This window comes from Spiroplasma endosymbiont of Dactylopius coccus, from assembly GCF_977110965.1.
Window position 1 is genome coordinate 1,441,788 of sequence record NZ_OZ373019.1, and the last position, 230,686, is coordinate 1,672,473.

Genomic DNA, 230,686 nt, shown 5'->3' on the forward strand with positions numbered 1-230,686 from the left:
TTATTATCTTGATAAATTTCTGCTAATTTTATTCACATATCATTACTAATACCTAATTTAATTTTACTTGATTCTGTATATTGTGGAGTTTTATTGTCTAAAGGTATGTAATATTTTTCTATTTTATTATATTGATTATGGGAATTGATATCAGCATTATGAGCATGCGATCAATTATACACTAAATATGCTATTCCACCAACTATAATTACTCCACCCACAACTCATCCAATAGGCCCTCCTTCAATCATAACAGATGCATCACCTTCACCAATAGCAATCGCACCTTCTTCACCAACCTCTAATAAAGGCACTGCTTCTTCTGTTTCAACTACTGTTGTAGCTTGTGGAGAACTTATTCATTTAACAACTCTATATGCAGGTGGAATACTCATAGTTGTGGTAGTGGCTAGACCTTTTAATAAATATTCATTTTTATTAGGTGTTATAAAAACGATTCCATATTTATGCAATTCAACAATTTTTTCAAATTGTGTTCAACTAGCATCAGTAAAATGTTGTCCATAAATTTCTGTTAGTTTTTTTCTTACATTATTTTTACTTTCTGTAGATGTGGTGTGATAAATATCTAATAATTTTTGATCAATAATTTGTGTTTTTAAAATATCACACTTTGGTTTCTGATTTATTCTAGAGCCTGTACTTTGATTACTTTGTTGATTTCTATTTCTAGAACTAGTTCCAATGTTAAAAGATTGTTCAGATGTTGATGGCAAAACAGCGCTTCCGCCTGCTAAAGGTGAAGGGGTTGTTGTTGTAGTGGTGTGCAAATTACTTGGTTTATAATTTGATATATCTTCAAGTGTAGTAAAAGTAACACTAAAATTACAATCATAAATAATATTCAAATTTTCTGTAAATATTATACTGTTTGGACGAAACATATGTGATAGCGGAATTATTAATGTAGTTGAAGTTAAAAATGAAGAGAAATCTATACCCGGCACAAAGTCGAAATGAAAAACTAAATCAGGATTTAATTCTCATAACCTTTCCATAATAGTACTCGGATCATTACGTCTAATTTGTCCTAAATTAGTATTTCTAAGTAAAGTTGATAATCTTACGCTTTGTTCATTAATAGTAAAAGTTACATTTAAATCACTATCAAAAACAATATGAGGATTATTCTGTTGAAAATCATAAACATTTTCTGATAAAATTTGAAAATTATTTATGCCTATAGGATGTCTATTTGTAAAACTAGGATAACGTAAATGAAAATCGGGATTTAAAAAATTTAGTCTCTCTATTATTGTTAATGGGGCATTATCTAACAATTCTCCTAACTCAGTTCTAATAATAATACTTGATAATGTTAATCTTTGAGGTGTAAAGTTAATAGTAAAATTTAAATTTTTTGGAATATTTCTTGCGGGATTTTGATCGTAAATGTTAATACCAGCATGCACTGTTGCATTAATATTTGTAATGTTTTCAAATTCAATATTTTCTAAAAATCTTCTCTAGATAAAATTGGATGATTAATTTCTCTTAATCTTTGAATAATATGTTGTTTATCATTCGCTTCAATTTGACCAATATTAATTGTTGTCATTGTTTTTTGTAAACTTGGTGGAGTTTGCCTTTTAACTCTTTTTTTTGTAGAATTTAGTCTTTCATCTTTTTCTTCTAATTCATTTTCTGTTTCAGTTTCTATTTTAGTTAAAGTACCACTTTCAGCAGGAATACCACTAGTTAATGCAATTGATGCAATGATTGTTTTAATAATTTTCTTTTTCATAATATAACCCTCTCTTTAAATCTTTAAATTTTTCATAATGTAATCATTTTATATGATTTATGAAATAAAACAGATTTGATATAAAAATATCGGGGTTTTAGAAATCTAAAATATATTCTTTGATAATTAAAAAAACACAACATATTGATTTACATCATTAATATTTTCATCAATATTTCAATATTGATTTGAGTTTTTAAGTGGTCATTCATTTATTTGGATTTTTTTATTTTTATTACTTAATGAGTTTTATTTTTTTGACTTATTTATATAAATTTTTCTTGATTTTTAAAAAGTAATATGCTGATAGTTTTGATTTAATATATTTTCTTAGATATCTAATTGAAAAATATTTTTTCCGTCTTTAATAATTTTTAATTTTGAAAAAATATTTAACTTATTAATAAACTCCTTTCATGTCAAAATTAGTGTTAATTATATAACACAATTGTTTTTAGAATACATTAAGTTTTTTAGAATTAATGTTCTGATAAAAAATCTAAGAACCTGTTTGGAATCTTTTATAAAATAACGTAAAATGACTATATATTTTAAGATAAGGGGTATATATGCATAAAAATTATCCAAGTCATGTTACTAAAGAACAATTTGAGAACATAAGATCAATTTTAGAAAATAGCAAAAAGAAAACAAAACCAAGAAATTTAGATTTATATGAAGTATTTTGTGCAGTTTTATATGTATTAAAAGTGGATGTCAATGAAGAATGTTACCAAAAAATTTTCCAAAATGACAAACTGTATATTATTATTTTCAAATTTGAAGTAAAAATAGTGATAAAGAACCTAGCACTTGACAAGTAATTTTAAAAAAAATTAGTTAGAAAAGTTCGTATCAATAATGGTAGAAAAGAACAAACTAGTTTTTGTATAATTGATTCACAAAGTGTTAAGAACACAGATACTGCTAAAAATAAAGGTTATGATGCTGGTAAAAAAATTTCAGGAATAAAGCGTCATATTGCTGTTGATTCTCAAGGTTTACCACATACAATTTACATAACCACAGCAGAAAAAACAGATCGTAACAGTGCTATAATAATGATTGAAAATGAAAAAGAAAATTTATCTAAAGTTCAAAAAATACTAGTAGATGTTGGTTATACTGGTGAAAAATTTGCTTTTAAAATCAAAACAATCATAAATGCAAATGTTGAAGTTATCAAACGTAATGAATTACATTCTTTTGTATTATTGCCAAAAAGATGAGTTGTAGAACGAAGTTTTGCATGATTAGAAAAATGCAGAAGATTATGAAAAAATTGTGAAAGAAAATTAAATACTAGCTTACAAATGGTTGTTCTTTCCTTTATTTCAATTTTATTAAAAAGATTTTAAACAGGTTCTAAGAAGCAAGAATCAACCATTCCAAAAACAACATATTAACTATTTTATATATCTTTCAATGATGAAAGTCCATTTTTAAGTAAAAAATATATGTTATAATTTAATAAATAAGTAAAAAATATTATAGTTAGGGTGAGAAAATTGAAAAAAAAAATTGGTATTGTCGCTGATTCCTCTTCAGGATTTTCAATTAAAGATTTAAAAGAAATGAATATTGGATTTTGTCCATTATTAATCACTTTTAGTGATGATACAACTATTACTGATGACCCTAACATTCTAAAGGATGAAGAATTCTATAATAGAATAGTTCATGAAAAACAATCTGCCAAAACTTCGCAAACACCACTTGGTCAAATGAGTATAATTTGAGAAGATGCTTTAACTAAATTTGAAAAGATTATTTTTATTCCTTTATCAAAGGGGTTATCGGGTCAATATAACACTGCTACTATGTTATCAAAAGAATCTAATTTTAAAGATAAAGTTTTTGTTTTTGATAGTAATGGTGTTTCAGTTATTAACTGACTATTAGTTAAAAAAGCATATCAAATGTCACTTAACGAAAAAAATAATGTTAATGATATTATAGAAGCACTAAAATTAATAAGAGATAACTATATAGCATTTATTTTACCTTATGATTTAAATTATTTAGTTCGTGGTGGTAGGATTTCAAAATCAGCAGCAGCCTTAGCTACTATGTTAAAAATAACTCCAATTTTATCTTTTGACGGAACCATTGATAAATTTGATAAAACAAGAACATGAGATAAAGCTATTAAAAATACTCTTAAAAAAATTAATAAAAGTAAAAAAATAGAAAGCATTACTCTCTTTTACATTATTCATGCTTTTGCTGAGGCAAAAGAAATAGAAAAAGTTACAAAATTTGTTAAAGATTATGGCATTAAAAACGTCAAAACTAATAATTTAGCAAACGTAATTTGTGCTCATACAGGAATTGGAACCTTCAGTTTTGTTGCTTTTAATTTAGATAAAGATAAGTTACCAAAATTATAACAATAAAAAATTCACTTTTATGAGAAACATTTAAAAGTGATTTTTAATAATGGCAGGGGTGGCAGGACTCGAACCCACAACACTCGGATCTGAAGGCCGATGTTCTACCATTGAACTACACCCCTAAAATATTTAATTTAAATAGTACATGTTCAATTTTACGCGAAAGAAGTTTTAAGTTCAATTAAAATTTCATTTTTTTTATTTTTAATTCACATTTATCACAAATTCCATGAATTTCTAACTTATAATGTGAAAAATAAAAATTATTTTTAGTTGCTAATTTTTCAAGTTTTTCTTCTTGTAATGGTGAAATTTGTTGTTTATCTTCGAAAGAGGCATGAATAATTTTATTACAAAAATTACAAATAATATGAACGGTATTTTCTGATAGTTCATAAATTATTTGTTTTCCTTCAAAAACATTAGCATGAATAATATGTTCTGTCATTAATAAATCAATAGTATTATAAATACTCATAATATTAATATTATCATTACCTTCTTTTGTTAAAAAACTAATAATATCATTAATACTAACATGTTGCTTAAGCGTTAATACTTTAATAACTGCTTTACGAACATCAGTTAAACGATAGTCTTTATCTTTCAACTTTTGGATAATATTTTCAAAATTTTTATTCATACTAATCTCCTGATAAAATATAATATTACTTTTTTTTATTTTTTTCAATTGCTACTAATCTTTCAATTTCATTTATTAAATCTTGAACTGTTTTTGTTTGTAAATCCAGTAATTTATTATCATTAATTTTTACATTATGTTTTTCTTCTATTTTAATAACAATCATTACTAATTTAAGAGAGTCAATTTTTACATCTTTAAATTTAGTTTTGGGTGTAATTTTTTCTTTAATTTCTGGATAATCTTTTTTAATAATTTGATGAATTTCACTTAAAATATCCATAAATTCACTCCTAATTTAAATCATTTTTATTAATAGTTATACTTAATATAACATAGAGCATTAAATTTTATTTGTTATTTTAAAATATCATTCTAAATAATCTAGTTTTAAATTAGTATTATATTCAACTCATACAGCATTATTTAAAATATTAAAATGAAAAATAAAATTATTAATTTTTCATTGTGGAAATGTTTTAATAATTAACTTTAAAAATATGTATTGAAATAAATCTTGATTAAATTGTATTTTATATATAATCTGTGACTGATTTGCTAAGATAGTACTATTTTTATCTAAAATAATTGTAATACTTTCATTTAATTTTTTAATATCAATAGCTTCTAGAACTATGTCTGGATTTAAATTTTCTTTTTTATCATCTACGGTCTCTAATTCTACATCATATTCTTTTACCATTTCATTTAAATTTTTATTAGTTGAAAAATTTTTGATAATAAAAAATAACATAATACTTAATGTAATAGTGATAGTAATAATTAAAATGCTAATTTGTAACCTACGTATAAACATTTTATACCTTTATTTGACTATGAATTAAATACTTATAATCAATAAAACTAAAGTTATCACTACTATAAAATTTTAATATTTCATTGTAAGTTAAACTAAAATTAGTGGTTGTCACTCAATTTTCACTATAGAATGATATGGACCACCAATAATTGGTTCACTACTTTCTTCAATAAATTTTAAATTAATATCATATTTAAAAAAGGTTTGAAAATTAAATGGAATATTTATATTAAAGTGAAAACATTTAAATCTTGGTAAATCAAATTGATTTTTTCCTATTTCATCATTCAATACTATTTTATTTACAATGCTATTATAAATAGTACTATAAAATTCTAAATAATATTCATCAATATTTTTTTTATTACGTAATAAAAAAGCTGGTATTTTATTATTTTGATAAAATTTTGATAGATTTTCATTAATATTTAATGATGTATTTTGTTGTAAATCAAAATTATTATTAAATATTAATATTTTACGTAATATTGTTTCTTTATCATCATAATAATAATCTTTTACTTTTGGAAAATGTGATACTAGATAACGTTTGATTCTTATTGGCACTATATTTGCAGTATTAATATTATTACCAGAAAACTTAAAAACCTCATCTAATCTTGATTTTCCACCAACTATCATGTTCTTCATGATCTTTTTAGAAAAAATATGATAAAATCCTTTATCAGAGAAATTTGTCGTTAAAATAATGGGATTTTTAATTTCCAAATTAAAATTTGTTGTAATAAACATTTTTGGTTTAATTTGTAATTGATACTGTGGATTACTATTAAAATAAAAACTAAGTGTTCCATAATTATGTTTATTATTAATATGACGAACTTGCTTTAAATTACTAGGTTTTTTACAATTAAAACTATAATTTAAAATATTTATATTATCTTTTTTAATTGCTATTGCTGGTAAAATTATCTTATAAGTTTTCATAACCATATGTAAAAAAGAAATATCAGCATATGGACCAAGCTTATTATTTTCAAGTAATTCTAAATATGAAGAAGTAAGAAATACTCACTTAATTGATTTAGATATCACAAGTTGTCCACTTGCCTGCTTAATATTACTATAATTCAAATCATATTGAAACGTTACATCGTCAAGTAATCCTTCACTTGGTTCTTTGTTAATATCAAAATCATAACTATATGCTTCTACAATTTGAAGTTCAATATAATAATAACTGCTTTTTTGCAAAGTTTGGATTGGAAAGCCAACCACTGTAAATCTTGGAATTAAAAATAATTCTTTTTCATAAATGGGGCTGTTTTTTACATCACTCGTTAAATTCATCTTTTGTTCTAAAAAACTACGCGAATTCAATAAATCAATGCTATTAATATTCATTTTATATCCTTAAATTAAATATAAGTATAAAAAACGCTTAATAGCCGTTTTTTCTAATTTTTCATATTCTTTGATATGATAATATTTTTTTCATCAATTTTTATTTGATTTAACTAAGAACGTTCTAACAATATAACTATATTCATTTTTTGGTAATAATGCTAAAACTGTATCAACAATTTGTACATGTTTTTCACAATTTTTTAAATCTTTATTTATCGCTATCTTATTAGCATAGTGAACACTATCCTCTTTCAAAACATAATTTTCTTTAAAATTATTATTTGCTAATGTTAATTTTGCTTGTTCATATTTAACAAAAATAGCAGCAATTAGTTGCTTATCAGCACTTATTTGTTCTTTCGTTATTATCACCTCAATAATAATTTAAAAACAAATAATTATCTTTCCTCTATTTTATTTCTATTTAACTGACTAATTTTAATATGATCTTGCAAAATAAGTTCAGACACTATTAGGAGTTTGACACTTAAAACAATTACTTGGTTTTTTATACGGTTCTAAAGGAATACAACGTGATGTTGTACCAGTTAAACTTTTAATTTCTTCTTCACACTTTATTTGATCACAAAAAGGTACAATAAAGAAACCTTTATGAATTTTAACTAATTTATGATATTCATTGAAATCTGTTAACTCTTTTAAACTTGTATTTAATTTTTTTTGTGAATTATTAAATAAATCTTTATTTAATTTATTTAATTGATTAATAATAGTTGTTACTAATAGTTTTTCATTATTAATTTCAACATCAATAGTATCTAAATTATGACGTAAAATTAATTTAATTACTTGATTTTCAATTTCTTGCTCACCAATTGCAATAGTAATTGGAATACCTTTAATTTGACTTTCACTTTTCTTATAAGAAAAACTTTTATTATCTTCATTTATTAATACTCGGAAATGAGAACTTAAAATTTTAAATATTCTTTCAACAGTTATTTTAACTTTATCACTTTTAGGTGATAAATTTAAAAGCATAATCTGATGTGGCGCAATTATAGATGGCAATACTAAACCCAGATCATCGCTATGCGCCATAATTAAAGCACCAATTAATCTTGTCGATACACCTCATGATGTTTGATATCCTAATTCTTGTTTATTGTCTTTATTACTAAATTTAATATTAAATACCTTTGTGAACTCTTGACCAAAATAATGACTAGTACCGGCTTGTAATGCTTGTCCATCTTGCATCATAGTTTCAATTGTATATGTCATTTTTGCTCCAGCAAAACGTTCGTGAATTGTTTTTGCACCAACAATAACTTTAATTGCTAATTGTTTTTCAATAAAATCAGCATACAACTTAATCATTTTTAATGTAAAGTTTTTTGCTTCTTCATCGTTATTATGCATTGTATGTCCTTCTTGTCATAAAAATTCACTAGTTCTTAAAAATGGTTTTGTATTTTTTTCTCATCTAACAACATTACATCATTGATTATATAATAATGGTAATTGTTTATATGAACTAATTATTTTTGAAAAATGACGACAAAATAAAACTTCTGAAGTAGGACGAATAATTAGTTCCACTGATAATTGATTATTTCCAACTTTAGTTACAGTTGCACATTCTGGTGCAAAACCCTCAATATGATCTTTTTCAACTTGAAATGCTTTTTGACTAATTAAAAGTGGTAGCATTACATTTTCAATATTTAAAATTTTAAATCTTTGATTTAATAAATGTTGAATATTTTCTCAAATTGCATATCCGCGAGGACGAAAAATAATGGTACCGGCCGCTGAACCATTTTCTGCACCATAATCACAAAGTTCTGCTTGCTTAATAACATCAGTATATCATTTGGCAAAATCAATCTCTCTTGCTGTAATATTTTTATTCTTTGCATTATTCATAATGATCTATTCACCTTTCGTTGATTGACTTTTATGTCACTTCCAATAATTTGGGTAATTTAAAGCATCTAGCACTTTATTTGCTTGTTCTGATTCTAATACTTTTCCTAGTAAATAGTCAACCTTTAATCCTTTTAAAACAATAATTTCAGGAACGTTAATAATACCACGAGCTAAAATATTTTTAACACCTAAAATTCTTAAATAATGCAAACAAATAATAACATCAATATATTTACTAAAACTAAAAGTAACTTGTTCTAATAAATTAGAAGTTAAAACTACATAATCAGGTTTAAAATGATTAATTAATTTAAAATTATCAATATGACGTAAATCATGAGTAAAAGAAATTTTTATTTTATTACTACGAATAGTTTTAATAATTGAATCATACTTATTCCAACTATTAATTTCACCAATATCTTGAAAATCAAAAATTAAATCACAATTTTCAAAAAGATTTTTTCTCTTATTAACAAGAGCAATTAAGTTTGTTAAAATAGTTTTATCTTGTAACTCAATTAAACTAACAGGAAGAATAAGGTTTTTTTCTTGTTTTAATTTTGCAAATTTTTCAAATGTTTGAATAAATAAAGGCTCATTTACTTTTCATCACAATCCTGAATCTTGAATATTACGCATCAAAACAATAAACGAAACATAATAAGAATTTTTAACAAAATTTCATCAAGCATAGTAACAATTTGGTTCATTTGAATTATCACTTTTATATACTGGTCTAATACTAACACTTAATAATTTTTCCATTTGTTCTGATTGTAGAAGTGAATAATGATTATAATCGGGATAATTTAAAATATCATTTGTCTTCAATTTGATTTCAATTAAGTCTCTACTTTGTACTACTTCTAATTGATTCTTATCAATAATTTTATTATATAATATATAGACATTTGAAGCATCAGTTTTTACTGAAGCATAAACACATAATATTTGACTTTGAATCTGCAAATAACTACTTTTTTCTACTAAATTACGTTTAATATAACTATTTATTTTTTTTTGGAATCGATATAAATTTATTTTCTTATTTCTAGAATAAATTAAAAACTGACCATCATAATATTTACAAATAATAGTATTATCTAATCCTAAAGTTATTTTACTATAATATGAAATTAATAATTCCATTCGTTCAATATTATTAACAGTTAAAATATTTTCTAATGCTAAATAATTCTTTATTTTTATTAAAATCATATATTCAAATTGACTATTTATTTTTTTATTATATTTTTTTTGACTAAAATTATCTAAAATAGTTTGTACAAAAACTGACTTTACCACTGTTAACTCATTTTGTTGTAAAATAATTGCTTGTGAAATAGCAAAACGATTATAACGAATATTACTTTGCATTTGACCATACAAAACTTTATTATTATTATCAAAATAATCAATTGATAAATCATAAACAATAACTTTACTTCCTAATTGAAAGGAAACCGAAAAATGACACGGCTCAAATGGAACTTTATTCACTAATAAATCTTGAATAAAAATTTCAATTTTTACTTTAGTTTTACGATTCATCATTGATTTAAATACAAACAATGAAATTCGTTTTTTACGATTTAAAACTTCTAAGCGTTCAGAAAAAGTAATGATTTCATTTTTTAAATCAATTTTCAATGGAACTAAACTTAACAAATCACCATGGATAACATTATAATATTGATTATTACGATGATTTAAACGTATAAATAAAATAATTATTATTGTCATAAAAGGAATTAAAGCAATAATTACAATTGCAGATCAATGCATAATTTTACCTCCATTTAATCAGAGCCTAAAGTAATATTACCATTATTTCCTTGGAAAAGTTTTAACTTTAGTCTTTGATTATCAATATATAATTTAGCTAAACGAAACATTTTGCGATCTTTAACCAAAATTCAATCAATAGCTTCAACAGGAATTGTTTCGTATATTTGAACACGATTAGTATCAACATTTAAACCTCAATCTTTAGTAGTGTTTTGAAATAGTTTATGAATATCAACAGAAATAATAGCTATTTTATTAACATCAACATTTTGCTCTGCACATCACTTTCAAAAAAAATGACGTGTTGAATTACCTAACTCTAATTCTAAATAAGTAGCATGTTCTAAATAAGTTCAAACAATATATTCTTGCTTTGGCAATAATTTAATTTGTGAAGAAGGTTTAATTCCTTGTTCTAATATTAAAGTAATATTACTAACATCAGTATAAAAAAATAAGTTAAAAATATTTTTATTTTCTAAATGTTTAATAATTTGAATAGTTGATCTTCTTCTAAAATTTAAAAAAATATTATTACGTTTTTTATTATTCGTTGAAGTAGAAGATTTATTAGATTTTTTTTGTTTTTTAAACCTATTAAAAAAAGGATTTTTTTTTTCATTGTCTTCTGATAATTTAGAAATATCCAAATTAGGTTGATTTTCATCACTAAAATATTCTTTAATTTTTTTAATTCGTCGACTTCAACCCATAAATTATGACCACCTTATTATTAATATTTACCTAATTATACTAAATTTTTTTAAAATAATGGTGCTAAAATTCTAAGCAATAATAAAAATACACCCCGATAGGCAAAACTACGATGTAGTAGTGGATTACTAATAATTAAACTAGAATGAATAAAATCTTTTTCAAATGAAGCAGATAAATCACTATTTGTTTTACTATCATAAACAATTACTAAAGTTTGATGATCTGAATAAAGACTACGATAATCAAGATTAGTTGAACCAATAATAGTAATATCATCATCAAAAATACCAGACTTAGAATGGTTAAAAACATTATTATATTCGTAAATTTTAACACCTGACTCAATCAATGAATCATAATAAGTTCTTGACATGTCTAATGATAAAAATTTATCAGTAATTCCGGGTAATGATAATCTAACATCAACACCAGAATAAGCACTATTACGCAATGCAGTAATTAAATCGCTAGTTGGAATTAAATAAGGAGTACTAATTCAAACTCGCTTTTTAGCATTACTAATAAATTTAATAAATAAATCTTTTTGAATTGTTTCTTTAGTAATAGGTCCATCATCAATTACTTGGACAATAATATTATTTTTAATTTTTATTTCAGATTTTTCAGCACTAATATCAAGAATATTACCAGTAATAAAATGCCAATCTTGTCTAAATATTAAATCAATTGATTTAACAGCTTCCCCAACAATTCTAATTTGGGTATCTCTTCAAAAGCCATACTTTGCAGAAAGATAAATATAGTTATCTGCTAAGTTAACTCCACCAGCATAACCAATATTCCCATCAATAATAATATCTTTACGATGATTACGAAAATTATAATTTCCTGTCATAAATGGTAATCTAACTGGTGAAAATTTATGAATAATAATTCCCATTTTTTTCATTTTTCATATTTTATATTTTGATAAACTAAAATATGAACCAACAGCATCATAAATCATATAAACTTTAACTCCTGCTTCAATCCTTGCTTTTAAAACATTAATAATTACTTCTAACAGCTCCCCTTCACCAAGAATAAAATAATTAATAAAAATATAACTTTTTGCTTGTTTTAAATCTTCAATTAATTTAACAAATTTATTAGGACCATTATTTAAAATTTGAACATCAGTATTATTATAAAATGGTCGATGAGAAATTCTTGTTGTATAGTTAAATAAAGATAAAGTATCTTCACTCAAAGTTATTTTTTTTGATTCTAAAATTGAATTAGCAAAAGTTCAATCTTCTTGGGTATAAAAATAACTATTTGTTTTTAAATAAGCTTTTTGTTTTCGTCGATAACGATAAGGACGACCAAAAGTTCAATATAAAAAAATACCGATGATTGGCAAACATAAGATAACCATAATTCATGATAGTTTTGCATCTTGCATACGATTGGTAATGAAAATAATAATACCAGTTAAAATAGTTAAAGTAATAATTATCATCAAAATAATTCATAAATATTTAATATAATTAAATATAACAAAAACTATTGTTGCAATCAAAGCAATATATAAGATTAATGATAAAAGTAAGTTTACTCGTTTACGCATGATTTCTCCTTAATATAAAGAGTTCTTTATTAAATTATATCTAATTATTAATAAATTTATTATTTAAAAGTAAAAAAAGCAATTAATGCTTTTTAAATAATGGCGGAATGGGAGAGATTCGAACTCTCGCGACAGTTTCCCGTCCTAACTGATTAGCAATCAGTCCTCTTCAGCCTCTTGAGTACCACTCCAAAGTTATAATAATTATTTTTTTTACAATTATTATTATAACTTTAATTTTAAAATTTACTATGTATTTTTTAATTTTTTTTAAAAAATCCTATATTCCAAAATAAAATTTCACTATTTTTTAAATTAAATAAATAATATATTACTAAATTTGTTACAAATTTATTTTTTTACTTGAAACTACTATTTAATTTATACAACACAAACATTGCATTGATAATTTTCACTATCCTCTAAAACCTCTTGACGAATACGAACATAATAAATTGATGAACAACCTTTTTTAAAGGCTCTAATATAAGCTTTATTTAAATCACGAGTTGTCGCTTTATCAGTAATAAATAAAGTTAAAGAAATTGCTTGATCAACGTGCTGTTGTGCAGCTGCTACAATATCAATAATTGGATTAGGACCTAATTCATACCCACCTTCAGTGTAATATGATAAATTATTATCATCAATCTTATAAGCAGGAACATAAACACGACCTAATTTTCCTTCTTTTCGTACCTCAACAGGAGCGACTACCGGTTGTAGACTTGGTGTACACGAAGATAAATAACTAATTGAACCAGTGGGTGCTACTGCCATTAAATGTGAATTAGCCAATCCCGTTTCTTTAATTTTTATTACTAATTCTTTCCATTGCTTCTGAGTTGGAATCATAATGTTATATTTTGTAAATAATTCTTGTATTTTTTTTGTTTCAGGAGTTCATTTATCTGACTGACATTTTATATATTTATCAAAATATGAACCATCAGCAAATTTTGAATTTTTAAATCCACCAAAACTTCCAAATTTTAATGCTAATTTATTTGAAGCACTAAAAGCATGATAAGCCATAACATAAAAGAAAATATTAGTAAAATCAATTGCTTCTTTTGAATCATAAAAAATATGATTTGTTGCTAAAAATCCATGTAAATTCATAGCGCCTAAACCCAAAGCATGATTTTTTTTATTTCCATATGCAACTGACGGAGCACTAGAAAAATCACTACTTCTTGATACGTGGTCTAATGAATGAATTGCTTGAAAAATAACCTCACCAAATTCACTTCCACTTTCCATTACTTTTGCAATATTAATACTTCCTAAATTACAACTAATATCTTCACCAATTTCTTTAAAACTTAAATCACTATTAAATTCACTAGCTGTACTTACTTGAATAATTTCACTGCACAAATTACTCATAACAATTCTACCGGGATGAGCATTATTTTTATTTACTGTATCATCAAATAATAAATAAGGATATCCACTTTCAAAATGTAATTCAGCAATCATTTGAAATAATTTGCGAGCACTAATAAAATTTTTACTAATATCAGGGTTTTTTAACATATTATAATACTCTTTAGTAATAGAAATATCTGTCATTGCTTTACCATAAACTTTTGCAATATCATAAGGACTAAAAAGTGCCATCTGTTCATTGTTTTTTGCTAATTCAAAAGTAATATCAGGAATAACTACTCCTAAAGACATTGATTTAATACGAATTTTTTCATCTGCATTTTCACGCTTTGAATCTAAAAATAACATAATATCTGGATGATGAACATTTAAATAAACTGCCCCAGCACCTTGTCTTTGACCTAGTTGATTAGCATATGAAAATGAATCTTCAAGAATTTTCATAACTGGGATAACGCCTGTTGCTTGATTTTTAATATTTTTAATTGGAGCTCCAAATTCTCTTAAATTTGTTAAACACAAAGCAACTCCACCGCCACGTTTTGATAACTGTAATGAAGTAGTAATAGCGCGAGCAATTGATTCCATGTTATCTTCAATTCGTAAAAGATAACATGAAGTGTATTCACCTCTTTGTTTTTTTCCTGCATTTAAAAATGTGGGAGTAGCTGGTTGAAATCTACCAGACATAATTTGTCTTAAAATTTTACTAGCATGTTCAATATTACCATCAGCGAAAAATAAACTATTCATAACAACTCTATCTTCATAATTTTCTAAATATTGTTTACCATTAAAACTTTTTAAAGCATAAGAATTATAAAATTTTAAAATACCCATAAAACTCGTAAACTGATAATTAAAACTGTATGCTTCATTTGTTAATCGTTCAATTTCCGTAATTGAATATTTATTAATTATTGTTTCATCATAATATTGATTTTTTACTAAATATTCTATTCTTTCTTTAACGGTTTTAAAAAGCAATAAATTTGGTTTAATATGATTTTTCATATAAGATTGTGCTGCTTGCAAATCAAATTGTGCATTATTAGTAGTTTTTGCTCTAGCATTTAAAGTAACATATTCATCACTTTCTAAAGTTCCAGATAAAGTATTTATTTCATTGGTATTTTTTTTATCTTTATCTCAAAAATCTACTAATATATTTTTTATTGTTGATACATCATTATTAGTTCCTAATAATTCAAATTGAAATAATAGTGGGACATTTAATTTTTTTGAAAGAATTGGCCCGGCAATTGCAAAAGTATCACCAAAATTAGTATTCCCCGACGCAATAACACCACGACAAAAATTACGATTTTGCTTATTATTTAAAAATTTAATTACCTGTTTAGGAACCGCCCCTTCTTTAATATCACCACCCCCACTATATGTTGGTGTTATTAACACATAATCTTTATCAACTAAAATTTCCTCTTGTAGATCATGAGGAATTCTTGAATTTAAAACCTCTAATTTTTGAATAAAACGATGAGTATTATTTGACAAAGAAGAAAAATAAACAACATGAATTTTTCCTTCTGGCTTTAATATTTTTTGGTTTGAAACTTTTACAACATCATTATGCATTTTTTTCTCCTTTAAAATTAAAATTCTCAATCTTCATCTTGCGTTTCTACAGTAATGCCCATTACATAAGATGAACCATTACCTGAAAAGAAATCGTGATTTTCATCAGCTCGAGCTGATAATTGATTAAAAATTTCTGGCTTAATTCTTGTTTGTTCTTCACTAAAAGGTGAATCATATCCTAAATTTTGTAAAAACTTACCAGCATTATATAAACTAAACTTAATAGCATCTTCAGCTAAATTAAATTCTTGATATAATTCTGTTAAATATTGCTTTTCTAAATCAATTAATTTAAACAATAAATCAAATACAAATTTTTTCATTTCTTCTTGTTTTTCTTTTGGTAACTTTTCAACTTTTCTTTGATATTTATAGCCACTATAATAATTATGAATAACTTTATCACGTAAAATTAATCTAATAATATCTGAAGTATTAGGTAATTTACTACGAGCAGATAAATAAAATGGTAAATAAAAACCACCATATAATAAAAAACCTGGCATTAAAGCGGCAGCTACTTTGGATTTTAAAGGATCATCACTTGTATAATAAGGAATTAGTGCACGTGCTCTGGCTTGTAAACTTTCATTATTAATCACTCATTCATGAGCAGATTCAATCTGCTCACTAGAACATAAAGTTGAAAAAATTGTTCCGTATGATCGAGCATGAACTGCTACCATAAAAGCAAAATTTGTGTAAATAACTTGTTCATGATCAGTTAAAGAATTAGGTATTTGTGCGATATCACCAACTGTTGCCTGAATTGTATCTAATAAAGTTAAACCTGTAAATGTTCTTGTTATTAACTCTTGTCATTTTGGATTTAATGTTTTTCAAGAAGTTAAGTCATTAGAAACAGGAATTTTTTCTGGTAACCAAAAATTTTGAGTAATACGGTTTCAAACCTCTAAATCTTTTTCATCATTGATTACATTTCAATTTACAGACCGCATTTTTCCATTAAAATTTTTCATAATATATTCTAATGGTGACTGTGATTGTTGAAAATATTTGTTATCTTTTGCCATTTATTATTACCCCTCTACTTAATTACACAACTAAAAACATCCCCTATATTATATAAAGGATTATATAAAGGATGTTGTCATTATTAAAAATTACTTTATTAAAATTACAAATATTAAAAAATAAAAGTAATTATTAAAAATAATCATTAATTCACACCCAGGAATATAATATCACTTAAAAAATTAGACCGGTCTACTGGCTTAGTTTCATTTTACTTGTTACCCTTCTCAAAGTTTTATCTTCAATGGTTTTGTAACGTTCATCAACATCACAGTTGCTGGGGCAGCAAAGAATTCTCATCTTTTTTCCGAACATCTAAAGTTCCTTGTTATTTAGTTGTATAAATATTCTACTACAAGAAAAACAATTTTGGTAATTTATAAATACATTACTATGTATTTTTTTAACCTCAACTATTTTAAAATTATTCTTAATTTTTTTATTATGAAAATTTTCATTTTAATATACAAAAATAATTTAATATATTATTTACTGTTGTTTTTTAAAGTAAAAAACATTAATCTTTATACTTTATTTGTTAATAACTTTTTTTCAACTTTTTGTAATTGTTTAATAAAATCATTAATAGTACCGTTATTTTTAACAATAAAATCAATATCTTTATTTAAAATTAAATATTTTTTTTGTTGATTTAATAATGAAATAACTTGTAAATCATTAACATTATCACGTTCTTTTATTCGTTGGATTTTTTTATCTTCTTCAGCCTCAATTAAAAGAATTTTATCAACTAATAAATTTAAATTTGCATTAAATAATACTGCACAATCAATAACAATTAATTTTTGGTGTATTTTATTACGAATAATATCTTCTTCGACAATTTTTATCATTTTTGGTCAAATAATATTTTCTAATTTACGTAAAATATGAGGGTGCTGAAATGCTTCATACCGTAATTTTATTTTATTAATTGTTTTATCATTATTAATAAAAGTATCACCAAATTCATTAATTAATGCTTTTTTTGTTTCTTTTAGTGTATAAATATGTTTAACAACTTTATCAACAAAAATAACATACGCACCTTTATTTTGAAAAAAATTTGTAGCAGTTGTCTTACCTACTCCCGCTTCACCAATAATACCAATAATCATGAGTTCACCCTTACTTATGTTCAATTTGATAACTTGCAAGAATACCAATCATTGCTGCATTATCAGTACAGTATTCTAATTTTGGAACAATTATTTTTAAATTTGCATATTTAATTTTTAAATCTAATACTGCTAATCTTAATTGCTGATTAGCACTAACTCCTCCTGCTAAAACTAAAGTTTTTGGATTATGTTTTTTTAATGCTAATTCAATTTTATTAATCAATACTTGAATAACTGTTGTTTGAAAAGAAGCTGCAAAATTATTAAATTGTAACTTACCTTTTTCTTTATTTATCAAATTAGCACATGCTGATTTTAAACCACTAAAACTAAAATCTAAACTATTATCATTTTTAGGTAATGGTAATTTATAAGTTGGCTTTCCCAATTTAGCACTTCGTTCAATTTCAGGACCACCCGGATATTTTAAATCTAACATTCTTGCAACTTTATCATAACATTCACCAACAGCATCATCTAATGTTTGACCAAGTATAGTGAAATTTAAATGTTCATTTGCCAACATCAACTGTGTATGACCACCACTAACTAATAAACCAAGTACTGGAAATTCTCATTCATTATTAATTAAAGAAGCATACAAATGTCCATACAAATGATTACATGGAAGCAATGGCTTTTCTAAATAAGCAGCAATAGTTTCTGCTATAATTTTACCTACGTGTAAACAACTAGCCAGACCAGGAGTATTAGTATAAGCAACAAAATCAATATCCATAATTGAAATGTTAGATTTTTCAATTGCTGTTTGTAAGACAGTAGCAATATTTTCACTATGAGCTCGTGCTGCTAATTCTGGAACAACACCACCATATTGTTGATGAAGCTTAATTTGTGAAGCAATAATATTACTTAAAACCTTTTTATCTTTAATAACAGCAACACTAGTTTCATCACAACTAGTTTCTATCGCTAAGATTATCATCAATATCCTCTTCTTTATAATAAGCAACTGCTGATTCTAAAGCTAAAATCATCATTTTTTTAAAACTAGTTTCGCGTAATGCTGCTGAAATTGATTCACCGGTAATAAAAGAATCAGAAATTGTTAATAAACAAGCCGCATTTTTTTCTAAATGTTTTGCATTAGCAAATAAGGCAAAAGATTCCATTTCTACTGCTAAGCATTTACTAATTAAAGGATTAGTTTTATAATCATTATCATTAATACGATAAAATACATCACTTGAATGAATTAAACCCGATCTTAAATTTATTTTTTCACTTACTATATACGAAGAATTTTCATTTTTTTGCTGATCAAATTCATTATCAATTTTTTGTGCCACTTTATTAATAATTTTGCTAATATTACCAACAGATTCAATTTGATTTTCATCAATATTAGCAGCATATTTAGCGAAAGTAGATTCACTATATACTTTAGTAGTATTAATAATATCATAAACTTTAACATCTTTTTGATATGAACCAGCGCTACCAACACGAATAATACAGTCAACATCATAAAATTTAAATAACTCATATGAATATATACCAATTGAAGGCATACCCATACCACTAGCAGCAATAGTAATATTATATCCTTTATATTTTCCAGTAAACATTAACATATTACGAACATTATTTACTTGTTTTCAATCTTGTAAAAAATTAGAAGCAATGAATTGAGCACGTAATGGATCACCTGGCATAATTACTACTTTTGCAATTTGATCACGAGCAGCTTTAATATGCGCTGTTGGAATTTTTTCTTTATTTTCCATATATTCTCCTTTTTTTAAATAATAATAGTTATTATAATATATTGTTAATTTAGTAACAACATTAATATTTTTAATGACTAGTTTTTTATTTTAAAAATTAAATTTAATTTTATAACTTTTCATACTAATTAAAGAAAATAAAAAATATTCTAAAAAAAGTTTAATCAACACCTTTTTTAGTTTTTTAGTATAATTTATTAAAACTTGGTTAAGTATCGTTTTTGTTTATGTTTGCTTTTATAATTTTTTATGATAAGATTTGTTTGTTATTAAAATATAAAATTTGCTACTTAAAAAGTAGTGTTCACTGGAGTTTTATATATGCAACAAGATTTTTATGTTAAAAAGATTTTTTATGCTTGTTATGTTAAAAATGTAGTTTTACCTATTTCTTTTTTAAATAATATTGGAAATAAAAAAGGTAAATGTTATATTGGTAATAAACAAAAATTAAGAAATAATACTGTTCGTACTAAAAATAATTTAATTCAAAAAGCATTGCATAATTTTTATAATAGTAATATTTTGAGTTTTGTTACTTTAACTTATGCTGAAAATATGCAAGATGTTAAACAATCAAAAAAAGATATTCGTTTATTTTTTCTTAAATTAAAGAAATGATGAAATGACCCTAAGCGTGCTGAATATATGGGGGAATTAAAATATATGTATGTTTATGAATATCAAGACCGTGGAGCAGTACATTTTCATATAATTTTTAATAGAAAAATACCTTATAATATGATACGTGATTGATGACCACATGCTGGTAATGCTAAGGGCATTGATTTAAGAGTTGTTCGTAAAGGTACAAATGAGTTTGTTATTAAATATTTAGGTAAGTATGTTACAAAATCATTAGATGATGTTAAATCTATAAATCAAACAGATATAGGCATAAAAGCATATTCTTTTAGTCGTAATTGTAAAAATCCTATTGTAGTTCGTGGAATTAAAAAAATGACAATTGGAGATATCATTAAAGCAAGTTTTAATGCAACAAATGTATTTTATTTTAAAACTCAAAGAGATAGTAACGGTGATACTGTTATGATTGGTGGTATTATTGAAAGTACTGTTGTAAATGATTATTTTAAAGAGTATGAAGATTACGAACGTTATGTATATTTAAGTGCTTTATCGTATAAACATTATTTACGAACCAGTGAAATTGGTTATTTAATTCAAAGAGATAAAGATGTTTTAATTTGGACAGAGAAAATTTTTGGTAATAAAGTTGAAAAAATAGATTTTAAGAAAAAAGTTTTACATTAGAAAAAAAAGTTATTTTTTCTATAATTTTACTTGTATATATATATATATATATATATAATGTTTAATGTCAAAATAATTTAGAGTCACCAGTGAAGACTTTATTTTGTTTTGACATTTTTTTTGTTTTTACTTGAAATATATATAAATATCTATATATTTATATATAAGATGGTTTACCCACATCTTAATCTGACTTTATTAGTCGTTTCACTGGAGGTTAAGTTTTTTTATGTTTAAAGTTCAATTAGTTAATATTGAAAAAGGGCGTATTATTCCCGATAAAAATAATAAAGGTCAAACATTGAAGTTTGATGTTTTGAAATTTGTAGAAATAAACAAACAAACGAGTGTACCAGCTGGTCAAACACGTGATAAATGATATAATCCAGAATTTGCTAGTGATTTTAATAATTGTTTATCTACTGTTGATTTAAAAGTTGGTAATTTTTATTCACTTGAACTTGATTTAAGCGGTAATATTAAAAGACTTTCTAATTGAAAATAGTTATTTATTAAAAGGGTAATTTTAAATAATTATTAATATGTTAGGAGTTAATTTTAAATTATGGCTAAAAATGATAATTGTTCATGTGAACAAGCATTTCATTTAGCAATTTATATGTGTAAACTTTGTGACCAAGTTATTTGTCCCAAAAGAGTTTTACAAAACTTATATACTAAAAATTATTATTGTCCAAATTGTATATTAGATATTGCTTTAAATAAAGCAATGAGACAACAAGAAAGTAAGTTAAATTATGAGACATAAGTGTAGTGATTGAACTTATGAAAGAGTATATGGTTGTGAAATGTGTTACAGAGTTGCTAATGAAATGGAACGAATAAGAAAAGAAAATAAAAGAAAAAAATAAAAACTAAATAAGGGGCATATATATACTTTTTAGTGTATTTTTGCCCCTTACTCTAATTAGTATAAATATGCTCCTTATTAGTATATAAAGTAAGGAGTTTTATTTATGGAAAAAAGGAAACAGTTTAAATATGACTATATGTTAATTGATAAAGCGTTTAGAGATGCTAGGGAAGATAAGCATTTGCAAGAGATTTTAAAAAGATTAAGTGAAAAATAGAGGAGACAGTAAACATGCCTAATGAGTTAGAACAAACTAGTAATTATACTTTAACTAAAATTTTAAGAACTGGATTAAGTCCATTAAGTGCTATGGTAGGAGTTAGTGCTTATTATGGTCAATATTTAAAAGACCCAATTTTAGGTTCTATTAATTCTTTGTTATTTAGTAAGAAGTTGGCAATTGATATATGAAATATTAATCAAAGACCAACTACTAAAAATAAAGTTATTAATAGTTATAAAAAGATATTTTTAGGATTAGGAACAATTGGTTTAGTTAATTATGCTAAGTTTGTTAATTATGTAGATAAGTCGGTTTTTTTATTAAGAGATGAACCATGTTTTTGACCACCTTGTCCTACACCACCACCAATTCCTACCCCAATACCAACACCTAGTCCAATAGTTAATAAACCTTTTGTAGACTGAGATACTTATATATCTTTAAATAGTTTTGGTATAGCAAATGTTATTAGTGGTTTAACTGAATTAATACCTAATAGATTTGAAATTATACGTAAAATAGCGAATACGGGTACTGGTGGTTGTTTGATTAGTAGTGGTGTTGCTATGGGTATTAATAATAATTTTAATAATTATTTTGCTATTCCTACGATTATTGCCGGTGCAAGTGAGATTATAAATATTTTATTGTTACCGTTAAGAAATACACATAATAATACAGAATTACAAGAAGTATTTACTGATGAAAGAGCAAGATTAATTAATGCTAGTGTTAATGATTATCAAAGTACAAATGACAGTATGGTTGATGTTGATTTAAATGATGATAATATGTCGGAGATTAATTTAGATAGAGCAAGTTTAAATTGGGATTATTCTTATGCTTATACGTTAGGTGGTGTTTAAAATGGATTTTAAGGAGATTGTTAAATATGCTTTATATATTGGTGGGTTTTGCCTTATACTTTGATTTTGTCGTAATTGAATACATGAGTGTATACAGAAATTCAAACATAAAAAACATGTAAAGGAAAAAGAAAATGACCCAGATTGTATTTTTTGTCGTAAAGATTTTGAAAAGAAGAAACGTAAATTAGAAATGGAAAAACAACAAAAAGAATTAGAGAAAGGGGGTGATTAATATGCCTGCTGGATTATCAGCATTATTAAATATGATTGGTGGTGTTGGCCAACAATTATTAAATGCTTTTACTTATATTTTTGGTTGAGTATTTACTACTGGCGATGGTGGAACACTTACAAATTGACCAGTGTTAATTTCAATTGTATTTATGGTTCTTGTATTTATTAAGCAGTTTGTTGGTCATATTATCCATGGAACACATTAGTAATTAGAAAGGAAGTAAGCAAATGGTAAAGTTATTTTTTAGTTTGGTTTTTGTTTTACCTTTATTGGGTAGACTTTTACCAGTTGTTAATACTTTGGTGCAAACTATTTATATGCAGTATTTAAGTTCTTTTGCTGGATTACATACTGTGACACTTTTTATTAAGTCGTTCTTTTATGATAGTTTATACACTTTACCTTTGCCTATTCTTGCTTTAATAAATGTTAGTTTTGTATTTTATTTAATTTTAGGATTATTTAGATTTACAAGACATTAGGATGTGAAATTATGTTTATACCTTTTATTACAACTGTTATGCAATTATTTGCTTCAATTTTTATGAAGTTTTTTAGTTTTCCACTTGGTGATTTAGGTTTTAATTTAGGTACGTTAATGATATTTTTGATTTTGCTTAGATTTGCATTTAGGGTTATTTTACCCGAATTAATGTTACCAACATTAGGTTTAGGTTATGGTGTTAAATTTATTGGTAAATCTGCTGTTGCTATTGGTGGTGGTGCTGGTAAAGATATTGCAAATGCTTATCGTAATGGAGAATCTGGTGTAAAACCAGTTCAACGTTATAAAGGTGGTACTTATTCTTATAAACAAAAAGGTACTGCTGTTGCTCGTACTAGTGGATATGAACAACATTATTATAATCCTAAGTATATTAAGTAGGTGTTATTATGTCTAATTTTGTAGTTAGTATATTGCATTTTATTTTTATATTTTCTAGTAAAGATATTCAAATATTTTTAAATCAACCAAATATTACTGATGAAGTTTATATTTTGTTTAATTTGACTTTTTGGTTGGTATTAGGTGTATTTTTTAATTTTATTTATCGTAGTATTAAATTTGTTTTTAGGTCATTGTTTGGGTAGGTGTTAATTATGAGTGTTTTAGAAATTTACAATAAAATACATCAATGTATAGTTGATTATTGAACTATGTTTATAGGTAGTCCAGTTGACCAATTTACTACTATTTTATGAAATTTAGTAGTTTATGGTACACAGTTTTTTATTGGATTTATTTTGTTTTATGGTTCATGGTGAATTTTAAAATGTTTATTTGGTAAATAATTATGTGATTTAAGTTTGCTAAATTATTTTTTGTTGTAAATACTTCTGTTCAAGCACCAACTAGTTTAATTGCTTCAAATGACCCTAATGTTGTTAATTATGATATTACAAAAGAAATGGTTAAACATGTTAAATATCATAATTTTGATGATTGAGCAACAATACCATGAAATTCTGCTTATTTTGACATTGACCAACCAGATTTAAAATTAGTAAGTGGTGAATTTATTGGAAATGGTGAGGGTATTTATACATGTCGTTATTTTAGTGATACAGTTGGTGTTTTACCACAAGTGGTAAGGATGGGAACTGGTGTTTATACTTTTAATAGAAAACAATTAGATGACTTTTCACGTATTATGTTTAATCATAATTATGTTTCAAATGATAATGTTAATTATTTAGGTTTTCTTAATACTGGTAAAAGTATTATAAATTTTCAAACACAGTTAAATTTTGAAATTGATAAACCTTTAAGTTTTTATATTCAAGGTTTTATGTTTTATTTTTCTTATCATGATTTTAAAACTTTCTCTGCTCATTTTACTTTTAGTTTTTTAGATAATGTTGGTGATACAAAATATGTTTTTAAAGGTAAAGTTGATAATGATATTTATCAGCAAGATTTATATAATTTTGTTACTATGCCTATTCGTGTTCCAAATTTAAGACATTTAACAGTATTTTTTGATATTCATGGTCAATCAATTAGACCAACTTTTTCACCAGATGTTTTTTTTGGTCAAGTTAATATTTTTTCAAGTGAAAATATAACTCCAGTGCCACCAAATAGTCCTTTTAATCCTGAATATGAAAGACCAAGTTGATATGATGTTTTTGGTCATTTACGTAATGCTTTTAGATGAGTACTTTATGGAGTTGTTGGTAAAGTTTTACCAGTTGAACCTTTAAGAGAATTTTTTACTAAACTTGACGGATTATTAAGACGTATTTTTGATGATACTATTAGTTCTGTTTTAAATGTTGATTTTACTAGTGGTTTAGAGCAAGTTTTAACTTTATGAGTGTTTTTAAAAGCAGTAGGATTTTTAGTTGGTTAGGAGTTGAAATAATGCCTTGATATGGTTATTTACTTTTAGGAGTTATATTATTAATAATACTTTATCCATTTTTAATAACTAGAAAAAATATAAAGATATTACAACGTGTAGGTAGTTATATTATTTCAGCACCACCACGTACTGGTAAATCCGCTCTTGCTTGTTGTTTAGCACAAAAACATAAAGGTAGAGTAGTAAGTCCTATTCCTATTAAAGTTCGTAATGAATATAGTTATCGTTGTTCTTATGATGATGTTTTTAAATTTAATCAATTAAATAGTAATTATGCTTTTAAAGAGTGTGATATGGTTGTTTTAGATGAGTTAGGTTTGAAAATTAATAGTAATGATTTATCACCCGAATTTAAAGAAACACAAGAAAGTTTAGGAATGTTTTGTAAGTTAATAGGTCATAATTTTAATGGAATTATGTATATGATTGAGCAACACCCCGATAGAATACCAAAGCAAGCACGTGAAAAAGTGGAATATATTGTTCAAGTTAAAAGAATGCGTATTTTGTTATTTTTAGTTAAGTTTAAACTAAATATTTATACTAATGTTGATGATTATAATAAAGTTGTATTATCTAAAAGACAAACAAAGCGAATAATTAAACGTGGTGGATTACCACCTAGTTATAGTGGTGAAACTATGACTTTTAGTTTATGATTTCCTAGGTCTTATTTACAAAGATATAATAGTCGTGCTTTAAATTATATTCATTCGTTAAAGAGTGAATTAAGTATTGTTAAAGACTATGAACAATCACAAGCATTAGATTTTACTGTTGATGATATTAGAGCAGTAGGATTAGATAAGTTGGATAATATATTACAAACTGAAAAGAAAGAAACTGAAAATACTGTATGCCGTACTTGTTATTATAGAAATAAATATTCTAAGAAAAATAAGAAAGATGTTAAAATAGAGTAAACCTATATTATTGGTCGGAGCCAACCAGAACCTTGGTTGGTTGGCCGTGGCGTTTACGCCACTGGGGTGAGTTGCGAAGCAACTAGGGGCAAAGCCCCTATATACTTGGAATGGCAACACTTTTTAGGACTATTTTTTGGTAGACACTTGTTCTTGATATTTGATAGGAGTTAAGTAGTTTAAAGTGCTGTGGATTCTTATGTTGTTGTATCAATTGATATAATCAAATAATTCTAATTTTAATTGGATTAATGATGTAAAATTTTTATCATTAATAAATTCAGTTTTGAAAGTTTTAAAAGTTGCTTCAGCAACAGCATTATCATAAGGACAACCTTTTTTGCTTAAAGATCGAGTAATATTGAATGCTAATAAAAGATTATTAATAATTTTATTGTTAAATTCATTACCTCGATCACTATGAAATATTTGGATATCTTTTAAACAGCGATTTGATTGCATAAATGCTTGATATACTAGTAATGCATCTTTTTTAACTCCAACACTATGTCCAATAATTTCGCGGTTAAATAGGTCTATTAATAGGCAAATATAGTTTCATTTACCATTAACTTGAACGTAAGTTAAATCACTAACAATAACTTCATTTTTAACCCTATTATTAAAGTTTCTATTAACAAGATTGGTTATTTGACTATTATTGACTTTATTATGATGATTTTTGAATGATAATTTAGTGTATTTTGATATTAAATTATGCTTATTCATAATTTCTTTAATTTTTCTGCGTGATAAATAAATTTCTTGGTTTTCTAAAATTTTTTTTAATCTTCTAGTACCATAAACTTCTTTATTTTCTTTAAAAGCACTAATAATAGCTTCATCATACATATTATTTTTGATTTTATTTTCTTTTTTCTTTAAGTTAAAATAATATGTTGATTTAGATATTTTCAAAAAACGACACATTGTGCGAATTTTATATTTAACTTTATTTTTAGCAATAATTTCTAATTTCTGCCTATTATTAGTGCTGCTTGCTTTAAAATATCATTTTCCATTCTTAATTGTTTTAATTCTTTTCTTAATTTAATTAATTCATTTTCTTCAACAGAACGATTATCTTTAGTTTTAAAACTACCTGAATTAGTAAATTGCTTAATTCAATTATAAGTAGCTGCTCTTGTAACATTGTACTCTTTAGCAAGACAAGACACTGACTTACCGCTTTGATATAAAGCTACTATTTGTTTTTTAAATTCATCTGAATATGAGTTAATATTGGCCATAATTATACTTCCTTTCTTTTCACTAATTTGTTCACTTGTCTACGTAATTAGTGTCCAATAAAGTGTAACCCATCCATCATATATTTAACGGTTTTTTTAATTTTTTTAACTTACTAATCATTTCAAAATCTAAAACTACGGAAATTGAAGGATGCAAATAATCAAAGTTTTTAATATACCTTTCACTAAAATCATTTTTATTTTCAAATAAATAACCTTTTTTCATAGGATATTTAATTCTTTTAACAATTTCGTTTAATAACTGGTGATTAAATGAAGAAACAATAATTTCAGCTTTACTTTTTTTTCTAATTTTTTAATTTCTGAAAAAATAACCATTAATTGATTTGGGGTATATTTACGATTAATTTCTTCTTTAATTTCAACATTAATCATTTGATAATTTTTACTTAATTTTTCAATAAAATCATTAAATAATGGTGGAATTCATTCTTTATTATTTTTAAAAAATTCCAAATTAATAATTTCTTCATATAATAAACTACTAACCTCACTTTTATTATTGGCAATTCTTTCAAATGTATCATCATGAAAAATAATTACTTTATTATCTTTTGTTAATCGAATATCAAACTCTACTGCTTGGCAAATTTTCAAAGCATTTTGGAAATCAATGATTCGATTTTCACCTTCTGTAGAACGAAATCCACGATGTGCCACTAATAATGCCATAAAATAAACACCCCCAATATTCCTATACCTAATTATTTTACACTAGACTTGTTTTGTAATTAAAAAAGTACTTTGTGTTTCCCAGAAATTCAACTATAAAATTTTATTTTTTTAAGTTTAAGTAAAAATTAACAATTAAAATTAATATTTAATTAAGGAATAAATCTCGTTACTGAATTATAATCATAAATATCATTATCTAAATTACTTGCACATAGAATACTATTATTTCATTCAAAGTTTTGTTCTGCTATTTTTTCACTAAGTAACAATTGTTCAATAGATTGATCTAATTCTAAATTATTTGATATATCTTTTATAATTTGTTCATCACACATACCATCAAAAATTAAATTAGATGATAAATTTTCACTACTTAGTACAGAACTTTGTTCTTCATTAGCCATATATTCAAATTCTATTTTCTCTAATAACTTATCTAATTCTGTTTCTTGTGTTTCTGAATAAAGTTGTGATTCTAAAACATCTCATGCAATATTTTTTATTTGTTCACTACACATATCATCACAATTAAAATTGCTTAAATCAAAATTTTGTTTTGAACTAAAAACATAATCAGATTGCAATTCTCTTTGTTTTTCCTTTTCTTGTTTATTAAGTTGCTGTCTTATTTTCTTATATTCTTTCCTTCTTGCCTTCACTTTTGGCCTTTGAGCATATTGTCTTTTTTTCTTTCATTTCAGGCATTTGAGCATATTCTCTTTTTTTTCTTTATTTTTATGATATCACTCTCGATCATATTTTCTCCTTCTTACCTTTACTTCAGACCTTTGAGTATATTCTTTCTTTTTTTCTTTATTCTTTTGAAATAAATAAAATTCATTAATAACTATATTTCCATTATTCATGATTTTCCCCTTCTAAATATAATTAATTAAATTTTTATATTAATAAATATATGAATTAGGTTTACCAATTTTAAATGTTTTTTTAATATTTAATTAAAAATAAAAATATATTATGACAAAATCTATAATATTTTCATTTTCATTTTTTTTACTCTTAATTACTATTTTTTTAAAATCAAAAATTTTTAATTTAAACTTAAAAAAATATTATTAACAATTAAAATTAATTAAAAATAAAACCAGTTGCCAAATTATAATCACAATTATCACTGTTTAAATTACTTGTAAGTATAATATTACTATTTCAATTAAAATTTTGTTGTGAGATTTTTTTATTAACTAATAATTGTTCACCAGATTGACATAATTCTAAATTATTTGATACATCTTTTACAATTTGTTCACCACAAACATTATCATAAATTAAATTAGATAACAAATTTTCACTACTTAGTCCCAAACTTTGTTCTTTATTAGCGATATATTCAAATTCTGCTTCCTCTAATAACTTATCTAATTCTGTTTCTTGTGTTTCTGAATAAAGTTGTAATTCTAAAACATCTCATGCAATATTTTTTATTTGTTCACTACACATATCATCACAATTAAAATTGCTTAATTCAAAATTTTGTTTTGAACTAAAAACATAACCAGATTGCAATTCTATTTGTTCTTGCTTTTTTTCTTTATTGCGTTGATATCTTTTTTTATCATATTCTCGTTTTATTGCTTTTACTTCAGGTATTTGTTTATATTCTCGTTGCCTTTCTTTATTGCGTCAATATCATAGTTTACTATACTCTCGCTGTTTTTCTTTAATAAGCTGATATCTTTTTTTATCATATTCTCGTTTTATTGCTTTTACTTCAGGTATTTGTTTATATTCTCGTTGCCTTTCTTTATTGCGTCAATATCATAGTTTACTATACTCTCGCTGTTTTTCTTTAATAAGCTGATATCTTTTTTTATCATATTCTCTCCTCCTTACTTTCACTTCAGGTCTTTGCTTATATTCTTGTCTTTTTTCTTTATTTTTTTGAAATAAATAGTACATTAATAACTATACTTTCATTATCCATATGCTTTGCTCCTCCTATAAACATAATTAATTAAATTTAATTTAAACTTTTACCACATTTTTTCTATCTATCAAAAATTATATTTATTTTTTTTGATAAATAAAACTGTATTATTGCAATTTTTTTCAAATTCTTAATAAAATAAAAAATTTTATAGTATAAAATACCCATAAAATTTTTTATTTTATTATATTTTTAATTAAATCTTAGAAAATATTACTAAAAAAGTAAAATTTAATTTCAAAATTAATTCATCATTAAAATTATTAATAAATAATTTTATCGTTTAGATTTATTGAAAGCAATACCCAATGCTTTTGGTGTTTTACTTCATTTTGATGTAAACACTAAAACTAATAAAGATGTTACAAAAGGCAATATATTCCATATATCAGAATTACTTGATATTCATTGAGGAATATTTGGTAAAAACGTAATTCTGGCACCTGTTGTTTCAACAATAGCAAATAAGGCAGCACCAATTGTAATCAATGGTACTCTTCATTGTCCAAAAATTAAAATAGCTAAAGCAATAAAACCATTTCCACTAACTGTCCCACGAAAAGTTTGACTAGCATACATTGGAAAAATACCACCAGCAATTCCTGCTAAAAAACCAGATAATAATACAGCAACATATCGTTGTTTAATAACATTAATTCCTGCAGCATCAACCGCATTGGGATTTTCACCAGTCGCAACATGATGTAATCCTCATTTAGTATATTTTAGAATAATAGCAATACTTACTAAAACTATAATTGCTAAAAATAAATATAAATTAAAAAATTCATTATTACCAATTTTTGGTAATTGATAAATATTTGTTAATGAAATAAAACCATTATTCCCTGGTAACTGAACAACAAAAACTGCAATTGCTGCTGCTAAAATATTAATTGCAACGCCAGAAATAATTTGATCAGATTTTAAAGTAACTGATGCAAAAGCATGGAAACAAGCAAATCCCATTCCCACTAATCCAGCTACTAATAAAGCAACAATTTGTGATCAATTACCTCAATTAACACCTATATTTTTTCCAAATGAAGAAAAAGCAAGAGCACCAATTGTCATCATTCCTTCAATACCAATATTAACAACACCAGCACGTTCTGAAATTAATCCAGATAATGCACCAAGTACTAAAACAACAAAAATTAAACTAGAATGTTCAAGAATTATTTTGAGTGCTTCCATTAATTTTTTCCTCCTGCTCTTTCAGTTTTTATTTTCATAATTGCTTGTTGTTCATTTTTAAATATATCAGTAAATTTATTAATAAAAGTTGTCTTTTCAATTTCCGCTTTTTTAGTAAATTGTTTAGTTAATATATTAATATTACTATTAATTGGGATAATTTGACTTTTTAATTGCTGTTTGTCAATTTTATAATTTTTAATTAAGTCTTTAACATTATTTTTATAATTAGTTTGAAGTTGATGTTTTGCTAAAATTAATTGTTTTTTTATTTTTTTATCGTCAGTTTTAACTGTTTGATTTTTTAATAACTTTAATTCATCACTTAATTCTTGTTTCAATTTATTAATTTCTCGATAAAGATTTAATTTTAAGTCTTTTACTCTTGACTTATCTAATATTGCTTTTTGTTTTTTTAATAATACTATTTCACGAATTAAATCTTGCTTATAGTTATAAACATTATTTTCATATTTCATTTTTTCATTAATATACATATTTAAACTTTCACCATAAATCGTTTTTATTTCTTGTTGAAAATTATTTCAATTACCAATTTTACCTTTTTTTCAAATTGCATTATATTGTTTATATATATAATGATTTAAAGCTTTATTTTCTTGGAAAAATTGTGCTCAATTCACACCAACTTTATCATTTTTATTATTAATAACTGCTTGTAACTGTAAGTTGATATCACTATTAACTTTATTAATTTCTTGTGAAAAATTTTGTTTTAAATTTTTAACTACTGACTTATCATCTCATAGTATTTTATTATATTTTCCTTTTAATTGTTCTTTATCAATTTTATATTTTTTAATTAATTCCTTAGTTTCAATTTTATAAGTAATTTGAAGTTGACATTTTTTTAAAATTAATTGTTCTTTTAATTTTTTATCATTAGTTTTAACTAATTCATTTTTTAATGACTTTAATTGAACACTTAATTCTTGTTTCAATTTATTAATTTCTTGTGAAAGATTTTGTTTTAAATTTTTAACTTTTGACTCATAATCTGATAATGATTTATTATATTCTGTCTTTAAGTGATTAATTTTATTATTTTTTTCTTTAATTAAATCTGATTTTAACTTATTATATTGTCTCTTTATTTTAAAATTTTCAATAAAATGATAGTACATCTTGGCAATAAAACTATTTGTAACTTTTCGTTTTTCTCCATCAAAGGCTATATTTAAATAACGAATTAAAAATTTAATTGGCTGTAAACGAGATAATAAAACTGCACAAGCAGCTGAATAAATAATAACACCAAAAATAATATCACCAGTTGCTGTTGGTAATGTTAATACTGAACCAATTGAACCACCACTCTTAATTAAGCCTCAAAGAAAAGCAGAACCCACAACACCTATTGGATTAATTTGGCCAACTAAGGCAACAGCTATACTATCAAAACCAAGAGTTGGTAAATCATCAGTTAAAAAACTAATTGAAGGATTTTTGGCAATGTAATAAATAACAGCCATTACTCCTGCTAATGCTCCTGAAATAACAAATGATGTTATGCAATAATGTTTATGATTAATACCGCTATAAACCGCAGCAAATGGATTTAAACCTACTGTTCGAATTTTATAACCTAAAGTTGTTTTTTTCAATAAGAATCAAACTGTTATTATTAAAATAATAGAAATTAATAATGGTAGTATACAATTATAACCATTAATACTCATACTCATACTATCATGAATAGTTGCTGATGTTCCATGATCAGCATCATATAAATCTTTATTGATTTTAAATAGTCATTTTACTAAATATCAAATTGTTCAATTTAATAAAATAGAAGTAACAACCTCATGAACATTAAAAAAAACTTTTAATAACACTGTTACCAACGCCACCAATATTGCTGCTAATACTCCAGCAAAAAGCGCGCTAATTATAGCTAATGGTTGTGATAAGTCATAACGGACACCAATTGCGATAACAACAGCTCCTGCTGCTAACATTTGACCCGCAACTCCAATATTAAACATTCCTGAGCGGAAAGAAATAACTAGTGCTAATCCTGCTACAATATAAATTGCTCATCAAACTAAAGTATTATCTCAATTATTAGCTGGCCAACTTGTAAAAGCATATGTTAATAACAACTGAAAATAAGTAAAAGCATTTTGACCTGAACCAATTATAACAAAACAAGCAATAATTAATCCAAAAATAATGGCAAAAATTGAACCCTTAAATTTAGTAAGACTACTATTCATTTCTTTTGAACCAAGATATAAACGACTTCGTCGTTTTAAAAATCATGTTTTTTGTTTAAACATTATCTTCATTTCCTTCCATTAACATTTTTTGTCCCACCATCATTAATCCTAATTGTTCACGAGTAACATTTTTAGCACTAACATTACCAGTAATTTTACCAGCATGTAAAACAACAATTCGATCTGCTAATGACATAACTTCTGATAATTCATAAGAAATTAATAATACTGCATTACCTTCATTTTTTTCATCAAGAATACGACTATGAATATATTCAATAGCACCAATATCCAAGCCACGTGTTGGCTGAGCAACAACTAAAATTTTATGTTTTCTTGTTAATTCTCTACCAACAACCGCTTTTTGTTGATTACCACCTGACAAACCTCTAACTAAAGCAAAACCACTTTTACTACCACGAACATCATAATTATTAATAATATTTTGTGCATAAGATTGAATAGCTTTACTGCGAATCAAACCATGCTTAGAAAAAGGATATTCGCTAATATTTTGTAAAACCATATTATCAATAACATTATAATCTAAAACAAGTCCATATTTATGACGATCTTCAGGAATATGACTTAAACCACTTTTATATAAACTTCGAATTGAACTGTGTTTCATATTCTTATTACCAAAAAAAATATCACCTTTTTCTGGCTTAATCAAACCAGTAATTGCTGAAATTAATTCAGTTTGACCATTACCCTCAATACCAGCAATAGCCACAATTTCTCGTGACTTAACTTCTAAACTAAAATCAGAAAGACCCATTATTGATTTCCTATTACCAATTTTATGAACAAATAAATTATCAATTTTTAATAATACTGGCCCTAATACAACATTACCTTGATTTCTAATATCAACTAAATCTCTACCAACCATCAAAGTAGCAATTTCTTCTTTAGTTTTACTCTTAGATTCAAAAGTTTCAATAACTTTACCTAAACGAATTACTGTAACATTATCAGCAACTTGTTTAACCTCTTCTAATTTATGACTAATAAAAATAATAGTTTTACCATCACGTTTAAGTTCTTCAATAATTGTTAATAAACTAGTAATTTCTTGTGGTGTTAAAACCGCGGTTGGTTCATCAAGTACAATAATACTAGCACCACGATAAAGAACTTTTAAAATTTCAACACGTTGTTGCATACCAACACTAGCATTCTCAATTTTTAAATTAAGTTTAATGTCTAATTTATATTTTTTTGAAATTTCTAAAATTTTAGATTTAGCTTTTTTATAATTAATTCACTGTCATTTATGAACTGGCTCACTACCTAAAATAATATTTTGTAAAATAGTGAAGTTATCAACTAATTTAAAATGTTGATGTACCATTCCAATACCTAATTCGCCTGCTCTAATTGGTCCTGATATTACTACTTCTTTACCATTAATTTTAATAATACCTTTTGTTGGTTGATATAGTCCAAATAAGATTGACATTAGTGTCGATTTACCTGCACCATTCTCGCCAACCAAAGCGTGAATTTCTCCTTTTTTAATTTTAATAGAAATATTATTGTTAGCAATAATAGTATCTAAAAAAACTTTAGTAATACCTTCCATTTCAACAGCATATTGTAAGTTCTGTTTTTCAATATTTACTTGCATTTTATCACCCCTCTTAGTTATTTAAATGGATCATATTCTTTTTTAATACCATTAATTCAATAATGATCTTTTAAATTGAGTATTTTTTGTCATCCAGCAGAAATTTTATCTAATCAATTAGTAGTTTCTGTCATTAATGGTGTATAAATATCTTTATCACCATCTTTAATTGCTTTATTTGGTGTTATTCCAGTAAAATTAGGCCCACCTCTGTATGGTGCATCATCAATAAATGTTTGATCGGCAGTTGGATCAGTTAGATGATCTGGATTCTGATCAGTTTTACCAACTGATTTTCAGAGCATAAGTTTAATTGAACTAATTAAATCTTTTTCTGCAGAAGTAATAAACCTATCTGCAGATTGTGGGTATTGAAGTTGTTGATCTGTATCAACACCAATAATTTTACCTTGACCAGATTTTTTTAATGATGATAAAGTATCTTCGGTTTGTGGTCCTGCTACTGGAAAAATAATATTAGTTTTTTGTCGAGCAAGATCATCATTAATTGCTTGTGAACCTTTTGAACCTTGAGTAAAATCACCACTAAATTGAGTACCTGAAGTTATAAATTTAATATTTGGTAATGATTCTTTAAAATCTGAATTTAAAATTTTAACTCATGATATTAATTTTTCTTCATCTTCTTTATTTTTAAATTTATTATTAAAAAACTGTATGGCTCAATAATAACCATACATATAATTAGTAACTGCTGGAATATCAAGTCCACCATAGGTTGACATTTTTAAATTATCAAGTCCACCATATTGATTAGCATGAGCAGTTAACCATATTGCCCCTGCTAATCCGGCTAAAAAGCCTGATTGTTCTGCTTTGTAAAGTAAACCAGCCAATTGTTTATTAGATTTTGGTACTTCTTTATTTGGAGTATCACCATCAATAAAAATAAATTTCACTTTATGTTTTAAAATAGTATTTTGTGCTTTAACCAAAGCATTATGATGTAAAAATCCTGAAGCAATAATTACTTTACTGTTTATGAAAACGGCTTTATTATATGATGTCATTAAATCATCAGTATTAGTTAATTGGGGATTATCTCAAGAAACCTCAACTCTTTTATTTTTATATTGAGGATCAACATAATCACTATGTGTTCAATCATTAAACTCTTGTTTAAACTTGAGGGCAGCATTATATGATGATTCATTAAAAGAAGCATCATTAATAGTATGTCCATCAGTTACAACAGTTATTCGATAAATATTTGGATCATTAAACTGACTATTGCAAGCAATGATTGGTAATATCATTATTACTGACAATGATATTGCACTAAATACAGTAAAAATTTTACGCATACTATTATATTCCTCCTACAATTATATATAAATATTTATATAAAAAAATATAAAAAAAGAAAGCAAAAACATTGCTTTCTTAATTCAATTATTCAAAATAAAATAAAACTGTGTATAAATAAATTTTGAAAATAAATGGGTGGGAATAACTTACTATTAAAAAATACAGTATATATGTATTTAATATTAATTATTTTCTTATTTTCACAATTAACTCTAAACACTAGTTTCTCCTTTTAATGGCATAACTACCATTATATAAGATAATAAAACTTATTCTTTAAAAATTCAAGAATAATTATAATTTTTTTAAAATATATAGTAAAGTTTTATTAAAACTGTGGTTTATACTTTTCAACACTTTCATCAACATAATTTTTTCAAGCATTTTCTCACTTATCACGAGTAGAATCATTAGCTAAATCAGCAACTAATTTATTATAAGCATCAGTTACTTTTTGTGCTAAATGTCAATAATCATTACTATCAATAATTAAGTTATTATAAATAGCACTAATAGAATCATTATTAGCAATTCCAAGATATTGCTGACCACTTAATGCTGGTTGTGGTATGCTACCATCAAAGTATTGTTCACCATTAATAGGTTTAATACCATCCTCATTATAATCTAAATTAAAAGAATGTCATAATCAGGTATTAACTGACTTATGAATTCCTTTTAAAGCTGATGTAATAAAAATATCTTTAGCATAACTATATTGAACACTTTGATCAACATCGACACCAATAATTTTTGCTTTGCTATTAGTAGTAGAGTTTTTAACAGCTGATACTAAATCAATTGTTTGTGCTCCTGCAACAGGCATTACAATATCATCTTTATATCCATCAATTAATTGTGAAGTTATCGCTTTTGATGATTTTGTACCGGATTCAAAACTACCTGTAAATTGTTTAGCAATTTTATCAAAATGAATATCAAATTTATTAGTTCATTTTTCAATTTTTTTCTTACCCTCTTTAATTCTAATGGCATTAGTCATTTCCAATAAATTATCATTGCTATTACGATATTTATTAAAATAATATACACCTCAATAATAACCCATCATATAACTAACAATAGTATCAGCTGGTAAACCACCAAAAGTTGACATTTTTAAACCATTATCATCATATGTTTCATGATTAGCAGCTAATCATATTGCTCCTGCTAATCCTGATAAAAACCCTGATTGTTCTGCTGAATAACTTAAACACGCTACATCAACTGGTTTTTCTAATTTAGCATCAACTAAAATAAAACGAACACCTAACTTTTTATATTGATTTTGAATAGCTGGTGTTAATGCACCAAGATGATTAAACCCAACAACAATAATTGTTTTAGCACCAGCAAATGTTGCTAAATTATAATTATTTTGTAAAGTTGAAACTGTACTATCTCGTGAAATAATTCAACGCGTTTTCATTTTTTTATTTTTTCAAACTTCATTACCGGGTAAATTACTAATCATAATACGATTATCATTAAATGTTTTAGTAAACTCTTTTGAACCTTCTAATACTTGCTGATTAAAAGCTTTATCGAATAAATCACCACCATCAGTAATTATTCAAATATCACCAACACTAGGAATACTACATCCAATTAATCCTACTGATGAACTATTTATTAACAAAGTAATAATTAATAATTTTAAAAAATATTTCATAAATTTCTCCTATAAATAAAAAAATGTACTACAGTAAAAATATTAATATTTATTTACAATTTTTTTATACTTTATTTTTACCATATTTTTCATCAAAATTAATAATTCCTCTACTATATGCATCAATAATAATTCGTGCACAATGAACAGGATTATATAAAATATTAGTTTTTAACTGTGAATTAGCCATTAACAGTTTAATAAATAGTTCAAAATCATTTTCTTTTAATACAAAATCATGCGTAAAACCTTTTATATCATTCATATCTACTAATAATGCTAAAAGAATTTTATGAATTATTCCTCATGAAGAATTTTTAGCATTACTCTCAATTCTACTAATTGTTGCTTGACGAACACCTACTAATTTCCCCAAATATGCTTGCGTTCAACCAAGTCTTAGAACCTGTTTAGGATCTTTTTTAACTTATTTTTGATTAAATTAATATCATAAATGTTATTTTATAGTTGAAAAATAAATTTTTAATCGATAAGTTGTCAAATGATAAAATCTTTTTAACAAAAAAATGACAAAGAAAATAAAATGTTAATTAACTGTCAGGTTAGAAATAATTATTCCCTTTTTTAGTTTAATTATGTTTAAAAGATTCCAAACAGGTTCTTAGAACCTGTTTAGGATCTTTTTTAACTTATTTTTGATTAAATTAATATCATAAATGTTATTTTATAGTTGAAAAATAAATTTTTAATCGATAAGTTGTCAAATGATAAAATCTTTTTAACAAAAAAATGACAAAGAAAATAAAATGTTAATTAACTGTCAGGTTAGAAATAATTATTCCCTTTTTTAGTTTAATTATGTTTAAAAGATTCCAAACAGGTTCTTAGACGTATACGCCTAATTTCTACTTCAATTGCCATTTTATTTCCCTCTCTAATTTTAGTTATTCCCAAACTTATTATGTTATGAAAAATTATAAAAAGATAAATTTTATTCTATATTTGCATAAAATATACTAAAATTAATATGGTGATACAAAATGGAAAATGAATTAATTAAATACTGAACAAAAAAAAGTTTTTTTTATGTTAGCATTTTGTGATTAATTGTTCAAATTATATTTATAATAATAGGTTCAATTTTAATAAATACTACTAGTGAAAAAATAATTAATATTTTATTAATAGTTGGCATAAATAGTTTAATTCTATTAATTTTGTTTGCTTTTTCTATTAATCATTATACTTATGAAACAGTTTATCAAATTAAAGTCAAAGGTAGTACTTTTCAAACTAAATTTTATCGTTATCTAATTATTCTATTTAGTTTTGGTTGATTAATTTTTTTCATTTTAAATGCATTATTTATGTTAGTTGAAACTGCCGTTTTTAAAAGCAAACTTGATTATTTTAATACTTTAAACGATCATTGATGAATTTTACTTATTGTAACAATATTTAACGTTTTAATTATTAGCATACATCGACAATTAATGCATTATACATTAACAAATTTACAATTACCATGAAGTAAATACATAAATAACAAATAGTAGATATAATCTACTTTTTCTTTGCATCTCATAAATTTATAATATTTTTTGCACTAATTAAACCAAATAATGATCCACAAGCAACTAAACCACCATTTAATCCAATAAAAACAAATGATAATCCTAAGAACCTGTTTGGAATCTTTTAAACATAATTAAACTAAAAAAGGGAATAATTATTTCTAACCTGACAGTTAATTAACATTTTATTTTCTTTGTCATTTTTTTGTTAAAAAGATTTTATCATTTGACAACTTATCGATTAAAAATTTATTTTTCAACTATAAAATAACATTTATGATATTAATTTAATCAAAAATAAGTTAAAAAAGATCCTAAACAGGTTCTAATACTAAAGTTATTACTCCATTGCCAAGACTGGCAATACTAACAATAATTAATGGTAATAATGTAACAACAATTGAACCAACTCCAATTACTAAACCAAGAATATAACCAATTCTTTGTTCAAATGCTTTTCTTGAATTTATCATAACTAAAATAAATATAAGAATACCATAAGTTGTTAGACAAGCTATCAATATAATTCATCCTAATCATTGAATAGTACTTAATCCAGAATCAAAAACTTCTTGTAATCATTCTCCAAACTTCCATAATAATTCATAAGAACTTTCCATTAATCCTTTTAAAGAAATCATAATTATAGAAATAACCATTACTGGCATTAATGTTGTCAAAAGTAGATAAATACCAATGTTAGATAATGTTTTTGAAAATTTTAACATCCTTTTACCTCTTTATAATTATTATTTCGCAATATTTCTAGTAAACTATTCATACTTTATTTTTAACATCTTATGCAAAAAAAAAATAAAATCTATAAACAATAATTTTATTTATCAATCATTTTTTAAATTATTAAAAACTAAATGTAATTAATAATTAAGTATCTAATTTTACATTTATCTTAACATTTAGCCAATATAAATCAACAATAATACGTAATTTAAATAGTTAATAATAACTATATCTTGTCTTTTAAACTTTAAAAATAAATATATTATCTTTATTGATTGTAAAATTTCAAAAAAAATGTTAAAAAAAACTACAAACTAAATATAGTTTTTAACCTATTTACTTTGTTTCTCAAAGTAAATAGGTTTTTATTTTTAAAAGGAGAAAAAAACATGAAAAAAATATTAAAAATAATAAGTGGTTTAATAATTATTACAAGTACAAGTTTAAGCGCTATTGGATGTTATAAAAATAACAATATTTATGATTTAAAAGTGTTACAATCAATAATTTGACAAGAATCAGCAGAAAGAAAAATATCCTTATTAAATACTTTTCGTGCAGCAATAAAACAGTATGATGATGTTATAGAAGCAAATAAAACATTTATCATTAGATGTTATTTACGCAACCGCAAATAAACCTAATGCCAAAAATGATGAAGAAGATAAAAATTACACTGTGCATAACTCCTAAAGCTATATACACAGATTTGTTAATAATGCGTTTATCTTGTCGTATTTTAACTACTATGCAATCAAAATAAACAATCGGATAAATACTATCTAATGGGTAATGTTTAGTAATCTGTGTAACTTACAAAAATAACTATGTTTAATTAATTCTATAATAAACCTAGAAAGAGTGAATTACAGATGGCTAAAAAGCAAAATATTAATAATAATGATCCAATATCAAAAGCAGTAGATTTATTATTAGAAAATACTGAAGATTTAACAACAGTTTTTAAAGAGGGAGGTTTGTATAAAGAATTAACAAAAAGATTAGTAGAAAAAATGTTGAATTCTGAGATGCAAAATTATTTAGGATATGATAAGAATCAACATAGTAATAGTGACAATGCTCGTAATGGTATAAGTTCAAAAAAATTAATAACTCAACAAGGTAAAATTGAGATTGATGTACCACGAGATCGCAATAGTAATTTTAATCCTGTAATAATTGCAAAAAGACAAAGAAGATTTGATGGTTTTGATCAACAAGTTCTTTCTTTATATGCAAAAGGTATGACATTATCAGATATTAGAATGCAATTACAAGAGTTATATCATGGTGCTGATATTAGTGAAAGTGTTATTAGTCAAATTACTGATGATGTTATTGATGATGTAAAAGCATGGCAAAATCGACCATTAGATAGTATTTATCCGATTGTTTATTTTGATTGCATAGTAGTTAAAATACGACAAGATAAACGCATTATTAACAAATCTGTGTATATAGCTTTAGGAGTTGATTTAGAAGGTAAAAAAGATGTTTTAGGCTTATGAATTAGTGAAAATGAAGGTTCTAAATTTTGATTAGCCAATTTCACAGAAATGAAAAATCGAGGCTTAAATGATATTCTTATTGCTTGTAGTGATAATTTAACAGGAATGTCAGAAGCAATACAATCAGTTTATCCTAAAACAGAACATCAATTATGCATCGTTCATCAAATTAGAAATAGTTTGAAATATGTCTCATATAAGCATAGAAAATCTCTAGTTGCAGATTTAAAACCAATTTATACTGCATGTAGTGAAGAACAAGCAATGCAGGCTTTAGAAACATTTGAAAATAAGTGAAATAAACAATATCCTCAAATTGCTAAATCTTGATATAAAAATTGAGAAAATTTGATAGTTTTTATTAGTTATCCAACAGAAATTAAAAGAGTAATTTATACCACAAATGCTATTGAATCTGTTAATAGTCAATTACGAAAAGTTATCAGAAATAAAAAAGTTTTTCCTAATGATATGGAAGAATTGAAAATATTTTATTTAGCAATTGAAAATATAACAAAAAAATGAACAATGCCCATTCAAAATTGAAATACAGCAATTGCTCATTTTATGATAAAATTTGAAGATAGAATTAATCTTAACTAGTACTTTGTAAAACAAAGATACACAGATTTCTAAAAAGCCTCAATTATTTTAATTTCAGAAAAAATTAATGAATAATTTTCATCTGAAAATTGATAGTTATTTTTTCCTAATTTTAATAAATTTTTATTTATAATTTTATTTATTTCTTTTTTTAATTTATATCAATTATAAATATAACTAAATATAATCAAAAATATAAAAGTTATTACAAATAATACTCCTATTATTCAATCTTTCATATTAAATTACTCCTTTTTTCCTTGATTTTACTTCTAAATTGTACTATTTTTAATTATTTTTACAAGTATCCTTTTAAATGCAAAATAACGCCTAAATTAAAGGCGTTTATTTTGTGATACCTATACTATTAATTATATTGAAATTGTTTATTATATTTTAAATATGAAAGTGTTATTTTAAATAATTTTTATTTTATTTAAAATAACACTTATATATTTATATAATAATTCAGTAAATTAATTTTTTAAATATATTTACAATAAATTTAGATTTTTTTAAAATAGTTAGGAGAAAAAATATGAGTTTTAATTATTTATGAACTTTAAAAGAAGCAACAAAAAGAATGTATCAATCATTTAGAGATGATATAAAAAATCAATGAGAAAAAACAGATTGAAGAATATTAAAAGAAAGAGATAGAAAATATATTCCAGTTAAAATTAAAGAAAGAACTAGAAATACTATCAATGGTCTTGTTATTTATAAATGTCGTGATTATAAATATTATGATGAACAATTAAAAAAATGAGTAAGAGTTTGTTTATTAGATGAAGAATTAGAATTACCTAAATATAAAAGAACTTGTCAGGATATCAAAAATAATGTTATTGAACATTTTGCTGATGGAAAAAGATATGTTGATATTTTACATACTATGAAGCAAACAAAATTTAGTACAACAAGTATTAGTAGATTATTTCAAGAATATCAAGTTAATAAATTAGATGTGGATGGGTTACACTTTATTGGACACTAATTACGTAGACAAGTGAACAAATTAGTGAAAAGAAAGGAAGTATAATTATGGCCAATATTAACTCATATTCAGATGAATTTAAAAAACAAATAGTAGCTTTATATCAAAGCGGTAAGTGTCAGTGTCTTGTCTTGCTAAAGAGTACAATGTTACAAGAGCAGCTACTTATAATTGAATTAAGCAATTTACTAATTCAGATAGTTTTAAAATTAAAGATAATCGTTCTGTTGAAGAAAATGAATTAATTAAATTAAGAAAAGAATTAAAACAATTAAGAATGGAAAATGATATTTTAAAGCAAGCAGCACTAATAATAGGCAGAAAGTAGAAATTATTGCTAAAAATAAAGTTAAATATAAAATTCGCACAATGTGTCGTTTTTTGAAAATATCTAAATCAACATATTATTTTAACTTAAAGAAAAAAGAAAATAAAATCAAAAATAATATGTATGATGAAGCTGTTATTAGTGCTTTTAAAGAAAATAAAGAAGTTTATGGTACTAGAAGATTAAAAAAAATTTTAGAAAACCAAGAAATTTATTTATCACGCAGAAAAATTAAAGAAATTATGAATAAGCATAATTTAATATCAAAATACACTAAATTATCATTCAAAAATCATCATAATAAAGTCAATAATAGTCAAATAACCAATCTTGTTAATAGAAACTTTAATAATAGGGTTAAAAATGAAGTTATTGTTAGTGATTTAACTTACGTTCAAGTTAATGATAAATGAAACTATATTTGCCTATTAATAGACCTATTTAACCGCGAAATTATTGGACATAGTGTTGGAGTTAAAAAAGATGCATTACTAGTATATCAAGCATTTATGCAATCAAATCGCTGTTTAAAAGATATCCAAATATTTCATAGTGATCGAGGTAATGAATTTAACAATAAAATTATTAATAATCTTTTATTAGCATTCAATATTACTCGATCTTTAAGCAAAAAAGGTTGTCCTTATGATAATGCTGTTGCTGAAGCAACTTTTAAAACTTTCAAAACTGAATTTATTAATGATAAAAATTTTACATCATTAATCCAATTAAAATTAGAATTATTTGATTATATCAATTGATACAACAACATAAGAATCCACAGCACTTTAAACTACTTAACTCCTATCAAATATCAAGAACAAGTGTCTACCAAAAAATAGTCCTAAAAAGTGTTGCCATTCCAAATCGCTGGAAATAAAGGAAAATATTGAGATGAATATAAGATTTGTAGAAATTTTATTGAAAATGGTCAATATGATGAGTTAATAAAATATATGAATGAAATATTAAAAAACCATAAAAAATTAAAAAAACAATATTTTAAAAATAATAAACAAGGTATTGAAAATCAAGGTGCAAAGTGAAATATAGGTTGTTTTACAGAAGGTAATATTTGACATATTTTAAAAGAAATGCTTGGTAATAGAACTTATAATATTTCAATTTATATTAAAATGGTTATTTTTAAATGTAATAAAATAAATTTAAAAACATAACTTAATTAATTTTTTATTAAAATTTTAAAAACTTATTAAATTAAAATTTAATAAGAATTTTTGTTGTATATAAATATTAATTTTATTTTTCATTTTTTTAATATTTGTATTTTAATTGAAATTAATTTAATTTAGTAGTAAGATTTATTTACAATTGCATATAATTACAATTATTTCTTGTCTATAATTTGAAAGAAATGTTTAAAAAGTAATTATATCCTCCGTTTTGTTACCGTCCCAAAATTAATATAAACAGTATTATGAGAGAACATAATTATGCAAAAACATTACCTATTTTATAAAAAAATTTAATTTAGTTATAAAAAGTTTTAATATCAAAAATAGTAAGAACATATGTTCTTACTATTTTTGTAAACTTTGGTCTTGATAATTTTTTCAATAATTTAAAATTACATCATCATTAAATAAATTAATTTCATTTTTCTTAATTCCTTTTTTTAATTTATTTATATTTTGTCATAACATATTTTGTAAAGGTATTGGATACTTTCATATTCGACGATTAGTTTTAAATTCTTTCAAGTCTAACAGTTTATAAGAACGATTAGGAAATACTTTAACATCTAAATCATAATCAATGTATTTAACTGTTTGCGAATCTAAAATAAAAGGACTGGCAATATTACAATAATAATGAACACCATCATTACGAATCATACAAATAATATTGTATCAATCATTTTTAAAAAATAACCAAATTGCTGGATCAACGGTTGTTCATTTACGACCATTAATTTCAGTAATTGTTACATTCTCATTTACTAAAACTAAATATTTTTCAGTATCTTCTAAAACAATTGAATTATTTCAACTACGATATAAATCGCCATTATGCTTATATGCATGAATTGAAAGTATTTGCCCTTCTTTAAGGTACATATACATTTAAACCTCAACTTTCTGCAAATCATAAAACATAATAATTATACCATTATTTATTTAGTAAATAAAAAGCGAAAAATAAATTTATAATAATATTTATTTAAAAAAGAAAAAACTCCAAAAAGGAGTAGTAAAAAAAAACATAATTTTATTAAATGGGGCGACTGACGGGATTCGAACCCGCGAATGTCAGTTCCACAAACTGATGCGCTAGACCTCTACGCCACAGTCGCCATATTAGTTTCTATAAGTAAAACCGTTAAATATTATACAATAAATTTATGATTTTTTAATATTTTTTTCATAAAACTACAAAAATAATCATCTAATTTTCGTATATAACAATAACAATAATAAAAAACAATGTTACTATTAACAATTAGAACACAATTTAAAATTAATAATTATGGTTAATTATTAATTTAAATACTCTTAAAATAAAGTTTTATTATGCCCTTAATAAAAAGCATAAAAATGTAATAGATAATATCTTATTAAATCAATTTATTAATCAAATTTTATTAACAATACTAACTTACAAGTAATTTAGATACTAATACTTATGATTAAAAATTTAGCAATATACTCATTCCTTTCTCAATTAATTTTAATTAAGAGCACCAAAAACAAAACAAAATAATAGTTTTAAAGATGTCAATATCGAATGAAAATTTCCTAAAAATATTTATCAAAAAATTAAATTATTTTGGAAATTTACACTGTTAAATAAACACAAATTCCAAATAACCTTTAAAATTTTAATTCCTGTTTTTAATATAGGATTTTTTTTGTATAATTTAATTAAACTTAATATAAGTTTTTAACTCATTGCTTTAATTTCAAAGTAAATGAGTTTTTATTTTGAAAGGATGAAAAAATGAATAAAAATTTACAAGAAGAATATGAATGAATTAATAAAGAATTGATAAAAATAATCATTGATAAAAATCAATTTACTCCAGAAATTATTAGTAATAGAGTTAATTTAGCTCAAACTACTATTGTTGATATTAATGAAAATTTAAAAAAACAAAAGATTAGCAAATTTAAAAAAATTAGTTATTTAATATTAAAAATATTTACTTTTGGAAAAATTGATAAAAATAAAATAATTAAAGAAAAAAATGATTTTTTTATAAAAATATCAAAAGAACTTTTTGGAAATATTAAAAAAGTAAAAGAATTATATATAAGAAAATCAAATAGTGAAATAAATATAGATGTTAATAAAATTAATAATGCAACTTTAAATAATTTATTAATAAATCCGAATAAATCAAACTTACCACAAATGTAAAAACGATAGATTGCAATTACAATTTCTTTTATATTTAAAATCAATTTTAGGTCACCAAATTTGCTCATATACAAATGATTTAAAAATTTATATGGTTTAGTATTCACAAAATGTAAATCTTATATAACTTTAATTAGGAATTATTAATATCCATATCTTCAAGGATGATTTTTATTGGGTATATAAACTTTTTTTAGTTTTTATTAAATTTTCTTTGATAATTGGTTTTAAAGCTATTTCTTTTAGTTCATACATTTGATTATTGTAACTAAGATATAAGTCATTAATAAATGATTTAAGTACAATTACATCAGTTCTAGGTTGTATATATTGAACTTTGTTATTTTTATAAGGAAAATATTTTTTACTATAATATGTTATAGTTGAACCACTATCTGTTTTTCTTTTAGAAAATCTTGAAAGATAAATATTTATTTCTTCTTGTGTAGGAGCTTTAATCATAGCAGATTTTGGAATGGCAACACTTTTTAGGACTATTTTTTGGTAGACACTTGTTCTTGATATTTGATAGGAGTTAAGTAGTTTAAAGTGCTGTGGATTCTTAGAACCTGTTTAGGATCTTTTTTAACTTATTTTTGATTAAATTAATATCATAAATGTTATTTTATAGTTGAAAAATAAATTTTTAATCGATAAGTTGTCAAATGATAAAATCTTTTTAACAAAAAAATGACAAAGAAAATAAAATGTTAATTAACTGTCAGGTTAGAAATAATTATTCCCTTTTTTAGTTTAATTATGTTTAAAAGATTCCAAACAGGTTCTTATGTTGTTGTATCAATTGATATAATCAAATAATTCTAATTTTAATTGGATTAATGATGTAAAATTTTTATCATTAATAAATTCAGTTTTGAAAGTTTTAAAAGTTGCTTCAGCAACAGCATTATCATAAGGACAACCTTTTTTGCTTAAAGATCGAGTAATATTGAATGCTAATAAAAGATTATTAATAATTTTATTGTTAAATTCATTACCTCGATCACTATGAAATATTTGGATATCTTTTAAACAGCGATTTGATTGCATAAATGCTTGATATACTAGTAATGCATCTTTTTTAACTCCAACACTATGTCCAATAATTTCGCGGTTAAATAGGTCTATTAATAGGCAAATATAGTTTCATTTATCATTAACTTGAACGTAAGTTAAATCACTAACAATAACTTCATTTTTAACCCTATTATTAAAGTTTCTATTAACAAGATTGGTTATTTGACTATTATTGACTTTATTATGATGATTTTTGAATGATAATTTAGTGTATTTTGATATTAAATTATGCTTATTCATAATTTCTTTAATTTTTCTGCGTGATAAATAAATTTCTTGGTTTTCTAAAATTTTTTTTAATCTTCTAGTACCATAAACTTCTTTATTTTCTTTAAAAGCACTAATAACAGATTCATCATACATATTATTTTTGATTTTATTTTCTTTTTTCTTTAAGTTAAAATAATATGTTGATTTAGATATTTTCAAAAAACGACACATTGTACGAATTTTATATTTAACTTTATTTTAGCAATAATTTCTACTTTCTGCCTATTATTAGTGCTGCTTGCTTTAAAATATCATTTTCCATTCTTAATTGTTTTAATTCTTTTCTTAATTTAATTAATTCATTTTCTTCAACAGAACGATTATCTTTAGTTTTAAAACTACCTGAATTAGTAAATTGCTTAATTCAATTATAAGTAGCTGCTCTTGTAACATTGTACTCTTTAGCAAGACAAGACACTGACTTACCGCTTTGATATAAAGCTACTATTTGTTTTTTAAATTCATCTGAATATGAGTTAATATTGGCCATAATTATACTTCCTTTCTTTTCACTAATTTGTTCACTTGTCTACGTAATTAGTGTCCAATAAATGTAACCCATCCACTATTGAACAATTGTTAGTTAGTGAAAAAATAGCAAAACAAAATGTTGAATGAAATAACAGTATTGTAGTTACAAGTAACTTAGATAGTGATATTTATTATAAGGTAATGTTTAGTAATCTGTGTAACTTACAAAAATAACTATGTTTAATTAATTCTATAATAAACCTAGAAAGAGTGAATTACAGATGGCTAAAAAGCAAAATATTAATAATAATGATCCAATATCAAAAGCAGTAGATTTATTATTAGAAAATACTGAAGATTTAACAACAGTTTTTAAAGAGGGAGGTTTGTATAAAGAATTAACAAAAAGATTAGTAGAAAAAATGTTGAATTCTGAGATGCAAAATTATTTAGGATATGATAAGAATCAACATAGTAATAGTGACAATGCTCGTAATGGTATAAGTTCAAAAAAATTAATAACTCAACAAGGTAAAATTGAGATTGATGTACCACGAGATCGCAATAGTAATTTTAATCCTGTAATAATTGCAAAAAGACAAAGAAGATTTGATGGTTTTGATCAACAAGTTCTTTCTTTATATGCAAAAGGTATGACATTATCAGATATTAGAATGCAATTACAAGAGTTATATCATGGTGCTGATATTAGTGAAAGTGTTATTAGTCAAATTACTGATGATGTTATTGATGATGTAAAAGCATGGCAAAATCGACCATTAGATGAGGCTTTTTAGAAATCTGTGTATCTTTGTTTTACAAAGTACTAGTTAAGATTAATTCTATCTTCAAATTTTATCATAAAATGAGCAATTGCTGTATTTCAATTTTGAATGGGCATTGTTCATTTTTTTGTTATATTTTCAATTGCTAAATAAAATATTTTCAATTCTTCCATATCATTAGGAAAAACTTTTTTATTTCTGATAACTTTTCGTAATTGACTATTAACAGATTCAATAGCATTTGTGGTATAAATTACTCTTTTAATTTCTGTTGGATAACTAATAAAAACTATCAAATTTTCTCAATTTTTATATCAAGATTTAGCAATTTGAGGATATTGTTTATTTCACTTATTTTCAAATGTTTCTAAAGCCTGCATTGCTTGTTCTTCACTACATGCAGTATAAATTGGTTTTAAATCTGCAACTAGAGATTTTCTATGCTTATATGAGACATATTTCAAACTATTTCTAATTTGATGAACGATGCATAATTGATGTTCTGTTTTAGGATAAACTGATTGTATTGCTTCTGACATTCCTGTTAAATTATCACTACAAGCAATAAGAATATCATTTAAGCCTCGATTTTTCATTTCTGTGAAATTGGCTAATCAAAATTTAGAACCTCCATTTTCACTAATTCATAAGCCTAAAACATCTTTTTTACCTTCTAAATCAACTCCTAAAGCTATATACACAGATTTGTTAATAATGCGTTTATCTTGTCGCATTTTAACTACTATGCAATCAAAATAAACAATCGGATAAATACTATCTAATGGTCGATTTTGCCATGCTTTTACATCATCAATAACATCATCAGTAATTTGACTAATAACACTTTCACTAATATCAGCACCATGATATAACTCTTGTAATTGCATTCTAATATCTGATAATGTCATACCTTTTGCATATAAAGAAAGAACTTGTTGATCAAAACCATCAAATCTTCTTTGTCTTTTTGCAATTATTACAGGATTAAAATTACTATTGCGATCTCGTGGTACATCAATCTCAATTTTACCTTGTTGAGTTATTAATTTTTTTGAACTTATACCATTACGAGCATTGTCACTATTACTATGTTGATTCTTATCATATCCTAAATAATTTTGCATCTCAGAATTCAACATTTTTTCTACTAATCTTTTTGTTAATTCTTTATACAAACCTCCCTCTTTAAAAACTGTTGTTAAATCTTCAGTATTTTCTAAGAACCTGTTTAGGATCTTTTTTAACTTATTTTTGATTAAATTAATATCATAAATGTTATTTTATAGTTGAAAAATAAATTTTTAATCGATAAGTTGTCAAATGATAAAATCTTTTTAACAAAAAAATGACAAAGAAAATAAAATGTTAATTAACTGTCAGGTTAGAAATAATTATTCCCTTTTTTAGTTTAATTATGTTTAAAAGATTCCAAACAGGTTCTGACATAGCAAACTTTATTAAAAGAATAAAAATAACAAAATTACCTAAATTAAAACCTAAATCTGCCATTGGCAAATTTCAAAATTTCATAAAAATTTCTCCAAATAATTCTAAGAACCTGTTTAAAATCTTTTTAATAAAATTGAAATAAAGGAAAGAACAACCATTTGTAAGCTAGTATTTAATTTTCTTTCACAATTTTTTCATAATCTTCTGCATTTTTCTAATCATGCAAAACTTCGTTCTACAACTCATCTTTTTGGCAATAATACAAAAGAATGTAATTCATTACGTTTGATAACTTCAACATTTGCATTTATGATTGTTTTGATTTTAAAAGCAAATTTTTCACCAGTATAACCAGCATCTACTAGTATTTTTTGAACTTTAGATAAATTTTCTTTTTCATTTTCAATCATTATTATAGCACTGTTACGATCTGTTTTTTCTGCTGTGGTTATGTAAATTGTATGTGGTAAACCTTGAGAATCAACAGCAATATGACGCTTTATTCCTGAAATTTTTTACCAGCATCATAACCTTTATTTTTAGCAGTATCTGTGTTCTTAACACTTTGTGAATCAATTATACAAAAACTAGTTTGTTCTTTTCTACCATTATTGATACGAACTTTTCTAACTAATTTTTTTTAAAATTACTTGTCAAGTGCTAGGTTCTTTATCACTATTTTTACTTCAAATTTGAAAATAATAATATACAGTTTGTCATTTTGGAAAATTTTTTGGTAACATTCTTCATTGACATCCACTTTTTAATACATATAAAACTGCACAAAATACTTCATATAAATCTAAATTTCTTGGTTTTGTTTTCTTTTTGCTATTTTCTAAAATTGATCTTATGTTCTCAAATTGTTCTTTAGTAACATGACTTGGATAATTTTTATGCATATATACCCCTTATCTTAAAATATATAGTCATTTTACGTTATTTTATAAAAGATTCCAAACAGGTTCTAATATATCAATATCAGAAAATTTAAAACAATTATCAATATGTAAATCAAAATCTCTATCAATACTAATATCTTGTTTTCTATATTTTTCATTAAATTCAATTTTTGTCATATTATTTTTCTCCTTTATTAATTTTTTCATTTAATTTTGCTAATTTTTTTTGATGTTTGATAATTTTGTTATTTGCTCTAACATGTTTTGGAGTTGTGATAAATCTTTTTAATAAAACAATAATTTCTCTGCAAATTAATGTTCCAACACTTGTTCCAATAATTATTAATTCATGTAAAAATTCTTTCATTCCAATATTTTCCTTTCAACTATTTATTTTTTTATTTTTGATTATTCATCAAATTCACCTTTAATAATTCTTTCAATCATACATTTTGCATCCATTAAAAGATTTGCAATTAAACGTTCATTCAGTCGTATGTCTTCTAAATCTTTTTCATGTTGTTTTAATTTATCATCATAATATTGAATTAATTTTTCTTTATTCATACTTTTCACCTCCTTTATAAACTCATGTGATTGTAATCTCAATTTAATGAAGCATTATCAGTATTTAATGGTACTTCGCTTAGATTATCACTACCATATTGACTAGTTGTTTCACTATTAATAGTAAATCTATTGTCATTAATTAATCTTTTAGTTTCATCATTAAATGATGTTTCTTGCATTTCTTCATTATGATGTGTAGTTTCCATAGGTAGTAAATTATGTATAATTTCACTTGCACCAGCAATTATGGTAGGTACTGCATAAGCATTATTAAAATCATTATTTATACCCATAGCAACACCACTTGAAATTAAACAACCACCAGTTGCCATATTACAAATTTTTCTTATTGTTTCAAATTTATTAGGTATTAACTCAGTTAATCAACTAATAAGATTTGAAATACCATAAGCATTAAACTAATATATGTATCTCAATCCATTAATGACTGATGTTCTTGTTTAATCATGGAGGACCCTCAGTTGTAGTTGTAGTAGTTATTGGAGTTGGTGTTGTGGGAATAATTGGAGTAATATTATTTTCTGTTCATTTACTATAATTTGCTAATCCAATTGTTCCTAAACCTAGTAATATTTTTTTAGAACTATTAATTAATTTAGTTTTAGTATTTGGTCTTTGATTTAAATTTCAAATATCTAAACCTAACTTTTTACCAAATAATAAACTATTAATTGAACCTAATAATGGATTATCTATTACTTGACCATAATAAGTACTTGTACCAATCATTGCACAAATTGGACTTATACCAGTTCTAATTAATTTGGTTAAAGTATAATTATTTGTTTCCATTTTTTCTCCTTTTATTTCTAATAATTTTTCTAAAACATAATGATTTTTATCAAATTCTCTAATCAATCATTTTTTTGTTTCTGACCGATTATTAGTACAAAGAATTAATCTTTCTATCATATAAATTAATTCTTTTTTATCTGCTCTATCAAAAATTACTTTTAAAATTTCATCTAACATAATTTATTCTCCTTTATTTGTTTTTGTCAGTTCTCTTATAACATCTAATAAGGAATCTACTACATAAGAATTTAATTCAAATTCATAATTTCTAATTTTAATTTTTTCCTTTTTCATTTATTTATTCTCCTTTAATTTTCTAATTTTTTAATTGTTACTTTAATTCAACCTTGATAAACATCATTATCACCAACTATTAATGCAACATTACTTTCAGGGTCAGAAACAATTATGTGTTTTGATTTAACATTTGGGTATTGTCTTAAAATAATTGCTCTAATATCATTACTTGTATGAATTACTTTGGGAAATGGTGATAATATTTCAATTTCATCTTTATTTTCAAACAAAGTAGGCAATATTATCATTAGTCAAATTCACCCTTTTTTATAGAATCTATAATACTAATAATTACTGCTTTTGCTCCTCAATTATCACCAGTAAGTTTTAAATATTCATCTAATTTTTTAATTAATTTTTCTTTATTCATAATTTAACCTTTCTTTTCTAACTCTTTTATTTTGTTTTTGTTTGCATAAGTTATTACATTTATGGGAATAGACTCTACCATAACCACATTTATTATTCTTTTTGATTTTTATTATCATTATTTTTAAATGTTTCTTCTTTTTCATCTCAATATAATTTAGTATTTGCTTCTATTCATTTCTCAAAAGAATTTATTTTTAAATTATTCATTATTTTTTCTCCTTTAATTACAATCATCACAATGTAATCAACAATATTTTCCACAATTACATTCATCATCAGACTCACATATACGACAAACAAAATCACTAACTAAAATTGTTGGTCTTTTTTTAATTATTTTTATTTCTTGTTTACAATGTTCACATTTATTCATTATCAAATTGACCTTGTTCAATTTTCGTATAAATATCTCAATACCCTATTGCTTGATTGTTTAAATTTACTTCTTTTAATTCTAAAAATTTATTTTTACAATATTCAATTAATTTTTCTTTATTAATTTCAACTTTTTTCATTATCTAATACCCTTTCGATGTTCTCTTACATGTTCAATATTTTCTTCATCTCCAATCATTATTTCTCCACAAAAAACACATTTATACTTTGTTCAATATCCCATTATTTATTCTCCTTAATTTCAATTTGATTAGTAATTTCATTTAATATTTTTAATACTTTATATTCATTTTTTAAATCTTTAATTATATAAATTAAAAATATTATTAATGTTATACTGGTTATTAATATTGGTACTATTAATAAAATTTTTCATAATATCATTTTTTACTCTTTTCATTTTTTAAATCATTTAACATTAATTGAACAAAATGCACGATTTTTTTGAATATTTAAAGTATTAAAGATTTCACCAGTTACTATAATTTCATCGTTTTTGTTTAATAAAATACAGCATCTATAAAGTTTTGGTTTATTAAAAATTAAAGTAACATAGTTTAATCCATTTCATTGACCACGAACACTATAATATAATTCTTTATTACCTTTTTCGTAATATTTTGCTTCAATAGTGTTACTAAGTTTTACTGTTAATTTGACATAATTTGTTTTATCTTTCATTTTTATAATTTCCTTAAATAATTATCAAAAATTAATATTTTTTTATGATTTTTTAAATAATATTGAATATGTTTATAAGCATCTTGTTCATGTTTTGTTAATTTTATATTTCCTTTATAATTTTCTATTTTAGTTTTATTTTTTGGTTCACTTTCTAGATAATCTCAATTTATAACATCTTGTACTAATACCATTAATGCACCAATAATTTTAGGGGTTGCTAATGGATTAGTTAATAATTGTTTTGAACTTAAAAAGAAATTTTCTACAATAACTAATATTTTTTATCAATAAATTTTTCTTTAATTAATTGAAATTTTTCTTTATAAATATTTTTAGTTCATAAAACAGTTAATGTATTGAATGTTTCATTAAAAACAATATTATTAGTTTCATTTGAATATATAACGATTCCATTATTACCAATTCCAGCAGGGTCAATTCCAATAATTAAGTCATATTGCATTATTAATCAAAGTTTCCATTTTTAATTTCATATCTTAATTTAATAATAAATCCGAATGGAGTTAAACCTTGTGTATCACCAATATAAAAGGTTTCATAATCAAGTATTCTATTAATAATTTTTTCTTTATATTCATTAATTATTTCTTTTTTAAAACCTTCTCTTAATTTTTCTATATTATTTAAATGTTCTTTTGTTATTTCTTGATTACGTTTTTTATTATATTCATTAATAATTTCTTGGTCTTTATAAGAAAATGATTTTTGTTTATTCATATTTATACCTCCTACTTAACCTAATATTTAAGATACAGTCATAACAAATTGCTTTACCGTTTTTGTCTCTTAAAAAGTTTTTTCTTGTTTTTATATCATTAGTATTAAAGAATAAATAATCAAATTTATGTTGTTTACATGTTCAACAAAAATACTTTTTCATTATGAGTTGAAATTCCTTATATGAAGTAACTATGTAATTAATTGGTAAATCATCTTTATTATATGGATTATTTATTTTAAAACCTTTTCTGTTTTCTTCTCACGTAATGTTATATTTAAAACAATGATTAGTAATTTTAGTTTTGTTATCTGTTATTTCACCCATAAATCAACTATTATGCTGTTCATAAAATGTTAATGGTTCAAGTTTTATATCATTAATATAATATTCTTTTGGAATAGTTGGTTTATTAACAGTTATTTTTTGGTCTTTAATATATGGTTCTAATAATTTTATTAATTCATTACCGCTTAATTCTCTTTTAATATTTTCTAAATTAAAAACTCAATATGTATATTTATCATCAGCAATAAAACTATTATTTTTAACCATTCATTTTGGACATTGTAATTTATATTCACCATAATCAATAAGAATAGATTGTGGTTTATCTTTAACAATTTGTTCTTTTTTAAATTCTATTTGCATAATAATCCTTTCCTAATATGTCCTGTTGCTTCCTAGCATAAAGGACATATAATTTGATTTTTAGATTATTAATAATACTACTATTCGTTTTATTCATTCCATCAATTCTGGGCTCAAAAATAAATTGTGAAATTTTAAAAAACATCGAGGCATTCGATTCAATATTTATTTAATTTGTGTTAAACAAATTAATATTTTAATTGAACCGGCACCGCTCAATTTTTTTTTACAAGTTTAAAATTTATTTTCTCGCCCAAAAAAATTTTTCAAAAAAAAATAAAAAATAAAACCAACACTTGCTCACTGGGGAGTGGCAAGGTTGGTTAAATAAAGAATAGAATTAATATAATAGGTCCCTACAACAGGTCTATATATACTAGTTTCCAATTCGCTCCCACCCCAAGAATTACCATTAATGGTTAGTATATTTTATTAGGTATCACTCCACTTTTTATTTATCCATGCAAGTCCACATGCTAGCTACTATTTTTAACAACTGTGTTGTAGTTCACTTTTTTAGTTCCTTAACACGTGTTGATAATAGTATTAAAGAGGGTTATTAAAAATTTTAAAATTTTACAATTACAAAAAAAGACAAGATTATTTCTTGTCTTTTTCCTTTGATAATAATTTTTATTTTATCTTATAAAATCTATATTTTTTAAAATACGTCGAATATAAATTTAAGGGTAAAAGAGAATTTAATTTGTCTATCATCATTTTAAATGGTAATTTTGAAAAGAATTTATTTTTATAGTAATTCATCTTCCTACTTTTTTGGGAACCTCCCTTAATTTTTTTACTTTTATCTTCAATACTATTATTTATATTTTGAATATCTATATCATTAAATTGTATTTTCTTTTTGTAATTATGATAATTAATAGCATATGTTTTTAATTTTTTTATTTCTTTAAACATTAAGTTTTTTATTTCTTGTTCAATTTCTTTATTCATTTTTTCTCCTTTTAAAAATAAAAACCTATTTACTTTGAGAAACAAAGTAAATAGGTTAAAAACTATATTTAGTTTGTAGTTATTTTTAACATCTTTTTGAAAATTTACAATTAATAAACATATATATCAAATATATTAAATTTGTAAATTATTTTCATATATTTTCATATTTTTTGAAATAATGTTTTAGTAAATCTAATCAATTATCTAAATTAGAACCATATTTTTTTTCTAAATCTCATAAAAAATTACCATATACATCATTACCACCAACTAGTACATAAGTTTCTTTTCAACCAATTTTTCCTTCTTCTAGTTTAATTTCTTTTACAAAACCAAGATTTTTTAGATCACTATCAATTAAACTATTTTTTTCATTTTCTTTTCAATAATGTTCTATTATTTCTCCATTTTCATTTTTTGTAAATCAAAATTCATCTCCCACTTTACCAATTAAGTTATTAAAATTTTTATTATTTATTAATTCATTTTTTAATGATATTTTATCAATTAATTTTGAATTAGTTAAATTAGAATGAAAATCATTAATGTTATCACCCAATCTCATTACAATATGTGATGGTACATTTTTTATTGGTATTAAATCATTTTCTCAATTTTTTATTTGCATACTATTTTTATCTTTTGATGATAATTTAAAATTGTTATTATTAATATAATTAAAACGATTTTCTTTTGATATTAAATCTTTATAATTATTTGAATTATATTTAGTTACTCCTTGCATTCATCAAACATAACTATCAAGAAATGCCTTTGGATAATAATTATTTTCTAGTAGTTTTTTAGTTGGTATTGCTTCATCTCCATACTTGATATTTTCGCCTTGAAAACGATTTGAATCAAATAAAACAATACCACCACTTTTTCATACATGTTTCACAAATTCTAAAACTCCATTATAAAGTTGTTCTTCAAAATTGACTTGATGATCAACTCATTTTTTAAATTCATAATCCATATCTTTCATTTTTGGATTAAAAAATTTATAAATTGAAAAACCAATATTATTTATGAATGTTTCATCCAAATCAGTAATAACAATAGGTACATATTTATTAGCTTCAATTTTTGATTCATAGTTATTTAGAAGGTAAAAAAGATGTTTTAGGCTTATGAATTAGTGAAAATGAAGGTTCTAAATTTTGATTAGCCAATTTCACAGAAATGAAAAATCGAGGCTTAAATGATATTCTTATTGCTTGTAGTGATAATTTAACAGGAATTTCAGAAGCAATACAATCAGTTTATACTAAAACAGAACATCAATTATGCATCGTTCATCAAATTAGAAATAGTTTGAAATATGTCTCATATAAGCATAGAAAATCTCTAGTTGCAGATTTAAAACCAATTTATACTGCATGTAGTGAAGAACAAGCAATGCAGGCTTTAGAAACATTTGAAAATAAGTGAAATAAACAATATCCTCAAATTGCTAAATCTTGATATAAAAATTGAGAAAATTTGATAGTTTTTATTAGTTATCCAACAGAAATTAAAAGAGTAATTTATACCACAAATGCTATTGAATCTGTTAATAGTCAATTACGAAAAGTTATCAGAAATAAAAAAGTTTTTCCTAATGATATGGAAGAATTGAAAATATTTTATTTAGCAATTGAAAATATAACAAAAAAATGAACAATGCCCATTCAAAATTAAAATACAGCAATTGCTCATTTTATGATAAAATTTGAAGATATAATTAATCTTAACTAGTACTTTGTAAAACAAAGATACACAGATTTCTAAAAAGCCTCGATTATAATTTAGCAACCGGACTTACTCCTTAATTAATTTTAATTATTAATATGTTTTAAATTTAAATTAAGAATTTTTAATTAAAAAAAATAATAGGGAGTATAAGAAAAAAAATGATAAATATTATGACACTTGTTGCAAAATTTTTATTTTAATTAAATATTAATAAATATTTAAAATTAGTAAACCTAATTCATATACGTTTATTATTGTGAATAATAATCATCAATAAATGGAATTCTTCAAAATATTTCTGGATGATAAGTATAAGATATAAGAAATGCTAACAATCCTACACCAATAATAAAGAAAAATATATCTTTAAAATCAATATGGTATTGACGAAAACGTGTTCTTTTACCTTGTGGATCATAACCCCTTGAATCCATAGCGTATGCTAAATCTTCTGCTTTTTGAAATGAAGAAACTAATAAGGGAATAATTAATGATACTAACGATTTAACTTTTTCTTTAAAATGACCATTTTTTAAATCTACACCACGTGATGCTTGTGCTTTTAAAATTCTGCCCGCTTCATCTAATAATGTAGGAATTGAACGAAGAGCAATAGAAATAATCATTGAAATAATATGTACTGGAAATTTAATTAATTTTAGTGGTAACATTAAATCTTCTAATGCTAATGTTAAATCTAATGGTTGAGTTGTGGTTGTTAAAATTGTTGTAATTAAAATCATTAAATAAATTCTAAGAGCAATATAAATACTAACAAATATAGCTTTATACGATACTTTAATACCATGCCAACGTCAAATCATTCCTACATTAGGGCCATCAGTTAAAAAACAGTTAATTATAAATAAAATAAATGCCATAAATAAAATGGGGCGCATTAATTTTAATAACATCATAAAAGGTAATTTTGCACAAAAGAAAATTGTTATGACAGTAAAACCAATAAGAGCGTAACCTTCAAAACCAGTATGAAAAAAAAGTGAAGCAATTAAACAAATTAAAAATAGTAATTTAATTCTTGGATCTACACGATGAATGATTGAATTTAAAGGTAAATAACGACCAAAACTAACTTTCATTATTTATTACTCCTTACTTTTTATTGCTATTTTTTTTGGATAATATTTTTGACAACTGGTCAATTAATTCTGAATCACTTCTAGCAGTAATTTTTGATGTATCAAATCCTGCTGCTTCTAATTTATATAAAAACCTATAAATTTTTGGTGGCTCAATTCCTGTTTCGGTAATTAATTTTTTATCTCTAAAAATAGTAATTGGATCTGCTTTTTTATAAATCTGTGTATTATGTAATACAATAACTTCATCAGCAACCATTAGTACATGATTCATATTATGAGTTACTAAAATAATAGTTTTATTTTCTTTATGATTTAAATCATAAAATAAATTAATTAATTCTTTTTCACCATCGGGATCAAGTCCTGCTGTTGGTTCATCTAAAATTAAAGTATGACCTTGTAATGCCAAAATACCAGCAATAGCAACTCTTCGTTTTTGACCACCAGACAAATCAAATGGACTTCTTGATAAGTATGTTTCGTCTAATCCAACCAAATTAATATATTTTTTTGCTAACTCTCGTGCTTTATCTTTTTTCTCACCAAAATTAACTGGTCCAAACATAATATCTCGTTCAATAGTTTCTTCAAATAACTGATATTCGGGAAATTGAAAAACTAAGCCAATTTGTTTACGTATTTTTTTAATATCACGAATTTTTTTTTGATTAGCCTTAATAATAAAATCATTAATAGCAACTGAACCTGCCATTGGAACTAATAAACCATTAATATGTTGAATCATAGTTGATTTACCACTACCAGTTTCACCAATAATAGCAACTATTTTTTGTTCAACAATTTCAATAGTAATATCTTTTAATGCTTGATATTGATAAGGGGTTTTTGGAGAATAAGTATAACTTACTTCTTTGAATTTAATTGACATAAGCTAGAAATCAGCTCCTCTTCACTTAATGTTTCATTAATATTAATTCCCTTATTTTTTAAACCTAACGATACTTTTAAAACAAAAGGAATATCTAAATGAATACTTTGTAAAAACTCTCATTCTTTTAATATTTCAGATGGAGTTCCATAACGAACTAATTTACCTTTATTCATAACAATAATTTTATCGGCATTAATAATTTCATCCATATCATGAGTAATAGAAATAATAGTTTTATTGCGTTGTTCTTGTAATTTTAACATAATTTCTTTAACTTCTCGTTTACCTTTTGGATCAAGCATACTAGTTGCCTCATCAAAAATAATAATATCAGGTTCTAAAGCTAAAACTGAAGCAATAGCTACACGTTGTTTTTGACCACCAGATAATCATAGTGGTTCATGATCTAAATATTTTTCCATACCCACTGCCCTAGAAACTCTGTCAATAATTGCTGGCATATCACTGGGTTCAACTAAATGATTTTCCAAGCCAAAAGCAATATCATCACGAACAGTTGAACCTATAAATTGGTTATCAGGATTTTGAAAAACAATACCTAAGTGACGACGTAATTGTTTAATGTTTTTATTAGTAATTGTTTCACCAAATAATTGAATTGTACCTTTTTGTTTGTGTAAAACACCAATAATAATTTTTGAAAGTGTTGACTTACCACTACCATTATGACCAATTATAGTAATATATTCACCATGATTAATATCAAAACTAACATTATCAACAGCGTTATTGTATTCTGGTTTATAACGAAATTCAACATTTTTTAAACTTAATGAAATTTTAGATTTACTCATATTACTTCTAACTCCATTTTAAATATTATGCTAGTAAAATTATAACAGTAATTTTATATATATCAATTTATAATTTATAAAAATTATAAAAAAAGAAAAAAATGAACAATATCTGTTCAAAATTGAAGTAAAATTATTGTTCATTTTCTAATAAAATTTAGTTTATAAATTAAAGTTATATAAATTTCTATTCTATGAAATTAATGTAAAGAAACATCCAGATTTTTAGAATTTTCTTTTAATAAAGAATCATTTTTTGTTACTTCTTCTGTTGATTTCAATAATTTGTTACTTCAACTTTTAGATGAACTGGGTACTGCTGATGAAGTTGAAGGTTGCGGATCATTATTTGAAACATTATTTTTTGATAATTTTTCTAGTTCTTTTTTAATATCTTTTAATTCTCGTTTTTTTTCTTCTATTTTTCTTGTTGTTTTGCCATGATTATTATAACAACCACAGCTCATAAGTAATCAAAATTTATTTCAAAAATCTTTTAATTTTTCGGCTTCTAATTTCCTAATTTCCGCTTCTAAAGATTTTTCTTTTCTTTGATAATATCCTAATGTAATTTTTTGTTTACTACCTCTATAAAGTTTAGTAAATGGTTTATATATACGTTTAAACCATGGTTTTGCATTTTGCTGAACAGAAGTAGCGTTTTCTTCTGGTGAAATTACTATTGATTCTTCTAATGAATTATTTTTTATTTGTTTTAAGACATCTTTTTTTGTTGTAATTTCTTTGGTAATTTCTATAGAAGATTTTTCAAGCCTACATATTGTCAAAAGTAAACTTAAAATTTTTGAATTAATATTTGCATCATCTATAACCACTATATTTAGTTTATGCTGTAATTCATATATTTCACAAATTTTCTTGTTTTTTTTGATCTCCAATTCTGCTATTTTAACTTCATTTTCTGTTTTTTTATTTGAATATAATTTATGATTTGCTTTTATTAATTGTTCTTTATTTTCTAAAATAATTTGTTTATGTTTAAATTCTTCAAATTCTAATAATGTTATTTTTTTCTCTTTTCTTTTTAAACTATCAGATAAATTAGCAATTTTTAATCTTACTTCTAATATTTCATTTTCTTTTTCTTTAATCAAAATATTCACATTACTATCATCATCAACTATCGTTTCTTTTAATTTACCTATTTCTTCTTCCATTTCTTTCTCATTTTTTTTGAATTTTTCTAATTGATTTATTATTTCTTGTTCATTTTCTTTTAATTTTGTTATATTTTCTTGTATTTGTTGTTGTTGCTTTTCTTCTACTTCAATTTTATTTTCAATTTCTTTTCTTAAATTTTCTAATTTTATTAAATCTTTTTCTTTAAACTTTACCTCTTTTTCTTCATATTTAATATTTTTTTCTTTTTTTTCCTTTAATTTATTTTTAATTTCATTTAAGGCTATCTTAAGTTTTTTAATTTCTTTACTTAAATCTTTTTTTTCATCATTAATATTTAACTTTAGTTTTTCTCATTTTTTTATTTCTTTTTTTTCATTTTTAATTTGCTTAACATTTTCTTCGATTTCTTTTTCAAAGGCTTTAATTACTTTTTTTATTTCTGAACTTTCTTTTTTACGTTTTTCTTTTTCAGTAACTGGCATCAAAATCTTCCTTTCAAAATAAAAAAATCGATTATTTTTTTAAAAAAAATAATGGATTGAAAACTATATTTAGTTTTTCATATATATTATATATAAACTTTATTAAATATATATTATACTTGCTAGATAACACTTTTAAATTTTTATAAAATATTTAAGATTTATTAAAAAAGTTTATTTTTAAACACTAAAATCTTGTTGTATAAGAAACAGTATCAACCTCATCATAATAACCATTAGTATCAGATATATTATTATCAGATATATTATTATCAATAATAACTTCAACAAAACGTTCAAATTTAATATTTTTACTTAACAGACAATTTTCTATTAAATTTATTATTTTAATTTTATCTTTTCTATTACTTTTTTTCACAATTAAATCGTATGCAGTTAATCCGCTTTTATCTTTTATTGTTAAGTCAATATTAGGTATTTGTAACAGTTCTTCTATTACTTCAAACCTAGAATAAAGAACTGCTTGATGCAAGGGAGTATATCCTAAATTATTTTGCATATTTACTTCACCACCTGCGTTTAATACTAATTTTAATAATTAAACATTAGATCTTAGTACACAATCATGAATTGGACTATCTCCTTCAGTATCCTTAGAACCTGTTTAGGATCTTTTTTAACTTATTTTTGATTAAATTAATATCATAAATGTTATTTTATAGTTGAAAAATAAATTTTTAATCGATAAGTTGTCAAATGATAAAATCTTTTTAACAAAAAAATGACAAAGAAAATAAAATGTTAATTAACTGTCAGGTTAGAAATAATTATTCCCTTTTTTAGTTTAATTATGTTTAAAAGATTCCAAACAGGTTCTTAGAATTAATTTGATCATAAGATAAAATAGAAAGCAATGTTTTTGCAATTTCTTTATAATTTTCAACTAAAATTTTAGTTCTACTGTCCTTTATACCCATATCATTATTTGATATAAATCTAAAATAACATAATGGATTAACTCAAGGCATTCCCTCTTTAGGTAGACCTGTTGTATCAACGCTAGCACCTACAATTGCACATTGTAAAGGAGTACCAATTTTTTCTGCTACATAATTTATTAATGACTGATCATTTAATTTTTGTATTAATAATTTTACAATATCTACATTTCCGAAAAGTATTGCTATATGGAATATATTTCATCCTTTAACTGAATTAATATTTGAGTTAGGATCTAATGATTTTCATATTTCATTATTAGTAAACAATAAATTAACATTAGAATTATTAATTAAAAATTCAATAACTTCATTATCAAATTCACCATATTTGATAAAACGTTTGGCAGCATATTCGAAAGCACATTCAATAGGTGTTTTTCCTTTTTTATTTTTATTATTAATTAATTCTTTATTAATTGATAATAAATATTTTAAAATATCAATTTGACCATTATTTGCAGCAATATGAAAAAGATTACTCTCATTATCAATTATTTCTTCTAAACTAATAATATTAGTTAATAATTTTATACCTTTGATATTTCCTTCTTCAATTAATTTTTTTGCTAATGCAAAACTTAATTTACTTTTAAATAAAATTGAATTATTAACTTTAAATAAATTTACTAATTGTTCCTTTTCATCATTCATAATAAGAAAATTAGCACATTTATAACTAATATTAATGTCATATTTATTTACTATTATATTTTCTAATTCTTCTAAAAACAATTCTATCTTTTTTAATTCTGCAGAATCTTTTAAACTATCTCCATCTTTTTCATATTCATAGTTAATTAATATTTCTTTTATTATTTCAAGATTATCTTGTAATTTTAATTTTATCTCTTCTATAATTTTAAAATTTTCTAGTTCTTTAAAAGATTTATCAATAAGTTGATAAGTATTAATTTTTTCTTGAAATAATCTTTTTACATTTTTAATAAATATCTCTATATTTAAATTATTAATATTTTCTATAGATATCATCTTTCATTTTCTCCTTTTTATTCAAATCAAAAGTAAAATTTAATAAACATAAAAGAAACTAATATAGATAAAATATCCATATTAGTACTAAACATTTATTAAAATATGAATTAATAATATCATAAAGGTTTTCTAACTTTATATAATTTTAAAAAATATATAAAAAACTAAATTTTACTATATAAAAAATAAAACCAAAAAAATCAAAATTACTATGTCATAAAAATAGAATTTACTATTAATAGCAATTTCTTTTTTATTCTTTTAAAGAATACTATTTTTGATTAACAAAGGCCTGATCTAATTTTCAAAACATACCTAATTTAACAAAAAGTGATTGTTTATCAAAATTTTTATCAGCATTTGAATTTAAAATAAATTCTTTAATATCTTTATCAGCATTTGAAATCCAAATTCTCTTTCAACTCAAAGCGCACTAATATTTACTGTAACTATAATAAAAATACCATAAAAAATATTTATCAATAATTGTATTAAAAAATACAATTTTAAATAAAATTGTCAACATATAAAAAAGAGAAAACATAAAAATGCTTTACTCTTTCCAAAAATTTTCTTGCTTTAATATTTTTAATTAAACAAAAGTAATTAGTACCATTGGTGCATTATCACCAGTTCTATTATCTACTTTAATTAACTTTGTATATCCACCTTTACGGTCTTTATATCTTTCAGCAATATTGCCAAATAATGTTGGAATAACACCATCCTTTGGATGCTCTTTAGTTGTAATTTTACGCAATTTAGCAATTGCCATTCTTCTTGAATGCAAATCACCACGTTTAGCTAACGTTACTAAAGGTTCAATAAATGTTTGTAATCTTTTTGCTCTTTTTTCTAACAAAACTAATTTTCCATGAACAATTAATTCACTTGCTAAATTACGGATTTCAGCATCTACTTTAGCACTATTTCTTCCGATATCGTTAATATATGACATTTTTTCTTATCCTCCTTCTTAGTTTTTAATAGAAAACTCTAAATTATGTTTTGATACACAATCTTCAATTTCTTTAATTGATTTTGAACCTAAATGTTTAATTTGTTTAATTTCATCTAAACTTTTAGTTACAATATCACCCAAAGTTTTATAACCATCACGTTTTAAACAATTGTATGAACGAACAGTTAAATTCAAATCTTCTAAGGCTTTGTTTAAATCATTACTTTCTTGCTCATTAGTAATTGAAATAACTTCAAAGTTTTTAACATTATCATCTAAATTAACAAAAAACTCAATATGACTCATTAAAATTTTAGCTGCCATTGCAATAGCTGATGCTGCTTTAACTGAACCATTAGTTTGTACACCAAGAATTAATTTTTCATATTCAATACCCTTTAATGTTTTAGTTACAGGTTCAATTTTATAATCAACTTTTTCAACAGGTGAAAAGTTTGAATCAATAGCAATAATGCCTGAACTATTAGCAATTTCTTTTTTATTTTCCTCAAATGAAGAATAACCACGAGATTTCTTTACCATTAATTCCATTTCAAAAAGAACATTTCTTGAAGTTGTTCGAGCAATAATTAATTCTGGATTAACTACTCTAACATCAGTTGGACAAATAATATCTCCGGCAGTAATATCTTGTTTACCAGTAATACTAATTTTTAAATTAGCAATTTTTTCGTCCTTTTGAATATCACCATCAAAAGCTAAAACTAAGTCCTTAACATTTAAAATTATTTCAGAAACATTTTCAATTACACCTTTAACTGCAGTAAATTCATGAGATACACCACTTATTCTAATTGCATATACAGAAATACCTGGTACTGAAGATAACAATGTTCTTCTTAAGGCATTAGCTAAAGTTGTTCCATAACCACGTTCTAATTGACTCACAATAAATTCACTGTAATTAATAGCACTATTTTCACTGTTTAAACTAAATTTTGGTTTTAAAAATTGTTGTTCCATGTTTTATTTTCACCTACTTTATTTTCTTGGTTTTTTTGGTGGACGACAACCATTATGAGGGATTGGTGTCACATCATTTAAATCTTTGATTTCAAAACCTACTGCTTGTAAACTACGAATTGATGGTTCTCTTCCTGGTCCTGTTCCATTAACAAAAACACTTAAAATTTTAACTCCGTGTTCCATAGCAGTTTTACCTGCAGCTTCAGCTGCTAACTGTGCTGAGTGAGGAGTTGATTTACGAGTTCCTTTGAAACCTACTGCTCCAGCACTTGATCAAGCAATAACATTACCATTAAGATCAGTAATAGTAACAATAGTATTATTAAAACTTGCTTTAATAAATGCTTTTGCTTTAATAAAATTAGGATTAACTTTAATTTTTTTCTTTACTGTTGTTTTTATATTCATTATTTTTTTCCTCCTAATTAACTTGCTTTTTTCTTGTTAGCAACCGTTTTACGTGGTCCCTTGCAAGTTCTTGCATTAGTTTTTGTTGATTGTCCTCTGGCTGGTAATCCTTTACGATGACGAATACCACGATAACATCCAATTTCCATTAATCTCTTAATGTTTAAAGACACTTCACGTCTTAATTCACCTTCAGTTTTATATTTCTTTTCAATTAATTGACTAATTGAACTTAATTCTTTTTCTGTTAATTCATTAATTTTTTTAGTTTCTTCAATTTTTAGTTCTTTTAATATTTCTGAAGATTTGCTGCGACCAATGCCATAAATTCTTGTTAAACCAATTACTGTATGTTGATTTCCAGGAATATTTACTTGCGCAATTCTTCGACTTGCATTGTTAGTATTTGATGTCATATTTATTTTTCCTCCTTAATATTTCTATCCTTGACGTTGCTTATGTTTAGGATTTTCACAAATGATTACATTACGTTTTTTACGTTTGATTGGTTGACATTTGTCACAAATTTTTTTAACTGATGCTTGTACTTTCATCATTTTCCTCCTGTTAAACTATTAGTTTTCTTTGTTTTCATCATCTTTATTTATCGGTAAATGTGTAGTAGCCATTCTGTTACGAAAAGTAATTCGTCCTTCAGTTAAATTATAAGTTGATAATTCAACTTTTACATGATCACCTTTGATAATTTTAATTTTATGTGTTTGCATACGACCCGATGGTCTTACAATAGGAGTAAAGTCATATTCATTCAACTTTACTTTAAATCTAGCATTAGGTAAGACTTCTATTACTATACCTTCACATTCAATAGTACTATCATTAGTTTTTTTTACTTTTTGAACTTTGGGTTTAACTACTTGTTTTGGTTTAGCCATTAATTACATTCCTCATTATTTTTTTGATTTTCATTAAGTATTGTTAGTACTTCACATCCATCATTAGTTACTAGGATAGTGTGTTCAAAGTGAGCAGTTTGCTGTTTATCAGCAGCAACTACTGTTCACTTATCACTTAAAACCAGAATTTTATCAGTTGTTGTTTGAACCATTGGTTCAATACAAATTGTCATTCCTGACTGCAATTTTATTCCGGTGTTGGGCTTACCAACATTAGGAATAGCTGGGTCTTCGTGGAGTTTTTTACCAATACCATGCCCAGTATACGATGTTGGTAAATAAAAGCCTTCGCTTTCTACATAAGTTTGAATGGCGTTACTAATATCACCAATTCTAACTCCTGGTGCAATAATTGCTATTGCTTTATTTAATGATTCTTTAGTCACATTAATAAGTTTTGCTTGTTCTGGTGTTGGTTTCCCACCAACACACATTGTAAAGGCAGCATCTGCATGATAACCATTAACAGCAGCACCAGCATCAATTTTCACAATATCATTCATTTTAAAAGGTTTATCATTAGGAATGCCATGAATTAATTGTTCATTAACTGAAACACAAATTGTGGCAGGAAACCCATGATAATTTAAAAAAGAAGGTACAGCATTATTTTCTTTAATAATTTGTGCTGCCACTTTATCAAGCATTTTACCAGTTATTCCAACTTTTATTATCTTTGCTAACTCTTTATGAATAAGTGCTACAACTTGACTAGCGGCTTTGATATTTTGAATTTCACTTTGACTTTTAATGCTAACCATTATTTTTATTTCCTTTTAATGATGATAAATATGATTTAATTTGTTCTTTAATATCACTATTATCTTGGTTGGCATCCACTGTTCTTAACAGTCCACGTTCTTGATAAGAATCTACCAATGGTGCCGTTGCTACTTTGTAAGTTTTTAAACGATTGATAATTGTCTTTTCATCACTATCATCAATTCGCTTAATTAATTTTACCCCATCATTATCACAAATACCAGTAATCTCTGGTGGTAGGAAATTAAGATTATAAATTGCTTTACATTGAGGACAAGTAACTCTTGAAGACAAACGTTTAATAACTGTTTTTTCATTAATATCTAGATACAATACCATTGAAAGCGTTTCATTCAAACTTGTTAATACTTTATCTAATGATGCTACTTGTGAGATTGTTCTTGGATAACCATCAAGAATAAAATTATGTTTAATATTTTTTAAAGTATTACTAATAATCTCATTTGTAATCTCATCAGGAACATATTGACCCTTATTAACATAAGTTTGAGCTTTTTTACCTACTGGTGATTGTTTTGTGATTTCATCACGAAACAAATCACCAGTTGATAAATGCATTAAATTATATTGTTCTTTCAGAAACTGTGACTGTGTCCCTTTCCCTGATCCTGGCGGACCTAAAATAATTAAATTCATCGTTACCCCCTAAGACCATAAGTGTTCTTTAACATCTTTGTTGTCCTTATAATTTAAGAATGAATGTTGAGTAATTCGTCCCTTAATTTGTTTTGTTGTATCTAATGCTACTCCAACCATAATTATTAATCCAGTTCCACCAACTGCTAATGAAGAAGGTAGATTAGTAAATTTAGAAATCAAAAACGGAGTTACTGCAACAGCAGTTAAGAAAAAGGAACCAATCGTACTTAAACGATTTAACATTCTTTTAATATAAATTTCTGTTTCCTTTCCTGGCTGAACGCCAGGAATATAAGTTCCTGATTTTTGAAAATTCTTAGCCATTTGTTCGGGATTAATTTGCACTTGTGCATATAAGAAAGTAAACATAATTGTCATTATAGCAAAAATACTAATTCCCGGCCACGACTGTAAAGATAAATAATTTCTAGCAAAATTAGCAAAACCACTATTTTGATCAACAATTTGTGCCACTGTCATTGGAGCAGTAATTAGTGCCGAAGAAAAAATAACAGGAATTACTCCGGCTGAGTTAACTTTTAAAGGTAAATAAGAACTTTTATCACCCTTTAAAGTTAAACCACTACCAGTTTGTTGAATTGGTAAGTGTCGCTCTGATTCACTAAAGAATACAACAACAAGAATAATCAGTAGGAAGGCTGCAAAATAAAGAGCAAATTTTAAAGCCCCTTGAAAAATAACACCGTTATTAGTATCTGGTCCTACTCAATACTTAAAAGTTGAAGCTAAGTTAAATGGTAAATTAGCAGCAATTCCACCAAAAATAATTAGTGAAATTCCATTACCAATACCACGATTAGTAATCTGATCAGCCATTCATAATGATAACATTGTCCCTGCTAGTAAAATAGCTGGAATCAATACATAATAGAAAACTTCTGGTCCAGCTGCTCCCGATCCCGAACTTCAATCCACACTAATAATATGTTGAGATTGTAAACCAAAGATTGTGGCAAAACCTTGCATAATAGCAAACGGGACAGTTAATACTCGATTCATTAACTCTAATTTTTTCTTACCTTTTTCGCCTGATTTAGCCCATCTTGTTAAAGTAGGAACAACATCAGTTGATAATAACTGCACAATAATTGATGCAGTAATGTAAGGTGAGACCCCAAGTGCAAAAACAGAAAATCTGCTAATAGCACCACCACCTAACATTGAAATTAAATTAAAGAATTCAATACCACTACTATTACTGCTACTTAAATCTTCATTCAAAGTTACTCCTGGAACTGTAATAAATGCTCCAACACGAAAGATAAATAAAATAAAAATGGTAAATAAAATTCTAATTATAACTTCTTTATACTTTTTTATTAATTCACGGGTTGTTGTGAACACTTAGATCACCTGCGCTTTTCCTCCGGCTTGTTCAATAGCAGTAATTGCTGATTTTGAAAATTTATGAGCTTTAATTGTTTTTGGTGTTGTTAATTTACCTTTACCAAGAACTTTAATACCATCTTTTTTACTTCTAATCAATTTTAATTGAAATAAAAGTTCAGGTGTTATTTCATGCTCTTTAATTAAATCAATTTGTTCTAAGTTAATAATACTATAATTGGTTGTAGTAAAGTTAGTAAACCCTCGTTTTGAAATACGACGGTACAGTGGTGTTTGTCCTCCTTCAAATCCGGGTCTTGTTCCACCACCGGTACGGGCATTTTGTCCTTTTGTCCCTTTACCAGCCGTTTTACCTTTTCCAGATGAAGTTCCTCTACCTAAACGTTTAATGTCTTTACGAGAACCTGGTGTTGGTTTTAAGTTATGTAATGTTGTTTCCATAATCCACCTCTAACCATTACTACGCTTAGTAGTAAGATTTTTATTTTTTATAAAATATTCTGCTGGTTTAACATTGCCAAGACCTGCAATTGTTGCTCTAGCTAAATTAATTTTATTTCTAGATCTAAATGCTTTTGAATAAATATTATGAATACCAGCTAATTCTAAAATATCACGAGCAGATCCACCAGCTTTAATTCCGATTCCTTCTTTAGCTGGTTTTAATAAAATTTCACTTCCACAATATTTACCTTTAACTTCATGAACAATAGAATTATTGTTTTTAGTTATCGTAATTGTTGTTAAATTTTTGTGAGCAGCTTCAATTGCCTTTTTAATTGCATCAGGAACTTCATTGGCTTTAGATATACCAAAACCAACTACTCCTTTACCATTACCAATAGCAACAGCAGCAGAGAAACGCATTCTTCTTCCCCCAGTTGTTACTTTGTTAATTTTTCTGATTCAAATCACTTTTTCAATAAATTCACTTGGAGTTTTTGGTTTACGTTCAAAATTTTTACGTGGTTCACGAACTTTATTTTCTTTTTTATCGTGGCTATTTCTTGGTTGTGATGAATTAGTATGTCTAATTTTATTTTCATTACCAGCAGGATTTTTTACTTCTGCTTTAACAGAAGGTTTTGCTATTGATTTTTGAACTTCAGTATTTTCTTTATCATCAATAATTGTTTTTTTATTTTCTAAACTCATACTTTTAATTCTCCTTTTTTAGAATTCTAATCCAGCACTACGCGCCGCTTCTGCGAATGCTTTCACTTTACCATGATATAAATATCCACCACGATCAAAAACCACTTTTTTAATTTTTTTCTTAATAGCTAAATTAGCAATTGTTTCTCCAAGTTTAGTAGCAGCATCTATATTGCTTTTTGATGCTAAATCTTTAAATGTTAATGTTGATACACCAATAATTGTATTTGAAGCAGTATCGTCAATAATTTGAGCATAAAAACTATTATTAGATTTAAAGATATTTAAGCGTGGTCTTTCACTAGTACCCATAATTTTACTACGAATACGATAATGACGAACTTTAAGAGCTTGTTGTTTATTAATCATTTTCTATTCTCCTTAAGTGCCAGTATAAGATTATTTACCTTTACCAGCAGCTTTTCCTTCCTTACGACGAATGTGTTCATTTTTATATTTAATTCCTTTACCTTTATATGGTTCTGGTTTACGGAATTTACGAATTTTGGCTGCAACTTCTCCAATTAATTGTTTATCAATACCACTAATTTGTAATACTGTTGGTTTGGGAGCAACAATGGTAATTCCTTGCGGAATCTCAAACTTAATAGGATGAGAATATCCTAATGTTAAATTTAAGATATTAGCTTGAACAGCAGCACGATATCCAACACCATTTATTTCTAATTCTTTCATGAAACCTGTTGATACACCAACTAACATTCCATTAATTAATGAATTAGTTGTTCCGTGAAGTTGTTTATTTTTTTTGTTATCATCAGGTCTTGTTGTAGTAATTGTTTTTTTCTCTTCATCAACGTTAATTTTAATAACATTTGGTAATAGTTTTTTTAAAGAACCTTTTGCTCCTGTAACAGTTAACAAGTTACTTGCATCTAGCGTTATTGAAGTATTTACTGGAATGGTAAGGATACGGTTACCAATACGTGACATATAGTTTCCTCCTTATCATACATAAGCAAGAACTTCGCCACCAAGACCAAGTTTTTTTGCTTGTTTATTTGTCATAATACCTTTTGATGTAGAAACGATTGCAATTCCATAACCATTTAACACACTTGGTAAGTCTTCACATTTTGCATACATTCTTAATCCTGGTTTAGATATTCTTTTTAAACCAAGAATTGGACTTTTACCAGTATGAACTAATAAAAGTTCTAATTTAGGTTTGCTAGGATTTTCTTTAGTAACACGATATTTTTCAATATAACCATTTTTTTGCAAGATATCAGCTATCTTAACTAGTTGTTTTGAAGAAGGTACACTAACTACTCGATGTTTACTGCTATCCGCAGCGCTAATAGCATTACGAATAACTGTTAAAATATTACTTATTGGATCTGTCATCATAATTATATACCTCCTATCATGATGCTTTTCTAATACCAGGAATTTGTCCTTGGTATACTAAACCGCGAAAACAAATACGGCATAACATAAATTTACGAATAACCGCATGAGGACGGCCACACTTTTGACAGCGTGTATATGCTTGCGTACTAAACTTTGATTTACGGGCTTGTCTTACTTTTAATGAAGTTTTTGCCATCTTATGCTACCTGCTTTCCTTGTTTTTTAAACGGTAATCCTATTTTTTTTAATAACAATAATGCTGTTGCATTATTTGATGTTGTGGTAATAATTGAGATTTCCATACCACGAACTTTATCTACTTCTTCATAATTAATTTCAGGGAAAATAATTTGTTCTTTAATACCAACAGTGTAATTACCATTTTGATCAAATGCTTTAGCTGATAAGCCTTGAAAATCACGAATTCTTGGTAAAGAAATTGAGATAAATTTATCAAGGAAATCATACATTTTTTCGCCACGTAATGTAACTTTACAACCAATTGGCATTCCTGCTCTTAATTTAAAGCCGGCAATTGATTTTTTTGCTTTAGTGATAATTGGTTTTTGACCAGTAATTTTTGATAATTCAGATACTGATTTATCAATGGCTTTTGGATTACTACTTGCATCTCCAACGCCAATATTAATAACAACTTTTTCAATTTTGGGTACTTGCATTATTGATGTAAAATTTAATTCTTTTTGCAATTGGGGAATAATAGTTTTATTATATTTTTCTTGTAAACGATTCATTTTTATGCTGTTACTCCTTTATTATCGTAATTCTGTTTCAGATCTTCGTGCAATACGAATTTTTTTGCCATCTTTATCAATTTTGTACCCAATTTTTGTTACTTTTTTATCTTTTTTACCATCAAGGATCATTACATTAGAAATGTGAACACTAGTTTTTACTTCCACAATTCCACCTTCTTGATCATTTTGGGTAGGTTTTTTATTTTTCTTAGCAGTAATACCTTCAATAATAACACGATTTTTTTCACGAAGTACTTGGATAATTGGTCCGGTATGACCTTTATGCTTTCCTGCAATGATTTTAATTTGGTCGCCTCTTTTTAATTTAGTATCAAGACTAATAACTGGTTTCTTTTTGCTTGCCATTTATTTCATCCTCCTAAACAATTTCTTCTGCTAAAGAAGCAATTTTATTATAACCACGCTCTTTAACTTCACGAGCCAAGACACCAAATACTCTAGTACCACGTGGCGTTTTATCTTCTTTAATAATTACTACTGCATTATCATCAAATTTTACACAAGAACCATCATTACGTTTTACACCAAATTTACTACGTACGACAACTGCTTTAACAACTTGTCCTTTTTTCATTGCACTATTAGGTGTTACTGATTTTGCTGAACAAACAACAATATCACCAATTTTAGCAAATTTTTTAGTACTACCACCCAAAACTCTAATAACCATAACTTCTTTAATACCAGTGTTGTCAGCCACATTGGCTCACGATAGATTTTGTAACATCTTTCTTATCCTCCTGGTTAATTAAGTTTTTTTATTTGTTTTAGATTCAATAATCTTTAACAAACGGAAGCGTTTTAGAGCTGAAAGTGGACGAGTTGAAATGATTTCAACCTTGTCACCAATTTTAGCTTGGTTAGTTTCATCATGGGCATGATACTTTTTAGTTGACTTAAAACTTTTATGGTACATTGGATGTCGTTTTGAAGTTTCAACAACAACAGTAATTGTTTTATCATTTTTGTCAGAACTTACAATTCCAACAAAAGTTTTACGTTGTTTGTTTGGAATAATATTTGTCATTATTCTTTGTCCTCCTTAGCTGGTGTCACAGTTTTCTTAACTGTAGGTTTTTTAGATGGTTTTTCTACTTTAGTAGTAGTAACTTTTTTAACTTCTTTGTTTGATGATTTTGCTTTAGTTGTTTTTTCAGTAACTTCTTTTTTAGCAATTTTATCTGATTCTTTAATAACTTCTGATTTAGTTATTGTTTTAACTTTAATATCTTTTTTATCATCAACTTTAGCAACTTTTTTAGTTTTTTTGCTTTCTTTATTTTCTTCTGGTAATACCATTTTATTAATATGTAATGGTTTGATTTTTTCACCATTATTAATTCTGATAGTTAATTCAGTTTTAATACGAGCAATATCCTTACGAAGATTATTTATCATATGCGGAATTTCTAGTTTACCTAACGAACTTTGAATTCGTAAAGCAAACAATTGCGCACGAAAAGTTTCTTCATGTTGTTGTAATTCTAAAGTTGATTTATTTTTAATTACTTGCATTTCCATTTGCTTCACCCAATTCTGTTGTTAAATTTTTAGCAACCTTTACTTCTTCTGTTGGTTTTATTTCTCTAGTAACAATTTTACATTTGATTGGCAACTTGTGCATTGCAAGACGCAATGCTTCACGTGCTGTTGCTTCATTAGGATATGATACTTCAAACATAACTGTTTTTGCTTTTACTACTGAAACTCAATGATCAATTGAACCTTTTCCTGAACCCATACGTACTTCCGCTGGTTTTCTAGTAATTGGTAAATGTGGAAAGATTCTAATTCAAACTTTTCCACCACGTTTCATGTAACGTGTCATTGCTACTCTGGCTGCTTCAATTTGTCTTTCAGTAATGTAAGAACCTTCTTCAGCACGAAGTCCGTAAGTTCCAAAAACAACTGTTTTACAACCTTTTGCAGTTCCTTCATAACTTAAACGGTGGACGCAAGAGTGTTTATATCTCTTAGGTATAGCCATCTTACTTTACCTCCTTACGTGGTTGTTGTGAGTAATTATTTCGGCGATTGTTATTATTTCTTTGATTATTTTTTGAAATAATTTCAGGTTGAGTTGAGTCAGTTCCTGATAAAATTTCACCTTTATATACTCAAACTTTAATACCAATTTGACCAAAAGTTGTTTTTGCTTCAGCAGTAGCATAATCAATATTACTACGTAATGTTGCTAAAGGAACACTACTTTCTGAATAACCTTCAACACGTGCCATATCCGCTTCACCAAGTCTTCCTGAAACACGAGTTTTAATTCCCTTTGCTCCAGCACGAAGTGCTTTACGAATTGCTAATTTTTGTGTTGTACGATGTGACATACGATTGCTTATTTGTTGTGCTAATGTATTAGCAATTGCTTGCGCATCAATATCAGGATTTTTAATTTCAACAACATTAATTCTAATACCTATTTTACGATTTTTAATTGTTTTACGAACTAGTGTTGTTAATACTTCAATGTTTGAACCGCCTTGCCCTAAAACTGAACCAACACGAACACAGTGGATAAATAAGGTAATTTGTGATTTAGTTCTTTCAATTTCAATTTTAGAAACACCAGAAGTTTTTAAATGTGCAAATAGTGCTTTTCTAATTTTGTGGTCTTCTAAAATTCATTTTGCTAAATCTTCGTTACTAGTTGCATATCAACGTGATTGTCAATCTTTATTGATACCATATCTTAATCCATTTGGACTAACTTTGTGACCCATATTACTTATTTACCTCCTAATTATCGCTAACCACGATAGTGATTTTGCTTGTTCTTTTTAAGATTTGATATGCTCTACCATGAGCACGGGGCATAAATCTTTTCATAGTTGGACCTTCATTTACAAATATTTCCTTAATACGTAATTTGTTGGCTTCCATTCCATAGTTATTAGCAGCATTAGCAACTGCTGAATTAATTAATTTTATAATTGGCTGTGCTGCGCGTTTTTTTTCATGAGCTAGAATTACTAGAGCTTTGGCAACAGCATTATCACGAACTAAATCCGCTACTAAACGCACTTTTCTTGGACTAATGCGTAATTTATCTAAATGAGCTTTTGCTTCCATAATTTCTATCTCCTAACGCTTTTTCTTGTCAGAACCGTGACCACCAAATTTACGTGTGGGTGCGAATTCTCCTAATTTATGACCAACCATATCTTCTGTTACATATACAGGTAAATGTGTTTTGCCATTATGTACACCGAATGTATGTCCAACAAATTGTGGGAAAATTGTTGAACGACGAGATCAAGTTTGAATAATTTTTTTTGATTTATTTTTATTTTGAGTTTCCACTTTGTTTAATAAATGACTATCAGCAAAGGGTCCTTTTTTTAAAGATCTTGACATATATTACTTTCCTCCTACTTTGTTGCATTTCTTCTTCGTACAATTAATTTATTTGATGCTTTTTTACTATCACGAGTTTTTAAACCTAATGCTTTTTTACCTCATGGTGTTACTGGAGCTTTTCTTCCGATTGGAGCTTTACCTTCTCCTCCACCATGTGGGTGATCATTTGGATTCATAACACTACCACGAACAGTAGGTCTAATTCCTTTTCAACGATTTCTTCCTGCTTTACCAATGTTTACTAAGTTATGATCATCATTTCCAACTGTACCAATTGTAGCTCGACAATTACTTAATACTTTTCTAACTTCACCTGATGTTAATTTTAATAATGTATACTTAGTTGTTTCATCACGACCAAGAATTTGAACACTACCACCAGCACTTCGTGCCATTTGTCCACCTTTACCTGGTTTTAATTCAACATTATGAACAACTGTTCCTTGTGGAATCTGTGATAATGGTAAACAGTTACCAACAGTAATATCAATTTTAACAGTATCACTGTTTTCACCACTTAATAACTTATCTCCTACTTTGATTCCTTTTGGTGCTAAGATATAACGCTTTTCACCATCAAGATAAGAAATAAGACAAATGTTAGCATTACGATTTGGATCGTATTCAATTGTTTTAACTGTTCCAACTACATTGTCTTTGTTACGTTTAAAATCAATAATACGGTATTTAACCTTATGACCATTACCTTGATGTCTTACTGTAATTTTACCTTGATTATTTCTACCAGCTTGTTTAACTAAATTTACTAATAAAGATTTTTCAGGGCTATTACCAATAGTTAAGTTCTGTTTGTAATCCAGAACGGTCATATTACGTCTTCCTGCAGTAGTGGGATTAATTTTTCTAATTGCCATTGTTTTTTTCTCCTTCCAATCTCATTAGCTTTGTTCTTCAGAACTAAACAAACTTAATTGTTCACTAGGAGCTAATTTAATAAGAGCTTTTTTTACTGCCGATGTTTTTCCAACAAATCTACCAACAGTTTTAGTTTTTGGTTTACTATTAATAATATTAACGTCTGCTACTTTAACTTCAAAAATCTGTTCAAAGGCTTTTTTAACGTGACTTTTATTAGCTTTACGGTTAACAGTAAATGTATAGATACCTTCAGCCATTTGTTTATAAGTTTTCTCAGTTAATACTGGTTTTACTATAACTTCACTTAAATGCATATTAAATTAAAGCCTCCTCAACGATTTTAATTGCCTCAGTAGTAAACAATACTTTTTTAGCATTTAATAAATCGTAAATATTAATACTATTAGCAGCGATTGTTGTTGTTCTAGGTAAATTACGACCTGATTTAATAACTGTTTCTTTATTGCTTATTCCTGAAACAATTAGTGTTTTATTGTTTGCTAATTCTAAAACTTTTAAAGTTTCTAACATAATTTTAGTTGAAGGTTTTTCAAAGTTTAATTCATCAATTACAACTATGTTTTTATTTTGGAATTTGGCAGCCAATGCTGATTTTATTGCCAATCTTCTTACTTTTTTTGGTAATCCAATTAAATAATTACGATCAGTATTTGGTCCAAAAACAATCCCCCCACCTTTTCATTGTGGTGAACGAATTGAGCCTTGACGCGCATTCCCTGTTCCTTTTTGTTTTCATGGTTTTCTACCAGCGCCAGCAACTTCAGCACGACTTTTAACAGCGTGTGTTCCTTGACGTTTTGTAGCATTATAACTTAATAAACTATCAAACTGCGCTTGCTTGTGGGGTTCAATTCCTCAAATTTTTTCGTTTAAAGTTAATTCGCTAACTTTTGTTCCAGCATTGTTAACAACATTAATTTTCATTTTGCTATCCTCCATAATTAACTTTATTGACCATCAGTAACTTCGGTTGTAGTATTTTGATTTCTAACAACTAATGATACTGGGGTTTTGAGAATTGGTTTTTTAACTGCTTGTTTAATAACAAGAAAGCCTTGTTTTGGTCCTGGAACTGAACCTTTTACTAAAAGATAATTATTTTCTTTATCTACTTTAATAACTTCTAAGTTAGCAACACTACGTTTAACATTTCCCATTTGCCCTGGCATTGGTTGTGATTTAAACACACGGTTAGCATTAATAGAACCTGTTGAACCCATTTGACGATGTAAACCTGATCCATGACCCATTGGACCACGTGATTGATTATGACGTTTAATACGTCCTGTAAATCCTTTACCTTTAGAAGTTCCTTGGACATCAACGAATTCACCTGCTGTGAATACATCAGCAACATTAATAAGATCTTTATGATTAAATCCGTTCATGTTACGAATTTCTTTCACGAAGCGCTTAGGTTGACTGTCGGCTTTTTTAAAGTGTCCAATTGTTGGTTTGTTTGATAAAGTAACGCGAAGATCGAACGTTGCAAGTTGTAAACTACTATATTTGTCTTTTACATTTGTTTTAACTTGACTTACTACATTTGGTTGTACTTCGATAATTGTTACTGGAACTAGTTGTCCGTTGTTTAAGAAAACTTGTGACATTCCTAGTTTCTTACCTAAGATTCCTTTCATAATTTCCTCCTTGGAATATGTTGTAAATAATTAATATTTATCGATTTTAATAATTTTTTTTATTAATCTTTTTTGATACTTGATTTAAAGTTGATTTTTTTTCATCTTTAGATTCGATTATCAAAGAGATACTAACACTATTAGGGATAGTAAGTCCACTTAGAGCATTTAAAGATTTTGGTGATAATTGAGCACCAATAATTCTTTTGTGAGTTCTCTTTTCAAATTGTTCACGTGAATCTTTATGTTTATGCGGTGAACGAAGAATAGTGAAAATTTCTTTATGAGTTGGTAATGGAATTGGACCTACCACTTCAGCACCTTCTTTTTTTAACACATCTTTAATTTTCTGTGCTATTTGGTCAATAGCTGAGTGATCATAACTTTCTAAACGAATTTTTACTTTGTCTCCTATGATTGCCATTGGCTATATCCTCCTTAGAACGATTTTTAATAAAATAAAGAACAAAACATGTGATATAATGACAACTGATATCAGTGTATCAGCATTTATAAATAACAATCACGCCTTGTAAGTATAACATAGTGTAATGGTAAAAGGGAATAGCAAAATACAAAAAAACAAAAAAATAATGGGTTTTTTTGTTCATAATCTTTTAACTATTAATTTAGTTGTAAAAAATAAAGATTTTTATTAAAAAAATAATAAAATACCGTTATTTTTTTATTATTTTCTTATTTTAAAAAAGTAAAAGGTAATATATAATTATATAATTATAATATTTCACAAAATTTATTTAAATAAAAATATTACATGATATAAATATAATAATGAAATTCTTTTAGCAAAAGATATTTAAACTTCAATTTTGATATAATTCTAAAATTAGTAAGTTACACTTTTATAACAACTATGTTGATTAAATTAGAAAAGGAATTACAATGAGAGTAAGAACCTGTTTAGGATCTTTTTTAACTTATTTTTGATTAAATTAATATCATAAATGTTATTTTATAGTTGAAAAATAAATTTTTAATCGATAAGTTGTCAAATGATAAAATCTTTTTAACAAAAAAATGACAAAGAAAATAAAATGTTAATTAACTGTCAGGTTAGAAATAATTATTCCCTTTTTTAGTTTAATTATGTTTAAAAGATTCCAAACAGGTTCTAAGAAATAAACCATGAGCAAAAGAATTTATTTTAACACATAATAATTTATGTATTAATGATCCCTATAATTACAAAGGGAAATGAAAGAAAAAAATATTTCAAAATAAAAATCCAATCAATATTGAAATTGGAAGCGGCAAAGGAAATTTCATTATAAATCTTGCTAAACAAAATTCAAATCAAAATTATATTGCTATTGAAAAAAAACATTTCTATTGTAACTATACTATTAAAAAAAACAGTTTTTGGGTTATCAGGATTATCTGTTGAAATAATTGAATAAGTGTTAGAACCAATTTTAAGTTGTTCTTTATAGCTATTATCAACTAAAAGTTTAATCAAATCTTTAATAGTATATTCACTTTTACTTCATTGACCGGTTTGTGATCAATAATATTAAGAACTAATAGTATCAGTTAAATTTACTGGATAACTAATTTTTCCTTCATTATGATATGTTCCTTGCTTAATAGTATATAAAACTGTTCCTATTGAATGTGATTTTAATTTAAATGATTGACTTGTATTAGTTAATGTTTCACTATCAGTAGTAGTTTTAGTTCCTTGTTGCTCTGAACCAAATTCAGCACTAGTTTCAACATCACTTTTACCAACTCAAGGAATTTTAAATTCAGCTTTAACTTTAACTCCAATTTTTTCTAATGTTTTTCAAGAAAAAGTATTAGAACCTGTTTGGAATCTTTTAAACATAATTAAACTAAAAAAGGGAATAATTATTTCTAACCTGACAGTTAATTAACATTTTATTTTCTTTGTCATTTTTTTGTTAAAAAGATTTTATCATTTGACAACTTATCGATTAAAAATTTATTTTTCAACTATAAAATAACATTTATGATATTAATTTAATCAAAAATAAGTTAAAAAAGATCCTAAACAGGTTCTTAGTATTAGTAATAGTTTTAGATTGTGATTGAGTTTGATAAATTTGTTCGGTATTAGAACTATTAGTATAAATGTCTTGAAAAGAATCTACTATATTTTCATCTTTAGCAACAGTCTTTATTGGTTTTAAAGTACCTTCTTTGCCAGTAAAATATTTATCATATTCTTTTTGAATCAAATCCTTCATGGAAATTGGTATTTCATAATTACCATCTGCTACTCATCCATTTTTTGGAATAATTGTATTATTAAGAACCTGTTTGGAATCTTTTAAACATAATTAAACTAAAAAAGGGAATAATTATTTCTAACCTGACAGTTAATTAACATTTTATTTTCTTTGTCATTTTTTTGTTAAAAAGATTTTATCATTTGACAACTTATTGATTAAAAATTTATTTTTCAACTATAAAATAACATTTATGATATTAATTTAATCAAAAATAAGTTAAAAAAGATCCTAAACAGGTTCTAATATCTTTAATAATATTTTCCATATTATCTGGTGGATATCAAGTAAGTCCATTCTTTTTTGTTTCATGTTTTATAGAAGTATCAGCAGAAGTACAAGCAACTACATTTGTTACTGTTACTGTTGAAAATCCTAAAATAGACATTAATGATAATAATTTCCTCATATTTTTGATCATATATTATTTTCCTCCTAAATATTTATACACACATGTTTTGTGTGACCATCTTAATTAGCAGGACAAATAATGATTTAAAGTCAAGTATATAGGGACTACGTCCCTCGCCACTACGTGACTCACCCAAATTATAGTCCCAGTAGGTTCACTGGGACTATAATCATTTTTATTTATCTTTATTTTTAGGTTTATCTTTCTTTTTTAAAATATTATCCAATTTATCTAAACCAGCAGATTTGGATGGGTTACACTTTATTGGACACTAATTACGTAGACAAGTGAACAAATTAGTGAAAAGAAAGGAAGTATAATTATGGCCAATATTAACTCATATTCAGATGAATTTAAAAAACAAATAGTAGCTTTATATCAAAGCGGTAAGTCAGTGTCTTGTCTTGCTAAAGAGTACAATGTTACAAGAGCAGCTACTTATAATTGAATTAAGCAATTTACTAATTCAGGTAGTTTTAAAACTAAAGATAATCGTTCTGTTGAAGAAAATGAATTAATTAAATTAAGAAAAGAATTAAAACAATTAAGAATGGAAAATGATATTTTAAAGCAAGCAGCACTAATAATAGGCAGAAAGTAGAAATTATTGCTAAAAATAAAGTTAAATATAAAATTCGCACAATGTGTCGTTTTTTGAAAATATCTAAATCAACATATTATTTTAACTTAAAGAAAAAAGAAAATAAAATCAAAAATAATATGTATGATGAAGCTGTTATTAGTGCTTTTAAAGAAAATAAAGAAGTTTATGGTACTAGAAGATTAAAAAAAATTTTAGAAAACCAAGAAATTTATTTATCACGCAGAAAAATTAAAGAAATTATGAATAAGCATAATTTAATATCAAAATACACTAAATTATCATTCAAAAATCATCATAATAAAGTCAATAATAGTCAAATAACCAATCTTGTTAATATAAACTTTAATAATAGGGTTAAAAATGAAGTTATTGTTAGTGATTTAACTTACGTTCAAGTTAATGGTAAATGAAACTATATTTGCCTATTAATAGACCTATTTAACCGAGAAATTATTGGACATAGTGTTGGAGTTAAAAAAGATGCATTACTAGTATATCAAGCATTTATGCAATCAAATCGCTGTTTAAAAGATATCCAAATATTTCATAGTGATCGAGGTAATGAATTTAACAATAAAATTATTAATAATCTTTTATTAGCATTCAATATTACTCGATCTTTAAGCAAAAAAGGTTGTCCTTATGATAATGCTGTTGCTGAAGCAACTTTTAAAACTTTCAAAACTGAATTTATTAATGATAAAAATTTTACATCATTAATCCAATTAAAATTAGAATTATTTGATTATATCAATTGATACAACAACATAAGAATCCACAGCACTTTAAACTACTTAACTCCTATCAAATATCAAGAACAAGTGTCTACCAAAAAATAGTCCTAAAAAGTGTTGCCATTCCACAATTCAATTTTCCAATTAAATTCAAATATTACTGAAGAAAATTTAGAAAAATTAGTCAAAAATTATTATGAAAAATTTGATAAAAATATTAAAATCTTAGAAAAAATAAATATTAAATTAAATGATACTATTGATACAAGTAATCGATTAAATATTAATAAAATTAATAATTCTCAACTACCACCATTATTAAAAACACTACAAAAAATAGAATCAAATATTATTTCAATACCAATTAACTAAAAATATTGTTAAATAACTTTTTTATAACTTTATTTACTTGTACTATAATTTTTCATATATTGAACTAATGTTTTAACTAATACACCCATACCACGATCATTTTTATAAGCAGTTCCCGCAATATCTAAATGTAAAAATGGTTTATCTTCGCTAAATTCTTTTAAAAATGCAGCAGCATTTGATGAACCACCATATGGATCTTTAGAAAGATTACTTAAATCAGCTATTTTAGATGAACGCATATTTAAAATATTTTGTTGATGAATTGGCATTCTTCAAATTTCTTCATTAGTTTGTTGTGATGATAAATCAAAATCATTAAATAATTTATCATCAGTAGCAAAAGCACCAGTCATATAACTACCTAATGCAACTAGCATTGCACCAGTTAAAGTTGATAATTCAATAATATGATTTGCTTTTCCTTTACATAAAGCATATGTCATACCATCTGCTAATACCAACCTTCCTTCGGCATCGGTATTATTAATTTCTACAGTTTTACCATTCATTGAAGTAAAGACTGTTTCTACTAAAGTAGCATGACTACCAATCTTATTTTCTGTTAAACAAGCAACAGCTACAAAGTTTATTTTTAATTGTAATTTAGCAGCAGCAATGGCAGCATTACATACACTAGCTGCACCCGACATATCAAATTTCATACCTTTCATTGCTGAAGAAGGTTTTAGTGAATAACCACCACTATCAAAAGTAATTCCTTTACCAACTAATCCTAAAATATCATCGGCATGCTGTGGATCACCTTTATATTCTAAAACAACAACACGAGCATCAAAATTACTTCCAGCATTAACTGCTAATAATAAATTCATATTTAGTTCTGTTATTTCTTTTTGCCCTAAAACTTTTATTGATAAATTTTTAATACCTTTTGCTGCATCTTGAATTTTTTTTGCAAAAACTTCGGGATATAACAAATTAGGTGGCATATCTTGCAAATTACGTGCTAAATTAATACTTTCTCCTTGAATTTCGATTTGTTGTTGTGAAGTATAGTTAGGGAATTTTGCTGTTGAAACAACATTATATTTAACTTTTTTTTCTTCATTGTTTTTACTTTTTAAAGTATATTCTTTAAAAGTACCGAATCATAATGCTTCATATATAGTTTGTAAAAGTATACTTTCATCTAAATTACTCGTAACAAAAGATTTGACATCAATATCCAAATCTTGACTATTATTACTACTAAAATTTACAAAAAAATTATAAACATCATTACGAGTTAAGCCTTTACTATCACCTAAATATAGGTAATAAGTTTTATCTTCAGAAATTAATGTTAATTTATTTTTTTCTTTAGCAATCAATTCATGAGGAACTTTATCAGCAAATACCGCTGTTAATTTTAATTTTAATTCAAGTTTACTACTAACATTAAGTAGAATATTTTTATCCATATTTTCACTCCTAAATGGTAATATTAAAATAATTACAATATATCTGAATTAATATTTTCGAAAATTACAACAAAAATAGATAAGTTAAACAATATTATTGTATTATTATTGTATTGTAATATTACCATAGAATGGAGCAAAAACTATGAAGCGTTCTGAATTAAATGAAAAAGATAAAAAAAAGTACTGCTGAGATTTTAAGCATTTATTTATTAATAATGAATCTTGAAAAAAAGCTTTACCTGAGTTTGATAAATTTGCCAATCAACTTTTAACTTTTAAAGGAAAATTAAATAATATTGATAACTTTAAAAAATATTTAGCAATTAGCAAAGAAATATCAATGTTAGGCTCTAAAGTTGTGCAATATTTACATTATGGAGATTTAGATCAAACTAACTTAGAATTGCAACAATTATCTAGTTTATTTGCGACTCAACAAAGTAAGTTATCGGAAAAGTTAGCATGAATTGAACCAGAAATCAAAACTATTGGTTTACAAACTATTAAAAACTGAATTAATAATGACCCCTCATTAATGATATATAAACATGATATGGAAGTTTTTTTTAAATTTGAAAAATTTATTTTAAGTGAGCACGATGAAACTTTACTAAGCAAAGTTAGCAAATCAAGAAGTGCTGCTGGTGGTTTATATGATAGTTTGGTTTATGCTGATAAACAAAAAACAATGTTTAATTATCAAAATAAAGAACAAGAATTAACACAAACTTTATATTTAGACATTTTAGAAAATAGTAATCCAGTAAAAGATCAACAATTAAGAATTGATATTTCAAAAAAATTTTATGAAGATATTAAAAATAAAAAACATTCATTAGCACAAGTTTATGAAAGCATTTTAGAAGTAGTTGTTGAAGAAATAAAAATTCGTAACAACGATAAAGAAAAAGATAATAAAAAACATTTAACTACTTTAGAATATAGTTTATTAAGTGATGATGTACCATTAATACTATATGAAAATTTAATAAAAACAGGACAGAAACACGCTATTTTAGTAGAAGAATTTTATAATTTAAAACGTAAATTTTTTAAATTTAAAAAATTTTATAGTACCGATACTAGTTTAAAAATGACAACAATACCAACTAAAAAATTCAGTGTTGAAGAAGGTATTAATTCAGTTAAAGAAATTTTAAGTATCTTAGGTGATGAATATTTAGAGCAGTTAAACTTAGCATTATTACCAGGTAGAATTGACTATTATGAAGACACAAATAAACGAACTGGTGCTTATTCAACAGGTGGTAATGGCGTAGAACCCATTATTTTAATGAATTGAGATGATACTATTAATTCACTTAATACACTAGCTCATGAATTAGGTCATTCTGTTCACACCCTATTTTCAGAAAAATATCAAAAATATCCAAATGCTGACTATCCAATTATTTTAGCTGAAGTTGCTTCAACAGTTAATGAACATCTAGCCTTTGATTATTTATATAATAAAGCGTCAAATAATCAAGAACGCATTTACTTACTACAAACTCATATTGAAACTGTAATTGGTACTTTTTTTCGTCAAATTCAATTTGCTGAATTTGAATGAGAAGCACATAAATTAGTAGAAAAAGAAGTGCCATTAAACGCCGATATTTTGGCTGATTTATTTGAAAATACAGCTAATAAATATGGACAAAAAGCATTAGATAAATACGAAGAAAAAGCAAAAGGATACTCATGACCACGAATTCTTCATTTTTTCCACTCACCTTATTATGTTTATAAATATGCTACTTCAATTACCGTTTCTTATAAACTTTATGAAGATGTTAAAAATGGCAAAAAAGAAAATTTACTTAACTTTTTAAAAGCCGGTGGCAGCAAATATCCATTAGATATTTTAAAAGATGCGGGTGTTGATTTAACACAAATTGATGTTTATAACCCATTAATTACTAATTTAAAGAAAATGATTAACCAATTATCAGACTTAATTAATAATAAAGATAATTAAATTGCAAAAAAATAATATATAATACTAATGGTGTTTTAGTCCTTTAGCATTTTATTTAAAACGTTATAAAATAATATGTACATATTTTGACTATTACAATTAGTAAAGACTAAGGAGAATAAATAAAAAATGAATGTGAAATTTGATTTTGAAGATATAAATCTAATTGCAAATAAAGGAATAGTTAAATCACGAAAAGAATGTGATACCAGTGTTAAACTAAATGGTTTTACTTTTAAAATTCCAATTATTCCGGCAAATATGAGTGCTGTCATTAACCAAGAATTATGTATTTGATTGGCTAAAAATAATTACTTTTATGTAATGCACCGTTTTAATATCGATCAAATTAAATTTATTAAAAGTATGCATGAACAAAAGTTATATGCTTCAATTAGCATTGGTGTTAAAAAAGAGGATAAAGAGTTACTTGAACAATTAATCAAACTGAATCTAATTCCAGAATTTATTACTATTGATATTGCACATGGTCATAGTAATGCTATGGAAGAAATGATTAAATTTATAAAAACTACTTTTGCTAAAACAAATACTAAACCTTTTATTATTGCTGGTAACGTTATGACAAAAACCGCTGTTAAAGATTTAGAAAAATGAGGCGCTGATGCAATTAAATTTGGTGTTGGCCCAGGAAAAGCTTGTATTACTAAACTAAAAACTGGATTTGGTACAGGTGGTTGACAATTAAATGCTTTACAAGATGTTGCCAATAGTACCACTAAACCATTAATTGCAGATGGTGGTATTAGATGTAATGGTGATATTGCTAAAGCAATAGCTTTTGGTGCCACTATGATTATGGCAGGAAGTATTTTAGCGGGTTATGATGAATCACCTGGCAAAATTGTTACAATAAATGGTCAATCTTACAAAGAATATTTTGGATCAGCAAGTATTTTTAACAAAGCGGAAGCGAAAAATATTGAAGGTAAAAAAATACTTGTTCCATATAAAGGTTCAATTGCTGATACTTATAAAGAAATGGAAGAAGATTTACAATCTGCTATTTCTTATGCTGGTGGTAAAGATTTATCTGCATTAACAAAATGTGATTATGTTATTGTTAAAGGTACTATTAATAATGGTGATGATCGTTAATAATTTTTAATTTTTCTTTAAAAACAATTCTGGGTACCCAGAATTGTTTTTTATTAAAATACAAGCAAATCAAATGCCTATGATGATAATTGAATTCACTGTGATAATTGTTTAATGATATTAAAGAATCTAATAATTAAATTATTTTTAATATTTAAACTACTTTGTCTAAAACTTTTTTTCTGATTTTTTGGTAATGTTTAGTAATCTGTGTAACTTACAAAAATAACTATGTTTAATTAATTCTATAATAAACCTAAAAAGAGTGAATTACAGATGGCTAAAAAGCAAAATATTAATAATAATGATCCAATATCAAAAGCAGTAGATTTATTATTAGAAAATACTGAAGATTTAACAACAGTTTTTAAAGAGGGAGGTTTGTATAAAGAATTAACAAAAAGATTAGTAGAAAAAATGTTGAATTCTGAGATGCAAAATTATTTAGGATATGATAAGAATCAACATAGTAATAGTGACAATGCTCGTAATGGTATAAGTTCAAAAAAATTAATAACTCAACAAGGTAAAATTGAGATTGATGTACCACGAGATCGCAATAGTAATTTTAATCCTGTAATAATTGCAAAAAGACAAAGAAGATTTGATGGTTTTGATCAACAAGTTCTTTCTTTATATGCAAAAGGTATGACATTATCAGATATTAGAACGCAATTACAAGAGTTATATCATGGTGCTGATATTAGTGAAAGTGTTATTAGTCAAATTACTGATGATGTTATTGATGATGTAAAAGCATGGCAAAATCGACCATTAGATAGTATTTATCCGATTGTTTATTTTGATTGCATAGTAGTTAAAATACGACAAGATAAACGCATTATTAACAAATCTGTGTATATAGCTTTAGGAGTTGATTTAGAAGGTAAAAAAGATGTTTTAGGCTTATGAATTAGTGAAAATGAAGGTTCTAAATTTTGATTAGCCAATTTCACAGAAATGAAAAATCGAAGCTTAAATGATATTCTTATTGCTTGTAGTGATAATTTAACAGGAATGTCAGAAGCAATACAATCAGTTTATCCTAAAACAGAACATCAATTATGCATCGTTCATCAAATTAGAAATAGTTTGAAATATGTCTCTCATATAAGCATAGAAAATCTCTAGTTGCAGATTTAAAACCAATTTATACTGCATGTAGTGAAGAACAAGCAATGCAGGCTTTAGAAACATTTGAAAATAAGTGAAATAAACAATATCCTCAAATTGCTAAATCTTGATATAAAAATTGAGAAAATTTGATAGTTTTTATTAGTTATCCAACAGAAATTAAAAGAGTAATTTATACCACAAATGCTATTGAATCTGTTAATAGTCAATTACGAAAAGTTATCAGAAATAAAAAAGTTTTTCCTAATGATATGGAAGAATTGAAAATATTTTATTTAGCAATTGAAAATATAGCAAAAAAATGAACAATGCCCATTCAAAATTGAAATACAGCAATTGCTCATTTTATGATAAAATTTGAAGATAGAATTAATCTTAACTAGTACTTTGTAAAACAAAGATACACAGATTTCTAAAAAGCCTCTTAGAACCTGTTTAGGATCTTTTTTAACTTATTTTTGATTAAATTAATATCATAAATGTTATTTTATAGTTGAAAAATAAATTTTTAATTGATAAGTTGTCAAATGATAAAATCTTTTTAACAAAAAAATGACAAAGAAAATAAAATGTTAATTAACTGTCAGGTTAGAAATAATTATTCCCTTTTTTAGTTTAATTATGTTTAAAAGATTCCAAACAGGTTCTTAGAAACATTTCATTAGTAATATTACTATTAAATGAAGCGGCTCCATTAAATGTAAAATTCATATTTGTTATATTGGAAGTATCTCATGTTGAAAGGTCTTGATTGAATAAGGTTGCACCTGTAAACATATTTTTTAAAGATGTGATTTCTGGTGGTAATTTGTCAGGTACTTTTTCAATTGTTCTTGGCATTCTAATAACTTGAATTTCTTCTAATGTATTTTTAAAAAATCCAATTTGAATAATTTCTTTACTATTTATCTTTGATAGGTCTCTTTCACTAGTTGTTATTTGTTTGCCATCTTTGTCAATATAAATTGTGTCTTGTTGAGTTTTATTTTGAATATAGTTAGTTGTAATATCATTTTTTTGTATAGTTGAGTTTAAGAAACTTGTTAAATTTCCTGTGGTTGTTGCAAGTGTTAAAAGACTTACTGCTGTTAATAATGTTTTCATTATGAAAAACCCCTTTTTATTTTTTCCAATAACTTCTTAAATTTAAGAAGTTAACTACATTTTAGTGTTTTTAAAAATAAATGCAATTAACTATTTTTGTATATTTGTATTAATAACAAATTATGAAATACTACAATAACTATTATCTTTGTTTGTTGAATTTTGTTTATTTTGTGTATCATTAGCATTTATTTTATTAACACCTAATTTGTCATTTACTTTTTCTTTTTTAATATTTTTATTTTTTTCTCTTTCTTTTAATAAATCTTGTGTGTAATATATATTAACTATTTCAGTTATTGATGGCATAATTTTAATTCCCCTTTATTTTAAAATTAAAAATTCAATTACTTTAAAACTAAAGTTAATTATAAACTTATATTATGTAAGTTTATAATTGAATTATATATTTAAAATATATAATTTAAATATATTTTTGTACAAAATTAAAATTTAAATCTAAGTTATTAAACTTATTTCATTAGTTGTTATAATTGAAATATATTTAATATAATTTAGAGAGGTATTTATTATGGATTTTTATATTATACTTTGAATATTTTTAATATCATTAACTATTAATTTTATTTTCTTTATGATAGCTTTTATTTTTAAAACTGCTATTTTAACTGATATTATTTATTGTTTAAGTTTTATTTATTTAAGTGTGATCATCGTTGCGTGAAAGCAAAATTTTAGTCCTGTCCAAATTTCGTTGTTTGTTCTTTATAATATTTGAGCTCTAAGATTAGGTAGTTTTTTATTATTAAAAATTATTAAACATAAGGTTGAACATCGTTTTGATAAAATTATTATTAATTTTTGAAAATTTAGTATTTTTTCAATTTTACAAGGAATTTCAGTTTTTATGATTAGTATTCCTACGGTTTTTGCATTAAGTCTTGATATTGGTTATTTTAATAGTACATTTAATAATTACTTACTTATTTTTATTATACTCGCTATTTTATTTTTAGTTATTGAGACAATTGCAGATTGACAAAAGTTTAGATTTTCCTTAAAGAAAAAACATGATTTATTTTTTATTAATTATGGTTTATGAAAAGATTGTCGTCACCCTAATTATTTAGCAGAAATTGGGTTTTGATATATGATGACAACATTGTTTATTTGTGATTTATTATTTAAAAATATTAATAGTGATATAAATTATTTATTTCATTTATTATGATTATTAAGTCCGTTGTATTTTAATGTTGTAGTAATTAATATTACCTACATACCAATATGAGAAGTAAAACAATGACAAAGGTTCCACTCTAATGAAGATTATTACAAATATTTAAATGAAACTAGTTGTGTAATGTGTTATATTGGTAAAAAAGGTCCAATTAATAAAGTGAAAAAATTAATATATAAAAAATAAGAACATATGTTCTTATTTTTTATATATTAATTTATTAAATTCTTTTTATTGCACTATTAACAAAATCTTCATTTGGATCAAATTTAGTTTCGTTATTAATATTTCATAATTTTTCTTGCTCTGTTTTAGTAACTTTATTAGGCATTTGTATATCAAGAATAACATGTAAATCACCACGTTTACTACTATTAGGGTAATAGAATCCCTGATTTTTTAAAGTAATTTTGTCACCGTATTGTAGTCCTAATGGTAATTTATGTTTAATTATTCCTTCAAAGGTAGGAATCATAATAATATTTCCCAAAATAATATCTAAGTAAGATACTGGTAATTTAATATACATATCACTACCTTGACGATCTAAGAAAGCATGTCGCTTAATATTAATACCAACAAATAAATCGCCTTGAGTGCCACCATTATGACCAATTTTACCTTTACCTTTAATTCTAATTTGTTGACCATCAAAAATACTGCGAGGAATATCAAATTCTAATTTTTGATTTTCAATATAATAGCGATGTCCTTTGCATTTTAAACATTTTTGACGAATAATTTTACCAAGTCCTTGACATTGGTTGCAAACACCTTGATGTCTAAACATACCTAATGGTGATTGTTGAACATATTCAAGAACTCCTTTACCTTTACATTTATCACATGTACTAATATCATTAGGAGTTCTAGCACCAGTTTCTTTACAATCCTTACAAGCAACATCAATGTTAATACTAATGGTCATTTTTTTGCCAAAGAATACATCACGATAACTAATTTCAACTTTTGTTAGGATATTATCACCTGGTGTTTTACCATTATAGCGTTGTTGTTGTTGTCTTCTATTACCACCAAATAAGTCACCAAATAAGTCACCAAATGCCGAACTAAAGTCACCGAAACCACCAAAGCCACCGAAGCCAGAAGAACTACCAACTCCGGGCATATCATGACCAAATTGATCATATTTTGCTCTTTCATTAGTATCAGATAAAACTTGATAAGCTTCACTTATTTCTTTAAATCGAGCTTCATCACCACCACTTGGTGAATCGGGATGATATTTTTTTGCAAGCGTACGAAACGCTTTCTTAATTTCATCTGGAGTAGCATTACGCGAAACTCCTAGAATTTCATAATAATCACGTTTTTTACTTGCCATTTTGTCCACCTCTAATTATTTTATTTAGTTGTTGCGTCAACATCAATAACATCATCACTTTTATTATCATCTTTTTTAATATGATCTGTTGGTTCTTGTTTTTGTTGGTTCATAAATTGTTGTGCAGCAGCAAATGCTTGTTTTAATTGTTCTAGTTTTTCTTTTAAATCATCATATTTTTTTTCATCTAGTGATTTTTGTAAGTCATCACGTAGTTTTTTCATTTCAGCAATTTGTGGATTTTCTGCTTCGCCTTCTTTTGCTGATTTAGTAACTTCAGCAGTCATTTTATCAATATCATAAATATAGGCTTGTGCTTGATTAGATAATTCAATTTCTTCTTTATGTTTTTCATCGTTTTCACGATTCTTTTCAGCATCTTGTACCATTTTTTCAATTTCGTCTTTACTTAAAGTACCACTATTGCTAATAGTAATTTTTTGTTCTTTATTAGTTTTTAGATCTTTAGCACTAACAGATACAATACCATTAACATCGATATCAAAAGTAACTTCAATTTGTGGAACACCTCTTGGTGCTGGTTCGATACCACTTAATTGGAAACGACCCAGTGAATGATTATCTTTAGCTAGTGGACGTTCTCCTTGTAAAACACTAATATCAACAGCGGGTTGATTGTCTTCAGCAGTTGAAAAAACTTGTGACTTTTTAGTAGGAACAGTAGTATTACGAGAGATTAATGGCGTCATTACTCCTCCTAAAGTTTCAATACCTAATGATAAAGGAGTTACATCTAATAGTAAAACGTCAGTAACATCACCCGATAATACTCCTCCTTGAATAGCAGCACCCAAAGCTACTACTTCATCAGGGTTAACACCACGATGTGGTTCTTTACCAATTTCGTTTTTAATAACTTCTTGCACAGCTGGGATTCTTGTTGAACCACCAACTAAAATAACTTCATCAATTTCATTTTTGCTTAATTTAGCTTCTTTTAAAGCATCACGAACAGGAGCAATAGTTCTTTCAACTAGTGATTTTGTTAGTTCATTAAATTTGGCACGTGTTAATTTTTCATTTAAATGTAATGGACCTGAGGCATTCATTGAAATAAATGGTAATGAAATATCAGCTTGTACTACTCCTGATAAGTCTTTTTTTGCTTTTTCAGCAGCATCTTTTAAACGTTGCATTGCCATTTTATCTTTTGATAAGTCAACACCATTACTTTTTTTGAATTCACTAACTAAATGTTGAACAATTAAGGCATCAAAGTCGTCACCACCAAGTTTGTTATCACCACTAGTTGATAATACTTCAAATGTTCCACCTGCTAATTCTAGAACTGAAACGTCAAATGTTCCACCACCTAAGTCAAATACTAAAATTTTGTGATCTTTATCTTGTTTGTCTAAACCATAAGCGATGGCAGCAGCAGTTGGTTCGTTAATAATTCTTTCTACTTTTAATCCTGCAATAATTCCTGCATTTTTAGTAGCTTCACGTTGTTCATTGTTAAAGTAAGCAGGAACAGTAATAACTGCTTTTGATATTTTTTTACCTAATTTTGATTCAGCAAAAGTTTTAATAGTGCGTAAAATTTCTGCAGATACTTCTTCTGGTTTACGTGTTTTAGTAGCGGCTTTAACTGTTTCTTTAGTTCCCATAATTCTTTTAATTGAACTAACAGTATTATCTGGATCAGTAATAGCTTGACGTTTAGCAACTTCACCAACCATAATTTGACCATCTTTGTAAGCAACAACTGATGGTGTTGTTCTTCCGCCTTCGGCATTTTCAATAACTTTTGGCTTATCACCTTCCATTACGGCAACACATGAATTAGTTGTTCCTAGATCGATTCCTAAAATGATTTCTTTATTTGTTGTTTTATTTGTAGACATAATATTTTCACTCCTTAATTTTTCTTTGTTTCTGTTTTTTCTTCTTTAGTTTGAAAAACTTTAACTTTAGTGGTGCTAATGACACGATTATGCAATTCATAACCATTAGCTATAACTTCAACAATAGTATTATTTTTTACATTTTGATAAGCATTGTTTGTATTATCATTAATAATTTCTACTGCCTCATGTTGGTGAGAATTAAATTGATCTCCAACTTTAGCAGTAATTTCTTTTAAACCTTCTTTACCAAGTGCTTTAATTAATTCTTCATAGATAAATTTAAAACCAACTAGGAAATTTTGAACAGCTGCATTATCAGTTTTAAAGTTTAGTGCTCGTTGGAAATTTAATAAAGTATGAACTAAATCTTTAATAATTTTTTGGTTAGCATATTTAATGTGTTCTTTATTTTGAATTTCTAATTCTTTAATGGTATTTAATCTAGTAGCTAGCATTAATTGCTTTTGTTGTGAATTAATTTTATTAAGTTCTGTTGTTAATTCTTTAATTTTTGTTTCTAATTCGATTTCTTTATTTAATGATATTTTTTCTTCTTCGACACTTACTGGTGTTTCAGTAACAGGAGTTGAAATAGTTGTATCTTTAGTTTCTGTTGCTGATACTTTATCAATGTTATCTTTTTTAGCTTTTGTCATTTTATCATCTCATTTCTATTTAAAGTTTTTAATCAATGTTTGATTAATCCAATTTAGAATTTCAGTTAGTTTTTCATATTCTAAACGTTTAGGTCCAACAATTGCAATTTGTCCTTGTTCACCATCATGAACTTTAAAAGTAGTAGTAATCATTGCCATATCGTTATTTTCATTACCCAGTTCTTCACCAATTTTAATTTGTAGTTGATTATTATTTAATTCATCAAAATACATTCATGGTGATTGTGATTCAATGAATTTAATAATTGTTTTAACCTTATTAATATCATTAAATTCAGGATTTTCTAACATATATTGAACACCGTGTGTTGTTGATAGTGGTCGTGAGAAATTAATTAAAGTGTTAACAAATCCTTGAATAATATATTCTGATTTTTGTACTTGTTGTTCAAGGATTGGTTTTAATAAATTTACTTTCTCACTAATTTCACTAATTTTAGTACCAATTAATCTGGTGTTAAAAATATCAATGGCAATTGATAAATCGGTTAATGATGTTTCTTGAATATTAAACATTTTGTTTTGAACATGACCATTACTAGTAATACAAATTGTTAAAGCATTATCATTACTAATCGGTATTAATTCAATTTTTTTTAAAGTATCTTCATTAATATTAGGACCAGTAACAATACTAATCAAATTAGTCATTTCACTTAAAATACTACTAGTTTTATTTAATACTTCGGTAATTACTAAGTTACGGTTATTAAATACTTCTGCTATTTTTTTCTTCAAGATTTCTAGTTCTTGATGTTCACCCATATTCATTAAATTATCAACATAATAGCGATAACCTTTTGTTGAAGGAATACGACCACTAGAGCTATGTGCTTTTTCTAATAATCCTAATGTTTCTAATTCAACACATTCATTACGAATAGTAGCACTAGAAAAATTAATATTGTTATTATTTTCTAAAATAGTTTTGCTACCAATTGGTAATCCTGTTTTAATATATTTTTCAACAATGATTTTTAAAATTTGTGATTGTCTGTTACTTAACATTGTTCACCACCTTTTTTAGCATTCATTAAAATTGAATGCCAATACTTATATAATTATAACTGAGAGTGTAATAATATCAAGACTTAATTGAATTTTATTTTTTTACTGAGAATAAACATATTGTCTTTATTGATAGTAATTACCATTCATTTGTGGGGTATTAGTTCTTCTTTAATAATAGCTTGTGCGATAATAGTTTCAATATAGTGTTGAATATAGCGTTTAATCGGTCGTGCGCCATATTCTTCATCATAAGCATCTTTTAGTATTTTATTAACTACTTCTGATTCATAAGATAATTGTAAATTTTTTTCTTGTCTTAATCGCAATAATAAAGTATCTAATTCTTTAATAATAATTTCTGTTATAACTTTTTTACTTAATGGATTGAAGATAACAATTTCATCAATTCGATTAATAAATTCTGGTCGAAATGATTTTTTTAAGATATTTAATGCTTGCTCTTTGCTGTTATCTTTACCACTTAATAGTTCTTGTGAACCAAGATTTGAAGTCATAATAATTATTGTGTTTTTAAAGTCAATTAAGAGACCATGACTGTCTGTAATTCTACCTTCATCAAGAATTTGTAATAAAATATTTAATACTTCAGGATGGGCTTTTTCGATTTCATCAAAAAGAATGATACTATAAGGATTTCTTCTTACTTTTTCGGTTAATTGTCCACCGTTTTCATAACCAACATAGCCAGGAGGTGAACCTAGTAATTTGCTAACTGCGTGTTTTTCCATAAATTCTGACATATCAATACGAACCATATTTTTTTCGCTATCAAATAAAATATCAGCTAAGGTTCTAGCAACTTCAGTTTTTCCAACACCGGTTGGACCCAAGAAAATAAATGAACCAATTGGGCGATTGGGATCTTTAATGCCAGCACGAGCTCTAATTAAAGCATCACTTACCAACTGTAGGGCATTACTTTGACCTTTAATTCTCGTATTTAAAGTTAAGGGTAATTTTAATAATTTTTCTTTTTCGGTTGCTAATAAACGAGTAACAGGAATGCCAGTTCATTTTGCAACAACTTTTGCAATATCTTCACTAGTAACATCTTCGCGTAGTAAAGGATTATCTTTTTTTATATTTTCACTATCTTTAAGTTCTTTTTCTAAGTTGGGAATAATACTATATTGTAGTTCACCAGCTTTTGTAAAATTACCTGATAATTGATACAATTCTAATTCTGATTTAGCATTTTCTAATTTATTTTTTAAACTAGTAATATGGTCTAATGCTGACTTTTCTTTGATTCATTTATCTTCTAATTGTTGTAAAGTATTTTTTTTAGTTTTTAATTGTTTATCGACTTCAATTAGTCTTGTTTGCGAGTTTTCATCTTTTTCTTTGCTTAAGGCTGCTTGTTCAATTTTTAATTGTAAGACTTTTCTTCTTATATCATCTAAATCACTAGGAACCGAAGCAATTTCAGTTTTAATACTAGCACAAGCTTCATCAATTAAGTCAATTGCTTTATCAGGTAAGTAACGATCATTAATATATTTATTAGATAGGTAAACAGCTTCTCTTAATGCACTATCATGAATTTTGACACCATGATAAGCTTCAAAACGTTCTTTTAAACCACGTAAGATAGCAGTTGTATCTTCTGTTGTTGGTTCTTTAATAATCATCTTACGAAATCTTCGTTCAAGGGCTGCATCTTTTTCAATGTATTGACGATATTCGTCAAGTGTTGTGGCACCAATACAACGTAGTTCACCGCGTGCTAACATTGGTTTTAGTAAATTAGAAGCATCCATTGAACCTTGTGTTCTACCAGCACCAACAATTAAATGTAGTTCATCAATAAATAAAATAATTTTTCCATTAGAATTTTTAATTTGGTTAATAACCGCTTTTAATCGTTCTTCAAACTCACCTTGGAATTTAGCGCCAGCAATTAGTGCTCCCATATCTAGTTCATAAATAATTTTATCTTTTAAGTTACTGGGAACATCACCACGAACAATACGTTGGGCTAAACCTTCAATAATAGCAGTCTTACCAATACCAGGTAAACCGATTAAGACGGGGTTGTTTTTAGTTTTTCGTGAGAGTATTTCTTCTACTTTACGAATATCTTCATCACGTCCAATAATAGGATCCATTTTTCCTGTTTTAGCTTGTACAATTAGATTACGAGCAAATTTATCAAGAATTTTAGGATCATTACTATAGTTAGGGATTTCATTTAATTGCATAATGTCACTCCTCTTTTTAGTACTATAATTACTTGATTGCTAATCATATTAATATACTAACAAATAAAATTAGCAGTTTCAAGTAGTAACTGCTAATTTTATATTTAATTGACTTAGGGATAAGTATTTTCAATTAAAGAAACTTAATATAATATTAATATTTGTGATAGAACTTGTAGGTATTTTAGATCTTAAATATATATTTCTCGTGTAAATAATATATATCATATTTTTAAAAGAATTGATATACTAATTACATAATTGCTAGATAAAAATAAAAAATAGTAATTTAATAACTTTTAAATATTAAATTTATAAGGAAATATTATGAAACAATTTAAACAAAAATTAATTTTATTACTTAGTGCTAGCAGTTTATTAGTAACCTCAGTATTAAGTATTAGTTTTAATAATAAAAATCATCAAACTAGTAATAGTAAAGTTAGCGGCTTTCATATTACTGTTAAGTCATCAAATCGTAACTTAGTTAATAGTATTAAATCTTGAAATAATGATTCACAATATTTATATAATAATGTTAAAAGTACACCATTAAATGTTAATTTTGATAGTTATGATCAAATTATTAATAATGATTGAACACATAGTAATATTGAAACCAATGATATTATTAATGATCAAGGTTATAGTCAATTAAAAAGTATTATTAATGATAATAGTAGTTATTTTAAAAATGCACAAGGTTTTCTTACTGCGGGTGCTTTTGGTCATACTTTTAATGAAAAAAGTAATAATTTAATTTTACAATATCATCAAACAATTAAAGAAAGTATTGATGCAGGACTTTTTGCAACAATATATGAAGCAAGTGACATTAATACTTTAATGGAAGTTCCATATAATTTACAACCAAGTACTAATTTTCAAAAATCTAATTTTGAAACGCGTGCTAAAATATTTCCAATTGGACCATTTGCAAATACTAAGGATAGTTTTAGTAATGAAATATTTGTTTTTTATGTGCATCCTCCTTTTAAAAAATCAGGATTAGAAATTTCTATTAATAATGAAAACAGAGAAATAAAAAAAATTGTTAAAACTAATAGTAATAAAACTTTTGACTATGCTATTTTAAACCAAGATTATAGTAAAAATAAACCCACTATATATAATGTTAAATGAAATGATAGTGATGGTAGTACCGTTTTAAGACAAGAAACACTTACTATTAATAGTTCTATGCCAGACATTCAAGTTATTAATGAAAAAGAAGATAAATCTTCATTAATTCATCAATATTTTATTAATGAAGAAAAAAATAGTAATTTACAAATGATTGCTTTTAGTCAAATTAAATCAGAAGCTGTTATTACTGCTAATGTTAGTGAAGATAAATGAATATATCAGCGTGTTGATGATAATCTTGTTCCACAAGAAGAAAAGATAACACCTATTTCAAATCAACCATTAAAAACATATCAATCTGAAGATCATACTATTTATTTATTACAAAGAATAGTAAATGATAAAGTTGATAGTTCTTCAAGACAATATTTAAATATTTATAATATTAATCCTTTATCAAGTAAGTTTTCTGGTTTTACTAATTTTGCTAATAGTCAATCTGGTATTGATTTTAATCAGTATTTACAAGAAACCACTAATATAGACTGTGCAATTGATGTACTAAATCCAGGTCAATTACGTTATTGATTATTGTTTTATGAGCACGATTTAATTACTCATTTATATGCTAATGTTAAACATGATGAAAAAAATAAAAATAACCCTTTTGCCTTACCAGAAATAAAACCAAAAACAACAACTTTAATTAATAATTGAAATATTATAATTATTGGTAGTACTTTTTTATTAGTTATTATTGCTATTCCAGTAGTTATAGCAATATTAAGAAGAAAGAAAATTAAAAAGTAAGCAGTTTGGGGTAAGTCTAATCATTATAGATATAGTTTACTAAATTTTAATCATATAGATAGTATAAAAATTTATGTAATATTGATAAAAATAATTAAATTTTCTATACTAAATATAGAAAATATGATATTATTTTTTTAAAACTTAATATAAGTTTTAAACTCATTACTTATTCAAAAGTAAATGAGTTTTTTTTATTTTTTTTTAAAAAAGGAGAAGTTAATAATGACTTGATTAGAAGTAGAAAAGGCAATTGCAGATTTAGATGAAAGACAAAAAGATGAAACTAATTTTATATTAGTTGATAGTAATTATCATCCAGAAATGACTAAGAAAAAATACAAATACTGAAAAAAATTTAAAACAAAGCATTCAACAACAGCAAAAACGTTAAAAATTATTTGTGCGTCTACTAAAGGATTTGTTAAGGCGGCTTATGAAGGGATTCCTGAAGGTGCTGTTAGAGGTACTATTATTGGTGCTGCTGGTGTTTTGGTTACAACTTTTTTTGTATCTCCACCTGCCGGTATTATTGTTGCAGGAGCTGCTGTTGCTGGTGGTGTTACTTATGCAGTTGTTAAAGGTAGTCATGTAGCTATTATAAAAGGAAAAGTAGCAGCATGAAAAGAAAAAAGTACAAAAACAAGATTTAGAAGAAGCACAAAAACACGCAATAAATTTTAATACAGATTTACAAAATAAAACAAAAACTAAATCAAAAAAATCAATTAATTTATAGGATGGTAATGTTTAGTAATCTGTGTAACTTACAAAAATAACTATGTTTAATTAATTCTATAATAAACCTAGAAAGAGTGAATTACAGATGGCTAAAAAGCAAAATATTAATAATAATGATCCAATATCAAAAGCAGTAGATTTATTATTAGAACCTGTTTAGGATCTTTTTTAACTTATTTTTGATTAAATTAATATCATAAATGTTATTTTATAGTTGAAAAATAAATTTTTAATCGATAAGTTGTCAAATGATAAAATCTTTTTAACAAAAAAATGACAAAGAAAATAAAATGTTAATTAACTGTCAGGTTAGAAATAATTATTCCCTTTTTTAGTTTAATTATGTTTAAAAGATTCCAAACAGGTTCTTAGAAAATACTGAAGATTTAACAACAATTTTTAAAGAGGGAGGTTTGTATAAAGAATTAACAAAAAGATTAGTAGAAAAAATGTTGAATTCTGAGATGCAAAATTATTTAGGATATGATAAGAATCAACATAGTAATAGTGACAATGCTCGTAATGGTATAAGTTCAAAAAAATTAATATGGAATGGCAACACTTTTTAGGACTATTTTTTGGTAGACACTTGTTCTTGATATTTGATAGGAGTTAAGTAGTTTAAAGTGCTGTGGATTCTTATGTTGTTGTATCAATTGATATAATCAAATAATTCTAATTTTAATTGGATTAATGATGTAAAATTTTTATAATTAATAAATTCAGTTTTGAAAGTTTTAAAAGTTGCTTCAGCAACAGCATTATCATAAGGACAACCTTTTTTTCTTAAAGATCGAGTAATATTGAATGCTAATAAAAGATTATTAATAATTTTATTGTTAAATTCATTACCGCGATCGCTATGAAATATTTGGATATTTTTTAAACAGCGATTTGATTGCATAAATGCTTGATATACTAATGATGCATCTTTTTTAGTACTACACCTAATGATATGGAAGAATTGAAAATATTTTATTTAGCAATTGAAAATATAACAAAAAAATGAACAATGCCCATTCAAAATTGAAATACAGCAATTGCTCATTTTATGATAAAATTTGAAGATAGAATTAATCTTAACTAGTACTTTGTAAAACAAAGATACACAGATTTCTAAAAAGCCTCTATAGGATAGGTAATTTTTAATTTCATTAAATTGTGGAAAACTATTTTTACTTTTATTTTAAATTTTTGTATTAAAATAAGTGTTATTTAATAAATATAAATCTTATTTAATTATTGATAAAAGCATGTTAAAATTGTAAAGAATTATATTATAGAAGAGGATAAGTATGGAAAATAAAAACCAAGAAGTTAATTTTGAAAATAATAGTGAAAATACATTTCCAAGAACTAAGTTTTTGATAAGTGTTGGCTATTTAATAATACAAGTATTAATTCCAGGGATTATTCTTTTTTTTACTACTAGTACTGATTTTACTTTTACTTTTAAATTACCTTTTTGAATAATGGTACTTTCTAGTTTAAGTTTAATCATATTTACTTTTATTATAACCTTTATTACATATAAGTTAAAATTACATCAATTAGATCAATTTACATATAGTATTCCATTTGCTTTTGTTTTATCATTATTTTATTTGTCAGGATACTTTTTAACTCCTCAACAAATTTTAATACGTTTTATTATTTCAATCGCTGGTGCTGTTATTGGTATTTTTTTAACGAGTATTATTTTATTATTAGTATTAAGAAAAAAAACAAAAAAATCATATATTAAGTTATAATAAGTGATATAAATCTAAAAAAATAAAACGAAAAAAAGGCGCGTAATATATGTTACGCACCTTTTTAAATATATGTTTTTTATTACTGTATAAAAATTATTCAATATCTAATTCTCATACATTTGTAATTGTTCCAGCAAATAGTTTTTATCAACTATTAATGATGAATATACTGAAGCATTTAATTCATATTTGTTTTTTACTTGACTAAAGCTTAAATCAAGTTCATAAACATTATTATTATCAGTAGTAGCATATATTTTGTTATTTAAATCTTCTATTGATAAAGAAAAAATTTTACCATCTTTCAAATTAATTTTTTCTGTTATTTCATTTTTGATTAAATCGTACTGATAAATTTTGTCTTCTGTTGCTAATATTAATTCAGTATCAGATAGTGCTTTAATATCAAAAATAATATTACTTTTATTTTTAAAATCATATTTTAATTTATGGGTTTTAGTTTCTAAATCAATTTCTCATAATTTTCCTTCACTAGTGCCAGCATATATTTTATTTTCTGTAATTTTAACTAGGGTATTTACATCACCTCAATCGTCAAAACGATATTTTTTAGTATTACCAGTATTAATATCTAATTCATAAACATTACCAATACCAGTACCAACATATAACTTATCTTTTGAACCTTCAATTAAAGTTTTAGAATCATACTTATCACCAAATCCAGTGAATTTCTTTTCTGCAGTTTCAGTTTCTAAATCAATTTCTCAAATTGTATTTGTTATTGTACCAGCATTACTTTACCATTTGATGCTTTAATTAAACTATTTATACGTTCTTCATTTAATTGATATTTATTGATTTTTGTATTATTAGTAAAATCAATCTCTCAAATATTTCCGTTCTCTGTTGCAGCAAATATTATACTATCTGAGAACCTGTTTGGAATCTTTTAAACATAATTAAACTAAAAAAGGTAATAATTATTTCTAACCTGACAGTTAATTAACATTTTATTTTCTTTGTCATTTTTTGTTAAAAAGATTTTATCATTTGACAACTTATCGATTAAAAATTTATTTTTCAACTATAAAATAACATTTATGATATTAATTTAATCAAAAATAAGTTAAAAAAGATCCTAAACAGGTTCTGAGATTTGAAGAAATTTATTTATTTTTCCATCATTTAATTCATATTTATTAGAAATTTGACCTTCACCTATGATAATTGTTAGATTAGTAGTTAAATTTTTAAATAAATCATAATTATAATTAATTTTTGCATCAATAGAACCACTAACTGTGAAGTGTCATTATTTAGTAAAAATTTCCTATTAGTTATCGAGTAATAATTTCCCAAAAGTGAAGTTATTTATATAACTTATAATTAATAATAATTCGATTTAAAACAGCCCTAAAAAGGGCTGTTTATTTTTTGAATACTATAAACATATAATTTTTTAAATCTTTTGAATATGAGCAAATTTGGTGCCTTAAAATTAATTTTAAATATATAAAGATATTGCAATTGCAATATCTTTTTTATAATTTTAGTGAGTTTATTTTAAAACCCTTATAATTTTTATTTTCAAAGCTATTAATTTCAACTTCATCAAACTTTTTTATTTTTAACTTTTCTAAATTTTTGTTATAAATTTCCATTTTTAAATTTGATATTTTTTTTAATTCTTCTTTTATTGAATTAAATTTAATTTCAAAATAATTTACTTTTTGAGAAATAATTCTATGTTCATTTTCATATTTTCTTATTTCATTTCTTATTTTTAATTCATTTTTATTGTTAATATCTTGATTTGTTAGAACCTGTTTGGAATCTTTTAAACATAATTAAACTAAAAAAGGGAATAATTATTTCTAACCTGACAGTTAATTAACATTTTATTTTCTTTGTCATTTTTTTGTTAAAAAGATTTTATCATTTGACAACTTATCGATTAAAAATTTATTTTTCAACTATAAAATAACATTTATGATATTAATTTAATCAAAAATAAGTTAAAAAAGATCCTAAACAGGTTCTTAAACAAGATATTTTTTTATTTATTTCTTTTTCTTTTCTTTTTTCATTATCTAGCTTTTTCTCCAAACTTCTAAATTCATTACTTAACTTAGAAATTTGATTTTGACTTTCTTGTAATTGTTTATCCATATATTAAAAATCCTTTCAAAATTAGAAACCTAATTGTTTTATTTTTAAACAATTAGGTTTCTAAAACTATTTTTAATTCATATTTATTATATTCATTAAAAATTGGTTTGTAAATAAAAAAGTTCCTATATGAAAACAAGGAACTAGGGGTTATTTAGAATTTGTGTTTATTTAACAGTGTAACTTTCCAAAATAATTTAATTTTTGATAAATATTTTTGGGAAATTTTCACTCGATATTGACACCACTAACTGTGAAGTCTTCATCTTTTAAATCAATTTCTTTATTATTAGTAATTTTGTTTAATGAAAATAAATTATTTTTAAAAGAATTTTTAATTTCAGAAATTAATGAATTTTTAATAAATTCAACATTAATTGAATCATTTAATTCCATTACTGAACTTTGAAAATTAACTTTTTTTGTATATTTTGTTTCACTAATAGCATCAACAATTTGTTTATCTGAATATTTTACACTGATTTTTAAATCAACAAATTGATTTTTAATTTTTCCATAATTATAATTAATTTTTGCATTAATAAGTCCTATTTTTTTAAAATCATTATTATTAATTTCTTCATTTTTTTCATTTATAATTTTATTTAATGAAAATAAATCTGGATGGGTTACACTTTATTGGACACTAATTACGTATACAAGTGAACAAATTAGTGAAAAGAAAGGAAGTATAATTATGGCTAATATTAACTCATATTCAGATGAATTTAAAAAACAAATAGTAGCTTTATATCAAAGCGGTAAGTCAGTGTCTTGTCTTGCTAAAGAGTACAATGTTACAAGAGCAGCTACTTATAATTGAATTAAGCAATTTACTAATTCAGGTAGTTTTAAAACTAAAGATAATCGTTCTGTTGAAGAAAATGAATTAATTAAATTAAGAAAAGAATTAAAACAATTAAGAATGGAAAATGATATTTTAAAGCAAGCAGCACTAATAATAGGCAGAAAGTAGAAATTATTGCTAAAAATAAAGTTAAATATAAAATTCGCACAATGTGTCGTTTTTTGAAAATATCTAAATCAACATATTATTTTAACTTAAAGAAAAAAGAAAATAAAATCAAAAATAATATGTATGATGAAGCTGTTATTAGCGCTTTTAAAGAAAATAAAGAAGTTTATGGTACTAGAAGATTAAAAAAAATTTTAGAAAACCAAGAAATTTATTTATCACGCAGAAAAATTAAAGAAATTATGAATAAGCATAATTTAATATCAAAATACACTAAATTATCATTCAAAAATCATCATAATAAAGTCAATAATAGTCAAATAACCAATCTTGTTAATAGAAACTTTAATAATAGGGTTAAAAATGAAGTTATTGTTAGTGATTTAACTTACGTTCAAGTTAATGGTAAATGAAACTATATTTGCCTATTAATAGACCTATTTAACCGAGAAATTATTGGACATAGTGTTGGAGTTAAAAAAGATGCATTACTAGTATATCAAGCATTTATGCAATCAAATCGTTGTTTAAAAGATATCCAAATATTTCATAGTGATCGAGGTAATGAATTTAACAATAAAATTATTAATAATCTTTTATTAGCATTCAATATTACTCGATCTTTAAGCAAAAAAGGTTGTCCTTATGATAATGCTGTTGCTGAAGCAACTTTTAAAACTTTCAAAACTGAATTTATTAATGATAAAAATTTTACATCATTAATCCAATTAAAATTAGAATTATTTGATTATATCAATTGATACAACAACATAAGAATCCACAGCACTTTAAACTACTTAACTCCTATCAAATATCAAGAACAAGTGTCTACCAAAAAATAGTCCTAAAAAGTGTTGCCATTCCACACATGATGCAATACTTAAAGACATTGGTAATACAACAGTTAATGCACCAACTGTTGCTAGCATTTTTTTGTAACTTAATTTTCTTTTCATTTTTCACCACTCCAAAGTGTTATTATATTTCCTTTCTGTTTTAATTTCAATACTTAAAAAGGAATGAGTTAAATTGAATATCAATTATATTTTCATTCCTAAATAATTTTTTAATGTTTTAATTTACTATTGATTAGTTTACATTAGTTTTAATTTATATTGATTTGTTGAAGATTTTTTTGTGAATTTAGTGAATTTGCTTCTTTTTTTATTGAAGAAAAATCTTGAATCTTATTTACTTTTTTCTTGATTTTATATCCTTGTTTCAATATTTGATATTCTGGTCTAGATTTTACATAATTACTACCTTTATCAACAATATATTTGCCACCTTTAGCAATTATAATACCACCAGCAGTTGCTTCTAATGTATTCATTAATGATGCTTCTGGATTTAATATTGCATTTAATACACCAGCACCACAAATTAATGATGTTCCAACTTTGGTTTTATTTTTATCTTTATGTTTTATGGATTTTTTAATTTGATAACCTGTTATTCCTCCGGATACAGCACCAATTGCAATGTCGGTAACAGGTAGTGGAATTTGTTCATGAAAGACCATCAATTGCTCCTAATCCAGCACCTAATCCAGCACCAATCAATGGTAAATAATCAATTGTTTCATTAACGATATTTTTATCTTTAGCCATTTCTTTTAATCTTCCTTTCTAAAAATAAAAAAAACTCATTTACTTTTGAATAAGTAATGAGTTTAAAACTTATATTAAGTTTAGAAAAATAATATCATAATTTTAATAATAATTATAAAAAAATATTAATTACATAATTTAGTGTAGATATAATTATAGTTATATTAAATATTAAGTATTAAAGATATATTTTTTTATTTTTCTTTTTTTAGTAATTTTTATATTTAAATTATGTGTATAATTACTAAATTTTGTATTGCTTTTAATAAAAAATACTTTATAATATTTAAGACTGTTTATGCAGTTTCAACCGCTCTACTTTAGGTTAACAAGTGATTTATTTCACCTATAAGGCGAGTCTAAACTGGAGGTAATAAGAAAAATGTTTGTAGTTATTCAAACAGGAGGAAAACAAATTAATGTTTCCTATGGTCAAGAAATTTTTGTTGAAAAACTTGTTGGCAAAGCTAAAGATAAGATTATTTTTGACAAAATATTGATGATTGATCAACAATTCGGTAAACCTTTCCTAAAAGGTGCTGAAGTTCATGGTGAGATTATTAAACAAGATAAATCAAAAAAGATTCGAGTGTTTAAATATAAACCTAAGAAAAATTCAAAAACAATGTATGGACACCGTCAGCCATATACAAAGGTATTAATTACTGATATTTTACTTGCTGGTAAAAGTCTTGTTGATAAGAAGGCAGAACAATCAAAACAAGTAATTAAAGATGAAGTAAAAAAAGAAGTAATTTCTAAAGTAGTAACTCCTATTATTAAAGAGCCAAAATCAGTAGTTAGTAAAGTAAAAAAAGAACTTACAAAAGAAAAAGTTGTTAAAACTAAATCAGTTGTTAAGGATAATATTACAGAACCAGATAACATTAAAACTGTTGTTAGTGAAGGTAATTTAAAAACTATTTTTGATCATAAAAATATGACTGTTAAAGTTGTTAAAGAAGATGATGAAAATAATAAAAAATAATTTAAGGTAATATCAAATTATGGTTAAAGTTACTTATAATTACCAAAATAGTAACATTGTAGAAGTTATAATTACTGGTCATGCTAATTTTTCAAAAATTGGAAATGATATTGTTTGTGCGGGGATTTCAGCCATTGTTATTGGTACATTAAATGCACTTCATGAACTTGATAATGATCAAGTTCAAGTAATTAATAATACTGCTGGATTAGTTAAACTTAAAGTTGCTAGTTTCACTAATAATAGTCAAATCATTTTAAAAACAATGCTTTGACAATTAAAAACTATTAAAGAACAATATCCAAAATATATTAACATAAAGGAGGTGTAATTATGTTTTATAAATTAAATTTACAATTATTTGCTTCAAAAAAAGGAGTAGGTTCAACTCGTAATGGTCGTGATTCACATTCTAAACGTTTAGGTGCTAAAATTGGTGATGGACAAAGTTTAAAAGAGGGAACAATTATTTATCGTCAACGTGGAACTAAAATTCACCCTGGTGAAAATGTAGGGCGTGGTGGTGATGATACCTTATTTGCTTTAAAATCAGGAATTGTTAAGTATACTATTTTTAAAAAAAATAAAACACGAGTTTCAGTTATACTTGATAAAAAGTAAAAATAAATTTTTAATAATAAAAACCTATTTTCAATGCTATCATATTTTGAAGATAGGTTTTGTTTGTTTATTTTATGTTTAATGATATGATAGGAGAAAATAATGAAACATATTACTTTAATAATTACTGGTAGTATTGCAGCAAACAAAGCCTTAATTTTATTAAAACAATTAAAAAAAGAATTTTTAGTTGATATTATTTGTACTAAAAGTTCTTTACATTTTCTAGAAGATAAAACATTTTCTTATTATTCTGAAATGTTTGAACAAGAATCGTATGTTAAAGGAGATTTAATTACTCACACTAATTTAGCAATTAAAACAAATTTAATTGTTGTTTATCCTGCTACTATGAGTTTTATTAGTAAAGCAAATTTAGCAATTGCTGATAGTTTAGCATTATCAGTATTTTTAGCTTCCAAAGCAGAAAAGATATTATTTCCAGCAATGAATCATAATATGTATCACAATCAAAGTTTTCAAAAAAATTTATTAGAATTATCTAATTTTGAAAATATTACTATTATTCCTCCAGATTCAGGAATGTTAGCCTGTAAGATGATTGGTGATGGACGGGTTAAAAGTCCAAATAATGCATTAACAATAATTAAAGATTTTTTTAAAAAAAGTATTGATTTATCTAATAAAAAAATTTTAATTAATATTGGTCGTACTAGAACTTATATTGATCCAATTCGTTATATTACTAATAATTCTTCAGGAAAAATGGGTAAAGCATTAGTAGATGCTTTTCTTAAAACTAAGGCTAAAGTAGTATTAGTTGCAGGTGATTGTGATTTTGAAATTAAATCACAAAAAAACCTAACTATTATTGAAGCAAATACTAATGAAAAAATGTTCTTAGCAATGAAAGAAAACTTTGATAATGCTGATATTGTAATATGTGCTGCTGCTTTAAATGATTATAAAGTAAGTAAATATATTCCTAATAAAATAATTAAAAATAAAAATGAAAATTTATCTTTATCACTGATTGCTAATATTGATGTATTGGCATTTTTAGGTAAGCAGAAAACACAACAAGTTTTAATTGGTTTTGCTGCTCAAGAATTTAATGATAAAAATCTTGGTATCGAAAAAATGAAAATTAAAAATTGTGATGGTATTTGTATTAATAATATTAGTGTTATGGGTAAAAATGAAACAGAAATTAATTTTTATTTTAAAAATAATAATTATAATTTGATTGGTTCAAAAGTGGAAGTTGCTAAACAGATAGTTGATATTATAAGTAAGAATATTTTAAATTATTAATAAATAAAAATAGGGTAATGTTTAGTAATCTGTGTAACTTACAAAAATAACTATGTTTAATTAGTTCTATAATAAACCTAGAAAGAGTGAGTTACAAATGGCTAAAAAGCAAAATATTAATAATAATGATCCAATATCAAAAGCAGTAGATTTATTATTAGAACCTGTTTAGGATCTTTTTTAACTTATTTTTGATTAAATTAATATCATAAATGTTATTTTATAGTTGAAAAATAAATTTTTAATCGATAAGTTGTCAAATGATAAAATCTTTTTAACAAAAAAATGACAAAGAAAATAAAATGTTAATTAACTGTCAGGTTAGAAATAATTATTCCCTTTTTTAGTTTAATTATGTTTAAAAGATTCCAAACAGGTTCTTAGAAAATACTGAAGATTTAACAACAGTTTTTAAAGAGGGAGGTTTGTATAAAGAATTAACAAAAAGATTAGTAGAAAAAATGTTGAATTCTGAGATGCAAAATTATTTAGGATATGATAAGAATCAACATAGTAATAGTGACAATGCTCGTAATGGTATAAGTTCAAAAAAATTAATAACTCAACAAGGTAAAATTGAGATTGATGTACCACGAGATCGCAATAGTAATTTTAATCCTGTAATAGTTGGAGGCTTTTTAGAAATCTGTGTATCTTTGTTTTACAAAGTACTAGTTAAGATTAATTCTATCTTCAAATTTTATCATAAAATGAGCAATTGCTGTATTTCAATTTTGAATGGGCATTGTTCATTTTTTTGTTATATTTTCAATTGCTAAATAAAATATTTTCAATTCTTCCATATCATTAGGAAAAACTTTTTTATTTCTGATAACTTTTCGTAATTGACTATTAACAGATTCAATAGCATTTGTGGTATAAATTACTCTTTTAATTTCTGTTGGATAACTAATAAAAACTATCAAATTTTCTCAATTTTTATATCAAGATTTAGCAATTTGAGGATATTGTTTATTTCACTTATTTTCAAATGTTTCTAAAGCCTGCATTGCTTGTTCTTCACTACATGCAGTATAAATTGGTTTTAAATCTGCAACTAGAGATTTTCTATGCTTATATGAGACATATTTCAAACTATTTCTAATTTGATGAACGATGCATAATTGATGTTCTGTTTTAGGATAAACTGATTGTATTGCTTCTGACATTCCTGTTAAATTATCACTACAAGCAATAAGAATATCATTTAAGCCTCGATTTTTCATTTCTGTGAAATTGGCTAATCAAAATTTAGAACCTTCATTTTCACTAATTCATAAGCCTAAAACATCTTTTTTACCTTCTAAATCAACTCCTAAAGCTATATACACAGATTTGTTAATAATGCGTTTATCTTGTCGTATTTTAACTACTATGCAATAAAAATAAACAATCGGATAAATACTATCTAATGGTCGATTTTGCCATGCTTTTACATCATCAATAACATCATCAGTAATTTGACTAATAACACTTTCACTAATATCAGCACCATGATATAACTCTTGTAATTGCATTCTAATATCTGATAATGTCATACCTTTTGCATATAAAGAAAGAACTTGTTGATCAAAACCATCAAATCTTCTTTGTCTTTTTGCAATTATTACAGGATTAAAATTACTATTGCGATCTCGTGGTACATCAATCTCAATTTTACCTTGTTGAGTTATTAATTTTTTTGAACTTATACCATTACGAGCATTGTCACTATTACTATGTTGATTCTTATCATATCCTAAATAATTTTGCATCTCAGAATTCAACATTTTTTCTACTAATCTTTTTGTTAATTCTTTATACAAACCTCCCTCTTTAAAAACTGTTGTTAAATCTTCAGTATTTTCTAAGAACCTGTTTAGGATCTTTTTTAACTTATTTTTGATTAAATTAATATCATAAATGTTATTTTATAGTTGAAAAATAAATTTTTAATCGATAAGTTGTCAAATGATAAAATCTTTTTAACAAAAAAATGACAAAGAAAATAAAATGTTAATTAACTGTCAGGTTAGAAATAATTATTCCCTTTTTTAGTTTAATTATGTTTAAAAGATTCCAAACAGGTTCTAATAATAAATCTACTGCTTTTGATATTGGATCATTATTATTAATATTTTGCTTTTTAGCCATCTGTAATTCACTCTTTCTAGGTTTATTATAGAATTAATTAAACATAGTTATTTTTGTAAGTTACACAGATTACTAAACATTACCGAAAAAGAGCCATTAAACATGCACAATTAATTCCATTAAATTCACCAGTATTTATGGGTTGTAAAATTCAACCTTTGTCATTAGATAAATGTGCAATTACTATTTATCATCGTAATCCTAAATATAAACCAATTACAGTTGTTGATAGTATTCTTAAAGCAGAAACTTTTGTTACTCAAATACATCCATTCCATTGATATCGTTGATATAGTGGTTGATACATTGGTTATGGAGTTAATCAAAATAAATGATTAAAAGCAATAGCATTTGCTCCACCGGTTGTTCAACAAATAATTAGAGATAGTTTTAAAGTATATAGAGAAATATTTAGAATCGTAAGAACTTATCATAAAGTAGCAAATGTTATTAATAATCCTATTGAAAATATTAATAAATCATTTAAAAGTGTTGGTTTAAAATTTTCAGTAAATACTGTATTTGGTACTGGATTATTACATCATTTAGAAAAATTTGCATATAGTCAAGTTGTAAAAAAAGGTAAAAAGAAATTACAAAAAGAAATTATACATATATCACATAGAAAAACTAAAACAAAAACTAAACATTATAAAAAAGCATTTTTTAAGGAATGATAAAATATGATTAATAAACTTTGAACTGGTGTCAGTCTAGAAAATTATAATAACTGATATCCATTAACTGGAAAAATTACAGAAACACCACAGCAATATATACAAACATGACCAAATGTTAATGATTGATTTAAAACTTTTGCTATTCGTGCTCAAAATGATATTAATGCTTATCTTGGTTTTATTTTATCTAAATTTCCTTTTGATAGTTTTAAAGATGAATTAATTAAAGAAACATTAAGAGATATGGTTTTTGTAACCGCTGAACATTGAGTATTTAATCGTACACCAATTGAATTTAATGTTGATGCTACTATTCAGTTTAATAATGGTAGTCAATTTAGTGCAAATAGTATTCCTACAATTAATGTTTGAGATTTAGCACCAAGTAGAATGAAAATATTGGCAAGACTAACAGAATTAAAACAAATATTATCAAATTATAATGATGATGAAATAGATGTTGAAAAAATTGATTTAAAAGCATTTTATACTAGAAATCAAGTTGATGAATTAATTAATGAACAAAAAGAATTTACATTATCAAAACAAATTAAATTATATGATGATTTAGTTGATGATAATGAAAATGAAATATATAGAGGTCCTGTTAGTAAATTTATTAATAAAGGTTATGTTGCAACAGATTACGATAAAGAAACTGAAACAATGACTTTAGATTGACCTGATGAAATTGGTACATTACCACCAGAAGCATTACAAAATAATCCACAAATTGGTGATTATACACATGCACCAACTTGTGATTTTTCTGCTAAACAACAAAAAACGAATTACTACTAATGAAAATGAAATTACCAAATTAAATAGTGAATTAATTAAAGCAAACGAAAATATTGATGATGTTAAAAATAATTGATTTAATATTGAAACTAGTCCTTTATGAAAAAAAGTTAAAAATGAAAATTGGATGGGTTACACTTTATTGGACACTAATTACGTAGACAAGTGAACAAATTAGTGAAAAGAAAGGAAGTATAATTATGGCCAATATTAACTCATATTCAGATGAATTTAAAAAACAAATAGTAGCTTTATATCAAAGCGGTAAGTCAGTGTCTTGTCTTGCTAAAGAGTACAATGTTACAAGAGCAGCTACTTATAATTGAATTAAGCAATTTACTAATTCAGGTAGTTTTAAAACTAAAGATAATCGTTCTGTTGAAGAAAATGAATTAATTAAATTAAGAAAAGAATTAAAACAATTAAGAATGGAAAATGATATTTTAAAGCAAGCAGCACTAATAATAGGCAGAAAGTAGAAATTATTGCTAAAAATAAAGTTAAATATAAAATTCGTACAATATGTCGTTTTTTGAAAATATCTAAATCAACATATTATTTTAACTTAAAGAAAAAAGAAAATAAAATCAAAAATAATATGTATGATGAAGCTGTTATTAGTGCTTTTAAAGAAAATAAAGAAGTTTATGGTACTAGAAGATTAAAAAAAATTTTAGAAAACCAAGAAATTTATTTGTCACGCAGAAAAATTAAAGAAATTATGAATAAGCATAATTTAATATCAAAATACACTAAATTATCATTCAAAAATCATCATAATAAAGTCAATAATAGTCAAATAACCAATCTTGTTAATAGAAACTTTAATAATAGGGTTAAAAATGAAGTTATTGTTAGTGATTTAACTTACGTTCAAGTTAATGGTAAATGAAACTATATTTGCCTATTAATAGATCTATTTAACCGCGAAATTATTGGACATAGTGTAGGTACTAAAAAGATGCATTACTAGTATATCAAACATTTATGCAATCAAATCGCTGTTTAAGAACCTGTTTGGAATCTTTTAAACATAATTAAACTAAAAAAGGGAATAATTATTTCTAACCTGACAGTTAATTAACATTTTATTTTCTTTGTCATTTTTTTGTTAAAAAGATTTTATCATTTGACAACTTATCGATTAAAAATTTATTTTTCAACTATAAAATAACATTTATGATATTAATTTAATCAAAAATAAGTTAAAAAAGATCCTAAACAGGTTCTAAAAGATATCCAAATATTTCATAGTGATCGAGGTAATGAATTTAACAATAAAATTATTAATAATCTTTTATTAGCATTCAATATTACTCGATCTTTAAGCAAAAAAGGTTGTCCTTATGATAATGCTGTTGCTGAAGCAACTTTTAAAACTTTCAAAACTGAATTTATTAATGATAAAAATTTTACATCATTAATCCAATTAAAATTAGAATTATTTGATTATATCAATTGATACAACAACATAAGAATCCACAGCACTTTAAACTACTTAACTCCTATCAAATATCAAGAACAAGTGTCTACCAAAAAATAGTCCTAAAAAGTGTTGCCATTCCAAAGATTCCTTGCGATCCAGCAGCATAAATTGAATCATCTGGACCAACTGCTAAAGCAAAAATATGATCATCAGTATTTTTTATTCCAGATAATTCAGAACATAAATCTGTACCTTCTATTTTTTTATATACTTTATTGGAGTCAATACCAACAAATAAATTATTATCTCTATCAATGACTAAACGTTTAACCTCGTGGTTTGGATTTGTTTCTAAGAACCTGTTTGGAATCTTTTAAACATAATTAAACTAAAAAAGGGAATAATTATTTCTAGGTAATGTTTAGTAATCTGTGTAACTTACAAAAATAACTATGTTTAATTAATTCTATAATAAACCTAGAAAGAGTGAATTACAGATGGCTAAAAAACAAAATATTAATAATAATGATCCAATATCAAAAGCAGTAGATTTATTATTAGAAAATACTGAAGATTTAACAACAGTTTTTAAAGAGGGAGGTTTGTATAAAGAATTAACAAAAAGATTAGTAGAAAAAATGTTGAATTCTGAGATGCAAAATTATTTAGGATATGATAAGAATCAACATAGTAATAGTGACAATGCTCGTAATGGTATAAGTTCAAAAAAATTAATAACTCAACAAGGTAAAATTGAGATTGATGTACCACGAGATCGCAATAGTAATTTTAATCCTGTAATAATTGCAAAAAGACAAAGAAGATTTGATGGTTTTGATCAACAAGTTCTTTCTTTATATGCAAAAGGTATGACATTATCAGATATTAGAATGCAATTACAAGAGTTATATCATGGTGCTGATATTAGTGAAAGTGTTATTAGTCAAATTACTGATGATGTTATTGATGATTTAAAAGCATGGCAAAATCGACCATTAGATAGTGTTTATCCGATTGTTTATTTTGATTGCATAGTAGTTAAAATACGACAAGATAAACGCATTATTAACAAATCTGTGTATATAGCTTTAGGAGTTGATTTAGAAGGTAAAAAAGATGTTTTAGGCTTATGAATTAGTGAAAATGAAGGTTCTAAATTTTGATTAGCCAATTTCACAGAAATGAAAAATCGAGGCTTAAATGATATTCTTATTGCTTGTAGTGATAATTTAACAGGAATGTCAGAAGCAATACAATCAGTTTATCCTAAAACAGAACATCAATTATGCATCGTTCATCAAATTAGAAATAGTTTGAAATATGTCTCATATAAGCATAGAAAATCTCTAGTTGCAGATTTAAAACCAATTTATACTGCATGTAGTGAAGAACAAGCAATGCAGGCTTTAGAAACATTTGAAAATAAGTGAAATAAACAATATCCTCAAATTGCTAAATCTTGATATAAAAATTGAGAAAATTTGATAGTTTTTATTAGTTATCCAACAGAAATTAAAAGAGTAATTTATACCACAAATGCTATTGAATCTGTTAATAGTCAATTACGAAAAATTATCAGAAATAAAAAAGTTTTTCCTAATGATATGGAAGAATTGAAAATATTTTATTTAGCAATTGAAAATATAACAAAAAAATGAACAATGCCCATTCAAAATTGAAATACAGCAATTGCTCATTTTATGATAAAATTTGAAGATAGAATTAATCTTAACTAGTACTTTGTAAAACAAAGATACACAGATTTCTAAAAAGCCTCTATTTCTAACCTGACAGTTAATTAACATTTTATTTTCTTTGTCATTTTTTTGTTAAAAAGATTTTATCATTTGACAAACTTATCGATTAAAAATTTATTTTTCAACTATAAAATAACATTTATGATATTAATTTAATCAAAAATAAGTTAAAAAAGATCCTAAACAGGTTCTAAGATTACCTCATATATTCCATTCTTTATCTTATAAAGACGACCATTTCAAGAACCAGCAAAAACAGTATTATCCTTGTCAACTACTAAACTATCAATTTGATGTCCATCGTGTATTTGTTGAAATATTCCAAAAGTTTGACTTATTTTATCAGTTTTATAAATTATTACACGATCATCATCACCAGCATAAATTGAACCATCTGGACCAACTGCTAAACTTCTAATATGATCACCATTTGTTCCTTGCATTAAACTAGTGCTTCCATTTTTACTGATTTTGCATACACCAGTATCACTACCAACATAAACGGTTTCAGTATTTTTATCAAATGTTAAAGCTCAAATTCAGTTTTTTGGTCCTGGTATTATAATTTTTTCAAAACTACGTAGATTTGAGAGTTGTTCGTAAAGGTACAAATGAGTTTGTTATTAAATATTTAGGTAAATATGTTAGAACCTGTTTAGGATCTTTTTTAACTTATTTTTGATTAAATTAATATCATAAATGTTATTTTATAGTTGAAAAATAAATTTTTAATCGATAAGTTGTCAAATGATAAAATCTTTTTAACAAAAAAATGACAAAGAAAATAAAATGTTAATTAACTGTCAGGTTAGAAATAATTATTCCCTTTTTTAGTTTAATTATGTTTAAAAGATTCCAAACAGGTTCTTACAAAATCACTAGATGATGTTAAGTCTTTAAATCAAGAAGATGTTGGTATAAAAGCATATGCATTTAGTCGTAATTGTAAAAATCCTATTATAGTTCGTGGTATTAAGAAATTGACAATTGGAGATATAATTAAAGCAAGTTTTAATGCAACAAATGTATTTTATTTTAAAACTCAAAAAGATAGTAATGGTGATACTGTTATGATTGGCGGTATTATTGAAAGTACTGTTGTAAATGATTATTTTAAAGAGTATGAAGATTATGAACGATATGTATATTTAAGTGCTTTATCGCATAAGCATTATTTACGGACTAGTGAAATAGGTTATTTAATTCAAAGAGATAAAGATGTTTTGAGTTGGATAGATAAAGTTTTTGGTAATAAAGTTGAAAAAATAGATTTTAAGAAAAGAGTTTTACATTAAAATATTATTTTATTTATTTTATGTTGTATATTATAATTTTATTAGGGTTAATGAGAATTAAAATTTATTAAGGAGACAAATATAAATATGAAACTATTACTAACCATTTTAACAACTACAACAATGGCAAATGTCTCGGGAGTAAATTTATTTCAATTAAATAATTCTAAAGTAAATACTATAAATATTGACGGCAAAGATTATATTGGTGATAAAATATATGATATTAAATTTTATGATTATATTAATCATAATACTTTTTTAAAGATTGAAGATATTTATTTACAAAATTTACCTTTGAAAGCAATTAAACAATTTAATAATTTATTTAAAACTTTTTATAAAGAAAAAGATTTGTTATTTAAAGAAGCGGATTATGAAAAATTATCAACTGTTATTTATAATAATTTTTCAAAAATTTATATGGTAAATAAACAATCTATTAGAGGTATAAAAATTGAAATAGGTTTTAATCAAGCAGATTTTTTAGTTACTAATGTAGTTAAACAATAATTTATTATTTTTCTATAATTTTACTTGTATATATATATATATATATATATATATATATATATATATATATATATATATATATATAATGGTTAATGGCACTAATAATTACCTGAATTCTTATTAGTGCTTTTTTATTTGATTTTTATTTTTTTGTGTTAGAACCTGTTTAGGATCTTTTTTAACTTATTTTTGATTAAATTAATATCATAAATGTTATTTTATAGTTGAAAAATAAATTTTTAATCGATAAGTTGTCAAATGATAAAATCTTTTTAACAAAAAAATGACAAAGAAAATAAAATGTTAATTAACTGTCAGGTTAGAAATAATTATTCCCTTTTTTAGTTTAATTATGTTTAAAAGATTCCAAACAGGTTCTTAGAACCTGTTTAGGATCTTTTTTAACTTATTTTTGATTAAATTAATATCATAAATGTTATTTTATAGTTGAAAAATAAATTTTTAATCGATAAGTTGTCAAATGATAAAATCTTTTTAACAAAAAAATGACAAAGAAAATAAAATGTTAATTAACTGTCAGGTTAGAAATAATTATTCCCTTTTTTAGTTTAATTATGTTTAAAAGATTCCAAACAGGTTCTTATACTTAATTTGTAAGTATAGGTTTACCCTACTATGCTTAACTTATTAAATTTTTAATTTAATGAATTCAGGAGGTTAAGTATTTTTTATGTTTAAAGTACAGTTAGTTAATATTGAAAAAGGGCGTATTATTCCCGATAAAAATAATAAAGGTCAAACATTGAATTTTGATGTTTTGAAGTTTGTAGAAATAAATAAACAAACAAGCGTGCCAACTGGTCAAACACGTGATAAATGATATAATCCGGAATTTGCTAGTGATTTTAATAATTATTTATCTGCTGTTGATTTAAAAGTTGGTAATTTTTATTCACTTGAACTTGATTTAAGCGGTAATATTAAAAAACTTTCTAATTGAAAATAGTTATTTACTAAAAGGGTAATTTTAAATAATTATTTTATGTTAGGAGTTAATTTTAAATTATGGCTAAAAATGATAATTGTTTATGTGAACAAGCATTTCATTTAGCAATTTATATATGTAAACTTTGTGACCAAGTTATTTGTCCTAAAAGAGTTTTGCAAAACTTATATACTAGAAAATATTATTGTCCAAATTGTATATTAGATATTGCTTTAAATAAATCAATGAGACAACAAGAAAGTAAGTTTAATTATGAGACATAAGTGTAGTGATTGAACTTATGAAAGAGTATTTGGTTGTGAAATGTGTTATAGAGTTGCTAATGAAATGGAACGAATAAGAAAAGAAAATAAAAAAAATCAAGGTGGTAAATAAAAATGCAAGATTTAGAAAAACGTATTGAAGAATTAGAAATTATTGTTAATGATTTAGTTAAATTTCAAACTTTGCTTTTACATTCTTTTAATTATCTTGGTAAAGATGAAGAGAAATTTAAAACTAATATTAAACGTTTAAAATAGTATTAAAAAAAACTAAATAGGGAGCATATATATACTTTTTTGTGTACTTTGCTCCCATGTTATACAAATTAGTATAAATATGCTCCTTATTAATAAAGTAAGGAGTTTTATTTATGCCTAATGAGTTAGAACAAACTAGTAATTATACTTTAACTAAAATTTTAAGAACTGGAATAAGTCCATTAAGTGCTATGGTAGGAGTTAGTGCTTATTATGGTCAATATTTAAAAGACCCAATATTAGGTTCTATTAATTCTTTGTTATTTAGTAAAAAGTTAGGAATTGATATATGGAATATTAATCAAAGACCTATTACTAGAAATAAAGTGATTAATAGTTATAAAAAGATATTTTTAGGTTTAGGAACAATTGGTTTAATTAATTATGCTAAGTTTGTTAATTATGTAGATAAGTCAGTTTCTTTATTAAGAGATGAACCTTGTTTTTGACCACCTTGCCCTACTGAACCCCCAATTCCTACTCCAATACCAACACCTAAGCCAGTAGTTGATAATCCTTTTGTAGATTGAGATACTTATATATCTTTAAATAGTTTTGGTATAGCAAATGTTATTAGTGGTTTAACTGAGTTAATACCTAATAGGTTTCAAAATATAAGAAAGATAGCAAATATGGGAACTGGTGGTTGTTTGATTAGTAGTGGTGTTGCTATGGGTATTAATAATGATTTTAGTAATTATTTTGCTATTCCTACAATTATTGCTGGTGCAAGTGAGATTATAAATACTTTATTGTTACCTTTGGGAAATACACATAATAATACAGAATTACAAGAAGTATTTACTGATGAAAGAGCAAGGTTAATTAATGGTAGTGTTAATGATTATCAAAGTATAAGTGATGATGGTATGGTTAATGTTGATTTAAATGGTGATAGTATGTCGGAGATTAATTTAGATAGAGCAAGTTTAAATTGGGATTATTCTTAGAACCTGTTTAGGATCTTTTTTAACTTATTTTTGATTAAATTAATATCATAAATGTTATTTTATAGTTGAAAAATAAATTTTTAATCGATAAGTTGTCAAATGATAAAATCTTTTTAACAAAAAAATGACAAAGAAAATAAAATGTTAATTAACTGTCAGGTTAGAAATAATTATTCCCTTTTTTAGTTTAATTATGTTTAAAAGATTCCAAACAGGTTCTTATGCTTATACATTAGGTGGTGTTTAAAGTGAAAATATATATGTGATGAATTTTAAAATTTATGGCATTAACTGGATGTATTACATTTAGTATATTTTTAGGATTAATCCCTAGCATTATAGTTTTAGGAATTGTTGCAATTAAACCAGTATCTATTTTAATTAGTATTGTTATAGGTTATGTTGGTATTCCATGAAATAATATTAAAAATAAAATAACAAATTGGGTTTTTAAAAGAAAAGAAAATAAATTGATTAAGAAAAATGATTTAAAAGTAGAAAGAAAAAGATATGAAAAACAAAAATTAGAAAGAAAATTTGAAAATTTAAACAATCAAATAAAAGAATTAAAACAAACATTAGAATTTCAAAATAAATTATTAGAAATTAATAATGAAATGCCAAAAATTAGCGAACAAAATAAAATGATAAAAACATTTATTTTATAAGAACCTGTTTAGGATCTTTTTTAACTTATTTTTGATTAAATTAATATCATAAATGTTATTTTATAGTTGAAAAATAAATTTTTAATCGATAAGTTGTCAAATGATAAAATCTTTTTAACAAAAAAATGACAAAGAAAATAAAATGTTAATTAACTGTCAGGTTAGAAATAATTATTCCCTTTTTTAGTTTAATTATGTTTAAAAGATTCCAAACAGGTTCTAAGGAGTGAATTAATTTATGAAAAAAGATAAATGAAAAAATATGCCAAGACAAAAGTTGCATAAGAAAAAGGCAAAAAGAAATTTTGAACAGAGATTATATGAAAATATGAGTTTTGATAATTTTTTAGGAGGTAAAAAATAATGGTTAAATGAATAGTTGTGATAATTGCTGTGCTTGGTACTTCTTGGGCTTTTAAAGGTACTATTAAAAAGTTAGTTTGAAAATTTAAACATAGAAAACACAATGTAGTTGACCCAGATTGTTGATATTGTAAAGAACAAAAGCGAAAAGAAAGAGCAAGAAAAGAGTTAGAGGAGGGAGGTGATTAGTATGCCAAAAGGTTTAAGTGCTTTAATAGAAATGATTGGAGGTATTGGCCAAAAATTATTAGAATCTTTTAGAACCTGTTTGGAATCTTTTAAACATAATTAAACTAAAAAAGGGAATAATTATTTCTAACCTGACAGTTAATTAACTGGAATGGCAACACTTTTTAGGACTATTTTTTGGTAGACACTTGTTCTTGATATTTGATAGGAGTTAAGTAGTTTAAAGTGCTGTGGATTCTTATGTTGTTGTATCAATTGATATAATCAAATAATTCTAATTTTAATTGGATTAATGATGTAAAATTTTTATCATTAATAAATTCAGTTTTGAAAGTTTTAAAAGTTGCTTCAGCAACAGCATTATCATAAGGACAACCTTTTTTGCTTAAAGATCGAGTAATATTGAATGCTAATAAAAGATTATTAATAATTTTATTGTTAAATTCATTACCTCGATCACTATGAAATATTTGGATATCTTTTAAACAGCGATTTGATTGCATAAATGCTTGATATACTAGTAATGCATCTTTTTTAACTCCAACACTATGTCCAATAATTTCGCGGTTAAATAGGTCTATTAATAGGCAAATATAGTTTCATTTATCATTAACTTGAACGTAAATTAAATCACTAACAATAACTTCATTTTTAACCCTATTATTAAAGTTTCTATTAACAAGATTGGTTATTTGACTATTATTGACTTTATTATGATGATTTTTGAATGATAATTTAGTGTATTTTGATATTAAATTATGCTTATTCATAATTTCTTTAATTTTTCTGCGTGATAAATAAATTTCTTGGTTTTCTAAAATTTTTTTTAATCTTCTAGTACCATAAACTTCTTTATTTTCTTTAAAAGCACTAATAACAGCTTCATCATACATATTATTTTTGATTTTATTTTCTTTTTTCTTTAAGTTAAAATAATATGTTGATTTAGATATTTTCAAAAAACGACACATTGTGCGAATTTTACATTTAACTTTATTTTTAGCAATAATTTCTACTTTCTGCCTATTATTAGTGCTGCTTGCTTTAAAATATCATTTTCCATTCTTAATTGTTTTAATTCTTTTCTTAATTTAATTAATTCATTTTCTTCAACAGAACGATTATCTTTAGTTTTAAAACTACCTGAATTAGTAAATTGCTTAATTCAATTATAAGTAGCTGCTCTTGTAACATTGTAATCTTTAGCAATACAAGACACTGACTTATCGCTTTGATATAAAGCTACTATTTGTTTTTTAAATTCATCTGAATATGAGTTAATATTGGCCATAATTATACTTCCTTTCTTTTCACTAATTTGTTCACTTGTCTACGTAATTAGTGTCCAATAAAGTGTAACCCATCCAATTTTAAAATAATAAATATTTTTTTGTGCCATTTTATTTAATTAGTAAAGTCACTTGCTAATTAGCATTAGCAATATTTTTGCTTTTAGTTGTAATTTTAATTAGATAAAATTTAATATTATTGTAAAATTAAAATAAACAATAGAGGAGTCACAATTATGGCAAGTAAATTTTATGCAGTAAAAAAAGGTAGAGTCATTGGAATATTTGAAAACTGGAATGAATGTGAAACACAAATTAGAGGTTATGCTGGTGCTCAGTATAAAAAATTTGCAACTAAAAAAGAAGCTCAAGATTATTTAGATGATAAAATTCAAATAAAATCTGAAAATCAGTATAAATATGAAGTAATAGCATATACTGATGGTAGTTTTAAAGAAGAAATTAATCAATTTTCTTATGGACTTGTTTTCTTAAATAATGGCAAAAAAGATATATTTTGTGAAAAATTTGATGATGAAAATTGAGCAAAATTAAGAAATGTTGCTGGAGAAATAATGGGTGCACAAAAGGCAATGCAGTTAGCTTTGGAAAATAATATAAAATCAATTTTAATTTGTCATGATTATGTTGGAATTAGTAAATGATGTACTGGTGAATGAAAAACTACTAAAGTAGAAACAAAGGCATATAAAGCATTTTATGATAAAATAGCAAAAGATGTTAATGTTTATTTTAAATGAGTTAAAGGTCATAGTGGTAATATATATAATGATGAAGCAGATGCTCTTGCTTGAAAAGCATTTAATTTAAAAAAAATGTCTAAACCAATAATTTAAATGTTAAAAAGGTGGTAAATAACATGATTAATAAAAAAATAATATTATCAACTTGTTTAGGAAATATTATTGGAGGTAGTTTGTTTACTCTTTCTGATCTATATCAAAAAAGAGAACAAAATATTCTTGAATTTGATATTACTTCAGCTATAACAGTGCTTTCAGGATGTTTTACTGGTGCTCTTTTTGGTTTTATTTCAGGTCTTTTTTGTTGTTTAAATGATGAAGAAGATAATGGTGATTATAGAGAATTTTTTGAAAGTCAACAAATCATTGATAACACTCATTCTTTTCAATCTTCAAACGAATTTGCGCCTTTATTGCAAGAATATATTCTTGAAATTAATGATGAACAATTCATTCCTAATAATAATGCAGATCTTGTTTTTAATCCTCGTTTAATTTATTAAATATAATAAAATTATTCAAAAAATTTAATACCTTGATCATTAATTATTTTATTAATATCAATTTTATTATTAAGGATGTCTCTAATTTTTAAATCGATAGTATTAGCATAATATAAATTAATAATTTCTCTAGTTTTATTATCGTTTAATTGAGTTGGAAAAAAGCGACTTTCAGCTTGCTCATTTTCGGTTGGGTTTAATTCACGATCTAGAAAAATCATAACATCACCTTCATCTAATGTGATACCAACATTAGTAGATTTAATATTACATAAAATAATTTTAACTTTTTTACTTTGAAAATCACTAATAGCTTTAAGCCTTTGTTCATGATTTACTTTACCAGTAATTAATTGATGATTTAATTTATGTTTATCTAAAATGTTACTTAAAATGTTAATTCCTTTATCACTAAAACTACTATAAATAATAATTGAATCATTTTCATTATCATGTAAGTAGTCTAGTAGTCAATTAAATTTTGCTCCTAATTCTTTCATTCCCTCATTAATAGGTGTTGAACAAATAGTTCTTAATTTCGTAAATATTTGTAAAAAAGTTATTTTAGATTTTTTATTATAAAATAATTCTTGTTTCATAGTTTCAAGAGTATCATAATAAATTGCGGTTTGTGCTTTGGGCATAGTTAAAATTAAATCATTTTTAATAATTTTTGGCATTTCATTACGTACATCAATTTGTTTGCGCATAATTGATATTTTTTTAACTAAATAATCAAACTCTGCTGCTAGTTGTGGTTTAACATTTGGTTTTGGTATATTAATAGTTACAAAATCGGTAATACGTTTTCTAATTATTCCAAAATAACGAGCAACAAAATCTCAATAATCAATATTTTTATATAGTTTATTATCAATAATTTTTAATATACCAAAAATATCACTAGGATGATTATTGGCGGGGTACCAGTTAAACAATAAACTGATGATACTTTATTTGCAACTTCCAAAATTGTTGAACTTTGTGCAGTTTTATAGTTTCTTAAAAAATGTGCTTCATCAATAACTAATGTAAAATCAAATTTAGTTAATAATTTATTTTTTATATCATTTTTAAAAGTGTTTTTAGAAACTACTAAAATACAATTATTACTATTTTTAAATTGATTATATTTTTCTGTTCGCACTTTAGTAATATCATCTTTAATAGTAATACAATTATAGGTAGTTCATTTTTTAATTTCAGGAACCCATGTTAATAAAATAGTTGACTTAGGAACAACAAATAATATTTTATTAGTTTTCATTTCTGATAATGCCGTTAAAATAGTTGGTGTTTTCCCAGTACGCATTTCATTAAACAAGCCAAATCTTTTATTTGCTTTTAAAATTGCAACATCAACACGTTGATAATGTCGGACGTATTTCAAATGTGGATATAATTTAATTTTTTTTAAATCAAGTATATAGGGACTACGTCCCTCGCCACTACGTGGCTCACCCAAATTATAGTCCCAGTAGGTTCACTGGGACTATAATCATTTTTATTTATCTTTATTTTTAGGTTTATCTTTCTTTTTTAAAATATTATCCAATTTATCTAAACCAGCAGATTTAATATCACTATAAGTCATATCAATGCTACTTGCCTCTTTAAGGTATTTCTTAGGTGACAATTCACTTTTAAGTTCATGTACATAATGTAAAGCCCTAGAATTGTACCTCTTTAACCAATGTCTAGGAAAAAATAAAGTCATAGCCATTGCTTCACCACTATAACTTGGAGGCATAATACCTCTTTTAATCATTTTCTTTGTTCTACGACGTGAAAACACTACTTTATTATAATCCTCAATATTCGTATATAAATTAATATTAAACACAACAAAAAATAAAAAAACACGCATTCTTTTGACTTGAACAACATACTCTACTTTTTCTCTTGCTTGTACTGGTATTCTATTAGGATGTTGTTCAATCAAATACATTGTACCATTAAACATATGACCTATTAACTTACAAAATTGTCCTAAACTTTCTTGTTGATTTTTAAACTGCATTCCTAAATCATTAGAATTTATCTTTAATGCTAATTCATCTAAAATTATTAAATCTTGTTCTTCAAAAGCATAATTACTTGCTAACTGATTAAAAGTAAAAACATCATTATAATTAACCAAATAAGAATAACCAGTCTTTAATTTAATAGGAAAAGGACTAACTACTCGTTTCTTATGAGTTTGTGCTAAACAACAAGCAAGAGCAGATTTACCAGTACGTGGTGGTGCTGAAATAATATAACTACCTACACGTTTTAAAATTTTAACATTACGAATAGTTATACAAATTGGATAAATAATTATAATCAAACCTATAACTAATAACACATAACCATATCAAGGCATTATTTCAACTCCTAACCTCTAACAATATCAACATTTAAAGCAGTACTAATAGTATCTGAAAAAATATGCCGTAATAAACTATCTGTTGTAAAAAGAAACTGTCTTAATGGCTCAACTGGTAAAACCTTACCAATAACACCATAAAGCACTCATCTAAAAGCATTACGCAAATGAGCAAAAACATCATATCAACTTGGTCTTTCATATTCTGGATTAAAAGGACTATTTGGTGGCACTGGTGTTATATTTTCACTTGAAAAAATATTAATTTGACCAAAATTAACACTAGGTCTAACACTATGCGTATTAGTACCATGAATATCAAAAAATACAGTTAAATGTCTTAAATTAGGAACACGAACCGGAATAGTAACAAAATTATATAAATTTTGACTAAAATTATTATTATCAATTGCACCTTTAAAAGCATATTTAGTATCACCAACATAATCTAAAAAACTAAAAGTAAAATCACCAGTAAATGTATCAAAATTTAATCAATTAAAATAAAACATAAATCCTTGAATATAAAAACTTAAAGGTTTATCAATTTCAAAATTTAACTCAAATTGCAAACCAAAATTACCACCCCTACCATTTTTAACTTGAAACAAATTTTTTTTATCACTAGAAACAAAATTATGATTAAACATAATACGAGAAATTCAATCTAATTCACGTCTCTTAAAATCATAAACACCAGTACCGGAAAGAACGGTAACATGTTCTACACCAACAACATCACTTTGCAACTCAACACTAAGTAAATTATTAAAACCACCAATAATTTCACCACTAACTAATTTTAAATCCGGTTGGTCAACATCAAAATAAGCAGAATTTCAAGGAATAGTTGCTCAGTCATCAAAATTATGATATTTAACATGTTTAACCATTTCTTTTGTAATATCATAATTAACAACATTAGGGTCATTTGAAACAATCAAACTAGTAGGTGCTTGAATAAAAGTATTTACAACAAAAAATAATTTAGCAAACTTAAATCACATAATTATTTACCAAAAAAAATTTTTAAAACTATCAAAAAACCATAAAACATAATAAATCCAATAAAAAACTGAGTTCCATAAACTACTAAATTTCATAAAATAGTAGTAAATTGGTCAACTGGACTACCTATAAACATAGTTCAATAATCAACTATACATTTATGAATCTGATTGTATATCTCTAAAACACTCATAACTAACACCTACCCAAACAATAGCCTAAAAATAAATTTAATACCACGATAAATAAAATTAAAAAATACACCTAATATCAACCAAAAAGTCAAATTAAACAAAATATAAACTTCATTAGTAATATTTGGTTGATTAAAAAATATTTGAATATCTCTACTAGAAAATATAAAAATTAAATGCAATATACTATTCACAAAATCACTCATAATTAATTGCCAACTCCTCAACCACTAAATGTTCCAGTAAATTTATTACCACCAGCACCACCTTTAAACTTACCTTGTTTTTTATTTTTTTCTTTTAATTTATCAATACGTTTACTATGAACCTTAGCAATTTTTTTACCAACAAATTTTGAACTACCTTTAATATTTTTATAACTTTGCTTTACAGTCCCCGATGTAGAAACTGGTTGAATATCAATATTTAAAAAAACTGACATAGCAAACTTTATTAAAAGAATGAAAACAACAAAAGTACCTAAATTAAAACCTAAATCTGCCATTGGCAAATTTCAAAATTTCATAAAAATTTCTCCAAATATTTCTAAAACTTTTGAAATAAAAGCAACACCCATAATAAACTACTCCTATATTATTTTTAATAATTTTAAAATTAAAGAAAAAGTAAAAAGTACTAAAACAATTGCTAATAATGGTGCTGGCATTGAAATTATATGTTGTGAATTATCACCAAAAATAAAACTTTTAATAACCAAAGATAAATTATGCAAACCAGAAAAATCAGTAATATAACTTTGCAAAATATTTTGCACAATATTATTTAAAGAAGGTAAAAGTTTACCTAATAAAGGAAAAACAAAAATTATTGCAAAAAATAATTTAATCATAACCATTACCTCCTAAAAATAAGTTTCATTTTTTTTCTATCTAAACCCCCTAATAATATGTCCAATAAATTCTTTAATAAACACTAATACCATCATAAATATTGGAATTAAAACCGGTCAATTTGTCATTATAGAATCACCAGCAAATACTCAATTAAATACATAACTAAAAGATTCTAATAATTTCTCACCAATGCCTCCAATCATATCAATTAAAGCACTAAGTCCTTTTGACATACTAATCACCTCCCTCCTCTAACTCTTTTCTTGCTCTTTCTTTACGTTTTTGTTCTTTACAATATCAACAATCCGGTTCAATTACTTTATGTTTTTTATGTTTAAATTTTCAAACTAACTTTTTAATAGAATCTTTAAAAAATCATGAAGTACCAAGAACAGCAATTATAACAACTATCCATTTAACCATTATTTTTTACCTCCTAAAAAATTATCAAAACTCATATTTTCACTTAATCTTTGTTCAAAATTTCTCTTTGCTTTTTTCTTTTGTAACTTTTGTATTGGCATATTTTTTCATTTATCTTTTTTCATAAAATTAATTCGCTCCTTATAAAATAAATGTTTTTATCATTTTATTTTGTTCGTTAATTTTTGGCATTTCATCATTAATTTCTAAGAACCTGTTTGGAATCTTTTAAACATAATTAAACTAAAAAAGGGAATAATTATTTCTAACCTGACAGTTAATTAACATTTTATTTTCTTTGTCATTTTTTTGTTAAAAAGATTTTATCATTTGACAACTTATCGATTAAAAATTTATTTTTCAACTATAAAATAACATTTATGATATTAATTTAATCAAAAATAAGTTAAAAAAGATCCTAAACAGGTTCTAAGAAGTAACTATATAATTAATTGGTAAATCATCATATTTATATGGATTATTTATTTTAAAACCTTTTCTGTTTTCTTCTCACGTAATGTTATATTTAAAACAAGGATTAGTAATTTTAGTTTTGTTATCAGTTATTTCACCCATAAATCAACTATTATGCTGTTCATAAAATGTTAATGGTTCAAGTTTTATATCATTAAGATAATATTCTTTTGGAGCAATTGGTTTATTAACAATTATTTTTTGGTCTTTAATATATGGTTCTAATAATTTTATTAATTCATTACCACTTAATTCTCTTTTAATATTTTCTAAATTAAAAACTCAATACGTGTAACTGTTGTCAACAATAAAAGAATTATTTTTAATCATTCATTTTGGCAGTGATAATCTATATTCAACATAATCAATAAGAATAGATTGTGGTTTATCTTTAACAATTTGTTCTTTTTTAAATTCTATTTGCATAATAATCCTTTCCTAAATATGTCCTGTTGCTTCCTAGCATAAAGGACATATAATTTGATTTTTAGATTATTAATAATACTACTATTCGTTTTATTCATTCCATCAATTCTGGGCTCAAAAATAAATTGTGAAATTTTAAAAAGAAATCGAGGCATTCGATTCAATATTTATTTAATTTGCGTTTAGCAAATTAATATTTTAATTGAACCGGCACCGCTCAATTTTTTTTACAAGTTTGAAATTTATTTTCTCGCCCAAAAATTTTTCAAAAAAAATAAAAAATAAAACCAACCCTTGCTCACTGGAAAGTGGCAAGGTTGGTTAAACAAGGTTGGTTAAATAAAGAATAGAATTAATATAGTAGGTCCCTACAACAGGTCTATATATACTAGTTTCCAATTCGCTCCCACCCCAAGAATTACCATTAATGGTTAGTATAATTTATTAGGTATCACTCCACTTATTATTTATCCATGCAAGTCCACATGCTAGCTACTATTTTTAACAACTGTGTTGTAGTTCACTGTTTTAATTCCCTAACACGTGTTGATAATAGCGTTAAAGACGGTTCTTAAAAATTTTAAAATTTTACAATTACAAAAAAAAGACAAGATTTTTATTCTCGTCTTTTGTCATTTATTTTTAATTCAAGGGTAAAAAAAGAAAGGAGCTATTTTTAAAACTTTTTAGTTACCGACATCTTCGGTACGCTCCCAATTAATAGTATAAAAAAACAAATATAAAATCATTTATTTTTAATAAATTTAATAATGATTATTTAACATCACCGGAAAGATAAATCTTAACTTTCATTATATTTTTGGTAAATGAGAATTAAATTTAATATAATCTATTTCTGCATCTTTAAATTGAGTTTCTAATTTTTGGATGGGTTACACTTTATTGGACACTAATTACGTAGACAAGTGAACAAATTAGTGAAAAGAAAGGAAGTATAATTATGGCCAATATTAACTCATATTCAGATGAATTTAAAAAACAAATAGTAGCTTTATATCAAAGCGGTAAGTCAGTGTCTTGTCTTGCTAAAGAGTACAATGTTACAAGAGCAGCTACTTATAATTGAATTAAGCAATTTACTAATTCAGGTAGTTTTAAAACTAAAGATAATCGTTCTGTTGAAGAAAATGAATTAATTAAATTAAGAAAAGAATTAAAACAATTAAGAATGGAAAATGATATTTTAAAGCAAGCAGCACTAATAATAGGCAGAAAGTAGAAATTATTGCTAAAAATAAAGTTAAATATAAAATTCGCACAATGTGTCGTTTTTTGAAAATATCTAAATCAACATATTATTTTAACTTAAAGAAAAAAGAAAATAAAATCAAAAATAATATGTATGATGAAGCTGTTATTAGTGCTTTTAAAGAAAATAAAGAAGTTTATGGTACTAGAAGATTAAAAAAAATTTTAGAAAACCAAGAAATTTATTTATCACGCAGAAAAATTAAAGAAATTATGAATAAGCATAATTTAATATCAAAATACACTAAATTATCATTCAAAAATCATCATAATAAAGTCAATAATAGTCAAATAACCAATCTTGTTAATAGAAACTTTAATAATAGGGTTAAAAATGAAGTTATTGTTAGTGATTTAACTTACGTTCAAGTTAATGGTAAATGAAACTATATTTGCCTATTAATAGACCTATTTAACCGCGAAATTATTGGACATAGTGTTGGAGTTAAAAAAGATGCATTACTAGTATATCAAGCATTTATGCAATCAAATCTCTGTTTAAAAGATATCCAAATATTTCATAGTGATCGAGGTAATGAATTTAACAATAAAATTATTAATAATCTTTTATTAGCATTCAATATTACTCGATCTTTAAGCAAAAAAGGTTGTCCTTATGATAATGCTGTTGCTGAAGCAACTTTTAAAACTTTCAAAACTGAATTTATTAATGATAAAATTTTACATCATTAATCCAATTAAAATTAGAATTATTTGATTATATCAATTGATACAACAACATAAGAATCCACAGCACTTTAAACTACTTAAGATGATGTTATTGATGATGTAAAAGCATGGCAAAATCGACCATTAGATAGTATTTATCCGATTGTTTATTTTGATTGCATAGTAGTTAAAATACGACAAGATAAACGCATTATTAACAAATCTGTGTATATAGCTTTAGGAGTTGATTTAGAAGGTAAAAAAGATGTTTTAGGCTTATGAATTAGTGAAAATGAAGGTTCTAAATTTTGATTAGCCAATTTCACAGAAATGAAAAATCGAGGCTTAAATGATATTCTTATTGCTTGTAGTGATAATTTAACAGGAATGTCAGAAGCAATACAATCAGTTTATCCTAAAACAGAACATCAATTATGCATCGTTCATCAAATTAGAAATAGTTTGAAATATGTCTCATATAAGCATAGAAAATCTCTAGTTGCAGATTTAAAACCAATTTATACTGCATGTAGTGAAGAACAAGCAATGCAGGCTTTAGAAACATTTGAAAATAAGTGAAATAAACAATATCCTCAAATTGCTAAATCTTGATATAAAAATTGAGAAAATTTAATAGTTTTTATTAGTTATCCAACAGAAATTAAAAGAGTAATTTATACCACAAATGCTATTGAATCTGTTAATAGTCAATTACGAAAAGTTATCAGAAATAAAAAAGTTTTTCCTAATGATATGGAATAATTGAAAATATTTTATTTAGCAATTGAAAATATAACAAAAAAATGAACAATGCCCATTCAAAATTGAAATACAGCAATTGCTCATTTTATGATAAAATTTGAAGATAGAATTAATCTTAACTAGTACTTTGTAAAACAAAGCTACGTAATTATTTTCATCTTGCATTGAAGAAGCAAATGAAGATTTACTAATATCCATTTTTATTTCTCTCTTTCTAATCTATGAAAAATATCCTTCTGATTAATATAATTTAATAAAAAACTAATATAAATAAAAAATACTTATATTAGTAATGAACATATATTAAATTATTAATAATACTATCACAAATATTGATTTTAATAAAATTTAATATTTCATTTTATTACTAAAATAATTTCTTATAATAAATATTACAAATAAAGTAATTTCTCGTTTACAAAAAAATATTAGATATAATACTTGTAAACTAAAGATATAGTTTTTGACCTATTGTTTTATTTTTTAACAAATAGGTTTTTATTTTAAAAGAGGGACAAAATGAAAACAATTAAAAAAGAACAAATATTTACTAACAAAGCATATTTAATAAATTATGAAACTGTAGAAAAAATTAAAAAACAATTACTAAATTTAAAAGGAGAAAAAATAAAACTTATTGAAAAAAGTGAGAAAATTGAAAAAGAAATTAATAATTATCAAAAAACTATTCAATTTTGAATTAAACAAAATAAAGAAATAGAAGATAAAGTATTTCAATTTAATATTCAAATCTATAAATTAAAGGAACAAAAAATTAACAAAATTAAAAATTTTTTTATTAATCTTTTTTTCATTTGGAAAAATAAATAAAAATAAAAGTATTAATAATTTAATTGAAACAGAAGAAATAAATTGTGAATTATTTAAAAAAACAAAATTAAATAATCAACAAAAAATTAATATTTTAAATTCAAATTATATTGAAAAACAAACAAAATACGCAAATTTAATAACTAATATTAATCAAATAACTGAATATGAAAACAAATTATTAGAAGATAAAAATAATTTGTTAAATAATAATAATTTATTAATTGATTTAATAAATCAAAAAGAACAGCAAGAAAAAGAAACAATTGTCGAAGTCAATGAGCAAATAGTTGAACAATTTGAATCAAAAATATTTCAACTTATTGAAAAAATTTGTGATTTGGAAAAACAATTATTATCTAACAGTAGTGATGAAGGCTTTAATTCAAAATCTACATCAACAGATTCTTTAAATTCAGATATTTCAGTACCTCTAAAATACAACCAAAACCACAAATATCTAACTCTATTAATAAACAAAAAGAAAAAGACATCCCTTGAGAACAAACACTACGTAAATATGAAAATGATATTCCAACAAAAAATTATAAGCAAAGAATAAAGCCAACTAATTCAAGAATAATAAATTTTAAAAATTAAACATATTTAAATAAACGCCTTTTATGGCGTTTATTTAAATTATATATTAAAGAAATTTTCAATCTTTAGAAATTAGCAATATCAACTTTATCTTTTGCTTTTGGTATATCAATTACTGGTGGAGATTCTGGATATACTTTATTCATACTACTTGCTAAATTTCTTACTCATTTACCACGATGATAAATAAATAAAGAAATAATCATTTTAATAACATCACAAGAACGCATAATAGCATAAATATAAACAATATCTAAAGGACTATAATGTACCTCAATAAATAAAATTAATATTGAAAAACATCAAGTAAAACAACTATCAACAAGTAAAACAGTAATTGCTAAACCACCAGCACGAAATGCATAAATACAAGTATACAAAATAGTATAAGCACTAAAAACTATAGCATCAACACGCATCATTCAACTAGAAATTCGTAAGGCTTCTGTTGTTGCATTAAATAATAATTGTGGTAAAAAAAATGAAGATAAAACTAATAAACCAGCAAAAAATAATGAAACAAAAAAGCCTAACCTAATTAAATGTTTAGCATTATATTTAGCACCAATCAAATCATCGGCACCTAAACGATTGGCAATTAACACCGAAGAAGCAATACCAAATCCAATATATAAAGTATAGAACATGGTATTAATCGTGGAAGCAATTGCCGAACCACTTAATGCTTCAAAGCTTCATTGCGAAATTAATCTAATAATCATTGTTGTAGCAACTGCAAATAATAAATCATTTAACATTAATGGCCATGTTTTAATTATAATTTTTTTAAATAAATCACCCCTAATCTTAAACATTTTCAAAACTTTTGGTTGAAATTCATATTTCTTTCATATAATAAAACTACTAATTAATACCAACTGAGCAATTCTCGCTGTTAAAGTAGCAACTGCTGAACCTCGTGCTCCAATTCCTGCAACTGCACCAATACCATTAATTAATAATAAATTTAATAAAAAGTTAATAAATACTGAAACAAAAGTTAATATTAATGGAATATAACCACGTTTTGTTTCACGAAATACTGAAACAAAAGCAAAGTTTATTCCTAACAATGGATAAGAAAAAACAATTCATTGATTATAATCAATACCTTGTGCTGTTGCTAAAGATGCTGAATGAAATTCATAATAACGTAAAATAATTTGTACAAATTGGGGATCGTTTTTATCAATATTATGAACATTCATAAAATCAATAAGTGAATTTTCATCAAAAGCATGATTATAATTTAAAATGTCCTTTAGCTCATTAATATCATTAAGAGTTAATCCTTTAGCAGCACATAATTGATTAAATTTATCCAATGCACTACTAGGACTAGTAGTATAAGAAATTAAATATTCACCCACTGTATAAGATAAAATAATAACTATCACTCCAATTAAAAATCCAAAAATAATTCTCATTCTTACTGTTTGTCTTAAAGAACCATATCTTCCAGCTCCATAAAATTGAGCACCAAAAATACTAACACCGTTGATAAAACCTCCCATAACGGCATAAATAATAACAAAAATTTGATTAGAAGCAGTAACTCCCGAAACAGCAATTTGTCCTGATGAATATTGCAAATGATAAAAATGTTCTAAACCATTATCTTTTCATCAACTTCAATTATCTCAAAGTCCTAATGAAGTAAAAATATCCCTAATATGTTCATTCATTGGCTTTAAATCACTAATAAAACTATCCTTTAATTCTCCAACCATAATATTATCTAGTAAATTCATTGATGCTGATAATATTTGTTGCAATACTGCCGGAATAATAATCATTAATGCTAATAAATACCATTTTTTAGTAGCAAAAAAATTACTAATTTTATGTGGATTTGCTCTATTATTAATTTTAAATCCACTAATTTTCATAATTTCACCCTTATCATTAATTTGCTCTATATTATAATAATAATTTTACATCATTTAAATAATGAGGTTTGAAATTTAATATATAAAAAATCAACATCAAAGATGTTGATTTTTTATAAAAGATACTAAACTGCTAAGTAAAATCTCTACGATTAAATACTAATAATGAAGAACAAAATAAACCAATACCAAGCAAAACATACACAGTCAATAAAACTGGAAAATTAAGAATTTTACTATTAGTTGCTTTATTGGTATCAACTTGATAATTTGTGTTAACTTTATTAAAACTAACTAAATAAGGATCTGCTGTCATAGCATACTCACTTGGATAAGCAAAGATTGAACTTTGTTCAGTCGATATTCCATCTCAAATATATTTTAATTGATAAAAAATATTTAAATAACGCATTGCTTTAACTTGTGATGTCTTAGTATTAAGAGCATCATATTGTGATTGAGAAAGAGATGTATTTAAACCCGTAATCATAAGATTTACTGAATAATCAACATTATTGCTACCAACACCATTTGATCTTTTGGGACCAAGGTTATCTAGTCCAACTTTTTTACCTGTCATTAATTCTTCAAAACTTTGTTCTTTTCATTGACGAAAAGCATTACTAATATTGTAAATATGAGTAACTAAGTCCTTAGGAGCATCAGCAGTTGGTGGAGTATTAGTACTACCATTCTTAATTGCTAATACTATTGTTTGTTCTTTTTGATAATCATAATTATTAGGATACTTAACTTCTTTAATATATGTATTGTAAATACTAAACATAGCCTTTTGAATAGATTCAATAGTAGTTGTTGGGTCTTTTCTATATACGTCATTAATTCAATCAATATCAGTTTTATCTAATTTAGCTTTTACATTATTATAAACTGCTAATGACTGTGAAACAACATAATATGTAGGATCAAATGTTACTAAACCATTAATTAATGTCGCAAAAATATTGAATAAGGCAGCCATTCCAATCATAATTGCAACTAAAGTCTTAGCATTTAAAATTAATGAAAATAAAATAGCAATTGAAGAAATAATTAAATCAAAAATAATAGCAACACCAAATAAAATTCATAAATAAGGAAATACCGCATTATAAATAGTTGAGCTACCAATGCCAGGAATAGTAATAACAAAACTAGCAATAAAAATAGATAAAAATAAATATAAAATAATTATCACTTGTAAAGATAATAACTTTTCAGTTCAAATTCTAATTCTACTAACTGGCTTTGATACTAAAATCAATAAAGTACCATCATCAATTTCATCACGAAAAACTTGTGTTGCTTTAACTGAAATAAATACAAAAATCATAATTGATAAAAGTACCGAGAACGATAATACTTTTCATTGTGGTACATAAAAGTTTAATGCTTGATCATAAGTTAATTGTTTTATTGCTTCAGAACCCACAAATAACGAAATTAAAGACCAAGATAAAGCAAGAAAAATTAAAGTTATAATAAAAATAATTCAAGTTGAAGGAGTAGCAATCATCTTTTTAAAAGTATAACGAAATATTGGCATTATTTTTCTCCCTTCTTATTTTTATCATTAGCTTCCATAACAATTCGTTCATACATTGCTTGCAAATCAACAGTATATGGTTTTAAATAAGTAATGATGATATTAGCACTTAAAGCAATTGCTAATACTTCTGCAACTTGTGCTTCAGTTTTAATATTTACCAATAAACGATTTTCATTAACATCTACTGAAAATTTTTTATCTATTAATAACTTCATTAATTTATTATTGTTATTATTAGAACTTATTTCATATAATGAATCAGTTTTATTAACCAATCCTGTATAAACAACTTTACTATAATTTAAAACAGTAACTTCATCGGCTAAATTTTGTAATTCAGATAAAATATGTGATGAAATAAAAACAGTTTTACCTTGTTCACGAAGCTTTCTTAAATCATTAAACAATTCTGTTCTTGCTGTTGGATCAAGATTAGCGGCTGGTTCATCTAAAATTAAGACATCTGGATTATTTAATAGTGATTGTGCTAATAACACCTTTTTCTTCATACCCGAAGAATAAGCATTAGGGTTGCGTTTTTTAAATTTCCATAAATCTAATTCCTTTAAAATCATTTCTGTCTTTTCCTTGGCAATTTTATATTTCAAACCACTAATTTGTCCCGTTGAAATTAAATAATCATAAGTAGTAATTCGTTTAGGAAATCTTGCAGCTTCTGGAATATAACCTACTTGTTTTTTTGCTTCAACTGTTCATGAACGCTTACCATGAATAATTAAATCACCGTGTGTTTCAACCATAGCGCTAATTAAACACTTAATAGTAGTAGTTTTACCTGATCCATTTGGACCAATAAAACCATGAATAGTACCTTTTTTAACTTTAATAATAGCATTATCAACAGCTTTAAATTTTTTAAACTGTTTAGTAAAATCACGAATTAAAACTGCATATTGAGCATCTTCGGGATTAACTATTACATTACGGTTATAATGATTACGTCAGTTTTTAAAATATGATTTAATAAAATTTAGAAATTTATGTTTTTCTTTTGATTTAGCATTAACATCATCTTCAACTAAAGAACTATTAATAACTGGTTTTAATATTTCTTGTTTTTTCATACTCATTCTCCTAACTACTTAAATATAATAATTACTATATGGTTAATATACTTAATACTAATATACTGATATATTATATATTAATTTATAATTCAAAAATAAAAAAAATTAATAATATAAAACATACTAAAAAAATAACAATTACTAAAAACCTATCACTAATTAAAATATCTGATTAATCATAGGTTTTTAATATAACTTTTTATATTCTTAATAAATCAATTGATTTACATCTTTATTATAATTTTTAATTTGATTTAAATAAAAAAAATAAACAAAACTGTTTATTTCATAATTTCACATATAATGGTGGGACTAAATGGACTTGAACCATCGACCTCACGCTTATCAAGCGTGCGCTCTAACCAGCTGAGCTATAGTCCCAAAAAGAGCAAAAAAGAGCAACAGAGATATTATATATTTGTTCAAGCACGATTGCAATATATAATAACAATATTTTATTTAATTTTTATTTAATATTCTTATAATAAAAATTTATATTTTTAAAAGTAAAAAAAATTTTTGTATAATTTATTCATACAAGGTTTTTATTAAGAGGGGATTCAGAATGACAAAGATTAAAATACATATCTTAAAAATTGAAAAATGAAATCAAAATTTAGGAAAAGAAGCAACACTAAATGATGATGATATAAAAGATATAAATGAGAATGAGAATATAGAGAAAATTAATGATGATATTATTGCAAAATCACCTACGTTTTCATAATCATATTTTTATTGTATATTTATTAAAATTTTTTAATAAAAAATACTAAATATGAATTAAGTAAAATGATATAATTTATATATAATTTACTTGTTAAATTATATAAGTTTGAGAGGTAAAAAAATGAATGGCAATAAAAATGAAATGAAAATAAAACTCAAAGAAATTTATTTATTAAAATATAAAACAAATCAAAGTGATGACATAAAATATAAAGCATTTGAAACATTAGAATTAGCAACACTATTTCATTTAAGTTTTAAAGAAATAGTGACAAAATTTGGATATCCTAATCGCGAAATTATTCACTATGAAATTATTGTAATACCATTTAATTTAGATGCAAGTAGAATATTGAATCAAATTAATAAATCAAAATAATATTAAGAAAATATTCAAATATTTTCTTAATATTATTCATTTATATAATTAATTAAAACTTTGCTTATACAATCAATAATTGTAAAAACAATATAAATTTGTTATCATTTTTACATAAAATAATATAGTTCTTAACTTTGGAATGGCAACACTTTTTAGGACTATTTTTTGGTAGACACTTGTTCTTGATATTTGATAGGAGTTAAGTAGTTTAAAGTGCTGTGGATTCTTATGTTGTTGTATCAATTGATATAATCAAATAATTCTAATTTTAATTGGATTAATGATGTAAAATTTTTATCATTAATAAATTCAGTTTTGAAAGTTTTAAAAGTTGCTTCAGCAACAGCATTATCATAAGGACAACCTTTTTTGCTTAAAGATCGAGTAATATTGAATGCTAATAAAAGATTATTAATAATTTTATTGTTAAATTCATTACCTCGATCACTATGAAATATTTGGATATCTTTTAGAACCTGTTTAGGATCTTTTTTAACTTATTTTTGATTAAATTAATATCATAAATGTTATTTTATAGTTGAAAAATAAATTTTTAATCGATAAGTTGTCAAATGATAAAATCTTTTTAACAAAAAAATGACAAAGAAAATAAAATGTTAATTAACTGTCAGGTTAGAAATAATTATTCCCTTTTTTAGTTTAATTATGTTTAAAAGATTCCAAACAGGTTCTTAAACAGCGATTTGATTGCATAAATGCTTGATATACTAGTAATGCATCTTTTTTAACTCCAACACTATGTCCAATAATTTCTCGGTTAAATAGGTCTATTAATAGGCAAATATAGTTTCATTTACCATTAACTTGAACGTAAGTTAAATCACTAACAATAACTTCATTTTTAACCCTATTATTAAAGTTTCTATTAACAAGATTGGTTATTTGACTATTATTGACTTTATTATGATGATTTTTGAATGATAATTTAGTGTATTTTGATATTAAATTATGCTTATTCATAATTTCTTTAATTTTTCTGCGTGATAAATAAATTTCTTGGTTTTCTAAAATTTTTTTTAATCTTCTAGTACCATAAACTTCTTTATTTTCTTTAAAAGCACTAATAACAGCTTCATCATACATATTATTTTTGATTTTATTTTCTTTTTTCTTTAAGTTAAAATAATATGTTGATTTAGATATTTTCAAAAAACGACACATTGTGCGAATTTTATATTTAACTTTATTTTTAGCAATAATTTCTACTTTCTGCCTATTATTAGTGCTGCTTGCTTTAAAATATCATTTTCCATTCTTAATTGTTTTAATTCTTTTCTTAATTTAATTAATTCATTTTCTTCAACAGAACGATTATCTTTAGTTTTAAAACTACCTGAATTAGTAAATTGCTTAATTCAATTATAAGTAGCTGCTCTTGTAACATTGTACTCTTTAGCAAGACAAGACACTGACTTACCGCTTTGATATAAAGCTACTATTTGTTTTTTAAATTCATCTGAATATGAGTTAATATTGGCCATAATTATACTTCCTTTCTTTTCACTAATTTGTTCACTTGTCTACGTAATTAGTGTCCAATAAAGTGTAACCCATCCACAAAAAATAAAAATAAAATAGCAAATTATAAAGGAAATATAAAATTTACAAAACATGAACAAGATGCTTATAAACATATTCAATATTATTTAAGGAATTATAAAAATGAAAGATAAAGCAAATTATGTCAAATTAACAGTAAAACTAAGTAACACTATTGAAGCAAAATATTATGAAAAAGGTAATAAAGAATTATATTATAGTGTTCGTGGTCAATGAAATGGATTGAACTATGTTACTTTAATTTTTAATAACCCAAAATTTTATAGACGCTGTATTTTATTAAACAAAAATGATGAAATTTTAGTAACTGGTCAAATTTTTAATACTTTAAATATTCCTAAAAATCGTGCATTTTGTTCAATTAATGTTAAATGATTTAAAAAATGAAAAGAGTAAAAAATGATATTATGAAAAATTTTATTAATAGTACCAATATTAATAACAAGTATAACATTAATAATATTTTTAATTTATATAATTAAAGATTTAAAAAATGAATATAAAGTATTAAAAATATTAAGTGAAATTGCTAATCAAATTAAAAATAAGGAGAATAAATAATGATAATATTACCTATTTTGTTTGAAAATAAAGATGAAATTGAAATATTATCACCATTTCCGAAAGCAATTCATACAAGTAATGATATTAGAGCAATTATTTTAAGACAATATCCAAATGTTAAATCAAAACATATAATTGTTTCTGACCCTGAAAGTAATGTTGCATTAATAGTTGGTGATAATGATGTTTATCAAGGTTGAATTAAAGTAACAATTAAAAAATTAGAAAATTAAAGGAGAATAAAATGCCAAACGAAAATACAGAATCAAATTATACTTTAACTAAATTAATTAGAATTGGAATAAGTCCTATTTGTGCAATGATTGGTACAAGTGCTTATTATGGTCAAGTAATTTCAATCCAGTATTAGGTTCAATTAATAGTTTATTATTTGGTAAAAAATTAGGTTTAGATATATGAAATTTAAACCAAATGCCAAGTGTAAAAACTAAATTAATTAATAGTTCTAAAAAAATATTATTAGGATTAGGAACAATTGGATTAGTAAATTATGCAAAATTTATTAATACAGATATTATTCCTAATCCAACTGAAAGTCCAATAACAACTACAACATCTATTCCTATAACTACAACAACAGAAATTACAACAACAACTACACAAGGTCCAGCATGATTACAATTATTAAATAAACAAGAAAATCAATCACTAATGGATTGAGATACTTATATTTCATTAAATGCTTATGGTATTTCAAATCTTATTAATGGAATTACAGAATTAATACCTAATAGATTTGAAACTATACGTAAAATAGCAAATATGGCAACTGGTGGATGTTTAATATCAAGTGGTGTTGCTATGGGTATAAATAATGATTTTAATAATGCTTATGCAATCCCTACTATTGTTGCTGGAGCAAGTGAAATTATTCATAATTTATTACCTATGGAAATTATAAATAATAATGAAGAATTACAAGAAACTTCATTTACAAATGAACATGCTAGATTAGTTAATAATAGTGAAATAAACAATTATGGTAGTAATTTTCATGAAGTATCATTACATGATGATAATAATTCATTAAATTGAGATTATAACCATATGAGTTTATAAAATAAAATAATTGAAAGGAAAATATTGATATGAAAAAACTTATACATGAATTAATAATTATCGGAACAAGTGTTGGAACATTAATTTGTAGAGAATTAATTGTTTTATTAAAAAGATTTATTACAACTCCAAAACATGTTAGAGCAAATAAAAAAATTATAAAACATCAAAAAAAATTAGCAAAGTTAAATGAAAAAATTAATAAAGGAGAAAAATAATATGACAAAAATTGAATTTAATGAAAAATATAGAAAAAATAATATCAAAATTGATAGAGATTTTGATTTAGATATAGGAAATTGTTTTAAATTTTCTGATATTGATATATTAGAAAATGCTGTTAATGATTATAAAAAACTAATAAGTGAAATGCCACAATTAGTTAAAGATTGATTATTGGGATAAGATTAGGAGAATGTTAAATGTTAGAAAATGAAAATAATGTTCAACAAACAACTGAACCTTTAACTGAAAATAATGCTTCTTCACAAGAAATAGAAAATAAAGTTAATGAAGCAGAAAATAAGTTAAATAAACTTAATCAAGAAATTAAAGAAAAAGAAATTATTAATATATTTAAAAAATATCAAGTTAAAACTGAATTTTATGATTATTTAAAATTTAAAACAAGTAATATAGAAAATTCAAAAATTGAAGAAACTATTAAAAAAATGATTAAAGAGCAACCAGTATTTAAAGAAATAATTAATACAGGTGGTAAACAACAAACAATAATAACAAATCAACAAAATTCAATAAAAAGTACTTTATTGGATTATAAGAAGAAAAATAATTTATAACAGAAAGGAAATAAAAAAATGTCAGTACCATTCAACCAAAATTTAGATAATACCGAAAAATTAGTAGAAGCACCTGAGTTTATAGAGTTTTATAAACAATCAAATTCACCATGAGCAAGTTTTTTTCCTATTGAAATGGTTAATTCTACAAAAATTGAATTTATAGTTAAAAAAACCAAAAAATTCAGAAATTAAAGTACTAAAATGAAATGATAAAAGCAAAGGATTAGATGTTAGTTACGCTGAAACTATTAAAATTTTAAAAGAAATTAAACAAGAAGCAGTTGCAGGTGAAATAATTGCTAATGTTGATTTAAATGCAGAAAATGGACAAAATTTGTTAAATACAATGCAATATGAAGTTGCTAATGATTTAGCGGATTATTTAGCAAATAATGATACAAATGTAATTGCAAAATATGCAACTAAATTAGATATTACTGATAAAACACCAGTAGGATATTTAAAATCAATGCTATCTGCTTGAAATACTTTATTTCAATTAAGAAATAGTAATAATTGTCAACTTTTTATTACTAATAATTTATATGATAGTTTAGTTTATTTAGCAGATAAAGTTATAACAGAAACTTTGATGGTGCTAGTTTAGACCCAACAAAAAAACCAAATGAATTAGATAAATTAAGAGCAAAATTTGAAGGTCAAAAACCAGAAGAAGTTATTACTAATTTATTTAAACAATGAAAATTAGATTATCCAAATTATATAAATTTATCACAAATTCAGATATTTAAACAATTAATTATTATGTTATCAAATAATATTTATTCAACCATGTCTATCAATAAAGGTTTAAATGATGATTATAAAATTTTATTACCTTATTATTTTGAATTAAAATCAAATCCTATACATAGTAATCCTGATGAAATTTGAGAATTTAAAGATGCGAAAGTAATATTAAAATCTGCATATTTTGATTTTACAGATATAAATAATATTAAGTTAAAAAATAATGACATTAGTAAAAATGAATTATTTAAACTAAATGACAATCAATTTAACTGATTATCTATTACAAATGAATTAGAAAGTAATAATATACCATCATTAATTCCTGCTGATTGAACATTAGGTAATGGTGAATATGGAAAATACTTTACAAAAGCGATTATTAGTAGTAATAAAATTGAAAATGCTTTAAATTTATATGGTTCAAATAAATCTCAATTATTTTCTAAATTAGAATTTTATAAAGAAATTTCGCAAATTGATAATAATAGTGAATTTGAATTACAAATTAAAAATCCGATTCATAACTTAAATCGAATTGAAATAAGTGGCATATTTGGTGCTGGCAATTATGATTTAATTTTAATAACTAATAAGAAAGAAATAAAATTAACTAATATAAATTTATTTGATAAATATATTGAAAGCATTTCTTATATCAATATTGAAATATAATTTAAATTATATATAAAATATTTCTAATTAACCAATTCATTATTATCAAATTCTCTGTTTTTAATTATTTTAATGACATCTTTATAGACAGCAATTGTCACTTCAGCACGTGCCATCATTTGCATTGTATTAAAAATAAAGTTTTCATCAGGATTTTTTTTAATTTATACTAAAAATCGTGGTACATGATAAAGTGTTATTTATTTACATTATTTACATTTAAAAGTTTTAATAATTGTTAAAAAAACTTATAAAAATAATACTATATGTTTAAATTAATAGTAAAAAATAATTTACCACTACTTTTCTACATAATTAAAAAATTTTTTTACATTCTTCTTTTTCAAGTTCCGTTTCTAAAAATTTAAAAAATTTACTATTGTTTCTAATTTTTTCTTGTATTTTTTTTAATTAAAAATTTTTCATCAATCATCGTTCAAAATCCTTAAAAATTTATTTTAATTATCAAAATATCCATCAGGATAATTGCCATTTCATTTTTTATCATTATTATTAGTTGGTTTAACTGCAAAATATAAATCTATTTTATAATGGTCGCTTCTTGGACTTTCTCAAATAGAAGCCCCCCAGTGCGCATTGTAATCATGGTCTAAAATAAGTCAAATCATTTGTTTTATGATGTGCTATTGAACCAATTATTAATCCTATTGTTCCGGTTGTCGCACCAGTTAGTGCTAATGCTAATGTTATTTTATTTAAATTTGTTTTTATTCATGTTTTCATTTTAAATGACTCCTTATTTTTTAATTTTAAATAAACATATAAAATAAAACAGAAATAATTATTGAAAATATTGATAAAATTAGAAATAAAATACCTCAATTTAATAGTTTATGTTTTTTGGTAGCTATAATAGAATTAATTTTAATTTGTTCTGATAAACGCAAACAAGTTTCTTTATTTTTTAAAACTTCTTTTTTAATATTACTTATTTTCATTTTTTGTAAATCTTTATAATATAAACTAAAATTATTTGTTTTATTTTTATTAAGTGTTTTTGGTCTACTTCTTGGAGAAATTGATCAAATAAAAATAATTATTGATAAAAATAAAAACAATATATATAAAATTGTGAAAAGAAATAAAAAAAATGTAGTAATTTTAATTGATGAATATTCAATATCTTTAAATATGGGTATTCAACCAAAAGGCATTCCCAAAAGGACACCAGAAATAGCCGTTAATATACTAGCTTTTATATCAAGTCTTTCTATTTGCTTTTTAATTTCATTTAGCAAATCAGTTTCTTTATCATTCATTGTTCAATTTTTCCTAGTTATGAGTTTTTTTATAAATATTAAAAAATAATACTTATTATTTCTTAATTTTACTTTTAAATTGTACTTATTTTTTGATATTTTTGCAAATATGTTTTTAAATATAAAATAAGGCCTAAACCAAAGCCATTTATTTTGTGAGACCTATACTATTAATTCTATTGCAATTATTTATTATATTTTAAATATGAAAGCAATTTTTTAAATATTTTTTATTTTATTTAAAATTACACTTATATATCTATATAATAAACAAGTAAATTACTATTTTAAAAATATTTACAATAAATTTAGAAATTTAAAAAATGGTTAGGAGAAAAACATGGATTTTAATTATCGATGAACTTATAAAGAACAATATCCTAAAATTGATAAATTAATTTTAGAACATATAACAAAGAAATGAGAAAAGTGAGATTGAAGAATAAAAAATACAAGAGATAAAAAGAAATATAAAATTGTTGATTATCAATATCGAACAAGAAAAACAATGTATGGATTAATAACTTATAAAAGAAGAATTTATGAATATTTTGATGAAAAATTACAAAAATGAGTTCGTGTTTGTTTAGTTGATGAAATACTAGAACTGCCAAAATACAAAAGAATTGGTGAAGATATTGAAGATACTATTATTGAAAATTTTGCAGATGGAAAAAGATATCGTGATATTTGTGTGATTTGTAAAAAAGCAGGTATTAGTGTTAGTAGTGTTCATAGAGTTTTTAAAAATTTAGAAATATTTGAAGCAAACCCAGTAAAAGTAAAATTAGAAAAAAATCAACCTATTTTTGTAGCAATCGATGATGGACACCGCAAGTTTTGAGACTTTAAACGTAAAGGTACAAAACATTCTATCCGATTAATAGTAACATATACAGATAATATTAATCATAAAGTACAAAATAAAAGAGTAAAAGCCATTATAAGAAAAACAAGAACACCAATTGGAGTTAAAAAAACTGCTGAATTTGTTAAAGAACATTGTCAAAAATTTTATGAAAATATTGCAAAAGCAAAAATTATTATTTGTGGTGATAGTGCAGGATGAATTAAAGAACTTGCTAATTATTTAGGTGCACAATTTGTTTTAGATAAATTTCATTTAATTAGAACATTATATCTTGGAGTAATGGCTGGAAATAAAGAAAAATATTTAAAAGAATATAATCACTGTAAAAATTTAATTAATAATGGTCAATATGAACAATTAATTGATTACTTATATAACCAATTAGATAATCATAAAAAATTAAAAAAACAATATTTTAAAAATAATAAACAAGGTATTGAAAATCAAGGCGCTTCTTGGAATAAAGGTTGTTTTACAGAAGGTAATATTTGACATATTTTAAAAGAAATGCTTGGTAATAGAACATATAATATTAGTATTTACATTAAAATGGTTATTTTTAAATGTAATAAGATAAATTTAGAAACATAATTTAATGAATGTAGTAATTACTGATTATTTCACAATTTGCAATAGCATCTCAAAAATTATTATTTTTTATTTTTCTTTTTAAACCAATAATTAAGAATGTTAATGACAAAATTATAGACACAAAAATTGGAACTACAATTGTAGAAAAAATAACTGCAATTTTTAACCATAATAAAGGATAATTATAATAATTATCAATAATATAACAACTTCCAAAATTTTTAAAAGAAATATTATTATTGGTTAATATGTAATATCAACTATATTTACTTCATAAAGTAAAACCATTATATTCAAATGTTAAAGTTTCTGAATTTTTAAATAAATAATTATTTTAACAGTTACTACTTCTTTTCCAGGAAATAAACTAAGTAATAATAGTCCAATAATCATAATTAAAATAGTTAAAATAAATAACAATACAGTTATTAACTGTAATTTTTAAGTTTCATTTTTAAAATCTCCTTAATTTTACTTTACAAGTTTAGCATTTAACAAATTTAATTATAAGTATTTTAGTTGCAATAAATTTAAAAAAATTATATTATTTAAATACAATTTCATAAAAATCCAAATTATTTCTTGTCTAAATTTATAATAAGACGATATAAATTAATTTATTCCGGATTTTTGACAATCTCCCTAATATTATTTGCAATCACGGTTTTAATTACAATTACTGGTTTATACTTAATTTGATTTAGTAACTTTTATTTTAAATTCGATAATAAGGAACAATGTCATTCAAATTTTAAAGATGGATATACAATATTAAAACATTTTGGTTTAAGTTATACTATTAGCACTTCGGCAAGTTCTTTCTGTAACTTAAATCATTTTCCTGACAATTACTATCCTTGAATTCAATTACAGATTGGAGTTATCTTTTGTATAATTATCGTTCCAATTTTATTATATACAGTATTTCTATTCATAGTAATTATTTTTATTTTTAAAATAAAAGAAAAAAATAATAATTTTTGAGATGCAATCGAAAATTGTGAAATTATTAATAATTACTATCTTCATTAATTTTTATTAATATACTTTATCTTATTAATATTTTAAAAACTAAATATTTTCTAAATATTATAATATTTTTATTATAATGTTTTTTATTTTTTTAATAATTTTATTTTATTCTTTTAAAAAATAACTTCCCTTGATAATTTTGATTAGTTTTATCACTATAGTTTTTGCTTCCAATATATAAATTATTATCTGCAGGTAATAAACTTACTACCGCACCATAATCTTTATTTCAACCAAATACTTCAGTAAAAGTAATACCACCATCAGATGACTTATATAATCCACCTTTAAAAAATTTATTATCAATAACTTGAACTCTACTTCCAACATATAAATCATTATTAACAACAGCTAAACTTCAAATTTCACCATAATTTTTATTATTTCTTCAACCAATAGTTTCTGTTATTTTTTTCTCCTTTAAGAGAAAGTTTAAATAGTCTACTTTCATATAGTTGATTTCTACTTCCAATATATAAATCATTACCAAAAACTATTAAACTCCAAACTTCACCATTATTTTGATTTCATTTTTTTAATAATTCTAATATTCCATTAGGCTTAAATATTAATAAATTTCCAGTATATGTACCAGTTTTAGTACCAATATACAAATCATTATCAATAACCGCTAAACTTCTAACTTCACCATATGTTTCAATTCAATCCTTAATTTCTGATACTTTTTTATTAGATTCAATCATAAATAACTTACCATAACAATCAAAAGTTCTTGTTCCAACATATACATTATTTGGATGGGTTACACTTTATTGGACACTAATTACGTAGACAAGTGAACAAATTTTAGTTAAAAGAAAGGAAGTATAATTATGGCCAATATTAACTCATATTCAGATGAATTTAAAAAACAAATAGTAGCTTTATATCAAAGCGGTAAGTCAGTGTCTTGTCTTGCTAAAGAGTACAATGTTACAAGAGCAACTACTTATAATTGAATTAAGCAATTTACTAATTCAGACAGGTTTAAAACTAAAGATAATCGTTTTTTTGAAGAAAATGAATTAATTAAATTAAGAAAAGAATTAAAACAATTAAGAATGGAAAATGATATTTTAAAGCAAGCAGCACTAATAATAGGCAGAAAATAGAAATTATTACTAAAAATAAAGTTAAATATAAAATTCGTACAATGTGTCGTTTTTTAAAAATCTCTAAATCAACATATTATTTTAATTTCAAGAAAAAAGAAAATAAAATTCAAAATAATATTCATGATGAAGCTGTTATTAGTGCTTTTAAAGAAAATAAAGAAGTTTATGGAACAAGAAGAATAAAAGTTGTTCTAGAAAATAAAGGAATTTATTTATCAAGAAGAAAAATTAAAGAAATTATGAATAAGCATAATTTAATATCAAAATACACTAAATTATCATTCAAAAATCATCATAATAAAGTCAATGATAGTCAAATAACCAATCTTGTTAATAGAAACTTTAATAATAGGCTTAAAAATGAAGTTATTGTTAGAACCTGTTTAGGATCTTTTTTAACTTATTTTTGATTAAATTAATATCATAAATGTTATTTTATAGTTGAAAAATAAATTTTTAATCGATAAGTTGTCAAATGATAAAATCTTTTTAACAAAAAAATGACAAAGAAAATAAAATGTTAATTAACTGTCAGGTTAGAAATAATTATTCCCTTTTTTAGTTTAATTATGTTTAAAAGATTCCAAACAGGTTCTTAGTGATTTAACTTACGTTCAAGTTAATGATAAATGAAACTATATTTGCCTATTAATAGACCTATTTAACCGCGAAATTATTGGACATAGTGTTGGAGTTAAAAAAGATGCATTACTAGTATATCAAGCATTTATGCAATCAAATCGCTGTTTAAAAGATATCCAAATATTTCATAGTGATCGAGGTAATGAATTTAACAATAAAATGATTGATAAACTTTTATTAGCATTCAACATAACTAGATCTTTAAGCAAAAAAGGCTGTCCTTATGACAATGCTGTTGCTGAAGCAACTTTTAAAACTTTCAAAACTGAATTTATTAATGATAAAAATTTTACATCATTAATCCAATTAAAATTAGAATTATTTGATTACATCAATTGATACAACAACATAAGAATTCACAGCACTTTAAACTACTTAACTCCAGTTAAATACCAACAACAAATGTCTACCAAAAAATAGTCCTAAAAAAGGTTGCCATTCCAATTACCCATAGCTACTAAACTATAAACTTCTCCTGTTATTTCTGATATTTGTGTCAAAATATTTTGTTCAGGAGAATATCTAAAAAGTCCATTAGCAAAAGTTGCTACATAAACAGTTCCATCATTAGTAACAACTAAACTAGAAATATAACCATTAATACCATTAATTAGTGTTATTATTTTATCTTTTGTATTACTTGCATTATCTTTAATTTTATATACACCATTACTAGTTCCGACATATAAATCATTATTTATATTTAATAAAGTTGATATTGCACCATAAGATTCAGGTCAATTAAAAATATTTAATTTTTCTTGATATACCCCCTCATTTTGAACTAATATTTCAGAAATTGCTATAATACCCCCGATTAATCCACCAGCCAAAACTGCCCCACCAACCATTCCTACAATAACTTTTCTTTTTCTTTTAATTTCTTTTGCAGAAATTAAAATCTTTCCTTAATTTTATTAAATTTTTTGTAAATTAATTTTACATTATTATTAAAACAAATTATTGATATTCTTATTTTAAACATATATAGTGTTTATAATAAAAACACCTCTAATTTATTTAAAGAAATACAAATTTTAAAAAAAAGAAAGTTATATAAATAAAAAAGTAAATTATAAACAAAAATAATATATAAAATTCTAGTAATACTATAATAATAAAAAAATATTAGATAATAGTAATAAAAAAAGAGTCTCAGACTCTTTTTTTATTATATTAACGTTTTGAAAACTGCGGTGCTTTTCTGGCTGCTTTTAAACCATATTTTTTACGTTCTTTTTTACGTGCATCACGAGTTAATAATCCAAATTGTCTTAATAATACTCGATAATCTTCTGACACCTTAACTAAAACATTAGATAAAGCTAAACGTGCTGCACCAGCTTGACCAGTTCTTCCGCCACCTTCAACTTTGATATTAATTTTAAAGTTTTCTAACGTATTAGTTACTTTTAAAGGTAATAACATATCTTGAACTAAGATTTCTTGTTCTAAATATTTTAAAGGCTCAAAACCATTAATTAATATTTTTGATTGACCAGTATTTTTTAAATGAACACGGGCAGTTGACGTTTTACGTCCGCCTGAACTTGAATAAGTTACGGGTTTATTAGATGTTGTCATAAAAGTCTACTCCTTTTGGCCCAATATTAAAACTTCGGGGTTTTGGGCTTGATGTTGATGTTGATCATGGTTATAAACATGAAGATGTGTAAATTGCTTACGACCTAAGGTAGTATTTGGTAGCATACCTTTAATCGCTATCTCTACTAATTCAGAAGCATCTTTAGCAATCATACTTTGTGCATTACGTACACGTAATCCACCAGGATATTGTGAATGGTTATAATACTTCTTATCTTGTAATTTATTACCTGTTAATTTAATTTTGTTTGCATTAATAATAATGATATAATCTCCACAATCTAAATGTGGTGTAAATGAAGGTTTATTTTTACCACGCAATATGATTGCAACTTTAGTTGCAAGACGTCCTAAAATTAAACCACTGGCATCAATAACATATCACTTTTTTTCAATGTTACTGAAATTCATTGTTGTTTGACGCATTTTTTTCTCCTTACAGTGTAATTTTTACCGGGACTACATTGCTTAAAGCATTAATAATTATATAGAAACTTATTTAAAAAAACAAGTATTATCAAAGATTTAATAATTATTTTTACACAAAATTATGGATTACAAAATAAATAATTAAAAGTTATAACTAACTCTTATAAAAATATTTATTTTTTAAAAATATAGTATTATTTTCTAAAAAATAATTACAAACTATTGAAGAATATGAAGAAAATGAAAACAATAAATTAAAAACTAAAAATAAATTAAAAGGAGAATAAATAACCATGAAAAATTTAATAAAACTAATGACAACATGTTCTTTATTAATGGCAAACATAATCTCAACATTAAGTAATGCAAATCATAATACAAGTAATTTTCAAAATAATTTTTATACTTTAGGAGACAGTTTATCAGATGTAGGAGCATTGGTTGGTGCAGGAAGTCAATTTTTTCAAAATATTCCCCTCCCAGAGGAACTTATGAAATCTCATGATGTACAATTAAAACTTCCTTATTATCAAAATCGATCTTGATGTAATGGCCCTGTTGTAACCGAATTAATTAGTAAAAAATTAAAACAAAAAGTTACAGCTGGATGAGACTTTATAGCATTAAAATGGATGGGTTACACTTTATTGGACACTAATTACGTAGACAAGTGAACAAATTTTAGTTAAAAGAAAGGAAGTATAATTATGGCCAATATTAACTCATATTCAGATGAATTTAAAAAACAAATAGTAGCTTTATATCAAAGCGGTAAGTCAGTGTCTTGTCTTGCTAAAGAGTACAATGTTACAAGAGCAGCTACTTATAATTGAATTAAGCAATTTACTAATTCAGGTAGTTTTAAAACTAAAGATAATCGTTCTGTTGAAGAAAATGAATTAATTAAATTAAGAAAAGAATTAAAACAATTAAGAATGGAAAATGATATTTTAAAGCAAGCAGCACTAATAATAGGCAGAAAGTAGAAATTATTGCTAAAAATAAAGTTAAATATAAAATTCGCACAATGTGTCGTTTTTTGAAAATATCTAAATCAACATATTATTTTAACTTAAAGAAAAAAGAAAATAAAATCAAAAATAATATGTATGATGAAGCTGTTATTAGTGCTTTTAAAGAAAATAAAGAAGTTTATGGTACTAGAAGATTAAAAAAAATTTTAGAAAACCAAGAAATTTATTTATAACGCAGAAAAATTAAAGAAATTATGAATAAGCATAATTTAATATCAAAATACACTAAATTATCATTCAAAAATCATCATAATAAAGTCAATAATAGTCAAATAACCAATATTGTTAATAGAAACTTTAATAATAGGGTTAAAAATGAAGTTATTGTTAGTGATTTAACTTACGTTCAAGTTAATGATAAATGAAACTATATTTGCCTATTAATAGACCTATTTAACCGCGAAATTATTGGACATAGTGTTGGAGTTAAAAAAGATGCATTACTAGTATATCAAGCATTTATGCAATCAAATCGCTGTTTAAAAGATATCCAAATATTTCATAGTGATCGAGGTAATGAATTTAACAATAAAATTATTAATAATCTTTTATTAGCATTCAATATTACTAGATCTTTAAGCAAAAAAGGTTGTCCTTATGATAATGCTGTTGCTGAAGCAACTTTTAAAACTTTCAAAACTGAATTTATTAATGATAAAAATTTTACATCATTAATCCAATTAAAATTAGAATTATTTGATTATATCAATTGATACAACAACATAAGAATCCACAGCACTTTAAACTACTTAACTCCTATCAAATATCAAGAACAAGTGTCTACCAAAAAATAGTCCTAAAAAGTGTTGCCATTCCAACTTCTAATGTAACAAATATTAGTTACATGTTTTACTATGCAAAATACTTTAATGGAAATATTTTAAACTGAAATACTTCTAAAGTAACAGATATGAGTTACATGTTTTGTAATGCTCTTGAATTTGATAAAGAGCTTTCAAAATGAAATACTTCTAAAGTAACAGACATGCGTAGTATGTTTGCTGGTGCTGAAAAATTTAATCAAGATCTTTCAAATTGAGATACTTCTAATGTAAAAGATATGAATTTTATGTTCTATGATGCAAAAAAATTTAATCAAGATATTTCAAAATGAAATGTAAAAAAAGTCATAGAAATATATTGACTTTTTCTGGAATTCAGGAATAACTGATGACAAAAAAATACCAAAATTCAATAACTAACTTTTTTAAATTAAATACTAAATTTTATTATATAAATTTAAATTATTTTTTAAAAATAATAATAACTAAAATTTAATGATATTTAATTGCAAAAATGAAAAATAATATTTGACAAATAACATTACTTATCCTATAATTAACAAGCATTCACGAAAGCAGCAAATAAGTATTATTAAGTTGCAAATAGTTTACCCTCAAAGATTATTCTTTTTATTAGTAGAATTTTCTATTAATCTTAATAGTAACCAGTGCTGTTCTGGCGAATTGTAAACTATCTTAATGAGAACTTATTAAAGTCTCTTTGTGTTTGTATACATTCCAAGGAGGTTTTTATTATGTCAAGATATACTGGTCCGGTTTTTAGAAAATCAAGAAGATTAAACTTCTCAATTCTTGAATCTGGTAAAGAATTTGCAAAAGGAAAAAAGCGAATATTCGCTCCTGGACAACACGGTCAAAAAAGAATTAAACTTTCTAACTATGGATTACAATTACAAGAAAAACAAAAAATTCGTTTCACTTATGGTTTAAATGCTCGTCAAATGAAAAATTTATTTGATGAATCAAAAAAAACTCATGGTGTTACTGGTACTAACTTGTTGGTATTCTTAGAATCAAGATTAGATAATATTGTTTTTCGTTTAGGTTTATCTTTAACAAGAAAAGGTGCTCGTCAATTAGTAAATCATGGTCATGTTTTAGTTAATGGTAAAAAAGTTAATATTCCTTCATATCGTGTTAAAATAGGAGATAAAATTACTATTACTGAAAAAGCACAAAAAAATGCAAAAATTATTGAAGCATTAAGCGCTAATGCTTCAACATTACCATTTATTGAATTCAATAAAAAAACATTTATTGGTACATATGTACGTCATCCACTACGTGACGAACTAAATACTGATATTAATGAAGCATTAGTTGTTGAATCATATGGACGTGCTTAAAATTAATAATTAATTTAAAATCTGTTATCAATTGATAACAGATTTATTTTTTTAGATGGTAAATATCAATAAAAGCATTTATCATTTTTTTTATTTTTTCAAAAATAAAATATAAATTAATTATCTATTAATTAATTTTCTTAAAACAAAAGTAACAATTAATTTTCTACAACCACTATGTTAATTAAATTAAATGATATAATGTTAATTATAGATGAGTAAAGGAAGAATAAAAATGATTAAAAATGAAATTTCTGAAAAAATAGTTAGTATTACTTTTGTGATAGCTGTTATGATAACAGCTATTGGCTGATTAGGAATTAGTAAAAACAAAAAGAAATATTTAATTTTATGAATAGCTATAATTCCTTTAATTTTTAGTAACATATTTTCATTTTTTACTAAAAATTATTATGACAATATTTTACTAATATCAGTATTAACGATATCTTATTTAATTTATATAGGTTTTTTAATCATTAGTACTTATCGATTTATTAAGACAAAAGACAAAAAAGAAAGTAATAATAAACAAGTAGAAAATACTATTGATTTAATAAAAAATAAAATATTGTAAAAGTTACCCCAAAGGGTAACTTTTACATGTTCTCTATAAATAATGATCTTAATATAAGTTCATACTATATAACATTATGAAAACTATTTGAACCATTACTATTATTAAGAATATGTTCTTGATTTGCTGCATCAATAAAATTTTGTTGTCTTAGAACCTGTTTGGAATCTTTTAAACATAATTAAACTAAAAAAGGGAATAATTATTTCTAACCTGACAGTTAATTAACATTTTATTTTCTTTGTCATTTTTTTGTTAAAAAGATTTTATCATTTGACAACTTATCGATTAAAAATTTATTTTTCAACTATAAAATAACATTTATGATATTAATTTAATCAAAAATAAGTTAAAAAAGATCCTAAACAGGTTTTTATTAATGGACCATTTTCTAAAATTTGATTAATTCTTGTTTGTAAGTCAGGATTATTAGGTTCTTTATATTTATTAGCGTTTTTTCAAATGCCAGAATTATTTTCTTCAATTCTATTTCTTATTTCTAATATACTTTTTTCAATATTTCTTAATTTTTCTAATTTCATCTTCATCTTTAATAGCCGTTGATGCTGCAGAAATTAACTTAGTAATATCACTGTAAGTTGACATATAAAAAGGAGTACCAGCAATAATATAACCTGCATTTTTTTCTGCATTATAAATTTTCTCTTCAACTTTTAAATAATTAATGATAGTATTAATATTTTCGTTGATACTTTCTTCTTTTGCATTTGGACCATTTTCTAAAATTTGATTAATTCTTGTTTGTAAGTCAGGATTATTAGGTTCTTTATATTTATTAGCATTCTTTCATCTTGAATTTGGTGCTTCAATTTCTTCTTTTCTAGTAACTAATTCTTTATATATTTCTTCTAATTTTTTAAACTTTTCTAATTCATCAACATTATTAAGAGCATTTACTATTTCTTTTAATAGTTGGATATTAATTCGATGTTGAAGTGACATATAAAAAAGATTATAAGAAACAGAATATCCTGCTTTACTTTCTGCATTATAAATTTTCTCTTCAACGTCTATATAGTCATTAGTATTATTAATTAATTTACCTATATTTATTCTGAAACTGTCAATCATATTTTTCTTATATTCTTTAGGTGTGTTTTCTAATGTTTTTCTTAATAAATCATCTAACATATTCTTTATCTTCCTTTGCTTATTAAAATTAACTTAATAAAAATCCTAATATAGAAAATATCTATACTAGGAAAGAACATTTATAAATTACTAGGTAATAATATCATATTTTTTTTAAAACACAAAGAAAAATTACTACTCCAGTTATAAGTAAAAATTAAATGCCTCAACTATTTTTTTATTTTTATTAAAACGGATTATAAATATTTTTTAAATTTTGAATAATATGTTCTCTTACTATTACATCTTTAATTGAATTAGTAAAAGCAGAAATTTTAGGCTTTAAAAGATTATAACGACCCATATTTTTTGGAAGTGTAGTATCTATTCTTGGCATATCTTTTAAATTATTATCAAATACTTGTACTACTTCCGAATATAAATTAAGTATATTAGCATAAGCATTAAAAACTAATACCATATAATTAACATCTAAAAAATTATCAACTCCGTGTTGTTGCAAGAGTTCTATAATTATTTTTTTATTAGCATTGATATCACCTGTTGATTCCATTTCTTTTAGAGCATTAGCAATTTTATCAGTTTCATCTACTCTTAATATACCTATCATTTTTAACTTTTCAACAGTACTGTAACATTCCTCATAAGTTGTATTATTTTTTAATTCATTTATACTCTGTTTTAATGTTTCACTATTTTGATATAAATCAATAACGGTGTTAATGTCTGTTACATTAACATTTAAAAAATGAAGATTATTATCAATACTGCTAAATATTTTATGAGTAACAGAAGTTGTTGGTATTTCATTTTTAATAACACCATAACTTAATATTTTATTACCGAAAACACTAGTACCCATCATAATTATTATGATACTACCTAAAATACTCATTCTAATAAAATTAATTAAAATTCCCGCTGTAGCATTTATTGCTTTGTGTTCAATTTTATTTTTATTAAAAAGTACAAAATATAAAATAATATAGATTATTCAAAATAAAATATTAATACCAATAATTCAAACAATAGCATATATCAAAAATCCAATATTATCAGTTAATAAATTCTTAAATGAAGCAAAACTACCGCTAAGGTCACTAAACCATGGTGATACCATATTTTTAAAAGAATTTATTAACATTGGTTTAAATGCCAACATTAAACCAATACTAAGTAAATTACCAGCGCTAATAAATGTTAATGCTCTTCCCCCAATAAAAAACCAATAACAATACCAAAAATAATAATAGCAAAAATAATAATATCCCATAATAATGGAGAAACATTAATAAATATCATATTTAAATACCCTTCCTTATTTATGAACAACTATAAAATAATGACGCTTACCTTTTTTAATAACTGTTACTTGATTATTAATTGCATTTTTTTTACTAATAAGAAAATTTATATTGGTAATTTTTTCACCATTAACAACAATTGAACCTTGCATAATTAGTTCTCTTGCTATTCTTTTTGAATTACAAATTTGATTATTAACTAAAAAATCAATTATTTGTTCATTATGATTAAGATTAAAATGTGGTACATCTTTTAAAACCTGTAAAATCTCAGATGATTTCATTTGATGAATCCGGTCGTGGAAAAAAGCATTAGTAATATTAATAGCACTAAAATATCCATTTAATTTATGAATAAATACTGTTAATAAAGCTGCTAAAATCTTTTGTCCATAATGTTGCTTAACATCACTGTTATGAATTACTAAAATTTTTGCTATTTGTTCTTCACTAAATAAAGTTAAAGAATTAAAAAAAGTAGGCAAATCTTTATCTTCTTGATTAAATAAAAATTGATATAACTCATAAGGTGAAGTTTTTTCACTATTTAAAAATATAGCACCTTTTTCGCTTTTACCAAATTTTTCACCATTAGATTTAGTTAATAAATTAATAGTAATACCAGCAGCATAATGTTCATCACCTTTTTGTTTTCTAATTAAATCTAAACCGGAAGTAATATTTCCTCATTGATCACTACCACCAGATTGAATATAACATTGCTCTTTTTCATATAAATGATAAAAATCATACGCTTGTAATACCATATAAGAAAATTCAGTATAAGAAATTCCAGAATTTAAACGATTAGCAATCATTTCTTTGCCTAACATTTGATTAACATTAAAATGCTTACCAATATCACGCAAAAAAGTTGTAATTGTTAGTGGACCTAATCATGTTTGATTATTAATAATTTTAATTGGCTTAATTTTATTGTTTAATGTTCCCAATAGTAATTTTAAAAATGTAATTCAAGTTTCTACATAACTATCACAATAATTTAACAATTGTTTAAAGGGAAGATTATTTAAATCACTTTTCATAGTAATTCACTTTTGATCAAAATTACAAATTTCATATAAAGTTTTTAGTAATGATGCTGATAATCCTAATTCTTCTCAAGGTAAGGGCAATGTTTTTAAAATACTACTTAAAGTTTGTTGATATTGATTATTTGGATTAATACTTTTAATAATCATCTCTAATGTTTCATATTCTTTATCATTTAATAAATTACATGTTTTAATTAATTCTAATGATGTTAAACTATCAATATTTTCATAACTTAATAATGTCACTAACTGCTCTTTTATTTTTCTAACATTAGTTTGTAACACATTTTCATCTAATAAATTACGTTCTTTATTTTTACCACTTGGATCACCAATCATTGCTGTTGTACCACCAATAACAGCAATTGGTTGAAAACCAAATATAGCAAAACGATGCAATAAAATAATTTGTAGTAAATTACCTAAATGTAATGAATCATTACTTGGATCAAAACCACAATATATTCCTTTTCCTAATTTTCCTGCATTAATTACTTTATCTATGCTACTAATATCTTTTAAAATATTACGTCATTTTAATTCGTCAATAATATTGGATTTTATTATATTATTCATAGCATCTCCTATTTATTTTCATCTAAAATATCATCAACTAACAAATCAATAGTTGTAATAACTGTATCGTTATTATTACTTGCATTATTGTAATTAATAGATGTAGTTTCTTTAAATATTTTATCGCGAAATTCTAGATAGCGCGATGGTAAACTATCATATATTTGTTGTTGTTCTCTATTTTTTTTAATTTGTGCAATTCTAGTATTATCAAGATTACTAGAATTATTATACGCTACTTCTTTTTCACGAAAAATATTTTCTTTAGTTTTTTTATCAACATATTGCTCAATAGCGCTAGAACTACTATCGGCTTTTTTAATATTGATTGGAATCGTAGTTATTTTTTGATGATTAAGACCAAATATAGGTGAAATAATACTACTTAATTGATAAGGCTCTTTTTTAGCATTATCAACATTAGTAGTAACATTTTCAATTTCAACTTCTGTATTTTCTATTGTCATAATAACTCCTTAATGATAATCAATAATTAAATTATAACATTTTAATGATTAATTATTCCTAATATAAGGTGAATAATTTTCATAATCTTCATTAAGATAAAAAATTACTAGTGAATATCAATTAATTTTATAAAAAGTACTAATACTTTTCTCAAATTTATTTTTAATAAAAAATAAAATAATAAAAAAGTAGTACTTATTTATAAAGTACTACTAAAAGTGTATTAAATTGATTTTATTCAACACTAAATGTGTCATATAAATTTGAAGTATCAATATTATCAAACCCTACAGCAAAAAACTCACTAATAGATGAATCCAACCCATTAATTATTTTTAAGATTGCAACTAAAGATACGTTTCTTGTTCCTCTTTCAGCATCAGAAATATAATTACGATGTAGGCCGCTTGCTTCTCCAAGTTTCTCTTGTGAAAATTTTCTACCTTTTTGATTACGTAAAGTTTTCATTCGTTTTCCAAAAGCATTCAATAAATCTTGACGACCTTTGCTTAAAATTTCTTTCTTTTTCATTGTATGGCCTCCTCTTATACTTTTTATTATTAACTTACAATGTTTCTTGATACTTTTTCTTAATTTCGCGAATTAAATGATTAACCCCAGACTTAGTAATGACAAAACCAGTTTCTTGATAGTAAAGTTCACCCAATTCTGAAAGTGATGCTTCAGGATTTTTTAATCTTAAATTTGAAATAATTTGAGCTTTTAATGACAACGCTTTGAAAAGTTTTTTATTCTTTAAAACAGAAATCATTATAACTTGCTGGTCTCCAGCATTTAAAATTTTTTGTTGATTAGAAATATCAATATTATTAAAACGATTAATATTATTAAATAATTCTCGTGAAATGCGTTTATCTTCAAAAGCGAAAACTGCTTGTGGACAATCAATTATTTTTAAAAAGTCAGAAATTACATTAGATTTTTTTAGATAAAGCACCCTTTTATTACGACGTTTTATTGTTTTAAAGTTTAATTTAAAAATTTGTAATAAAATATTTTTAATTTTTTTAGCCAACATATCATTATGAAATTGTAATTCCAAATGGTAGTTAGGTGTTGAAGGAGAATTGATACTGCCAACTACAAGGAAGATTCCTGCGATATACGCTCTTATACAATGCTCTTTTATTATATGCTGGTGCATAGCTTCTTTCTCAATAAAAAGATATTTATCTTGAAGCATTAAATCATTAATAATAAAATCAATTTTATTATTAATACGAATATTATACACCTTTGGACGCTCAAATTTATTTAAAACATCGACCATAACTATCAATTTTACGTCTTTATATTGATTTTTTAAAAATTTATATATTAACCTAGTGGTTTTGTTATGAAAACTATGAATAATAATCTCATTATTTATTTTATCTGAATTTGTAATCTTACCATTAATAAGCGAATATGCTGATAGCAAAGATTTCTGACAACAATTTTTAAAACTTTTTTGACAGATTTCATCTTTTACACTTGTTGTAAATGATATCATTACTATCACCTCAATTGTACACTTTATTCATTAAAATTATCAATAAAATTTATTAAATATTGTGCTGCAATCGCTCCATCGTTAACAGCAGTTACTATTTGTCTTAAATTTTTAGCAATTACATCACCAGCTGCATATAATCCTGGGATTTTAGTTTGACACTTATCATTAACTATAATATAACCATTGCTATCACAAATATCTAAATCTTTAACAAATTTTGTAACAGGATCAGAACCAATATAAGGAAATAAGGCATCAGTAGTAATTTCACTAATTTCCTTAGTTTTAATATTTTGAATTTCTAATTTACCTACTTTTTTCTTATCCTCAGTACCTAATACTTTTAATACAACATGATCAGTTATTAAATTAATATTTTCATTATTTTTAACTTTATTAACAGTTTTATCATCAGCACGAAATTGATCACGACGATGAATAAGATTAACTTTATTAGTAAATCTTGTTAAATATAAAGATTCTTCACAAGCAGCATAACCACCGCCAACTACACTAATAATTTTATTCTTAAATAAAGCACCATCACAAACAGCACAATAAGAAACACCACGATTATCATATTCTTCTTCACCAGGAACACCAATTTTACGTTCTAATGAACCAGTAGCTATAATTACTCCTTTAGCAATAAGAACATCACCACTACTTAAAAGGACTGTTTTAATTTTATGATTTTCACTATCTGTAATTTTAATAACCTCATCAGTAACAAATTCAACTTGTAGTTTCTCAACTTGCTTTTGCATTTTTTCTGATAATTCAGGCCCTAAAATATAATCATAACCTGGATAATTTTCAATTTCAGAAGTTTTAATCATTTTTCCACCAACAATATATTTTTCAATAATCACAGTTTTAAGATTTGCTCTTTGTGCATAAATAGCAGCTGTCATTCCTGCTGGACCACCACCAATAACTACTAAATCATAATCATATTTATTTTCTTTATTAGTATGATTTTTCATATAATCATTCTCCTTTACGAAATCTTGATGGTGCAATAATTTGTGCAAATATTACTAAAATAACACCTAAAATAATTCACATTCCAGAAACTATCATTGAAGTTGAAACATTGGCTATTTTCATAATGTCTCTATTATCACGAAGTGGTTCTAAAATCATTCTAATAATACCATAAAAGACAAAGTATAAACTACCTGATACTCCTGCATACGTTACTCGATAATTATTAGGATTATACATAGTATTTAAAGATTTAGAATGTGGTTGCATATTATATTTAATCTTTAAATATCATTTTTTTATCTTTGATTTAACTTTTGAATGTGTTTTAACATCTTTTCAAGGTATTTTTTCAAAACTTTTAACACTATTCTTATTGGGTGTAAAATCAAAATATGCTTGTTTTCAACTTTCATATTTAAATTTACGATATCCATGAATTTTTTTAATAACCGTTCAAGGTTTTAAAAAATCTTTTCCAACAATTGGATTAGTCTTTAAAGGCGAAATAAATTGCGAAGAATCTAATTTTCATGGTTTTTTACTAAATATTTGTCCTGTTTTTGGTACAAAAAACGTTAAAAAGAATCAACCAAATAATGAAGATAATGACTCATATAAAAATAAAGGTTGACGATAAACAGCAACAGGATCTGGTTTATCGCTATTAAAACCATAATGTAAATGATTATTTATTCATGTTGGTAATCAACTGAAAGGATGACCAACATCAGTTCCTAGTAATTCTTGATTAAAAAAATTACCTCATCTACCAATTGCTTGACCTAATAAAATATTTGGAACAATACAATCAATAAAAACTCACATTGAAATTTGTAACTGTTTTGAAGTACGATAAAAAATAAAGAACCCCACTATCATTCCAACTGTAACGCCTCCTTCAATTGCCATACCGCCTCTTCAAACGGCAACTACATCAAGTGCATTTTCAATTGTGCTAGTATTATTAAGAACATATCATGCTCTTGCTCCTATTAATCCTGCTAATGCAATAACTAATGTTCCTCATTCTAAAGTTTTAGTTGGAATATTACGACGATATAATTTTATTCATGAAGCAATGACAGCAGTTAAAAAACCTATTGCCATTAATACTGAATAAATATGAATTCCCGTTCCCGGAATATCGGTAATTAAACTATTGTATCCATCATCATTAATCATATTTTTTCCTTTTTGATAATTTAATAATTAAATTATTTCTTTTTTGTTAAATTTCTAACTATTTGTTTTTGAAAACTAGCAGTAGCGTCTTGACCTTCATCTTTTAACTTTAAACTAATAACTGCTGCTTCAATTAAATCAGCTAAATTTCTTCCTGGACTAACAGGAATAATTATTTTAGGCACTTTAATTTCAAAAAAAACATCAAAGTTATTATGATCACCAAGTCGATCAACTTTAGTTCAACCATCATTTTCAATTCTAATTAAATTAATAATTAAATTTACTTGACTCTCATGCATTATAACATGATATCCATACATTTTGGTAATATCTAGGATACCTATTCCTCTAATTTCAATTAAATTTTTAATAATCGGATTAACTTTTCCTACAATTTTATTATTGACTTTTAAAATATCAATACTATCATCACCAACAAATAAGTGCCCATTACGTAATAAATCTAATGTTGTTTCTGATTTACCAATACCACTTTCACCTGTAATTAGGACACCATAACCAAAAATATTTACTAGAGTACCATGTAAACGTTTAGATTCAGATAAACGTTCAACAATATACGTAGAAACTGTTGCTGCAAATTCAGAAGTAAAAAATAATACTTCAATAATTGGAACTGTTGAATTAATCGCTTTAGCACAGTCACATAATTCTTTTTTAAATTTAAAATTAGGTGTTACAAAAATAGCAGGAATATGATCTTCTAAAATATTACTAAAATGGTTCTTAAATTCTGTTTTTGGTAAAGAGGAAATATATTCGCTTTCTTTACTGCTTAATAAAATTATACGACGACTACGTGAGATTTGTTTAGTTTTAAATCCTGTTAACTCTAAACCACCACGATTAGTACCAATATTAGTAATAATTCTTTTTTCAATTGGAATTTTGGGATTAATATATAAAATTGTTAAATTAAATTTTGTTATTATTTCGCCAACACTAAGGTTTTCCATACTTAATTTCCTGCCTTTTATAATTAAAATTTTTGATTAATTTTAAACATAATATAATTATATATAATATATCAACAGAAAGTTTATTATTAACAAAAAATATACATAAGTTTCTAAAAACATTAAAAAAACTATTGAATAATATAATAAAAAATTTGGATGGGTTACACTTTATTGGACACTAATTACGTAGACAAGTGAACAAATTAGTGAAAAGAAAGGAAGTATAATTATGGCCAATATTAACTCATATTCAGATGAATTTAAAAAACAAATAGTAGCTTTATATCAAAGCGATAAGTCAGTGTCTTGTATTGCTAAAGATTACAATGTTACAAGAGCAGCTACTTATAATTGAATTAAGCAATTTACTAATTCAGGTAGTTTTAAAACTAAAGATAATCGTTCTGTTGAAGAAAATGAATTAATTAAATTAAGAAAAGAATTAAAACAATTAAGAATGGAAAATGATATTTTAAAGCAAGCAGCACTAATAATAGGCAGAAAGTAGAAATTATTGCTAAAAATAAAGTTAAATGTAAAATTCGCACAATGTGTCGTTTTTTGAAAATATCTAAATCAACATATTATTTTAACTTAAAGAAAAAAGAAAATAAAATCAAAAATAATATGTATGATGAAGCTGTTATTAGTGCTTTTAAAGAAAATAAAGAAGTTTATGGTACTAGAAGATTAAAAAAAATTTTAGAAAACCAAGAAATTTATTTATCACGCAGAAAAATTAAAGAAATTATGAATAAGCATAATTTAATATCAAAATACACTAAATTATCATTCAAAAATCATCATAATAAAGTCAATAATAGTCAAATAACCAATCTTGTTAATAGAAACTTTAATAATAGGGTTAAAAATGAAGTTATTGTTAGTGATTTAACTTACGTTCAAGTTAATGGTAAATGAAACTATATTTGCCTATTAATAGACCTATTTAACCGCGAAATTATTGGACATAGTGTTGGAGTTAAAAAAGATGCATTACTAGTATATCAAGCATTTATGCAATCAAATCGCTGTTTAAAAGATATCCAAATATTTCATAGTGATCGAGGTAATGAATTTAAGAACCTGTTTGGAATCTTTTAAACATAATTAAACTAAAAAAGGGAATAATTATTTCTAACCTGACAGTTAATTAACATTTTATTTTCTTTGTCATTTTTTTGTTAAAAAGATTTTATCATTTGACAACTTATCGATTAAAAATTTATTTTTCAACTATAAAATAACATTTATGATATTAATTTAATCAAAAATAAGTTAAAAAAGATCCTAAACAGGTTCTAACAATAAAATTATTAATAATCTTTTATTAGCATTCAATATTACTCGATCTTTAAGCAAAAAAGGTTGTCCTTATGATAATGCTGTTGCTGAAGCAACTTTTAAAACTTTCAAAACTGAATTTATTAATGATAAAAATTTTACATCATTAATCCAATTAAAATTAGAATTATTTGATTATATCAATTGATACAACAACATAAGAATCCACAGCACTTTAAACTACTTAACTCCTATCAAATATCAAGAACAAGTGTCTACCAAAAAATAGTCCTAAAAAGTGTTGCCATTCCAATACTATTTTCTTTGGCATACTTAACAGCACCACTTACTATTTCATCACCAAGGCCGATTCCAAATGCATTTATTATTTTCTTATTTTCTTTACATAAAAAATTTGATAAATCAAATACAAATTTTTTACTTTTCTTTATAGTACCAAATTCTTCATAATTATTAGCTATAACCGAAATAAAAATATTTCTCTTCAAATTATTATTAGTTGCAGAATTAAATATTTCTGCTTTTGAATCGCAATAATTGTTTAATAATAATGTTTTAAAATTAATGTTTTTAAAACAATTGTGACTTATAGAATTGAATAACTTACCATAAATTGTCAGAGAAAAAGAATCGTTTGAAAACCGTAATTCTGTTTCAGGAATAAATTTACTATATAAACTATTTTCTCCTATTGTTCCATCACCAACACCATAATATTTGAGGCTTTTTAGAAATCTGTGTATCTTTGTTTTACAAAGTACTAGTTAAGATTAATTCTATCTTCAAATTTTATCATAAAATGAGCAATTGCTGTATTTCAATTTTGAATGGGCATTGTTCATTTTTTTGTTATATTTTCAATTGCTAAATAAAATATTTTCAATTCTTCCATATCATTAGGAAAAACTTTTTTATTTCTGATAACTTTTCGTAATTGACTATTAACAGATTCAATAGCATTTGTGGTATAAATTACTCTTTTAATTTCTGTTGGATAACTAATAAAAACTATCAAATTTTCTCAATTTTTATATCAAGATTTAGCAATTTGAGGATATTGTTTATTTCACTTATTTTCAAATGTTTCTAAAGCCTGCATTGCTTGTTCTTCACTACATGCAGTATAAATTGGTTTTAAATCTGCAACTAGAGATTTTCTATGCTTATATGAGACATATTTCAAACTATTTCTAATTTGATGAACGATGCATAATTGATGTTCTGTTTTAGGATAAACTGATTGTATTGCTTCTGACATTCCTGTTAAATTATCACTACAAACAATAAGAATATCATTTAAGCCTCGATTTTTCATTTCTGTGAAATTGGCTAATCAAAATTTAGAACCTTCATTTTCACTAATTCATAAGCCTAAAATATCTTTTTTACCTTCTAAATCAACTCCTAAAGCTATATAAACAGATTTGTTAATAATGCGTTTATCTTGTCGTATTTTAACTACTATGCAATCAAAATAAACAATCGGATAAATACTATCTAATGGTCGATTTTGCCATGCTTTTACATCATCAATAACATCATCAGTAATTTGACTAATAACACTTTCACTAATATCAGCACCATGATATAACTCTTGTAATTGCATTCTAATATCTGATAATGTCATACCTTTTGAATATAAAGAAAGAACTTGTTGATCAAAACCATCAAATCTTCTTTGTCTTTTTGCAACTATTACAGGATTAAAATTACTATTGCGATCTCGTGGTACATCAATCTCAATTTTACCTTGTTGAGTTATTAATTTTTTTGAACTTATACCATTACGAGCATTGTCACTATTACTATGTTGATTCTTATCATATCCTAAATAATTTTGCATCTCAGAATTCAACATTTTTTCTACTAATCTTTTTGTTAATTCTTTATACAAACCTCCCTCTTTAAAAACTGTTGTTAAATCTTCAGTATTTTCTAATAATAAATCTACTGCTTTTGATATTGGATCATTATTATTAATATTTTGCTTTTTAGCCATCTGTAATTCACTCTTTCTAGGTTTATTATAGAATTAATTAAACATAGTTATTTTTGTAAGTTACACAGATTACTAAACATTACCTAATATTTATCATTAATATCCAAATTAAGTGCAGTTAAATCAATTGCATAATAATATCATACTTTAGTGCTTATTTTTGAAGCATAATGAGTACCCAAAAAGTAAATAGGTGTATCTTTTGTTAAAAAAATACCAGTTTCTTCTCTCATTTCATTATAAACTGTTTCCAAAGGATTATTATTTTCCAATCCACCAGTAATTGAACTATATTTACCCAACTTATTTTTATTAAATAAAGGATTACTCTCACATGTTTGCATAAAATAACGACTACCATCATCTTTAATTATAAATGGTAATATTGCAACACCTTTGTTATTACATCAAGGTTCTTCAACACCATGCATAAAGCCTACTTTAATTAATTTAACTCATTCTTTTTTCATATTTATTTTTTTACTTTATAACAAAATTATAACTCTTATAAATAAATATTTCTAATTAATTCTTATTATCATTTATTAATTTAATTAATTCTTGAGCCATAATATTATGTGCTCATTTATTAGGGTGAATGCTATCAAAAAAGAAATAATTATTAATATTTTCTTCATTAACACCTTCATTGAAATGAGGAACAATAATACCATTATTAATTATTTCACTAAAATCAGTAGTAACTGCTGCATCAATAATATTGTTATTAATATTCAAGCTTTTAAACTTATTAATAGCATTTGTTATCGCTGCAAACATATCATATTTAATAATATTTTTTTTATTTTTATTTAATTCTTCAATAACACTATCTAACATTTTATTAAAATTAGTAGTTAAATTTAAAATACGTTCCTTATCTTTTTCTTTATTTTTAAATAAAGGGATAATACTCATATTAGGAACATTACATAATAAAATACGTTGAGCACCCTTATTTATCAATTTAGTTAAAGCATTTTTTATTAACTCAACTGCTTTATTAATAATTTCTTCTTGGTCGTTTAATAATGATTGTTTAAAAGCATATAAAATATCATTACCACCAAACTCTACTAAAATTATATCATTACTATTAATATGATGCTGACTAATTAAAGCATCTACTTGATGAGTAATATCAAAATGATTAATAACAAAACTTTCTACTGTTAATTCTTTTTTTCTACTAGCTAAAGCTCCACTAACTGCATAATTATTACCAATTTGCTCATCAGCAAATAAAAAAAGGTCAAATCTTCAAGCAGAAGTTAAATTTATATGCAAATAATCGGCAATAATTTGTGCTGCCACAGGACCATTAGAAAAAGAATTTTTATAAAATGGTGGTAACATTTTAACTATTTTAGGTATTTTTAAATGCTTAAAAAGAGCTGTAAAACCACTTACTAATGCTCCTGTGTCTGATAAACTATCTCCTAGAACATAAAAATTACCTTTTATTTTTTGATTATCATTCATGACTTCTCCTTCTAACAATAAACTTAAAATGAAAATATCTTAACATAATTGATTTAGCTTGTCATAGTACAAAAAATAATTATGCTAAAAGTGGATATTATCATATTTAAATAATAGAATTTTCTCTTTGTTTATAATTTTTAATAATATTAATAGTAATTAATGTTGCCATTAAACAAGTAATACAACTAATAATATTTAAAACAACAGCAACAATAGTAATTTGATATGAAAAAACTTTATTATCATTAAATTGAGGTAAAAGCACAATAACACTAATAATTTCGCAACTTGTTCCAATAATACCTAAACAAAAACTAAGAAAATCAAGCGAAATACTAAATTGATCTTTTCGATATAATTTCATATTTTGTTTTATCAAAGTTTTCTTTAATCTAATTAAACGGAACATTAAGAAAAAAGGTAGAAAAGCTAAAGTAAAACTAGTAATATCAAAAAAAATTGCAACAACAGTTATTCAAAGTGATGCTTTATCATTATCTCAAAAAGGTTGTAATGCTAAAATACTTAGAATTCCCAAAAAAATACCTATTAAACCAGTTCCAAAACTTATTAAATCCATTTTAAGAATTTTTTTATTAAACTTTAAAAAATATACTCTTTTTTCCAAAGTGACAAATCCTTTCATGTCTATATATAAGTAAAATTTTATCATATAAATGGAAATAATTTTCTCCAATTTTAGATTACAAATAAAAAGAATAACTATAGTTGTGTTATTAATCTATTGTTTGTTGAAATTTCAGTATTTTGTACATTAATTGAATTTATTTCCTTAACAAGAGAGACAATATTTTCTTTAAATAAATTAAGTCTTTGTCTTTTTTTCTAATTTTTATTTCAACTTTATTCAAACTTTTTTTGATATTATAAATTTTTAATCCAATTTTATAAAGTTGCTCTTTTTGATTATTTAAAACAACTTTTTAACATTCTATTCTATTAACTAATCTTATTTCAAAATTATAATAACCAAAAGTGAAAAACTTAACTAATTTACTTTTAAATTTAAAAATCTTACTTGTTTTCTGTTTTTGAAAAACTTCTAATTTTTTAAGACTATTATTATGAAAATTTAAAATAATTTCTTGTTGATTATTAATTTTATATAATTTTTCTTTTAATTCTCATTTTTTACTACTTAATTTACAATTTAATTCTATTTTTAATGCTGTAATTTTATCAATAAGTACCCTTTTCCTTCTGTTTTTGTTCCTCTCACATTAAAGTAAATTCAAGTAATTCAAACTCTAATTCTTTATCTCATGGAAAAAAATTTTCTTTTTCAAACTTAAAAGAAAGAAATTCAAGTTCTTTTCTTTCATCATTAAATACTTCATCTTTTACTTTCACTAAAAATTTTTGCATTCATTGATACTGTTTTTCCATTATTTTTAAATTTTTTTTAAAAAATCTTTTTCAAAAAAAATAAATCAATATTCTAAGTATTGTATATTAGAAGAAGTGCTAAAAACTTCTTTTAACTTTATTATATTACTTTTAACATTTTGTATAGTTGAATTTATAAGTATTTCTTTTAAATTTGGTACTACTTCTAAAGACATTTTATTTCTCCACTTCTTTTGTTAAAATTCAAGAATACTACAGAAAATATTTTAATTATTCTCTATTCAAATCGCGATTAATAACTGCTTTTAAATATTGTCCAGTATAAGACTTAGGATTTGTTATTACTTGTTCTGGTGTTCCTATAGCAATGATTTCACCACCAAATTTACCACCCTCAGGTCCTAGATCAATAATGTAATCAGCAACTTTAATAACTTCTAAGTTATGTTCAATTACAACAACAGTATCACCATGATTAACAATTTTATTTAAAACTTCAATTAACCTTTTAATATCATCAACGTGTAAACCAGTAGTTGGTTCATCTAAAATATACATAGTTTTGCCAGTAGCACGTTTTTGTAATTCTTTAGCTAGTTTCACTCTTTGTGCTTCACCACCAGATAATTCAGTAGCGGGTTGTCCTAATTTTACATATCCTAATCCCACTTCTTGTATCATTGCTAACTTTTTATGGATTTTTGGATGATTAGCAAAAAAAGTTAATGCTAAATCAACAGGCAGTTCTAGTACATCATAAATATTTTTACCTTTATATTTAACTTGTAATGTTTCACTATTATAACGTTTTCCTTCACAAATTTCGCAAGTTACATAAACATCAGGTAAAAAATGCATCGCAATTTTAATAACACCATCACCAGAACAACGTTCACATCTTCCTCCTGGTACATTAAATGAAAATCTACCTTTAGCATATCCTCTAATTTTTGCTTCTGGTGTTTGTGTAAATAAATCACGAATATCATCAAAAACTGAAGTATAAGTAGCAGGATTACTCCTTGGTGTTCTGCCAATCGGTTCTTGCGAAATAGCAACAATTTTATCAATAAATTCAATCCCTTTTATTGCTTTATGTTTTCCTGGTCGTTGTCCCTTTAAACCTAAATACTTTTGAATACTAGTATATAAAATATCATTAACAAGCGTTGATTTACCACTTCCTGAAACACCAGTAACACAAATAAATTTACCTAAAGGTAATTTAACATTTATTTTACGTAAATTATTATCTTGTGCTTCTTGAATTTCAATAACTTTGCCATTACCACTTCTTCTTGATTTAGGTAATGCAATAAATTTTTCACCATTTAAATATTGTCCAGTAATTGAATTAGGATTATTAGCAACTTGCTGTGGTGTACCTTCAGCAATTACTTCACCACCATAAATTCCAGCTTTTGGACCAATATCAATTAATCAATCTGCTGCTCACATTGTATCTTCATCGTGTTCTACTACTAATAATGTATTATCAAGATCTCGCATTTGTTTTAAAGTTTCAATTAACTTAACATTATCACGTTGATGTAAACCAATTGAAGGTTCATCAAGAACATACAATACTCCCGTTAATTGTGAACCAATTTGAGTTGCTAATCGAATTCGTTGTGATTCACCACCAGATAAAGTTTGTGCCATTCGTGATAAGTTTAAATATCCTAAACCAACATTAGTTAAAAAACTTAAACGATTAATGATTTCTACTAATATTAATTTAGCAATTTCTTGTTGATAAGGTAATAATTTAATATTTAACATAAATGTTAAACTTTCTTCGATGTCTAAATTAGTATATTGACTAATATTCATTTCTTTATTATTTTCATCTTTAATTTTAACTGCTAGTGCAAATTCATTTAATCTTGTTCCTTGACAAGTTAAACAAGTACGTTCACTCATAAATTTACGATAATAATCACGGGCAAAATCACTAGTTGTTTCTAAAAAACGTCTTTCAATTAAAGTGGCAATACCTTCAATATAATCATGATTAGGATATTTACGACCATTTGCCGAAGTAATACTGAAAGTAATGGCTTCATCACTACCACACATAATATAATTAAGTTGTGCTTTTGTTAAATTTTTTAATGGCTGATTCAAATCAATTAAATAATGATAACAAAGAACTTTTAATTTTTGTCATTCTAAATTACTAGTACCAACTAAGTTTTTATAATACTCAATGCCACCATCATTAATTGATAATTTTAAATCTGGCATTAATAATTCTTCGTCAACTTCTAATTTTACTCCCAAACCTTTACAATCAAAACACGCTCCACTGGGTGCATTAAAAGAAAATAAACGCGGTTCTAAACTGGGAATTGAAAATCCACAAATTTTACAAGCATACTTTTGAGAAAATAATCACGTTTCATTTGTTTGCGATAAAATAACCTTTGCTAAACCATTACTATGATTTAAAGCAACTTCTAAAGCATCATGAATTCGTGAAATAGTATTATCATCATTGGTAAATTTAATACGATCAATAACAATATCAATATCATGACGTAATGATTTATTCAATTCAATTGGTTCATCTAAACTATATATTTTATTATTAATTTTAACTCGCAAAAAATTTTCTTGTTTTAATTTTGCTAATAAATCTTGATGACTACCTTTTTTAGCATTAATAACTGGTGCTAAAATTTCAATATTAGTATTATCTTCTAACGTTTTAATTTTATTAACCATTTCTTTTAAAGTTTGCGTGCTAATTGGACCATGACTCTTATTACAATAAGGAGTTCCAATCCGTGCATAAAGTAAACGCAAATAATCATAAATTTCAGTAACAGTACCAACAGTACTGCGAGGATTATTACTTGTAGTTTTTTGATCAATAGAAATTGCTGGTGCTAAACCATCAATAGTATCAACATCAGGTTTTTCACTGTTTCCTAAAAATTGACGAGCATAGGCTGAAAGCGATTCAACATATCTTCGCCTTCCTTCTGCATAAATTGTATTAAAAGCTAATGATGATTTACCACTTCCTGAGACACCAGTAATAACTACTAACTTATACTTTGGAATTTTAATATTGACATTTTTTAAATTATGTTCACGTGCACCTTTAACAGTAATATATTTTTGATTATCTGTCATTTATTCCTCCACTTATATGCTCTTTCTAATTAATTATATACTATATATAGTTAACTTTAATAGCATTATTGCTAATTAATACTAAAGAATATCAATTATAATTATTTTAAAATATTATCTAAATCAATATTTAAAATTTTAAAATTATTTAGTGCAAAAAAAGTATATAAAAACTGACATATCATTAGGAAAAACTTTTTTATTTCTGATAACTTTTCGTAATTGACTATTAACAAATTCAATAGCATTTGTGGTATAAATTACTCTTTTAATTTCTGCTTGATAACTAATAAAAACTATCAAATTTTCTCAATTTTTATATCAAGATTTAGCAATTTGAGGATATTGTTTATTTCGAGGCTTTTTAGAAATCTGTGTATCTTTGTTTTACAAAGTATTAGTTAAGATTAATTCTATCTTCAAATTTTATCATAAGATGAGCAATTGCTGTATTTCAATTTTGAATGGGCATTGTTCATTTTTTTGTTATATTTTCAATTGCTAAATAAAATATTTTCAATTCTTCCATATCATTAGGAAAAACTTTTTTATTTCTGATAACTTTTCGTAATTGACTATTAACAGATTCAATAGCATTTGTGGTATAAATTACTCTTTTAATTTCTGTTGGATAACTAATAAAAACTATCAAATTTTCTCAATTTTTATATCAAGATTTAGCAATTTGAGGATATTGTTTATTTCACTTATTTTCAAATGTTTCTAAAGCCTGCATTTCTTGTTCTTCACTACATGCAGTATAAATTGGTTTTAAATCTGCAACTAGAGATTTTCTATGCTTATATGAGACATATTTCAAACTATTTCTAATTTGATGAACGATGCATAATTGATGTTCTGTTTTAGGATAAACTGATTGTATTGCTTCTGACATTCCTGTTAAATTATCACTACAAGCAATAAGAATATCATTTAAGCCTCGATTTTTCATTTCTGTGAAATTGGCTAATCAAAATTTAGAACCTTCATTTTCACTAATTCATAAGCCTAAAACATCTTTTTTACCTTCTAAATCAACTCCTAAAGCTATATACACAGATTTGTTAATAATGCGTTTATCTTGTCGTATTTTAACTACTATGCAATCAAAATAAACAATCGGATAAATACTATCTAATGGTCGATTTTGCCATGCTTTTACATCATCAATAACATCATCAGTAATTTGACTAATAACACTTTCACTAATATCAGCACCATGATATAACTCTTGTAATTGCATTCTAATATCTGATAATGTCATACCTTTTGCATATAAAGAAAGAACTTGTTGATTAAAACCATCAAATCTTCTTTGTCTTTTTGCAATTATTACAGGATTAAAATTACTATTGCGATCTCGTGGTACATCAATCTCAATTTTACCTTGTTGAGTTATTAATTTTTTTGAACTTATACCATTACGAGCATTGTCACTATTACTATGTTGATTCTTATCATATCCTAAATAATTTTGCATCTCAGAATTCAACATTTTTTCTACTAATCTTTTTGTTAATTCTTTATACAAACCTCCCTCTTTAAAAACTGTTGTTAAATCTTCAGTATTTTCTAATAATAAATCTACTGCTTTTGATATTGGATCATTATTATTAATATTTTGCTTTTTAGCCATCTGTAATTCACTCTTTCTAGGTTTATTATAGAATTAATTAAACATAGTTATTTTTGTAAGTTACACAGATTACTAAACATTACCTTTATTTCACTTATTTTCAAATGTTTCTAAAGCCTGCATTGCTTGTTCTTCACTACATGCAGTAAAATTGGTTTTAAATCTGCAACTAGAGATTTTCTATGCTTATATGAGACATATTTCAAACTATTTCTAATTTGATGAACGATGCATAATTGATGTTCTGTTTTAGGATAAACTGATTGTATTGCTTCTGACATTCCTGTTAAATTATCACTACAAGCAATAAGAATATCATTTAAGCCTCGATTTTTCATTTCTGTGAAATTGGCTAATCAAAATTTAGAACCTTCATTTTCACTAATTCATAAGCCTAAAACATCTTTTTTACCTTCTAAATCAACTCCTAAAGCTATATACACAGATTTGTTAATAATGCGTTTATCTTGTCGTATTTTAACTACTATGCAATCAAAATAAACAATCGGATAAATACTATCTAATGGTCGATTTTGCCATGCTTTTACATCATCAATAACATCATCAGTAATTTGACTAATAACACTTTCACTAATATCAGCACCATGATATAACTCTTGTAATTGCATTCTAATATCTGATAATGTCATACCTTTTGCATATAAAGAAAGAACTTGTTGATTAAAACCATCAAATCTTCTTTGTCTTTTTGCAATTATTACAGGATTAAAATTACTATTGCGATCTCGTGGTACATCAATCTCAATTTTACCTTGTTGAGTTATTAATTTTTTTGAACTTATACCATTACGAGCATTGTCACTATTACTATGTTGATTCTTATCATATCCTAAATAATTTTGCATCTCAGAATTCAACATTTTTTCTACTAATCTTTTTGTTAATTCTTTATACAAACCTCCCTCTTTAAAAACTGTTGTTAAATCTTCAGTATTTTCTAATAATAAATCTACTGCTTTTGATATTGGATCATTATTATTAATATTTTGCTTTTTAGCCATCTGTAATTCACTCTTTCTAGGTTTATTATAGAATTAATTAAACATAGTTATTTTTGTAAGTTACACAGATTACTAAACATTACCTTTATTTCACTTATTTTCAAATGTTTCTAAAGCCTGCATTGCTTGTTCTTCACTACATGCAGTAAAATTGGTTTTAAATCTGCAACTAGAGATTTTCTATGCTTATATGAGACATATTTCAAACTATTTCTAATTTGATGAACGATGCATAATTGATGTTCTGTTTTAGGATAAACTGATTGTATTGCTTCTGACATTCCTGTTAAATTATCACTACAAGCAATAAGAATATCATTTAAGCCTCGATTTTTCATTTCTGTGAAATTGGCTAATCAAAATTTAGAACCTTCATTTTCACTAATTCATAAGCCTAAAACATCTTTTTTACCTTCTAAATCAACTCCTAAAGCTATATACACAGATTTGTTAATAATGCGTTTATCTTGTCGTATTTTAACTACTATGCAATCAAAATAAACAATCAGATAAATACTATCTAATGGTCGATTTTGCCATGCTTTTACATCATCAATAACATCATCAGTAATTTGACTAATAACACTTTCACTAATATCAGCACCATGATATAACTCTTGTAATTGCATTCTAATATCTGATAATGTCATACCTTTTGCATATAAAGAAAGAACTTGTTGATCAAAGCCATCAAATCTTCTTTGTCTTTTTGCAACTATTACAGGATTAAAATTACTATTGCGATCTCGTGGTACATCAATCTCAATTTTACCTTGTTGAGTTATTAATTTTTTTGAAGTTGTACCATTACGAATATTATCACTATTACCACGTTGATTTCTTTCATGTCCTAAATAATTTTGCATTTCAGAATTCAACATCTTTTCTACTAATCTTTTTGTTAATTCTTTATACAAACCTCCCTCTTTAAAAACTGTTGTTAAATCTTCAGTATTTTCTAATAATAAATCTACTGCTTTTGATATTGGATCATTATTATTAATATTTTGCTTTTTAGCCATTTGTAACTCACTCTTTCTAGGTTTATTATAGAACTAATTAAACATAGTTATTTTTGTAAGTTAAACAGATTACTAAACATTACCAATAAAATTTAAAAAATAGAATTAATTATTACTAAAAAATGTTATATTCCAATATTTTTTTCTAATAAAAAATAATTGGAATAATTTTATTTACTTAAATTATATAAATTTATCCATTAACTTTATTTATCTTATTTTTTTCTTTCTTTTTTATTAACTTTAACTACTACTATTTTCTCCTTGATATTGTCAAAGTTCAGCAAATATTCCAGCAGCTAAATTATTCTCGGTATTAGAGATACCTTTTCCGGTATCAGCAGTTGTTTTACTTCCTCAAAGATGAGTATAACTACCTAAGAATGGTACATATTCAGAACCTAATGATCCTGAAGTTCTTTCATTAATAAAAACTATTTTTGCTAAAGCAGGAGTGGTTCATACCTGACCATTATTTAAAAATGGATGGGTTACACTTTATTGGACACTAATTACGTAGACAAGTGAACAAATTAGTGAAAAGAAAGGAAGTATAATTATGGCCAATATTAACTCATATTCAGATGAATTTAAAAAACAAATAGTAGCTTTATATCAAAGCGGTAAGTCAGTGTCTTGTATTGCTAAAGAGTACAATGTTACAAGAGCAGCTACTTATAATTGAATTAAGCAATTTACTAATTCAGGTAGTTTTAAAACTAAAGATAATCGTTCTGTTGAAGAAAATGAATTAATTAAATTAAGAAAAGAATTAAAACAATTAAGAATGGAAAATGATATTTTAAAGCAAGCAGCACTAATAATAGGCAGAAAGTAGAAATTATTGCTAAAAATAAAGTTAAATATAAAATTCGCACAATGTGTCGTTTTTTGAAAATATCTAAATCAACATATTATTTTAACTTAAAGAAAAAAGAAAATAAAATCAAAAATAATATGTATGATGAAGCTGTTATTAGTGCTTTTAAAGAAAATAAAGAAGTTTATGGTACTAGAAGATTAAAAAAAAATTTAGAAAACCAAGAAATTTATTTATCACGCAGAAAAATTAAAGAAATTATGAATAAGCATAATTTAATATCAAAATACACTAAATTATCATTCAAAAATCATCATAATAAAGTCAATAATAGTCAAATAACCAATCTTGTTAATAGAAACTTTAATAATAGGGTTAAAAATGAAGTTATTGTTAGTGATTTAACTTACGTTCAAGTTAATGATAAATGAAACTATATTTGCCTATTAATAGACCTATTTAACCGCGAAATTATTGGACATAGTGTTGGAGTTAAAAAAGATGCATTACTAGTATATCAAGCATTTATGCAATCAAATCGCTGTTTAAAAGATATCCAAATATTTCATAGTGATCGAGGTAATGAATTTAACAATAAAATTATTAATAATCTTTTATTAGCATTCAATATTACTCGATCTTTAAGCAAAAAAGGTTGTCCTTATGATAATGCTGTTGCTGAAGCAACTTTTAAAACTTTCAAAACTGAATTTATTAATGATAAAAATTTTACATCATTAATCCAATTAAAATTAGAATTATTTGATTATATCAATTGATACAACAATATAAGAATCCACAGCACTTTAAACTACTTAACTCCTATCAAATATCAAGAACAAGTGTCTACCAAAAAATAGTCCTAAAAAGTGTTGCCATTCCACTATCTTTTGTGCTAATTCTTGAAAAGGAGTTCCTTTTAAAGCTATTGGTAAGTTAAAATCACTTAATTTTTTATCAAAATACATTGCTAGTTGTTTTAAGCAATTAACTACCACTATATTACTACTATCCTTAGCAACTTGACGAGTATTAACAAAACTAACTTTTACTACTTGTTCTGCAACTACTATGATTTCAATTAAACCTATTTTAGTAGTTAAATAACCATATTTTTTCATATTTTTTATTACCCCTTTATTTTATTTAAACTATTACTTTCTTTTACAAGTTCTTGTAATATTTTATTATCAAAATTTTGTTTTAACAAATCTGAATTTTCAACAATCTTTTCAATAGATCAATCTCACCATTTTATATTTTGTAATTTTTGAACTATTTTTTTAGAAAAACGATATTTTATAATTTTAGCGGGATTACCACCAACAATAGCATAAGGAGGCACACTTTTTGTAACTACACTTTTAGCTGCAATTACTGCCCCATTACCAATAGTTACCCCTCTTAAGCACATCATGACCAATTCAAACATCATTTTCTATCACTGTTGGTGATTTAATCGGAAATTTATCTAATTTATCTTTTTCTGTAACTTCTGATAAATTTAATGATTTATAAAATAATGGTAAAGGAAATGTTGAAACTGCACAATAATTATGATTGCCACCATTCATTATAAATAAAACACCTTGTGCAATTGAACAAAATTTACCAATAATTAATTCATCATCTATCATATTTGGAAAATGATAAATTATATTTTTATTTTCAAAATCAATAGCTGCTTGCTCACCATTAAAATCATGATAATAAGTATAATCACCAATAAAAATTTTAGGTTTAGTAATATAATTTTTTATTAAAAATATTGTTGGTATATGAGGATTAATTTTAGTATTTGGACTTATCAAAATACCTTTTTGTATTTTATCGATCAACTTATTTTACTCCTTTATTTTTCACTTTCAATATTCAAAATTAAATCACGAAGTGAAGCTGCCTTTTCAAAATTTAAATCTTTAGCTGCTTGTAACATTTCAACTCTTAAATCAGCAATTATCTTTGTTTTAGCAGCTATTTTTGTTTTACCTTTACTTGAATTTAAAATTTTTAAATCAACATCTAATTCTCTAGTACTTACGATTTCACTCAACGGTTTTTTAACAGTAACTGGTACTATATTATGTTTTTTATTATAAGCAAGTTGAATTTCTCTTCTTCTTTGCGTTTCTTCAATTGCTTGTGTCATTGCCTCTGTCTTAATATCTCCATATAGTATAACATGACCATTAACATTTCGTGCTGCACGACCAATAGTTTGGATTAATGATTTAGTATTACGTAAAAAACCAGATTTATCAGCATCCAAAATACAGATTAATGACACTTCTGGTACGTCTAATCCTTCGCGTAATAAATTAATACCAACAATAACATCAAAAACACCTTTTCTTAAATCTAGCAAAACTTTAGTACGTTCTAATGTTTTTAATTCATTATGAATATAAGCAACTTTAATTTTTTGTTCTTGTAAAAAATTTGATAATTCTTCTGCCATTCTAATTGTTAAAGTAGTAATAAATACTCTTTCATTATTTTTTGTTCGTAATTTTATTTGATTAATAATATCTTCCATTTGATTTTTAGTTGGTTTAATTTCAATTGTTGGATCTAATAAACCCGTGGGACGAATAATTTGTTGAACTGGTACATTAAAGGGTTCAACTTCATTTTTAATTAAAGATAATTCATAATCAGCAGGAGTTGCTGAAGTATAAATAACTTGCTTTAACTTATTAGAAAATTCATTAAAATTTAAAGGACGATTATCCAAAGCACTAGGTAAACGAAAGCCATATTTTACTAATGTTTCTTTTCTGCTACGATCAGTATTATACATTCCTCTAATTTGCGGTAATGTCATATGAGATTCATCAATAATTGTTAAAAAATCATCTGGAAAAAAATCAATTAAAGTATATGGTGCTGAACCCACTTCTCTATTTTCTAAATGACGAGAATAGTTTTCAATACCACTACAAATACCAAATTCTTTTAAGGACTCTAGATCGTGTTCTGTTCTTTGTTCTAATCTTTGCGCTTCTACTAACATATTATTTTTTCTTAGTTGTGCTAATGTTATTTTTAACTCTTCAGTAATTTTAATAACTGCCTGATCAACACGACTTTTACTAGTAATATAATTTTGCGCAGGAAAAATTGTAATAAAGGGAAAACGTTCTAAAACATTAGCGCCTAATGTATCAATACGTGCTATTTCTTCAATTTCATCACCAAATAAACTAATTCTTAAATAAAATTGATCATTTCAAGATGGAGCTAACTTTATTAAATCACCTTTTGCACTAAAACTACCCGGTTCTAATGTAATATCATTACGTACATATCCATTTTTAATTAGTCTTAATAATAAATCTTTTCTATTAATTTTTTGTTCTTTTCTCAATTCAAAAAAGTTATCTTTATATGCTGTTGGTTCTTGTTCACCATAAATTGCTGCTACTGATGCTACAACAATAACATCTTTACTAATAGATAAACCATTTAAAGCACTTAATCTTAACATTTCAATTTCTTGATTTTGTTTAGAATTTTTATCAATATAAGTATCGGTTTTTGGTAAATATGCCTCGGGTTGATAAAAATCAAAATATGAGACAAAATATTCAACGCGATTTTCAGGAAAAAAAGTTTTCAATTCTCCATATAATTGCATAGCTAATGTTTTATTATGTACTAAAATTAAAGTTGGTTTTTGCACTTGCACAATAACATTGGCCATTGTAAAAGTTTTACCCGTACCAGTGGCTCCTAATAATACTTGGTATTTAATATTATTTTTAATAGCTACTACTAATTTTCTAATTGCTTCAGGTTGATCACCTGTTGGTTTATAAGGCGCTTTTAATTTAAACATAACTTTATATTCCTTTAAAACATTCTATATACAATACCATATTATTTTAAATAAAATAATAATAAAACTTTTATATAATTAAAATTATTATAAAACAATATAAATACTATACTTATTTTTTGATTTTTATAAGTATAAAAAATTATAATAAATTTCTTAAAAAATTTAAAGTTTAGTTATCAAATAAATCCAATGTTTAAAATTGACTTATTATCGTTTATATTTTATTTTACTTAGAATATAGTAAAATTTTAAACAGATAATTAAAATAATTTTTATATAAAGTAAAAAAAACTAAAAAGGAGGAATGATTATGAAAACACTATTAACAGCAGTAAGTCTTTTAACATTTTCATCATCAATTGGAAACTTAAATTCTATTTTAAACACCGAAATTAAAACTACAAATATTTCAAAAAATGAACCAATAAAATATGATGGAAAAGATGAAATTTGTACTGTCTGAAAAGAAAATTAAAAAAGTCCTGCAACATTAGTGTATATAAAAAGTAGTACTTTAGATAGTTGATTTAAACTTTTTTCTTTAAATGACCTTGAAAAATTAAGAGAAAAAATATACTATAATACTTCATCTTTTCCTTATCAAGGTAATGGATGAGAAAAGATTAGCATATATGAATTAACTGAAAAATTAATAAATAATTTTTCATCTTTAATTAATGTACGTGGATATAATACCTATTATGGAATTATAGTAACTTATCATGAAGCACCTAAGGAATTATTTTTTCTAGCACCACAATTTTCACCAAATACTCACGATAAAAATATAATAGAAAAATATTATAAATTTTTATGACATGATACTTTAAAAATTGCATTAAGTCGATATGAATGACAAAAAATTTTAAATACTAATAAAAATATAACTGAAATTTTTAATATTATTTCTAGATTTCCCGAATGAAATGCAAGTGGTTGAAAAGGTTATATTTCAAACGAAGATTTATATACTTTATCTGAAAAAATTATTGAGAATTTTAATCAATTAAAAACTAAATTCGAAAATAGTAATACAGGATGAAAAGTAGTAACTAACACTACTGGCTCATGAACAGAACTTGAACAAGAATAAAATATACTTACAAAAAAATAATAAGAAAGAGAGAAAAAATATAATGTTTAAAAAATTTAAAGAAATTTTCAAAAAGAAAAAATGACATTGTGATTATTGTAAAGAAAATTATCCTCTACTTTGTCCAATTAAAGGATTAGAAAAAGATGGAGAAGATTTTGAAAAAAACCAAAAGATTAATTTTATACTTTAAATAAAAATAGGCATTTGCCTATTTTTATTTTTTTCTGTTTATAAATTGATATAAATTAATAAATTCTTTACTAATTTCAATCATCATTTGTGTTGTTAACAAATGATCTTCAGAATTCATAAACAACACTGAAAAAAATAATTGATAACCTTTACCTTCTTCAACAATGACGCTCATATGTGATTGCAAAGCTTTAGTAATATTATCATTTGCTTCATCAATAATTTTTAATGCTGTTTCAAATTGTCCTTCCTTAGCGAGAGTAATAAGAAAGATATGTAATATGGCTACTGGTGGATGTTTGATTAGTAGTGGTGTAGCAATGGGTATTAATAATGATTTTAATAATGCTTATGCAGTGCCAACAATAGTTGCTGGTGCAAGTGAAATTATTCATAATTTATTACCTATGGAAACTACAAATCATAATCAAGAAATGCAAGAAACATCATTTACAGATGAAAGAGCAAGATTAATTAATAGTGATGTTATTAGTAATAATAGTGGAAGTAGTGATGTTTTATATGAAAGACCATCATTATATAGATTATAATGTTACCTTTAATTATTGAATGAATATATTATGCACTTGCTTCAAATGATATTAAATTAGCATTAATAAATGCTTTAAAAACTTATTATAAAAATCAATCATTAAAAGCAGTATTTGATAGTGAAAATATTAGTGAAAAAGAAATACATCAACCATATAGTGTTTTTAATCCAAATATACTTAAAAAATTAACAAGTATATTAAAACCAAGTGAATTATCTATATTAAAAAATGAAATTAATAAATTTAAAAATCCAATAAATAGTTTTAAAAATTCTATTATACCAACAGAAATTAGAACTGTTAAAAATTATGTAAATAAATTTAATAATTTATTTAAAGAAAATGAAGAAGAAATACCAGAAAATGCATGAGAAGTATTATCAAGTTCATTATTTAAAAAAGGAAGATTTATTGTTGATAATAAAAATTTAAAAATTGGAACTTTAACAACATTATTTCAAAGTGATAATGATAAAAGACAAATATGATATGGTCCTTATACTTATCCAGCATTTCCACAAGAAATATGAATATTAATGACACAAGCAAAAGGAAAAAATGGTACTGGTGCTGGAACTATATTTTGAAAATTTTGAAATAGAAAATGATTACCAAGTCAATTAAGAAAATATGTTAAAAGTGAATTAGCTAAAAAAGGTAAGTATTACGGGTCTCAAGATACAAATGTAATTTATCCAAATAATATTAATGTTAAAAAAACTATGCATTTTATTAATAGATTAGAAAAAGGTTTTTTTAAATTAAAAGAATATAAAACTTTATCTAAAAATGAAATTGGAAGTACACAATGAAGATATGAAAGAAAACAATTATTAAAAAATTCTTTACATACAAGAAAATATATAAAAATTAAACAAAATTCTAATTTTTATAAAACATGAAAGTAGGTGGTAATTATTATTGAATTAGATAAACCAATTAAACCAATTGGTATATGAAATACTATTAATCCATTAAGTAAAGATAATAAAGAATATAAAAGATTAAATAAGATTTGATTTAATAAAAATAGTACTCATATTGATAAAATTAAAATTTTAATATCAAATATTTTAAAAATAACTAGTCATAGTCTTGGTATGTTTATAACATTATTTTTTACAATAACACCTTGATTAATACCTAAAATACCAATAGAAATGGGAATAGGCAATTATACTAATCAATATAATTTTACTTGACCTGACCATTTAATATTAACGTTATTTCCTATGTTTGGTCATATTGGATTAAATATTATAACTAAATTAGGTAATTATGGAAAATTAATTAAATATATATTAATAACAATCCCAATTATTATTACAAGTCCTTATTTAATATATCAATATAAAAATATTAGAAAACATAAAAAAGAATGTCATTTATGTAAACAACATTCAAATAAAATACAATTGGAGGAATAAAAAATGAAGTTATCTACAACAGTAATATCAGCAGTATTAAGTGGAGCAGTTGCTAGTGGAGTAATTGTTACTATTGTTTTATTATTTTTATCAAAAATTATTAAAAAATCAAAACAATCTAATGTAGCAAAAGAATTAAAAAATAATAAAGAATTAGAATTTATTAAAGCAAATATTAAACAAATAAATTCTCAATTACAATTAGAAACTACATCAACTGCTAAATTACTTGATAGTTTTAATGTAGAACAAGAACAAATAGATAATTTTGTAATAGCACAAAAATCTAAAAAGAAAGAATTAAGTGAAAAAGATAAGAAAAAAGTAACTAAATTTAAAATTTAAAGGGTTTAAATACCCTTTATTTTACATTAAGGAGTAAATTATTATGGCTATTAAAGACCCATTAATGTTTATTACAATTGAAGAATTTAAAAATTGAAAAGGTTTTAATAAATTAGAATTTGATGATACAACAACACCAGATAATGAAATTTGATTTGCTATTTCAGTTGCAAGTAATAATATTGATTATTTAAGTGGACATTCTATTTCAAAAAAATGACCAGAAACTACATTAACAGAATTTACTGATGAAATACAAACTGCTACTGCATATTATGTTAGATTTTTATTAACAAAAGATAGTAATTATATTCGTGGTCAATCAAGTATTAGTCAAGGTGGTATGACTTATAGTGAAAATAATCCTAATGAACCTTATTATATTGTTTCAGAAGTATTTAATTGTTTAAGAAAAATTAAAGAATATCCAAATATTACTGGTTTTAATTTAGATGTTTTACCTAAAAGATATGATTTTTTTAGTAATTTTTTTAGTAATTTTGCTGAAGATAGTCCTTTAACCAGATATTTAGAATTAATAAATTTAAAAACAAATGATACAAGAGTAAAAATATATCTTAAACATCCTAAACATTTAATTGGAACTGAATTATGAATTGATACTACTGGTATTAAATCATTTGATAATTTAACAACAATTGAATTATTTACTAAATATTTTAGTAATGATACTATGAAATTAGTAGATGGTAAAGAAGGTCAAGAAAAGAAAGTTATTAGTGCTACTAGTGGTAATTCATTATGAGAAGTTGATAAAGATAATACTAATTTTATTAAATCCAAAGATGATAAAGGTATTAGTGCTAATGATAAAAGAATAATTGATGTTGGTACACCTACATTTTTAACTGATGCAACCAATAAAGAATATGTTGATAAAAAACAAGATAAATTAATTGCTGGTGAAAATATTAAGATTGATAAAGAAACTAATACTATTAGTGCTACTGGCGGTAGTGGTGAATCATTATGATTAATAGACCCTAATTCGCCTAATATTATTCAACCTAAAGAAAAAAGAATTATTACTTCAAATAATACTAGAATTGTTTATATAGCAGACCCTACACAACCACAAGATGCTGTTAATTTAAGAACATTAAATAAAAATATCCCAGATTTAACTGATTATTATAAAAAAGAAGAAGTAGATAAAGAATTAGAAGATAAAATAGATAAAAAACAATTTCAATATGCTTTTGTTCTCAATACTTTTGGTACTGAAATTCCTAATTTAGAAACTAAAGATAAAACTATTGTTGGTGCTATTAATGAGTTAAAAGAAAAAATAAAAGATAAAAAATTTTCAAATGATTATTTTAAATATAATACTGAAACAAATGAAATTTTACTAAATGATGAAGAAAATTCATTACTTTGTAGAGATTTATTAGAAAATAATGAATATAAATTATTAAAAACTCAAAATAAAAAATTATTACAAGCAATTAATGAAATATTAGAAAAACAACCACAACCAAGTCCAAGTGGTTCAAATTGAAAAGAAGTAGGAACAAGAGAAAAAAATAAATGAGATAATTGACAAATTACTTATGATTTTCAAGAGAATAAACATTATAGAGTTTATTATTCTTGAAGTATATATAATCCAGTTTATACTATTCAAGAATTTATTATAACTGATAAAAAAATTGCTGGTGTACAAATACAAATCTTTAATGATAGTGCTAATATAGTAATTTTATCAGTTCAACATGCAAAATTGATTACTATTTATACTGTAAAAGGTAATTTAAAAGGTAATGTATGAAAATTAGAAGAATTGCAGGAATAATATTATGAATAAAGAATTTACTTATTTGCATGAAATTAGTTATTGATTATTAAATAAAAGTGATTTTACTCATAGTGAATATAATTTAAGTGGTAGTAGATATTCAAGTAAAACATATAGTATTGCAGAAGAATTAGCAATATTAATTGCAATTTCAATTAAAGTTAATAAATCAATTGCTATTTATGGATTTAGAAAATTAAATAAAGATATTAATGAATTAACAAAAGAAATATATGAAGCATTTATTTCTTCTGGATTTAATGATTATGTAGACTTTAATTTAAAATATCCAAATAAACAAGCATATTTTAGATTTAAAGGAACTAAATCTTTTATTAGAGTAATGGGTGTATATTCAAATAGTAATGATAGAATACCTTTAAAAGGGCTATCTAGAAGTGAAATAAAAGGTTTTGATTTATCAATAGAATGAGAAGAAGAAGCAAATGAATTTAGTCAAGCAGAATTTCAAGCAATTACATTTGCATTAGGTAATGCTAAAAAACATATTAAAATTAGAAGTTGTAATCCAGATAATATTTATCAATATTTTATTGAATATATGAATAAAATAGTACCTTTTAATTTAGATTTAATGAAAGAAAATAATGAACAAATTAAATCAGTATTTGATAATAATATTTTTAAATTATTTCATTATTCAAATTGAAAATTAAATGAACATAATTTAAAACAAGATAAAATTAATGATTTAGAAGAATTAAAAATACTTGACCCTATTAAAGCACAAAGTTGATATTATGGTATACCTAGTGTTTTAACTGGTTCTATATTTGCAAGATATATTGATAAACTTAAAACTGAATTAGATTTTAATGTTAATGAAATAGTTGGTGGTTTAGATTTAGGTTTTGCTACAAGTTCACAAGCTCATCCTACTGTTGCTGTTTTATGTTTTATTGGTGAAAATGAAAAAACTAGAAGAATACATCAAGAAAGTGAATTTTATCATAGTAATGCTATTATGAAATTTAAAGATACTTATGAATTAGCAAATAATATTATTGATTATTATTTAGATGAAAGTATTAAATTTCAAGCAATGAAATTTGGTTTTACTTGTTATGTTGATTATGGTAGTGGTGGATTAGCAGTTATTGATATTTTAAAAAAAGAAGTAGAAAAAAAGAAGAATTAATTGATTACATTTTACTCCAGTAGATAAAACTACAATGTATTTAAGAGATAGAATTGATTGAGATACTATTTGTATGATTAAAGGTATATTAAGTATTAATTGAAAAAAATGTCCTAATACACATGAAGAATTATCAAAAATGCAATGATTAGCAAAATCTAAATTAGAAAATTCAAATAATGAACCACAAATGCTTGATTTATATGATAATTGTTGAGATGCAAGAATGTATGCTTCAATGCATAAAATGAAATGATTAATTAATAATATTGATAATGAATTATTAATTAATAAAAATAAATTTGGAGAGTGATAAAAATGAATAATCCATTAGAATATCTTTCTTGTAATAAAAGAGAATGATATAGTAATATTCCTATGAGAATTGCTCAAAAATCAACTAAATTATGATTAGGTAAAGGTTTATTATTTGATAGTGAAAAAGATAATATTTTAAAATATTTTACTAATAAAATTATTAGTGATAAATGATTTGAAAAATTATATAAATTTGGAATTCAAGAAAGTTTACTTGGAAAAGTATATATAATGCCTATTATTTATAAAGATAACAGTACAAGTTTAAAAGTATTACCTAATTCATTTGCTGGTAGAGTTGCTAAATATAATGAAGAAGAACAATGTGCAGAATTCTTTTTTATAAATGAACAAGCAGATAGTGCAACTTTAACTTGAGTAATTGCTGAAAATGGAAAAATAAGATTTGAAACTTATAAAAATGATAATAAAAATGAAAAAGAAATTATTTTAGGAACAGCACATACAAAATTAAAACCTAATTTAACTCCAAAATATAGTTATGAAATTAAAAATCCTTGAAATTATTTACCAATATTAGAAATAACAAATTTACCAATGGTTAATTTTTATGGTAATTCAACAACTTTAAATGCATATCCAGATACTTATCCAGTTTGAAATTTAATTGAATATTATCATAAATCATATACTCAAAGAAATGTTGATAGAGAATTAAATGTTACAACTTTATTTGGTGCATTTGATAATAAAACTGTTAAAGATATGATTGAACATGGAAAAATTATTGATAATCCTAAAAAAATATTGTAGTTAATGTTGGTACTGCTGGCTATAATAAATCTGGTGCTGGTGGTATGGAAGTTATACAAGGTGATTTTAAAGCTAGTAATTATATTTTAGATAAAGATGATTTAGGAAAAGATATATGAAATGGTGCAGGTTATGATTATAGTGAATTTAGTGGTGTAAATTATGAAAATAAAACTAAATCATTATTTAATAATAAAAATGATATGGAAACTACTGAAACTAAAATAAGTCATTATTCATATTATTTTTATAGATTTTTTGATATGTTATTAATTTATGAAAAATTATGAAATGGTAAAGGTGATAGACCTTATAGTTTTAAATTTTTACCTATTGCTATGACTGACCAATTATTAAAACAAGAAATGATTAGTCAAAGATTAGCAGATAGAACATTATCATATACACAAGCTATTGCTGAATTAGATGAAGTAACAAAACAACAAGCAAAAAAACATTATAAAGAAATAATGGAAGAAGATAAAGAAGAAATTAAATTATTAGGAGAAAAAGAAAATGATACATCAACAAATTCAATTAATGAAACATCTACATCTTCAATTAAAAAGACAACAATTGCTAATTAAAAGATGTAGTTATTGAAAAATATTTCCATTTGTTATAAATAATGGTGCAATACCTTTAACTGAAAATAGTTATAAACCAATTAATAGTAAAATAAGTGATTTTGGTCAATATGAATTAATATTAACTGGTACTACTCCAGTTGTATGTATTTGGAAAAATAGTACAAAAATATATCAAAAAAATAAAGGTAAAATTAATGAAGAAACACATAAAGTTAATGGTCAAGATGAATTTTATACAAAACAATATAAAATAGGTGATTATTGAAATGCTTATTTAATTGATGATACAAGTGGTGTTGATTTTAGTAATTTACCAAATAATCAAATATTTAAAACAGTACAAACAAAAAGACAATATACTTTAGTAATGTTTGAAGAACATATTACAATTGATGATTATTTACAATTTTTTGTTGTATTTAATGATGAAAATGAAAATATTGGTGGTAATAGTGGTAAAAATCAAGATAGACAATTATTATATATTTCAAATGTAACAAATTATTATAGTCCTTATAATGGTGCATTTAGTATGCAAGTATTAACTTTTAGTAGTTTAAATGATAGAGTAGTTGTAAGTGGTCAAAATACACTTGATTTTGTACAATATGCAAGCCCGGGTAGTGGTTATGCTTTCCCTACTATTCAACAAGGAAAAGTAACATTAAATCGTACTTTAATGCGTGATATAGGAGTAAGATATAGTCATAGACAAAGTTATGGATTAGAATTATTATCAAGTTGTTATTATTATGGAAGACCAATAATTCAAGGTCAAGAACCTATTCAACAAAATAATGAAGAAATATTTGAAAGTAAAGTATTTGCTTCAAGAAGATTATTTATTGCTGGTAATAATGAAAAATCTACAACTAATATTAAAACTAATGGTGGTTTACTTGCTGGAATAAATGATAAAATAACAACAAGTAGTCATCCAGAAACTACATTTTATAATATTATGGATGCAAAACCTACTGGATTTACTAATTTTAAAAATTTTACAGAATGATTAAAAACTTCATTAAATTTTCAAGATAATTTATTTGTAACAAAAGATTTTAAAGGTATGTTAGCATTTGATAAAGATAAAGCAACAAAAAGTAATGGTACAGCAATTGGAGAAGCAAAATTCTTTTGAGATAGTGAATGAAATATAAATAATTTAACGGGTAATTATAATGTAGATATGAGTAGTAATTTTAAATATAAAGACCCAGAATCTGGATTAATTATAGGAAGTCCAACTGTTGATTATTCAAAAATAAGTCAAAAATATATGTCAGCAATATTAAATTTTAATAGTGTAGTATTTAGTCCTTTAATACAAATGCCTTATGATTCAAATCAATGATTACCTTTTGCTTTAAGTGATATTCCTTTAATTGGTAAATTATTAAATGCTTTAACATTAGGTATTTGAAGTAGTTGAGTTATTACTCAAAATGTTCAACAATATAAAAAAATGTTATATTTTAATGGTTTTATGAGTGCATTTTTTACAAGTAATTTAGAAAGTATTATTGGTAATGGTGGTTTAATTCCTTTAAATGCATTTACAAATGATAATGATTTTACTATTGGTAAATTATTAGGTGCAAATGTTTCAACAACTGCTATGACAATGAAATTAAGTGATAGAGTATCAGTATATCCATGAGACCCTACTACTGGTAAGAAATTAACTGTAAAAGAACAAATATCAACAGTTGATTTATCACAAAAGAAAAATAATAAAGTTTATATTTTAGCAGAAGATACAGAGTTTTTAGATATAGCAAGTCCTTTTACAAATGAAGATACTGAATGTCAATGAAATCCAACAAGTAATGGAGTAATTGATGGTTCAAATTATGCTTAACAATTGTAACTCAATCATTACATCAAGGTGAAGAAAGACATACATTTTATAGTGATAATCCTTTTACTTATCAAGGTGATTATAATGAAATATCAGTTGCTCAATTTCGTTATAATAATATGGGTTATTTGACTGGTAATGCTTTTAATTGAACAACTTTATATAAATTAAATCATGATGAATATGAAGAAAGTGAAGAAACTACATTTAGTTATCCAGCAAAAATATTACCACCAAGTCCTCAAAATATAGCAAAATCAATAATTATTAATCCAGATTTAAAAATAGAATTAAATTATAAAGATATACCATTAGTAACCACTCCTAACAATTCTATTACTGATAATACTGATGAATGATTTAATACTAATAGTCCAATTTCTAAAAACATAAATATTGATATTAAATCAAAACTAGACCCAACATTATTAATTAACAATTTTAATGATTTAAAAAGATATTATAAATCAATAACTATTTATTATAATTATAATATAAATTCTATAAGTAATAAACATGGTGGTGGTTATGACACTAAAGAAAGTTTTAATCCAGCAAAAGAATTAACTAGTTCAATTGAAATTAATTTAAAAGATTTAATATTTTCAAAATCAATACCTAATATTGAGAAAAAAAAGCATTTTGAAAAAGGTAAAATTGGTAACCATTCTTCTGGATATGCTTATGCTTATTATCAAGGTAATAAATCACAATATAATTTAGTAACTTATGAATTCACAGTAATTGCTGGTATTGAATCAAGATTTAATAATAACAATCCAATTGGATTTGATATATTAAGTAATTCAAACGATAATTTAAATTGAAAAATTAATATTTTTGTTACACCTTGTAAAGGTCATGTAGAAACTATTATAGATTTTGGTGAAAATTCTTATGCCAAAATATATACAAATCAAGAAATAGCAAGTATTTATAAAATAATTTTAAATGCAAGATAAAAATAGTATATAATTATAATAATTTTAAATATTATGATTTGGAGAAGTTTAAATATGATTGAACTATGATTAGCAGATTTAATAATACTTTCAGTAATGTTTGGATTAGTATTTTTATTATTAATTACATGTAAAGGTCATGATTTATGTCATAGACAAAAAAATGGGTATATTTCTTATGTTCATATCTTTAAGCTTTTTTGGTTTATTTTGAGCAAATAAAATATTTAAAAAAGAAAATCCAAATTTTAAATTTTTAGATATTTTCAAAAGAAGTTCTAATCAAAATAATATTTCCCCACAATCTTAAATATTTATGTATAATATAAAAATACTTACCTAAGGGGTTAGAAAAGGTAAGTTGTATATATCAATTTATTTCATTTCTATTCTATAATTAGGTTGGCACCTAATTAAAAAGTTACCTTATTGGTAACTTTTTTATATTGATAAAAATTAAATTAATTTATATAATTATTTTATAAAATAATTAATTATAAGGTTTTAGGTGTATATAATGTTTAAATTTAAGTGAAGAAAAGATAAAACAATAGATAATGATATAAATAATAACAAAATAGGAAATGTTGACAATGTAAATAATAGTATAAATTTTAAAAAAATAAATAATTCAATAGTAAATTTTAAAAATAAAACAGAAGTTAAAAATCTTATAGAAGAATTAGGTAATTTACAAGTTAAACAATATAAAACAATTAAAATTTTACAAGGTTGCACTTATTGTTCCAATTCTTTTAATAAAAAATGACTAAAATTAAGCGAATTACAAAATAAATGTTTAAAATTCACTGAAAAAAATATAGAAAATTCTAATAATTTTCACATTTGTAATAATTGAAAAAAAATAAAAATTGATAAAATTTTTTTAATTCAAGGATTAAATTTTGATAAATGTGAAAAACATTCTAATCTAAATATTTTTTTATTTGATTTATTTATTAAAATGAAATATTTAAGAGAAGCAATAAGTTTATTAATAAAAAATAATCCTTAAAAAAATTAAGGATAATAATTAATATTATTTATGTTCTTTTTTATGTTTATCTGCCATTTTATTTAAAGTTTTACTTAAATTTATATAATTATTTATAATTTTATTTAATACTTGTTGTTCAGTTTTATTTAATTTATTACTTATTTCATTAGTAAATTCTATAATTTTTTGTTCAATTTCTTTATTCATTATTTACTCCTTTAATTATCAATAATTAATAATTTTAGTTATAACATCTGTTAGCACTGAAATTATCATTAAAAATAATATTACTGATACTGATACTATAGTTAATATTTCTCATCAAACCATTATTTACTCCTTATTTTTAATTTCTTTTATTTTATTTTTAAATTGTTTTTTATGAAAAAAACACATATTAAAAAATTGAACAGCACTATCTTCTATATTTAAAGTTTTTAAAGTAACTAATACTTTACTATTACAATCTTTAACAATACATTTAAGTAATACTTTTTCTTGTTTTTGTTTTTGCATTAATCAAATACTCCTTAATTATTTTCTATATTAATATCTTCAATATTTATATTAATAGTTAATCCATTTAAATTTTTTAATTCTTTTAATTTATCTATTATTTCTAAAATATCTTGTTTAGTCATTTTTATTCTTCTTATTTAAATAATATCAACCAATTAATAAACTATCTGCTTCATCATGATTTGATATAGTTATATTTCAGTTATTTTGTTCAATTAATACTGTTGCTAGTCTTATTGAACTTTCTTTATCTCATTCATCATTAATTAAAATATTTATAAATGATTGACTTTTATATCATTTTTTTCATGAAGAAGGACTTATTAACATATTTTTTGTTAATAATTTATTAAATTGTCCAGCAATAAAACCTCTTAAATGTTCTTGAGTTTCATAACCAATACCATTTTTTGAATGAAAAGTACCACGTTCAATAATTAAATTTAAATGTTCATAAAAAATATTAATTCGTAAATTTCGTAAATAATAATATTCATATAAAACATTAGTTATATTTATAAAATTGTTACTATTTTTTTTAAAACTACAACTTTTCACTAATATTGGTCTTCTATTTTCTCAAAAAGTAAATCCAGTATTTTTAATACTTGGGTCAATTGAAAGTAAATAATTATTCATTATCAAATTCTCCATTTATAATAGCTTCATATCACTTTTCTAATTCATAAAGTCTATTAAAAAGTTTATTTATTTCAAATTTACTTTTTGAGTCTTCTATTTTTTCAGTAATAAAATCTATTCTTTTTTTCATATTTTCAATTAATTTTTCTTTATTCATTATCAAAGTCTCCATTTTCAATTTTTTCTTTTATAGTATTAATTGCTAATAATATCCCGTAATGTGTATATTTATCTTGTTCATTTTTAAATTCCATAAAATGATAACCATAATCAGTTTCCATATTTTTATAATATTTATTTAAATATTTAATTAATTTTTCTTTATTCATTATCAAATTCTCCATTTTCTATTTTTTCTTGTAATTTCATTATTAATTTCATTTTCCAATTACTAATATTAATTTTAATTTCATCACTAATATCATCTTTAAGTAATTCCATAAATTCATTGTCAAGATAATTAATTATTTTTTCTTTATTCATAATTTAACCTTTCTTTTCTAACTCTTTTATTTTGTTTTTGCTTACATAAGTTATTACATTTATGGGCATAAACTCTACCATAACCACATTTATTATTCTTTTTAATTTTTATTATCATTAGTTTTAAATGTTTCTTCTTTTTCATCTCAATATAATTTGGTATTTGTTTCTATTCACTTCTCAAAAGAATTTAATTTTAATTTATTCATTATCAAATGTCTCCATTTTCTAAATCTTTAATTAACTCAAAAGCATCAATATATAGTATTCCATCATCACCTTTATCTAATTCATCTTGTATTTGTTCTTTAAGAAAAATAATTAATTTTTCTTTATATTCATTAATTGTTCTTTTTTGTATATCTTTATGTATTTCCAGTGAACATATAATACTATCAAAGGGTTTATTCATTATTATCAACTCAACTTTCATTTAATCATAAAAATATTTCATGTAAAACTAATATTGAATCTGCTTTATCTTTATACTTAAACATTAAATCTGTTATATATTTACGTAATACACTTTTATTAACTCTATTTTCTTTTTTCATTATCTAATACCCTTTCTATGTTCTCTTACATGTTCAATATTTTCTTCATCACCAATCATTATTTCTCCACAAAAAACACATTTATACTTTGTTCAATATCCCATTATTTATTCTCCTTATTTTTATTTAAATTCATAATTAATATTTCTAAACAATTCATACATCAATAATTAGTTAATCAAATTCTTTTATTACAATATTTACATTTATTCATAATTTCTATACTCATTTTTATTATTAGATTTTATATTTTTAAATCTTTCACGAATTTCTTTAAATTTATTAAATAAATTTTTTAAATAATTTTCACCCATTAATATTAAAAAATCTTTACTATTATTTGGATTTAATCTTTCCATATCTTCTCTGATACATTCATCAAATAAAACTGTATTTGTAATCATATATTTTTCAAAATAATCTAATTGTTTTTCACTTGGTTCTCATTTTTCATTTTGTATTTTTACATTATTATTAATATAATTATTTTGTGATTTATTATTATTTTGTATTAAATTAACATTATCATTATCTGGGTCAAGTTCATCTTCACTTAATAACAATAAATTCATTAAAAATATCTATAAGCATAAGTTTCTGCACTACCTTTTGCTTTTGCTATATCTGTATTTTTAGCACATGCTAATATATCAAAATATTTAATTTCTTTATCATTATCTAAATCAATAATTGTATATCTTTTAAAATAAGTTATTTCTACTTCATTTTTATCTAAATAACTAATTTTTCTATCAGTTGTTAATATATCTTCATGTGTAATAACAATATTTAATTCTTCACATAATAATTTAAATTTATTAAAAATATCACTTAATAATCAATATTTATAATTACCAAATTTATTAAAACCATTTTTAGGTGTACTACCAATTTTTAATTGTAATTTAAGTATTTTTTTATATAAATTATTCATTATTTATCACTCTTTCTTATTGCATTTTTAATTAAACCTCTTATAAATTTTGTAATTGTAATATTTTTACTTTGACAAAAATCTTTAATTTCTTGTTTTTCAATATCAGAAACACGAATTTTTATATAATTATTTAATAATATTTTATTTTTTGAAATTTTATTTCTAGGTGTCATATTTATTCATCTCCTTTAACCTTTAAAAATTCTTTTATAATCAATAATTACTTGTTCTAATTTTTTTACATCTTCATATATAAAATAATCATTATGAATTTTTAAATCACCATCATTATCAATTTCAACTTCAAAATATTCATATTTACTATTAAATTCTTCTTGTAATTCTTCAAATTTTTCTATTAATTTTCTTGCATTTTCTAATTCTAATCTATTCATATTTACACTCCTTTAAAATTTTCTAATTGTAATTCATTAATATAATATTCATATAAAGAATCTCAATTATTTGATGTTAAAAACATATCTTCTTCAATCATGTCATTAATACATTTATTACAATAATAACTATTATCTAATTCACTAATTCATATATATTTTTCATTATGAATATTACATTTCATTTTTTAATTCCAATTTATCTTTTATTATTTCTAATTCAGTCATTCTAATTTCATTTGCTTTAATAAAATTTTGTAATTTTTCAATTTCTTCTTTATATTCTTTAATATTTTCTTTATGTTGATTAATTCTGTCATTAATATATTCTAAAGGTGGATTTTTAATCATTTTTTTCACCAATTAATTTATAAAAACATTTATTACAAGTTCTATTTGCAAATGATGAATTTTTATTACATATATCACATGAACCTTTAATTCTATATTCTCTACATTCCATAATTTTTAATCCCTTTCTATAATTTTTAATATTTCTTGTATTTCAATATATTTTTTATTTTTAAGTAATTTTTCATTACATAAATTTTTAATTAATTCTATTTTTTCAACATTTAATAACATATTAATTTCCTTTAATACTTTAAATAAAATATTTTTTCATTATGAGTATTTATATCTTTCATTGGTGTAACAATATAATTTATTACTAAATCATTATCTTTATATGGATTATTTATTTTAAAACTTTTCATATCTTTTTCTCATGTAATGTTATATTCAAAACATTCTTGATTTTTATCATTTGTAAAAATATAATAACCATTATATTGTTCATAAAATGTACAAGATATTAATTTATTTTCATTTGTAGTAATATCTGAAATATTTTTTATATATTTTAAAATTTCACTACCTTTAATACTTTCAATATCTTTTGTAATTGATTTTTTACCTAATTTATAATTAAAATCTTCAATTATTTTTAATGTTATTTTTTTATTATTTTGATTAATAATAGTATCTTTAATAGGAAATCATGTTTCATATTCACCAATTTCTAATAACATACCTTTAGTTGTTTCTCTTACTTTATTTTTAATATCTAAATTAACATTAATCATTACGAATCCTTTCTACGTATAAGCCTTATCACCTACAGTGATAAAAGGCTTATATACTACTAACTAAATACTTCTACTACTATACGTAAGGCTTATGCTACTGTAAGTAGCAAAGCCTTGGAGGGTAGGGGTTCTAGGGGAAGGGAACCAAAAATATCAAGTTTTAAAAGAGCAACACAAAAATTACTATTAGTTATATCTGCACTATAGCCTTTAATAATTTTTATTTAGTTATGTAATAATTAATTACTTTAATAAAGTACAGATTTATCAAAATAATTAATTATAATTGTTCAACAATTAAAAATGAGAGTTTTATCTCTCATGTCATTTTTATAAAATATACCAATTTTTTATTCGGCCAATTAAAATTAGAATTATTTGATTATATCAATTGATACAACAACATAAGAATCCACAGCACTTTAAACTACTTAACTCCTATCAAATATCAAGAACAAGTGTCTACCAAAAAATAGTCCTAAAAAGTGTTGCCATTCCAATTATTTGGATCTTGATTTAGTTCTTTTTCTAATAGACAAATTTGGTGATTATTATCAAGAATTTCATTATTTATATTTTCAATTTTTGATATTTTTTCTTTAATTTCTTCAGGAATAATATTTTCTTTTTGTTTTTTTAGTTCATCAATTTCTTTTCAAATTTCTTTTTCATTTTCATTTTTTTGTCATTGATAAATTTGATCAATTTTTTTCATTTTTTCATCTTCTATATCAACCAATTGTGCTAGTTTTTCTTTAATTTCTTTGCAACAATTAATGTCATTTTCATTATTATTACAATTTTTAGTATTTTTTAATAGATTAATTCTTTCGTGAATTTTTAATATTTCATTATTTTTATCATTTATTAAATTTTGATAAAATTCAATTCCTTTATTTTCTTTATCACAATTATTTTTATTATTTTTAAGATTTTCAATTTTCTTTTGGTATTCATTAATAGTATTTTCATTTTCCACTAATATTTGTAATAATTGTTTAATTTCTTGTTGTATTGTTTCATCAAACTCTTGTTTTGATTTATCATTATTATTTTTTTGATTAAGTTTTTCTATCATTTCATAATTATTTTTTATTGAATCTTTTATATCATTTAATTGTTTTAATAGATCTTGACAATTGATTAAATGAACTCTATTTTTTTCTTCTTCAATTAATTTATTTATTTGATCTTTAATATTTTGTATTTGTTTTTCAATTGCTTCTTTTTTTTCAATATGATCTTCAATATTTTCTATTGTGTCTGAATTAGTTTTTATTTCTTCAATTTCTAGTTCTTTTTTTGATAATTTTTTTTCTAATTCTTCTCTCTTTTTAATATTTTTTAGTTCTTCATCACTTTTTTTACCATTAATCTGTTCTTTTAGTTGTTCGATTTCTTTGTTAGCTTCTTCTAACTTATTTTTTAGTTCTTGTATTTTTTCAATTTCGTTTAATAATGCTTGAATTTCTTTATTGGCTTCATTCAACTTAGTTTGCATTTCTTCTTTTGCTTTGTTAGTTTCTTCTATTTTATTTTTTAGTTCTTGTAGTTGTTCACTATCTTTACTGTTTTCAATTTCTTCTAATAGTTGTTCGATTTCTTTGTTAGCTTCTTCTAATTTAATTTGTGTTTCATTTAATTTAGATTGAATTTCTTCTTTTTCTTGTTTAATTTTTTCTAATTCTGTGTCAACATTTTCTTCCTCTTTTTCTTCCTCTTCAGTTTCTTCTTCTTTTTCTTCCTCTTCAGTTTCTTCAAATTCATTTATTGTATTATCTATTTCATTATTATTTAGTTTACTTGACATAAAATTTGTCTCCTTTTTATTTATTAATTTGATTTATTTTTGGACTCCTTTTATAGTAATATGTTAATAGAACACAAATTTAGAGTAGAAATTAAATTATTTTTTTGTTTTTTGAAATAATAAATAAATTCAGTTGTTTAAAATTTCATTTTTAAAAAATGAATAGTAATTTAATAGTTATTGTTCTTACAAAGATTAATTTTAATAAATTAATAAAATTTTTAATGCTAGATTTAATTGTAAAATTTCAATTAATTATCATTTTTATTTTTTATATTCAAGATTTACTTAAAATATTTTTTTGTTCAAAATTATAGATTTAAAAATATAAAAAATGCATTAATATATTAAATTAGTTACTATATTAAATAGTAAATAATATTGAATTAAATGAATTAATTTTATAAAATTTATTATTAAATTTTATTTTTTAAAAATTACTCTAAGCAAATCTTAACTAAAGTTTATATCTGAAAAAATGAATATACAATAAAAAAAATACCAGTTAAATTATATTTTTGATTAAATAGAAAAAATCTTTCTTGTAATTTTTATTCTATTAAATTAATAATTAATATTTTTTTTCTTTTTAATTTATAAAAATATTTCATAATTTTATCTTTTTGCTTGTAATAACTAATATTTATGGTTAATATTAAAATTGAAATTAATATTTATATTAATCTAAATTAGATAAGTATAATTAATAATAATTAGTTTTCAGCGAGAGTGAATAGTGTAAGCACTTAACCATTATTAATTAGAAGCTCCTAATTTAACAATTTTAATCATTAATTAAGTACATTTACTTTGTAAGTGAATTAGGATGGTACCGCGTTAAAAAACGTTCCTATTTTGATAGGAATTTTTATTATTTTGAGGAGAAATTATTATGTCAATAAAATGAACAACAGATAAAGTTAGAACAACTTGATTAAATTTTTTTAAAAGTTATGATCATCACATTTTAGAAAGTGCATCACTTGTTCCAAATGATGATCCTTCACTATTGTGGATTAATTCTGGAGTTGCTACATTAAAACCATATTTTGATGGACGACAAACCCCAATTGCTAAAAGATTAGCAAATTCACAAAAAGCAATTAGAACTAATGATATTGAAAATATTGGTATTACAGCAAGACATCAAACTTTTTTTGAAATGTTAGGTAATTTTTCAATTGGTGATTATTTTAAAAAAGAAGCTATTGTTTGAGGATGAGAATTTTTAACTAGTAAAAAGTGATTAAATTTAGATGCTAATTTATTATATGTAACAGTTTTTAATGAAGATGAAGAAACATATAATTTATGATTAAATATTATTAAATTACCAAAAGAACGTATTATTAAAGGTACAAGATCTACTAACTTTTGAGATATGGGTCAAGGTCCTTGTGGTCCTAATACTGAAATTTATTATGATCGTGGTATTAAATATGATCCTAAAAATATTGGTATTAAATTATTAAAAGATGATATTGAAAATGATCGTTATATTGAAATTTGAAATATTGTTTTTTCACAATTTAATAATGATGGCAAAAATAATTATACTGATTTACCAAGAAAAAATATTGATACTGGTGCAGGATTAGAAAGACTAGTAGCAATTTTACAAGATGTGCCAACTAACTTTGATACTGATTTATTTCAAAATATTATTCATGAATGTGAAAAATTGACAAATTTTCGTTATGATATCAATAATTATTTTACACAAGAGATTAAGCAAAAAACTATTAATACTGCATTTAAAATTATTGCTGATCATATTCGTTGCTTAGTTTTTGCAATTAGTGATGGTGTTTTTCCTAGTAATAAAGATCGTGGTTATGTATTAAGAAGATTGATTAGAAGAGCTGTTGTATATGGACAAAAACTTAATATTAATGAACCATTTTTGTTTAAGTTAGTTTCAATTATTATCAAAGTTATGGGTCAACATTATCAAGAATTACATAAAAAAGTCGATTTAGTAACTAATATTATTAAAAGCGAAGAATTAAAATTTTGAACAACATTGATAACAGGAAAACAATTATTATTACAAGTTATTAAAGATAATAAAAAAGTAGATGCAACTGCGGCTTTTAAATTATTTGATACCTATGGTTATCCTATTGAATTAACATTAGAGATTGCAAATGAAGAAAATGCGACTGTTGATTTAAAAGGTTTTCAAAAGTTATTGGATAACAGTAAAGATAATACAAGAAAAGTAAGAATTAATCATCAAGCATTAACAATTCAATCTTCATTACTAACTAATTTAAAAGTTCCTTCAACCTTTGTTGGTTATGATAAAGAACAAATAAATACAAATATTGTTTTTATGTTTAAATCAGAGCATGAGGTAAAATTTTTAAAAAATGAAAAAGGTTATTTAATTTTAAATGAAACACCTTTTTATGCAGAAAAGGGGGGGCAAGCATCTGATGATGGTATTATCAAAGGAGAAAATGGAACGGCCTCTGTTATTGATGTACAACAAGGACCACAAAAACAGCATATTCATCAAGTGGAAGTAAAAGGTGAATTAACACAAACAGAAATTGTTGAAGCACAAATTAATAGTTCACATCGTTTTTATACAAGAAAAAATCATTCAGGAACTCATTTATTACATGCTGCTTTAAGAAAATTATTAGGTTTACATGTTATGCAATCTGGAAGTTTTAATAATTATCAATATTTACGATTAGATTTTAGTCATTATGAAATGTTAACTTTAGAACAAATTATAAGTATAGAACAACAAGTAAGTAAATGAATTAAAGGTAAATATCCTTGTGAAATTATTTATTGTACATATGAAGAAGCAATCAAAATTGGAGCTTTAGCTTTTTTTGGTGAAAAATATGAAGAAAAAGTTCGAGTAATTAAGTTTGGTGATTTTTCAATTGAACTTTGTGGGGGTACTCATTGTTATAATTCACAAGAAGTAGAACAGTTATTAATAACTAATGTTGAATCAAAAGGATCTGGTTCTTATCGAATTCATGCTTTAACATCATTAAAAACTATTAATGAATACTTAACACAACAAATAATGATGATTAAAGAACAAAGCAATAGTTTATTTATTCAATATCAAAAAAATAAAGATAACCGTATGCAAGAAGAAATTGAAAAAATATATGATGCTATTAATAATTTAAAAGTGGTAGCTGCTGATTGAAGAAAAGGAAAAATGTTATTACTAGAATTACATAGTTTATTTAAAAAATGACAAATTAATTTTGAAGAATTAAATCGTCAGAAGATAGTGAAAAAATATTTAACTTTAGTTCCAAAAAATGAAAATAATTATAAACTATTAATTGCAAATTTTGAAAATTTAGATATTAAAACATTAAGAGAAATAATTGAACATTATCGTAATCAATATCAAAATATTATTATTATTTTTATTAATAAAATTAATAATCAAGAATATTTAGTATTAGTTGCTTCAAGTAAAGAATTGCATAATAATAAACAGTATCAAAGTAATAATATTTTACAAAAAATATTAAAAACATATAATGGTAAGGGTGGCGGTAGCCCAATCTTAGCGCAAGGGAAGATTGATAAGTTTATTACAGAAAAAGAAATTAATAAAATTATATATTAAACTTAATGCTTATATGTATTAATTTATATAAATATTATATGATATACAATAATATATGTTCAACATCAATAATGTTTTACAATCATATATAACATTATTACAGTAATTGCATAATTTTTTATAATTTCTTATTGATGAAATATAGAAAAATAGTAGTGATAATAATTTTAGAAAAAATACATTTTTTTAATTAATAAGGTAATGTTTAGTAATCTGTGTAACTTACAAAAATAACTATGTTTAATTAATTCTATAATAAACCTAGAAAGAGTGAATTACAGATGGCTAAAAAGCAAAATATTAATAATAATGATCCAATATCAAAAGCAGTAGATTTATTATTAGAAAATACTGAAGATTTAACAACAGTTTTTAAAGAGGGAGGTTTGTATAAAGAATTAACAAAAAGATTAGTAGAAAAATGTTGAATTCTGAGATGCAAAATTATTTAGGATATGATAAGAATCAACATAGTAATAGTGACAATGCTCGTAATGGTATAAGTTCAAAAAAATTAATAACTCAACAAGGTAAAATTGAGATTGATGTACCACGAGATCGCAATAGTAATTTTAATCCTGTAATAATTGCAAAAAGACAAAGAAGATTTGATGGTTTTGATCAACAAGTTCTTTCTTTATATGCAAAAGGTATGACATTATCAGATATTAGAATGCAATTACAAGAGTTATATCATGGTGCTGATATTAGTGAAAGTGTTATTAGTCAAATTACTGATGATGTTATTGATGATGTAAAAGCATGGCAAAATCGACCATTAAATAGTATTTATCCGATTGTTTATTTTGATTGCATAGTAGTTAAAATACGACAAGATAAACGCATTATTAACAAATCTGTGTATATAGCTTTAGGAGTTGATTTAGAAGGTAAAAAAGATGTTTTAGGCTTATGAATTAGTGAAAATGAAGGTTCTAAATTTTGATTAGCCAATTTCACAGAAATGAAAAATCGAGGCTTAAATGATATTCTTATTGCTTGTAGTGATAATTTAACAGGAATGTCAGAAGCAATACAATCAGTTTATCCTAAAACAGAACATCAATTATGCATCGTTCATCAAATTAGAAATAGTTTGAAATATGTCTCATATAAGCATAGAAAATCTCTAGTTGCAGATTTAAAACCAATTTATACTGCATGTAGTGAAGAACAAGCAATGCAGACTTTAGAAACATTTGAAAATAAGTGAAATAAACAATATCCTCAAATTGCTAAATCTTGATATAAAAATTGAGAAAATTTGATAGTTTTTATTAGTTATCCAACAGAAATTAAAAGAGTAATTTATACCACAAATGCTATTGAATCTGTTAATAGTCAATTACGAAAAGTTATCAGAAATAAAAAGTTTTTCCTAATGATATGGAAGAATTGAAAATATTTTATTTAGCAATTGAAAATATAACAAAAAAATGAACAATGCCCATTCAAAATTGAAATACAGCAATTGCTCATTTTATGATAAAATTTGAGGGAGCATACCGATGTTGTCAATAATATTCAAATTTGTCTTAAAATTATAAAGTTAGACGAGAATAATTTTGACTTCAATATGCAATTGTATGTTAATCTTAACACTTGTAAAATATTAGTCAATAATAATACTTACTTTTATAATTCAAAAATTCTTATTAATAGTTACTTTAATAAGTTTTATTTTATTTTTGGTTTTTTAAAATCTTTAATTTTAATTTATAATAACTGGATGGTAGTATTTATTTGATAGCATTTAAAATTAACCATTTTTGTATACATATCAATATTATAGGTTCTATCACCAATCATATGCTTTAAAATTTGTTTAATATTAGTTTCAGTAAAGCAACCAATATTTTCAACTAGTGCTTGGTTTAATACACCATCTTTTGCATTAATAAAATAACCAACTTTTAATTTTTTATATTGTAAAGCTAATGATTGTAAAAAATCAATTAATTCATAATATTGGCCTTTTTCAAATAAAGTTATTGCATTTTGATAGTGTAATTTAGCAATTTTATTTTTTCTTCTTCCAGCCATTATACCAAGAAATAAAACATGAAAAGCATGGAATTTATCTAAAATAAATTTAGCATTTAAAATTGTAGCAGTTTTTCTAATTCATTTTGCACTATCTCCACAAACTACTAAATTTGCTTGTTCAAAATTTTCAAAAAATAAATTACCATGTTTTTTAATTAATTGTGCTGTTTTTTCAGCACCAATTTCTGTTTTTGATACTCTTATTTTACAAACTGCTTTTTTATTAATTAATTTTCCATTTTTCTTTTTACCAGTACAAAATACTAATAATCTCATAGAACATTTTTTACAATTTTTAGTATTGTGTTTTTCATTAAACTTAAATTTTCTATGTCCATCATCAATATTTATATATAAAGTTTGATTTTTTTCTAATACTATTTTAGGAATATTAGCTTTTGGTAATTGAAATTTTTGATAGGTTCTACAAACTGTACTAGTACTTATTAAATCATCAATAAAAGTATCACAAACATCACGATACTTTTTTCCATCAGCAAAATACTTTAAAATTTGTTTAATAACATTAGGTGCAAGTTTACTATATTTTTTAACACCAAGATAATTATCTAGCAATGAAACAAATTCATTTTTTTGTGTTTTTTGGTTATATTTTGTACAAATACGTCGTTTATAATTTAATAAACCTTTTTTTGCTTTTAATTTTCGTTTTCTAAATCTATATGATTTATATTCAGATTTATCACAGGTACTTCATAAATAATCATCTATTTTTGTAAATAATTCTTCTGTTTGTTTTAAACTTAATTCATCTTGATTAAAATCATGTTTATCTCAATCAAAATGATTAGAGAATGGTAATATAAACATTTTTTAATGTTCCTTTCTAAATTTTGTTTGTTATAATTTAATTGTATTGCTTATAAAAATTAGGGAGTAAAATATGCCTTTTATTAGTAGTTATGCACAACTGAATAAAAAATATAATCTTAATTTTAGTGATAATAATTATGGTTTTAGTTGAGATATTTTTAAACAATTTGTTAGTGATGAATGAGCAGAATTTTTTACAACTAATTGTTTTTATCGTTTTGTACCAACTGCACGTGGAACAAGAAAAACTTGAAACTGTTTAGCATTTGATTTATTTATATGTTGTAATTTTAGTGATAGTAGTGTTCAAGAAGTAAGAAGATATGAAAATACTCATAGTGAAACGACAATTGGTGCATTAATGAATGTTTGTCAAGTTTTATTAGATACATATAATATTAATTTATTACCTAATAATCCACATGGTATTAAATGAAAAATAACCAAAGATGGTGGATGTATTATTTTTCCTAATAATCAACAAATTGATTTTATTGGTTATGCTAATGGTAATAAAATTTTTGGAAAAGAAGCGGGTGGGTCAAGTTTTTTGGGTTCACGTACTGATGAAATAATAATGGCAGAAGAAAAAGAAACACTAACAGAAAAGCAATTAACATATAGATATGAGCGTTTACAAAATTCTATGTTTAGAAGTAATCGTATTAAAGTTTCAAATGAACCAATTAAAGAATGAAGTTGAACTTTTATTGATAAAAATATATATAGTCCTACTTTTGGAAAATTAATTACTCGTTATTTTTATAAAAGTTTCTTTATTACTTTTACATGTAATCCTTATGATAAATATCACCCATTTTATTTAAAATACTGTACGCCATTTTTACCATTAAATGATGAAATAATTGAAAATCTTAAAAAAGTTGGTAAAGTTTACTATGAAAATAAAGACATATTTAGTGGTTTAGGTTTATTTGTTTTAAGATTTACTATTCAACCTTTTTGAAATAAATTACCTGACATTCAAAAAAGAACATTATTAGAAATGAAAAAAAAGTAATCCTGATGAATTCAATACTGTTTATTATGGTTTTGAATTTTTAGATAGTGATGCAACAATTTTTCCTTTTCAAAAAACAGTAAAATATTGACAATCATATGATTTAAAACAGTTTTATAATCAAGAAAAAGATATGTATAAATTTGATTTTTATTCAGTTGGTGTTGATTGAGCAACTGGTCACAAAGACCATACTGTATTTATGGTGGTCGGATTTAAAGAATATAATAATACTGGGTATTATGATGCTTATATTATTTGTGAATTAGTAGTTACTCCAAATGATTTTGTTAATGAAAATGAAAAAATTAATGGTTATGTTAATGAAATTTTAGGATTAATGGATAATTTTGAAAATTTTGAACAAGCAATTTATTTTTATGATGATAAAGCAAGAACAGCAATAGATTGATTAAATCAAAAATTAATAGATGAACATAATACTATTTTAATAACACAAACTGCTATTAAACATACTTCAAATTTAAATCAAGAAGCCGGATTAACTAATAGAGTAGTATGAATGAGAAATATTATGAGTTATGGAAACTTTTATGCTAATAAAAATGATTTACCAAAAACTACTCAATGTTTAGAAGAATTACGTTATGACCAAACCAAAACTAACATTCCTGATAAAAATATGTACCAAGACCCTTACGATGCATTATTTTATGCCTTGTATCCATATAAAAATGTAATTAGGGGTAAAAATAATGCTAGTGTGAAAAAAAGTATCTTCACATTTGCTATATAGTAAACAATTTACATATAATTAATAGTATAGGTATCACAAAATAAACGCCTTTAATTTAGGCGTTATTTTGCATTTAAAAGCATACTTGTAAAAATAATCAAAAACAGTACAATTTATAAGTAAAATCAAGGAAAAAAGGAGAAATTTATTATGAAAACATGAATAAAAACAAATTTAAGTAAAATAACATTAGCATTAGCACTAACTGGTGCAACAACTGGAACAATAGGATTAATCATGGGGGGTGCTTACCCATAATATAGGTACTAATGTTAAACATTATTTAGAACCCAATGGAGAAGTAGTATTAGGAACAACAACTATTTGATGAAATAAATGAGATAGTCCAAATAAAACTGAATTATATTTTTCTAAAATTAAACATCATGATGAAGATATAAAATGAGATGGTACTTATACAGATAATTATTTTCAATAATTAAATTTCAATATTTATATAAGAAATATTTTCATTATATTTATCAAATAAATTAATATTAGTTAAATTTATTTCTTGTTTATCTGTTATTAAAGTTAAATCATAATTTCCAGAACCAAATATGCCACTAATTTCTATCCGATTTAAGTTATTAATCGGGTTTTCAATTTGTAATTCCAAATTACCATTATTATCAATTTGTGAAATTTGTTTATAAAATTCTAATTTAGAAAATAGTTGTGATTTATTAGAACCATATAAATTTAAAATATTTTCAATTTTATTATTACTAATAATTGCTCTTGTAAAATACTTACCATATTCACCATTACCTAATGTTCAATCTGCTGGAATTAATGATGGTATGTTATTACTTTCTAATTCGTTTGTAATAGATAATCAGTTGAATTGATTATCATCTAACTTAAATAATTCATTTTGACTAATATCATTGTTTTTTAATTTAATATTATTTATATCTGTAAAATCAAAATATGAAGACTTTAATATAACTTTTATATCTTTATATTCTCAAATTTTATTTTCATTTGGATGTATTGGCTTTGATTTTAATTCAAAATAATAAGGCAATAAAATTTTATTATCATCATTTAAACCTTTATTAATAGACATACTTGAATAAATATATTTTGATAACATCACAAATATTTGTTTAAATATTTTTACTTGTTCTAAATTTATATAATTTGGATAATCTAATTCTCATTGTTTAAATAAATTAGTAATTACATCTTCTGGTTTTTGTCCTTCAAATTTTGCTCTTAGTTTTGCAATATCATTATTGGGTTTACCAGTTTTATCATCATATGTAGCACCTTCAAAATTTCTATTATAGTTATATGTGTAACTTAGCATATCTAATAATAGTTGTTGTAAACTATCAATTGGTGGTTTATCATTTATTTCAATTTCAATTGAATTAAAGTTCTGTGATAATTCAATAGCAATATATTTACTAGGATATGGTGGGGTTGGTTCTCTATGACTATATAATATATATTGTTCATTCTTTTTCATTTCAAAATCAGCTAATTTTTTAGGTACTGGTGCTGGTCCATCATATTTACCAATTTTAGCATATGTTATTTTTGCATTATTAATAATTTCTTTTCTTGTTTCAGTTCCGCCACCAATAGCAATTAAATCTAAAACTGATTTTTCTTGTCCTATAAATTGCTTTGCTAAATTTCAAGGTAATATTTGTTCGCTAAATCATTGTTGTAAAATTCTAACTTTTGGTTGAGTTTCAATAGGCATTGATAATAATGGAAATGCTATCTTATCCTTGACAAATAATTTTGGGTATACTTCCATATTGTCAACTTCACCAAGTACCTTTATATTGCCAAAAATCATGCTTCTAGGGGCTTTAATTTTTAAACCAGTTACTTTGGTATCTTTATCTAATGGTTTTTGTAATTTAATAATAATTGGATAACCATCTCTTGTTTTAAAATCTTTAATTTTAATAATAGTAATACTTTTAGTACTTCTAGTTTTTGGATTTTGATAAGGTTGTGAATAATTATTAATGATATATAAATTATCAATATTATTTTCAGTTAATGGTTCATTTATACTAACTGCATATAACTTAAATTGATTTAATAAATTTATTTCTTGAAATATTAAATTTTTAATATCAGTCATACTATATTCAATAGTATTATCATTAATATTTGTACTTGCTCTTTGATTTAATTGCATAGTAAAGTCTGATGTTTCAGCAGCAGTAGTTTTTAATACTTTTTCAATATCAATAAAACCAATTTTAATAGTATTTGCTGAAAATCTTAAACTATTATTTTCATTATTTTTAAATAAACGTTCAATTTCATAAATATAAATTGTTCTTTTTTTAAATTCATCGTATGCTCTATTAATATCTGGGTCACTAGTTGCTCTCATCATATTAGTAAAGTCATAAGGAATATTATCAATTAAATAATCATTTTCTACTTCTGCTTGATTAAGTTTAGTTTGTTTCTGTGGAAACTTCGTTTGTGGTTTGTTGTTGTTTTCCATTGTTCTCTCCTATTAATTGGTTATTTTCGGGATTAAATAATTTTAATTTAACTGTTAAATTATTAATTTCTTGTTCATCATTAATATTAAATGTTTTACTATTTAATAAATCTTTATCTAAATGTACTAATATTTGAATAAATTTAAGAATATCAATATTAAATTGTCATAATTTTTGTTCAATATAATTAATAGTTGAAATATTTACAGCTGTACTTTCGGGAACTGATTGTTGTGCAGATTTTTTTTGACTTGGAATATGAATACCACAACGTTTAAATATTTCATTAACATTTCAGTCATATATATCAGTTAAATTTTTACCTTTAAAATTACTACTTGTCATATTGATATTTTCATTTTGTTCATTATTATCTCCACCACTTTTAAAAATATAATTTTTAGTAACTAATATTCTTACAGCATCTTCTAATAAATCTTTTACATTACCATAAGTTGAATTAAAAATAAACTTTGGTGAGTTTAAAATTGTATCTAAAACAATTTGTTCATAAATAACATCTAATGCTTTAATTTTATCCATTACTTTATTACAATCTGCTAGTTCATTTGCTTTATTTCGCATAATTGCTATTGGTATATAGTTAATATTTAGTGTTTGTTCTTGTTCTAAATTTGGATTATTAATGAATGATTTAAAATCTAGTGGAAATTGTTTTTTATTATCACTAATACTATAAATTGCACGATTAATAGTTACTTGTTCATTATTTAATGTATAAATTTCAAATAATCTTACAATTTGTGCATTTTGTTCATAACTATCATAAAAAATAGTACATTGAATTAATTTACCAGTAATATCATAAACTCTTTGTTGTATATCAACTACTTGAAAATATAAATCATCATTAGCAATAAAAATTAAATAACCACTAATTCCTAATTTACTTAATTTAAAAATAGAATTTCAATTTTTTCTATAAAATTCTTGTTGAATTAAATACTGCTTAATAGTTTCGTTGTTAATATCTAGTGGAGCATTATATAAATTAGCATTATTTTCTGCTACAAAATCAGTAAAATATGTTTCATGATTAAAATCATTAAAACCAAAATAACTTAAAATAGAAGCATGTGTACTTTTACCTTTTAAAAAAGTTAATTTAGTTTTTTCTTCATTATTAGTGCTTTTATCTCTTCTTAAAAATCTACCTAACATAATATTCACCACCTTTTTTTAAAATATTTGATTAATTTTTAATACAATTTTTACTATAATAAATATAATTAAACCAGCAACAGCAGAAGATAATAAAACTCCTATTAAACCTAAAATAATTTTTATTATTTTAAAAAACATAATATTATTCCTGCAATTCTTGTAATTTTCATAAATTACCACCACTAATATTCATGTCTTCTCATTTAAAAACATCAATATTTTCATTTCTTGAACATAATAATTGTAATCTTCCACCCTCTTTTATATAAGTACTATATACTGTTACAGTTTGTGGAATACCAGAACCTAACGAATAAACAAAATCAGTAAATGTATAAATATCTGGTAATATTATTTTTTGTTGTCTTGGATTTAAATTAAATCATATACGATATAATTTATTTTCTTTACAATCATATCTAATTTCTTGATTTTTTATACCAGTAGTACTAATATTAAAGGCTACATCTTTTCATTTACCAATTTTTAAATCTTTTATTTTTTTAATTAATTCATTAATAGCACCAGCAATAGTTTTATCACTAGTTTCTAAATTAGCAATTTCAGTACCAAAAGTATTGAGAACAAAAGCATATTGAAATTGTGTTTTATCTATTTTATCTTCTAATTCTTTATCTACTTCTTCTTTTTTATAATAATCAGTTAAATCTGGGATATTTTTATTTAATGTTCTTAAATTAACAGCATCTTGTGGTTGTGTAGGGTCTGCTATATAAACAATTCTAGTATTATTTGAAGTAATAATTCTTTTTTCTTTAGGTTGAATAATATTAGGCGAATTAGGGTCTATTAATCATAATGATTCACCACTTCCACCAGTAGCACTAATAGTATTAGTTTTTTCATCAATTTTAATATTTTCACCAGCAATTAATTTATCTTGTTTTTTATCTAATAAATTATTAGTTTCTAGTTTTGTATAATAATCACGTTCAGTATTTTCTTCTGCTATAAATTCAGTTGGTGTATCTATTCCTTGATATTGATATATTTCTTCTATATCACCAATTAAATTAATTTTTCCACGTTCAGGATAAGAATTACCGCCACCACTAAATTCTTTCTTTTTATTGTTATAGTAAATCGTTCCGGTATTTAAAATTGTTTTATTTTGGATTTGTTCACTATACGTCATGGAATCAACATTTAGCAATTCAAATTTATTAAAAACATTATTTAAATAAATTTTAATTACTTTATAAAATTTCATAAAGTTATTTTCTGTTGAATATTGATAACTGATTTTAATAAAATATCATTTAAATATTTCTATATTATTATTTTCAACTTTTTTTCATAAAGGACTAGTTTCAATATTAAATCAATTATTTTTAACATCATTAATATTTTCATTTGCTTTAATTAATTCAGTATTTAATTTGGTAATTTCATTTTCATTAGTAGTAATTCGTTTTTGTTGTTTAGCCGAAAAATCACAAGTTGGTGCATGAGTAAAATCACCAATTTGTGGATTATTTTGTAATGCTTCGGGTGGTAATGTACCAATTTCATCAGGTCAATCTAAAATCATTGTTTCAGTTTCTTTATCATAATCAGTTGCAACATAACCTTTATTAACAAATTTACTAACAGGACCTCTATATATTTCATTTTCATTATCATCAACTAAATCATCATATAATTTAATTTGTTTTGATAATGTAAATTCTTTTTGCTGTTCAATTAATTCATCAACTTGATTTCTAGTATAAAATGATTTTAAATCAATTTTTTCAACATCTATTTCATCATCATTATAATTTGATAATATTTGTTTTAATTCTGTTAGTCTTGCCAATATTTTCATTCTACTTGGTGCTAAATCTCAAACATTAATTGTAGGAATACTATTTGCACTAAATTGACTACCATTATTAAACTGAATAGTAGCATCAACATTAAATTCAATTGGTGTACGATTAAATACTCAATGTTCAGCGGTTACAAAAACCATATCTCTTAATGTTTCTTTAATTAATTCATCTTTAAAACTATCAAAAGGAAATTTAGATAAAATAAAACCAAGATAAGCATTAATATCATTTTGAGCACGAATAGCAAAAGTTTTAAATCAATCATTAACATTTGGTCATGTTTGTATATATTGCTGTGGTGTTTCTGTAATTTTTCCAGTTAATGGATATCAGTTATTATAATTTTCTAGACTGACACCAGTTCAAAGTTTATTAATCATATTTTATCATTCCTTAAAAAATGCTTTTTTATAATGTTTAGTTTTTGTTTTAGTTTTTCTATGTGATATATGTATAATTTCTTTTTGTAATTTCTTTTTACCTTTTTTTACAACTTGACTATATGCAAATTTTTCTAAATGATGTAATAATCCAGTACCAAATACAGTATTTACTGAAAATTTTAAACCAACACTTTTAAATGATTTATTAATATTTTCAATAGGATTATTAATAACATTTGCTACTTTATGATAAGTTCTTACGATTCTAAATATTTCTCTATATACTTTAAAACTATCTCTAATTATTTGTTGAACAACCGGCGGAGCAAATGCTATTGCTTTTAATCATTTATTTTGATTAACTCCATAACCAATGTATCAACCACTATATCAACGATATCAATGGAATGGATGTATTTGAGCAACAAAAGTTTCTGCTTTAAGAATACTATCAACAACTGTAATTGGTTTATATTTAGGATTACGATAATAAATAGTAATTGCACATTTATCTAATGATAAAGGTTGAATTTTACAACCCATAAATACTGGTGAATTTAATGGAATTAATTGTGCATGTTTAATTGCTCTTTTTTCTGCACTAGTAAATAAATCAGTTGCTTTTTCTTTTAATTTTTTAATTTTCTCAAATGCTTGCTTTTCTAACTTTTCAAATTTTTCTTGTAATTTATATATACTTTCTCGTAATTTTTCAAAATATGATGTATTTTTTCAAAATTTATTTAAACCTTTTTTTAAATAAAATCTAATATCCAAATATTTAAAAATTTTATTTGCATTTAAAACAATCTTATGAATTGAACTTTTTTTAAAATTAAATTTAATAGCATTAGCACGAATTTTTTGTAAATCTAAAATTAAAGTTTTTCCATATCTATTTTCTGTATGTATTGTATGAACTAAATTTAATCAATCATGTTGATTCATAGATAGTACTTTTTTTAAATCAGTATTATATTTTTTTAAAAAATTATTTGCTTTTTCAATATCTTTAATTTTAAACTTTGGAGTTAATTGAGGACTTAATTTTGTTAATGTATTTTGTAATAATAAGTAATCTTTTAACTCTTGTGCTTCTAATTTTTGAAAATTATTTTTATATTGTCTTTCAGCAACATAACCTAAATCTCGTAATACTGTTTCACGATTAGGAGTAAAACTATAATTCATTAAATAACGTTTATTACCAATAATTTTATCTGTTAAAATTTCTTTTCCACTTACTTGACTTATAATTTCTTGTAAGTTTTTTGCTTCTTTAATTCCAACTTGTTCTAATGTTTTAGTTTTTTCTGCTAATTTAATAAATTTAGTAGTACGATAACCACGACTAATTTTATTAAGTCCAGCAAATGCAGGAAGTATATTAAAGAAAGTATTTAATTTTGTTACATTTCCTTTTAAATAATCATAAACTTGATTAATAGTAAAATCAGTTAAAAACTCTACACCAACAGCACTAATACTAGCAATTAAATCACTTGCACCTAATCCAAGTGCTACGCTTTCACTTAATCCACCAGTAAAAGGAGCAAGTGCTACTGCTATAACTTGTACACCAATCATTTCTAAAATTTCTCATCAAAAACTTTTATTTTCTTGTTGGTTACTTGTTCTAGTATGTTTTGGTTTATTTATGTTTAAAAGTATTGCTGTACTAGTTGTACCGATTGGCATGGTATTAATTTCCTTTATTTAAGAGTTATTTTAATTGGATTTGTTGTTCCTTTATAATTTAAGTCATTAACATTTGCAGTAATAGTTATATATAAGTCACCTGCTTTTTGTTTTTGATTACTTACATTAGTTTTTCCTTGTGCGTCACTAAAATATTTAATAGTTGGATTTGTTAAATTTGGATTTAATGATTTAAGTTCATTAGTACTTTTTATTTGTGTATTTAATTCACTATTATTGTTATTAACATTTGCAGTAATATCAGTTGTTAAATTTGTAATTTTAGTTTTTAAATCAGTTTTATCAGTATTAATAATTCCACATGCCATTCAACGTGATGTTGTTTCATTATTAGAAATATAAGGTATGGCTTGACCTGTAACTTCTCCACCAACTAAATACATTCTTCCAACTTTACCATCTGCCACTTCTTGAACATAAATAATTGTATCTTGCAACATATATCTTTTCATTGCTCTTGGTGTTGCTAAAACAAATGACATAATTTCATCATCATTTTTATCATTTTTAAAAGTCATATAGTCATCCATTACAATTTGACATAAAACACCTTTAATATATAAATCATTACCATTTAATCTTAATTGTTGTGCAATTTCATTATCAGTAATTAAACCTTTATTATCTGCCAAATAAACTATACTATCATAAAGAGAATTAGTAATAAAGAATCTACAATTTGCAATATTTCTATATTGAAATAATGTATTTCATGCCCCCAACATTGCTTCTACATATTTAATTGCTTGTGCTTTTGGTTCTGTTGATTTTTCAATCATAAATTTAATTGCATATTTTGCAATTACATTAGTATTGTTATTAGCTAAATAATCTGCTAAATCATTAGCAACTTCATATTGCATACTTTGTAATAAATTTTGACCATTTTCTGCTAATAAATCTTTTGCTGCAATTGTTTCGCCAGCAACGGCTTCTTCTGTAATTTCTTTAATAATTTTATCTGTATCAGCATATCCAACATCTATTCTTTTACTTTTATCATTTCATTGAAGAACTTTAACTTTTGGGTCTTTTGGTTTTTTAACTATAAATTCAATTCTTGTTGAATTAACCATTTCGATAGGAAAAAAACTTGCCCACGGACTATTTGATTGTTTAAAAAATTCTATAAATTCTGGTGCTTCTACTAATTTTTCGGTATTATCTAAATTTTGTTTGAATGGTACTGCCATTTTTTATTTTCCTTCCTTATAATTTATTTTTATTTTTATAATCCAATAATGTACTTTTTATTGAATTTGGTTGATTTGTTATTATTGTTTGTGGTTTGCCACCTGTATTAATTGTTTCTTTAAATACTGGTTGTTCTTTAATCATTTTTTTAATAGTTTCTTCAATTTTTGAATTTTCTATATTACTTGTTTTAAATTTTAAATAATCATAAAATTCAGTTTTAACTTGATATTTTTTAAATATATTAATAATTTCTTTTTCTTTAATTTCTTGATTAAGTTTATTTAACTTATTTTCTGCTTCATTAACTTTATTTTCTATTTCTTGTGAAGAAGCATTATTTTCAGTTAAAGGTTCAGTTGTTTGTTGAACATTATTTTCATTTTCTAACATTTAACATTCTCCTAATCTTATCCCAATAATCAATCTTTAACTAATTGTGGCATTTCACTTATTAGTTTTTTATAATCATTAACAGCATTTTCTAATATATCAATATCAGAAAATTTAAAACAATTTCCTATATCTAAATCAAAATCTCTATCAATTTTGATATTATTTTTTCTATATTTTTCATTAAATTCAATTTTTGTCATATTATTTTTCTCCTTTATTAATTTTTTCATTTAATTTTGCTAATTTTTTTTGATGTTTTATAATTTTGTTATTTGCTCTAACATGTTTTGGAGTTGTAATAAATCTTTTTAATAAAACAATAATTTCTCTGCAAATTAATGTTCCAACACTTGTTCCAATAATTATTAATTCATGTAAAAATTCTTTCATCTCAATATTTTCCTTTCAATTATTTATTTTTTAATTATTCATCAAATTGACCACCATTAATTCTTTCAATCATTGATTGTGAATTACTTATAATTTTTACTAATACAGATATTTCTTTATTTAATTGTTCCATTCTTTCTTTATATGATTGTATTTCTTGATTATAATATTCAATTATTTTTTCTTTATTCATTGCTTTTCACCCCCTTTATAAACTCATGTGATTGTAATCTCAATTTAATGAAGCATTATCAGTATTTAATGGTACTTCGCTCATATTATCACTACCGTATTGACTGGTTGTTTCACTATTAATTGAAAATCTATTATCATTAATTAATCTTGTAGTTTCATTATTAAATGTTGTTTCTTGCATTTCTTCAACATGATGATTTGTTTCCATAGGTAATAAATTATGAATAATTTCAGATGCCCCAGCAATAATGGTAGGTACTGCATAAGCATTATTAAAATTATTATTTATACCCATAGCAACACCAGTACTAATCAAACATCCACCAGTTGCCATATTACAAATTTTTCTTATTGTTTCAAATTTATTAGGTATTAACTCAGTTAATCCACTAATAAGATTTGAAATACCATAAGCATTTAAACTAATATATGTATCTCAATCCATTAATGACTGATTATCTTGTTTATCTAACAATAATCATGGTGGACCCTCAGTTGTAGTTGTAGTAGTTATTGGAGTTGGTGTTGTTGGAATAATAGGATTAATATTATTTTCTGTTCATTTACTATAATTTGCTAAACCGATTGTTCCTAAACCTAGTAATATTTTTTTAGAACTATTAATTAATTTTGTTTTAGTATTTGGTCTTTGATTTAAATTTCAAATATCTAAACCTAATTTTTTACCAAATAATAAACTATTAATTGAACCTAATACTGGATTTGCAATTACTTGACCATAATAAGCACTTGTACCAATCATTGCACAAATAGGACTTATACCAGTTCTAATTAATTTAGTTAATGTATAATTTGATTGATTTTCTATATTTGGCATTATTTAATTTCTCCGTTCATATTCAATAATTTTTCTAAAACATAATTAGTTTTATCAAAATTTATAATAAGTCATTTTTTTGTTTCTGAATGATTGTTAGTAACATTAATTAACTTTTCTATCGTATCGATTAACTCTTTTTTATCTGCTTTATCAAAAATGACTTGTAAAATTTCATCTAACATAATTTAATCTCCTTTATTTGTTTTTATCAGTTCTCTTATAACATCTAATAAGGAATCTACTACATAAGAATTTAATTCAAATTCATAATTTCTAATTTTAATTTTTTCTTTTTGCATTTATTTGTTCTCCTTTAATTTTCTAATTTTTTAATTGTTACTTTAATTCAACCTTGATATACATCATTATCACCAACTATTAATGCAACATTACTTTCGGGGTCAGAAACAATTATGTGTTTTGATTTAACATTTGGGTATTGTCTTAAAATAATTGCTCTAATATCATTACTTGTATGAATTGCTTTTGGAAATGGTGATAATATTTCAATTTCATCTTTATTTTCAAACAAAGTAGGTAATATTATCATTAGTCAAATTCTCCATTTTCTATTTTTTCTTTTATAGTATTAATTGCTAATAATATCCCGTAATGTGTATATTTATCTTGTTCATTTTTAAATTCCATAAAGTGATATTCATTATCAGTTTCCATATTTTTATAATATTGATTTAAATATTTAATTAATTGTTCTTTATTCATTATTTATTCTCCTTATTTAAATAATATCAACCAATTAATAAACTATCTGCTTCATCATGATTTGATATTGTTATATTTCAATTATTAGTTTTTATTATCATTATTTTTAAAACAATTTTGACAATTTGGTCAATTATAATTTTCTTTACAATCATTACACATTTTCATTTAGTTATTTCTCCTTATTATTTTTTGGATGTTGAAATTGAACAGCTAAACAATCATTACAACGAAATATTAATTCAATGCTTACATCTTCATGTTTACAATTAGTCATTAGTTAATTTCTCCGTTTTCTATTTTTTTAATTAATAAACCAAAAATTCCTTTAAAATTTATATTTTTAATATGTTCAAGTAATTTTTCTTTATTAATACAATTTTTATGTCTTGATTTATTAATTTCATCAACTTTAATTCTATGTTCTTTACAGTATGCTCTACCATATTCATCAAATTGCTCTTCTGTTATATTTTCACATTGTATTTGTTCAAAATTTTCATCATGTGGTGGTATTAAACTAGTAAATTTAGTAGTTTGACTAAATGTACATCTATTCATTATTTTTTCTCCTTATTTTCAATTTGATTAGCAATTTCATTTAATATTTTCAATACTTTATATTCATTTTTTAATTCTTTAATAATAAATATTAAAAATATTATTAGTGTTATACTTGTTATTAATATCGGTACTATTAATAAAATTTTTCATAATATCATTTTTTACTCTTTTCATTTTTTAAATCATTTAACATTAATTGAACAAAATGCACGATTTTTAGGAATATTTAAAGTATTAAAGATTTCACCAGTTACTATAATTTCATCGTTTTTGTTTAATAAAATACAGCGTCTATAAAGTTTTGGTTTATTAAAAATTAAAGTAACATAGTTTAATCCATTTCATTGACCACGAACACTATAATATAATTCTTTATTACCTTTTTCGTAATATTTTGCTTCAATAGTGTTACTAAGTTTTACTGTTAATTTGACATAATTTGTTTTATCTTTCATTTTTATAATTTCCTTAAATAATTGTCAAAAATTAATATTTTTTTATGATTTTTTAAATAATATTGAATATGCTTATATGCATCTTGTTCATGTTTTGTTAATTTTATATTTCCTTTATAATTTGTTATTTTATTTTTATTTTTTGGTTGGTTTTCTAGATAATCTCAATTCATAACATCTTGTACTAATACCATTAATGAACCAATAATTTTAGGAGTTGCTAATGGATTAGTTAATAATTGTTTTGAATTTAAAAAGAAATTTTCTACAATAACTAATATTTTTTTATCAATAAATTTTTCTTTAATTAATTGAAATTTTTCTTTATAAATATTTTTAGTTCATAAAACAGTTAATGTATTGAATGTTTCATTAAAAACAATATTATTAGTTTCATTTGAATATATAACAATTCCATTATTACCAATACCAGCAGGGTCAATTCCAATAATTAATTCATATTTCATTATTAATCAAATTCTCTGCATTGTATTTTATTAATTAAAATTTTAATAATATCAATTGAACCTTTTAATTTATTTAAATAATATATGTCTTTTTCTTTATTATATTGTTCTATATCACTATCTAAAATTAAATTTAATCAACTAATTAATTTTTGTTTATCCATATTTATACCTCCTACTTAACCTAATATTTAAAATACAGTCATAACAAATTGCTTTACTATTTTTATCTCTTAAAAAATATTTTCTTGTTTTTATATCATTAGTATTAAAGAATAAATAATCTAATTTATGTTGTTTACATGTTCAACAAAAATACTTTTTCATAATAATTCTTTCTAATATATTCTGTTCCTTCTAGCATAAAGAATATATATTTTGATTTTTATATTATTAATACTATTAGTTTTATTCATTCCAGAAATTCTGGGCTCAAAAATAAATTGTGAAATTTTAAAAAACATTGAGGCATTCGATTCAATATTTATTTAATTTGTGTTAAACAAATTAATATTTTAATTGAACCGGCACCGCTCAATTTTTTTTACAAGTTTGAAATTTATTTTCTCGCCCAAAAATTTTTTCAAAAAAAATAAAAAATAAAACCAACACTTGCTCACTGGGGAGTGGCAAGGTTGGTTAAATAAAGAATAGAATTAATACAATAGGTCCCTACAACAGGTCTATATATACTAGTTTCCAATTCGCTCCCACCCCAAGAATTACCATTACTGGTTAATATATTTTATTAGGTATCACTCCACTTTTTATTTATTCATGCAAGTCCACATGCTCTAGCTACTATTTTTAACAACTGTGTTGTAGTTCACTTTTTTAGTTCCCTAACACGTGTTGATAATAGCGTTAAAGAGGGTTATTAATTATTAACTTTCTCCTACTTGGTCACTGCGTGTAGTAGATATTTAAAGAGTGTTAATAATAAAAATTTTAAAATTTTACAATTACAAAAAAAAGACAAGATTTTTATTCTCGTCTTTTGTCATTTATTTTTAATTCAAGGGTAAAAAAAGAAAGGAGCTATTTTTAAAACTTTTTAGTTACCGACATCTTCGGTACGCTCCCAAATTTGAAGATAGAATTAATCTTAACTAGTACTTTGTAAAACAAAGATACACAGATTTCTAAAAGCCTCATTTTAAAATTAGTTTAAATATGAAAAATTATATAAGTTAAGGTTAATGATAATATCATTAACCTTAAATTTCATTAACAACTGTTAAAATCATAGGTAACTTACCAGTTTCTTTTTTAATATAATCTTGTAAGTCATTTTTCATTTTAGTCTTAACTTCACTAAGACTAAAAGCATTATTAGTTTTATATTTTTCAATAACATTAATAATAATGTTTTGCAATTTTTTCAACATTTCTTCATTATTAGTTAAATAAACAACACCACGCATTTGTGCATCAATTAAAGAAATAATTTCTTTAGTTTTACGATTTATTGTCACTCCTGTAATTAAAATACCATCACGTTGTAATTGTTTTCTTTCACTAATAACAATGGAACCAATATCACCAACACCAATACCATCTACATATACATCACCAGTTTTTATTAAGTTATCTGTTGTTTTATTAGTAGCATTTTTATCATTAAAACGAGAAGGACGTGCAACATACTGTTTAACAAAATTATCAATTAATTTACCATTTTCAAAAGTAATAACTTCACCATTATCATGAATTAAAGCATTGTTATGTAATACACCAGCATCAATGGCTGCTGCTTGTGCTGCTACAAAATCTTTATATAAACCTTTAACTGGTAAAAAATATTTTGGTTCAATAATATTAACCACTAACTTAATATCTTCATAAGAAGCATTTAAACTTCAAGCTTGTTTTTCTGATATATTAATAACTTTAACATCAGTACGTGCTAAGTCATCTAATAAGGCTGCATGAGCCAATTCATTTCCTGGAATTGGTGGAGTTGCTAAAATTATTGTATCTTGGGATTCAAGTTTTAAATAATCATCATTACCAATAGCAATTTTATTCATTCTAGTAAATAAACGCTCACCACTACCAGTAACAATAATTACTGTATCTTTAGTACCAATTGTTTGTGCTAAATTAATAATTTGTGATTTATCAATATTGAAAGCGTTTAAATCATTAACTTTTAATAAAATATCATATAAAGTTGCACCATAAACTGCAATTTTACGTTTAGAGTCAGTTTCTTTAATAGCATTAAGAATTTCACTAACACGATATAAATCTTGATCATAACATGCAAGAATAACTCTTCCTGGTGCTTCTTTTAATACTGGTTCAATAATAGTTTGAATTTTATGCTTAGGAGCCGTAAAAGCTTTTCTATTGGCGCATGTTGCTTCACTAATTAATAATAAAACATCATTTTTAGAAACACTAGCTAAATGTTGAATATCAGTAGTAAAATCACTACGATGTTCACCATCAAAAATATAATCACCCGTATAAACAATTGTTTCATTTAATTTAATATTTTCACCATTATTTACAGTTAGAACAAAACCTAAACTACCTGGAATTGAAGTAGTTGTTTTAAATGTTTTAACAACAACATTACCAAATGATACTTTTTGTTCAGGTTCAATAGTTTTAATTATAATTTCATTTTGATTAATAAAACGAAAACGTTCTAATTTCTGCTTAATCATAAAATCAGTTAGTTTACTAGTAAAGATTGGAACTTTATACTCGGGTTTTATTTTATTAAAATCTTTTAAAATATAAGGTAGTGCTCCAAAAGCATCATCAGATGGTTTTGAAATAAATATACCTTGAATACGATGTTTATTTTCTTTTAAATATGTATAATCTGGAATAATAATATCAATTCCTAAAATTTCTCTTTCTGGGAGTCTAATGCCGGCATCAAATACAAATATCTTATCATTTACTTCAACAACATATAAGTTTTTACCACGTTCATCTAATCCACCCAGAGCAAATACTTTTATCTTTGCCATGTTTTCACCAGTTTTCTACTTTCTTTATTTTTATTTTATAAAATTTAATATCTTAGAAGAACATAAAAATTAAAACTTTAACTTAAATTCCCAAGATGCTGCTATATTATGTTATTAGTATTTTAACACTAATTTAATAATAAAACTGTAATTAATTTTCATTAAAAATAGTTTCAAATTATTTATCAATAATTTCTAAGCTAAGCTTACTATTATCTTCAACTTTAATTACTCGAACTTTAATTATATCATTGATTTTAACGACATTATTTAAATTATCAATACGTTTATTAAATTTTTTTGAAAATTCTGAAATATGAATTAAACCATCAATCTTATCTTGTAAATTAACAAAAACACCAAAATTAACAATTTTTACAACTTTACTATCAAATTCAGAACCGATTTTAATTTGAACAGGATTAACAATACTTTCAATAATTTGTCAAGCTTTATCAATGGCTGATTGTTCATTATGATAAATCATCAATCGTCCATCATCTTCAATATCAATTTTAACATTATCACAGTCGGTAATAATTTTATTAATAACTTTCCCGCCAACACCAATAATATCACGAATTTTATCAATTGGAATTAACTTTTGAATAATTTTTGGAGCATTAGGTGCCAATGTAGTTCTAGGTTTTTTAATTACTTCATTCATGTTTGCTAATACTTGTAATCTCGCAATTCTGGCTTTTTCTAAAGCTTGTGTAATAATATTAAAATCAATACCAGTAATTTTAATATCCATTTGTAAAGCACAAATACCATTAGCTATTCCCGCCACTTTAAAATCCATATCACCTAAGTGATCTTCTAATCCTTGAATGTCAGTTAAAATTGTAAAATCTTTTTCTTCTTTAATTAAACCCATGGCAATACCAGCAATTGCAGCTCTAATCGGTACACCACCAGCCATTAATGCCATTGATGAAGCACAAATTGCTGCTTGTGAAGTTGAACCATTTGATGCTAATACTTCTGATACTAATCTAATTGTATAAGGAAAATCTTTTTCAAGAGGAATAATTTGTAATAATGCTTTTTCACCAAGGGCGCCATGACCAATCTCACGTCGTGAAGGAACACCCATTCTTCCGGTTTCACCAACAGAAAATGGAGGA

At 24.1% G+C, this 230,686-nt stretch carries 283 protein-coding genes, 4 tRNA genes, 25 pseudogenes, 1 riboswitch and 1 other annotated feature (2 of these 314 only partly in view); of the genes and pseudogenes, 111 read left to right on the plus strand and 201 right to left on the minus strand.

Annotated elements, in window-relative coordinates:
- Nucleotides 1–1,433 carry the 5' portion of a hypothetical protein gene (locus tag ACXUB0_RS09055; protein ID WP_458258450.1) on the minus strand. Its footprint begins 34 nt before the window's first position, so only the first 1,433 of its 1,467 coding nucleotides appear in the window; it begins with the start codon at nt 1,431–1,433; its stop codon lies beyond the left edge, outside the window.
- 41 nt (nt 1,434–1,474) lie between these two features.
- The gene (locus ACXUB0_RS09060; protein WP_458258451.1) at nt 1,475–1,765 is read right to left on the minus strand and encodes a hypothetical protein; all 291 of its coding nucleotides are present in this window, start codon (nt 1,763–1,765) and stop codon (nt 1,475–1,477) included.
- Nucleotides 1,766–2,334: 569 nt separating this feature from the next.
- Between ACXUB0_RS09060 and ACXUB0_RS09065 the strand changes: the two are divergent.
- A pseudogene (locus ACXUB0_RS09065) lies at nt 2,335–3,120 on the plus strand (transposase); the annotation flags it as partial.
- A 153-nt stretch (nt 3,121–3,273) separates the two neighbouring features.
- Nucleotides 3,274–4,155, plus strand: coding sequence for a DegV family protein (locus tag ACXUB0_RS09070; RefSeq protein ID WP_458258452.1), 882 nt, complete (start codon nt 3,274–3,276; stop codon nt 4,153–4,155).
- Nucleotides 4,156–4,205: 50 nt separating this feature from the next.
- On the opposite strand, the gene ACXUB0_RS09075 is transcribed toward ACXUB0_RS09070, so the two are convergent.
- From ACXUB0_RS09075 to ACXUB0_RS09150, 16 genes are all read right to left on the minus strand, one after another.
- Nucleotides 4,206–4,280: transfer RNA gene (locus ACXUB0_RS09075), tRNA-Trp, on the minus strand.
- 59 nt (nt 4,281–4,339) lie between these two features.
- A complete protein-coding gene (locus tag ACXUB0_RS09080; protein WP_252319930.1) occupies nt 4,340–4,801 on the minus strand; it encodes a Fur family transcriptional regulator in 462 nt (153 codons plus the stop codon).
- A 25-nt stretch (nt 4,802–4,826) separates the two neighbouring features.
- Nucleotides 4,827–5,084, minus strand: coding sequence for an acyl carrier protein (locus ACXUB0_RS09085; protein WP_252319928.1), 258 nt, complete (start codon nt 5,082–5,084; stop codon nt 4,827–4,829).
- Between the two features lie 60 nt (nt 5,085–5,144).
- Nucleotides 5,145–5,555 carry a hypothetical protein gene (locus ACXUB0_RS09090; RefSeq protein WP_458258453.1) on the minus strand — a complete coding sequence of 137 codons (411 nt, stop codon included), beginning with the start codon at nt 5,553–5,555 and terminating at the stop codon, nt 5,145–5,147.
- Between the two features lie 153 nt (nt 5,556–5,708).
- Complete coding sequence (locus tag ACXUB0_RS09095; protein ID WP_458258454.1) at nt 5,709–6,986, minus strand: hypothetical protein; 1,278 nt, start codon at nt 6,984–6,986, stop codon at nt 5,709–5,711.
- Between the two features lie 9 nt (nt 6,987–6,995).
- Nucleotides 6,996–7,361 carry an MG284/MPN403 family protein gene (locus tag ACXUB0_RS09100; RefSeq protein ID WP_458258455.1) on the minus strand — a complete coding sequence of 122 codons (366 nt, stop codon included), beginning with the start codon at nt 7,359–7,361 and terminating at the stop codon, nt 6,996–6,998.
- A gap of 66 nt (nt 7,362–7,427) precedes the next feature.
- A complete protein-coding gene (gene proS / locus ACXUB0_RS09105; RefSeq protein WP_458258456.1) occupies nt 7,428–8,879 on the minus strand; it encodes a proline--tRNA ligase in 1,452 nt (483 codons plus the stop codon).
- 6 nt (nt 8,880–8,885) lie between these two features.
- On the minus strand, nt 8,886–10,670 hold the full coding sequence (locus tag ACXUB0_RS09110; RefSeq protein WP_458258457.1) for a hypothetical protein: 1,785 nt from the start codon (nt 10,668–10,670) through the stop codon (nt 8,886–8,888).
- Nucleotides 10,671–10,684: 14 nt separating this feature from the next.
- Nucleotides 10,685–11,386 carry an acetyltransferase gene (locus tag ACXUB0_RS09115; protein WP_458258458.1) on the minus strand — a complete coding sequence of 234 codons (702 nt, stop codon included), beginning with the start codon at nt 11,384–11,386 and terminating at the stop codon, nt 10,685–10,687.
- Between the two features lie 50 nt (nt 11,387–11,436).
- On the minus strand, nt 11,437–12,960 hold the full coding sequence (cls, locus tag ACXUB0_RS09120; protein ID WP_458258459.1) for a cardiolipin synthase: 1,524 nt from the start codon (nt 12,958–12,960) through the stop codon (nt 11,437–11,439).
- A gap of 100 nt (nt 12,961–13,060) precedes the next feature.
- Nucleotides 13,061–13,151: transfer RNA gene (locus ACXUB0_RS09125), tRNA-Ser, on the minus strand.
- Nucleotides 13,152–13,341: 190 nt separating this feature from the next.
- Nucleotides 13,342–15,948, minus strand: a complete 2,607-nt coding sequence (gene nrdE, locus ACXUB0_RS09130) for a class 1b ribonucleoside-diphosphate reductase subunit alpha (protein ID WP_458258460.1) — start codon at nt 15,946–15,948, stop codon at nt 13,342–13,344.
- 17 nt (nt 15,949–15,965) lie between these two features.
- On the minus strand, nt 15,966–16,985 hold the full coding sequence (gene nrdF / locus ACXUB0_RS09135; protein ID WP_252319910.1) for a class 1b ribonucleoside-diphosphate reductase subunit beta: 1,020 nt from the start codon (nt 16,983–16,985) through the stop codon (nt 15,966–15,968).
- A 169-nt stretch (nt 16,986–17,154) separates the two neighbouring features.
- A riboswitch (cobalamin riboswitch) is annotated at nt 17,155–17,320 on the minus strand.
- A 190-nt stretch (nt 17,321–17,510) separates the two neighbouring features.
- Nucleotides 17,511–18,104, minus strand: coding sequence for a dephospho-CoA kinase (coaE, locus tag ACXUB0_RS09140; protein WP_252319908.1), 594 nt, complete (start codon nt 18,102–18,104; stop codon nt 17,511–17,513).
- Between the two features lie 10 nt (nt 18,105–18,114).
- Entirely contained in the window at nt 18,115–19,053 is a 939-nt protein-coding gene (gene tsaD, locus ACXUB0_RS09145; protein WP_458258461.1) for a tRNA (adenosine(37)-N6)-threonylcarbamoyltransferase complex transferase subunit TsaD, read from the minus strand.
- Nucleotides 19,028–19,855 (minus strand): purine-nucleoside phosphorylase, encoded by an 828-nt coding sequence (locus ACXUB0_RS09150; protein ID WP_338958059.1) that lies wholly within the window; start codon nt 19,853–19,855, stop codon nt 19,028–19,030. Before ACXUB0_RS09150 ends, tsaD begins: the two co-directional genes overlap by 26 nt.
- 321 nt (nt 19,856–20,176) lie before the next feature.
- Between ACXUB0_RS09150 and ACXUB0_RS09155 the strand changes: the two genes are divergently transcribed.
- The 11 genes from ACXUB0_RS09155 (at nt 20,177) to ACXUB0_RS09205 (ending at nt 26,620) form a co-directional block, all read left to right on the plus strand.
- The gene (locus tag ACXUB0_RS09155) at nt 20,177–21,130 is read left to right on the plus strand and encodes a rolling circle replication-associated protein (RefSeq protein ID WP_458258462.1); all 954 of its coding nucleotides are present in this window, start codon (nt 20,177–20,179) and stop codon (nt 21,128–21,130) included.
- A gap of 229 nt (nt 21,131–21,359) precedes the next feature.
- Entirely contained in the window at nt 21,360–21,635 is a 276-nt protein-coding gene (locus tag ACXUB0_RS09160) for a hypothetical protein (RefSeq protein WP_458258463.1), read from the plus strand.
- Nucleotides 21,636–21,695: 60 nt separating this feature from the next.
- Nucleotides 21,696–21,899 (plus strand): hypothetical protein, encoded by a 204-nt coding sequence (locus ACXUB0_RS09165; protein WP_458257735.1) that lies wholly within the window; start codon nt 21,696–21,698, stop codon nt 21,897–21,899.
- 336 nt (nt 21,900–22,235) lie between these two features.
- On the plus strand, nt 22,236–23,093 hold the full coding sequence (locus ACXUB0_RS09170; protein WP_458258090.1) for a hypothetical protein: 858 nt from the start codon (nt 22,236–22,238) through the stop codon (nt 23,091–23,093).
- A 1-nt stretch (nt 23,094) separates the two neighbouring features.
- A complete protein-coding gene (locus tag ACXUB0_RS09175) occupies nt 23,095–23,328 on the plus strand; it encodes a hypothetical protein (RefSeq protein ID WP_458257597.1) in 234 nt (77 codons plus the stop codon).
- Between the two features lies 1 nt (nt 23,329).
- Entirely contained in the window at nt 23,330–23,536 is a 207-nt protein-coding gene (locus ACXUB0_RS09180) for a hypothetical protein (RefSeq protein ID WP_174480363.1), read from the plus strand.
- A gap of 22 nt (nt 23,537–23,558) precedes the next feature.
- Entirely contained in the window at nt 23,559–23,813 is a 255-nt protein-coding gene (locus ACXUB0_RS09185) for a hypothetical protein (protein ID WP_174480864.1), read from the plus strand.
- Between the two features lie 11 nt (nt 23,814–23,824).
- Nucleotides 23,825–24,217 (plus strand): hypothetical protein, encoded by a 393-nt coding sequence (locus ACXUB0_RS09190; protein WP_458257598.1) that lies wholly within the window; start codon nt 23,825–23,827, stop codon nt 24,215–24,217.
- A gap of 215 nt (nt 24,218–24,432) precedes the next feature.
- Nucleotides 24,433–24,624 carry a hypothetical protein gene (locus tag ACXUB0_RS09195; RefSeq protein WP_458257599.1) on the plus strand — a complete coding sequence of 64 codons (192 nt, stop codon included), beginning with the start codon at nt 24,433–24,435 and terminating at the stop codon, nt 24,622–24,624.
- Nucleotides 24,625–24,626: 2 nt separating this feature from the next.
- The gene (locus ACXUB0_RS09200; protein WP_458257600.1) at nt 24,627–25,685 is read left to right on the plus strand and encodes a hypothetical protein; all 1,059 of its coding nucleotides are present in this window, start codon (nt 24,627–24,629) and stop codon (nt 25,683–25,685) included.
- Between the two features lie 11 nt (nt 25,686–25,696).
- A complete protein-coding gene (locus ACXUB0_RS09205; protein WP_458257601.1) occupies nt 25,697–26,620 on the plus strand; it encodes a hypothetical protein in 924 nt (307 codons plus the stop codon).
- A gap of 129 nt (nt 26,621–26,749) precedes the next feature.
- Here ACXUB0_RS09205 and ACXUB0_RS09210 read toward each other — a convergent pair.
- From ACXUB0_RS09210 to ACXUB0_RS09260, 11 genes are all read right to left on the minus strand, one after another.
- Nucleotides 26,750–27,870, minus strand: a protein-coding gene (locus ACXUB0_RS09210; protein WP_458257546.1) for an IS3 family transposase whose coding sequence is annotated in 2 segments (ribosomal slippage) — nt 26,750–27,594 and nt 27,594–27,870 — 1,122 coding nt in all. Because the reading frame shifts where the segments join, the coding sequence is not laid out codon by codon here.
- A 22-nt stretch (nt 27,871–27,892) separates the two neighbouring features.
- Nucleotides 27,893–28,096 (minus strand): hypothetical protein, encoded by a 204-nt coding sequence (locus tag ACXUB0_RS09215; protein WP_458258464.1) that lies wholly within the window; start codon nt 28,094–28,096, stop codon nt 27,893–27,895.
- Nucleotides 28,097–28,125: 29 nt separating this feature from the next.
- A complete protein-coding gene (locus ACXUB0_RS09220; protein WP_458258465.1) occupies nt 28,126–28,563 on the minus strand; it encodes a glycerophosphodiester phosphodiesterase family protein in 438 nt (145 codons plus the stop codon).
- Between the two features lie 152 nt (nt 28,564–28,715).
- Entirely contained in the window at nt 28,716–29,432 is a 717-nt protein-coding gene (locus tag ACXUB0_RS09225) for a hypothetical protein (protein ID WP_458258466.1), read from the minus strand.
- Between the two features lie 223 nt (nt 29,433–29,655).
- Nucleotides 29,656–30,486, minus strand: a complete 831-nt coding sequence (locus ACXUB0_RS09230; protein WP_458258467.1) for a hypothetical protein — start codon at nt 30,484–30,486, stop codon at nt 29,656–29,658.
- 304 nt (nt 30,487–30,790) lie between these two features.
- Nucleotides 30,791–31,711, minus strand: coding sequence for an ABC transporter permease (locus ACXUB0_RS09235; RefSeq protein WP_458258468.1), 921 nt, complete (start codon nt 31,709–31,711; stop codon nt 30,791–30,793).
- Nucleotides 31,711–34,011: an ABC transporter permease subunit gene (locus tag ACXUB0_RS09240; protein WP_458258469.1), complete on the minus strand. Its 2,301-nt coding sequence runs from the start codon at nt 34,009–34,011 to the stop codon at nt 31,711–31,713. Before ACXUB0_RS09240 ends, ACXUB0_RS09235 begins: the two co-directional genes overlap by 1 nt.
- Nucleotides 34,004–35,584, minus strand: coding sequence for an ABC transporter ATP-binding protein (locus tag ACXUB0_RS09245; protein WP_458258470.1), 1,581 nt, complete (start codon nt 35,582–35,584; stop codon nt 34,004–34,006). The genes ACXUB0_RS09240 and ACXUB0_RS09245 overlap by 8 nt, the downstream gene beginning before the upstream one ends.
- 17 nt (nt 35,585–35,601) lie before the next feature.
- The gene (locus ACXUB0_RS09250) at nt 35,602–36,909 is read right to left on the minus strand and encodes a BMP family ABC transporter substrate-binding protein (RefSeq protein WP_458258471.1); all 1,308 of its coding nucleotides are present in this window, start codon (nt 36,907–36,909) and stop codon (nt 35,602–35,604) included.
- Nucleotides 36,910–37,241: 332 nt separating this feature from the next.
- Complete coding sequence (locus ACXUB0_RS09255) at nt 37,242–38,588, minus strand: BMP family ABC transporter substrate-binding protein (RefSeq protein ID WP_458258472.1); 1,347 nt, start codon at nt 38,586–38,588, stop codon at nt 37,242–37,244.
- Nucleotides 38,589–38,652: 64 nt separating this feature from the next.
- Nucleotides 38,653–38,964, minus strand: a complete 312-nt coding sequence (locus ACXUB0_RS09260; RefSeq protein WP_458258473.1) for a hypothetical protein — start codon at nt 38,962–38,964, stop codon at nt 38,653–38,655.
- 625 nt (nt 38,965–39,589) lie between these two features.
- Between ACXUB0_RS09260 and ACXUB0_RS09265 the strand changes: the two genes are divergently transcribed.
- Nucleotides 39,590–40,102: a hypothetical protein gene (locus tag ACXUB0_RS09265; RefSeq protein WP_252320146.1), complete on the plus strand. Its 513-nt coding sequence runs from the start codon at nt 39,590–39,592 to the stop codon at nt 40,100–40,102.
- 335 nt (nt 40,103–40,437) lie between these two features.
- Here the strand turns inward: ACXUB0_RS09265 and ACXUB0_RS09270 are convergent, their stop codons facing one another.
- Entirely contained in the window at nt 40,438–40,851 is a 414-nt protein-coding gene (locus ACXUB0_RS09270) for a hypothetical protein (RefSeq protein WP_458258474.1), read from the minus strand.
- A gap of 402 nt (nt 40,852–41,253) precedes the next feature.
- Here ACXUB0_RS09270 and ACXUB0_RS09275 point away from each other — a divergent pair, with 402 nt between their 5' ends.
- On the plus strand, nt 41,254–41,502 hold the full coding sequence (locus ACXUB0_RS09275; RefSeq protein WP_339047408.1) for a hypothetical protein: 249 nt from the start codon (nt 41,254–41,256) through the stop codon (nt 41,500–41,502).
- Nucleotides 41,503–41,548: 46 nt separating this feature from the next.
- On the opposite strand, the pseudogene ACXUB0_RS09280 reads toward ACXUB0_RS09275, so the two are convergent.
- Nucleotides 41,549–41,653, minus strand: a pseudogene (locus ACXUB0_RS09280) (transposase); the annotation flags it as partial.
- Between the two features lie 83 nt (nt 41,654–41,736).
- On the opposite strand from ACXUB0_RS09280, the gene ACXUB0_RS09285 reads away from it, so the two are divergent.
- Entirely contained in the window at nt 41,737–42,975 is a 1,239-nt protein-coding gene (locus ACXUB0_RS09285; RefSeq protein ID WP_458257881.1) for an IS256 family transposase, read from the plus strand.
- Nucleotides 42,976–43,004: 29 nt separating this feature from the next.
- On the opposite strand, the gene ACXUB0_RS09290 is transcribed toward ACXUB0_RS09285, so the two are convergent.
- The gene (locus ACXUB0_RS09290) at nt 43,005–43,214 is read right to left on the minus strand and encodes a hypothetical protein (RefSeq protein ID WP_458258475.1); all 210 of its coding nucleotides are present in this window, start codon (nt 43,212–43,214) and stop codon (nt 43,005–43,007) included.
- Nucleotides 43,215–43,513: 299 nt separating this feature from the next.
- Here ACXUB0_RS09290 and ACXUB0_RS09295 point away from each other — a divergent pair, with 299 nt between their 5' ends.
- From ACXUB0_RS09295 to ACXUB0_RS09305, 3 genes and pseudogenes are all read left to right on the plus strand, one after another.
- Complete coding sequence (locus ACXUB0_RS09295; RefSeq protein WP_458258476.1) at nt 43,514–43,972, plus strand: hypothetical protein; 459 nt, start codon at nt 43,514–43,516, stop codon at nt 43,970–43,972.
- A 47-nt stretch (nt 43,973–44,019) separates the two neighbouring features.
- Nucleotides 44,020–45,142 (plus strand): annotated as a pseudogene (locus ACXUB0_RS09300) (IS3 family transposase).
- Nucleotides 45,143–45,151: 9 nt separating this feature from the next.
- Entirely contained in the window at nt 45,152–45,478 is a 327-nt protein-coding gene (locus ACXUB0_RS09305) for a hypothetical protein (protein WP_458258477.1), read from the plus strand.
- 363 nt (nt 45,479–45,841) lie between these two features.
- Here the strand turns inward: ACXUB0_RS09305 and ACXUB0_RS09310 are convergent, their stop codons facing one another.
- Both ACXUB0_RS09310 and ACXUB0_RS09315 read right to left on the minus strand, forming a co-directional pair.
- A complete protein-coding gene (locus ACXUB0_RS09310; RefSeq protein ID WP_458258478.1) occupies nt 45,842–46,378 on the minus strand; it encodes a DUF402 domain-containing protein in 537 nt (178 codons plus the stop codon).
- A 159-nt stretch (nt 46,379–46,537) separates the two neighbouring features.
- Nucleotides 46,538–46,614: transfer RNA gene (locus ACXUB0_RS09315), tRNA-His, on the minus strand.
- 644 nt (nt 46,615–47,258) lie between these two features.
- Here ACXUB0_RS09315 and ACXUB0_RS09320 point away from each other — a divergent pair.
- Nucleotides 47,259–47,678: a hypothetical protein gene (locus ACXUB0_RS09320; protein ID WP_458257688.1), complete on the plus strand. Its 420-nt coding sequence runs from the start codon at nt 47,259–47,261 to the stop codon at nt 47,676–47,678.
- Between the two features lie 143 nt (nt 47,679–47,821).
- On the opposite strand, the pseudogene ACXUB0_RS09325 reads toward ACXUB0_RS09320, so the two are convergent.
- The 3 genes and pseudogenes from ACXUB0_RS09325 to ACXUB0_RS09335 form a co-directional block, all read right to left on the minus strand.
- Nucleotides 47,822–48,152 (minus strand): annotated as a pseudogene (locus ACXUB0_RS09325) (ISNCY family transposase); the annotation flags it as partial.
- Nucleotides 48,153–48,461: 309 nt separating this feature from the next.
- Nucleotides 48,462–49,205: pseudogene (locus ACXUB0_RS09330) on the minus strand (IS3 family transposase); the annotation flags it as partial.
- 31 nt (nt 49,206–49,236) lie between these two features.
- Nucleotides 49,237–49,515 (minus strand): transposase, encoded by a 279-nt coding sequence (locus tag ACXUB0_RS09335; RefSeq protein WP_353306568.1) that lies wholly within the window; start codon nt 49,513–49,515, stop codon nt 49,237–49,239.
- A gap of 86 nt (nt 49,516–49,601) precedes the next feature.
- Between ACXUB0_RS09335 and ACXUB0_RS09340 the strand changes: the two genes are divergently transcribed.
- Nucleotides 49,602–49,730, plus strand: coding sequence for a hypothetical protein (locus ACXUB0_RS09340; RefSeq protein ID WP_458258479.1), 129 nt, complete (start codon nt 49,602–49,604; stop codon nt 49,728–49,730).
- A 47-nt stretch (nt 49,731–49,777) separates the two neighbouring features.
- Nucleotides 49,778–50,290: pseudogene (locus ACXUB0_RS09345) on the plus strand (transposase); the annotation flags it as partial.
- A gap of 32 nt (nt 50,291–50,322) precedes the next feature.
- Here ACXUB0_RS09345 and ACXUB0_RS09350 read toward each other — a convergent pair.
- The 20 genes and pseudogenes from ACXUB0_RS09350 to ACXUB0_RS09445 all read right to left on the minus strand — a co-directional run bounded on the left by ACXUB0_RS09350 (nt 50,323) and on the right by ACXUB0_RS09445 (nt 59,165).
- On the minus strand, nt 50,323–51,537 hold the full coding sequence (locus tag ACXUB0_RS09350) for an IS256 family transposase (RefSeq protein WP_458258813.1): 1,215 nt from the start codon (nt 51,535–51,537) through the stop codon (nt 50,323–50,325).
- Between the two features lie 109 nt (nt 51,538–51,646).
- Entirely contained in the window at nt 51,647–51,811 is a 165-nt protein-coding gene (locus tag ACXUB0_RS09355) for a hypothetical protein (RefSeq protein ID WP_458258026.1), read from the minus strand.
- Between the two features lie 32 nt (nt 51,812–51,843).
- Nucleotides 51,844–52,632 (minus strand): annotated as a pseudogene (locus tag ACXUB0_RS09360) (IS5 family transposase).
- A 42-nt stretch (nt 52,633–52,674) separates the two neighbouring features.
- Nucleotides 52,675–52,809, minus strand: coding sequence for a hypothetical protein (locus tag ACXUB0_RS09365; RefSeq protein WP_458258480.1), 135 nt, complete (start codon nt 52,807–52,809; stop codon nt 52,675–52,677).
- Between the two features lies 1 nt (nt 52,810).
- The gene (locus ACXUB0_RS09370) at nt 52,811–52,999 is read right to left on the minus strand and encodes a hypothetical protein (protein WP_174481134.1); all 189 of its coding nucleotides are present in this window, start codon (nt 52,997–52,999) and stop codon (nt 52,811–52,813) included.
- Nucleotides 53,000–53,040: 41 nt separating this feature from the next.
- Nucleotides 53,041–53,199 (minus strand): hypothetical protein, encoded by a 159-nt coding sequence (locus ACXUB0_RS09375; RefSeq protein ID WP_281748859.1) that lies wholly within the window; start codon nt 53,197–53,199, stop codon nt 53,041–53,043.
- Nucleotides 53,200–53,213: 14 nt separating this feature from the next.
- On the minus strand, nt 53,214–53,534 hold the full coding sequence (locus ACXUB0_RS09380; protein WP_458258481.1) for a hypothetical protein: 321 nt from the start codon (nt 53,532–53,534) through the stop codon (nt 53,214–53,216).
- Between the two features lie 109 nt (nt 53,535–53,643).
- Nucleotides 53,644–54,195: a hypothetical protein gene (locus ACXUB0_RS09385; RefSeq protein WP_458258482.1), complete on the minus strand. Its 552-nt coding sequence runs from the start codon at nt 54,193–54,195 to the stop codon at nt 53,644–53,646.
- A 131-nt stretch (nt 54,196–54,326) separates the two neighbouring features.
- On the minus strand, nt 54,327–54,563 hold the full coding sequence (locus tag ACXUB0_RS09390; protein WP_338961245.1) for a hypothetical protein: 237 nt from the start codon (nt 54,561–54,563) through the stop codon (nt 54,327–54,329).
- Entirely contained in the window at nt 54,563–54,685 is a 123-nt protein-coding gene (locus tag ACXUB0_RS09395; RefSeq protein WP_458258483.1) for a hypothetical protein, read from the minus strand. Before ACXUB0_RS09395 ends, ACXUB0_RS09390 begins: the two co-directional genes overlap by 1 nt.
- Nucleotides 54,686–54,907: 222 nt before the next feature.
- Entirely contained in the window at nt 54,908–55,060 is a 153-nt protein-coding gene (locus ACXUB0_RS09400; protein ID WP_458258484.1) for a hypothetical protein, read from the minus strand.
- Nucleotides 55,053–55,202, minus strand: a complete 150-nt coding sequence (locus tag ACXUB0_RS09405) for a hypothetical protein (protein ID WP_458258485.1) — start codon at nt 55,200–55,202, stop codon at nt 55,053–55,055. Before ACXUB0_RS09405 ends, ACXUB0_RS09400 begins: the two co-directional genes overlap by 8 nt.
- 103 nt (nt 55,203–55,305) lie before the next feature.
- Complete coding sequence (locus ACXUB0_RS09410) at nt 55,306–55,467, minus strand: hypothetical protein (protein WP_458258486.1); 162 nt, start codon at nt 55,465–55,467, stop codon at nt 55,306–55,308.
- A gap of 3 nt (nt 55,468–55,470) precedes the next feature.
- Nucleotides 55,471–55,764: a hypothetical protein gene (locus ACXUB0_RS09415; RefSeq protein WP_458258487.1), complete on the minus strand. Its 294-nt coding sequence runs from the start codon at nt 55,762–55,764 to the stop codon at nt 55,471–55,473.
- A 2-nt stretch (nt 55,765–55,766) separates the two neighbouring features.
- Nucleotides 55,767–55,958 (minus strand): hypothetical protein, encoded by a 192-nt coding sequence (locus ACXUB0_RS09420; protein ID WP_458258488.1) that lies wholly within the window; start codon nt 55,956–55,958, stop codon nt 55,767–55,769.
- Between the two features lie 80 nt (nt 55,959–56,038).
- Nucleotides 56,039–56,230, minus strand: a complete 192-nt coding sequence (locus ACXUB0_RS09425; RefSeq protein WP_458258489.1) for a hypothetical protein — start codon at nt 56,228–56,230, stop codon at nt 56,039–56,041.
- Nucleotides 56,231–56,232: 2 nt separating this feature from the next.
- Nucleotides 56,233–56,505, minus strand: a complete 273-nt coding sequence (locus tag ACXUB0_RS09430) for a hypothetical protein (RefSeq protein WP_338987650.1) — start codon at nt 56,503–56,505, stop codon at nt 56,233–56,235.
- The gene (locus ACXUB0_RS09435) at nt 56,498–57,157 is read right to left on the minus strand and encodes a hypothetical protein (RefSeq protein WP_458258490.1); all 660 of its coding nucleotides are present in this window, start codon (nt 57,155–57,157) and stop codon (nt 56,498–56,500) included. Before ACXUB0_RS09435 ends, ACXUB0_RS09430 begins: the two co-directional genes overlap by 8 nt.
- Nucleotides 57,158–57,790: 633 nt before the next feature.
- Complete coding sequence (locus ACXUB0_RS09440) at nt 57,791–58,114, minus strand: hypothetical protein (protein WP_458258491.1); 324 nt, start codon at nt 58,112–58,114, stop codon at nt 57,791–57,793.
- Between the two features lie 148 nt (nt 58,115–58,262).
- Nucleotides 58,263–59,165: a hypothetical protein gene (locus ACXUB0_RS09445; RefSeq protein WP_458258492.1), complete on the minus strand. Its 903-nt coding sequence runs from the start codon at nt 59,163–59,165 to the stop codon at nt 58,263–58,265.
- 56 nt (nt 59,166–59,221) lie between these two features.
- Here ACXUB0_RS09445 and ACXUB0_RS09450 point away from each other — a divergent pair.
- A pseudogene (locus ACXUB0_RS09450) lies at nt 59,222–59,800 on the plus strand (IS256 family transposase); the annotation flags it as partial.
- Between the two features lie 305 nt (nt 59,801–60,105).
- Here ACXUB0_RS09450 and ACXUB0_RS09455 read toward each other — a convergent pair.
- The 35 genes and pseudogenes from ACXUB0_RS09455 to rpsJ form a co-directional block, all read right to left on the minus strand.
- On the minus strand, nt 60,106–60,954 hold the full coding sequence (locus ACXUB0_RS09455; protein ID WP_458258493.1) for an energy-coupling factor transporter transmembrane component T family protein: 849 nt from the start codon (nt 60,952–60,954) through the stop codon (nt 60,106–60,108).
- Nucleotides 60,955–60,967: 13 nt separating this feature from the next.
- A complete protein-coding gene (locus ACXUB0_RS09460; RefSeq protein ID WP_458258494.1) occupies nt 60,968–61,846 on the minus strand; it encodes an energy-coupling factor transporter ATPase in 879 nt (292 codons plus the stop codon).
- A complete protein-coding gene (locus ACXUB0_RS09465) occupies nt 61,822–62,664 on the minus strand; it encodes an energy-coupling factor transporter ATPase (RefSeq protein ID WP_252320168.1) in 843 nt (280 codons plus the stop codon). Before ACXUB0_RS09465 ends, ACXUB0_RS09460 begins: the two co-directional genes overlap by 25 nt.
- Before the next feature lie 200 nt (nt 62,665–62,864).
- The gene (locus ACXUB0_RS09470) at nt 62,865–64,289 is read right to left on the minus strand and encodes a hypothetical protein (protein WP_458258495.1); all 1,425 of its coding nucleotides are present in this window, start codon (nt 64,287–64,289) and stop codon (nt 62,865–62,867) included.
- 187 nt (nt 64,290–64,476) lie between these two features.
- Nucleotides 64,477–64,848, minus strand: coding sequence for an ankyrin repeat domain-containing protein (locus ACXUB0_RS09475; protein WP_458258814.1), 372 nt, complete (start codon nt 64,846–64,848; stop codon nt 64,477–64,479).
- Between the two features lie 256 nt (nt 64,849–65,104).
- A complete protein-coding gene (locus tag ACXUB0_RS09480) occupies nt 65,105–66,241 on the minus strand; it encodes an ankyrin repeat domain-containing protein (RefSeq protein ID WP_458258496.1) in 1,137 nt (378 codons plus the stop codon).
- A 595-nt stretch (nt 66,242–66,836) separates the two neighbouring features.
- Complete coding sequence (gene rplQ / locus ACXUB0_RS09485) at nt 66,837–67,202, minus strand: 50S ribosomal protein L17 (protein WP_252319218.1); 366 nt, start codon at nt 67,200–67,202, stop codon at nt 66,837–66,839.
- A gap of 18 nt (nt 67,203–67,220) precedes the next feature.
- Nucleotides 67,221–68,189, minus strand: coding sequence for a DNA-directed RNA polymerase subunit alpha (locus tag ACXUB0_RS09490; protein WP_458258497.1), 969 nt, complete (start codon nt 68,187–68,189; stop codon nt 67,221–67,223).
- Nucleotides 68,190–68,207: 18 nt separating this feature from the next.
- The gene (gene rpsK, locus ACXUB0_RS09495) at nt 68,208–68,600 is read right to left on the minus strand and encodes a 30S ribosomal protein S11 (RefSeq protein ID WP_252319229.1); all 393 of its coding nucleotides are present in this window, start codon (nt 68,598–68,600) and stop codon (nt 68,208–68,210) included.
- A 17-nt stretch (nt 68,601–68,617) separates the two neighbouring features.
- On the minus strand, nt 68,618–69,016 hold the full coding sequence (gene rpsM, locus ACXUB0_RS09500; RefSeq protein ID WP_174480910.1) for a 30S ribosomal protein S13: 399 nt from the start codon (nt 69,014–69,016) through the stop codon (nt 68,618–68,620).
- 24 nt (nt 69,017–69,040) lie between these two features.
- Nucleotides 69,041–69,154, minus strand: a complete 114-nt coding sequence (gene rpmJ, locus ACXUB0_RS09505; RefSeq protein WP_174480911.1) for a 50S ribosomal protein L36 — start codon at nt 69,152–69,154, stop codon at nt 69,041–69,043.
- Nucleotides 69,155–69,175: 21 nt separating this feature from the next.
- Nucleotides 69,176–69,496, minus strand: coding sequence for a translation initiation factor IF-1 (infA, locus tag ACXUB0_RS09510; RefSeq protein ID WP_348774424.1), 321 nt, complete (start codon nt 69,494–69,496; stop codon nt 69,176–69,178).
- Nucleotides 69,496–70,278 (minus strand): type I methionyl aminopeptidase, encoded by a 783-nt coding sequence (gene map, locus ACXUB0_RS09515; RefSeq protein ID WP_252319231.1) that lies wholly within the window; start codon nt 70,276–70,278, stop codon nt 69,496–69,498. The genes infA and map overlap by 1 nt, the downstream gene beginning before the upstream one ends.
- Nucleotides 70,271–70,936, minus strand: coding sequence for an adenylate kinase (locus ACXUB0_RS09520; protein WP_458258498.1), 666 nt, complete (start codon nt 70,934–70,936; stop codon nt 70,271–70,273). Before ACXUB0_RS09520 ends, map begins: the two co-directional genes overlap by 8 nt.
- Before the next feature lie 9 nt (nt 70,937–70,945).
- Nucleotides 70,946–72,304 carry a preprotein translocase subunit SecY gene (gene secY, locus ACXUB0_RS09525; protein ID WP_338958165.1) on the minus strand — a complete coding sequence of 453 codons (1,359 nt, stop codon included), beginning with the start codon at nt 72,302–72,304 and terminating at the stop codon, nt 70,946–70,948.
- The gene (gene rplO / locus ACXUB0_RS09530; protein WP_174480916.1) at nt 72,305–72,748 is read right to left on the minus strand and encodes a 50S ribosomal protein L15; all 444 of its coding nucleotides are present in this window, start codon (nt 72,746–72,748) and stop codon (nt 72,305–72,307) included.
- 9 nt (nt 72,749–72,757) lie between these two features.
- The gene (gene rpsE, locus ACXUB0_RS09535) at nt 72,758–73,462 is read right to left on the minus strand and encodes a 30S ribosomal protein S5 (protein WP_458258499.1); all 705 of its coding nucleotides are present in this window, start codon (nt 73,460–73,462) and stop codon (nt 72,758–72,760) included.
- Between the two features lie 18 nt (nt 73,463–73,480).
- Nucleotides 73,481–73,831, minus strand: a complete 351-nt coding sequence (gene rplR, locus ACXUB0_RS09540; protein ID WP_458258500.1) for a 50S ribosomal protein L18 — start codon at nt 73,829–73,831, stop codon at nt 73,481–73,483.
- 30 nt (nt 73,832–73,861) lie between these two features.
- Nucleotides 73,862–74,416: a 50S ribosomal protein L6 gene (rplF, locus tag ACXUB0_RS09545; protein ID WP_252319239.1), complete on the minus strand. Its 555-nt coding sequence runs from the start codon at nt 74,414–74,416 to the stop codon at nt 73,862–73,864.
- Between the two features lie 12 nt (nt 74,417–74,428).
- The gene (rpsH, locus tag ACXUB0_RS09550) at nt 74,429–74,833 is read right to left on the minus strand and encodes a 30S ribosomal protein S8 (RefSeq protein ID WP_458258501.1); all 405 of its coding nucleotides are present in this window, start codon (nt 74,831–74,833) and stop codon (nt 74,429–74,431) included.
- Between the two features lie 13 nt (nt 74,834–74,846).
- Entirely contained in the window at nt 74,847–75,032 is a 186-nt protein-coding gene (locus tag ACXUB0_RS09555; RefSeq protein ID WP_174480921.1) for a type Z 30S ribosomal protein S14, read from the minus strand.
- 1 nt (nt 75,033) lies between these two features.
- Complete coding sequence (gene rplE, locus ACXUB0_RS09560; protein ID WP_338958174.1) at nt 75,034–75,591, minus strand: 50S ribosomal protein L5; 558 nt, start codon at nt 75,589–75,591, stop codon at nt 75,034–75,036.
- Nucleotides 75,592–75,612: 21 nt separating this feature from the next.
- Entirely contained in the window at nt 75,613–75,960 is a 348-nt protein-coding gene (rplX, locus tag ACXUB0_RS09565) for a 50S ribosomal protein L24 (protein WP_252319242.1), read from the minus strand.
- Between the two features lie 13 nt (nt 75,961–75,973).
- Nucleotides 75,974–76,342: a 50S ribosomal protein L14 gene (gene rplN / locus ACXUB0_RS09570; protein WP_174480924.1), complete on the minus strand. Its 369-nt coding sequence runs from the start codon at nt 76,340–76,342 to the stop codon at nt 75,974–75,976.
- A 21-nt stretch (nt 76,343–76,363) separates the two neighbouring features.
- Nucleotides 76,364–76,642 (minus strand): 30S ribosomal protein S17, encoded by a 279-nt coding sequence (rpsQ, locus tag ACXUB0_RS09575; RefSeq protein ID WP_458258502.1) that lies wholly within the window; start codon nt 76,640–76,642, stop codon nt 76,364–76,366.
- Complete coding sequence (rpmC, locus tag ACXUB0_RS09580) at nt 76,642–77,136, minus strand: 50S ribosomal protein L29 (RefSeq protein ID WP_458258503.1); 495 nt, start codon at nt 77,134–77,136, stop codon at nt 76,642–76,644. The genes rpsQ and rpmC overlap by 1 nt, the downstream gene beginning before the upstream one ends.
- Complete coding sequence (rplP, locus tag ACXUB0_RS09585; protein WP_458258504.1) at nt 77,117–77,602, minus strand: 50S ribosomal protein L16; 486 nt, start codon at nt 77,600–77,602, stop codon at nt 77,117–77,119. Before rplP ends, rpmC begins: the two co-directional genes overlap by 20 nt.
- 1 nt (nt 77,603) lies before the next feature.
- The gene (rpsC, locus tag ACXUB0_RS09590) at nt 77,604–78,347 is read right to left on the minus strand and encodes a 30S ribosomal protein S3 (protein ID WP_458258505.1); all 744 of its coding nucleotides are present in this window, start codon (nt 78,345–78,347) and stop codon (nt 77,604–77,606) included.
- Nucleotides 78,348–78,363: 16 nt separating this feature from the next.
- Nucleotides 78,364–78,696 carry a 50S ribosomal protein L22 gene (gene rplV / locus ACXUB0_RS09595; protein ID WP_174480929.1) on the minus strand — a complete coding sequence of 111 codons (333 nt, stop codon included), beginning with the start codon at nt 78,694–78,696 and terminating at the stop codon, nt 78,364–78,366.
- Nucleotides 78,697–78,708: 12 nt separating this feature from the next.
- Nucleotides 78,709–78,981, minus strand: coding sequence for a 30S ribosomal protein S19 (gene rpsS / locus ACXUB0_RS09600; RefSeq protein ID WP_174480930.1), 273 nt, complete (start codon nt 78,979–78,981; stop codon nt 78,709–78,711).
- A gap of 14 nt (nt 78,982–78,995) precedes the next feature.
- A complete protein-coding gene (rplB, locus tag ACXUB0_RS09605) occupies nt 78,996–79,859 on the minus strand; it encodes a 50S ribosomal protein L2 (protein ID WP_458258506.1) in 864 nt (287 codons plus the stop codon).
- Between the two features lie 24 nt (nt 79,860–79,883).
- Nucleotides 79,884–80,177, minus strand: coding sequence for a 50S ribosomal protein L23 (rplW, locus tag ACXUB0_RS09610; protein ID WP_458258507.1), 294 nt, complete (start codon nt 80,175–80,177; stop codon nt 79,884–79,886).
- A gap of 1 nt (nt 80,178) precedes the next feature.
- Nucleotides 80,179–80,808, minus strand: coding sequence for a 50S ribosomal protein L4 (gene rplD, locus ACXUB0_RS09615; RefSeq protein ID WP_458258508.1), 630 nt, complete (start codon nt 80,806–80,808; stop codon nt 80,179–80,181).
- Nucleotides 80,809–80,831: 23 nt separating this feature from the next.
- Nucleotides 80,832–81,524, minus strand: coding sequence for a 50S ribosomal protein L3 (rplC, locus tag ACXUB0_RS09620; protein ID WP_174480934.1), 693 nt, complete (start codon nt 81,522–81,524; stop codon nt 80,832–80,834).
- 115 nt (nt 81,525–81,639) lie between these two features.
- Nucleotides 81,640–81,942 (minus strand): annotated as a pseudogene (rpsJ, locus tag ACXUB0_RS09625) (30S ribosomal protein S10); the annotation flags it as partial.
- A gap of 831 nt (nt 81,943–82,773) precedes the next feature.
- On the opposite strand from rpsJ, the gene ACXUB0_RS09630 reads away from it, so the two are divergent.
- Nucleotides 82,774–82,989, plus strand: a complete 216-nt coding sequence (locus ACXUB0_RS09630) for a hypothetical protein (protein WP_458258815.1) — start codon at nt 82,774–82,776, stop codon at nt 82,987–82,989.
- A 66-nt stretch (nt 82,990–83,055) separates the two neighbouring features.
- Here the strand turns inward: ACXUB0_RS09630 and ACXUB0_RS09635 are convergent, their stop codons facing one another.
- The 3 genes from ACXUB0_RS09635 to ACXUB0_RS09645 all read right to left on the minus strand — a co-directional run bounded on the left by ACXUB0_RS09635 (nt 83,056) and on the right by ACXUB0_RS09645 (nt 84,215).
- Nucleotides 83,056–83,370, minus strand: coding sequence for an ETX/MTX2 family pore-forming toxin (locus tag ACXUB0_RS09635; protein WP_458258509.1), 315 nt, complete (start codon nt 83,368–83,370; stop codon nt 83,056–83,058).
- 142 nt (nt 83,371–83,512) lie between these two features.
- Nucleotides 83,513–83,752 carry a hypothetical protein gene (locus ACXUB0_RS09640; protein ID WP_458258510.1) on the minus strand — a complete coding sequence of 80 codons (240 nt, stop codon included), beginning with the start codon at nt 83,750–83,752 and terminating at the stop codon, nt 83,513–83,515.
- Nucleotides 83,753–83,993: 241 nt separating this feature from the next.
- Nucleotides 83,994–84,215, minus strand: coding sequence for a hypothetical protein (locus tag ACXUB0_RS09645; RefSeq protein ID WP_458258511.1), 222 nt, complete (start codon nt 84,213–84,215; stop codon nt 83,994–83,996).
- 313 nt (nt 84,216–84,528) lie between these two features.
- Here ACXUB0_RS09645 and ACXUB0_RS09650 point away from each other — a divergent pair.
- Together ACXUB0_RS09650 and ACXUB0_RS09655 are read left to right on the plus strand one after the other, a co-directional pair.
- Nucleotides 84,529–85,649 (plus strand): IS3 family transposase gene (locus ACXUB0_RS09650; protein WP_458258512.1). Its coding sequence is split into 2 segments (ribosomal slippage): nt 84,529–84,772 and nt 84,772–85,649, totalling 1,122 coding nucleotides; the frame shifts between segments, so codons are not numbered across the junction.
- A 9-nt stretch (nt 85,650–85,658) separates the two neighbouring features.
- On the plus strand, nt 85,659–85,916 hold the full coding sequence (locus ACXUB0_RS09655; protein WP_458258513.1) for a hypothetical protein: 258 nt from the start codon (nt 85,659–85,661) through the stop codon (nt 85,914–85,916).
- A 29-nt stretch (nt 85,917–85,945) separates the two neighbouring features.
- Here the strand turns inward: ACXUB0_RS09655 and ACXUB0_RS09660 are convergent, their stop codons facing one another.
- The gene (locus ACXUB0_RS09660) at nt 85,946–87,340 is read right to left on the minus strand and encodes a M17 family metallopeptidase (protein WP_458258514.1); all 1,395 of its coding nucleotides are present in this window, start codon (nt 87,338–87,340) and stop codon (nt 85,946–85,948) included.
- A gap of 145 nt (nt 87,341–87,485) precedes the next feature.
- Here ACXUB0_RS09660 and pepF point away from each other — a divergent pair, with 145 nt between their 5' ends.
- From pepF to ACXUB0_RS09675, 3 genes and pseudogenes are all read left to right on the plus strand, one after another.
- On the plus strand, nt 87,486–89,324 hold the full coding sequence (pepF, locus tag ACXUB0_RS09665; protein ID WP_458258515.1) for an oligoendopeptidase F: 1,839 nt from the start codon (nt 87,486–87,488) through the stop codon (nt 89,322–89,324).
- 129 nt (nt 89,325–89,453) lie between these two features.
- A complete protein-coding gene (locus tag ACXUB0_RS09670) occupies nt 89,454–90,443 on the plus strand; it encodes a GMP reductase (RefSeq protein WP_252320243.1) in 990 nt (329 codons plus the stop codon).
- A gap of 276 nt (nt 90,444–90,719) precedes the next feature.
- Nucleotides 90,720–91,960: pseudogene (locus tag ACXUB0_RS09675) on the plus strand (IS256 family transposase).
- A gap of 232 nt (nt 91,961–92,192) precedes the next feature.
- On the opposite strand, the gene ACXUB0_RS09680 reads toward ACXUB0_RS09675, so the two are convergent.
- The gene (locus tag ACXUB0_RS09680) at nt 92,193–92,681 is read right to left on the minus strand and encodes a BspA family leucine-rich repeat surface protein (RefSeq protein ID WP_458258516.1); all 489 of its coding nucleotides are present in this window, start codon (nt 92,679–92,681) and stop codon (nt 92,193–92,195) included.
- A 120-nt stretch (nt 92,682–92,801) separates the two neighbouring features.
- On the minus strand, nt 92,802–92,990 hold the full coding sequence (locus ACXUB0_RS09685; protein WP_458258517.1) for a hypothetical protein: 189 nt from the start codon (nt 92,988–92,990) through the stop codon (nt 92,802–92,804).
- A gap of 223 nt (nt 92,991–93,213) precedes the next feature.
- Here ACXUB0_RS09685 and ACXUB0_RS09690 point away from each other — a divergent pair, with 223 nt between their 5' ends.
- Nucleotides 93,214–94,068, plus strand: coding sequence for a DUF1295 domain-containing protein (locus ACXUB0_RS09690; RefSeq protein WP_458258518.1), 855 nt, complete (start codon nt 93,214–93,216; stop codon nt 94,066–94,068).
- Nucleotides 94,069–94,102: 34 nt separating this feature from the next.
- Here the strand turns inward: ACXUB0_RS09690 and dnaJ are convergent, their stop codons facing one another.
- The 5 genes from dnaJ to ACXUB0_RS09715 all read right to left on the minus strand — a co-directional run bounded on the left by dnaJ (nt 94,103) and on the right by ACXUB0_RS09715 (nt 101,008).
- The gene (dnaJ, locus tag ACXUB0_RS09695) at nt 94,103–95,227 is read right to left on the minus strand and encodes a molecular chaperone DnaJ (protein WP_458258519.1); all 1,125 of its coding nucleotides are present in this window, start codon (nt 95,225–95,227) and stop codon (nt 94,103–94,105) included.
- A gap of 20 nt (nt 95,228–95,247) precedes the next feature.
- Nucleotides 95,248–97,095 carry a molecular chaperone DnaK gene (gene dnaK / locus ACXUB0_RS09700; protein ID WP_174481222.1) on the minus strand — a complete coding sequence of 616 codons (1,848 nt, stop codon included), beginning with the start codon at nt 97,093–97,095 and terminating at the stop codon, nt 95,248–95,250.
- A 14-nt stretch (nt 97,096–97,109) separates the two neighbouring features.
- On the minus strand, nt 97,110–97,754 hold the full coding sequence (locus ACXUB0_RS09705; protein ID WP_338957498.1) for a nucleotide exchange factor GrpE: 645 nt from the start codon (nt 97,752–97,754) through the stop codon (nt 97,110–97,112).
- A gap of 15 nt (nt 97,755–97,769) precedes the next feature.
- A complete protein-coding gene (hrcA, locus tag ACXUB0_RS09710) occupies nt 97,770–98,783 on the minus strand; it encodes a heat-inducible transcriptional repressor HrcA (RefSeq protein WP_252320996.1) in 1,014 nt (337 codons plus the stop codon).
- 83 nt (nt 98,784–98,866) lie between these two features.
- Nucleotides 98,867–101,008, minus strand: a complete 2,142-nt coding sequence (locus ACXUB0_RS09715) for an ATP-dependent Clp protease ATP-binding subunit (RefSeq protein WP_458258520.1) — start codon at nt 101,006–101,008, stop codon at nt 98,867–98,869.
- Nucleotides 101,009–101,335: 327 nt separating this feature from the next.
- Here ACXUB0_RS09715 and ACXUB0_RS09720 point away from each other — a divergent pair, with 327 nt between their 5' ends.
- The 3 genes and pseudogenes from ACXUB0_RS09720 to ACXUB0_RS09730 form a co-directional block, all read left to right on the plus strand.
- On the plus strand, nt 101,336–102,904 hold the full coding sequence (locus tag ACXUB0_RS09720; protein ID WP_458258521.1) for a hypothetical protein: 1,569 nt from the start codon (nt 101,336–101,338) through the stop codon (nt 102,902–102,904).
- 225 nt (nt 102,905–103,129) lie between these two features.
- Entirely contained in the window at nt 103,130–103,588 is a 459-nt protein-coding gene (locus tag ACXUB0_RS09725; RefSeq protein ID WP_458258522.1) for a hypothetical protein, read from the plus strand.
- A 410-nt stretch (nt 103,589–103,998) separates the two neighbouring features.
- Nucleotides 103,999–104,193: pseudogene (locus ACXUB0_RS09730) on the plus strand (transposase); the annotation flags it as partial.
- A gap of 23 nt (nt 104,194–104,216) precedes the next feature.
- Here ACXUB0_RS09730 and ACXUB0_RS09735 read toward each other — a convergent pair.
- Nucleotides 104,217–104,579 (minus strand): annotated as a pseudogene (locus ACXUB0_RS09735) (IS3 family transposase); the annotation flags it as partial.
- A gap of 12 nt (nt 104,580–104,591) precedes the next feature.
- Between ACXUB0_RS09735 and ACXUB0_RS09740 the strand changes: the two are divergent.
- Together ACXUB0_RS09740 and ACXUB0_RS09745 are read left to right on the plus strand one after the other, a co-directional pair.
- Nucleotides 104,592–104,732 (plus strand): annotated as a pseudogene (locus tag ACXUB0_RS09740) (IS256 family transposase); the annotation flags it as partial.
- A gap of 208 nt (nt 104,733–104,940) precedes the next feature.
- On the plus strand, nt 104,941–105,396 hold the full coding sequence (locus ACXUB0_RS09745; RefSeq protein ID WP_458258523.1) for a DxFTY motif-containing membrane protein: 456 nt from the start codon (nt 104,941–104,943) through the stop codon (nt 105,394–105,396).
- A gap of 107 nt (nt 105,397–105,503) precedes the next feature.
- Here ACXUB0_RS09745 and ACXUB0_RS09750 read toward each other — a convergent pair whose 3' ends face one another.
- From ACXUB0_RS09750 to ACXUB0_RS09760, 3 genes are all read right to left on the minus strand, one after another.
- Complete coding sequence (locus tag ACXUB0_RS09750; RefSeq protein WP_458258524.1) at nt 105,504–105,707, minus strand: hypothetical protein; 204 nt, start codon at nt 105,705–105,707, stop codon at nt 105,504–105,506.
- Between the two features lie 1,651 nt (nt 105,708–107,358).
- Entirely contained in the window at nt 107,359–107,532 is a 174-nt protein-coding gene (locus ACXUB0_RS09755) for a hypothetical protein (protein ID WP_458258525.1), read from the minus strand.
- A gap of 171 nt (nt 107,533–107,703) precedes the next feature.
- Entirely contained in the window at nt 107,704–107,928 is a 225-nt protein-coding gene (locus ACXUB0_RS09760; protein ID WP_458258526.1) for a hypothetical protein, read from the minus strand.
- 301 nt (nt 107,929–108,229) lie between these two features.
- On the opposite strand from ACXUB0_RS09760, the gene ACXUB0_RS09765 reads away from it, so the two are divergent.
- A protein-coding gene (locus ACXUB0_RS09765) for an IS3 family transposase (protein WP_458257454.1) occupies nt 108,230–109,350 on the plus strand; the annotation gives its coding sequence in 2 pieces (ribosomal slippage) (nt 108,230–108,506 and nt 108,506–109,350; 1,122 coding nt in all).
- A 263-nt stretch (nt 109,351–109,613) separates the two neighbouring features.
- On the opposite strand, the gene ACXUB0_RS09770 is transcribed toward ACXUB0_RS09765, so the two are convergent.
- Nucleotides 109,614–110,030, minus strand: a complete 417-nt coding sequence (locus tag ACXUB0_RS09770; protein WP_458258527.1) for a hypothetical protein — start codon at nt 110,028–110,030, stop codon at nt 109,614–109,616.
- 386 nt (nt 110,031–110,416) lie between these two features.
- Nucleotides 110,417–110,489, plus strand: a sequence feature (ribosomal protein L21 leader region).
- 11 nt (nt 110,490–110,500) lie between these two features.
- Between ACXUB0_RS09770 and rplU the strand changes: the two are divergent.
- The 5 genes and pseudogenes from rplU to ACXUB0_RS09795 all read left to right on the plus strand — a co-directional run.
- Nucleotides 110,501–110,791: pseudogene (gene rplU, locus ACXUB0_RS09775) on the plus strand (50S ribosomal protein L21); the annotation flags it as partial.
- A 334-nt stretch (nt 110,792–111,125) separates the two neighbouring features.
- Entirely contained in the window at nt 111,126–111,437 is a 312-nt protein-coding gene (locus ACXUB0_RS09780) for a ribosomal-processing cysteine protease Prp (protein WP_338987544.1), read from the plus strand.
- Between the two features lie 2 nt (nt 111,438–111,439).
- A complete protein-coding gene (gene rpmA, locus ACXUB0_RS09785; protein WP_174481212.1) occupies nt 111,440–111,727 on the plus strand; it encodes a 50S ribosomal protein L27 in 288 nt (95 codons plus the stop codon).
- Nucleotides 111,728–111,829: 102 nt separating this feature from the next.
- A complete protein-coding gene (coaBC, locus tag ACXUB0_RS09790) occupies nt 111,830–113,002 on the plus strand; it encodes a bifunctional phosphopantothenoylcysteine decarboxylase/phosphopantothenate--cysteine ligase CoaBC (protein WP_338987545.1) in 1,173 nt (390 codons plus the stop codon).
- A gap of 365 nt (nt 113,003–113,367) precedes the next feature.
- Nucleotides 113,368–113,670, plus strand: a pseudogene (locus ACXUB0_RS09795) (transposase); the annotation flags it as partial.
- A 3-nt stretch (nt 113,671–113,673) separates the two neighbouring features.
- Here ACXUB0_RS09795 and ACXUB0_RS09800 read toward each other — a convergent pair.
- Nucleotides 113,674–114,888, minus strand: a complete 1,215-nt coding sequence (locus tag ACXUB0_RS09800; RefSeq protein WP_458258816.1) for an IS256 family transposase — start codon at nt 114,886–114,888, stop codon at nt 113,674–113,676.
- A gap of 109 nt (nt 114,889–114,997) precedes the next feature.
- Nucleotides 114,998–115,135 carry a hypothetical protein gene (locus tag ACXUB0_RS09805; RefSeq protein WP_458257766.1) on the minus strand — a complete coding sequence of 46 codons (138 nt, stop codon included), beginning with the start codon at nt 115,133–115,135 and terminating at the stop codon, nt 114,998–115,000.
- 137 nt (nt 115,136–115,272) lie between these two features.
- Here ACXUB0_RS09805 and ACXUB0_RS09810 point away from each other — a divergent pair, with 137 nt between their 5' ends.
- The 7 genes from ACXUB0_RS09810 (at nt 115,273) to ACXUB0_RS09840 (ending at nt 119,778) form a co-directional block, all read left to right on the plus strand.
- Entirely contained in the window at nt 115,273–115,815 is a 543-nt protein-coding gene (locus ACXUB0_RS09810) for a hypothetical protein (protein ID WP_458258528.1), read from the plus strand.
- A 3-nt stretch (nt 115,816–115,818) separates the two neighbouring features.
- Nucleotides 115,819–116,616 carry a hypothetical protein gene (locus ACXUB0_RS09815; RefSeq protein WP_458258529.1) on the plus strand — a complete coding sequence of 266 codons (798 nt, stop codon included), beginning with the start codon at nt 115,819–115,821 and terminating at the stop codon, nt 116,614–116,616.
- Nucleotides 116,576–116,794 carry a hypothetical protein gene (locus tag ACXUB0_RS09820; RefSeq protein ID WP_458258530.1) on the plus strand — a complete coding sequence of 73 codons (219 nt, stop codon included), beginning with the start codon at nt 116,576–116,578 and terminating at the stop codon, nt 116,792–116,794. The genes ACXUB0_RS09815 and ACXUB0_RS09820 overlap by 41 nt, the downstream gene beginning before the upstream one ends.
- Nucleotides 116,795–116,816: 22 nt before the next feature.
- Entirely contained in the window at nt 116,817–117,095 is a 279-nt protein-coding gene (locus ACXUB0_RS09825) for a transposase (RefSeq protein WP_353306568.1), read from the plus strand.
- Between the two features lie 53 nt (nt 117,096–117,148).
- A complete protein-coding gene (locus ACXUB0_RS09830) occupies nt 117,149–117,589 on the plus strand; it encodes an IS3 family transposase (RefSeq protein ID WP_458258531.1) in 441 nt (146 codons plus the stop codon).
- A 351-nt stretch (nt 117,590–117,940) separates the two neighbouring features.
- Nucleotides 117,941–118,159 carry an IS3 family transposase gene (locus ACXUB0_RS09835; protein WP_458258817.1) on the plus strand — a complete coding sequence of 73 codons (219 nt, stop codon included), beginning with the start codon at nt 117,941–117,943 and terminating at the stop codon, nt 118,157–118,159.
- A 380-nt stretch (nt 118,160–118,539) separates the two neighbouring features.
- The gene (locus ACXUB0_RS09840; RefSeq protein ID WP_458258532.1) at nt 118,540–119,778 is read left to right on the plus strand and encodes an IS256 family transposase; all 1,239 of its coding nucleotides are present in this window, start codon (nt 118,540–118,542) and stop codon (nt 119,776–119,778) included.
- 200 nt (nt 119,779–119,978) lie between these two features.
- On the opposite strand, the gene ACXUB0_RS09845 is transcribed toward ACXUB0_RS09840, so the two are convergent.
- The gene (locus ACXUB0_RS09845; protein WP_458258533.1) at nt 119,979–120,242 is read right to left on the minus strand and encodes a hypothetical protein; all 264 of its coding nucleotides are present in this window, start codon (nt 120,240–120,242) and stop codon (nt 119,979–119,981) included.
- Nucleotides 120,243–120,779: 537 nt separating this feature from the next.
- On the opposite strand from ACXUB0_RS09845, the gene ACXUB0_RS09850 reads away from it, so the two are divergent.
- The 10 genes from ACXUB0_RS09850 (at nt 120,780) to ACXUB0_RS09895 (ending at nt 125,265) form a co-directional block, all read left to right on the plus strand.
- Nucleotides 120,780–121,094: a hypothetical protein gene (locus ACXUB0_RS09850; RefSeq protein WP_458258534.1), complete on the plus strand. Its 315-nt coding sequence runs from the start codon at nt 120,780–120,782 to the stop codon at nt 121,092–121,094.
- A gap of 87 nt (nt 121,095–121,181) precedes the next feature.
- The gene (locus ACXUB0_RS09855) at nt 121,182–121,607 is read left to right on the plus strand and encodes a hypothetical protein (RefSeq protein WP_458258535.1); all 426 of its coding nucleotides are present in this window, start codon (nt 121,182–121,184) and stop codon (nt 121,605–121,607) included.
- A gap of 691 nt (nt 121,608–122,298) precedes the next feature.
- The gene (locus ACXUB0_RS09860) at nt 122,299–122,574 is read left to right on the plus strand and encodes a hypothetical protein (protein ID WP_458258536.1); all 276 of its coding nucleotides are present in this window, start codon (nt 122,299–122,301) and stop codon (nt 122,572–122,574) included.
- A gap of 59 nt (nt 122,575–122,633) precedes the next feature.
- Complete coding sequence (locus ACXUB0_RS09865; protein ID WP_458258537.1) at nt 122,634–122,837, plus strand: hypothetical protein; 204 nt, start codon at nt 122,634–122,636, stop codon at nt 122,835–122,837.
- On the plus strand, nt 122,827–122,949 hold the full coding sequence (locus ACXUB0_RS09870; RefSeq protein WP_458257993.1) for a hypothetical protein: 123 nt from the start codon (nt 122,827–122,829) through the stop codon (nt 122,947–122,949). Before ACXUB0_RS09865 ends, ACXUB0_RS09870 begins: the two co-directional genes overlap by 11 nt.
- A 2-nt stretch (nt 122,950–122,951) precedes the next feature.
- Nucleotides 122,952–123,095 (plus strand): hypothetical protein, encoded by a 144-nt coding sequence (locus tag ACXUB0_RS09875; protein WP_458258538.1) that lies wholly within the window; start codon nt 122,952–122,954, stop codon nt 123,093–123,095.
- A 113-nt stretch (nt 123,096–123,208) separates the two neighbouring features.
- Complete coding sequence (locus ACXUB0_RS09880) at nt 123,209–124,045, plus strand: hypothetical protein (protein WP_458258539.1); 837 nt, start codon at nt 123,209–123,211, stop codon at nt 124,043–124,045.
- 248 nt (nt 124,046–124,293) lie between these two features.
- Nucleotides 124,294–124,713, plus strand: coding sequence for a hypothetical protein (locus ACXUB0_RS09885; RefSeq protein ID WP_458258540.1), 420 nt, complete (start codon nt 124,294–124,296; stop codon nt 124,711–124,713).
- Between the two features lie 238 nt (nt 124,714–124,951).
- Nucleotides 124,952–125,077, plus strand: coding sequence for a hypothetical protein (locus tag ACXUB0_RS09890; RefSeq protein ID WP_458258541.1), 126 nt, complete (start codon nt 124,952–124,954; stop codon nt 125,075–125,077).
- The gene (locus ACXUB0_RS09895) at nt 125,077–125,265 is read left to right on the plus strand and encodes a hypothetical protein (RefSeq protein WP_338960158.1); all 189 of its coding nucleotides are present in this window, start codon (nt 125,077–125,079) and stop codon (nt 125,263–125,265) included. Before ACXUB0_RS09890 ends, ACXUB0_RS09895 begins: the two co-directional genes overlap by 1 nt.
- Before the next feature lie 170 nt (nt 125,266–125,435).
- Here ACXUB0_RS09895 and ACXUB0_RS09900 read toward each other — a convergent pair.
- A protein-coding gene (locus ACXUB0_RS09900) for an IS3 family transposase (RefSeq protein WP_458258542.1) occupies nt 125,436–126,556 on the minus strand; the annotation gives its coding sequence in 2 pieces (ribosomal slippage) (nt 125,436–126,313 and nt 126,313–126,556; 1,122 coding nt in all).
- A gap of 234 nt (nt 126,557–126,790) precedes the next feature.
- Between ACXUB0_RS09900 and ACXUB0_RS09905 the strand changes: the two genes are divergently transcribed.
- Nucleotides 126,791–127,411 carry a ribonuclease H1 domain-containing protein gene (locus ACXUB0_RS09905; RefSeq protein ID WP_458258543.1) on the plus strand — a complete coding sequence of 207 codons (621 nt, stop codon included), beginning with the start codon at nt 126,791–126,793 and terminating at the stop codon, nt 127,409–127,411.
- Nucleotides 127,412–127,434: 23 nt separating this feature from the next.
- Nucleotides 127,435–127,821 (plus strand): hypothetical protein, encoded by a 387-nt coding sequence (locus ACXUB0_RS09910; protein WP_458258544.1) that lies wholly within the window; start codon nt 127,435–127,437, stop codon nt 127,819–127,821.
- An 11-nt stretch (nt 127,822–127,832) separates the two neighbouring features.
- Here ACXUB0_RS09910 and ACXUB0_RS09915 read toward each other — a convergent pair whose 3' ends face one another.
- The 11 genes from ACXUB0_RS09915 to ACXUB0_RS09965 all read right to left on the minus strand — a co-directional run bounded on the left by ACXUB0_RS09915 (nt 127,833) and on the right by ACXUB0_RS09965 (nt 133,568).
- Nucleotides 127,833–128,759: a helicase-related protein gene (locus tag ACXUB0_RS09915; RefSeq protein ID WP_458258545.1), complete on the minus strand. Its 927-nt coding sequence runs from the start codon at nt 128,757–128,759 to the stop codon at nt 127,833–127,835.
- Entirely contained in the window at nt 128,705–129,286 is a 582-nt protein-coding gene (locus ACXUB0_RS09920) for a DEAD/DEAH box helicase family protein (RefSeq protein WP_458258546.1), read from the minus strand. The genes ACXUB0_RS09915 and ACXUB0_RS09920 overlap by 55 nt, the downstream gene beginning before the upstream one ends.
- Before the next feature lie 39 nt (nt 129,287–129,325).
- Entirely contained in the window at nt 129,326–130,186 is an 861-nt protein-coding gene (locus ACXUB0_RS09925) for a hypothetical protein (protein ID WP_458258547.1), read from the minus strand.
- Between the two features lie 11 nt (nt 130,187–130,197).
- Nucleotides 130,198–131,196, minus strand: a complete 999-nt coding sequence (locus ACXUB0_RS09930; RefSeq protein ID WP_458258548.1) for a hypothetical protein — start codon at nt 131,194–131,196, stop codon at nt 130,198–130,200.
- Nucleotides 131,197–131,198: 2 nt separating this feature from the next.
- On the minus strand, nt 131,199–131,390 hold the full coding sequence (locus ACXUB0_RS09935; protein ID WP_458258549.1) for a hypothetical protein: 192 nt from the start codon (nt 131,388–131,390) through the stop codon (nt 131,199–131,201).
- Nucleotides 131,391–131,599: 209 nt separating this feature from the next.
- The gene (locus ACXUB0_RS09940) at nt 131,600–131,968 is read right to left on the minus strand and encodes a hypothetical protein (RefSeq protein WP_458258550.1); all 369 of its coding nucleotides are present in this window, start codon (nt 131,966–131,968) and stop codon (nt 131,600–131,602) included.
- A gap of 12 nt (nt 131,969–131,980) precedes the next feature.
- Nucleotides 131,981–132,241, minus strand: coding sequence for a hypothetical protein (locus ACXUB0_RS09945; protein WP_458257990.1), 261 nt, complete (start codon nt 132,239–132,241; stop codon nt 131,981–131,983).
- Nucleotides 132,242–132,277: 36 nt separating this feature from the next.
- Nucleotides 132,278–132,478 (minus strand): hypothetical protein, encoded by a 201-nt coding sequence (locus ACXUB0_RS09950; protein WP_458258551.1) that lies wholly within the window; start codon nt 132,476–132,478, stop codon nt 132,278–132,280.
- Between the two features lies 1 nt (nt 132,479).
- A complete protein-coding gene (locus tag ACXUB0_RS09955; RefSeq protein ID WP_458258552.1) occupies nt 132,480–132,668 on the minus strand; it encodes a hypothetical protein in 189 nt (62 codons plus the stop codon).
- Nucleotides 132,668–132,793 carry a hypothetical protein gene (locus ACXUB0_RS09960; protein ID WP_458258553.1) on the minus strand — a complete coding sequence of 42 codons (126 nt, stop codon included), beginning with the start codon at nt 132,791–132,793 and terminating at the stop codon, nt 132,668–132,670. Before ACXUB0_RS09960 ends, ACXUB0_RS09955 begins: the two co-directional genes overlap by 1 nt.
- 304 nt (nt 132,794–133,097) lie before the next feature.
- The gene (locus ACXUB0_RS09965; protein WP_458258554.1) at nt 133,098–133,568 is read right to left on the minus strand and encodes a hypothetical protein; all 471 of its coding nucleotides are present in this window, start codon (nt 133,566–133,568) and stop codon (nt 133,098–133,100) included.
- 961 nt (nt 133,569–134,529) lie between these two features.
- Here ACXUB0_RS09965 and ACXUB0_RS09970 point away from each other — a divergent pair.
- The 4 genes and pseudogenes from ACXUB0_RS09970 to ACXUB0_RS09985 all read left to right on the plus strand — a co-directional run bounded on the left by ACXUB0_RS09970 (nt 134,530) and on the right by ACXUB0_RS09985 (nt 137,661).
- Nucleotides 134,530–135,658 (plus strand): annotated as a pseudogene (locus ACXUB0_RS09970) (IS3 family transposase).
- Nucleotides 135,609–136,391 (plus strand): annotated as a pseudogene (locus ACXUB0_RS09975) (IS256 family transposase); the annotation flags it as partial. The pseudogenes ACXUB0_RS09970 and ACXUB0_RS09975, both read left to right, overlap by 50 nt.
- A gap of 396 nt (nt 136,392–136,787) precedes the next feature.
- Nucleotides 136,788–137,099, plus strand: coding sequence for a hypothetical protein (locus ACXUB0_RS09980; protein WP_458258555.1), 312 nt, complete (start codon nt 136,788–136,790; stop codon nt 137,097–137,099).
- Nucleotides 137,100–137,298: 199 nt separating this feature from the next.
- Nucleotides 137,299–137,661 (plus strand): hypothetical protein, encoded by a 363-nt coding sequence (locus tag ACXUB0_RS09985; RefSeq protein WP_458258556.1) that lies wholly within the window; start codon nt 137,299–137,301, stop codon nt 137,659–137,661.
- Nucleotides 137,662–137,764: 103 nt separating this feature from the next.
- On the opposite strand, the gene ACXUB0_RS09990 is transcribed toward ACXUB0_RS09985, so the two are convergent.
- The 4 genes from ACXUB0_RS09990 to ACXUB0_RS10005 form a co-directional block, all read right to left on the minus strand.
- On the minus strand, nt 137,765–139,588 hold the full coding sequence (locus ACXUB0_RS09990) for an MATE family efflux transporter (RefSeq protein WP_458258557.1): 1,824 nt from the start codon (nt 139,586–139,588) through the stop codon (nt 137,765–137,767).
- 133 nt (nt 139,589–139,721) lie between these two features.
- Nucleotides 139,722–141,134 (minus strand): ABC transporter permease, encoded by a 1,413-nt coding sequence (locus ACXUB0_RS09995; RefSeq protein ID WP_458258558.1) that lies wholly within the window; start codon nt 141,132–141,134, stop codon nt 139,722–139,724.
- Nucleotides 141,134–142,222 carry an ABC transporter ATP-binding protein gene (locus ACXUB0_RS10000; RefSeq protein WP_458258559.1) on the minus strand — a complete coding sequence of 363 codons (1,089 nt, stop codon included), beginning with the start codon at nt 142,220–142,222 and terminating at the stop codon, nt 141,134–141,136. Before ACXUB0_RS10000 ends, ACXUB0_RS09995 begins: the two co-directional genes overlap by 1 nt.
- Before the next feature lie 307 nt (nt 142,223–142,529).
- Nucleotides 142,530–142,606: transfer RNA gene (locus tag ACXUB0_RS10005), tRNA-Ile, on the minus strand.
- A 184-nt stretch (nt 142,607–142,790) separates the two neighbouring features.
- On the opposite strand from ACXUB0_RS10005, the gene ACXUB0_RS10010 reads away from it, so the two are divergent.
- Both ACXUB0_RS10010 and ACXUB0_RS10015 read left to right on the plus strand, forming a co-directional pair.
- Nucleotides 142,791–142,952, plus strand: a complete 162-nt coding sequence (locus tag ACXUB0_RS10010; RefSeq protein WP_252319474.1) for a hypothetical protein — start codon at nt 142,791–142,793, stop codon at nt 142,950–142,952.
- Nucleotides 142,953–143,075: 123 nt separating this feature from the next.
- Nucleotides 143,076–143,333 carry a hypothetical protein gene (locus tag ACXUB0_RS10015; protein ID WP_281748997.1) on the plus strand — a complete coding sequence of 86 codons (258 nt, stop codon included), beginning with the start codon at nt 143,076–143,078 and terminating at the stop codon, nt 143,331–143,333.
- A gap of 161 nt (nt 143,334–143,494) precedes the next feature.
- Here ACXUB0_RS10015 and ACXUB0_RS10020 read toward each other — a convergent pair.
- The 3 genes and pseudogenes from ACXUB0_RS10020 to ACXUB0_RS10030 all read right to left on the minus strand — a co-directional run.
- Nucleotides 143,495–143,809 (minus strand): annotated as a pseudogene (locus tag ACXUB0_RS10020) (IS3 family transposase); the annotation flags it as partial.
- A 187-nt stretch (nt 143,810–143,996) separates the two neighbouring features.
- The gene (locus tag ACXUB0_RS10025) at nt 143,997–144,518 is read right to left on the minus strand and encodes an IS3 family transposase (RefSeq protein WP_458258560.1); all 522 of its coding nucleotides are present in this window, start codon (nt 144,516–144,518) and stop codon (nt 143,997–143,999) included.
- Nucleotides 144,519–144,559: 41 nt separating this feature from the next.
- Nucleotides 144,560–144,838: a transposase gene (locus ACXUB0_RS10030; protein WP_353306568.1), complete on the minus strand. Its 279-nt coding sequence runs from the start codon at nt 144,836–144,838 to the stop codon at nt 144,560–144,562.
- 181 nt (nt 144,839–145,019) lie between these two features.
- On the opposite strand from ACXUB0_RS10030, the gene ACXUB0_RS10035 reads away from it, so the two are divergent.
- The 11 genes from ACXUB0_RS10035 (at nt 145,020) to ACXUB0_RS10085 (ending at nt 148,789) form a co-directional block, all read left to right on the plus strand.
- Nucleotides 145,020–145,313 carry a hypothetical protein gene (locus tag ACXUB0_RS10035; protein WP_339047687.1) on the plus strand — a complete coding sequence of 98 codons (294 nt, stop codon included), beginning with the start codon at nt 145,020–145,022 and terminating at the stop codon, nt 145,311–145,313.
- A gap of 3 nt (nt 145,314–145,316) precedes the next feature.
- Entirely contained in the window at nt 145,317–145,478 is a 162-nt protein-coding gene (locus ACXUB0_RS10040) for a hypothetical protein (RefSeq protein ID WP_458258561.1), read from the plus strand.
- Nucleotides 145,478–145,714 (plus strand): hypothetical protein, encoded by a 237-nt coding sequence (locus ACXUB0_RS10045; RefSeq protein ID WP_458258562.1) that lies wholly within the window; start codon nt 145,478–145,480, stop codon nt 145,712–145,714. The genes ACXUB0_RS10040 and ACXUB0_RS10045 overlap by 1 nt, the downstream gene beginning before the upstream one ends.
- 11 nt (nt 145,715–145,725) lie before the next feature.
- On the plus strand, nt 145,726–145,851 hold the full coding sequence (locus ACXUB0_RS10050) for a hypothetical protein (RefSeq protein ID WP_458258563.1): 126 nt from the start codon (nt 145,726–145,728) through the stop codon (nt 145,849–145,851).
- A gap of 62 nt (nt 145,852–145,913) precedes the next feature.
- Entirely contained in the window at nt 145,914–146,561 is a 648-nt protein-coding gene (locus ACXUB0_RS10055) for a hypothetical protein (protein WP_458258564.1), read from the plus strand.
- Nucleotides 146,562–146,590: 29 nt separating this feature from the next.
- The gene (locus tag ACXUB0_RS10060) at nt 146,591–146,779 is read left to right on the plus strand and encodes a hypothetical protein (RefSeq protein WP_458258565.1); all 189 of its coding nucleotides are present in this window, start codon (nt 146,591–146,593) and stop codon (nt 146,777–146,779) included.
- Between the two features lies 1 nt (nt 146,780).
- Nucleotides 146,781–146,966, plus strand: a complete 186-nt coding sequence (locus tag ACXUB0_RS10065; RefSeq protein ID WP_458257413.1) for a hypothetical protein — start codon at nt 146,781–146,783, stop codon at nt 146,964–146,966.
- Between the two features lie 17 nt (nt 146,967–146,983).
- A complete protein-coding gene (locus ACXUB0_RS10070; protein ID WP_458258566.1) occupies nt 146,984–147,361 on the plus strand; it encodes a hypothetical protein in 378 nt (125 codons plus the stop codon).
- 18 nt (nt 147,362–147,379) lie between these two features.
- The gene (locus tag ACXUB0_RS10075; protein WP_458258567.1) at nt 147,380–147,556 is read left to right on the plus strand and encodes a hypothetical protein; all 177 of its coding nucleotides are present in this window, start codon (nt 147,380–147,382) and stop codon (nt 147,554–147,556) included.
- A 154-nt stretch (nt 147,557–147,710) separates the two neighbouring features.
- Nucleotides 147,711–147,971 (plus strand): hypothetical protein, encoded by a 261-nt coding sequence (locus ACXUB0_RS10080; protein ID WP_458258568.1) that lies wholly within the window; start codon nt 147,711–147,713, stop codon nt 147,969–147,971.
- 185 nt (nt 147,972–148,156) lie between these two features.
- Nucleotides 148,157–148,789, plus strand: a complete 633-nt coding sequence (locus tag ACXUB0_RS10085; protein WP_458258569.1) for a hypothetical protein — start codon at nt 148,157–148,159, stop codon at nt 148,787–148,789.
- 546 nt (nt 148,790–149,335) lie between these two features.
- Here ACXUB0_RS10085 and ACXUB0_RS10090 read toward each other — a convergent pair.
- Nucleotides 149,336–149,533 carry a hypothetical protein gene (locus ACXUB0_RS10090; protein WP_458258570.1) on the minus strand — a complete coding sequence of 66 codons (198 nt, stop codon included), beginning with the start codon at nt 149,531–149,533 and terminating at the stop codon, nt 149,336–149,338.
- 26 nt (nt 149,534–149,559) lie between these two features.
- Nucleotides 149,560–150,069, minus strand: coding sequence for a Pycsar system effector family protein (locus ACXUB0_RS10095; RefSeq protein WP_458258571.1), 510 nt, complete (start codon nt 150,067–150,069; stop codon nt 149,560–149,562).
- Nucleotides 150,070–150,409: 340 nt separating this feature from the next.
- On the opposite strand from ACXUB0_RS10095, the gene ACXUB0_RS10100 reads away from it, so the two are divergent.
- The gene (locus ACXUB0_RS10100; protein WP_458258572.1) at nt 150,410–151,531 is read left to right on the plus strand and encodes an Mbov_0401 family ICE element transposase-like protein; all 1,122 of its coding nucleotides are present in this window, start codon (nt 150,410–150,412) and stop codon (nt 151,529–151,531) included.
- A 1,132-nt stretch (nt 151,532–152,663) separates the two neighbouring features.
- Here the strand turns inward: ACXUB0_RS10100 and ACXUB0_RS10105 are convergent.
- Together ACXUB0_RS10105 and ACXUB0_RS10110 are read right to left on the minus strand one after the other, a co-directional pair.
- Nucleotides 152,664–153,014 carry a beta propeller repeat protein gene (locus ACXUB0_RS10105; protein ID WP_252319869.1) on the minus strand — a complete coding sequence of 117 codons (351 nt, stop codon included), beginning with the start codon at nt 153,012–153,014 and terminating at the stop codon, nt 152,664–152,666.
- Nucleotides 152,944–153,267, minus strand: a complete 324-nt coding sequence (locus ACXUB0_RS10110) for a hypothetical protein (protein ID WP_458258573.1) — start codon at nt 153,265–153,267, stop codon at nt 152,944–152,946. Before ACXUB0_RS10110 ends, ACXUB0_RS10105 begins: the two co-directional genes overlap by 71 nt.
- A gap of 129 nt (nt 153,268–153,396) precedes the next feature.
- Here ACXUB0_RS10110 and ACXUB0_RS10115 point away from each other — a divergent pair, with 129 nt between their 5' ends.
- The 3 genes and pseudogenes from ACXUB0_RS10115 to ACXUB0_RS10125 form a co-directional block, all read left to right on the plus strand.
- Nucleotides 153,397–153,675, plus strand: a complete 279-nt coding sequence (locus ACXUB0_RS10115; protein ID WP_458258574.1) for a transposase — start codon at nt 153,397–153,399, stop codon at nt 153,673–153,675.
- 41 nt (nt 153,676–153,716) lie between these two features.
- Nucleotides 153,717–154,097 (plus strand): IS3 family transposase, encoded by a 381-nt coding sequence (locus ACXUB0_RS10120; protein ID WP_458258575.1) that lies wholly within the window; start codon nt 153,717–153,719, stop codon nt 154,095–154,097.
- 172 nt (nt 154,098–154,269) lie between these two features.
- A pseudogene (locus tag ACXUB0_RS10125) lies at nt 154,270–154,740 on the plus strand (IS3 family transposase); the annotation flags it as partial.
- 2 nt (nt 154,741–154,742) lie between these two features.
- On the opposite strand, the gene ACXUB0_RS10130 reads toward ACXUB0_RS10125, so the two are convergent.
- The 3 genes from ACXUB0_RS10130 to rplM form a co-directional block, all read right to left on the minus strand.
- On the minus strand, nt 154,743–155,153 hold the full coding sequence (locus ACXUB0_RS10130; RefSeq protein WP_458258576.1) for a hypothetical protein: 411 nt from the start codon (nt 155,151–155,153) through the stop codon (nt 154,743–154,745).
- 343 nt (nt 155,154–155,496) lie between these two features.
- Entirely contained in the window at nt 155,497–155,904 is a 408-nt protein-coding gene (gene rpsI / locus ACXUB0_RS10135; protein WP_458258577.1) for a 30S ribosomal protein S9, read from the minus strand.
- A gap of 6 nt (nt 155,905–155,910) precedes the next feature.
- Nucleotides 155,911–156,351 (minus strand): 50S ribosomal protein L13, encoded by a 441-nt coding sequence (gene rplM / locus ACXUB0_RS10140; RefSeq protein ID WP_458258578.1) that lies wholly within the window; start codon nt 156,349–156,351, stop codon nt 155,911–155,913.
- Between the two features lie 296 nt (nt 156,352–156,647).
- Between rplM and ACXUB0_RS10145 the strand changes: the two genes are divergently transcribed.
- The 5 genes and pseudogenes from ACXUB0_RS10145 (at nt 156,648) to ACXUB0_RS10165 (ending at nt 160,114) form a co-directional block, all read left to right on the plus strand.
- The gene (locus ACXUB0_RS10145) at nt 156,648–157,043 is read left to right on the plus strand and encodes a hypothetical protein (protein WP_458258579.1); all 396 of its coding nucleotides are present in this window, start codon (nt 156,648–156,650) and stop codon (nt 157,041–157,043) included.
- 18 nt (nt 157,044–157,061) lie between these two features.
- A pseudogene (locus ACXUB0_RS10150) lies at nt 157,062–158,182 on the plus strand (IS3 family transposase).
- Nucleotides 158,098–158,586, plus strand: coding sequence for a BspA family leucine-rich repeat surface protein (locus ACXUB0_RS10155; RefSeq protein ID WP_458258580.1), 489 nt, complete (start codon nt 158,098–158,100; stop codon nt 158,584–158,586). The pseudogene ACXUB0_RS10150 and the gene ACXUB0_RS10155 overlap by 85 nt, the downstream one beginning before the upstream one ends.
- 339 nt (nt 158,587–158,925) lie before the next feature.
- On the plus strand, nt 158,926–159,537 hold the full coding sequence (rpsD, locus tag ACXUB0_RS10160; protein WP_458258581.1) for a 30S ribosomal protein S4: 612 nt from the start codon (nt 158,926–158,928) through the stop codon (nt 159,535–159,537).
- Nucleotides 159,538–159,772: 235 nt separating this feature from the next.
- Entirely contained in the window at nt 159,773–160,114 is a 342-nt protein-coding gene (locus ACXUB0_RS10165) for a hypothetical protein (RefSeq protein ID WP_338958972.1), read from the plus strand.
- Between the two features lie 329 nt (nt 160,115–160,443).
- Here the strand turns inward: ACXUB0_RS10165 and ACXUB0_RS10170 are convergent, their stop codons facing one another.
- The 10 genes from ACXUB0_RS10170 to hprK form a co-directional block, all read right to left on the minus strand.
- Nucleotides 160,444–160,656, minus strand: coding sequence for a hypothetical protein (locus ACXUB0_RS10170; RefSeq protein ID WP_458258582.1), 213 nt, complete (start codon nt 160,654–160,656; stop codon nt 160,444–160,446).
- Nucleotides 160,601–161,266: a hypothetical protein gene (locus ACXUB0_RS10175; protein WP_458258583.1), complete on the minus strand. Its 666-nt coding sequence runs from the start codon at nt 161,264–161,266 to the stop codon at nt 160,601–160,603. Before ACXUB0_RS10175 ends, ACXUB0_RS10170 begins: the two co-directional genes overlap by 56 nt.
- Nucleotides 161,267–161,453: 187 nt before the next feature.
- Entirely contained in the window at nt 161,454–162,389 is a 936-nt protein-coding gene (locus ACXUB0_RS10180) for a hypothetical protein (protein WP_458258584.1), read from the minus strand.
- A gap of 156 nt (nt 162,390–162,545) precedes the next feature.
- Complete coding sequence (gene tyrS, locus ACXUB0_RS10185; protein ID WP_458258585.1) at nt 162,546–164,162, minus strand: tyrosine--tRNA ligase; 1,617 nt, start codon at nt 164,160–164,162, stop codon at nt 162,546–162,548.
- Nucleotides 164,163–164,170: 8 nt separating this feature from the next.
- Nucleotides 164,171–164,629 (minus strand): hypothetical protein, encoded by a 459-nt coding sequence (locus ACXUB0_RS10190; RefSeq protein WP_252319894.1) that lies wholly within the window; start codon nt 164,627–164,629, stop codon nt 164,171–164,173.
- 235 nt (nt 164,630–164,864) lie between these two features.
- Nucleotides 164,865–165,161, minus strand: a complete 297-nt coding sequence (locus ACXUB0_RS10195) for a helix-turn-helix domain-containing protein (protein WP_252319896.1) — start codon at nt 165,159–165,161, stop codon at nt 164,865–164,867.
- 34 nt (nt 165,162–165,195) lie between these two features.
- Nucleotides 165,196–166,143, minus strand: a complete 948-nt coding sequence (gene whiA, locus ACXUB0_RS10200) for a DNA-binding protein WhiA (RefSeq protein WP_458258586.1) — start codon at nt 166,141–166,143, stop codon at nt 165,196–165,198.
- A 23-nt stretch (nt 166,144–166,166) separates the two neighbouring features.
- On the minus strand, nt 166,167–167,132 hold the full coding sequence (trxB, locus tag ACXUB0_RS10205; RefSeq protein WP_458258587.1) for a thioredoxin-disulfide reductase: 966 nt from the start codon (nt 167,130–167,132) through the stop codon (nt 166,167–166,169).
- Nucleotides 167,116–168,318: a prolipoprotein diacylglyceryl transferase gene (locus tag ACXUB0_RS10210; protein WP_252319902.1), complete on the minus strand. Its 1,203-nt coding sequence runs from the start codon at nt 168,316–168,318 to the stop codon at nt 167,116–167,118. Before ACXUB0_RS10210 ends, trxB begins: the two co-directional genes overlap by 17 nt.
- A 32-nt stretch (nt 168,319–168,350) precedes the next feature.
- Nucleotides 168,351–169,298, minus strand: a complete 948-nt coding sequence (gene hprK, locus ACXUB0_RS10215; protein WP_458258588.1) for an HPr(Ser) kinase/phosphatase — start codon at nt 169,296–169,298, stop codon at nt 168,351–168,353.
- Between the two features lie 232 nt (nt 169,299–169,530).
- Here hprK and ACXUB0_RS10220 point away from each other — a divergent pair, with 232 nt between their 5' ends.
- From ACXUB0_RS10220 to ACXUB0_RS10230, 3 genes are all read left to right on the plus strand, one after another.
- Nucleotides 169,531–169,809, plus strand: a complete 279-nt coding sequence (locus ACXUB0_RS10220; protein WP_458258589.1) for a transposase — start codon at nt 169,531–169,533, stop codon at nt 169,807–169,809.
- 41 nt (nt 169,810–169,850) lie between these two features.
- A complete protein-coding gene (locus ACXUB0_RS10225; protein WP_458258590.1) occupies nt 169,851–170,405 on the plus strand; it encodes a DDE-type integrase/transposase/recombinase in 555 nt (184 codons plus the stop codon).
- A 250-nt stretch (nt 170,406–170,655) separates the two neighbouring features.
- A complete protein-coding gene (locus tag ACXUB0_RS10230; RefSeq protein WP_458258817.1) occupies nt 170,656–170,874 on the plus strand; it encodes an IS3 family transposase in 219 nt (72 codons plus the stop codon).
- Here ACXUB0_RS10230 and ACXUB0_RS10235 read toward each other — a convergent pair.
- From ACXUB0_RS10235 to ACXUB0_RS10285, 11 genes and pseudogenes are all read right to left on the minus strand, one after another.
- A complete protein-coding gene (locus ACXUB0_RS10235) occupies nt 170,861–171,349 on the minus strand; it encodes a hypothetical protein (protein ID WP_458258818.1) in 489 nt (162 codons plus the stop codon). The genes ACXUB0_RS10230 and ACXUB0_RS10235 overlap by 14 nt on opposite strands.
- Before the next feature lie 17 nt (nt 171,350–171,366).
- Complete coding sequence (locus ACXUB0_RS10240; RefSeq protein ID WP_458258591.1) at nt 171,367–172,605, minus strand: IS256 family transposase; 1,239 nt, start codon at nt 172,603–172,605, stop codon at nt 171,367–171,369.
- A gap of 83 nt (nt 172,606–172,688) precedes the next feature.
- Nucleotides 172,689–173,075, minus strand: coding sequence for a hypothetical protein (locus ACXUB0_RS10245; RefSeq protein ID WP_458258592.1), 387 nt, complete (start codon nt 173,073–173,075; stop codon nt 172,689–172,691).
- 55 nt (nt 173,076–173,130) lie between these two features.
- On the minus strand, nt 173,131–174,087 hold the full coding sequence (locus ACXUB0_RS10250) for an SGNH/GDSL hydrolase family protein (protein ID WP_252320986.1): 957 nt from the start codon (nt 174,085–174,087) through the stop codon (nt 173,131–173,133).
- 106 nt (nt 174,088–174,193) lie between these two features.
- Nucleotides 174,194–174,670 carry a hypothetical protein gene (locus ACXUB0_RS10255; RefSeq protein ID WP_458258593.1) on the minus strand — a complete coding sequence of 159 codons (477 nt, stop codon included), beginning with the start codon at nt 174,668–174,670 and terminating at the stop codon, nt 174,194–174,196.
- A gap of 617 nt (nt 174,671–175,287) precedes the next feature.
- Entirely contained in the window at nt 175,288–175,476 is a 189-nt protein-coding gene (locus ACXUB0_RS10260; protein ID WP_458258594.1) for a hypothetical protein, read from the minus strand.
- A 252-nt stretch (nt 175,477–175,728) separates the two neighbouring features.
- Nucleotides 175,729–178,599 (minus strand): excinuclease ABC subunit UvrA, encoded by a 2,871-nt coding sequence (uvrA, locus tag ACXUB0_RS10265; RefSeq protein WP_458258595.1) that lies wholly within the window; start codon nt 178,597–178,599, stop codon nt 175,729–175,731.
- Between the two features lie 156 nt (nt 178,600–178,755).
- Nucleotides 178,756–178,953: pseudogene (locus tag ACXUB0_RS10270) on the minus strand (transposase); the annotation flags it as partial.
- Nucleotides 178,954–178,996: 43 nt separating this feature from the next.
- Nucleotides 178,997–180,235, minus strand: a complete 1,239-nt coding sequence (locus tag ACXUB0_RS10275; RefSeq protein ID WP_458258596.1) for an IS256 family transposase — start codon at nt 180,233–180,235, stop codon at nt 178,997–178,999.
- Nucleotides 180,236–180,319: 84 nt separating this feature from the next.
- Nucleotides 180,320–181,257, minus strand: a pseudogene (locus tag ACXUB0_RS10280) (IS256 family transposase); the annotation flags it as partial.
- 84 nt (nt 181,258–181,341) lie between these two features.
- Nucleotides 181,342–182,279: pseudogene (locus ACXUB0_RS10285) on the minus strand (IS256 family transposase); the annotation flags it as partial.
- Between the two features lie 559 nt (nt 182,280–182,838).
- On the opposite strand from ACXUB0_RS10285, the gene ACXUB0_RS10290 reads away from it, so the two are divergent.
- A protein-coding gene (locus ACXUB0_RS10290) for an IS3 family transposase (RefSeq protein WP_458258597.1) occupies nt 182,839–183,959 on the plus strand; the annotation gives its coding sequence in 2 pieces (ribosomal slippage) (nt 182,839–183,115 and nt 183,115–183,959; 1,122 coding nt in all).
- On the opposite strand, the gene ACXUB0_RS10295 is transcribed toward ACXUB0_RS10290, so the two are convergent.
- From ACXUB0_RS10295 to uvrB, 3 genes and pseudogenes are all read right to left on the minus strand, one after another.
- Nucleotides 183,915–184,220 carry a hypothetical protein gene (locus ACXUB0_RS10295; RefSeq protein ID WP_458258598.1) on the minus strand — a complete coding sequence of 102 codons (306 nt, stop codon included), beginning with the start codon at nt 184,218–184,220 and terminating at the stop codon, nt 183,915–183,917. The genes ACXUB0_RS10290 and ACXUB0_RS10295 overlap by 45 nt on opposite strands.
- An 8-nt stretch (nt 184,221–184,228) precedes the next feature.
- Nucleotides 184,229–184,937: pseudogene (locus ACXUB0_RS10300) on the minus strand (CatB-related O-acetyltransferase).
- Between the two features lie 14 nt (nt 184,938–184,951).
- Nucleotides 184,952–186,937 carry an excinuclease ABC subunit UvrB gene (gene uvrB / locus ACXUB0_RS10305; protein WP_458258599.1) on the minus strand — a complete coding sequence of 662 codons (1,986 nt, stop codon included), beginning with the start codon at nt 186,935–186,937 and terminating at the stop codon, nt 184,952–184,954.
- 313 nt (nt 186,938–187,250) lie between these two features.
- Here uvrB and ACXUB0_RS10310 point away from each other — a divergent pair, with 313 nt between their 5' ends.
- The 3 genes from ACXUB0_RS10310 to ACXUB0_RS10320 are packed head-to-tail and all read left to right on the plus strand — an operon-like array spanning nt 187,251 to nt 188,226.
- The gene (locus ACXUB0_RS10310) at nt 187,251–187,415 is read left to right on the plus strand and encodes a hypothetical protein (RefSeq protein ID WP_458258600.1); all 165 of its coding nucleotides are present in this window, start codon (nt 187,251–187,253) and stop codon (nt 187,413–187,415) included.
- A gap of 18 nt (nt 187,416–187,433) precedes the next feature.
- Complete coding sequence (locus ACXUB0_RS10315) at nt 187,434–188,033, plus strand: hypothetical protein (RefSeq protein ID WP_458258601.1); 600 nt, start codon at nt 187,434–187,436, stop codon at nt 188,031–188,033.
- Nucleotides 188,034–188,076: 43 nt separating this feature from the next.
- Nucleotides 188,077–188,226, plus strand: a complete 150-nt coding sequence (locus ACXUB0_RS10320; protein ID WP_458258602.1) for a hypothetical protein — start codon at nt 188,077–188,079, stop codon at nt 188,224–188,226.
- A gap of 24 nt (nt 188,227–188,250) precedes the next feature.
- Here ACXUB0_RS10320 and ACXUB0_RS10325 read toward each other — a convergent pair whose 3' ends face one another.
- A complete protein-coding gene (locus tag ACXUB0_RS10325; RefSeq protein ID WP_458258819.1) occupies nt 188,251–188,511 on the minus strand; it encodes a PTS lactose/cellobiose transporter subunit IIA in 261 nt (86 codons plus the stop codon).
- Between ACXUB0_RS10325 and ACXUB0_RS10330 the strand changes: the two genes are divergently transcribed.
- The 12 genes from ACXUB0_RS10330 to ACXUB0_RS10385 all read left to right on the plus strand — a co-directional run bounded on the left by ACXUB0_RS10330 (nt 188,393) and on the right by ACXUB0_RS10385 (nt 199,052).
- Nucleotides 188,393–188,779, plus strand: coding sequence for a hypothetical protein (locus ACXUB0_RS10330; RefSeq protein ID WP_458258603.1), 387 nt, complete (start codon nt 188,393–188,395; stop codon nt 188,777–188,779). The two genes, ACXUB0_RS10325 and ACXUB0_RS10330, sit on opposite strands and share 119 nt — an antisense overlap.
- Nucleotides 188,779–189,690 carry a hypothetical protein gene (locus ACXUB0_RS10335; RefSeq protein WP_458258604.1) on the plus strand — a complete coding sequence of 304 codons (912 nt, stop codon included), beginning with the start codon at nt 188,779–188,781 and terminating at the stop codon, nt 189,688–189,690. The genes ACXUB0_RS10330 and ACXUB0_RS10335 overlap by 1 nt, the downstream gene beginning before the upstream one ends.
- Entirely contained in the window at nt 189,691–190,209 is a 519-nt protein-coding gene (locus tag ACXUB0_RS10340) for a hypothetical protein (RefSeq protein ID WP_458257607.1), read from the plus strand. It begins immediately after the preceding gene.
- Between the two features lie 3 nt (nt 190,210–190,212).
- Nucleotides 190,213–190,554 (plus strand): hypothetical protein, encoded by a 342-nt coding sequence (locus ACXUB0_RS10345; protein ID WP_458257812.1) that lies wholly within the window; start codon nt 190,213–190,215, stop codon nt 190,552–190,554.
- Nucleotides 190,555–190,597: 43 nt separating this feature from the next.
- Entirely contained in the window at nt 190,598–192,370 is a 1,773-nt protein-coding gene (locus ACXUB0_RS10350; protein WP_458258605.1) for a hypothetical protein, read from the plus strand.
- A 4-nt stretch (nt 192,371–192,374) separates the two neighbouring features.
- A complete protein-coding gene (locus tag ACXUB0_RS10355) occupies nt 192,375–193,532 on the plus strand; it encodes a hypothetical protein (RefSeq protein ID WP_458258606.1) in 1,158 nt (385 codons plus the stop codon).
- Between the two features lie 34 nt (nt 193,533–193,566).
- Entirely contained in the window at nt 193,567–193,848 is a 282-nt protein-coding gene (locus ACXUB0_RS10360) for a hypothetical protein (RefSeq protein WP_458257603.1), read from the plus strand.
- A 2-nt stretch (nt 193,849–193,850) separates the two neighbouring features.
- Nucleotides 193,851–194,624 carry a hypothetical protein gene (locus ACXUB0_RS10365; protein WP_458258607.1) on the plus strand — a complete coding sequence of 258 codons (774 nt, stop codon included), beginning with the start codon at nt 193,851–193,853 and terminating at the stop codon, nt 194,622–194,624.
- 44 nt (nt 194,625–194,668) lie between these two features.
- Nucleotides 194,669–195,211 (plus strand): hypothetical protein, encoded by a 543-nt coding sequence (locus ACXUB0_RS10370; RefSeq protein ID WP_458258608.1) that lies wholly within the window; start codon nt 194,669–194,671, stop codon nt 195,209–195,211.
- Complete coding sequence (locus tag ACXUB0_RS10375) at nt 195,141–197,075, plus strand: hypothetical protein (protein ID WP_458258609.1); 1,935 nt, start codon at nt 195,141–195,143, stop codon at nt 197,073–197,075. The genes ACXUB0_RS10370 and ACXUB0_RS10375 overlap by 71 nt, the downstream gene beginning before the upstream one ends.
- A 119-nt stretch (nt 197,076–197,194) precedes the next feature.
- Nucleotides 197,195–198,037, plus strand: a complete 843-nt coding sequence (locus tag ACXUB0_RS10380) for a hypothetical protein (protein ID WP_458258610.1) — start codon at nt 197,195–197,197, stop codon at nt 198,035–198,037.
- A 517-nt stretch (nt 198,038–198,554) separates the two neighbouring features.
- Nucleotides 198,555–199,052, plus strand: coding sequence for a hypothetical protein (locus ACXUB0_RS10385; protein WP_458258611.1), 498 nt, complete (start codon nt 198,555–198,557; stop codon nt 199,050–199,052).
- A 24-nt stretch (nt 199,053–199,076) separates the two neighbouring features.
- Here ACXUB0_RS10385 and ACXUB0_RS10390 read toward each other — a convergent pair whose 3' ends face one another.
- From ACXUB0_RS10390 to ACXUB0_RS10460, 15 genes are all read right to left on the minus strand, one after another.
- On the minus strand, nt 199,077–199,241 hold the full coding sequence (locus tag ACXUB0_RS10390) for a hypothetical protein (RefSeq protein WP_458258612.1): 165 nt from the start codon (nt 199,239–199,241) through the stop codon (nt 199,077–199,079).
- 126 nt (nt 199,242–199,367) lie between these two features.
- Nucleotides 199,368–199,550, minus strand: a complete 183-nt coding sequence (locus ACXUB0_RS10395; protein ID WP_458258613.1) for a hypothetical protein — start codon at nt 199,548–199,550, stop codon at nt 199,368–199,370.
- A gap of 117 nt (nt 199,551–199,667) precedes the next feature.
- Nucleotides 199,668–200,192, minus strand: coding sequence for a hypothetical protein (locus ACXUB0_RS10400; protein ID WP_458258614.1), 525 nt, complete (start codon nt 200,190–200,192; stop codon nt 199,668–199,670).
- Nucleotides 200,185–200,352 (minus strand): hypothetical protein, encoded by a 168-nt coding sequence (locus ACXUB0_RS10405; protein WP_458258615.1) that lies wholly within the window; start codon nt 200,350–200,352, stop codon nt 200,185–200,187. Before ACXUB0_RS10405 ends, ACXUB0_RS10400 begins: the two co-directional genes overlap by 8 nt.
- Complete coding sequence (locus ACXUB0_RS10410; RefSeq protein ID WP_458257353.1) at nt 200,345–200,524, minus strand: hypothetical protein; 180 nt, start codon at nt 200,522–200,524, stop codon at nt 200,345–200,347. Before ACXUB0_RS10410 ends, ACXUB0_RS10405 begins: the two co-directional genes overlap by 8 nt.
- Entirely contained in the window at nt 200,517–200,678 is a 162-nt protein-coding gene (locus tag ACXUB0_RS10415; protein ID WP_458257583.1) for a hypothetical protein, read from the minus strand. Before ACXUB0_RS10415 ends, ACXUB0_RS10410 begins: the two co-directional genes overlap by 8 nt.
- Before the next feature lie 208 nt (nt 200,679–200,886).
- Nucleotides 200,887–201,090 (minus strand): hypothetical protein, encoded by a 204-nt coding sequence (locus ACXUB0_RS10420; protein ID WP_458257355.1) that lies wholly within the window; start codon nt 201,088–201,090, stop codon nt 200,887–200,889.
- Complete coding sequence (locus tag ACXUB0_RS10425) at nt 201,083–201,232, minus strand: hypothetical protein (protein WP_338987125.1); 150 nt, start codon at nt 201,230–201,232, stop codon at nt 201,083–201,085. The genes ACXUB0_RS10420 and ACXUB0_RS10425 overlap by 8 nt, the downstream gene beginning before the upstream one ends.
- A 206-nt stretch (nt 201,233–201,438) precedes the next feature.
- Complete coding sequence (locus tag ACXUB0_RS10430) at nt 201,439–201,804, minus strand: hypothetical protein (RefSeq protein ID WP_458257581.1); 366 nt, start codon at nt 201,802–201,804, stop codon at nt 201,439–201,441.
- Complete coding sequence (locus ACXUB0_RS10435) at nt 201,804–202,166, minus strand: ERF family protein (RefSeq protein ID WP_458257580.1); 363 nt, start codon at nt 202,164–202,166, stop codon at nt 201,804–201,806. Before ACXUB0_RS10435 ends, ACXUB0_RS10430 begins: the two co-directional genes overlap by 1 nt.
- Complete coding sequence (locus ACXUB0_RS10440) at nt 202,166–202,342, minus strand: hypothetical protein (protein WP_458258616.1); 177 nt, start codon at nt 202,340–202,342, stop codon at nt 202,166–202,168. The genes ACXUB0_RS10435 and ACXUB0_RS10440 overlap by 1 nt, the downstream gene beginning before the upstream one ends.
- 15 nt (nt 202,343–202,357) lie before the next feature.
- Complete coding sequence (locus ACXUB0_RS10445; RefSeq protein ID WP_458257578.1) at nt 202,358–202,564, minus strand: hypothetical protein; 207 nt, start codon at nt 202,562–202,564, stop codon at nt 202,358–202,360.
- Nucleotides 202,565–202,566: 2 nt separating this feature from the next.
- Nucleotides 202,567–202,749, minus strand: a complete 183-nt coding sequence (locus tag ACXUB0_RS10450) for a hypothetical protein (RefSeq protein WP_458258617.1) — start codon at nt 202,747–202,749, stop codon at nt 202,567–202,569.
- Nucleotides 202,739–202,915, minus strand: a complete 177-nt coding sequence (locus ACXUB0_RS10455; protein WP_458258618.1) for a hypothetical protein — start codon at nt 202,913–202,915, stop codon at nt 202,739–202,741. The genes ACXUB0_RS10450 and ACXUB0_RS10455 overlap by 11 nt, the downstream gene beginning before the upstream one ends.
- 245 nt (nt 202,916–203,160) lie before the next feature.
- Nucleotides 203,161–203,649 carry a hypothetical protein gene (locus tag ACXUB0_RS10460; protein ID WP_458258619.1) on the minus strand — a complete coding sequence of 163 codons (489 nt, stop codon included), beginning with the start codon at nt 203,647–203,649 and terminating at the stop codon, nt 203,161–203,163.
- 365 nt (nt 203,650–204,014) lie between these two features.
- On the opposite strand from ACXUB0_RS10460, the gene ACXUB0_RS10465 reads away from it, so the two are divergent.
- Nucleotides 204,015–204,128 carry an IS3 family transposase gene (locus ACXUB0_RS10465; protein WP_458258790.1) on the plus strand — a complete coding sequence of 38 codons (114 nt, stop codon included), beginning with the start codon at nt 204,015–204,017 and terminating at the stop codon, nt 204,126–204,128.
- A 2-nt stretch (nt 204,129–204,130) separates the two neighbouring features.
- Here ACXUB0_RS10465 and ACXUB0_RS10470 read toward each other — a convergent pair whose 3' ends face one another.
- Nucleotides 204,131–205,462, minus strand: a complete 1,332-nt coding sequence (locus ACXUB0_RS10470) for a hypothetical protein (RefSeq protein WP_458258620.1) — start codon at nt 205,460–205,462, stop codon at nt 204,131–204,133.
- A gap of 892 nt (nt 205,463–206,354) precedes the next feature.
- Here ACXUB0_RS10470 and alaS point away from each other — a divergent pair.
- Together alaS and ACXUB0_RS10480 are read left to right on the plus strand one after the other, a co-directional pair.
- Nucleotides 206,355–209,078 carry an alanine--tRNA ligase gene (gene alaS / locus ACXUB0_RS10475; RefSeq protein ID WP_252320087.1) on the plus strand — a complete coding sequence of 908 codons (2,724 nt, stop codon included), beginning with the start codon at nt 206,355–206,357 and terminating at the stop codon, nt 209,076–209,078.
- A 281-nt stretch (nt 209,079–209,359) separates the two neighbouring features.
- A pseudogene (locus ACXUB0_RS10480) lies at nt 209,360–210,599 on the plus strand (IS256 family transposase).
- 195 nt (nt 210,600–210,794) lie between these two features.
- Here the strand turns inward: ACXUB0_RS10480 and ACXUB0_RS10485 are convergent.
- Nucleotides 210,795–211,955 (minus strand): Mbov_0401 family ICE element transposase-like protein, encoded by a 1,161-nt coding sequence (locus tag ACXUB0_RS10485; protein WP_458257521.1) that lies wholly within the window; start codon nt 211,953–211,955, stop codon nt 210,795–210,797.
- 73 nt (nt 211,956–212,028) lie between these two features.
- Between ACXUB0_RS10485 and ACXUB0_RS10490 the strand changes: the two genes are divergently transcribed.
- From ACXUB0_RS10490 to ACXUB0_RS10500, 3 genes are all read left to right on the plus strand, one after another.
- Nucleotides 212,029–212,979: a hypothetical protein gene (locus tag ACXUB0_RS10490; RefSeq protein ID WP_458258621.1), complete on the plus strand. Its 951-nt coding sequence runs from the start codon at nt 212,029–212,031 to the stop codon at nt 212,977–212,979.
- Between the two features lie 133 nt (nt 212,980–213,112).
- The gene (locus ACXUB0_RS10495; RefSeq protein ID WP_458258622.1) at nt 213,113–213,736 is read left to right on the plus strand and encodes a hypothetical protein; all 624 of its coding nucleotides are present in this window, start codon (nt 213,113–213,115) and stop codon (nt 213,734–213,736) included.
- A gap of 244 nt (nt 213,737–213,980) precedes the next feature.
- On the plus strand, nt 213,981–214,175 hold the full coding sequence (locus tag ACXUB0_RS10500; RefSeq protein ID WP_458257696.1) for a hypothetical protein: 195 nt from the start codon (nt 213,981–213,983) through the stop codon (nt 214,173–214,175).
- On the opposite strand, the gene ACXUB0_RS10505 is transcribed toward ACXUB0_RS10500, so the two are convergent.
- The 22 genes from ACXUB0_RS10505 to ACXUB0_RS10610 form a co-directional block, all read right to left on the minus strand.
- On the minus strand, nt 214,176–216,221 hold the full coding sequence (locus tag ACXUB0_RS10505) for a hypothetical protein (protein WP_458258431.1): 2,046 nt from the start codon (nt 216,219–216,221) through the stop codon (nt 214,176–214,178). It lies immediately after the preceding gene.
- Entirely contained in the window at nt 216,172–217,404 is a 1,233-nt protein-coding gene (locus tag ACXUB0_RS10510) for a hypothetical protein (RefSeq protein ID WP_458257693.1), read from the minus strand. The genes ACXUB0_RS10505 and ACXUB0_RS10510 overlap by 50 nt, the downstream gene beginning before the upstream one ends.
- An 18-nt stretch (nt 217,405–217,422) precedes the next feature.
- On the minus strand, nt 217,423–217,545 hold the full coding sequence (locus ACXUB0_RS10515; RefSeq protein WP_255495889.1) for a hypothetical protein: 123 nt from the start codon (nt 217,543–217,545) through the stop codon (nt 217,423–217,425).
- A gap of 4 nt (nt 217,546–217,549) precedes the next feature.
- The gene (locus ACXUB0_RS10520) at nt 217,550–219,622 is read right to left on the minus strand and encodes a hypothetical protein (protein ID WP_458258623.1); all 2,073 of its coding nucleotides are present in this window, start codon (nt 219,620–219,622) and stop codon (nt 217,550–217,552) included.
- A gap of 3 nt (nt 219,623–219,625) precedes the next feature.
- The gene (locus tag ACXUB0_RS10525) at nt 219,626–221,323 is read right to left on the minus strand and encodes a hypothetical protein (protein WP_458257527.1); all 1,698 of its coding nucleotides are present in this window, start codon (nt 221,321–221,323) and stop codon (nt 219,626–219,628) included.
- A 14-nt stretch (nt 221,324–221,337) separates the two neighbouring features.
- Nucleotides 221,338–222,537 carry a hypothetical protein gene (locus ACXUB0_RS10530; protein WP_458257497.1) on the minus strand — a complete coding sequence of 400 codons (1,200 nt, stop codon included), beginning with the start codon at nt 222,535–222,537 and terminating at the stop codon, nt 221,338–221,340.
- 16 nt (nt 222,538–222,553) lie between these two features.
- Nucleotides 222,554–222,931 (minus strand): hypothetical protein, encoded by a 378-nt coding sequence (locus ACXUB0_RS10535; protein ID WP_458257496.1) that lies wholly within the window; start codon nt 222,929–222,931, stop codon nt 222,554–222,556.
- Between the two features lie 17 nt (nt 222,932–222,948).
- The gene (locus ACXUB0_RS10540; protein WP_458257413.1) at nt 222,949–223,134 is read right to left on the minus strand and encodes a hypothetical protein; all 186 of its coding nucleotides are present in this window, start codon (nt 223,132–223,134) and stop codon (nt 222,949–222,951) included.
- A 1-nt stretch (nt 223,135) separates the two neighbouring features.
- The gene (locus ACXUB0_RS10545) at nt 223,136–223,324 is read right to left on the minus strand and encodes a hypothetical protein (protein ID WP_174481134.1); all 189 of its coding nucleotides are present in this window, start codon (nt 223,322–223,324) and stop codon (nt 223,136–223,138) included.
- Between the two features lie 34 nt (nt 223,325–223,358).
- A complete protein-coding gene (locus ACXUB0_RS10550) occupies nt 223,359–223,517 on the minus strand; it encodes a hypothetical protein (protein WP_458257360.1) in 159 nt (52 codons plus the stop codon).
- A 15-nt stretch (nt 223,518–223,532) separates the two neighbouring features.
- Entirely contained in the window at nt 223,533–224,357 is an 825-nt protein-coding gene (locus tag ACXUB0_RS10555) for a hypothetical protein (protein ID WP_458257494.1), read from the minus strand.
- Nucleotides 224,357–224,542, minus strand: coding sequence for a hypothetical protein (locus tag ACXUB0_RS10560; RefSeq protein ID WP_458257493.1), 186 nt, complete (start codon nt 224,540–224,542; stop codon nt 224,357–224,359). The genes ACXUB0_RS10555 and ACXUB0_RS10560 overlap by 1 nt, the downstream gene beginning before the upstream one ends.
- A gap of 131 nt (nt 224,543–224,673) precedes the next feature.
- Nucleotides 224,674–224,910, minus strand: coding sequence for a hypothetical protein (locus ACXUB0_RS10565; protein WP_174480108.1), 237 nt, complete (start codon nt 224,908–224,910; stop codon nt 224,674–224,676).
- A complete protein-coding gene (locus tag ACXUB0_RS10570) occupies nt 224,910–225,083 on the minus strand; it encodes a hypothetical protein (RefSeq protein ID WP_458257492.1) in 174 nt (57 codons plus the stop codon). Before ACXUB0_RS10570 ends, ACXUB0_RS10565 begins: the two co-directional genes overlap by 1 nt.
- Nucleotides 225,083–225,238 (minus strand): hypothetical protein, encoded by a 156-nt coding sequence (locus ACXUB0_RS10575; protein WP_458257491.1) that lies wholly within the window; start codon nt 225,236–225,238, stop codon nt 225,083–225,085. Before ACXUB0_RS10575 ends, ACXUB0_RS10570 begins: the two co-directional genes overlap by 1 nt.
- A gap of 121 nt (nt 225,239–225,359) precedes the next feature.
- Nucleotides 225,360–225,644, minus strand: a complete 285-nt coding sequence (locus ACXUB0_RS10580; RefSeq protein WP_458257490.1) for a hypothetical protein — start codon at nt 225,642–225,644, stop codon at nt 225,360–225,362.
- Complete coding sequence (locus ACXUB0_RS10585) at nt 225,644–225,805, minus strand: hypothetical protein (protein ID WP_342266587.1); 162 nt, start codon at nt 225,803–225,805, stop codon at nt 225,644–225,646. The genes ACXUB0_RS10580 and ACXUB0_RS10585 overlap by 1 nt, the downstream gene beginning before the upstream one ends.
- Before the next feature lie 3 nt (nt 225,806–225,808).
- Nucleotides 225,809–226,102, minus strand: coding sequence for a hypothetical protein (locus ACXUB0_RS10590; protein WP_458257489.1), 294 nt, complete (start codon nt 226,100–226,102; stop codon nt 225,809–225,811).
- 2 nt (nt 226,103–226,104) lie between these two features.
- Nucleotides 226,105–226,569, minus strand: coding sequence for a hypothetical protein (locus ACXUB0_RS10595; protein WP_458257488.1), 465 nt, complete (start codon nt 226,567–226,569; stop codon nt 226,105–226,107).
- 2 nt (nt 226,570–226,571) lie between these two features.
- Complete coding sequence (locus tag ACXUB0_RS10600; RefSeq protein ID WP_458257487.1) at nt 226,572–226,733, minus strand: hypothetical protein; 162 nt, start codon at nt 226,731–226,733, stop codon at nt 226,572–226,574.
- Between the two features lie 1,053 nt (nt 226,734–227,786).
- Nucleotides 227,787–229,556, minus strand: coding sequence for a ribonuclease J (locus tag ACXUB0_RS10605; protein ID WP_458258624.1), 1,770 nt, complete (start codon nt 229,554–229,556; stop codon nt 227,787–227,789).
- Nucleotides 229,557–229,734: 178 nt separating this feature from the next.
- On the minus strand, nt 229,735–230,686 hold the final stretch of the coding sequence (locus ACXUB0_RS10610; protein ID WP_458258625.1) for a polyribonucleotide nucleotidyltransferase. The gene runs 1,163 nt beyond the window's last position; the window shows 952 of its 2,115 coding nt (coding positions 1,164–2,115); its start codon lies beyond the right edge, outside the window — the gene reads right to left on this strand; the stop codon is at nt 229,735–229,737.